General features: G+C 68.4%; 210 protein-coding genes, 3 tRNA genes and 2 pseudogenes (2 of these 215 cut by a window edge). 105 read left to right on the forward strand and 110 right to left on the reverse strand.

The features are described 5' to 3' along the window. Nucleotides 1-121, reverse strand: partial view of an NADP-dependent malic enzyme gene (locus tag ASD79_RS00270; RefSeq protein ID WP_056718968.1) — the beginning only. Its footprint begins 2,168 nt before the window's first position; 121 of the gene's 2,289 nt are visible here — the first part of the coding sequence; its start codon is at nt 119-121; the stop codon falls past the left edge of the window. Between the two features lie 286 nt (nt 122-407). On the opposite strand from ASD79_RS00270, the gene dapB reads away from it, so the two are divergent. From dapB to ASD79_RS00300, 6 genes are all read left to right on the forward strand, one after another. Further along, nucleotides 408-1,187, forward strand: coding sequence for a 4-hydroxy-tetrahydrodipicolinate reductase (gene dapB / locus ASD79_RS00275; RefSeq protein WP_255356960.1), 780 nt, complete (start codon nt 408-410; stop codon nt 1,185-1,187). A gap of 39 nt (nt 1,188-1,226) precedes the next feature. Further along, the gene (locus ASD79_RS00280) at nt 1,227-4,517 is read left to right on the forward strand and encodes a YdbH domain-containing protein (protein WP_056718971.1); all 3,291 of its coding nucleotides are present in this window, start codon (nt 1,227-1,229) and stop codon (nt 4,515-4,517) included. A gap of 31 nt (nt 4,518-4,548) precedes the next feature. Further along, a complete protein-coding gene (locus tag ASD79_RS00285; RefSeq protein ID WP_056718973.1) occupies nt 4,549-4,740 on the forward strand; it encodes a YnbE family lipoprotein in 192 nt (63 codons plus the stop codon). Between the two features lie 13 nt (nt 4,741-4,753). After that, entirely contained in the window at nt 4,754-5,119 is a 366-nt protein-coding gene (locus tag ASD79_RS00290) for a YdbL family protein (RefSeq protein WP_056718975.1), read from the forward strand. 268 nt (nt 5,120-5,387) lie between these two features. Next, nucleotides 5,388-5,813, forward strand: a complete 426-nt coding sequence (locus ASD79_RS00295) for an Hsp20 family protein (protein WP_007661614.1) — start codon at nt 5,388-5,390, stop codon at nt 5,811-5,813. Nucleotides 5,814-5,892: 79 nt separating this feature from the next. Next, nucleotides 5,893-6,159, forward strand: a complete 267-nt coding sequence (locus tag ASD79_RS00300; protein WP_056718977.1) for a DUF1150 family protein — start codon at nt 5,893-5,895, stop codon at nt 6,157-6,159. Nucleotides 6,160-6,381: 222 nt separating this feature from the next. Here the strand turns inward: ASD79_RS00300 and ASD79_RS00305 are convergent, their stop codons facing one another. From ASD79_RS00305 to ASD79_RS00345, 9 genes are all read right to left on the reverse strand, one after another. Next, entirely contained in the window at nt 6,382-6,852 is a 471-nt protein-coding gene (locus tag ASD79_RS00305; protein ID WP_056718979.1) for a PTS sugar transporter subunit IIA, read from the reverse strand. Nucleotides 6,853-6,935: 83 nt separating this feature from the next. Then, nucleotides 6,936-7,568 carry a ribosome-associated translation inhibitor RaiA gene (raiA, locus tag ASD79_RS00310; RefSeq protein ID WP_056718981.1) on the reverse strand — a complete coding sequence of 211 codons (633 nt, stop codon included), beginning with the start codon at nt 7,566-7,568 and terminating at the stop codon, nt 6,936-6,938. A gap of 51 nt (nt 7,569-7,619) precedes the next feature. Further along, on the reverse strand, nt 7,620-8,231 hold the full coding sequence (locus ASD79_RS00315) for an exopolysaccharide biosynthesis protein (protein WP_056718983.1): 612 nt from the start codon (nt 8,229-8,231) through the stop codon (nt 7,620-7,622). Between the two features lie 157 nt (nt 8,232-8,388). Continuing rightward, a complete protein-coding gene (gene rpoN / locus ASD79_RS00320; RefSeq protein WP_056718985.1) occupies nt 8,389-9,900 on the reverse strand; it encodes an RNA polymerase factor sigma-54 in 1,512 nt (503 codons plus the stop codon). Between the two features lie 231 nt (nt 9,901-10,131). Further along, a complete protein-coding gene (gene lptB, locus ASD79_RS00325) occupies nt 10,132-10,887 on the reverse strand; it encodes an LPS export ABC transporter ATP-binding protein (protein WP_056718987.1) in 756 nt (251 codons plus the stop codon). A gap of 18 nt (nt 10,888-10,905) precedes the next feature. Next, on the reverse strand, nt 10,906-11,508 hold the full coding sequence (locus ASD79_RS00330) for an LptA/OstA family protein (protein ID WP_056718989.1): 603 nt from the start codon (nt 11,506-11,508) through the stop codon (nt 10,906-10,908). A gap of 15 nt (nt 11,509-11,523) precedes the next feature. Next, entirely contained in the window at nt 11,524-12,162 is a 639-nt protein-coding gene (gene lptC, locus ASD79_RS00335) for an LPS export ABC transporter periplasmic protein LptC (protein ID WP_056718991.1), read from the reverse strand. Between the two features lie 10 nt (nt 12,163-12,172). After that, on the reverse strand, nt 12,173-12,790 hold the full coding sequence (locus ASD79_RS00340) for a ribonuclease D (protein ID WP_056718993.1): 618 nt from the start codon (nt 12,788-12,790) through the stop codon (nt 12,173-12,175). Between the two features lie 189 nt (nt 12,791-12,979). Next, a tRNA-Leu gene (locus ASD79_RS00345) sits at nt 12,980-13,066 on the reverse strand. 144 nt (nt 13,067-13,210) lie between these two features. On the opposite strand from ASD79_RS00345, the gene ASD79_RS00350 reads away from it, so the two are divergent. Next, complete coding sequence (locus tag ASD79_RS00350) at nt 13,211-14,179, forward strand: complex I NDUFA9 subunit family protein (RefSeq protein WP_056718995.1); 969 nt, start codon at nt 13,211-13,213, stop codon at nt 14,177-14,179. Between the two features lie 143 nt (nt 14,180-14,322). On the opposite strand, the gene ASD79_RS00355 is transcribed toward ASD79_RS00350, so the two are convergent. Beyond that, nucleotides 14,323-15,072: a creatininase family protein gene (locus ASD79_RS00355; protein ID WP_056718997.1), complete on the reverse strand. Its 750-nt coding sequence runs from the start codon at nt 15,070-15,072 to the stop codon at nt 14,323-14,325. Nucleotides 15,073-15,176: 104 nt separating this feature from the next. Continuing rightward, nucleotides 15,177-15,971, reverse strand: coding sequence for an esterase family protein (locus ASD79_RS00360; RefSeq protein ID WP_082584751.1), 795 nt, complete (start codon nt 15,969-15,971; stop codon nt 15,177-15,179). A 519-nt stretch (nt 15,972-16,490) separates the two neighbouring features. On the opposite strand from ASD79_RS00360, the gene acs reads away from it, so the two are divergent. From acs to ASD79_RS00395, 7 genes are all read left to right on the forward strand, one after another. Next, nucleotides 16,491-18,449: an acetate--CoA ligase gene (acs, locus tag ASD79_RS00365; RefSeq protein WP_056719001.1), complete on the forward strand. Its 1,959-nt coding sequence runs from the start codon at nt 16,491-16,493 to the stop codon at nt 18,447-18,449. A 36-nt stretch (nt 18,450-18,485) separates the two neighbouring features. Next, nucleotides 18,486-19,082 (forward strand): SRPBCC family protein, encoded by a 597-nt coding sequence (locus ASD79_RS00370; RefSeq protein ID WP_056719003.1) that lies wholly within the window; start codon nt 18,486-18,488, stop codon nt 19,080-19,082. After that, complete coding sequence (locus tag ASD79_RS00375; protein ID WP_056719005.1) at nt 19,079-19,513, forward strand: thiol-disulfide oxidoreductase DCC family protein; 435 nt, start codon at nt 19,079-19,081, stop codon at nt 19,511-19,513. The genes ASD79_RS00370 and ASD79_RS00375 overlap by 4 nt, the downstream gene beginning before the upstream one ends. Beyond that, nucleotides 19,510-21,225: a DUF4166 domain-containing protein gene (locus ASD79_RS00380; RefSeq protein WP_235524290.1), complete on the forward strand. Its 1,716-nt coding sequence runs from the start codon at nt 19,510-19,512 to the stop codon at nt 21,223-21,225. The genes ASD79_RS00375 and ASD79_RS00380 overlap by 4 nt, the downstream gene beginning before the upstream one ends. A 58-nt stretch (nt 21,226-21,283) precedes the next feature. Further along, on the forward strand, nt 21,284-21,628 hold the full coding sequence (locus tag ASD79_RS00385; RefSeq protein ID WP_056719008.1) for a hypothetical protein: 345 nt from the start codon (nt 21,284-21,286) through the stop codon (nt 21,626-21,628). A 111-nt stretch (nt 21,629-21,739) separates the two neighbouring features. Next, nucleotides 21,740-24,604 carry a pitrilysin family protein gene (locus ASD79_RS00390; RefSeq protein ID WP_056719010.1) on the forward strand — a complete coding sequence of 955 codons (2,865 nt, stop codon included), beginning with the start codon at nt 21,740-21,742 and terminating at the stop codon, nt 24,602-24,604. 25 nt (nt 24,605-24,629) lie between these two features. Next, on the forward strand, nt 24,630-25,418 hold the full coding sequence (locus ASD79_RS00395; protein WP_156400359.1) for an LOG family protein: 789 nt from the start codon (nt 24,630-24,632) through the stop codon (nt 25,416-25,418). 135 nt (nt 25,419-25,553) lie between these two features. Here ASD79_RS00395 and mscL read toward each other — a convergent pair whose 3' ends face one another. The 5 genes from mscL to aroA form a co-directional block, all read right to left on the reverse strand. After that, nucleotides 25,554-25,955 carry a large-conductance mechanosensitive channel protein MscL gene (mscL, locus tag ASD79_RS00400; RefSeq protein ID WP_056719014.1) on the reverse strand — a complete coding sequence of 134 codons (402 nt, stop codon included), beginning with the start codon at nt 25,953-25,955 and terminating at the stop codon, nt 25,554-25,556. Nucleotides 25,956-26,047: 92 nt separating this feature from the next. Then, nucleotides 26,048-26,332: an integration host factor subunit beta gene (locus ASD79_RS00405; RefSeq protein ID WP_007676040.1), complete on the reverse strand. Its 285-nt coding sequence runs from the start codon at nt 26,330-26,332 to the stop codon at nt 26,048-26,050. Between the two features lie 223 nt (nt 26,333-26,555). After that, a complete protein-coding gene (gene rpsA / locus ASD79_RS00410; protein ID WP_007676038.1) occupies nt 26,556-28,268 on the reverse strand; it encodes a 30S ribosomal protein S1 in 1,713 nt (570 codons plus the stop codon). Between the two features lie 132 nt (nt 28,269-28,400). Beyond that, the gene (gene cmk / locus ASD79_RS00415; protein WP_056719016.1) at nt 28,401-29,051 is read right to left on the reverse strand and encodes a (d)CMP kinase; all 651 of its coding nucleotides are present in this window, start codon (nt 29,049-29,051) and stop codon (nt 28,401-28,403) included. Nucleotides 29,052-29,053: 2 nt separating this feature from the next. Next, nucleotides 29,054-30,397: a 3-phosphoshikimate 1-carboxyvinyltransferase gene (gene aroA, locus ASD79_RS00420; RefSeq protein WP_056719017.1), complete on the reverse strand. Its 1,344-nt coding sequence runs from the start codon at nt 30,395-30,397 to the stop codon at nt 29,054-29,056. Nucleotides 30,398-30,513: 116 nt separating this feature from the next. Here aroA and ASD79_RS00425 point away from each other — a divergent pair, with 116 nt between their 5' ends. Continuing rightward, complete coding sequence (locus ASD79_RS00425) at nt 30,514-30,984, forward strand: TIGR02300 family protein (protein ID WP_056719837.1); 471 nt, start codon at nt 30,514-30,516, stop codon at nt 30,982-30,984. Nucleotides 30,985-31,170: 186 nt separating this feature from the next. Further along, nucleotides 31,171-31,246, forward strand: a tRNA-Ala gene (locus ASD79_RS00430). An 80-nt stretch (nt 31,247-31,326) separates the two neighbouring features. On the opposite strand, the gene ASD79_RS00435 is transcribed toward ASD79_RS00430, so the two are convergent. Beyond that, nucleotides 31,327-32,298: an alpha/beta fold hydrolase gene (locus tag ASD79_RS00435; RefSeq protein ID WP_056719019.1), complete on the reverse strand. Its 972-nt coding sequence runs from the start codon at nt 32,296-32,298 to the stop codon at nt 31,327-31,329. A 123-nt stretch (nt 32,299-32,421) separates the two neighbouring features. Here ASD79_RS00435 and ASD79_RS00440 point away from each other — a divergent pair, with 123 nt between their 5' ends. After that, the gene (locus ASD79_RS00440) at nt 32,422-33,246 is read left to right on the forward strand and encodes a helix-turn-helix domain-containing protein (protein ID WP_056719021.1); all 825 of its coding nucleotides are present in this window, start codon (nt 32,422-32,424) and stop codon (nt 33,244-33,246) included. Nucleotides 33,247-33,292: 46 nt separating this feature from the next. Here the strand turns inward: ASD79_RS00440 and ASD79_RS00445 are convergent, their stop codons facing one another. Further along, nucleotides 33,293-34,003, reverse strand: a complete 711-nt coding sequence (locus ASD79_RS00445) for an NAD-dependent deacylase (protein ID WP_056719025.1) — start codon at nt 34,001-34,003, stop codon at nt 33,293-33,295. A 151-nt stretch (nt 34,004-34,154) separates the two neighbouring features. Between ASD79_RS00445 and ASD79_RS00450 the strand changes: the two genes are divergently transcribed. From ASD79_RS00450 to mmcB, 5 genes are all read left to right on the forward strand, one after another. Beyond that, nucleotides 34,155-35,279 (forward strand): ferritin-like domain-containing protein, encoded by a 1,125-nt coding sequence (locus ASD79_RS00450; RefSeq protein ID WP_056719026.1) that lies wholly within the window; start codon nt 34,155-34,157, stop codon nt 35,277-35,279. Between the two features lie 135 nt (nt 35,280-35,414). Beyond that, complete coding sequence (locus ASD79_RS00455) at nt 35,415-35,897, forward strand: lipocalin family protein (protein ID WP_235524291.1); 483 nt, start codon at nt 35,415-35,417, stop codon at nt 35,895-35,897. Between the two features lie 86 nt (nt 35,898-35,983). Then, the gene (locus ASD79_RS00460; protein ID WP_056719028.1) at nt 35,984-36,238 is read left to right on the forward strand and encodes a type II toxin-antitoxin system Phd/YefM family antitoxin; all 255 of its coding nucleotides are present in this window, start codon (nt 35,984-35,986) and stop codon (nt 36,236-36,238) included. Then, nucleotides 36,235-36,501, forward strand: a complete 267-nt coding sequence (locus ASD79_RS00465) for a Txe/YoeB family addiction module toxin (RefSeq protein ID WP_056719029.1) — start codon at nt 36,235-36,237, stop codon at nt 36,499-36,501. The genes ASD79_RS00460 and ASD79_RS00465 overlap by 4 nt, the downstream gene beginning before the upstream one ends. Nucleotides 36,502-36,540: 39 nt before the next feature. Further along, nucleotides 36,541-36,999 (forward strand): DNA repair putative endonuclease MmcB, encoded by a 459-nt coding sequence (gene mmcB / locus ASD79_RS00470; protein ID WP_056719030.1) that lies wholly within the window; start codon nt 36,541-36,543, stop codon nt 36,997-36,999. 61 nt (nt 37,000-37,060) lie between these two features. Here the strand turns inward: mmcB and ASD79_RS00475 are convergent, their stop codons facing one another. Together ASD79_RS00475 and recQ are read right to left on the reverse strand one after the other, a co-directional pair. Further along, nucleotides 37,061-37,345, reverse strand: a complete 285-nt coding sequence (locus tag ASD79_RS00475; RefSeq protein WP_056719031.1) for a hypothetical protein — start codon at nt 37,343-37,345, stop codon at nt 37,061-37,063. Nucleotides 37,346-37,423: 78 nt separating this feature from the next. Next, nucleotides 37,424-39,298, reverse strand: coding sequence for a DNA helicase RecQ (gene recQ, locus ASD79_RS00480; RefSeq protein WP_200952259.1), 1,875 nt, complete (start codon nt 39,296-39,298; stop codon nt 37,424-37,426). 286 nt (nt 39,299-39,584) lie between these two features. Between recQ and ASD79_RS00485 the strand changes: the two genes are divergently transcribed. After that, nucleotides 39,585-41,549, forward strand: a complete 1,965-nt coding sequence (locus ASD79_RS00485; RefSeq protein WP_056719032.1) for a transglycosylase domain-containing protein — start codon at nt 39,585-39,587, stop codon at nt 41,547-41,549. A 133-nt stretch (nt 41,550-41,682) separates the two neighbouring features. After that, a complete protein-coding gene (locus tag ASD79_RS00490) occupies nt 41,683-42,192 on the forward strand; it encodes a GNAT family N-acetyltransferase (RefSeq protein WP_056719034.1) in 510 nt (169 codons plus the stop codon). Between the two features lie 15 nt (nt 42,193-42,207). Here ASD79_RS00490 and ASD79_RS00495 read toward each other — a convergent pair whose 3' ends face one another. Next, nucleotides 42,208-42,627 carry an SWIM zinc finger domain-containing protein gene (locus tag ASD79_RS00495; protein WP_056719035.1) on the reverse strand — a complete coding sequence of 140 codons (420 nt, stop codon included), beginning with the start codon at nt 42,625-42,627 and terminating at the stop codon, nt 42,208-42,210. Next, nucleotides 42,624-43,049 (reverse strand): metallopeptidase family protein, encoded by a 426-nt coding sequence (locus ASD79_RS00500; RefSeq protein ID WP_056719037.1) that lies wholly within the window; start codon nt 43,047-43,049, stop codon nt 42,624-42,626. The genes ASD79_RS00495 and ASD79_RS00500 overlap by 4 nt, the downstream gene beginning before the upstream one ends. 138 nt (nt 43,050-43,187) lie before the next feature. Here ASD79_RS00500 and ASD79_RS00505 point away from each other — a divergent pair, with 138 nt between their 5' ends. Beyond that, nucleotides 43,188-45,500, forward strand: a complete 2,313-nt coding sequence (locus ASD79_RS00505) for a PAS domain-containing sensor histidine kinase (RefSeq protein ID WP_056719039.1) — start codon at nt 43,188-43,190, stop codon at nt 45,498-45,500. Between the two features lie 148 nt (nt 45,501-45,648). On the opposite strand, the gene ASD79_RS00510 is transcribed toward ASD79_RS00505, so the two are convergent. The 9 genes from ASD79_RS00510 to zapE all read right to left on the reverse strand — a co-directional run bounded on the left by ASD79_RS00510 (nt 45,649) and on the right by zapE (nt 53,465). Further along, a complete protein-coding gene (locus tag ASD79_RS00510; RefSeq protein ID WP_007674689.1) occupies nt 45,649-45,969 on the reverse strand; it encodes a 2Fe-2S iron-sulfur cluster-binding protein in 321 nt (106 codons plus the stop codon). 31 nt (nt 45,970-46,000) lie between these two features. Further along, the gene (locus ASD79_RS00515; RefSeq protein WP_056719041.1) at nt 46,001-47,254 is read right to left on the reverse strand and encodes an NAD(P)/FAD-dependent oxidoreductase; all 1,254 of its coding nucleotides are present in this window, start codon (nt 47,252-47,254) and stop codon (nt 46,001-46,003) included. 65 nt (nt 47,255-47,319) lie between these two features. Continuing rightward, nucleotides 47,320-48,102 carry a succinate dehydrogenase iron-sulfur subunit gene (locus ASD79_RS00520; RefSeq protein ID WP_056719043.1) on the reverse strand — a complete coding sequence of 261 codons (783 nt, stop codon included), beginning with the start codon at nt 48,100-48,102 and terminating at the stop codon, nt 47,320-47,322. A 70-nt stretch (nt 48,103-48,172) separates the two neighbouring features. Beyond that, a complete protein-coding gene (locus ASD79_RS00525; RefSeq protein WP_162252318.1) occupies nt 48,173-48,775 on the reverse strand; it encodes a bifunctional 2-polyprenyl-6-hydroxyphenol methylase/3-demethylubiquinol 3-O-methyltransferase UbiG in 603 nt (200 codons plus the stop codon). Nucleotides 48,776-48,903: 128 nt separating this feature from the next. Then, a complete protein-coding gene (sdhA, locus tag ASD79_RS00530; protein ID WP_056719046.1) occupies nt 48,904-50,691 on the reverse strand; it encodes a succinate dehydrogenase flavoprotein subunit in 1,788 nt (595 codons plus the stop codon). Further along, on the reverse strand, nt 50,691-51,098 hold the full coding sequence (gene sdhD / locus ASD79_RS00535) for a succinate dehydrogenase, hydrophobic membrane anchor protein (protein ID WP_056719048.1): 408 nt from the start codon (nt 51,096-51,098) through the stop codon (nt 50,691-50,693). The genes sdhA and sdhD overlap by 1 nt, the downstream gene beginning before the upstream one ends. A gap of 2 nt (nt 51,099-51,100) precedes the next feature. Continuing rightward, complete coding sequence (gene sdhC, locus ASD79_RS00540; RefSeq protein WP_056719839.1) at nt 51,101-51,508, reverse strand: succinate dehydrogenase, cytochrome b556 subunit; 408 nt, start codon at nt 51,506-51,508, stop codon at nt 51,101-51,103. A 247-nt stretch (nt 51,509-51,755) separates the two neighbouring features. Beyond that, the gene (locus tag ASD79_RS00545) at nt 51,756-52,340 is read right to left on the reverse strand and encodes an NUDIX domain-containing protein (protein WP_056719050.1); all 585 of its coding nucleotides are present in this window, start codon (nt 52,338-52,340) and stop codon (nt 51,756-51,758) included. Between the two features lie 6 nt (nt 52,341-52,346). Continuing rightward, entirely contained in the window at nt 52,347-53,465 is a 1,119-nt protein-coding gene (gene zapE, locus ASD79_RS00550; RefSeq protein ID WP_056719052.1) for a cell division protein ZapE, read from the reverse strand. 92 nt (nt 53,466-53,557) lie between these two features. On the opposite strand from zapE, the gene ASD79_RS00555 reads away from it, so the two are divergent. Next, nucleotides 53,558-53,749, forward strand: coding sequence for a hypothetical protein (locus ASD79_RS00555; RefSeq protein ID WP_056719055.1), 192 nt, complete (start codon nt 53,558-53,560; stop codon nt 53,747-53,749). Here ASD79_RS00555 and ASD79_RS00560 read toward each other — a convergent pair. Next, complete coding sequence (locus ASD79_RS00560) at nt 53,746-54,381, reverse strand: hypothetical protein (RefSeq protein ID WP_056719057.1); 636 nt, start codon at nt 54,379-54,381, stop codon at nt 53,746-53,748. The two genes, ASD79_RS00555 and ASD79_RS00560, sit on opposite strands and share 4 nt — an antisense overlap. Nucleotides 54,382-54,499: 118 nt before the next feature. On the opposite strand from ASD79_RS00560, the gene ASD79_RS00565 reads away from it, so the two are divergent. The 7 genes from ASD79_RS00565 to trxA all read left to right on the forward strand — a co-directional run bounded on the left by ASD79_RS00565 (nt 54,500) and on the right by trxA (nt 64,725). Further along, nucleotides 54,500-55,351, forward strand: coding sequence for a 1-acyl-sn-glycerol-3-phosphate acyltransferase (locus ASD79_RS00565; RefSeq protein WP_156400299.1), 852 nt, complete (start codon nt 54,500-54,502; stop codon nt 55,349-55,351). Continuing rightward, on the forward strand, nt 55,348-55,806 hold the full coding sequence (tsaE, locus tag ASD79_RS00570; RefSeq protein ID WP_056719059.1) for a tRNA (adenosine(37)-N6)-threonylcarbamoyltransferase complex ATPase subunit type 1 TsaE: 459 nt from the start codon (nt 55,348-55,350) through the stop codon (nt 55,804-55,806). The genes ASD79_RS00565 and tsaE overlap by 4 nt, the downstream gene beginning before the upstream one ends. Further along, complete coding sequence (amgK, locus tag ASD79_RS00575) at nt 55,796-56,932, forward strand: N-acetylmuramate/N-acetylglucosamine kinase AmgK (RefSeq protein ID WP_056719061.1); 1,137 nt, start codon at nt 55,796-55,798, stop codon at nt 56,930-56,932. The genes tsaE and amgK overlap by 11 nt, the downstream gene beginning before the upstream one ends. After that, nucleotides 56,929-57,669: an N-acetylmuramate alpha-1-phosphate uridylyltransferase MurU gene (murU, locus tag ASD79_RS00580; protein ID WP_056719063.1), complete on the forward strand. Its 741-nt coding sequence runs from the start codon at nt 56,929-56,931 to the stop codon at nt 57,667-57,669. Before amgK ends, murU begins: the two co-directional genes overlap by 4 nt. Then, a complete protein-coding gene (gene addB / locus ASD79_RS00585; RefSeq protein ID WP_056719065.1) occupies nt 57,666-60,638 on the forward strand; it encodes a double-strand break repair protein AddB in 2,973 nt (990 codons plus the stop codon). Before murU ends, addB begins: the two co-directional genes overlap by 4 nt. A 139-nt stretch (nt 60,639-60,777) precedes the next feature. Beyond that, nucleotides 60,778-64,263: a double-strand break repair helicase AddA gene (gene addA / locus ASD79_RS00590; RefSeq protein WP_056719067.1), complete on the forward strand. Its 3,486-nt coding sequence runs from the start codon at nt 60,778-60,780 to the stop codon at nt 64,261-64,263. A gap of 126 nt (nt 64,264-64,389) precedes the next feature. Beyond that, nucleotides 64,390-64,725: a thioredoxin gene (gene trxA / locus ASD79_RS00595; RefSeq protein WP_007670322.1), complete on the forward strand. Its 336-nt coding sequence runs from the start codon at nt 64,390-64,392 to the stop codon at nt 64,723-64,725. An 88-nt stretch (nt 64,726-64,813) separates the two neighbouring features. Here trxA and ASD79_RS23615 read toward each other — a convergent pair whose 3' ends face one another. After that, the gene (locus ASD79_RS23615; RefSeq protein ID WP_156400300.1) at nt 64,814-64,924 is read right to left on the reverse strand and encodes a hypothetical protein; all 111 of its coding nucleotides are present in this window, start codon (nt 64,922-64,924) and stop codon (nt 64,814-64,816) included. A 235-nt stretch (nt 64,925-65,159) separates the two neighbouring features. On the opposite strand from ASD79_RS23615, the gene ASD79_RS00600 reads away from it, so the two are divergent. The 3 genes from ASD79_RS00600 (at nt 65,160) to ASD79_RS00610 (ending at nt 67,955) form a co-directional block, all read left to right on the forward strand. Then, nucleotides 65,160-65,897 (forward strand): type II secretion system protein, encoded by a 738-nt coding sequence (locus ASD79_RS00600; RefSeq protein WP_056719073.1) that lies wholly within the window; start codon nt 65,160-65,162, stop codon nt 65,895-65,897. A gap of 65 nt (nt 65,898-65,962) precedes the next feature. After that, complete coding sequence (locus tag ASD79_RS00605) at nt 65,963-66,949, forward strand: general secretion pathway protein GspK (RefSeq protein ID WP_235524292.1); 987 nt, start codon at nt 65,963-65,965, stop codon at nt 66,947-66,949. Further along, nucleotides 66,876-67,955, forward strand: a complete 1,080-nt coding sequence (locus ASD79_RS00610; RefSeq protein ID WP_156400301.1) for a hypothetical protein — start codon at nt 66,876-66,878, stop codon at nt 67,953-67,955. The genes ASD79_RS00605 and ASD79_RS00610 overlap by 74 nt, the downstream gene beginning before the upstream one ends. Here the strand turns inward: ASD79_RS00610 and ASD79_RS00615 are convergent. Together ASD79_RS00615 and gspG are read right to left on the reverse strand one after the other, a co-directional pair. Next, the gene (locus ASD79_RS00615; protein ID WP_082584752.1) at nt 67,939-68,385 is read right to left on the reverse strand and encodes a type II secretion system protein; all 447 of its coding nucleotides are present in this window, start codon (nt 68,383-68,385) and stop codon (nt 67,939-67,941) included. The genes ASD79_RS00610 and ASD79_RS00615 overlap by 17 nt on opposite strands. Then, a complete protein-coding gene (gene gspG, locus ASD79_RS00620) occupies nt 68,369-68,821 on the reverse strand; it encodes a type II secretion system major pseudopilin GspG (RefSeq protein ID WP_056719079.1) in 453 nt (150 codons plus the stop codon). The genes ASD79_RS00615 and gspG overlap by 17 nt, the downstream gene beginning before the upstream one ends. A 168-nt stretch (nt 68,822-68,989) precedes the next feature. Here gspG and ASD79_RS00625 point away from each other — a divergent pair, with 168 nt between their 5' ends. From ASD79_RS00625 to ASD79_RS00635, 3 genes are read left to right on the forward strand one after another with little or no spacing between them, the layout of a single operon-like run. Further along, nucleotides 68,990-69,541, forward strand: coding sequence for a hypothetical protein (locus tag ASD79_RS00625; RefSeq protein ID WP_056719080.1), 552 nt, complete (start codon nt 68,990-68,992; stop codon nt 69,539-69,541). Next, the gene (locus ASD79_RS00630) at nt 69,538-70,059 is read left to right on the forward strand and encodes a hypothetical protein (RefSeq protein WP_056719081.1); all 522 of its coding nucleotides are present in this window, start codon (nt 69,538-69,540) and stop codon (nt 70,057-70,059) included. The genes ASD79_RS00625 and ASD79_RS00630 overlap by 4 nt, the downstream gene beginning before the upstream one ends. Nucleotides 70,060-70,090: 31 nt before the next feature. Then, on the forward strand, nt 70,091-72,259 hold the full coding sequence (locus tag ASD79_RS00635) for a secretin N-terminal domain-containing protein (protein ID WP_056719082.1): 2,169 nt from the start codon (nt 70,091-70,093) through the stop codon (nt 72,257-72,259). Nucleotides 72,260-72,318: 59 nt separating this feature from the next. On the opposite strand, the gene ASD79_RS00640 is transcribed toward ASD79_RS00635, so the two are convergent. The 7 genes from ASD79_RS00640 to ftsY form a co-directional block, all read right to left on the reverse strand. Continuing rightward, nucleotides 72,319-72,732: a prepilin-type N-terminal cleavage/methylation domain-containing protein gene (locus tag ASD79_RS00640; RefSeq protein ID WP_056719083.1), complete on the reverse strand. Its 414-nt coding sequence runs from the start codon at nt 72,730-72,732 to the stop codon at nt 72,319-72,321. Continuing rightward, entirely contained in the window at nt 72,729-73,388 is a 660-nt protein-coding gene (locus ASD79_RS00645) for an A24 family peptidase (RefSeq protein ID WP_056719087.1), read from the reverse strand. Before ASD79_RS00645 ends, ASD79_RS00640 begins: the two co-directional genes overlap by 4 nt. Continuing rightward, complete coding sequence (locus ASD79_RS00650) at nt 73,385-74,599, reverse strand: type II secretion system F family protein (RefSeq protein ID WP_056719088.1); 1,215 nt, start codon at nt 74,597-74,599, stop codon at nt 73,385-73,387. Before ASD79_RS00650 ends, ASD79_RS00645 begins: the two co-directional genes overlap by 4 nt. A gap of 2 nt (nt 74,600-74,601) precedes the next feature. Continuing rightward, nucleotides 74,602-76,287, reverse strand: a complete 1,686-nt coding sequence (locus ASD79_RS00655; RefSeq protein ID WP_056719089.1) for a GspE/PulE family protein — start codon at nt 76,285-76,287, stop codon at nt 74,602-74,604. Between the two features lie 149 nt (nt 76,288-76,436). After that, on the reverse strand, nt 76,437-77,018 hold the full coding sequence (locus ASD79_RS00660; RefSeq protein WP_056719090.1) for a MarR family winged helix-turn-helix transcriptional regulator: 582 nt from the start codon (nt 77,016-77,018) through the stop codon (nt 76,437-76,439). A 97-nt stretch (nt 77,019-77,115) separates the two neighbouring features. Then, complete coding sequence (locus ASD79_RS00665; protein ID WP_056719092.1) at nt 77,116-77,760, reverse strand: inner membrane-spanning protein YciB; 645 nt, start codon at nt 77,758-77,760, stop codon at nt 77,116-77,118. A 3-nt stretch (nt 77,761-77,763) separates the two neighbouring features. Beyond that, the gene (gene ftsY, locus ASD79_RS00670; RefSeq protein WP_056719094.1) at nt 77,764-78,705 is read right to left on the reverse strand and encodes a signal recognition particle-docking protein FtsY; all 942 of its coding nucleotides are present in this window, start codon (nt 78,703-78,705) and stop codon (nt 77,764-77,766) included. Between the two features lie 144 nt (nt 78,706-78,849). Here ftsY and ASD79_RS00675 point away from each other — a divergent pair, with 144 nt between their 5' ends. The 3 genes from ASD79_RS00675 (at nt 78,850) to ASD79_RS00685 (ending at nt 80,540) form a co-directional block, all read left to right on the forward strand. Beyond that, complete coding sequence (locus ASD79_RS00675; RefSeq protein WP_056719096.1) at nt 78,850-79,479, forward strand: trimeric intracellular cation channel family protein; 630 nt, start codon at nt 78,850-78,852, stop codon at nt 79,477-79,479. Beyond that, nucleotides 79,476-80,036 (forward strand): hypothetical protein, encoded by a 561-nt coding sequence (locus ASD79_RS00680; protein ID WP_056719098.1) that lies wholly within the window; start codon nt 79,476-79,478, stop codon nt 80,034-80,036. Before ASD79_RS00675 ends, ASD79_RS00680 begins: the two co-directional genes overlap by 4 nt. Nucleotides 80,037-80,150: 114 nt before the next feature. Then, nucleotides 80,151-80,540, forward strand: coding sequence for a thermonuclease family protein (locus tag ASD79_RS00685; protein ID WP_056719100.1), 390 nt, complete (start codon nt 80,151-80,153; stop codon nt 80,538-80,540). A 15-nt stretch (nt 80,541-80,555) separates the two neighbouring features. Here ASD79_RS00685 and ASD79_RS00690 read toward each other — a convergent pair whose 3' ends face one another. From ASD79_RS00690 to dapF, 5 genes are read right to left on the reverse strand one after another with little or no spacing between them, the layout of a single operon-like run. Further along, nucleotides 80,556-81,008 (reverse strand): GFA family protein, encoded by a 453-nt coding sequence (locus ASD79_RS00690; protein WP_056719102.1) that lies wholly within the window; start codon nt 81,006-81,008, stop codon nt 80,556-80,558. An 8-nt stretch (nt 81,009-81,016) separates the two neighbouring features. Further along, nucleotides 81,017-82,108 (reverse strand): endonuclease/exonuclease/phosphatase family protein, encoded by a 1,092-nt coding sequence (locus ASD79_RS00695; protein ID WP_056719104.1) that lies wholly within the window; start codon nt 82,106-82,108, stop codon nt 81,017-81,019. Nucleotides 82,109-82,110: 2 nt separating this feature from the next. Beyond that, the gene (mtaB, locus tag ASD79_RS00700; protein ID WP_056719106.1) at nt 82,111-83,439 is read right to left on the reverse strand and encodes a tRNA (N(6)-L-threonylcarbamoyladenosine(37)-C(2))-methylthiotransferase MtaB; all 1,329 of its coding nucleotides are present in this window, start codon (nt 83,437-83,439) and stop codon (nt 82,111-82,113) included. After that, nucleotides 83,436-84,281, reverse strand: coding sequence for an SDR family NAD(P)-dependent oxidoreductase (locus ASD79_RS00705; protein WP_056719108.1), 846 nt, complete (start codon nt 84,279-84,281; stop codon nt 83,436-83,438). The genes mtaB and ASD79_RS00705 overlap by 4 nt, the downstream gene beginning before the upstream one ends. Beyond that, nucleotides 84,278-85,147, reverse strand: coding sequence for a diaminopimelate epimerase (gene dapF / locus ASD79_RS00710; protein ID WP_056719110.1), 870 nt, complete (start codon nt 85,145-85,147; stop codon nt 84,278-84,280). The genes ASD79_RS00705 and dapF overlap by 4 nt, the downstream gene beginning before the upstream one ends. A gap of 144 nt (nt 85,148-85,291) precedes the next feature. Here dapF and ASD79_RS00715 point away from each other — a divergent pair, with 144 nt between their 5' ends. From ASD79_RS00715 to ASD79_RS00730, 4 genes are all read left to right on the forward strand, one after another. Beyond that, nucleotides 85,292-86,167 (forward strand): hypothetical protein, encoded by an 876-nt coding sequence (locus ASD79_RS00715; RefSeq protein ID WP_056719111.1) that lies wholly within the window; start codon nt 85,292-85,294, stop codon nt 86,165-86,167. A gap of 40 nt (nt 86,168-86,207) precedes the next feature. Continuing rightward, nucleotides 86,208-86,996 carry a potassium channel family protein gene (locus tag ASD79_RS00720; protein WP_056719112.1) on the forward strand — a complete coding sequence of 263 codons (789 nt, stop codon included), beginning with the start codon at nt 86,208-86,210 and terminating at the stop codon, nt 86,994-86,996. Nucleotides 86,997-87,102: 106 nt separating this feature from the next. Further along, the gene (locus ASD79_RS00725; protein ID WP_056719113.1) at nt 87,103-89,268 is read left to right on the forward strand and encodes a prolyl oligopeptidase family protein; all 2,166 of its coding nucleotides are present in this window, start codon (nt 87,103-87,105) and stop codon (nt 89,266-89,268) included. 219 nt (nt 89,269-89,487) lie between these two features. Further along, nucleotides 89,488-91,152, forward strand: coding sequence for a hypothetical protein (locus ASD79_RS00730; RefSeq protein WP_056719114.1), 1,665 nt, complete (start codon nt 89,488-89,490; stop codon nt 91,150-91,152). 36 nt (nt 91,153-91,188) lie between these two features. Here the strand turns inward: ASD79_RS00730 and ASD79_RS00735 are convergent, their stop codons facing one another. The 3 genes from ASD79_RS00735 to ASD79_RS00745 form a co-directional block, all read right to left on the reverse strand. Then, nucleotides 91,189-91,740 carry a cysteine hydrolase family protein gene (locus tag ASD79_RS00735; RefSeq protein WP_056719119.1) on the reverse strand — a complete coding sequence of 184 codons (552 nt, stop codon included), beginning with the start codon at nt 91,738-91,740 and terminating at the stop codon, nt 91,189-91,191. A gap of 11 nt (nt 91,741-91,751) precedes the next feature. Then, a complete protein-coding gene (locus ASD79_RS00740; protein WP_056719121.1) occupies nt 91,752-92,279 on the reverse strand; it encodes an SRPBCC family protein in 528 nt (175 codons plus the stop codon). Nucleotides 92,280-92,476: 197 nt separating this feature from the next. After that, nucleotides 92,477-93,328: a glutamate racemase gene (locus ASD79_RS00745; RefSeq protein ID WP_056719122.1), complete on the reverse strand. Its 852-nt coding sequence runs from the start codon at nt 93,326-93,328 to the stop codon at nt 92,477-92,479. 228 nt (nt 93,329-93,556) lie between these two features. On the opposite strand from ASD79_RS00745, the gene ASD79_RS00750 reads away from it, so the two are divergent. From ASD79_RS00750 to ASD79_RS23620, 4 genes are all read left to right on the forward strand, one after another. Beyond that, a complete protein-coding gene (locus ASD79_RS00750; RefSeq protein WP_200952260.1) occupies nt 93,557-95,704 on the forward strand; it encodes a M3 family metallopeptidase in 2,148 nt (715 codons plus the stop codon). 151 nt (nt 95,705-95,855) lie between these two features. Beyond that, nucleotides 95,856-96,431 (forward strand): PadR family transcriptional regulator, encoded by a 576-nt coding sequence (locus tag ASD79_RS00755; protein WP_162252319.1) that lies wholly within the window; start codon nt 95,856-95,858, stop codon nt 96,429-96,431. Nucleotides 96,432-96,435: 4 nt separating this feature from the next. Beyond that, on the forward strand, nt 96,436-96,774 hold the full coding sequence (locus ASD79_RS00760) for a DUF2218 domain-containing protein (protein ID WP_056719124.1): 339 nt from the start codon (nt 96,436-96,438) through the stop codon (nt 96,772-96,774). Between the two features lie 137 nt (nt 96,775-96,911). After that, a complete protein-coding gene (locus ASD79_RS23620) occupies nt 96,912-97,052 on the forward strand; it encodes a hypothetical protein (protein WP_156400302.1) in 141 nt (46 codons plus the stop codon). Between the two features lie 24 nt (nt 97,053-97,076). On the opposite strand, the gene ASD79_RS00765 is transcribed toward ASD79_RS23620, so the two are convergent. The 3 genes from ASD79_RS00765 to ASD79_RS00775 all read right to left on the reverse strand — a co-directional run bounded on the left by ASD79_RS00765 (nt 97,077) and on the right by ASD79_RS00775 (nt 100,927). After that, entirely contained in the window at nt 97,077-98,159 is a 1,083-nt protein-coding gene (locus tag ASD79_RS00765; RefSeq protein ID WP_056719126.1) for a GNAT family N-acetyltransferase, read from the reverse strand. 237 nt (nt 98,160-98,396) lie between these two features. Beyond that, on the reverse strand, nt 98,397-99,206 hold the full coding sequence (locus ASD79_RS00770; RefSeq protein ID WP_056719843.1) for an undecaprenyl-diphosphate phosphatase: 810 nt from the start codon (nt 99,204-99,206) through the stop codon (nt 98,397-98,399). A gap of 224 nt (nt 99,207-99,430) precedes the next feature. After that, nucleotides 99,431-100,927 carry a phosphomannomutase/phosphoglucomutase gene (locus ASD79_RS00775; protein ID WP_056719844.1) on the reverse strand — a complete coding sequence of 499 codons (1,497 nt, stop codon included), beginning with the start codon at nt 100,925-100,927 and terminating at the stop codon, nt 99,431-99,433. 550 nt (nt 100,928-101,477) lie between these two features. Here ASD79_RS00775 and ASD79_RS00780 point away from each other — a divergent pair. From ASD79_RS00780 to ASD79_RS00790, 3 genes are all read left to right on the forward strand, one after another. Continuing rightward, nucleotides 101,478-102,926 carry an NAD(P)-dependent oxidoreductase gene (locus ASD79_RS00780; protein WP_056719128.1) on the forward strand — a complete coding sequence of 483 codons (1,449 nt, stop codon included), beginning with the start codon at nt 101,478-101,480 and terminating at the stop codon, nt 102,924-102,926. 1 nt (nt 102,927) lies between these two features. Continuing rightward, on the forward strand, nt 102,928-107,457 hold the full coding sequence (gene gltB, locus ASD79_RS00785) for a glutamate synthase large subunit (protein WP_156400303.1): 4,530 nt from the start codon (nt 102,928-102,930) through the stop codon (nt 107,455-107,457). Nucleotides 107,458-107,570: 113 nt separating this feature from the next. Continuing rightward, nucleotides 107,571-107,894: a hypothetical protein gene (locus tag ASD79_RS00790; RefSeq protein WP_056719132.1), complete on the forward strand. Its 324-nt coding sequence runs from the start codon at nt 107,571-107,573 to the stop codon at nt 107,892-107,894. On the opposite strand, the gene ASD79_RS00795 is transcribed toward ASD79_RS00790, so the two are convergent. After that, on the reverse strand, nt 107,891-109,045 hold the full coding sequence (locus tag ASD79_RS00795) for a citrate synthase (protein ID WP_056719137.1): 1,155 nt from the start codon (nt 109,043-109,045) through the stop codon (nt 107,891-107,893). The two genes, ASD79_RS00790 and ASD79_RS00795, sit on opposite strands and share 4 nt — an antisense overlap. A gap of 77 nt (nt 109,046-109,122) precedes the next feature. Between ASD79_RS00795 and ASD79_RS00800 the strand changes: the two genes are divergently transcribed. Both ASD79_RS00800 and ASD79_RS00805 read left to right on the forward strand, forming a co-directional pair. Then, on the forward strand, nt 109,123-110,220 hold the full coding sequence (locus tag ASD79_RS00800; protein WP_056719139.1) for a citrate synthase/methylcitrate synthase: 1,098 nt from the start codon (nt 109,123-109,125) through the stop codon (nt 110,218-110,220). 101 nt (nt 110,221-110,321) lie between these two features. Continuing rightward, nucleotides 110,322-111,083: a bifunctional 2-polyprenyl-6-hydroxyphenol methylase/3-demethylubiquinol 3-O-methyltransferase UbiG gene (locus ASD79_RS00805; protein ID WP_056719141.1), complete on the forward strand. Its 762-nt coding sequence runs from the start codon at nt 110,322-110,324 to the stop codon at nt 111,081-111,083. 150 nt (nt 111,084-111,233) lie between these two features. On the opposite strand, the pseudogene ASD79_RS25450 reads toward ASD79_RS00805, so the two are convergent. Next, nucleotides 111,234-113,603: pseudogene (locus ASD79_RS25450) on the reverse strand (calcium-binding protein); the annotation flags it as partial. A gap of 502 nt (nt 113,604-114,105) precedes the next feature. Beyond that, entirely contained in the window at nt 114,106-116,571 is a 2,466-nt protein-coding gene (locus ASD79_RS00815) for a calcium-binding protein (RefSeq protein WP_056719145.1), read from the reverse strand. Between the two features lie 446 nt (nt 116,572-117,017). On the opposite strand from ASD79_RS00815, the gene ASD79_RS00820 reads away from it, so the two are divergent. The 5 genes from ASD79_RS00820 (at nt 117,018) to queG (ending at nt 125,689) form a co-directional block, all read left to right on the forward strand. Continuing rightward, a complete protein-coding gene (locus tag ASD79_RS00820; RefSeq protein ID WP_056719147.1) occupies nt 117,018-117,968 on the forward strand; it encodes a cation diffusion facilitator family transporter in 951 nt (316 codons plus the stop codon). A gap of 116 nt (nt 117,969-118,084) precedes the next feature. After that, nucleotides 118,085-122,218 carry a hypothetical protein gene (locus ASD79_RS25380; protein WP_056719149.1) on the forward strand — a complete coding sequence of 1,378 codons (4,134 nt, stop codon included), beginning with the start codon at nt 118,085-118,087 and terminating at the stop codon, nt 122,216-122,218. A 97-nt stretch (nt 122,219-122,315) separates the two neighbouring features. Further along, nucleotides 122,316-123,773 (forward strand): D-glycero-beta-D-manno-heptose-7-phosphate kinase, encoded by a 1,458-nt coding sequence (gene rfaE1, locus ASD79_RS00830; RefSeq protein ID WP_056719151.1) that lies wholly within the window; start codon nt 122,316-122,318, stop codon nt 123,771-123,773. Between the two features lie 112 nt (nt 123,774-123,885). Next, nucleotides 123,886-124,572, forward strand: a complete 687-nt coding sequence (locus ASD79_RS00835; protein WP_056719845.1) for a glutathione S-transferase family protein — start codon at nt 123,886-123,888, stop codon at nt 124,570-124,572. Beyond that, nucleotides 124,553-125,689, forward strand: coding sequence for a tRNA epoxyqueuosine(34) reductase QueG (gene queG, locus ASD79_RS00840; RefSeq protein WP_056719152.1), 1,137 nt, complete (start codon nt 124,553-124,555; stop codon nt 125,687-125,689). The genes ASD79_RS00835 and queG overlap by 20 nt, the downstream gene beginning before the upstream one ends. A gap of 99 nt (nt 125,690-125,788) precedes the next feature. Here queG and rfbA read toward each other — a convergent pair whose 3' ends face one another. The 6 genes from rfbA to ASD79_RS00865 all read right to left on the reverse strand — a co-directional run bounded on the left by rfbA (nt 125,789) and on the right by ASD79_RS00865 (nt 129,767). Next, nucleotides 125,789-126,652, reverse strand: a complete 864-nt coding sequence (gene rfbA / locus ASD79_RS00845) for a glucose-1-phosphate thymidylyltransferase RfbA (RefSeq protein WP_200952275.1) — start codon at nt 126,650-126,652, stop codon at nt 125,789-125,791. 18 nt (nt 126,653-126,670) lie between these two features. Further along, the gene (gene rfbD, locus ASD79_RS00850) at nt 126,671-127,552 is read right to left on the reverse strand and encodes a dTDP-4-dehydrorhamnose reductase (RefSeq protein ID WP_200952261.1); all 882 of its coding nucleotides are present in this window, start codon (nt 127,550-127,552) and stop codon (nt 126,671-126,673) included. Further along, nucleotides 127,549-127,761, reverse strand: a complete 213-nt coding sequence (locus ASD79_RS24825) for a hypothetical protein (protein ID WP_156400304.1) — start codon at nt 127,759-127,761, stop codon at nt 127,549-127,551. Before ASD79_RS24825 ends, rfbD begins: the two co-directional genes overlap by 4 nt. A 172-nt stretch (nt 127,762-127,933) precedes the next feature. Beyond that, nucleotides 127,934-128,056 (reverse strand): hypothetical protein, encoded by a 123-nt coding sequence (locus ASD79_RS25275; protein ID WP_255356927.1) that lies wholly within the window; start codon nt 128,054-128,056, stop codon nt 127,934-127,936. Then, complete coding sequence (gene rfbC / locus ASD79_RS00860) at nt 128,053-128,625, reverse strand: dTDP-4-dehydrorhamnose 3,5-epimerase (protein ID WP_056719158.1); 573 nt, start codon at nt 128,623-128,625, stop codon at nt 128,053-128,055. Before rfbC ends, ASD79_RS25275 begins: the two co-directional genes overlap by 4 nt. After that, nucleotides 128,622-129,767 carry a glycosyltransferase family 4 protein gene (locus tag ASD79_RS00865; protein WP_056719159.1) on the reverse strand — a complete coding sequence of 382 codons (1,146 nt, stop codon included), beginning with the start codon at nt 129,765-129,767 and terminating at the stop codon, nt 128,622-128,624. Before ASD79_RS00865 ends, rfbC begins: the two co-directional genes overlap by 4 nt. A 191-nt stretch (nt 129,768-129,958) precedes the next feature. Here ASD79_RS00865 and ASD79_RS00870 point away from each other — a divergent pair, with 191 nt between their 5' ends. Then, entirely contained in the window at nt 129,959-130,972 is a 1,014-nt protein-coding gene (locus ASD79_RS00870) for a glycosyltransferase family 2 protein (RefSeq protein ID WP_056719161.1), read from the forward strand. A 54-nt stretch (nt 130,973-131,026) separates the two neighbouring features. Here the strand turns inward: ASD79_RS00870 and argE are convergent, their stop codons facing one another. Then, nucleotides 131,027-132,205, reverse strand: a complete 1,179-nt coding sequence (argE, locus tag ASD79_RS00875; RefSeq protein ID WP_056719162.1) for an acetylornithine deacetylase — start codon at nt 132,203-132,205, stop codon at nt 131,027-131,029. A gap of 99 nt (nt 132,206-132,304) precedes the next feature. Between argE and ASD79_RS00880 the strand changes: the two genes are divergently transcribed. Next, on the forward strand, nt 132,305-132,937 hold the full coding sequence (locus ASD79_RS00880) for a glutathione binding-like protein (protein WP_056719165.1): 633 nt from the start codon (nt 132,305-132,307) through the stop codon (nt 132,935-132,937). 8 nt (nt 132,938-132,945) lie between these two features. Here ASD79_RS00880 and ASD79_RS00885 read toward each other — a convergent pair whose 3' ends face one another. Then, complete coding sequence (locus ASD79_RS00885; RefSeq protein ID WP_056719167.1) at nt 132,946-133,467, reverse strand: FKBP-type peptidyl-prolyl cis-trans isomerase; 522 nt, start codon at nt 133,465-133,467, stop codon at nt 132,946-132,948. 171 nt (nt 133,468-133,638) lie between these two features. Between ASD79_RS00885 and ASD79_RS00890 the strand changes: the two genes are divergently transcribed. Further along, the gene (locus ASD79_RS00890) at nt 133,639-134,508 is read left to right on the forward strand and encodes a UTP--glucose-1-phosphate uridylyltransferase (protein WP_056719168.1); all 870 of its coding nucleotides are present in this window, start codon (nt 133,639-133,641) and stop codon (nt 134,506-134,508) included. 50 nt (nt 134,509-134,558) lie between these two features. Here the strand turns inward: ASD79_RS00890 and ASD79_RS00895 are convergent, their stop codons facing one another. From ASD79_RS00895 to ASD79_RS00925, 8 genes are all read right to left on the reverse strand, one after another. Continuing rightward, nucleotides 134,559-135,932 carry a sulfotransferase gene (locus ASD79_RS00895; RefSeq protein ID WP_056719169.1) on the reverse strand — a complete coding sequence of 458 codons (1,374 nt, stop codon included), beginning with the start codon at nt 135,930-135,932 and terminating at the stop codon, nt 134,559-134,561. A gap of 137 nt (nt 135,933-136,069) precedes the next feature. Continuing rightward, nucleotides 136,070-137,272, reverse strand: a complete 1,203-nt coding sequence (locus tag ASD79_RS00900; protein ID WP_056719170.1) for a threonine ammonia-lyase — start codon at nt 137,270-137,272, stop codon at nt 136,070-136,072. Nucleotides 137,273-137,405: 133 nt separating this feature from the next. After that, complete coding sequence (locus ASD79_RS24830) at nt 137,406-137,624, reverse strand: hypothetical protein (protein ID WP_156400305.1); 219 nt, start codon at nt 137,622-137,624, stop codon at nt 137,406-137,408. A 79-nt stretch (nt 137,625-137,703) separates the two neighbouring features. Then, complete coding sequence (locus ASD79_RS23080) at nt 137,704-138,675, reverse strand: right-handed parallel beta-helix repeat-containing protein (protein WP_082584758.1); 972 nt, start codon at nt 138,673-138,675, stop codon at nt 137,704-137,706. A gap of 139 nt (nt 138,676-138,814) precedes the next feature. Beyond that, a complete protein-coding gene (locus ASD79_RS00910; RefSeq protein WP_156400306.1) occupies nt 138,815-142,864 on the reverse strand; it encodes a glycosyltransferase in 4,050 nt (1,349 codons plus the stop codon). Between the two features lie 29 nt (nt 142,865-142,893). Beyond that, on the reverse strand, nt 142,894-143,748 hold the full coding sequence (locus ASD79_RS00915) for a WcbI family polysaccharide biosynthesis putative acetyltransferase (protein WP_056719175.1): 855 nt from the start codon (nt 143,746-143,748) through the stop codon (nt 142,894-142,896). Nucleotides 143,749-143,752: 4 nt separating this feature from the next. Next, nucleotides 143,753-143,989: an acyl carrier protein gene (locus tag ASD79_RS00920; protein WP_056719177.1), complete on the reverse strand. Its 237-nt coding sequence runs from the start codon at nt 143,987-143,989 to the stop codon at nt 143,753-143,755. Beyond that, a complete protein-coding gene (locus tag ASD79_RS00925; protein ID WP_162252320.1) occupies nt 143,986-145,641 on the reverse strand; it encodes an AMP-binding protein in 1,656 nt (551 codons plus the stop codon). The genes ASD79_RS00920 and ASD79_RS00925 overlap by 4 nt, the downstream gene beginning before the upstream one ends. A gap of 339 nt (nt 145,642-145,980) precedes the next feature. Here ASD79_RS00925 and ASD79_RS00930 point away from each other — a divergent pair, with 339 nt between their 5' ends. From ASD79_RS00930 to ASD79_RS00945, 4 genes are all read left to right on the forward strand, one after another. After that, entirely contained in the window at nt 145,981-147,642 is a 1,662-nt protein-coding gene (locus ASD79_RS00930) for a polysaccharide pyruvyl transferase family protein (RefSeq protein ID WP_162252321.1), read from the forward strand. A gap of 171 nt (nt 147,643-147,813) precedes the next feature. Beyond that, nucleotides 147,814-148,605 (forward strand): ABC transporter permease, encoded by a 792-nt coding sequence (locus ASD79_RS00935; RefSeq protein WP_056719182.1) that lies wholly within the window; start codon nt 147,814-147,816, stop codon nt 148,603-148,605. 4 nt (nt 148,606-148,609) lie between these two features. After that, nucleotides 148,610-149,428 carry an ABC transporter ATP-binding protein gene (locus ASD79_RS00940; protein WP_082584759.1) on the forward strand — a complete coding sequence of 273 codons (819 nt, stop codon included), beginning with the start codon at nt 148,610-148,612 and terminating at the stop codon, nt 149,426-149,428. A gap of 5 nt (nt 149,429-149,433) precedes the next feature. Beyond that, on the forward strand, nt 149,434-149,976 hold the full coding sequence (locus ASD79_RS00945) for a dTDP-4-dehydrorhamnose 3,5-epimerase family protein (RefSeq protein WP_156400308.1): 543 nt from the start codon (nt 149,434-149,436) through the stop codon (nt 149,974-149,976). 40 nt (nt 149,977-150,016) lie between these two features. Here the strand turns inward: ASD79_RS00945 and ASD79_RS00950 are convergent, their stop codons facing one another. The 6 genes from ASD79_RS00950 to tkt form a co-directional block, all read right to left on the reverse strand. Further along, nucleotides 150,017-150,745 (reverse strand): class I SAM-dependent methyltransferase, encoded by a 729-nt coding sequence (locus ASD79_RS00950; RefSeq protein ID WP_056719187.1) that lies wholly within the window; start codon nt 150,743-150,745, stop codon nt 150,017-150,019. 275 nt (nt 150,746-151,020) lie between these two features. After that, complete coding sequence (locus ASD79_RS00955) at nt 151,021-152,277, reverse strand: glycosyltransferase (protein WP_156400309.1); 1,257 nt, start codon at nt 152,275-152,277, stop codon at nt 151,021-151,023. Then, a complete protein-coding gene (locus tag ASD79_RS00960; protein WP_056719191.1) occupies nt 152,256-153,440 on the reverse strand; it encodes a glycosyltransferase in 1,185 nt (394 codons plus the stop codon). The genes ASD79_RS00955 and ASD79_RS00960 overlap by 22 nt, the downstream gene beginning before the upstream one ends. Nucleotides 153,441-153,521: 81 nt before the next feature. Then, complete coding sequence (locus ASD79_RS00965; RefSeq protein WP_056719192.1) at nt 153,522-154,421, reverse strand: class I SAM-dependent methyltransferase; 900 nt, start codon at nt 154,419-154,421, stop codon at nt 153,522-153,524. A 3-nt stretch (nt 154,422-154,424) separates the two neighbouring features. Continuing rightward, a complete protein-coding gene (locus ASD79_RS00970; protein WP_056719193.1) occupies nt 154,425-155,393 on the reverse strand; it encodes an NAD-dependent epimerase/dehydratase family protein in 969 nt (322 codons plus the stop codon). Between the two features lie 174 nt (nt 155,394-155,567). Then, the gene (tkt, locus tag ASD79_RS00975) at nt 155,568-157,529 is read right to left on the reverse strand and encodes a transketolase (protein WP_056719194.1); all 1,962 of its coding nucleotides are present in this window, start codon (nt 157,527-157,529) and stop codon (nt 155,568-155,570) included. 219 nt (nt 157,530-157,748) lie between these two features. Here tkt and ASD79_RS00980 point away from each other — a divergent pair, with 219 nt between their 5' ends. Both ASD79_RS00980 and ASD79_RS00985 read left to right on the forward strand, forming a co-directional pair. Continuing rightward, entirely contained in the window at nt 157,749-159,797 is a 2,049-nt protein-coding gene (locus tag ASD79_RS00980; RefSeq protein WP_082584760.1) for an NAD(+) synthase, read from the forward strand. 105 nt (nt 159,798-159,902) lie between these two features. Beyond that, nucleotides 159,903-161,219 (forward strand): mannose-1-phosphate guanylyltransferase/mannose-6-phosphate isomerase, encoded by a 1,317-nt coding sequence (locus tag ASD79_RS00985; RefSeq protein ID WP_056719195.1) that lies wholly within the window; start codon nt 159,903-159,905, stop codon nt 161,217-161,219. Here the strand turns inward: ASD79_RS00985 and ASD79_RS00990 are convergent. Then, nucleotides 161,203-162,357, reverse strand: a complete 1,155-nt coding sequence (locus ASD79_RS00990) for an AGE family epimerase/isomerase (protein WP_056719196.1) — start codon at nt 162,355-162,357, stop codon at nt 161,203-161,205. The genes ASD79_RS00985 and ASD79_RS00990 overlap by 17 nt on opposite strands. A gap of 98 nt (nt 162,358-162,455) precedes the next feature. Here ASD79_RS00990 and ASD79_RS00995 point away from each other — a divergent pair, with 98 nt between their 5' ends. The 6 genes from ASD79_RS00995 (at nt 162,456) to ASD79_RS01020 (ending at nt 168,103) form a co-directional block, all read left to right on the forward strand. Then, on the forward strand, nt 162,456-163,004 hold the full coding sequence (locus ASD79_RS00995) for an HAD-IIIA family hydrolase (protein WP_056719197.1): 549 nt from the start codon (nt 162,456-162,458) through the stop codon (nt 163,002-163,004). Next, nucleotides 163,001-164,050 carry a dTDP-glucose 4,6-dehydratase gene (gene rfbB / locus ASD79_RS01000; protein WP_056719198.1) on the forward strand — a complete coding sequence of 350 codons (1,050 nt, stop codon included), beginning with the start codon at nt 163,001-163,003 and terminating at the stop codon, nt 164,048-164,050. Before ASD79_RS00995 ends, rfbB begins: the two co-directional genes overlap by 4 nt. A gap of 233 nt (nt 164,051-164,283) precedes the next feature. Beyond that, on the forward strand, nt 164,284-164,937 hold the full coding sequence (fsa, locus tag ASD79_RS01005; protein WP_056719199.1) for a fructose-6-phosphate aldolase: 654 nt from the start codon (nt 164,284-164,286) through the stop codon (nt 164,935-164,937). 130 nt (nt 164,938-165,067) lie between these two features. After that, entirely contained in the window at nt 165,068-165,301 is a 234-nt protein-coding gene (locus ASD79_RS01010) for a hypothetical protein (RefSeq protein WP_056719200.1), read from the forward strand. A gap of 78 nt (nt 165,302-165,379) precedes the next feature. Beyond that, nucleotides 165,380-166,783, forward strand: a complete 1,404-nt coding sequence (locus tag ASD79_RS01015; protein ID WP_056719201.1) for a pyridoxal-phosphate dependent enzyme — start codon at nt 165,380-165,382, stop codon at nt 166,781-166,783. Nucleotides 166,784-166,924: 141 nt separating this feature from the next. Further along, nucleotides 166,925-168,103 carry a PLP-dependent aspartate aminotransferase family protein gene (locus ASD79_RS01020; protein ID WP_056719202.1) on the forward strand — a complete coding sequence of 393 codons (1,179 nt, stop codon included), beginning with the start codon at nt 166,925-166,927 and terminating at the stop codon, nt 168,101-168,103. On the opposite strand, the gene ASD79_RS01025 is transcribed toward ASD79_RS01020, so the two are convergent. Next, nucleotides 168,033-169,016: a mechanosensitive ion channel family protein gene (locus tag ASD79_RS01025; RefSeq protein ID WP_056719203.1), complete on the reverse strand. Its 984-nt coding sequence runs from the start codon at nt 169,014-169,016 to the stop codon at nt 168,033-168,035. The two genes, ASD79_RS01020 and ASD79_RS01025, sit on opposite strands and share 71 nt — an antisense overlap. A gap of 247 nt (nt 169,017-169,263) precedes the next feature. Here ASD79_RS01025 and ASD79_RS01030 point away from each other — a divergent pair, with 247 nt between their 5' ends. The 4 genes from ASD79_RS01030 to ASD79_RS01045 all read left to right on the forward strand — a co-directional run bounded on the left by ASD79_RS01030 (nt 169,264) and on the right by ASD79_RS01045 (nt 173,508). Further along, on the forward strand, nt 169,264-170,424 hold the full coding sequence (locus ASD79_RS01030; protein ID WP_056719204.1) for a DegT/DnrJ/EryC1/StrS aminotransferase family protein: 1,161 nt from the start codon (nt 169,264-169,266) through the stop codon (nt 170,422-170,424). A 63-nt stretch (nt 170,425-170,487) separates the two neighbouring features. After that, nucleotides 170,488-171,252: a hypothetical protein gene (locus ASD79_RS01035; RefSeq protein ID WP_056719205.1), complete on the forward strand. Its 765-nt coding sequence runs from the start codon at nt 170,488-170,490 to the stop codon at nt 171,250-171,252. Then, a complete protein-coding gene (locus ASD79_RS01040; protein WP_056719206.1) occupies nt 171,252-172,136 on the forward strand; it encodes a hypothetical protein in 885 nt (294 codons plus the stop codon). The genes ASD79_RS01035 and ASD79_RS01040 overlap by 1 nt, the downstream gene beginning before the upstream one ends. Before the next feature lie 148 nt (nt 172,137-172,284). Further along, the gene (locus ASD79_RS01045; protein WP_056719207.1) at nt 172,285-173,508 is read left to right on the forward strand and encodes a multidrug effflux MFS transporter; all 1,224 of its coding nucleotides are present in this window, start codon (nt 172,285-172,287) and stop codon (nt 173,506-173,508) included. Between the two features lie 134 nt (nt 173,509-173,642). On the opposite strand, the pseudogene ASD79_RS01050 reads toward ASD79_RS01045, so the two are convergent. The 3 genes and pseudogenes from ASD79_RS01050 to ASD79_RS01060 form a co-directional block, all read right to left on the reverse strand. After that, nucleotides 173,643-175,276: pseudogene (locus ASD79_RS01050) on the reverse strand (cisplatin damage response ATP-dependent DNA ligase). Between the two features lie 24 nt (nt 175,277-175,300). Beyond that, nucleotides 175,301-176,188, reverse strand: coding sequence for a DUF4349 domain-containing protein (locus tag ASD79_RS01055; RefSeq protein WP_082584761.1), 888 nt, complete (start codon nt 176,186-176,188; stop codon nt 175,301-175,303). 102 nt (nt 176,189-176,290) lie between these two features. After that, nucleotides 176,291-177,016 (reverse strand): hypothetical protein, encoded by a 726-nt coding sequence (locus ASD79_RS01060; RefSeq protein ID WP_056719209.1) that lies wholly within the window; start codon nt 177,014-177,016, stop codon nt 176,291-176,293. A gap of 97 nt (nt 177,017-177,113) precedes the next feature. On the opposite strand from ASD79_RS01060, the gene ASD79_RS01065 reads away from it, so the two are divergent. Continuing rightward, on the forward strand, nt 177,114-177,530 hold the full coding sequence (locus tag ASD79_RS01065) for a PaaI family thioesterase (RefSeq protein ID WP_056719210.1): 417 nt from the start codon (nt 177,114-177,116) through the stop codon (nt 177,528-177,530). Between the two features lie 195 nt (nt 177,531-177,725). On the opposite strand, the gene ASD79_RS01070 is transcribed toward ASD79_RS01065, so the two are convergent. Continuing rightward, nucleotides 177,726-178,808 (reverse strand): ligase-associated DNA damage response exonuclease, encoded by a 1,083-nt coding sequence (locus ASD79_RS01070; protein ID WP_200952262.1) that lies wholly within the window; start codon nt 178,806-178,808, stop codon nt 177,726-177,728. Between ASD79_RS01070 and ASD79_RS01075 the strand changes: the two genes are divergently transcribed. Further along, nucleotides 178,788-179,270, forward strand: coding sequence for a PaaI family thioesterase (locus ASD79_RS01075; RefSeq protein WP_156400360.1), 483 nt, complete (start codon nt 178,788-178,790; stop codon nt 179,268-179,270). The two genes, ASD79_RS01070 and ASD79_RS01075, sit on opposite strands and share 21 nt — an antisense overlap. Beyond that, on the forward strand, nt 179,267-179,686 hold the full coding sequence (locus ASD79_RS01080) for a PaaI family thioesterase (protein WP_056719213.1): 420 nt from the start codon (nt 179,267-179,269) through the stop codon (nt 179,684-179,686). Before ASD79_RS01075 ends, ASD79_RS01080 begins: the two co-directional genes overlap by 4 nt. A gap of 142 nt (nt 179,687-179,828) precedes the next feature. On the opposite strand, the gene ASD79_RS01085 is transcribed toward ASD79_RS01080, so the two are convergent. Then, nucleotides 179,829-180,785: a hypothetical protein gene (locus ASD79_RS01085; protein WP_056719214.1), complete on the reverse strand. Its 957-nt coding sequence runs from the start codon at nt 180,783-180,785 to the stop codon at nt 179,829-179,831. Between the two features lie 352 nt (nt 180,786-181,137). Between ASD79_RS01085 and ASD79_RS24835 the strand changes: the two genes are divergently transcribed. Beyond that, entirely contained in the window at nt 181,138-181,236 is a 99-nt protein-coding gene (locus ASD79_RS24835) for a hypothetical protein (RefSeq protein WP_007661960.1), read from the forward strand. 37 nt (nt 181,237-181,273) lie between these two features. On the opposite strand, the gene ASD79_RS01090 is transcribed toward ASD79_RS24835, so the two are convergent. After that, a complete protein-coding gene (locus ASD79_RS01090) occupies nt 181,274-182,203 on the reverse strand; it encodes a histone deacetylase (RefSeq protein WP_056719215.1) in 930 nt (309 codons plus the stop codon). Nucleotides 182,204-182,282: 79 nt separating this feature from the next. On the opposite strand from ASD79_RS01090, the gene ASD79_RS01095 reads away from it, so the two are divergent. After that, nucleotides 182,283-183,137, forward strand: coding sequence for an acyl-CoA thioesterase II (locus ASD79_RS01095; protein ID WP_056719216.1), 855 nt, complete (start codon nt 182,283-182,285; stop codon nt 183,135-183,137). A 142-nt stretch (nt 183,138-183,279) separates the two neighbouring features. Here the strand turns inward: ASD79_RS01095 and rimM are convergent, their stop codons facing one another. The 3 genes from rimM to ffh all read right to left on the reverse strand — a co-directional run bounded on the left by rimM (nt 183,280) and on the right by ffh (nt 186,045). Then, the gene (gene rimM, locus ASD79_RS01100; RefSeq protein WP_056719217.1) at nt 183,280-183,852 is read right to left on the reverse strand and encodes a ribosome maturation factor RimM; all 573 of its coding nucleotides are present in this window, start codon (nt 183,850-183,852) and stop codon (nt 183,280-183,282) included. 66 nt (nt 183,853-183,918) lie between these two features. After that, entirely contained in the window at nt 183,919-184,485 is a 567-nt protein-coding gene (gene rpsP / locus ASD79_RS01105) for a 30S ribosomal protein S16 (RefSeq protein ID WP_056719218.1), read from the reverse strand. A gap of 24 nt (nt 184,486-184,509) precedes the next feature. Beyond that, on the reverse strand, nt 184,510-186,045 hold the full coding sequence (gene ffh, locus ASD79_RS01110) for a signal recognition particle protein (RefSeq protein WP_056719219.1): 1,536 nt from the start codon (nt 186,043-186,045) through the stop codon (nt 184,510-184,512). A 313-nt stretch (nt 186,046-186,358) separates the two neighbouring features. On the opposite strand from ffh, the gene ASD79_RS01115 reads away from it, so the two are divergent. Further along, nucleotides 186,359-186,781: a CVNH domain-containing protein gene (locus tag ASD79_RS01115; protein ID WP_056719220.1), complete on the forward strand. Its 423-nt coding sequence runs from the start codon at nt 186,359-186,361 to the stop codon at nt 186,779-186,781. 196 nt (nt 186,782-186,977) lie between these two features. Here ASD79_RS01115 and ASD79_RS01120 read toward each other — a convergent pair whose 3' ends face one another. The 5 genes from ASD79_RS01120 to ASD79_RS01140 form a co-directional block, all read right to left on the reverse strand. Beyond that, nucleotides 186,978-189,110, reverse strand: a complete 2,133-nt coding sequence (locus ASD79_RS01120) for a M10 family metallopeptidase C-terminal domain-containing protein (protein ID WP_056719221.1) — start codon at nt 189,108-189,110, stop codon at nt 186,978-186,980. A 57-nt stretch (nt 189,111-189,167) separates the two neighbouring features. Further along, a complete protein-coding gene (locus ASD79_RS01125; RefSeq protein ID WP_156400311.1) occupies nt 189,168-189,686 on the reverse strand; it encodes a hypothetical protein in 519 nt (172 codons plus the stop codon). Nucleotides 189,687-189,833: 147 nt separating this feature from the next. Continuing rightward, nucleotides 189,834-190,841 (reverse strand): TraB/GumN family protein, encoded by a 1,008-nt coding sequence (locus tag ASD79_RS01130; RefSeq protein ID WP_156400312.1) that lies wholly within the window; start codon nt 190,839-190,841, stop codon nt 189,834-189,836. A gap of 190 nt (nt 190,842-191,031) precedes the next feature. Further along, nucleotides 191,032-191,424, reverse strand: a complete 393-nt coding sequence (locus ASD79_RS01135) for a VOC family protein (protein ID WP_056719224.1) — start codon at nt 191,422-191,424, stop codon at nt 191,032-191,034. Between the two features lie 12 nt (nt 191,425-191,436). Next, nucleotides 191,437-192,375, reverse strand: coding sequence for a hydrogen peroxide-inducible genes activator (locus ASD79_RS01140; protein WP_056719225.1), 939 nt, complete (start codon nt 192,373-192,375; stop codon nt 191,437-191,439). 127 nt (nt 192,376-192,502) lie between these two features. Between ASD79_RS01140 and ahpC the strand changes: the two genes are divergently transcribed. From ahpC to ASD79_RS01155, 3 genes are all read left to right on the forward strand, one after another. Further along, complete coding sequence (gene ahpC, locus ASD79_RS01145) at nt 192,503-193,066, forward strand: alkyl hydroperoxide reductase subunit C (RefSeq protein ID WP_007661937.1); 564 nt, start codon at nt 192,503-192,505, stop codon at nt 193,064-193,066. A gap of 118 nt (nt 193,067-193,184) precedes the next feature. Next, on the forward strand, nt 193,185-194,783 hold the full coding sequence (ahpF, locus tag ASD79_RS01150; protein WP_056719226.1) for an alkyl hydroperoxide reductase subunit F: 1,599 nt from the start codon (nt 193,185-193,187) through the stop codon (nt 194,781-194,783). Between the two features lie 245 nt (nt 194,784-195,028). Further along, on the forward strand, nt 195,029-196,417 hold the full coding sequence (locus ASD79_RS01155) for a hypothetical protein (protein WP_056719847.1): 1,389 nt from the start codon (nt 195,029-195,031) through the stop codon (nt 196,415-196,417). Nucleotides 196,418-196,536: 119 nt separating this feature from the next. On the opposite strand, the gene ASD79_RS01160 is transcribed toward ASD79_RS01155, so the two are convergent. From ASD79_RS01160 to tsaD, 6 genes are all read right to left on the reverse strand, one after another. After that, entirely contained in the window at nt 196,537-197,319 is a 783-nt protein-coding gene (locus tag ASD79_RS01160; RefSeq protein WP_056719227.1) for a class I SAM-dependent methyltransferase, read from the reverse strand. Between the two features lie 58 nt (nt 197,320-197,377). Further along, nucleotides 197,378-197,932, reverse strand: a complete 555-nt coding sequence (locus tag ASD79_RS01165) for a type VI secretion system tube protein Hcp (RefSeq protein ID WP_056719228.1) — start codon at nt 197,930-197,932, stop codon at nt 197,378-197,380. Between the two features lie 70 nt (nt 197,933-198,002). Beyond that, nucleotides 198,003-198,371, reverse strand: a complete 369-nt coding sequence (locus ASD79_RS01170; RefSeq protein WP_056719229.1) for a Rieske (2Fe-2S) protein — start codon at nt 198,369-198,371, stop codon at nt 198,003-198,005. Between the two features lie 82 nt (nt 198,372-198,453). After that, a complete protein-coding gene (locus tag ASD79_RS01175; protein WP_007666883.1) occupies nt 198,454-198,735 on the reverse strand; it encodes a YciI family protein in 282 nt (93 codons plus the stop codon). A gap of 55 nt (nt 198,736-198,790) precedes the next feature. Continuing rightward, nucleotides 198,791-199,786, reverse strand: coding sequence for an NAD(P)H-dependent glycerol-3-phosphate dehydrogenase (locus ASD79_RS01180; RefSeq protein WP_056719230.1), 996 nt, complete (start codon nt 199,784-199,786; stop codon nt 198,791-198,793). Continuing rightward, a complete protein-coding gene (gene tsaD / locus ASD79_RS01185) occupies nt 199,783-200,901 on the reverse strand; it encodes a tRNA (adenosine(37)-N6)-threonylcarbamoyltransferase complex transferase subunit TsaD (protein ID WP_056719231.1) in 1,119 nt (372 codons plus the stop codon). The genes ASD79_RS01180 and tsaD overlap by 4 nt, the downstream gene beginning before the upstream one ends. Nucleotides 200,902-200,972: 71 nt before the next feature. On the opposite strand from tsaD, the gene hemC reads away from it, so the two are divergent. The 5 genes from hemC (at nt 200,973) to ASD79_RS01210 (ending at nt 205,408) form a co-directional block, all read left to right on the forward strand. Then, the gene (gene hemC, locus ASD79_RS01190; protein WP_056719232.1) at nt 200,973-201,929 is read left to right on the forward strand and encodes a hydroxymethylbilane synthase; all 957 of its coding nucleotides are present in this window, start codon (nt 200,973-200,975) and stop codon (nt 201,927-201,929) included. 4 nt (nt 201,930-201,933) lie between these two features. Then, nucleotides 201,934-202,641 carry a uroporphyrinogen-III synthase gene (locus tag ASD79_RS01195; protein WP_056719233.1) on the forward strand — a complete coding sequence of 236 codons (708 nt, stop codon included), beginning with the start codon at nt 201,934-201,936 and terminating at the stop codon, nt 202,639-202,641. A gap of 133 nt (nt 202,642-202,774) precedes the next feature. Next, nucleotides 202,775-203,710, forward strand: a complete 936-nt coding sequence (locus ASD79_RS01200; RefSeq protein ID WP_056719234.1) for a COG4223 family protein — start codon at nt 202,775-202,777, stop codon at nt 203,708-203,710. Next, entirely contained in the window at nt 203,707-205,254 is a 1,548-nt protein-coding gene (locus ASD79_RS01205) for a heme biosynthesis protein HemY (protein WP_056719235.1), read from the forward strand. Before ASD79_RS01200 ends, ASD79_RS01205 begins: the two co-directional genes overlap by 4 nt. A 78-nt stretch (nt 205,255-205,332) precedes the next feature. Beyond that, a tRNA-Thr gene (locus ASD79_RS01210) sits at nt 205,333-205,408 on the forward strand. Between the two features lie 54 nt (nt 205,409-205,462). Here the strand turns inward: ASD79_RS01210 and ASD79_RS01215 are convergent. Further along, nucleotides 205,463-206,080, reverse strand: a complete 618-nt coding sequence (locus ASD79_RS01215; RefSeq protein WP_056719236.1) for a hypothetical protein — start codon at nt 206,078-206,080, stop codon at nt 205,463-205,465. A gap of 668 nt (nt 206,081-206,748) precedes the next feature. Between ASD79_RS01215 and ASD79_RS01220 the strand changes: the two genes are divergently transcribed. The 4 genes from ASD79_RS01220 to ASD79_RS01235 all read left to right on the forward strand — a co-directional run bounded on the left by ASD79_RS01220 (nt 206,749) and on the right by ASD79_RS01235 (nt 212,852). Continuing rightward, nucleotides 206,749-207,303 carry a hypothetical protein gene (locus ASD79_RS01220; protein ID WP_056719237.1) on the forward strand — a complete coding sequence of 185 codons (555 nt, stop codon included), beginning with the start codon at nt 206,749-206,751 and terminating at the stop codon, nt 207,301-207,303. A gap of 98 nt (nt 207,304-207,401) precedes the next feature. Continuing rightward, on the forward strand, nt 207,402-208,661 hold the full coding sequence (locus tag ASD79_RS01225) for an outer membrane beta-barrel protein (protein WP_056719238.1): 1,260 nt from the start codon (nt 207,402-207,404) through the stop codon (nt 208,659-208,661). A 41-nt stretch (nt 208,662-208,702) separates the two neighbouring features. Beyond that, a complete protein-coding gene (locus ASD79_RS01230) occupies nt 208,703-210,919 on the forward strand; it encodes a polysaccharide biosynthesis tyrosine autokinase (RefSeq protein ID WP_056719239.1) in 2,217 nt (738 codons plus the stop codon). Beyond that, nucleotides 210,909-212,852 (forward strand): O-antigen ligase, encoded by a 1,944-nt coding sequence (locus ASD79_RS01235; protein ID WP_056719240.1) that lies wholly within the window; start codon nt 210,909-210,911, stop codon nt 212,850-212,852. The genes ASD79_RS01230 and ASD79_RS01235 overlap by 11 nt, the downstream gene beginning before the upstream one ends. 100 nt (nt 212,853-212,952) lie before the next feature. On the opposite strand, the gene ASD79_RS01240 is transcribed toward ASD79_RS01235, so the two are convergent. Next, complete coding sequence (locus tag ASD79_RS01240; RefSeq protein ID WP_056719241.1) at nt 212,953-213,579, reverse strand: sugar transferase; 627 nt, start codon at nt 213,577-213,579, stop codon at nt 212,953-212,955. 218 nt (nt 213,580-213,797) lie between these two features. Between ASD79_RS01240 and ASD79_RS23640 the strand changes: the two genes are divergently transcribed. Further along, nucleotides 213,798-213,959, forward strand: a complete 162-nt coding sequence (locus ASD79_RS23640) for a hypothetical protein (protein WP_156400313.1) — start codon at nt 213,798-213,800, stop codon at nt 213,957-213,959. Between the two features lie 147 nt (nt 213,960-214,106). On the opposite strand, the gene ASD79_RS01245 is transcribed toward ASD79_RS23640, so the two are convergent. Then, entirely contained in the window at nt 214,107-214,973 is an 867-nt protein-coding gene (locus ASD79_RS01245) for a transglutaminase-like cysteine peptidase (RefSeq protein WP_056719242.1), read from the reverse strand. Nucleotides 214,974-215,189: 216 nt separating this feature from the next. Between ASD79_RS01245 and ASD79_RS01250 the strand changes: the two genes are divergently transcribed. The 5 genes from ASD79_RS01250 (at nt 215,190) to ASD79_RS01270 (ending at nt 219,302) form a co-directional block, all read left to right on the forward strand. Next, complete coding sequence (locus tag ASD79_RS01250; RefSeq protein WP_368664853.1) at nt 215,190-216,053, forward strand: metallophosphoesterase family protein; 864 nt, start codon at nt 215,190-215,192, stop codon at nt 216,051-216,053. 81 nt (nt 216,054-216,134) lie between these two features. Next, entirely contained in the window at nt 216,135-216,779 is a 645-nt protein-coding gene (locus ASD79_RS01255; protein ID WP_056719244.1) for a polysaccharide biosynthesis/export family protein, read from the forward strand. Between the two features lie 197 nt (nt 216,780-216,976). Further along, entirely contained in the window at nt 216,977-218,341 is a 1,365-nt protein-coding gene (locus ASD79_RS01260) for a UDP-glucose/GDP-mannose dehydrogenase family protein (protein ID WP_056719245.1), read from the forward strand. Nucleotides 218,342-218,349: 8 nt separating this feature from the next. Next, nucleotides 218,350-218,838: a hypothetical protein gene (locus ASD79_RS01265; RefSeq protein ID WP_056719246.1), complete on the forward strand. Its 489-nt coding sequence runs from the start codon at nt 218,350-218,352 to the stop codon at nt 218,836-218,838. Beyond that, nucleotides 218,835-219,302 (forward strand): glycosyltransferase, encoded by a 468-nt coding sequence (locus ASD79_RS01270; protein WP_056719247.1) that lies wholly within the window; start codon nt 218,835-218,837, stop codon nt 219,300-219,302. The genes ASD79_RS01265 and ASD79_RS01270 overlap by 4 nt, the downstream gene beginning before the upstream one ends. Before the next feature lie 117 nt (nt 219,303-219,419). On the opposite strand, the gene ASD79_RS01275 is transcribed toward ASD79_RS01270, so the two are convergent. Further along, on the reverse strand, nt 219,420-220,172 hold the full coding sequence (locus ASD79_RS01275) for a polysaccharide deacetylase family protein (RefSeq protein ID WP_082584762.1): 753 nt from the start codon (nt 220,170-220,172) through the stop codon (nt 219,420-219,422). 113 nt (nt 220,173-220,285) lie between these two features. On the opposite strand from ASD79_RS01275, the gene ASD79_RS01280 reads away from it, so the two are divergent. Continuing rightward, the gene (locus tag ASD79_RS01280) at nt 220,286-221,422 is read left to right on the forward strand and encodes an endo-1,4-beta-xylanase (protein ID WP_162252323.1); all 1,137 of its coding nucleotides are present in this window, start codon (nt 220,286-220,288) and stop codon (nt 221,420-221,422) included. 7 nt (nt 221,423-221,429) lie between these two features. On the opposite strand, the gene ASD79_RS01285 is transcribed toward ASD79_RS01280, so the two are convergent. Together ASD79_RS01285 and ASD79_RS01290 are read right to left on the reverse strand one after the other, a co-directional pair. Continuing rightward, complete coding sequence (locus tag ASD79_RS01285; protein WP_056719249.1) at nt 221,430-221,906, reverse strand: DapH/DapD/GlmU-related protein; 477 nt, start codon at nt 221,904-221,906, stop codon at nt 221,430-221,432. A gap of 42 nt (nt 221,907-221,948) precedes the next feature. After that, nucleotides 221,949-222,791 (reverse strand): hypothetical protein, encoded by an 843-nt coding sequence (locus ASD79_RS01290; protein WP_156400314.1) that lies wholly within the window; start codon nt 222,789-222,791, stop codon nt 221,949-221,951. A 108-nt stretch (nt 222,792-222,899) separates the two neighbouring features. Here ASD79_RS01290 and ASD79_RS01295 point away from each other — a divergent pair, with 108 nt between their 5' ends. Next, nucleotides 222,900-223,466 (forward strand): SGNH/GDSL hydrolase family protein, encoded by a 567-nt coding sequence (locus ASD79_RS01295; protein ID WP_082584764.1) that lies wholly within the window; start codon nt 222,900-222,902, stop codon nt 223,464-223,466. Nucleotides 223,467-223,481: 15 nt separating this feature from the next. On the opposite strand, the gene ASD79_RS01300 is transcribed toward ASD79_RS01295, so the two are convergent. The 3 genes in view from ASD79_RS01300 to ASD79_RS01310 are tightly spaced (at most 23 nt apart) and all read right to left on the reverse strand, a layout consistent with a single transcriptional unit that may run on beyond the window. Next, complete coding sequence (locus tag ASD79_RS01300) at nt 223,482-224,603, reverse strand: acyltransferase (RefSeq protein WP_082584765.1); 1,122 nt, start codon at nt 224,601-224,603, stop codon at nt 223,482-223,484. 23 nt (nt 224,604-224,626) lie between these two features. Then, entirely contained in the window at nt 224,627-225,817 is a 1,191-nt protein-coding gene (locus tag ASD79_RS01305) for an O-antigen ligase (protein WP_056719253.1), read from the reverse strand. Then, on the reverse strand, nt 225,814-226,683 hold the 3' portion of the coding sequence (locus ASD79_RS01310; protein WP_056719254.1) for a polysaccharide pyruvyl transferase family protein. The gene runs 159 nt beyond the window's last position; the window shows 870 of its 1,029 coding nt (coding positions 160-1,029); its start codon lies beyond the right edge, outside the window — the gene reads right to left on this strand; its stop codon occupies nt 225,814-225,816. Before ASD79_RS01310 ends, ASD79_RS01305 begins: the two co-directional genes overlap by 4 nt.

Here is a 226,683-nt window from a genome sequence, read left to right on the forward strand (position 1 = left end):
ACAGGTCGCGCTGGGTGGCCATGGGCTTGGTCGGCACGATGGCGATCTTGCCGGGGGTCGGATAGCGGTGGAAGTTCAGCGCTTCTTCGTCCGTGAAGGTCTTCTTCTCCGTGTCGCTCATGTACCCCTGGTCCCGCCGTGCAAGCTGATGGGACGCTCCGGACAATGCGAAGCGCCCTTATTTGCGGTCACCGTAGCGAGGCGCCCGGCGGCTCACAACCTCCGCCGGAGCGATAAATGGCTCGCAAACGCTTGTTCTGCTTGGCGTTGCGTAAGCCTGACAACCTTGTCACGGCTTGCGCCATTGACCTGACGGGGCGTGTCGGGAGACTACCTGCCACGCCATTTTCCCGGAGATCGCCGTGAGCCCTGCCCCGCCCGCCCCAACGCCCGGCCCCTCTCCCAGCATCGTGAACATCGCCGTGGCCGGCGCCCTGGGCCGGATGGGCCTGGCCGTGGCCGGCGCGATGGAGGGTCGCGCCGACGTCGCCCTGGCCGGCCGCTTCGGGCGTCCGGGGACCGGCGGCGAGGGCCTGGTCGGGCGGTTCGAGGCCCTGGCCGGGGCCGACGCGGTGATCGACTTCACCCTGCCCGAGGCCTCGGCCGAGCTGGCCGAGGTCTGCGCCGACCTGGCCGGCGCGGCGCGCGGCGGGCCGGCGGTGATCATCGGCTCGACCGGCTTCACGCCCGAACAGTCGGCGCGCATCGCGGCGGCGGCCCGCAAGGTGGCCATCGTCCGTTCGGGCAATTTCTCGCTGGGCGTCAACATGCTGCTGGGCCTGGTCCGGCAGGCCGCCGCCGCCCTGCCCGCCGCCGACTGGGACGCCGAGGTGTTCGAGGCCCATCACCGCCGCAAGGTCGACGCGCCGTCCGGCACCGCCCTGATGCTGGGCCAGGCCGTCGCCGCCGGGCGCGGCGTGGACCTCGACGCGGTCGCCGACCGGGCCCGCGACGGCGCTGCCGGTCCGCGCCGCGAGGGGGCGATCGGCTTTTCGGTGGTGCGCGGCGGCGGGATCATCGGCGAGCACAGCGTGATCTTCGCCGGCGAGTCCGAGGTGCTGACCCTGTCACACTCGGCCACCGACCGGGGCCTGTTCGCGCGCGGGGCCATCGCCGCGGCGATCTGGGCCAGGAACCAGCCGCCGGGGCTGTACGACATGCAGGACGTCCTCGGTTTTGAAAGTTAGGACCTAACAATCGCCGCCTGTTGCGGCATTGTGCCCCCGATGGCCGAGCCCCCGCCCGACCCCCAGCCTGACGCCAAGCCGTCCCCCTCCGCCCGCCGGCCTCGCCGCGCGGCGATGCTGGACGCCGGTCTGGAGATCATGTCGCTGGCCGCCCTGGCCTTCGTCGCCGTGGGGTTCTCCGCCTATGCCGGCCGCCGCGAGATCAGCCGCGAGCTGGCCGTGGCCTGGCTGGAGGACAAGGGGATCGAGGCGACGGTCGAGCTCGACGACCTCGACGCCACCGGCTTCGCCGGCGCCATCCGCCTGGGCCCCAGGAACGCGCCGGTGTTTTCGGCCGAGCGGATCGAGGTGGCCTACGACCTGTCGGCCCCATGGAGCGGCGGCGAGTTCGCGCTCAACACCCGGGCCATCCGCCTGGTGCGGCCGCGCCTCAACGCCAGCCTCGACCAGAACGGCTTCCACTTCGGCGCCCTGCAGCCGCTGATCGACGAGGCGCTGAAGGCCCCCGGCGAGCCGAACGCGCCGGGGCCGGCGATCCTGGTCGAGGACGCCCGGGTCAGCCTGCGCCTGCCGGGCGGCGCGGCGCGGCTGACCGGCGACGCCAGCCTGGACGACGGCAAGCTGCTGCGCTTCGATGGCCGCCTGGCCCCGCTGCGCTACGCCACCAAGGACCTGTCGTTCGACACCGCCGGCATGTTTTTCAAGGCCCGCAAGCGCGGCGAGCGGCTGACCCTCGATATCGACCTGGACATGCGGTCGCTGAGCACGGGCCAGCTGGACCTGACCGACGCGCAGGGCGCGCTGCAGGCCGACATCGCCTATCCCGACCTGCAGAAGCTGTCGATGGTCGGGCCGGCCGAGGTGCGGCTGGCGCTGAAGGCGCGCGGGGCGGACCTCGACACCGCCGCCCTGGGCGGCCTGGAGGCCAATTTCGCGGCGACCGGCCTGCTCAGCGGCGACCTCAAGCGCGGCGGCTTCACCGGCCACACCACCCTGCACGCGCGCGGCGAGCGGCTGACGTCGCCGACCCTGGACAGCCGTGACGTCGTCGCCGACCTCGACCTGACCGGCTTGGCGGTGACCTACGACCCGGCCGGCGCGCGCGGCTCGGCCCGCACCCGCCTGGCGGCCACGGCCGACAAGGCGGTGGCGGGCGGCGCGGCCCTGTCGCGAACGGCGATCGCGGTCAATTCCACCGGCCTGACGGCGATCTCCGACGCCCATCGCCAGTCGCTCAGCGGGCCGATGGCGGTCACCCTGGGCAGCGGCCGCGCGGCGGTCGGCGGAGTGGTGCTGTCCAGCCTGGCGGCCAGCGGCAAGGGTCGGTTCTCGGCCGGGAGCGACGGGGTCAGCCTGGCCCTGGACGGCCAGGCCGGCGCGGACGGCGCGGTGTCCGGACCCGACGCCCAGCACCTGACCGCCGCCCTGCCCAACCCCGACTACGCCAAGGCCGCGGCCGCCGCCCTGTCGCGCTTCGAGGTCTCGGCGCCGGCCCTGCGGCTGGCGGTGCGGGACGGACAGACCAGCCTGTTCCTGCCACGGCCCGTCACCCTGACCGCCGCCAGCGGCGCCAAGGCGACCCTGGGCGCGTCCGGCGGACCGCTGGTCGCGGCGGCGGGCGGCGGGGCCGGCGGCCGAGCGGCCCTGGCCCTGGGCGGCGGCGGCCTGCCCGACATCACCCTGAAGGCTCCGAACTGGCGGGCGGGTCCGGGTGGCCTGACCAGCGACGTCGTCCTGGCCGGAACCCTCGACGTGCCGCCGGTCACCGGACTGTCGGGAACCCTGAACGGCCGGGCCCAGCTGGTCGGCGACACCTTCACCCTGCGGCTCGCGCGCTGCACGCCGCTGACCGCCAAGACCTGGGAGATGGGCGAGCCGCCGATCTCCGACCTCAAGTTCGACGCCTGCCCGACGGCCAGGCCGCTGGTCCAGGCGGCCGGCGGGGCCTGGCATGCCTCGGCCCGCATCGAGCACGGCCAGGCCCTGGTCAATGTCGCCGAGGCGCGCGTCGAGGGCGTGACGGCCGGTTTCGAGGGCGGCGGTCGCGGCGGGTTCGATGAGGCGCAGGTGCGGGTCACCGCCGGCCGCCTGGTCGAGGCGGCGGCGGCGCGGCGCTTCGAGACGATGGCGGCGACCGGGGCGGTCAACCTGGCGCGCGGCCAATGGCTCGGCGGCTTCGACGCCACCACCCTCGACGGCCGTCCGGTGGGCAAGATCACCCTCCGCCACGACGTGGCCAGCGGTCGCGGCGAGGCCTTGATCGACGCCTCGCGCATGGTGTTCGTCAAGGGCGGCCTCCAGCCCCTGGGCCTGTCGCCCCTGGCCGAGGTCGCCCGCGAGGCCGACGGTCCGGTCGCCTTCACCGGCCGTTTCGACTGGGCCGGCGAAACCATGACCAGCGAGGGCCGGCTGTCGACGCCGGGCCTGAACTTCAAGAGTCCGCTGGGCTTCGTGGCCACCCTGAAGGGCGAAGTGGCCTTCACCAGCCTGGCCCCGTTGATCAGCGCGCCGGACCAGACCCTGAAGATCGAGCGGGTCGACGCCATCGTGCCGATCCAGGCGGTGGTGGCGGACTTCAGCCTGGACGCCGAGGCGCTGCACCTGCGATCGACCGTCTTCGAGGCCGCCAAGGGCAGCATCTCGATCGAGCCGATCGAGGTGCCGCTGGACGGCAAGGGCACGTTGAAGGGCGTCGTCAACATCCAGCACCTGGACCTGGGCGAACTGGTCGCCGGCTCGTCCATGGCCGACAAGATCAAGGTCGAGGCCATCGTCGATGGCCGCCTGCCGTTCGAATTCAGCCCGGCCGGCCTGCGCTTCCTGGACGGCAGGATCTACGCCACCCAGCCCGGCCGCCTGTCGATCGCCCGCGAGGCGCTGGGCGACGTCTCCGCCGGCCAGGGCGGGGTCGATCCCGACGATCCGCTGATGGCGGCCAAGCCGGCGCAGGTCAACGCCATCCAGGACTTCGCCTATCAGGCCATGGAGAACCTGCGCTTCGAGATGCTGGAGGCCAAGGTCAACAGCACCGACAAGGGCCAGCTGGGCATCCTGTTCCACATCAAGGGCGAGCACGACCCCAAGGTCGCCGAGAAGGCCAAGATCGGCCTGATGGAGCTGTTGCGCGGCACCGCTTTCCAGCGCCGCATCCCCCTGCCCGCCAAGACCCCGGTCGACCTGACCCTCGACTCGTCGTTGAATTTCGACGAGCTTCTCGCGGGGTGGAAACGCGCTTGGCAGGACGCCCAGTCGCAGGCGCCAGGGCCTGCCGCGCCGCCCGTCGAAACACCGCCGCCCGCGCCGCCGCGTTCAGATGGGGTTCAGCCTTGATGCCGCAGATTGCACCCGAATGGAGAAACGAATGAACAAGAGCGCCCTGATATCGGCCCTTATCGCGACGGGCGCCCTAGGGGCCTCCGTGTCGGCCTGCGCCCCGACGATCCACGTCAAGGTCGACCCGATCAACATCTACGCCAAGCTGGACGCCAATGTGCGCGTGCAACTGGACAAGGAAGTCCAGACGGCGATCCAGCAAAACCCGAACCTGTTCTAAGAGAGGAACCGACATGATCCGCAAGACTATGACGGTCCTGGCCCTGGCCGCTTCGCTGGGCGCCACCGTGGCCTTTGGGGCCCTTCCCGCCCTGGCCCAATCCGCCGCCGCCAAGGCCGCCGTCGACGCCGGCAAGGCGTCCGGGACCGTGGGCGAGCAAGCCGACGGCTTCCTGGGCGTCGTCTCGGGCGGCGACGGCGCGCTGCGCGCCGCCGTGGCCGAGATCAACACCGGCCGCGCGGCCGTCTACAAGGACACCGCCGCCAAGACGGGGGTCACCGCCGAGGCCGCCGGCCAGGCCACCGCCAAGCAGCTCTACGCCCGCCTGGCGCCGGGCCAGTACTGGAAGCCGCTGGATGGCGGCTGGACGAAGAAGTAGGACGGCGTGCCTTAGAGCCTCCCCCGATGGGGGAGGCGATCGCGAAGCGATCGGTGGGGGGAGTTTTGGCAAGCTGGAGCCGCGTGCGGTCGATGGCCTAATCCTCCCCCCACCGTCGCCCTTCGGGCGACACCTCCCCCACAGGGGGAGGACTTCACACCCTTGAACCCGCCCCCGCTCATCGCCACCTAAGCCTCACGTCGCGAGGCCTGGCGCCGATTCCGGGCTTGGTCCTCGCGCACGAAGTCGCTTGAGCGAGGACTTCGCGATGACCCGGACGATCCTGTTCGACAGCCCCTTCCTGCTGGGTTTCGAACACACACGAGACCTGATCGAGCGCGCGGCCAAGGCCGCCGCCGAAGGCTATCCGCCCTACAATGTCGAGCAGGCCGAGAACGGCGGGGTGCGCATCACCCTGGCGGTGGCCGGCTTCTCGCCCGACCAGCTGCAGGTGACCGTCGAGGGCGGTCAGCTGGTGGTGGCCGGGCGGCGCGAGGCGGACGGCAAGTCGGAAGCCGATCGGGCCTACCTGCACCGCGGCATCGCCGCGCGCGGCTTCCTGCGCACCTTCGTGCTGGCCGACGGCATGGAGGTCACGGCCGCCACGCTGGAACACGGCCTGCTGCACGTGGACCTGGCCCGGCCCGAGCCTGAACGGCTGGTCCGCCGCATCCCGATCCGCTCCCTGGGCTGAGCCGCCCGACATGCCCTCCTTGATCGCGGTCTGAACCGAGACGCGTCGCGGGGCGTTCCCTTTTGAAGGAGGTGGTCTTATGACACCTGACCCCGCTATTCCGATCTTCACCGCCGAGGCCTTCGCGGCGCTTGGCGCGCCCGATCTGGTCTATGTGCGGCCGATCAAGGCCGCGGAGATCCTGGCCGACGTTCCGGCCGACGTGACCGATTTCGACCTGTCGCCCGACCAGACCCTGTACGCGGTGTTCCGCGCCGACGGCGCGCGCCTGGCGGTGCTGACCGACAAGGACTCGGCCGTCGCGGCGGCCCTGGCCCATGAACTGGCGCCGGTGTCGGTGCACTGAGGTTTCTGATCGCCATTGGCCGCCTGGCCGATGGCGATCGTACTTTCGCACATCCGTTCAACCGTCATTCCCGCCCTTGTGGCGGGAACCCCTGGTTCAGCCGACGGTGAGACGCCTTGGCGCCCTGGCGCGCCACACCTCTGCCCTTGCGACGAACAAAGGGGTTCTCGCCACAAGGGCGAGAATGACGGCCGAAAAATAAGCGAGAACTCCAGAAACGCCTCAAGCCGCCGTCGGCTTGCTCTCCTGAGCATGGGTCAGCATCACATGCACGGCGTCGGCCGAGCGCGCCTTGCGCAGCTGCTCGCGCAGTTCGGGCTGGCGCATCATCCGGGAAATCCGGGCCAGGGCCCGCAGGTGAGTGGAGTCGGCGTCCTTGGGCGCGAACAGCGCCACCAGCAGGTCCACGGGCTTGTCGTCGACGGCCCCGAACGCCACCGGCGTCTCCAGGCGCACGAACACCGCCCGGACCCGATCGACGCCCGACAGGCGCGCGTGCGGGATCGCCACGCCCTGGCCGACGCCGGTCGAGCCGGCGGCTTCACGTTCCATCAGACCCTCGAGCGCCTCGTCGACGTCGACGCCGAAGGCTCGGCCGGCGACGTCGGCGATGACGCCGAGAACCTGACGTTTGTTGGCGGCGCTGACCCGCAGAGTGACCGCGCTGGAATCCAGTAGATCGCCGATGGTCATGGACTTAGAAGCTCGCTCGTTGTCGGTCGTCGCCGCGTCGTCGTCGCGGGCCTTCCGAAACGCCCAACCGCCCTAGAGTTCGGTTAGCTCGCGGCTGGCCCGTGCCCGTTCAGCACCTTCGTGCGTTCGGGGTCGATCCAGCCGATATTTCCGTCAGGCCGCCGGTAGACCACCGACAATCCGTCGTGGGCGGCGTTCCTAAACACGATTGCCTGGGACTCGGTCAAGTCCAGTTCCATGACCGCCATGGAAACGGTCATGATCTTCAGCGAGCCCTGGGCCTCTGCGATGATCATGGCCGAGGGCGCACCGGCCGGGTGGTCGTCGCCCGTGCTCCAGTCATCGTCGTCCGCCTCGTCGCCCTCGGGGGCCCGCAGCACGTACATCGCCGCGTTTTCGGCCTGCTTGGCGGTGGCGGCGATCGAGTGGCTCTTCAATCGTCGCTTGTAGCGGCGAATGCGCGTCTCGATCTTGGCCAGGGCGGCGTCGAAGGCCGCGTGGGCGTCGCCGCCCGCTCCATGGCTGATCAGCTGCTGGCCCGAAGCCAACTTGACCGAACAATCGACCCGGAAGGCGTAACCCTCCTTGCTGATGATCACGTCGGCGGCGCCGCCGCGATCAAAATACTTGCCGATGCTCAGGGTGATTTCGTCGGAGACTCGCGCTCGCAGAGCCTCGCCAACGTCGACATGCTTGCCGGAGATTTGGACTTGCATGCCCTATCAACGCGCCCGTCTCGGCCCGGTGTCAAGCACTGCCGGGGCGCCTTAAAACAGGCCCGAAAACATGTGCAGCAACCTATCAACGGCGGCCGCGACGACACTTGCGCTGAGCACCAGAATGCCCACGCTGACGGCGGCCATCAGGTAGCCGAGCAGGGCCAGAAGCCCGTCTCGTTGCAGCAGGGCCAGGGACAATACCGCCACCGTCGCGCCCGGCGCGAGGTTGCCCAGCGGGATCGGCAGCACCAGCACCAGGGCCAGAAGCGTGCAGACCACGCCGACCAATCGCTCGCCCGCCGGGGCGAACAGGATTTCCAGCCGCGGCCGGGTGACCAGTTCCATGCGCCGGACGATCGGGGTCAGCTTGCGGAACAGGCCGCGCAGGTCGTCGCGCTTCAGCGGGTGCTCGACCAGCTTGCGCGGCAGCCAGGGAACTTCGCGGCCCAGGGCGATCTGCGGGGCCAGCAACAGGATCGGCAGGCTGAGCAGCGTCGAGGAACCCGGCGGCAGGGGCAGGCAGTTGAGCAGGCCGAAGACGAACAGCATGGCCCCGAAGGCCCGGCTGTCGAACTGCTCCAGCATCTGGCCGACGGTCAGCACGGGGCGCGTGTCCTCGCCGAAGCTCTCGATGACGTCGGACAGGCTTTGGATCGTCATGTTGCGCCTCTGGTCGCACGCTTAGAGCATTTTCGAGCGAAGTGGATACCGGTTCGCGTGAAGAAAATGCGTAGAAACAAAGACTTCTAGAGTGCGATTGAGTCCATGGGAGACAATCGCACTCTAGAACGCGGAGCGCGGCCATTCGGCCATGCGATCAGCAGGTTTCCTTGATCAGCCGGCGACGTTCGACCGACGACGGAATGCGCAGGGCCTCACGGTACTTGGCCACCGTCCGGCGGGCGATGTCGACGCCGCCCTCCTTGAGGATCTCGACCAGGCGATCGTCGGAATGGACGTCGGCCTCGGTGCGCTCGGCCTCGACCAGGCCCTTGATCTTGTGGCGCACGCTGGCGGCCGAGTGGGCCTCGCCGCCCTCGGTGGCCTGGATGGCCGAGGTGAAGAAGAACTTCAGCTCGAACACCCCGCGCGGGGTGGCGATGTACTTGTTGGAGGTCACCCGGCTGACCGTGCTCTCGTGCATGCCGATGGCGTCGGCGACGGTCTTGAGGTTCAGCGGCCGCAGGTGCTCGACGCCGTAGGCCAGGAAGCCGTCCTGCTGACGGACGATCTCGCTGGAGACCTTGAGGATGGTCTTGGCCCGCTGGTCCAGGCTCTTGACCAGCCAGTTGGCGGTGGCGAAGCAGTCGGAGACGAAGGTTTTCTCCTGGTCGCTCCTCGCGCCCTTGGAAACCCGAGCGTGGTAGCGCTGGTCGACCAGCACCTTGGGCAAGGTGTCGGTGTTCAGCTCCACGTGCCACAGGCCGCCCGGGGTCTCGCGGACATGGACATCGGGCACCAGGGTCTGGGGCGGGTCGCTGTGGAAGGCCGCGCCGGGACGGGGGGTCAGGGCGCGGATCTCGGCGACCATTTCGCGCAGGTCCTCATCGTCGACACCGCACGCCTTGCGCAAGGCGGCCATGTCGCGCCGGGCCAGCAGGTCCAGGTTGTCGAGCAGGGCGGCCATGCAGGGGTCGTAGCGGTTGACGTCCTTCAGCTGCAGGGCCAGGCACTCGCGCACGTCGCGGGCCAGGACGCCGGCCGGCTCGAAGCCTTGCAGGACGGTCAGGACGCCCTCGACGAAGGCCAGGTCGCAGCCCAGGCGCTCGGCGACCTCCACGAGGTCGGCGCGCAAGTAGCCGGTGTCGTCGACCGCGTCGATCAGCACCCCGGCCACCACGGTCTGGGCGGCGGTCAGGCCGGCCACGCCCAGTTGCTCGGTCAGGTGCTCGCAGAGGGTCGGGGCGCGCGACAGGGCGCCTTCGTAGTTCTCGTCGCTCTCGAAATTGCCGCCGCCGCCGGTGCGCGACCAGTCGATCTGACCGCCGGCCTGTTCGGCTTGCGCCCCATCGCCGGTGGCGCGCTCGCCGGGCGAGATATCGTCGGGGGCGGCGTCCATCTGGCCGCTGGCGGCGCTGTCCGACACCGAATCGAGACCAAGGTTCTCAGGCGCGCGTTCGACCGCGCCCTCGCTTTCATTGGGCGGCGCGCGCTCGACCTCGGCCGGGCCGTCGTCGCGTTGGAGCAGGGGATTACGCTCGAGTTCGGCCTCGACGAAGGCGTCGAGCTCGAGGTTCGACAGTTGCAGAAGCTTGATGGCCTGCTGCAGCTGCGGCGTGATGACAAGGCCTTGGCCTTGCCGGAGCTCCAATCTGTGGCCGAGAGCCAATGCGCCCTCCTGGGCAAATCGAACGATGTGTCGATCGCCATTGAAGGGCAGTCTGGTTAACGGGGCGCGAACGTCAGCAAAAAGCGTGCCGCCGCGACCATCCGTCCCAAGAACTCGGGATTTTTCTTTTCGGAAGGGCTCGAGCCCCTTGCAGGCAAGGGTTTGCTGAATTCATGATCCGAGGGGATCGCGGTTCACGCCCAGACCAGGCCAGGCATGAACCGAAAAAGCCTAGGTCCGCTCGGCGAAACTGTCGCCCAGGTAAACGCGGCGCACTTCCGGATTGTCGACGATCTCCTGAGGCGAGCCCTCGAACAGCACTTCGCCGGCGTGGATGATCGAGGCGCGGTCGATGATGTCCAGCGTCTCGCGCACGTTGTGGTCGGTGATCAGGATGCCGATGCCGCGACCCCGCAGATAGCCGATCACCTCGCGGATGTCGGCGATGGCCAGGGGGTCGATGCCGGCGAAGGGTTCGTCCAGCAGCATGAACGATGGTTCGCTGGCCAGGGCGCGGGCGATTTCCACCCGGCGACGCTCGCCGCCCGACAGGGCGACGGCCGGCGACTTGCGGATGTGGGTGATGCGCAGCTCTTCCAGGATGCTGGTCACTTGCTCACGGGCCTTGCGCTGGCTCTTCTGGCGCATCTCGACCACGGCCATGACGTTCTGCTCGACCGTCATGCCCCGGAAGATCGAGGCTTCCTGCGGCAGATAGCCGACACCCATGCGGGCGCGCTGGAACATCGGCTGGCCGGTGATGTCCTCGCCGTCCAGGTAGATCGAGCCGTAGTCGGCGGCGACCAGGCCGGTGATCATGTAGAAGCAGGTGGTCTTGCCGGCCCCGTTGGGGCCCAGCAGGCCGGCGACCTCGCCGCGTTTGAGGCTCAGCGACACGCTCTTGACGACCGGACGATCGCCGAATGACTTGCCGATCGCATCGACGAACAGGCCGTCGCCGGTGCTGTCGACCCGCAGGGATTGCATTGAAAACGCCATGGGATCCTACGGCTTGCCGGCGGCGGGCTTCTTGTCTTTGTTCTGGTCGGGATAGAGCACCGCGCGCACCCGGGGCTTGCCGCGCCCCGTGGCGTTGGATTCCATCTTCACGTCGTTGGTCTTGGTCTTGATGGTCATGCGGTCGCCTCGGGCGACGTCCTGGCCCTGGACGGCCACCACGTCGCCGGTGACGACGACGGTGTCGGTCCCGTAGTCGTAGACCGCGTGGTCGCCGCGCACGGTCTGTTCCGGCGTGACGTAGAAGACGTTGCCGTCGGCCTCGACCCGGTCGACGTCGCCGCAATCGTTGTTGCCGCCCGGCGCGCCGGGGCTGTTGGACGAGGTCTTGCCGGGCGTCTTGCGCCGGTTATAGACCGTCATCACGTTGGCGCGCATGCGAGCCTTGTCCTGCAGGACCTCGACCGCGCCGCGGAAGATGGTCTTGCACTGGCTGGTGATGACCTCCTGCTCGTCGGCGGAAATGTCCACGGGCGCGCTGGAGTTGTTGGCGCTGCCCGGTGTGGTCTGCGCCAGGGCGCGCCCACCCAAGAGAGCCTGGCCGCCCAAGAGGCTGAGGGCGATCGCCGCCGGCGCCATCCATCGATTCATCAACCGCGTCCTCATCTATTCTTGGACCGACTCGCCGGTCTTCCGGTCAATCCGTGTCTTCACGCCACCCCGGAAGATGATGCGATCGCCCTTGTCATATACGGAGTAGGCGTTGGATTGCACCTGTCCAGTTGGGCCTTCGCCTTGAAGCGTGGTTTCACCGGTGATGTTACCGGTGCGGGTGTCGACCATCGCCTCGTTCGAGGCGAAGCGGTAGCCAGCCCCGTCGTCCATACGCACATTGCCGAACAGCTGCAGTTTCAGCGTGTCCTCGCGATAGATGCCGCGGTCGGCGGTCGATCGCGTCGGGGCGGGGCTGCCGACGCCCAGGGTCAGGGTCGGGGCGTCGAGGAACACCCGCTTGAGGTCGGCTTCGTCGCGCACGGCCGAGCGGGCGGTGATGATGAAAGGGCGGCCGTCGCTGGACTGGCCGTAGAACCGCGGCGTGATCATCCGGATCTGCGCCTTGTTCTCGGCTGGTCGCCGGTCGCCGGCGGTGACGCTGCGCCAGACGACCTGGCCGCCGACCGACGCCAGGATCGCGACCATCGCCACCGGCAGCACGACGCGCGCCAGGCGGACGCGACGCGAGCGGCGACGCCAGCGGCGCAAGTCCCGCCTATAGCCGCCACGATCCGCGTCCAGGGTGGTCATCCGCGGCCCTTCAGCTGTGGGCGAAGATGTCGACGTCTTCCCAGCCGGCCAGATCCAGGGCGGCGCGGTGGGGAAGATAGTCGAAGGCGGCCTGGGCCAGTTCCATGCGGCCTTCGCGGACCAGCATGGCGTCGAGGCGTTGGCGCAGAGCGTGGAGATGCAGCACGTCGGAGGCCGCGTAGGCCAGCTGTTCGGGCGACAGCGTCGCCGCGCCCCAGTCTGAGCTCTGCTGGACCTTGGAGAGCTCGACGCCGACCAGTTCGCGCGTCACGTCCTTCAGGCCGTGGCGGTCGGTATAGGTGCGGGCCAGCTTCGAGGCGATCTTGGTGCAGTACACCGGGGCGGTCATGACACCCAGATGCAACAGGAACATGGCAATATCGAAGCGGCCGAAGTGGAAAAGCTTCACCACGGCCGGGTCGGTCAGCAGGCGCTTGAGGTTGGGCGCGTCGTAGGTCGAGCGGTCCAGGCGCACGACGTGGGCGTCGCCGTCGCCCGACGACAGTTGCACCACGCACAGCGGGTCGCGGCCCAGGCGCAGGCCCATGGTCTCGGAATCGATGGCGATAGCGGTCGCGCCGGCGAAGACGCCGTCGGGCAGATCGCCTTCATGCAGGAAATTAGCCAAGTCTCTTCGTCTCCGCGCCTCGGTCTCGTCGCACGGACGTCCGAATTCCCGACACGCCAAAATAGGGCGCCGACACTATATGCTGGATGAACAGGATATCTATCTCAAGGATAGCCTGCCCGGAACACGCTCGATCGGCGGGAAACCGGGTGGCTCCACCCCGACCCTCTTTCGAGGGTTGGTAGGGGGTGGTGCCCAGGAGAGGACTCGAACCTCCACGACCTTTCAGTCACTGGCACCTGAAGCCAGCGCGTCTACCAATTCCGCCACCTGGGCCTGCGGGGCAATCCGTGGATCGCCGCGAGGCCGGGACGTTTATGCAATGGTTCTGGCCGCGTCAATCGCCAAGTTGCGCATTTCGTTGCGATTGGCCTCCGGCTCGTCTATCCCCCGGCTCACGGCTTTAGGATGAGGTAGATTATGCAGGGTCTGGTCACGGTGTTCGGCGGCTCCGGCTTCGTCGGCGGCCAGGTCGTTCGGGCGCTCGCCAGGGCGGGCTATCGCGTCCGCGTCGCGGTGCGCCAGCCCAACCTCGCCTACAAGATGCGCATGCTCGGCGATGTCGGCCAGATCGAGGTCGTGCAGGCCAATGTCCGCAACGCCCCCTCGGTGGCCCGCGCGCTCGACGGCGCGGAAGCGGCCATCAACCTGGTCGGCGTGCTCTGGGAGACCGGCCGACAGAAATTCCAGGCCCTGCACGCCATGGGCGCCAGGACCGTCGCCGAACAGGCCAAGGCCGCCGGCGTCAAGCGCCTGGTGCATATCTCGGCCCTCGGCGCCGACCTGGAGTCGCCGTCGAAATACGCTCGCACCAAGGCCATGGGCGAGGCCGCCGTGCGCGAGGCCTTCCCCGGCGCGGTGATCCTGCGCCCGTCGGTGGTCTTCGGGGCCGACGACAAGTTCTTCAACAAGTTCGGCGAAATGGCCGGCCTGTTCCCCGCCCTGCCGCTGATCGGCGGCGGCGAGACCAAGTTCCAGCCGGTGTTCGTCGGCGATGTCGCCCAGGTGGTGGCCAAGGCCGTCGCCAGCCCGTCCGCCGAGGGCCTGACCTACGAGCTGGGCGGCCCGACCGTCTACAGTTTCAAGGCGCTGCTGGAGATGATCCTGCGCGAGACCGGCCGCAATCGCCTGCTGGTCCCGCTGCCGTGGTTCGCCGCGTCGCTGATCGGCAAGCTGGGCGACGTCTTCGCCGCCGTCGTGCCCCTGGCCCCGCCGCTGACGTCGGACCAGGTCGAGTCGCTGAAGGCCGACAATGTCGCAGGCAACGGCCTGCCGGGCCTGGTCGAGGCCGGGGTCGTCCCAACCGCCGTCGAGGCGATCGTCCCGTCCTACCTCTACCGCTACCGCAAGGGCGGCCAGTACGCCGAGGTTCCGGCCGGGGCGTTCTAGAGCGTTTCCCGACCTGACTGCATCAGGCCGGGGCTCTAGGTCTTTGTTTTTAGCGCATTTTCTTCACGCGAACCGGCATCCACTTCGCTCGAAAATGCTGTAGGTGTGTAGTCCCGCGGTATGAGGGCGCCTGGCAGACCCGCCTAGACCCGCGGCTCCGCCGAAAAATCGGCCAGGTCCCCGATCAGCGACTTGGCCGCCAGCGCCACCAGCGCCCCGCCCTTTTCCGGCGTCGCCTGGGCCGGGTCGGAACCCATCCGGCCGTCGGCGTAGCGAGCGCGGAAGTCGAGCGCCTCGCGGATCGGCCCGGTGGGCGCGATCCTCGGTTCGTAGGCGGCGGTCTTGATGCTGGCTGGATAGCCCCACTGGGTCACCGCGATCTCCGACGGGGTGGCGTGGCTGCCGTGTCCGATCGGGAACTGCTGGTTGGCCAGGGAGAGAACCCCCCGGAGGTCCCACCAGTTCTTGAGCTTGAGGGCGAAGGGCGCGCGCTCCCCGCGGAAACTGTAGTCGGCGTAGATCTCGGAGAAGGCCGCCTCGATCGAGGCGACGTTGCCGCCGTGGCCGTTGAGGAAATAGATCTTCTCGAAGCCGTGGGCCCCCAGCGACCGCACCCAGTCGCCGATCGCGGCGATGAAGGTCGAGGGCCGCAGGAAGATGGTGCCCGGAAAGGCCAGGTGGTGCTGGGCCATGCCGACATTGAAGGTCGGGGCCACCAGCACGGTCGCCGACAGCTTGCTGGCCTCGTGCGAGATGATCTCCGGGCACAGCCAGTCGGTGCCCAGCAGGCCCGTCGGCCCGTGCTGTTCGTTGGAGCCGATCGGCACCACCACCGTCTTCGAGGTCTCAAGAAAGGCTTCGATCTCGGGCCAGGTCGAAAGGGCGAGCAGCATGGCTGGGAACTCCGCAGAATCGCGAAACAAACCGCGAGACGACATCTTTGGCATGGCTTTACGCCGATCCAGCGACGGCGCCGACCTCATTTGAGCCGGCCCGGCTAGCGGCCGAACACCGCGACCAGGGTCTTGGCCAGTTGCATCCGCCAGACGCCACTGCTGTGGCCGACATAGTAGGTGTCCAGCGTACAGGGCGTTCCTGCGGCCAAGGCGGCGTCACGGACCTTGCCGGCGGCGATCAGGAACGGCGTCTCGTAGCGACCGGCCTCCAGGAACACCCGCAGCTCCCCGGCCTTCGAGAAGTCGACGGCGCCGTCGGCGGGCGAGAAGGCCGCCACCGATCCGAACCGGTCCGGATGACTGGTCGCGATGGCCAGGGACCAGTCCGCGCCATTGGAGAAGCCGAACAGCATCCAGTCGCCAGCCTTGTCGCTCAGACGTTCGCCGCGCTGCAGCCTGGGCAGCAGCTCGTCGAGCACGAAGGCGGCGTGGGCCGCATAGGCGGCCTCGTCGGCGCCTTTGCCATACTCGCGCCAGCGCAATCCGCCGGGCGCGGTGACCGCCGGATCATAGGCCGCCCACACCCCGACCATCACCAGCGGTCGGATGCGACCCTCGGCGATCAGGGCGTCGACGACGGGCGCGTACTGCTCCAGGTCGCCGCCATCGGTCATCACCACGACGCCATAGCCTCCGGGCGGCGGCGGAGCCTTGGGGCGATAGATCGACACCTTGCGTTCGCTCTTCAGGGCGGGGCTGGCGACGGCGAGGGTTTCGATGCGGCCCTGGAGGACAGCGGGCCGGCGCTTCGGGCGCCGGGGCCCGCGATCCGCGCCAGGTGAGCAGGACGCCTTTGGCGGGATCGGGGTTGGGATCGGGCCGCAGGCGCATCTCAATCAGGGACTCGTCCAGGTGGGGCAGGCGATAGGCGGCCGCCCACAGCCGACCCTCGGGATTCTCGGCCAAGGGGGCCATGCCGTCCTGAATCGAGCCGGTCAGCTTCAAGGCCGGGACGGTGTTGCGGGCGACGACCTTGAGCGTCTGCCCCTCGATCCAATAGGCCAAAGGTTGGTCGCCCAGGCGCGCGGCGGCCTGGACGGCGTCGAAATCGACCGGTGCGCGACAGAGGTCGACGACCGATCCGATTTCGCAATCAGGAATGAATTTCGAGCGCTTCACCGGCTGGGGCTGTTCGTTCGCCGCCATGGCCGTCGCACCGGCCAAGGCCGCCGCCGTCAGCAACAATCCCCCAAACCACCGCATCGTGAATCCCCTGACCGCCAAATCGCTACCCTGCATTGCATGGAATGGCCGAAGCAAGGCGCGACGGATCTTGAAATTCCCCAATGGTCTGCTTGCGCATCCAGGCCCTCCGCGCATAACTCCCGCGCAACAAGACCAAGGGAGTAGACGGCGTGAGCGACGGTCAGGTTTTTCCGGTTCCCGACGACTGGGCGGGCAAGGCGCATATCGACGCCGCCGGCTATGAGGCCGCCCTGGCGCGGGTCGAGGCCGATCCCGAGGGCTATTGGCGCGACCTCGCCGCTCGGCTGGACTGGATCACCGCGCCCACCCAGATCAAGGACGTCTCGTTCGCCAAGGACGACTTCCGCATCCGCTGGTACGCCGACGGGGTGCTCAACGCCTCGGTCAACTGCCTGGACCGTCATCTGCCCCATCGCGCCGACGAGGTCGCCCTGATCTTCGAAGGCGACGAGCCGGGCGTCTCGCACACCGTCACCTATGGAGAACTGCACGCTCAGGTCTGCAAGATGGCCAATGTCCTCAAGGACCTGGGCGCCAGGAAGGGCGACCGGATCACCATCTACCTGCCGATGATTCCGCTGGCGGCGGTGGCCATGCTGGCCTGCGCCCGCATCGGCGCCGTGCACTCGGTGGTGTTCGGCGGTTTCTCGCCGGACTCGATCGCCGGCCGCATCCAGGACTGCGAGAGCCGCCTGGTGATCACCGCCGACCAGGGCCGTCGCGGCGGCAAGCGCGTGCCGCTGAAGGCCAATGTCGACAAGGCCCTGGAACAGTGCCCGCAGGTCGACAAGGTGCTGATGGTCCGTTGGACCGGGGCCGAGGTCGACCTGGTCGCGGGCCGCGACGTGGTCTGGGACGATGTCCAGGCCGCCGCCTCGGCCGACTGCCCGCCCGAGCCGATGAGCGCCGAGGATCCGCTGTTCATCCTCTACACCTCCGGCTCGACCGGAAAGCCCAAGGGCGTGCTGCACACCACCGGCGGCTACCTGGCCTGGGCCAGCTGGACCCACGAGGCGGTGTTCGACTATCGCCCCTCTTCCCCAGGCAAGAAGGGCGAAGTGTTCTGGTGTACGGCCGACGTCGGCTGGGTGACCGGCCACAGCTACGTGGTCTACGGCCCGCTGGCCAATGGCGGGACCAGCCTGATGTTCGAGGGCGTGCCCAACTATCCCACCCCGGCCCGGTTCTGGGAGGTGGTCGACAAGCACAAGGTCGAGATCTTCTACACCGCCCCCACCGCCCTGCGGGCCCTGATGCGCGAAGGCGACGACTGGGTGACAAAGAATGACCTGTCCTCGCTGCGGCTGCTGGGCAGCGTCGGCGAGCCGATCAATCCCGAGGCCTGGCTGTGGTACCACCGGGTGGTCGGCAAGGACCGCCTGCCGATCGTCGACACCTGGTGGCAGACCGAGACCGGCGGCATTCTCGTCTCGCCCCTGCCCGGGGCCACGGCCCTGAAGCCCGGCTCGGCCACCAAGCCGCTGCCTGGCGTCAAGCTGCAGCTGGTCGACGCCGAGGGCAAGGTGCTGGAGGGCGCCACCGAGGGCAACCTGGTGATCACCGACAGCTGGCCGGGCCAGATGCGCACGGTCTATGGCGACCACGGCCGGTTTTTCGAGACCTATTTCAGCGCCTATCCGGGCAAGTACTTCACCGGCGACGGCTGCCGCCGCGACGAAGACGGCTACTACTGGATCACCGGCCGGGTCGACGACGTGATCAACGTCTCGGGCCACCGCCTGGGCACCGCCGAGATCGAGAGCGCCCTGGTCGCCCACGCCGCCGTCGCCGAGGCGGCCGTGGTCGGCTACCCGCACGACATCAAGGGCCAGGGCGTCTACGCCTATGTGACGCTCAAGGCGGGGGTCACCTCGACCGACCAGCTGCGCAAGGACCTGATCCTCTGGGTGCGCCAGGAGATCGGGCCGTTCGCCGCGCCGGACGTGCTGCAATGGGCCCCTGGCCTGCCCAAGACCCGCTCGGGCAAGATCATGCGCCGCATCCTGCGCAAGATCGCCGAGAACGAACTGGGCTCCCTGGGCGACACCTCGACCCTCGCCGACCCCGGCGTCGTCGACGACCTGGTGAAAAATCGCGCCAACGCTTGATGCGCATGGAGACGAAAACCGGCTAGGCTTCACCCCATGCCCAAGTTCGGTCCCGTCGTTGCGTTGGTGGTGCTGGTGGCCTTCGGGCTCGCCTCCGCTGCGGCGGCCGATACGCCGAAACCCGACTGGCTGCGCCGGGTCGAGAGCGGCGAGGTCGCCCTGGAAGCCCGTCCCGATCCGGGCGGGCGCGGCGGATCGGTGCGGGCGATGATCGACATCGCCGCCCCGCCCGAGGCCGTCTGGCGCACCATCCTCGACTGCGAGCGGGCGGCGCGGATGACCCCCAGCGTCAAGCGCTGCACGGTGCTGTGGCGCGACCCCTCCGGCCGCGGCGAACTGCGCGAGCACGTGGTGAAGTGGAGCTTCCTGCTGCCGGCCTTCCATTCGGTGTCGCGCCTGGAGCTGGACCCGCCGCGGCGGATCGCCTTCCGCTGCGTGGACGGCGACATCAAGGCCTGCGAAGGCCAGTGGCTGCTGGAGCCGCTCGATGACGGCCGGGCCACCCGCGTGACCTATGAGAACCGCGCCCAGGCGCCCTACGGCATGCCATCCGGCCTGACGGTGATCGCCATGCGCCGCGACGTTCCCGCCGCGCTGCGGGCCCTGCGCCGCGAGAGCGTGGCGGCGCGATGAGCCCGGCGCCAGAGCCGCTGTGGCTGTTCGATGGGGTGTGCAACCTGTGCTCGGGTTCAGTGCGGGCGGTGCTGGCCATGGACCGCAAGGGCCTGATCCGTTTCACCCCCATCCAGTCGACCTATGGCCGCCAACTGGCCGTGGCCCACGGGATCGACCCGGACCAGCCGACCAGCTTCCTGTTCCTCGACAACGGCCGGGCCCTGGCGAAGAGCGCCGCGATCCTGGCCCTGTTGCGCCGGCTGGGCCCGCCGTGGTCATGGCTGGCGGTGGTCGGCGCCCTGCCGGAGGCCTGGCGCGACGCCGGCTATGACTGGCTGGCCGCCAACCGCTACCGGCTGCTGGGCAAACGCAAGACCTGCATGCTGCCGACCCCGGCCCAGAAAGCCCGCTTCATCCTCGAGCCGCCGGCCCCCGCGAGCGACTCATGACCCAGGCCCGCAGACGCATCGTCCTGGTCGGGGCCAGCGGGGTCTTCGGTCGGCGGCTGGCGGCGATGATCGCCCGCTGGCCCGACGTCGTGCTGGTGCTCGCGGCGCGGAACACGCCGCCGCTGGAGGCCCTGGCCGCGACCCTGGGAAAGACCAAGCCGGCGGCGAAGATCGAGGTCGCCCGCCTCGACCGCCTGGATCCCAAGGGCCTGGCGGCGCTGGCGCCCTGGGCGGTGTTCGACGCCGCCGGACCGTTCCAGGGCCAGGACCACGCCTTCCCCCGCGCCGTGCTCAAGGCCGGCGCCCACTATGTCGACCTGGCCGACGCGCGCGACTTCGTCGGCGGGTTCGAGGCGGCGCTGGACGACCAGGCCCGGGCGGCCGGGCGCTGGGCGATCACCGGCGCCAGCTCGACCCCGGCCCTCAGCCACGCCGCGCTCGACGCCATGACCGTCGGCTGGACCCAGATCGACCGGGTCGAGGCGGCGATCTCGCCCGGCGCCCGGGCTCCGCGTGGCCTGTCGGTGATCCGCGCCCTCCTGGCCTGGGCCGGCGGGCCGGTGCGGCTGTTCACCGAGGGACACTGGACCACGCTGCCCGGCTGGAGCCGGCCGCGCCGCATGCCGTTCCCGGGCCTTGGCCTTCGCTGGACCAGCCTGGCCGAGACCCCCGACCTCGACCTGTTGCCCGCCCGGTTCCACGCCCGCCGCGAGGCCACCTTCCGGGCCGGGCTGGAGTTGCCGGTCCTGCACCTGGGCCTCTGGGCGCTGAGCTTCCTGCGCCGGGCCCGGCTGGTCCGGTCGCTGGAGCCCCTGGCCGTCGTGCTGGGCGAGGCCGCGGGCCTGGTCGCGCCGCTGGGCTCGGATCGCGGCGGCATGGTGGTCCACGCCGAGGGGCTGGACGCCGACGGGGCGCGACGCCTGGCCCGCTGGAGCCTGTGCGCTGAAGCCGGCGCCGGTCCGAACACCCCGGCCGCCCCGGCGGCGGCGATCCTGCGGGCCCTGGTCGACGGTCGGCTCGCGGCCCCGCCTCGCGCCGCGCCCTGCGTCGGCCTGCTGTCCCTCGACGCCCTTCTCGATCCGCTGCGTGACCTGCCAATCCGCACCCAGCTGGAAAGCCAGCGGCCCGACACCGCCGGCCTGTTCCCGCGCCTGCTGGGCGACGCCTGGGCCGCGCTACCGCCGGCCGTCCGCCACGCCCATGCAGGAACCGAGGTCGTCACCTTGACCGGTCGGGCCCGGGGTCGCGGCGCGCCCGGCCTGGCCTCCCTGGTCCGCCGCCTGCAGGGCATGCCGCCGGCCGGGGTCCACGCCACCACGGTGACCATCGCCCCCGACGGCGCGAGCGAGCGCTGGACCCGCCGGTTCGGGACCCGGACCTTCGGTTCGGTGATCACGCCGGTCAGGGACGATCCCTGGGCGTTCGAGGAGACCGTCGCGCTCTTGACCTTCCGCTTCACCGCCGCGCCCTATCCCGGCGGTTTCTCGTGGACCTTCGAGGGCTGGCGGCTGGGACCGATCCCCCTGCCTCGCGCCTGGGCGCCGCGGACCCGGGCCCGGACCTTCAGCCGGAACGGCGTCTATCGCTTCCGCGTGCTGGTCGCCCACCGCTGGCTGGGGGTGATCTTCGGCTATGCGGGGCGGCTCTCATCACCATCGACGGCTTCAGAGCTTGAAAAATCGGCAGATCACACCCCTTTAAGCTTGAGTTGAAGACAGAGGGCCTCCGGTAGCCCTAGGCTCTTCGTCAAGCTCAGCCTCCGGATTGAAAATGCAAAAGCTCGCCAAGGCGTTCGCCGCCGCCACCCTCAGCCTGGCGATGGCCACAACCAGCACGGTCCTGGCGGAGCCGACAAGCCCGCAGGTGTTGATCAAATCGATCCGGCCTTATAAGGCCGGCGCTGCTCCGGTGGCGTTCGTCTATCTGGCGACGCCCGTCATCTGCAACACGACCATCTTCACGATCGATTTGGCCGACCCCTCCGGCCCGGCTCTGCTCAGCGTCGCTTTGACGGCCCTGACGGCCAGGAAGAACGTCGTCGTCGAGATTTCGAACGCGACCGGATGCACCGGGCACTACACGGCGCTCCAGTCGATCACCATTATCGACAACTAGTTCCGGGGCAGGCGTCGAAGATGCGAGGGGGCAAGATGACAAGACGGTAATCTTGGCGTCTTTGGCTCGGATGCTAGGGTCGCGCCCTCAAGCTTTCGGAGCGCCGCCCTCATGATCCGTCCCGCCGCCAAGGCCGCCCTCGTGGCGCTGGCCCTCTCGACCACCGCCCTGTCGCCGCTCGTGGTCGCGGGTGGGGCCCATGCCCAGACCGCCAGCCCGGCGCCGGCCGCCGGCGTGGCCGTGCCGCCGATCGTCTACAAGGAGCGGACGCTGGCCAACGGCATGAAGGTGTTCACCTCGCGCGACGCCAGCACCCCCAACGTCACGGTGCAGGTCTGGTACGGCGTCGGCAGCAAGGACGACCCCGAGGGCCGTTCGGGCTTCGCGCATTTGTTCGAACACCTGATGTTCAAATCGACGCGCAACATGCCCAACGAGTTCTTCGACCGCCTGACCGAGGACGTCGGCGGCTTCAACAACGCCTCCACCTACGACGATTTCACCAACTATTACGAGGTGGTGCCCGCCAACCACCTGCAGCGCCTGCTGTGGGCCGAGGCCGAGCGCCTGGGCTCGCTGGTCATCGACGACGCAGTGTTCAAGTCCGAGCGCGACGTGGTCAAGGAAGAGCTGCGCCAGCGGGTGCTGGCCAATCCCTACGGCCGGTTCTTCAACCTCTACATCACCCAGGCCTCGTTCGCCCAGCACCCCTACAAGCGCCCGGGCATCGGCTCGATCGAGGAGCTGGACGCCGCCACCGTCGATGACGTGCGCGCCTTCCACGCCGCCTATTACCGCCCCGACAACGCCGCCCTGATCGTGGTCGGCAACTATGACGAAGCCCAGCTGAACGCCTGGATCGACCAGTATTTCGCGGGCCTGAAGACCCCGGCCGGGGCGATCAAGCCGGTGACGGTGGTCGAGCCGCCGCGCGCCGGCCCCAGGACCGTCACCACCTACGGCCCCAACGTGCCGCTGCCGGGCGTAGCCATGACCTGGCTGGCCCCGGCCGCCGCCGATCCGGACGCCCCGGCTCTGTCGGTGCTGGACGCCATCCTGTCGGCCGGCAAGTCGTCGCGGCTGTACAACAGCCTCGTCTATGACCAGCAGATCGCCCAGTCGATCTTCTCTTCGACCAGCACCAACGCCCAGCCGGGGATTTTCTACGTCGGCGCGATCATGGCCGGCGGCAAGACGGTCGAACAAGGTGAAGCCTCGTTGAGCGCCCAAGTCGCCCGTCTGCGCGACGCCCCGCCGACGCCGGCCGAACTGGCCGAGGCCAAGGCCGGCCTGCTGGCCGACGCCGTGCGCGGCCGTGAGACCATCGACGGCCGCGCCTTCGCCATCGGCTACGCCCTGCGCACCGAGGGCGACGCCGCCCGCGCCAACACCGACCTGGCCGCCCTGCAGGCGGTGACCGCCGCCGACGTCCAGCGCGTGGCCAGGAAGTACCTGGTCGACGACCGTCGCGTGGTGGTCCGCTACCTGCCGGAATCGGCCAGGCCGGCCGGCGCCAAGGATCCGTTCGAGCCGGCCAAGCCCACCGCTTCGGTGGATCTCAAGCTGCCGGCCACCACCCTGGCGCCCGAAGATCAGCGCGTCGCGCCGCCGGCCCCGGGCCAGCCGGTGTCGCCGGTCCTGCCCGCGCCGGTCGAGAAGACCCTGGCCAACGGCCTGCGGGTGATCGTCGCCAAGTCCAGCGACCTGCCGCTGGTCACCGCCGACCTCACCGTCAAGGGCGGGGCCGGCGCCGATCCGGCCGGCCTGGCCGGGGTCTCCAGCCTGACCGCCGAACTGCTGACCGAAGGCACCAAGACCCGCACCGCCACCCAGGTGGCCGCCGCCACCGAGGCCCTGGGCGCCAATCTGGAGGCCGGTTCGGGGTGGGAGTCCTCGTCCCTGACCCTCAGCGTCATCGCCGACAAGGCCGCCGCCGGGCTGTCGATCATGGCCGACGTCGCCCAGAACCCGACCTTCAAGGCCGAGGAGCTGGAGCGGGTGAAGACCGAGGCCCTGGACGGCCTGTCGGTCAGCCTGCAGCGGCCGGGCGCCGTGGCCGGCTTCGCCGTGCCGACCGTGATCTATGCCGGCTCGGGCTATGGCCACGTCGCCAGCGGCACGCCGGGCTCGCTGCCGAAGATCACCCGCGACGCCCTGGTCAAGACCCACGACGCCTACTGGCGGCCCGACAACGCCATCCTGGTGCTGACCGGCGACCTGACTCCCGACCAGGGCTTCGCCCTGGCGGAGAAGGCGTTCGGCGGCTGGAAGAAGCCGGCCGGCGCCGCCCCCGCCCCGATCAAGGGTCCGACCGGCTACGCGCCGCGCAACCTGGTCATCGACCTGCCGGGCACCGGCCAGGCCGCCGTGGTGGTGGCCAAGCCGGCGATCCTGCGGGCCGACCCCCGCTACTATGCCGGCCTGGTGGCCAACGGCGTGCTGGGCGGCGGCTATTCGTCCCGGCTGAACCAGGAGATCCGCATCAAGCGCGGCCTGTCCTACGGCGCCAATTCCAGCCTGACCCCGCGCGCCGCGATCGGTGGCTTCTCGGCCAACGTCCAGACCAAGAACGAGTCCGCCGCCCAGGTGGTGACTCTGATCCGCGAAGAACTGGCCAGGCTGGGCGACGCTCCGGCCTCGGCCGGCGAGTTGGCGGCCCGCAAGTCGGTGCTGGTCGGCGGCTATGGCCGAGAGCTGGGCACCTCCGAGGGCCTGGCCGACATCCTCGGCGGCCTGGCGGTCTACGGCGTGCCGCTGAACGAGATCCAGGCCTATACCGGCAAGGTCGAGGCGGTGACGGCCGCCGACGTCCAGACCTTCTCCAAGACCGTGCTCGACCCGGCCCAGACCAGCGTCATCGTGGTCGGCGACGCCAAGACCTTCGGCGACACGGTGAAGGCCGTGCTGCCGGGCGCCGAGACCATCGCGATCGACCAGCTGGACCTCGACAGCCCGACCCTGAAGAAGGGCAAGTAGCATGACCGACGACCGCCAGGCCGATATGGAGGAAAGGCGCGCGGCGCAGCTGGCGTCGCCCTCCTATCGCCTGGCGGCCCTGGACCAGGACTTCCTGCTCGGCGAGTCGATGCGCGGGGTGCGGTTCCTGCTGGAGTTCGCCAAGGCCGACGAGGCGCTGCGGGCCTGGGGCGTGCGCTCGACCATCGTGGTGTTCGGCAGCGCCCGGGTGCGGGAGGACGGTCCCGGGCGTCAGGCCCACTGGTACGACGAGGCCCGGCGCTTCGGGCGCATCGCCTCCGAGCGCGGCGGGGCCCTGAACGGACACGACGGCGTGCGCGACAACGTCATCGCCACCGGCGGCGGCCCGGGGGTGATGGAGGCGGCCAACCGCGGGGCCTGGGACGCCGGCGCGCCGTCCGTCGGCTTCAACATCACCCTGCCCCGCGAGCAGCAGCCCAACCCCTACGCCACGCCGGACCTGTCGTTCCGCTTCCACTATTTCGCCATGCGCAAGATGCACCTGGCGATGCGGGCCAACGCCCTGGTGGTGTTCCCCGGAGGCTTTGGCACCTTCGACGAGCTGTTCGAGATCCTGACCCTGCGCCAGACCGACAAGGCCCCGCGCATTCCCATCGTGCTGTTCGACCAGGCCTATTGGCGCTCGGTGGTGAACTTCGAAGCCCTGGCCGAGCACGGCATGATCAACCCCGTCGACCTGGAGCTGTTCCGGTTCGCCGAGAGCGCCGAGACCGTATGGTCCAGCCTGTTGGCTTGCGGGCTGAAGCCGGGCGAGACGATCGAATTGAAGGACGAGCAGGTTCCGGAGGAATAGGCGGCGGCGATCTAAGTCCTCCCCCTGTGGGGGAGGTGTCAGCGAAGCTGACGGAGGGGGGAGTGACCCGCCCGCTCAGCAATATCCCCCCACCGGCCTTCGGCCGCCTCCCCCACAGGGGGAGGATCTGATTTGTCAGGCCTTGGCCAGCAGGTCGCGGATCTCGGTCAACAGCGTCTCTTCGGGCGTCGGCCCGGCTGGCGCGGGTTCGTCGGCCCGGCGGATCTTGTTGACCACCTTGACCAGCAGGAACACCACCACGGCCACGATCAGGAACTGGATCAGGGTATTGATGAAGGCGCCATACTGGATGGCCACCTTCTCGACCGTGGTGGTCGCCAGGTCTTCGGGCTTGAGCACCCATTCCAGCTTGGAGAAGTCGAGTCCGCCCATCAGCAGGCCGATCGGCGGCATGATCACCTGGTCGACCAGGCTCTTGACGATGCCGTTGAACGCCGCGCCGATGATGACGCCGACCGCCAGGTCGATGACGTTGCCGCGAGCGATGAACTCGCGGAATTCCTTGACGATGCTCATGCGGGCTTCTCCGACGCTAAGGTCGGGAAGCTGAAGGCGTTCGCCCACAACCGTCAAGGGTGAGCGATCAGGAGCGCTGGCCAGGGGTCGCGCTACTCGTCGGCGTTCAGCCGGCCGCGCAGTTCCTTGCCGCTCTTGAAGAACGGCACGTGCTTGGCGCGCACGTCGACGGTCTCGCCGGTGCGCGGATTGCGACCCGCGCGGGCCGGGCGCGAACGCACGGACAGGGCGCCGAAACCGCGGAGCTCCACGCGACCACCTTCCTCGAGCGCACCGATCATGCGTTCGAGAATGACGCCGACAACGCGCTCGACGTCTTTCTGGGTCAGGTGCGGATTCTCGTTCGCGAGCCTGGCGATGAGTTCGGACTTGATCATCGATATCCCCGGCGCCCCAAAGCAGCCCTTGGGAGGGAGGGCCTGGCGCGGGTGCGACCTTTGCCCAAGCACGCCTGAGTCTTCAAGGGAAAGCTTGCGTTAACGGTGCGCTTAAGTCGGGATCGCGACCGATATCGACCTGCGTTCGGCAAAGAAAACGGCGGCCGGATCGCTCCGGCCGCCGCTGACTTGGTTTCGGTCCGTCTCCCGGAGGAGCGGAAGCCTATTCCTTCGGGGTAGCCCGCTCGCGCAGGGCGGCGCCGAGGATGTCGCCCAGCGAAGCGCCGGAGTCCGACGAGCCGAACTGCTCGATGGCTTCCTTCTCTTCGGCCATTTCCAGCGACTTGATCGACATCGAGACGCGGCGAGCCGCCTTGTCGATGTTGGTGATCTGAGCGTCGACGCGGTCACCCACGGCGAAGCGCTCGGGGCGCTGTTCCTGACGGTCGCGCGACAGGTCCGACTTGCGGATGAACGCGGTCATCAGGGCGTCGTCCTCACCGAAGCGCACTTCGATGCCGCCGGTGGTGACTTCCGTCACCGTGACGGTCACGGTCTGGTTCTTGCGGTAGGTGTCGCCCGACATCGGATCGCCGCCCAGCTGCTTGATGCCCAGCGAGATGCGTTCCTTCTCGACGTCGACGTCCAGGACCTTGGCCTTGACGATATCGCCCTTCTTGTAGCGCGACATGGCTTCTTCGCCCGAGGCGCTCCAGTCGATGTCCGACAGGTGCACCATGCCGTCGATGTCGTTGTCGAGGCCGATGAACAGACCAAATTCAGTCGCGTTCTTGACTTCGCCTTCGACGGTCGAGCCGACCGGGTGGGTTTCCAGGAAGGAATCCCACGGGTTGGCCAGGGCCTGCTTCAGGCCCAGCGACACGCGGCGCTTGGACGGATCGACGTCCAGCACGACCACGTCGACTTCCTGCGAGGTCGAGACGATCTTGCCGGGGTGGACGTTCTTCTTGGTCCAGGACATTTCCGAGACGTGCACCAGACCCTCGACGCCGGCTTCCAGTTCAACGAACGCGCCGTAGTCGGTGATGTTGGTGATGCGGCCCGTGAACTTGGCGCCGACCGGGTACTTCGCTTCCACGCCGTCCCACGGATCGGACTGCAGCTGCTTCATGCCGAGGCTGATGCGCTGGGTGTCCGGGTTGATCTTGACGATCTGCACCTTCACGGTGTCGCCCACGGCGAGCACTTGGCTCGGGTGGTTGACGCGCTTCCAGCTCATGTCGGTGACGTGCAGCAGGCCGTCGATGCCGCCCAGGTCCACGAACGCACCGTAGTCGGTGATGTTCTTGACCACGCCTTCGCGGATTTCACCCTCTTGCAGCTGCGACACCAGTTCGGTGCGCTGCTCGGCGCGGGCTTCTTCCAGGATGGCGCGACGCGAGACGACGATATTGCCGCGCGGACGGTCCATCTTGAGGATGGCGAAGGGCTGTTCCTTGCCCATCAGCGGGCCGACGTCGCGCACCGGGCGGATGTCGACCTGCGAGCCGGGCAGGAACGCCGAGGCGCCGCCCAGGTCGACGGTGAAGCCACCCTTCACGCGGCCGACGATGGCGCCCATGACGGGTTCGTTCTTGGCGTAGACGCCTTCCAGACGGGTCCAGGCTTCTTCGCGCTTGGCCTTTTCGCGGCTGATGACCGCTTCGCCGAGGGCGTTTTCCAGACGTTCCAGGAAGACTTCGACCGAGTCGCCGACCTTGATGGTCGCCTTGCCGGTTTCGTCGACGCCGAATTCCTTTTGCAGGACGCGGCCTTCGGTCTTCAGACCGACGTCGATGATCGCGAAGTCCTTCTCGAGCCCGACAACGATGCCCTTGACGACGGTGCCTTCCGCGAAGTCGCGGCCGCCCATGGAATCGTTCAGCAGCGCTTCGAAATCGTCGCGCGTCGGGTTGAAGCTCATATCGTCAGCCATGCTGATCTTTAGTCTCGTGTTGAGGGAAGCCCTGCGATGAGCGCCGCCGGATGACGGTTCTCGGGATTCCGGGTGATGTGAGGTGGTCTTGCGGTCCGGCGCTTCCAAAGCGGCGGCGAGGCGGGCGGTGGATTAGCCCGGGAGGTTTCCCGACCGGGCGCGCGCCGTCTCGACAATGCGGCGGGCCGCATCGAAGGCCTGCTCTATAGTCATTTCCGACGTATCAAGCAAGACGGCGTCGGGGGCCTGGGTCATCGGCGAATCCACGCGGCCGCCGTCGCGCTCGTCGCGGCGCAGGATGTCGGCCAGGATCTCTTCGTAGGTCACCGCCTCGCCCTGGCCGCTCAACTGTTTCCAGCGACGGTCGGCGCGTACTTCGGCGGAGGCGGCGATGTAGAGCTTGGCTGGCGCGTCGGGGGCGATGACCGTGCCGATGTCGCGGCCGTCGATCACCGCGCCGGGTTCCTGGGCGGCGAACCGTTGCTGGAATTCACGCAGCGCCAGGCGGACCGGCGTGTGGACGGCGACCCGGCTGGCCAGCTCACCGGCCGCGCGGGTGCGCAGGCTGGGGCGCTCCAGCTCGGCGGGCTCTAGGGCCTGGGCGGCCGCCGTCGCCGCGACCACGTCGTCCAGGTCGCCGCCGCTCTCGGCCAGCCGGACGCCGACCCCGCGATAGAGCAGGCCCGAGTCGAGCACCGGATAGCCGTAGTACGCGCCCAGGCGGTGGGCGATCGTGCCCTTGCCCGAGGCGGCCGGACCGTCGACCGCGATCATGAAACCCATGGCTAAGCCTCGACCAGGTCGCCGCCCAGGCCGCGCATCATGTCGGCGAAGCCGGGGAAGCTGGTGGCGATCATGCCGGGCTCGTCGATCTCGACCGGCTGTTGGGCGGCCATGCCGAGGATCAGATGGCTCATGGCGATGCGGTGGTCGCCGTGGGTGTGGACCAGGCCGCCGCCGCGCACCGGATGGTTTCCGCGCGCCGTGCCGATCACCGTCATGCCCTCGGGCTCTTCCTCGACAGTGACGCCGCAGGCCTTGAGGCCGGCCGCGGTCAGGGCGATGCGGTCGCTTTCCTTGACCCGCATCTCGCCGATGCCGCGCATCACGGTCGAGCCCTCGGCGAAGGCCGCGGCCACCGCCAGGATCGGATATTCGTCGATCATCGCCGGAGCCCGCTCGGGCGGCACCACCACGCCCTTCATCCCGGGGGAATGGCGAGCGGTGATGTCGCCGATCTGTTCGCCGCTGCTCTCGCGGACGTTCGAGATCGTCAGGTCGGCGCCCATCTCCTGCAGCGTCGTGAACAGGCCGGTGCGCAGGACGTTCAGCATCACGCCCTCGACCGTCACTTCCGAGCCCGGGACGATCAGTCCGGCCACCAGCGGGAAGGCCGCCGACGACGGGTCGCCCGGCACCGCCACGTGGGTCCCGGTCAGCTTCTGGCCGGCCGGCAGGCGGATATGCCGCACCACCTTTCCCCCATGCGCCTTGTCCTCGACGATCACCTCGGCCCCGAAGGCCCGCAGCATGCGTTCGGTATGGTCGCGGGTGGCCTCGGGTTCGATCACCTCGACCCCGCCCTCGGCGTGCAGGCCGGCCAGCAGCACGGCCGACTTCACCTGGGCCGAGGCCATCGGCAACTTGTAGGACAGCCCGCGCAGGTTGCCGCCCTTCAGGGTCAGCGGCAGGCGGCCCTTGTCGCGACCCAGCCAGGTGGCGCCCATCCGGGCCAGCGGGTCCAGCACCCGACCCATCGGCCGGCCGCGCAAGGATCCGTCGCCGGTGAAGGTGACGCAGAGCGGAAAGCCCGCCGCCGCGCCCATGATCAGCCGCACGCCGGTGCCGGCGTTGCCGCAATCGACCACATCGGAGGGCTCAACGAAGCCACCCTGGCCCTCGATCCGCCAGCGGCCGGGGCCTTCCTGTTCGACCCGCGCGCCGAACGACCGCATGGCTTGCGCCGTGGCCAGGACGTCGGCGCCTTCCAGCAAACCCTCGACCGTGGTGGTCCCCGAAGCCAGGGCGCCGAGGATCATCGACCGGTGCGAAATCGACTTGTCGCCGGGGGCGCGGACCGTTCCGCGGAGGGGCCCACCGGGCGTGCTCTTCAATCCAGCCGCCGTCATGCCGTCACCGGCCTCCGTGTGATAAGCTTTCCGCGAGGGGATTGCCTTTTGACAGCGGCCCTTCGTCATGGCAAGTGACCGGCCGCTTTTCCCATCTGGATCAAAGGGTCGCCAACTTGGCCAATCCCGAATTGGGCGCAAAACAAATTTGCCCCAACTGCCAATCGAAATTCTATGACCTGGGCCGCCGCCCGGCTCTGTGTCCCAAGTGCGGCGAGTCGTTCGATCCTGAAGAGGCGCTGAAGTCGCGCCGCGTTCGTGCTCGCGCCGTCACGCCGGACTACGACGCCGAGGACGAAAAGCCCGTCGCCGCGCCGAAGGAGCCGGACGGCTACGAGGACGAGGTCGATGAGACCCCGGAAATCGACCAGGCGGTGGAAGCCGACGTGGTCGACGCCGAGGACGACGCCGATCCGGCCGCCACGCCCGCCGCCGGCGCCGACGACCTGGGCGTCGATTTCGCCGAGGATGAAGACCTGGCCGAGGACGAAGCCGACGACGTTCCGTTCCTCGAGGACGAAGACGAGGAAGACGTCCTCGACGACGAAATCGAGGGCCTGCCGGGCGCCGACGACGACGATCGCTAGGCCGCTGGCCTGGGGATATTTTTCGAGAACAACGATCTCGAAAAATATCCGAAAAAAGTTCGCCGGGAGGGTTGATCCAAAAATCCTCCCGGCATAGGTTCCGCGCCTCTTCGGGGGCCACCCACTCGGAACCGTCGGAGACACTGAGGAATTCTTGGGAAACCCTAGTGGGAAACCTTGAACCTTGGGGCTTTAGCTCAGCTGGTAGAGCGCTTGCATGGCATGCAAGAGGTCAGCGGTTCGACTCCGCTAAGCTCCACCAAGACGGCCGCTTCCCTAAAGGGAGCGGCCGTTTCCATTTCAGCCTCCCCTCTGGGGGAGGCCGCGCCCGGGTCCTCCCCCTCACACGCCCCACAGCTTTCGCGCTTCCTCCGCCACCACGTCCGGATATTCCTCCGGCCAGAACAGCTTGGCCTTGGGCAGCCGCCGCACGCCGCGCGAATTGGGCATGACGGCGTCCAGATAGTCCGGACTGTCCTTGGAGAAGATGTCGTCGGCCATGCCCCAGACGATGCGGGTCGGGACCTTGCACTGGCGCAGGGCCGCTTCGATCCCGGCCAGGGGGTTGGGGTCCAGGCCCAGGGTGTAGGCGTTGACCAGCGCCTTGCGGGCCGGGGTGGCGATCAGCGGACCGAAATACATCTCGATCGCCGCGTCGGTCGGCTGGGTCGGGTCGCTGAAGCACATGCCGCCGAAGCCCTGGGGTGAGCGGGCCAGCCTGTGGTCGTTGAACCACGGAACCAGCCACTGGTCGGGATAGGTCCCCTCGCGGGCCATGGCCACCACCGGGGCCAGCGCGGGCGGCGGGCTGTCGGGCTCGACGTCGCAATTGGTCAGCAGCAGGGTGCGGACCCGCCGCGGATGGCGCAGGACGAACAGCTGGGCCACCGCCCCGCCGCTGTCGTTGGCGACCAGGTCGACCGTGGCGATCCCCAGCTTGTCGAGGAAGGTGGCCAGCATCTCCACCTGGTCGGCCGGCGTCACGCCCTGGCCCTCGGCGACCCGCGTGAAACCCAGGCCCATGGAGTCCGGCGCGATGCAGCGGCGATAGGGCGACAGCCATTCCAGGGCTCCGCGCCACTGGAAGCTGTTGAGCGGGAAGCCGTGCAGGAACAGCGCCACCTGGCCCGCCCCGCGCTCGACATAGGCGATGTCGCCGAACGACGTCGCCACATACCGCCGGTTGGAGTGATAGGCGCGCGCCGCCGCGGCGTCCTGGCCGGTCTGGGGCATGGCGCCGCGCGCCGCCGCCTGGCCGCCCGCCGCCAGGGTCAGGAAACCGGCCGCGGCCGTGATGAACTGTCGTCTTTGCATGGTCCGATCCTCAGGGGATGGGGTGGAAAGCCCCGATGGACAGCATGGCTAAGGCTCGTCGATCACGGCGGCCATGACCTGACAGGTCATGGCGATCATGCGCGACGCGGCTAAGATCGACGCATGAACCAGATGACCTCCCCGCCGCTCCGCGCGGTTCCGGCCCATCCCTTGGGCGACCTTCTGCGCGAATGGCGCGGCGCGCGACGGATGAGCCAGATGGACCTGGCGCTGGAGGCCGGCGTCTCGACCCGTCACCTCAGCTGCGTGGAGACCGGCAAGGCCCGACCCAGCCGCGAGCTGGTCGCCCTGCTGGCTGGGGCGCTCGACATGCCGATGCGCGACCGCAACGCCCTGCTGGTGACGGCCGGCTACGCGCCGGGCTACCGCGAGACCGCCCTGTCGGCGCCGGAGATGTCGCTGGTGCGGCGGGCCATCGAGTTCATCCTCGGGCAACAGGCGCCCTATCCCGCCTTCGTGGTCAACCGCCACTGGGACGTGCTGATGGCCAATGACGGCCTGGCCCGGGTGTTCGGCTGGCTGCGCGACGGCCAGGAGGTCAACCCAAACATCATGCGGCAAGTGTTCGACCCGGCCGACATGCGGCCGTTCATCGACAACTGGGAGGAGGTGGCCGGCGACCTGATCCGCCACCTGCACCACGAGGTCGCCACCCACCCCTCCGACAAGGTCTCCCGCGCCCTGCTGGACGAGGTGCTGGCCTATCCGGACGTGCCGGCGCGCTGGGAGCACCGCGAACTGGGCGCCGCGCCGATGCCGCTGATGACCGTGGTGTTCCGCAAGGGCGACCAGCGCCTGAGTTTCTTCTCGACCCTGACCACCTTCGGGACCTCGCGCGACATCACCCTGGAGGAGATCCGCGTCGAGTGCATGTTCCCGGCCGACGAGGAGACGGCGGCGTTCTGCCGAGGACTGGCGGCGGGCTAGGTGGCGAGCGCTCTCCCGGATGGGAGAGGGAGGAGGCAACGCGCTGTCAGCCGTCCCTCAGCACCTCGTCCACCCAGGCCGGCACGACCTCCGTCGCCGGCCCGTACCGCCGCTCGTCAAAGGCCCGGGCGTTGTCCGACGGCGCCAGATTGATCTCGCACGTCCGGATCCCCAGCCGCCGGGCCCGCGACACGAAGCCCGCGGCCGGATAGACCGAACCCGAGGTTCCGATGGCCACGAACAGGTCGGCCTCTTCCAGCGCCTCCTCGATCTCGTCCATTCGCAGGGGCGTCTCGCCGAACCACACCACGTGCGGCCGAGCCGTTCCGACGGCTCCGCAGGCCGCGCATGGGGTTTCGCCGCTCAACGCCTCCCGGTCCGGCCAGGTCGCGCCGCAGCCGTGGCAGCGGGTCACCGTCAGCTCGCCGTGCATGTGGACGACGTCCGCGCCGCCGCCCTGCTCGTGCAGGTCGTCGACGTTCTGGGTGCAGAGGAACAGGCGGCCGCCCCGCGCCGCCAGATCCCGCCGCAGCCGCGCCAGGGCCACATGGGCGGGGTTGGGCCCTGCCTTGGCCAGGTTGGCGCGGCGGGCGTTGTAGAAGGCCCGCACCTTGGCCGGGTCGCGGGCGAAACCCTCGGGCGTCGCCACCTCCGACAGGTCGTACTGGGTCCAGATCCCACTGGCGTCGCGGAACGTGCCCAGGCCGCTCTCGCTCGAGATTCCCGCCCCGGTCAGCACGAAGATGTTCAGACCCATCGAGACCTCTTCCGGCGAGGGGCGACGTCACGAACTTGACGCACCCGTCATTTTTAATTTGACCACCCGGGAATTTTGAGTGGACAGTGTTCACTTGAGCCCAAGGACCGCGCAGTCGGCCAGGCTCGCCCCCATTAGGCAGGAGCCCATCGTGACGGACAAGAACATCACCAAGGACGCCATGTACGACGCGGTGGCGCCCGACGACTTCGAGGCGATGCTCGAGCTCGACCGCTACAACAACCGCTCGACCGCCTTCGACAAGATCATCTCGGCGACCCACGACCACTTCTGGGATCCGCTGGACAAGGCCTATATCGACTACGATGAGCCGTTCGACATGGAGAACCAGGCGCTGGTTCCCGAGGACCTGGTCATCGCCCTGTCGACCGACTACGTGTCCGACCACCTCAGCGATCCCAAGCAACGCATCCGCTTCATCAACCAGTCGGTGCTGCGCAGCTTCTCGTCGATTCTGCACGGCGAGCAGGGCGCGCTGAACCTGTCGGCCAGCCTGTGCCACGTGCTCAAGGACCAGGGCGCCCAGGAATACGCCGCCAACCAGACCCGGGAAGAGGCCCGCCACGTCACGGCCTTCGCCAAGTACATCAAGGCCCGCTGGGGCAAGCCCGTCGAGTGCGGCCCGGCCCTGAAGACCCTGCTGGTCGAGATCATCGGCGCGCCCGAGGTCTACAAGAAGATCATCGGCATGCAGATGCTGGTCGAGGGCCTGGCCATGGGCGCGTTCGCCACTTTCTACACCCAGATCAACGACCCGCTGGGCAAGAAGATGCTGCAGCTGGTGATGACCGACGAGGCCTTCCACCACAAGTTCGGGAAGATCTGGGCCGACCGCACGGTGCCCAAGCTGACCCCCGAGGAGCACGCGATCATCGAGGACTGGGCGGCGCACTGCTTCCAGACCCTGCTGTTCAACCTGGTCTCCCCGCACCAGCAGCTCGACCTCTACGCCGAATTCGGCCTCGACCCCGACAAGGTGGTCGAGGAGTACGGGAAGATCATGACCGACGACCTGCGTCGGGAGAACATGAAGGAGCAGACCAACATCTTCCGGGTGCTGGTCAAGACCCTGCTCAACGCCGGCATCATCACCGAGCGCACCAAGGCCTTCTACGCGATGTACGTCGACATCGAGGAGCTGCGCGGCGAGGGCGACCGCATGGTCGGCGACGACATCGCCGAGGAGGGCATCCGCCACCTGCAGGCCATCAACTTCCGCGACCGTGTCGCCCCGGTGACCATCGCCGCCGAATAGGACGTTCGTCCAAGACTTCGAGCGCCCCGCCGGGAACTTCGGCGGGGCGCTTTGCGTTTGTGGCGGCTTGTGAGGCAAGGTGGCCGTATGCGCATTTTCTCGACCGTGATCGCCCCCCTCGTGTTAGCGGGGAGCATGCTCGCCACCCAGGCCCTCGCGGCGGCCCAGCCGCCGTCGAAGCCGGTCTCGGCCGCCTTCTACACCGGCATGTGGTACGAGATCGCCCGCACGCCCAACTCCGGCCAGCGCGACTGCGAGGCGGCGACAACCCAGTTCACCGACAAGGGGGCCAACGGCTTTTCCGTCCTGCAGATCTGCCGCAAGGGCTCGGCCGGCGGCGCGGCGAAGACCTTCAACACCACCGGCCAGATCGTCGCCGGAACCCAGAACGCCAAGTTCAAGATGAGCTTCCTGGGCGGGCTGAAGAAACAGGAATACTGGGTGCTTGACCGGGCCGACGACCAGTCCTGGGCGATCATGGCCACGCCCGGCGGCAACTTCGTCTGGCTGCTGTCGCGCCAGGCGGTGATGAGCCCGGCCGCCAAGGCCGCGGCCCTGGCCCGGGTCAAGGCCCTGGGCTACGCCAAGCTGGAGTTCCCGCAGCAACCGCCGGCGTGAGGAGTGTCCGCCTTGTCGCGGGTGGATTCCCGGCCTTGATATTGTACCGAAATTGGTACATATAAAATGAGGTCAGGAGGCCCGTCATGGACGTGCTGAGCTATTCGGACACCCGCGCCAATCTGAAAGAAGTGATGGACCGCGTCGTCGATGACCGCGCGCCCGTCGTGATTACGCGCCAGAAGGCGGAGTCGGTGGTGATGGTTTCACTGTCCGATTGGCATGCGATGGAGGAGACGCTCCATCTTCTTTCGTCGCCGACCAACGCCGAGCGTCTGAGGGCGTCCATTGCGCAGCTCGATGCCGGGCAAGGTCGTGAGCGGACGCTTCACGAGCCGTGAAGCTGGTCTTTTCCGACCAGGCCTGGGCCGACTACCTGCATTGGCAATCCAGCGACGCCACCACGCTCGACCGTGTCAACGCCCTGATCAAGGAGTGCCAACGCACCCCCTTCAAGGGCACGGGCAAGCCCGAGCCGCTGAAGGGCGATCTCAAGGGCTGGTGGTCGCGGCGGATCACGCTGGAAGACCGGCTGGTCTATCGCGTGGCCGGCGCGGGCGACGATCAGCGGCTCGACCTGGCGCAGTGTCGCTACCATTACTGACCCCTTGATCCCCGAACAAAGCTGGAACAAGGTTCCGGCATGGACGTCGTCATCGACCTTCGGCCCTCGCGGCCCGAGACCACCGACCTGGTGACGCGCGGCGCCGCGCGGTTCCTGGTGTCGCTGGGCTACGCCCCCTTGGCCGAGGTGACCCTGCCCAACGGCCGGCGGGCCGACCTGATGGCGCTGGGACCGAAAGGCGACGTGCTGATCGTGGAGGTGAAGTCGGGGCTGGAGGATTTCCGCATCGACCGCAAGTGGCCGGAATACGCGCCCTACTGCGACGCCTTCTATTTCGCGGTCGCGCCGCGGTTTCCCGAAGGCGTCCTGCCCGACGAGCCCGGCCTGATCGTCGCCGACGGCTTCGGCGGGGCGGTGGTGCGTGAAGCCCCGGTCGCGCCGCTGGCCCCGGCCCGTCGCAAGGCGCTCACCCTGGCCTTCGCGCGGATGGGAGCCTTGCGGGCCGCCGGCGTCATCGCCGAGCGGCTGTCGCTTTAGAAGTCTTTGCTTTTACGCATTTTCTTCACGCGAACCGGAGGCCACTTCGCTTGAAAATGCTTTAACGGTCGAAATTGCGGGCCAGCAGGAAGCCGAACACCAGGCCCGCGACGAAGGTCCCGACCGCCAGGGCGATGGGGTGCTCTTCGGCCTGCTGATGGGCGACCTGGGCTTTCTCGGCCGTCCAGGTCTTGCCGATCTCGGCCTTTTCGCCAACGAACTCGGCGGCGACATGGGCCTTCTCGGTGACGGTCTCCACGGCCTTGTCGACGGCGGCCTTGGCGCGCTTGGCGCCGGCTTTAGCGGTCGACTTGGGGGCTGGGGTCTTGATCGTGAAGTCGGTCATGCGAAATCCCGTGGGGAAAATGGGCCAGTGAACGTAACACGCCGCGCGTCAAAACGTTTCGGTCCGGGCGCGGGCGGCCTAGTTGTCGCGCACCACCTTGAGCACCGCCTCACCGTAGCGGTCGAGCTTGCCCTGGCCCACGCCGCCGGCCTTGGCCAGGGCGGCCAGGGCGGCCGGGCGGGCGGCGGCGATCTCGGCCAGGGTGGCGTCGTGGAAGATCACATAGGGCGGCACATGCTGGCCGGCGGCTTCCTCGCGCCGCCAGGCGCGCAGGGCCTCGAACAGCGCCTGGTCCTCGAGCGGTACGGTCAGGGCCTGGCGCTTGCGGGCCGTCTTGCCAGCCCCAGAGCGGCCGGGACTGTCCGAGGTCTCGGGCTGCTGGCGCAGCGACACCAGCCGCTCGCCGCGATAGACCTGACGCACGCCCTCGCCGTCGCCCAGGCCGATCAGCGGCCGGCCGTCGTTGGGGTCTTCCCGCAGCAGGCCCTCGAACACCAGGGTGTCGAGCAGGTCGCGCCAGCCCTGCGGCCCGAACTCCTTGCCGATGCCGAAGGTCGACATCTGGGCCTCGGCCTGGGTGACATCCTTGGTCTTGCCCAGCAGGTGGTCGATCAACCGGCCGCGCCCGAACCGTCCGCCCATGCGGTGGGCGGCCGACAGCGCCTTCTGAGCGGCCTGGGTCGCGTCGACGCCCAACGGCGGCGAGACGCAGATGTCGCAGACCCCGCAGCGCTCGACCCCCTCTTCGCCGAAATAGCGGCGGACGGCGGCGGCGCGGCAGGTGACGCCTTCCAGCATGGCGTAGAACTGCCGCAGCTTGCGCAGTTGCACGGCCTTGACCTCGTCGGGCGCGTTCTGCCCGTCGATCCGCCGCACGGCCCAGGCCAGGTCGGCCGAGCTGTAGAGGGTGATGCCCTCGGCCGGCTGGCGGTCGCGGCCGGCCCGGCCGATCTCCTGCCAATAGGCCTCGATGGCGGCCGGCGGGTCGGCGTGGATCACGAAGCGGACGTCGGGCTTGTCGACGCCCATGCCGAAGGCGATGGTCGCCACCATCACCGCCTCCTCGGCCTCGAGGAACTCCTCAAGCCGCCGGGCCCGCAAATTCTTGTCGAGGCCGGCGTGGTAGGCGAGGGCGGGAATGCCCTGGGCGATCAGCTTCTCGGCCAGCTTCTCGGTGGAGTCGCGGCTGCCGGCATAGACCACCCCGGCCCGGTTCGGACGCTCGGTGACCAGTTCGATGACCCGGTCGTGGCCCTTGCCCTTCTTGCGCTCGGCGTTCAGGGCCAGCTCGTGGCGGGCGAAGCTGTCGACGAACTCGGCCGCGCCTTGCAGGCGCAGCTCGGCGCGGATGTCGTCGCGGGTGCGGGCGTCGGCGGTGGCGGTGACAGCCAGGCGCGGGGCGTGGGGGAACACTTCGGCCAGGCGGCCCAGCATCCGGTATTCGGGGCGGAAGTCGTGGCCCCACTGGCTGACGCAGTGGGCCTCGTCGACGGCGACCAGCGACAGGGGCAGGCGCGACAGCCGCTCCAGCATCGACGGCTGCATCAGGCCTTCGGGCGACAGATAGAGCAGGTCCAGCTTGCCGGCGTCGATCCGCCGCCAGATCTCGGCCCGCTCGTCGGGCAGGGTGTTGCTGTCCAGCCGCTCGGCGGCGACGCCGGCCTGCTGCAGCCCGGCTACCTGGTCGGCCATCAGGGCGATCAGCGGCGAGACCACCAGCCCCAGGCCCGGACGGACCAGGGCGGGGATCTGGTAGCACAGGCTCTTGCCGCCGCCGGTCGGCAGCACGGCCAGGGCGCTGCGTCCCTCCAGCAGTTCGGTGATCACCCCGGCCTGCAGGCCACGGAAGTCCGAATGGCCGAAGGTGCGGCGCAGCACCTCGCGCGCCGCCTCGATCGAGGGCGCCGCGACCGAGGGGGGCCGGGTGAGGGTTGAATCAGGCTGAGCGTGCACGGGCGTGTTTTGACAGCGCGCGGGCCCCAGGCCAAGCGCGGCGCCACTTAATGGCCTCGGAATTCCGCTCAAAGGCGCACATCGGCTTCAACGGCTCTGCAACGGTGGGTTCGACCCTGCGTCGGTCAACGATCCAGGATTGAAACGAACCATGAACATCTCCAGGACGCAAGGCAAGCGGGCGGGCGTTCACACCTCGTCAATCTTGTCGCGCGTTTTGTGAGCTTCGGCTAAACGGATTCTGGCGCGACCCCGGGACACCCGCGCCCTTCGGGAACAGGACGACATGGCGAACGGAACCTTCGGCGGGAACAGGCCGGCGAAGCCGCAACGCACGCCTCTGCAGGCGTTGCTCTACTGGACGATCGTGCTCGGCGTCTGGGGCCTGATCTTCATCGTCGCCTTCTTCGCGGTGTTCGCCAGCGACCTGCCCGACACCTCCAAGCTGTACGACGTCAAGCGCCAGCCCTCGATCAACTACCTGGACCGGTCGGGCGCCCTGCTGGCCGTGCGCGGCAGCCAGTACGCGCCGCCCGTCGACCTGGACGCCCTTCCGGAATATGTGCCGGCCGCCTTCGTGGCCATCGAGGACCGCCAGTTCTACCACCACATCGGCTTCAACCCCTGGGGCATCGCCCGCTCGGTGATCTGGAACGTCGGCCACACTGGCGGACCCCAGCGCGGCGGTTCGACCATCACCCAGCAGCTGGCCAAGAACCTGTTCCTCAGCCCGGCCCAGAACTATCGCCGCAAAGCCCAGGAGCTGATCCTGGCCGTCTGGCTGGAGCTGAAATTCAGCAAGAAGCAGATCCTGGCCCTCTACATGAACCGGGTCTATTTCGGGGCCGGGGCCTATGGTATCGAGGCCGCCTCGCAGCGCTATTTCAACAAGCCCGCCTCGCAGCTGACGGTCGGCGAAGCGGCCCTGCTGGCCGGCCTGATGAAGGCCCCGTCCCGCTATTCGCCGGTCTCGGCCAGCGACCGCGCCGCCCGCCGCGCCACCATCGTGCTCGACGAGATGGTGCGGATGAAGGCCATCACCGCCGAGCAGCGCGACGAGGCCTTCAAGGAGCCCGTGCGGGTCTCGGCCACCCTGGCCAACCAGCGGGCCCAGTATTTCACCGACTATGTCGACGCCCAGGTGCGCTCGCTGGTCGGCGAGCCGACCGAGGACCTGGTGGTCGAAACCACGCTCGACCTGCCGATCCAGGTGGCGGCCGAGCGTTCGGTGCAGGTCGGCGTCGAGGGTCACAAGGGCCAGGGCGTGCAGCAGGCGGCCCTGGTGGCCATCGACGGCGAAGGCCGCATCCGGGCCTATGTCGGCGGCGCCGACTATGGCGAGAGCCAGTTCGACCGCGCCACCAGCGCCCGCCGCCAGGCCGGCTCGGCCTTCAAGCCGTTCGTCTATCTGACGGCCATGGACCAGGGCCGCAATCCCAGCGTCGTCGTCAATGACGAGCCGGTGAAGATCGGCACGTGGGAGCCCAAGAACTACACCAACAAGTATCTGGGCCAGATGACCCTGCAGACCGCCCTGGCCCAGTCGATCAACACGGTCGCCGCGCGTCTGGCCAACGAGGTCGGCACCAGCAACGTCGCCGCCACCGCGCGCCGCCTGGGCATCACCAGCAAGATCCAGCTGGACCCGTCCATGGCCCTGGGCGCCGTCGAGGTCTCGCCCATGGAGATGGCCCAGGCTTACGCCCCGTTCGCCAACGGCGGCTTCCTGGCCAAGGGCTACGGCATCGAGCGCATCCGCACCACCAGCGGCAAGGTCCTTTACGACCACAGCGTCGACAACGCCCCGCGGCCGGCGGTGATCGGTACGCCCTCGCTGCAGTACATGAACCAGATGATGCGCCAGGTCGTGGCGGCCGGCACCGGGGCCCGCGCCAAGGTCGCCGGCTACGACATCGCCGGCAAGACCGGCACCACCAGCGATTACCGCGACGCCTGGTTCGTCGGTTACACCGGGGGCTTTGTCGCCGCGGTGTGGACGGGCAAGGACGACAACACCTCGATGAGGAAGGTCACCGGCGGCGGCGCCCCGGCCGAGATCTGGAAGACCTTCATGGCGGCGGCCCTGCCGCGCCTGAAGGCCACCCCGATCCCCGGCGGCGTGATCGAGCCCCCGGCTCCGGTGACCGACGATCCGATCGGCGACCTGCTGAACCCGCCGGCGACGCCGGAAGGCCCGGCGGCCGAAACGCCGGCTCCCGGAACGCCGGCCCCGGAGCAGTTGCCTTACTGAGGCCAGATCCTCCCCCCGTGGGAGGCGGCCGAAGGCCGGTGGGGGGAGGTTTGGGGACTTTGATCCGGGTCGTGGCCATCGGCCGATCCCGGCGCGGCGGCGGGCGTTCACGGCCGCGGACCTGGAGACCAGCATGAATGATCATCCCGCGTCCGACGCCCTGATCGATCTCACCGGATCAGCCCCCTTGAGCGATGCCCTGCTGGCGCTGAACAACGCCCATGCGATGGAACTGTCCTGGCTGGAGCCGGACCGGCTGCGGCATCTGGTGGCGGAGGCCTTCCTGGCCAAGCGGATCGGCGAGGCCGACGCCCTCCTCCTGGCCTTCGACCAGGACGCCGACTACGACAGCCCGAACTTCCTGTGGTTCCGCGCCCGTTATCCGCGCTTCGTCTATGTCGACCGCATCGTCGTCGCCGCCCACGCCCGCGGACGCGGCATCGCGCGGCGGCTGTATCTCGACCTGTTCGAGCAGGCCCTGCGCGCCGGGCACGACCGGGTGGTCTGCGAGGTCAACGCCATCCCGCCCAACCCCGCGTCGGACGCCTTCCACGCCGATCTCGGTTTCGTGGGCGTCGGCACGGGCGAGATTCACGGCGGCGGCAAGACGGTTACCTATCTGGCGCGCCTGCTCGTCCCATAGGACCGACGGAAGCGCTCAGCTCTCCAGGCTCGCCAGCACCTTCGGATCACGCTTGGCCAGGTCCACCAGCCGCTCGATCAGCGCCTCGCGGCTTTCCAGCGCCAGGCCGTCGCGCAGCCGGGCCAGCCGCCCCTGGACGTACTGGCGGCCCGTGGCGTCGAGCAGGTTGGCCGCGACCACGACCGCCGCCTGATGCTTGCAGGCCCCGAACTTCTCGAAGCCCGGGCAGGTGCAGGCGCCGTCGCCGGCCGGGGCCCGCAGCGAGACCACGTAGAGTTCGCCGCCCCTGACGTGGGCGGTGACGCTGTCGTCCTCGATGGCCACCAGGTCGACCGCCCCGGCCTCGGCCAGTTGGACGCCGCTGTCGAACCAGCGGCCGTCCATGCGTTCGCGCCAGGCGCCGATGTCGAAGAAGGGGGTGTCAATCAGGCTCATGCCTCGTCCTCGATGCGGTGGATGTCGTCGTCCGACAGTCCGAAATGGTGGCCGATCTCGTGGACCAGCACGTGGGCGATCAGCTCGCCGAGCGAAACGTCGCCGCGTTCGCACCATTCGTCGAGAATCGGCCGGCGATAGAGGAACACCATCGAGGGGTGCGGCGAGGGATCTAGGACCGAGCGCCGGCCCAGGTCGACGCCCTGGTAGAGGCCCGTCAGCTCGAACGGGTCCTCGATGCCCAGTTCGTCCAGCACCTCTTCGGACGCGAAGTCGTCGACGCGGAACACCACGTCGCCGGCCTGGCGGCGGAAATCGCCGGGCAGGGCGTCGAAGGCCCGCCGGGCGAGGGCGGCGAAATCATCCAGGGACGGGGCGAGCGAAGGGGCGAGCCAAGAGGCGTTTTTGTCGGTCCAGGTCATGGCCCGTACATAGGCCGATTGGGCCCGGACGCCAGCCCAGGAAGGCCCGCGACAGCACAGCTCATCGCGCTCTGGTCACGCGGGCCCTAATCTGGGACTCTGATTCGAAATTCCCCCTAGAGGCGAACGACAAGCCTGATGACCTCGCCCGATCTGATCCTGGCCGCCACGGCCGGCGCGGTCTGCCTCGCCCTGTGCGCCACCCTTTGGGCCATGGCCCAGCGGCGACGGTTCGAGAGCCAGCTTTCCCACCTGCGAGCCCGCCTGGAGGGGCTGGAGCACGGCGCCCTGACCGCCCAGGCTTCGGCCGAGGCCTTCGACGTCGTGGTCGTCGCCGTCGAACACGGCGCGGCGCGGCTGGTGTCCGGCGAGGAGGCCCTAGTCGCCTGCGCCGGCATCCTCGGCGCGCCCGCCGACGCCCAGAGCGTGGTCGACGCCCTGGGCGCGGCCGACCCCGACCACGCCCATAAGCTGACGGCCCTGTTCGAGCGCGGCGAGGCCTGCGCCTTCGAGGCGTGGGGACCCAAGGGCGGCGTCGTGGTCGAAGGCCGCGCGGGCGGGGCCCTGGCCTGGCTGCGGCTGGCCGCGGCGGCCGCCGACGAGACCGGCCTGCCCGACGCTCCGCGCTTCGCCGCCTTCATGGACGGCCTGGTCGAGCCGGCCTGGATCTCGGACGCCGACGGCGGGCCGGTGTGGGGCAACACGGCCTATCTGCGCGTCGTCGGCGCCGGCTCGGCCGACGAGGCCGCGCGCGAGGGCAAGACCGTGGACCGGGCCGCCGACGCCCTGGCCGTCGAGGCCGCCAAGGCCGGCGAACTGCGCGAGGCGGTCCGCTGGGTGCCGATCGACGGCCGCCGCCGCGCCCTGCGCTTCTCGGCCCAGCCGCTGGAAGGCGGCGGGGTCGGGGTGTTCAGCAGCGACGTCACCGAGGTCGAGGACATGCGCGACGCGCTGAGGAAGCACGTCGAGGCCCACGACGAGACGCTCAACCACATCGCCGACGCGGTGGCGATCTTCAGCCAGAGCCGCCGCCTGGCCTTCCACAACACCGCCTTCGCCGAGCTGTGGGGGCTGGAGCCGGCCTGGCTGGCCGATCGGCCGACCCATGGCGAGGTGCTGGACCGCCTGCGCCAGCGCCGCCGGCTGCCCGAGACGGTCGATTATGCGAAATGGAAGGCGGCCGAGCTGGCCCGCTACGAGGACGTCGGGCCCCAGGCCGACGAGATGTGGGACCTGCCCGACGGCCGCACCCTGCGCGTCGTGCGCCAGCCCCACCCGCTGGGCGGCATGCTGCTGCTCTATTCCGACATCACCGGCGAGCTGCGGCTGAAGGCCCAGTACAACGCCCTGATCCAGGTGCAGCAGGCCACGCTGGACAAGCTGAACGACGCCGTGGCGGTGTTCGGCTCGGACGGCCGGCTGCGGCTGCACAACGAGGCTTTCGAGACCTTCTGGAACGTCTCGCCCCAGGCCCTGGAAGCGGCGGTCGATTTCGAGGGCGTGGTCGAGCTGTGCGTGCCGCGCCTGCACGACCTGAGCTTCTGGCGCGAGCTGAAGGGCCGGGTCGCCGACCCCGACCCGCAGATGCGCGCCCCGACCTCGGGCGAGACCCGCACCTCCGACAACCGGATCATCGTCTATCAATCGCGGCCCTTGCCGGACGGGGCGACCCTGATCGCCTTCGCCGACGTCACCGACACCCGCGACCTGCAGACCGCCCTGGCCGACCGCTCCCAGGCCCTGACCGAGGCCGAGCGGCTGAAGCGCGACTTCGTCGGCAACGTCTCCTACGAGCTGCGCACCCCGCTGACCACGATCATCGGCTATTCGGAGCTGCTGGAGCGGGCCGACGGCCTGACGGAACGCAGCCGGGGCCACGTGGCCTCGGTGCGCTCGGCCGCCACCCAGCTGGCCCGCTCGATCGACGACGTGCTCGACATGGCCCAGATCGACGCCGGCGAGATGGCGCTGGAGATCGAGGACATCCGGGTGGCCGGGCTGATGAGCGACGCCCAGGAGCGCTCGCTGAAGCTGGCCCAGGTGGGCGGCGTGACCCTGGCGGTCGAATGCGACAAGGACGTCGGCCTGATCCGCGGCGACCACAAGCGCCTGTCGCAGATCCTCGACCACCTGATCGAGAACGCCCTACGCCAGACGCCGCCGGACGGCGTGGTCACCCTGTCGGCGCGGCGAGCCCTGGGCGAGGTGCGGCTGGACGTTTCCGACACCGGCCGCGGCGTGCCCTTCCACGTCCAGGCCCACATCTTCGACCGTTTCGTCGGCCGCGACCGCGGCGGCCCAGGCCTGGGCCTGGCCCTGGTCAAGGCGCTGGTCGAGCTGCACGGCGGCTGGGTGGCGCTGGAAAGCGAGCCCGGCGCGGGCTCGACGTTCACCTGCCATTTGCCGGAGACGCAGCAGCCCGGCGCGGCGCAGCCGGAATTCGGGTTTTAGGAATGCCTCCCCCTGTGGGGGAGGTGTCGGCGAAGCCGACGGTGGGGGGAGGAATACGACCTCGGCCGCGCGCAGGATCGACGACCCTAAAACTCCCCCCACCGATCGCTGCGCGATCGCCTCCCCCACAGGGGGAGGCTTTTGAAGCCTAGTGCTGGCTTTCCGGCAACCGCACCACCAGGCCGTCCAGCGCGTCGCTCACCTTGATCTGGCACGACAGCCGGCTGTTCGGCTCGACGTTCTCGGCGAAGTCCAGCATCGACTCTTCCATCGCCGACTTGTCGCCGGTCTTGGGCAGCCAGGCGTCGTCGACATAGACGTGGCAGGTGGCGCAGGCGCAGGCCCCGCCGCAGTCGGCGTCGATGCCCGGCACGTTGTTCTTCACGGCGCCTTCCATGACCGTCAGGCCCGGCTTGACGTCGATGACATGATCCGTGCCGTCGTGCTCGATGTAGGTGATCTTGGCCATGGGTCCCCTAAGGCGTTTTTGAACGGTCGTTTTACGCCGCTACTTCTTTCATGGAAATCGCCCCGTCCGCCAGCTTCTCGAGGCTGACGGGCGTGCGCTTGGCGATCAGTTGCTTGCCGGCCATGAATTCGGGCGGCGCGTTGACGGCCTCGACGGCCTGCACCAGGTCGCCCTTCAGGTGGAAGACGGCGAACCGGGCGGCGGCCACGTCGCCGCGCACCACCTGGCGGTCGGCGTCGAACGGCAGGCCGGCGATCTGCAGTTTCAGGTCGTACTGGTCGGACCAGAACCACGGGATCTCGTGCGGCGGCATCGGCCGGCCGGCGATGGCGGCGGCGGCCTGCTTGGCCTGCTCCAGGGCGTTGGGCACGCTCTCCAGACGGAACTGGCGGTCATAGAGCGGCAGCGGCCGGTGGGTGACGTCGCCGATGGCGAAGACGAACGGGTCGGCCGTGCGGGCCTCGATATCGACGACCACGCCGTTGGTGCAGTCCAGGCCGGCGTCGCGGGCCAACTCCTCGTTGGGGATCGCCCCGACCCCGACCAGGGCCGCGTCGCAGGCCACCATCTGGCCGTCGCTCAGCTTGACGCCGGTGACGTGGCCATCCGCCCCCTCGAACCCGGCGACCCCGGCGTTGAGCTCGAAGGTCACGCCGCGCGCGCCGTGATAGTCCTGGAAGAAGTTCGACAGGGTCTCGCAGGCCACCCGGGCCAGGACGCGAGGCTCGCGCTCGATGATCGTCACCTGGCCGCCCAGGGCGCGGGCCGAGGCCGCCGCCTCCAGGCCGACATAGCCGCCACCGACCACCGCCAGGCGCTTGCCGGGGCCCAGCGCGCCCTTCAGGGCCTCGGCGTCGGCCGCCGTGCGCAGTGACAACACGCCAGAGAGATCAGCGCCAGGGAGCGGCAGGGCACGGGCCCGGGCCCCGGTGGCCAGGATCAGGTAGTCGTAAGGCAACTCCTCTCCCGAGGAGAGGGTCACCGTCTTGGCCCCGCGATTGAGGCTGACGACCGTGCCGCCCAGGCGCAGGGAGACGCCGGCCTCTTCGTACCAGCTGTCGGGCTTGAGCTGCAGGCTCTCGGCGTCGGCCTCGCCCTTCAGCCAGGCCTTGCTCAGCGGCGGGCGTTGATAGGGCAGCAGGGGCTCGTCGCCGATCAGCACGATCGGACCCACATGGCCGTACTGGCGCAGAAAGGCGGCCGCCGAGCCGCCCGCGTGGCCGGCGCCGACGATGACGACGCGGCTGTTCAGATCACCGGTGCCTGCTTCACTCAAAACCCGCATCCTCCCATTCCGCCAAAAATGACGGCGGCGTCACCTTTTGGCAAGCCGCTCGTCATTGTGCAGAATTAGACGACGCGTTCGACCAGCATCTTCTTGATCTCGGCGATCGCCTTGGCCGGGTTCAGGCCCTTGGGGCAGACCTGAGCGCAGTTCATGATCGTGTGGCAGCGATAGAGCTTGAACGGGTCCTCGAGGTCGTCGAGGCGCTCGCCCGTGGCTTCGTCGCGGCTGTCGATCAGCCAGCGATAGGCGTGCAGCAGGGTGGCCGGGCCCAGATACTTGTCGCCGTTCCACCAGTAGCTGGGGCACGAGGTCGAGCAGCAGGCGCACAGGATGCACTCGTAGAGGCCGTCGAGCTTGGAGCGGTCTTCCGGCGACTGCCGCCACTCGGCCTGCGGCTCGGGCGTGACGGTGTGCAGCCACGGCTCGATCGAGGCGTACTGGGCGTAGAACAGCGTCAGGTCGGGGATCAGGTCCTTGACCACCGGCTGCGAGGGCAGCGGGCTGATCTGTACGGCCTTGCCGGGGGTGTCGGCGTGGCCGTGGGTGCAGGCCAGGGTATTGCGGCCGCCGATGTTCATGGCGCAGGAGCCGCAGACCCCTTCGCGGCACGAGCGGCGGAAGGCCAGGGTCGGGTCGATGCTGTTCTTGATATAGAGCAGCGCGTCCAGGACCATCGGGCCGCAGGCGTCGAGGTCGACCTCGTAGGTGTCCCAGCGCGGATTGCGGCCGTCTTCCGGATCGTAGCGATAGACCTTGAACGACCGGGTGTTCTTGGCCCCGGCCGGAGCCGGCCAGGTCTTGCCGCTCTGGACGGTGGAGTTCTTGGGGAGGGTGAGTTGAACCATCAGAAGACGTCCTTGGACGAAGCGTTTGGCGCGGCGGGGGCGAGCCCGAGGGCGTGGGCGTGGCGCGGGATCATGCGGCGGCGTCCAGGTTGCGGCGTCCCAGCAGGATCACGCCGTGGTGGCCGCCATGATCGGTCGACACCATGTTGATCTCCTCGACGCCGTGGGTGTTGAGGATCCGCAAAAGGCGTGACAGGTCGTAGTCGTACATCATGATCTGGCCGGGCTTGATCCGTCCCCGCGCCCGGGCGACGGCGCCGCGCAGTCGCGCCAGCCGGGACCTGGTCAGTTGCAGATGCGGTTCGCGCCAGACGGTCAGGTGCAGGCTGACATGGCCACCCGGCGCCAGGCGGTCGAGCAACTGCTCGAACAAGGCCGTGCCCCGCTCGGGCGGGATGTGCTGGAAGACGATGAACGAGTTGATCCAGTCGAACGGCCCCTCGGGCAGTACGTCGGTATACTGGGCCCCGCCTTTCAGGCGCGCCTTTTCCAGCATGCCCGGCGAGATGTCGTAGCCGACCACCTGATCGGCGTGGGCCATCATCGCCTCGCTCAGGCGGCCCGTGCCGCAGCCGAAGTCCAGGGCGCGGCCGCCCGGCGCGACGCCGGTCTGCTGACGCAGGCGCCCGACGATGTCGGCGACGTGGCCGACGCCGGAATCGTAGAAGGACACGACGTCCTCGGCCTTCAGGTTCGCGGACCTGAAGCGAGGGAGGCTGGCCACGCCCCAAAACGGTTCGGTGGCGCCCAGTTCACGCCAGTCCGCGTCCGTGTCGCGCTCCCACACCACCATCACGGGCCTCAGTAGACCCGCGCCTTGGGCGGGATGTAGTCGATGTCTTTCGACATGGTGTAGCTGTGCACCGGTCGGAAATCGATCTTCACCTTGCCCGTGCCCTGGTCGAGCCAGGCCAGGGTGTGCTTCATCCATTCCTTGTCGTCGCGGTTGGAGAAGTCCTCGCGGGCATGGGCGCCGCGGCTTTCGGTGCGGTTGACCGCCCCGGCCACCGTCACGACGGCCTGGCCGATCAGGTTGTCGAACTCCAGGGTCTCCATCAGGTCGGTGTTCCACACCAGGCCCCGGTCGCTGACCTTGATGTCCTTGGCCTTTTCCCAGACCACGCCCAGGCGCGCGACGCCGCTTTCCAGGCTCTCGCCGGTGCGGAACACCGCGGCGTCCTCCTGCATGGCCTTCTGCATCTCCAGACGCAGCGCCGCCGTCGGCTGGGCGCCATTGGCGTTGCGGTAGCGGTCGAAGCGGGCCAGGTGGCCGTCCGTCATGCTGTCCTGCAGCTCCGGCTGAGTAGCCAGGGGCTTGAGGATCTCGGCGCAGCGCAGCGCGGCGGCGCGGCCGAACACCACCAGGTCGATCAGGCTGTTGGAGCCCAGGCGGTTGGCGCCGTGCACCGAGACGCAGGCCGCCTCGCCCACGGCCATCAGGCCGGGGATCACCTGGTCGGGGTTGTCGCCCGACTTGGTGACGACCTCGCCGTGATAGTTCGTCGGGATGCCGCCCATGTTGTAGTGGACGGTCGGCAGCACCGGGATCGGGGCCTTGGTCACGTCGACGCCGGCGAACACCTTGGCGGTCTCGGAGATGCCGGGCAGGCGCTCGTGCAGGATCTTCGGGTCCAGGTGGTCCAGGTGCAGGAAGATGTGGTCCTTGTTGGGGCCCACGCCGCGGCCTTCGCGGATCTCGATGGTCATGGCCCGGCTGACCATGTCGCGCGGGGCCAGGTCCTTCACGGACGGGGCGTAGCGCTCCATGAAGCGCTCGCCTTCCGAGTTGGTCAGGTAGCCGCCCTCGCCGCGGGCGCCCTCGGTGATCAGGCAGCCGGCGCCGTAGATGCCGGTCGGGTGGAACTGGACGAATTCCATGTCCTGCAGCGGCAGGCCGGCCCGCAGGGCCATGGCGTTGCCGTCGCCGGTGCAGGTGTGGGCCGAGGTGGCCGAGAAGTAGGCGCGGCCGTAGCCGCCGGTCGCCAGAATGACCATCTGGGCCTGGAACCGGTGCAGGGTGCCGTCGTCCAGCTTCCAGGCGGTGACGCCCCGGCAGACGCCGTCTTCCATGATCAGGTCGAGCGCGAAATACTCGATGAAGAACTCGGTGTCGTGGGCCAGGGACTGGCCGTACATCGTGTGCAGCATGGCGTGACCGGTGCGGTCGGCCGCCGCGCAGGTGCGCTGGATCGGGCCTTCGCCATAGTTCTTGGTCATGCCGCCGAAGGCGCGCTGGTAGATCTTGCCTTCCTCGGTGCGCGAGAACGGCACGCCCCAGTGCTCCAGCTCATAGACGGCGGCCGGGGCGTTGCGGGTCAGATATTCGATGGCGTCCTGGTCGCCCAGCCAGTCCGAGCCCTTGACGGTGTCGTACATGTGCCAGCGCCAGTCATCCTGGCCCATATTGCCCAGCGAGGCCGAGATCCCGCCCTGGGCGGCGACCGTGTGGCTGCGGGTCGGGAACACCTTGGTGACGCAGGCGGTCTTCAGGCCGGCCTGGGCGCAGCCGAGCGCGGCCCGCAGGCCCGAACCGCCGGCGCCGACGACGACGACGTCGAACTTGTGGTCGATGAACTTGTAGGCCGACATCAAAAGGCTCCGGTGAAGGCGACCTTGAGGATCGCAACGACCCCCACGGCGCCGCCGAGGACGCAAAGGAACAGGTTGCCGATCACCAGGACCGACTTGATCACGAAGCCCTGGATGTAGTCCTCGATGACCAGCTGGATGGCGCCCTTCAGGTGGATCAGGGCGACGACCAGCAGCAGGCACAGCAGGACGGTGTTGAGCGGGATCGACACCCACTCGATCGCCCCGTCATAGCCGATCCCGGCCAGGCGCAGGCCGGCGAACACGCCCCACAGGGCCAGGGGGATCAGGGCCAGGCCCGAGACGCGCTCGGTGATGAAGTGGCCGACGCCGTGGTGCGAGGCGCCCAGGCCGCGGGCCCGGGACATGGCGGTGCGGAAACGACCGGCGGAAGACGAGTTGGCCATGATCAGAGCGCTCCGGTTTGGGCGGCGATCACCCAGACCACGATGGCGCCGACCACCGCGAAGGCGATGGCGCAGGCGCCGGACATGTCGGCGACCTTCGGCGTGAAGCCGCGGCCGACGTCCCAGAAGGACTGGCGGACGGTGTAGGCCAGGTTGAACAGCAGGGCGACGGTCAGGCCGAACAGCACCAGCTTGCCGATCAGCGACCCCAGCAGGCCGGTGTAGCAGGCGTAGGCCTCGGGCCCGGAGGCCAGCGACAGCGCCCAGCCGGCCAGCAGCAGCGCGCCGACATAGAGGGCGATCACGCTGCCCCGGTGCAGGATCGAGCAGGCCATGGTGATGTGCCAGCGCCAGACCTGCAGGTGCGGCGACAGTGGGCGCTCGGGAAGTCCCCCGCTGGTGTCGGTCATGAAAACGTCCAACCCTTTGGCTTTGTGCGTTGCGGGATGCTTTTAAGCGCGACACCCCCGGTGTCAACGCGACCGCCCTTGTTGAGAAACGTTCTCAGCGTCGCCGTGGGGAGCGGCGAACTACAATACTCAAGCTTGGGTGACGTTCGCTCTCCCCTTGCGGAGACGGAGGCCCCCGGACTTGGCCGGGGACAGGCGCATGCGCCTGTCCCCGACCGACACCTTGAACTCCCGAAGGGGAGAAGGATCAGACGCGGAACAAGTTCAGCATCGCCCACTGCAACAGCATGATGGTCTTGGCGTCGCGGATCTGGCCGGACGCGATCATCGCCATGGCCTCGTCGATCGTGCGCTCCAGCACCTCGATCTCCTCGCCCTCCTCTTCGAGGCCGCCGCCGTCGGAAACCTTCATCGAGGCGTCGTATTCGGCCACGAAGAAGTGCAGGGTCTCGGTCACCGAGCCTGGGCTCATGAAGGCCTGGAACACCTTGCGCACTTCGGTCAGGCGATAGCCGACCTCCTCCTCGACCTCGGCGCGGATGCGTTCCTCGGGCGAGGCGTCGTCCAGCAGGCCGGCGGCGGTCTCGATCAGCAGGCCGTCATAACCGACGGCGTAGGCCGGATAGCGGAACTGCCGGGTCAACAGCACCGCGCGGGTCGACAGGTTGTAGGGCAGCAGGGTCGCGCCGTCGCCCCGGTCATAGGTCTCGCGGCTCTGGGTGCGCCACTGGCCGTCATTGCCGCGCCAGTCGAAGACGGTCTTCTTCAGCAGGTACCAGTCGTGGGACAGCACCTTCACATCCTTGACGCGGATCCGGTCGGCGACGCTCATGCTCACTCAATCCCTTATCTTGGCCACGTAGTCGGCCGAACGCATTTCCTGCAGGCGCGACACCGTGCGCTCGAATTCGAAAGACCCGTCGCCAGCCGGGTACAGGGCCTCGGGCTCGCCGTCGGCCAGGGCCACCAGCTTGGCGTCGGCTTCGTAGAGCGAGTCGATCAGGGTGTTGAACCGCTTGGCCGCGTCGCGCCGATCGGGGGTCAGCAGCGGCACGTCCTCGAGGAACAGGGTGTGGAAGCGCGCGGAGATCGCCAGGTAGTCCTGCGGGCCCAGGGTCTGCTGGCACAGGCTGGCGAACGAGGCCCGCAGCAGGCCGCCGGCGGCGCGCGGGAAGCGCATCTTGCGGCCTAGAACTTCCACGGTGGCCCCGGTCTCCTCGGCCCCGTCCAGCATATCGGCCCACAGGGCGTCGAACTCGGCCAGGTTCTTCCTGTCGTCGGGCGACAGCCAGGTGCGGGCGGCCCGCAGCCGGTCCAGGCGGAAATCGACCGGGCCGCGCACGGCCACCACGTCCATCCGCTCCTTCAGCATGGCGATGAAGGGCGTGAAGAGCTGGCGGTTAAGGCCGTCCTTGTAGAGGTCGTCGGGCGGCCGGTTGGAGGTGGCCACCAGGGTGACTCCCTGGGCGAACAGCGCCTCGAACAGCCGGCCCAGGATCATCGCGTCGGCGATGTCGGTGACCTGCAGCTCGTCGAAGCACAACAGCCGGGCCTGGGACGCGATCAGGTCGGCGGTCGGGGCGATCGGGTCGTCGCCCTTGTGCTGGCCGAACCGCGCCTTGCGCTCGGCCGCGTCGCCCTTGCGCCAGGCGTCGATATGGCCGTGGACCTCGGCCATGAAGGCGTGGAAGTGAGCGCGGCGCTTCCTGTCGACCGGGGCGCTGTCGAAGAACAGGTCCATCAGCATCGACTTGCCGCGCCCCACCGGGCCCCACAGGTAGACGCCCTTCTGGCCCTTGGGCTTGCGCCCGAACAGCGAGAAGCCCGGCTCGCCGGCGTTGTCGAGGTCGGCCTCCAGCCGCGACAGGGCGTCGACGGCGGCGGCCTGGGCGGCGTCGGGCTTGATCTCGCCCTGGGCCAGGCGCTGACGATAGGCGGTGCGGACGGATGTAGGCATCGCGGACGGGGTTAGCGCGCGGCGGCGCTCAGGAAAAGCGGAACGTGGCCGGAGGCGGGTTCGTTCTTCTCGGGAATGCAAGGAGACCCGTCATGGCCCGACCCGAAGACCGCACGATCCCCTCGGACCTCGCGCCCGAAGGCGCGACCGCGGCGCTGTATGACGCCGACGACAACCTCGAGCTCGACGCCGGCGCGACGCCGCGCAACGGCGACCTCGACCACCAGCACGGGACCAAGACCCGCCAGGCCCGCAAGAACGAGATCAGCAAGAGGGCGCTCTAAACCCCCAGGTCCTTCCGCACGAACCGGTACGTCTCGCGGCGCTCGCAGGCGCAGGCCTTCATCTTGCCGTCCTTGCCCCACCAGACCAGCAGCGGATAGGCGAAGTTCACGCCATTGGCCTTGAGCAGCGGCCGCAGGTCCTCGACGGTCTTGCGGCCGGCCTCGATCACCGCCGTGCGGGCCACGTCGCCGTCGGCGGGATGGAGGCCCGCCGCCGTCCAGGCCTCGACCGGGGTGGCGTCCCAGCGTTCCGACAGCGCCCAGTCGCGGTTGACCCACAGCTCGGCCACGGTCGCCCGCTCGGCCGGGGTGGACTTGGGCACGCCGTTGCGGTCGGCGCGGGCGATCTCGATCAGCCGGGTGTCGACGCCCGCCTTGTGCAGGCGCGGATACTCCTCCTGCTTGAAGCGCACGCAGTCGGGACAGGTGCGGAAGCTGACCATGTAGAGCCTGGACCCGGTCAGGCCCGGCGACACCCAGCCTGAGCTCTCGAGGATCTTGGTGATCTCCGCCTGGTTCTTGGTGATGGTCTTGGGCCGCCAGCGCAGTTCGAAGTTCCAATAGGCCCAGACCCCCGCTCCGATGGCGACGATCACGACGGCGAGGACCAGCCAGCGGCCGAGGTTTTTCATGAAGCGCTCCTGAATGCCCGGCCGCCAACCTCGGACGGCGCGGCCTCCACGTCAAATTTCCCGCTGACCGTGCGGACCTCGCCTTGGAAGCGGAGCCGGGCTTGTCTAGGGTCGCCGCATGGTCAATCCGCGGGGCGCGCCGGCCGGCCCCCACATCATCGACACCCTGATCGCCGAGCGCGCGCCCCGGCTGTGCGGCTCGCCGGCCTGGCCCTTGGCGCGCGGACCGCTGTACGCCCTGCTCAGCTACGGCAAGGCCCGGGCCATGGCCGACGCCATCGCCTCGATGGCCGGCCGCGCGGCGCTGGAGTACGTTTCGAACCTGCTGAGCGTGAAGGTCGAGGTCCACGGCCTGGAGAACCTGCCGGCCAGGGGCCGTGTGCTGATCGTCTGCAACCACCCGACCGGCATCGCCGACGGGGTGGCGGTCTACGACGCCCTCAAGGCGCGGCGGCCCGACCTGATGTTCTACGCCAACGCCGACGCCCACCGGGTCTGTCCCGGCCTCGACGAGGTGCTGATCCCGGTCGAATGGGTCGACGCCAAGCGCACCCTGGGCCACACGCGCCAGGTCCTGCAACGCACCAAGGCGGCGCTGGAGGCCGAGAGGGCCCTGATGATCTTCCCGGCCGGCCGCCTGGCGATCCGGGTCGAGGGCCGGCTGACCGACCGCCCCTGGCAGGCTTCGGCCGCCGCCATCGCGCGCTGGTATGACGCGCCGATCGTCCCGATGCACTTGACCGGCCCCTGGTCGATCCTGTTCCACCTGTTCGACGGCCGAGCCCAGGAGTTGCGCGACATCACCCTGTTCCACGAAATGCTCAACAAGCGCGGTCGCCGCTTCTCGCTGACCGTCGGCCGCCCGATCCCGGCCCAGGCGCTCGACCCCGACGCCGCCGTGGCCGCCGAGGCGCTGAAACACTTCGTCGAGCGCGTGCTGCCCTCCAACCCCGAGGCGGTGTTCGGATGATCGAGGTTTCCCTACCCGACGAGGCCGCCACCCAGCGGCTGGGCCTGGCCTTGTCCAGAGCCCTGCGGCCGGGCGACGCCGTCTGCCTGACCGGTCCGCTGGGGGCCGGCAAGTCGACCCTGGCCCGGGCCATGGTCCGCGCCCTGACCACGCCGGACGAAGAGGTGCCCAGCCCGACCTTCACCCTGGTGCAGTTCTATGACGGCCCCGATTTTCCGGTCGCCCATTTCGACCTCTACCGCGTGACCGACCCGGACGAGGCCTACGAGATCGGCCTGGAAGAGGCTTTGGAGGACGGGGCGGCGCTGATCGAATGGCCGCAGCGGCTACAGGGCCGTCTGCCGGCGAACCGACTCGATATAGACATCACGCCCATCGCCGGTGAAGACGGCGAGGCGCGGCGGGCGGTGCTGACCGCCCACGGGACCTTCGAAGGACGCAAGCTTGAGCTCTGATCGCCAAACCGCTCCAAAGACAGCCCGCGAAGCGGCGAAGGCGGCCTTCCTGGCCCGCCACGGTTTCGGCGACGCCCGCCGCGAGTCGCTGGGCGGCGACGCCTCGACCCGCAGCTACGAGCGCCTGCATCGCGGGGTCGAGAGCTTCATCTTCATGGACCAGCCGCCCGCCGTGGAAAGCTCGGTCTGTCCGCCGGGGGCCAGCGACGCCGAGCGCATCGCCCTGGGCTACAACGCCGCCGCCCGCCTGGCCGCCGGCTCGGTCGCCGCCTTCGTCGCCACCGCCGCCTATCTGCGCGGGCGCGGCCTGTCGGCCCCACACGTCCTGGCCTACGACATCGAAACCGGCCTGGCCGTGCTGGAGGACCTCGGCGACGGCCTCTACGCCACCCTGATCGCCAACGGCCAGAACGAGCGCCTGCTCTACGAGACCGCCGTCGATGTCCAGGTCGCTCTCCACGCGCAAACCCCGCCGGACATTCTGACGGCCAATGGCGAGGATGGGGGCGAGGATGGCGGCGTCGCCTGGCCGCTGCTGACCTACGACACCTTGGCCCTGAAGATCGCCACCGACACCTTCCTGGAATGGTGGCCGAAGTTCGCCGGCATCCCCGCCTTTAGCGACGCCGCCATCGCCGACTGGGACGCCCTGTGGGCCCCGGTCTGGGTGCGCGGCGAGGCCGGGGCCAGCGTCTTCACCCACCGCGACTACCACGCCCAGAACCTGGTCTGGCTGCCCGAGCGCGACGGGGTGGCTCGGGTCGGCCTGCTGGACTTCCAGGACGCCCTGCGCGCCCACCCGGCCTGGGACCTGACCCACCTGCTGCAGGACGCCCGCCGCGACGTGTCGCCGGACCTGGAGGCGGCCATGCTCGACCGCTACCTGGCCGCCCGACCGGAGATGGATCGCGAGGCGTTCGTCCACGACTATCGCGCCCTGGCCGCCTCCAACGCCGCGCGGATCCTGGGCCGGGTGTTCGCCCGCCAGTCCCTGCTGGGCCGCCCGCAGTACGAGGCCTTCATGCCGCGCACCTGGCGCTATCTGGAGCGCAACCTCGAAGACCCGGCGATGGCGGGGCTCAAGGCCTGGTTCGACGCCCACGTCCCGGCGGAGGCCCGCCGATGAGCGCCGCCCATGCGCCCAGGATCGCCATGGTGCTGGCCGCCGGCCTCGGCACCCGCATGCGCCCCCTGACCGACGACCGGCCCAAGGCCCTGGTCGAGGTCGGCGGCAAGGCGCTGATCGACCACATGCTCGACCGCCTGGCCGCCGCCGGGGTCGAGACCGCGGTGGTCAATGTCCACTATTTCGCCGACCGGCTGGAGGCGCACCTGGCCGCCCGCCAGGCCCGGGGCCTCGCCCCACGCATCGTCATCTCCGACGAGCGCCCCCAGGCGCTGGAGACCGGCGGCGGCGTCAAGCACGCCCTGCCGCTGCTGGGCGACGATCCCGTGTGGGTGGCCAACATCGATTCGGTATGGATCGAGCACGGCGGCTCGGCCGTCGACGCGGTGGCCCGGGCCTGGGACCCGGCGACCATGGACGTCTGCCTGATGCTGGCCTCGACCGCCGGGTCGCTGGGTTTCCACGACAGCGGCGACGTGTTCCTCGACGGCGGCGTCGTGCGGTTCAAGGCGCCGGGCGAGACCGGTCCGCTGGTCTATGTCGGCGTCCACATCTGCAAGCCCCGGATCGTGGCGGACGGCCCCGACGGCCCGTTTTCGCTGACCCCGATCTGGAAGGCCCTGGCCGCCGAGCATCGGGTGCACGGTGTCGCGCCGGACGGTCTGTGGATGCACGTCGGCGACCCTGGAGCCGTGGCGGCCGCCGAGGCCAGGCTAGCCAAGACAACCCCGGCATGAGCGCAGCGGCCCCCTTCGACACGCCGGGGCCGCGCTGGTTCTCGATCCCCGCCCATCGGCCCTTCGTCGAGGACCTGGCGCGCGGCCTGCTGACCGCCCTGGCGCCGCTGGGACCCGAAGCCCTGCCCCGCGCCACCGTCCTGACCCCGACCCGGCGTGGCGCCCGCGCCCTGGCCGACGCCTTCGTGGCCGCCGGCGGCGGCAAGGCCCTGCTGCTGCCGCAGATCCGGCCGCTCGGCGACCTGGACGAGGGCGAGCCGCCGTTCGAGCCCGGCGAGATCAGCCTCGACGTGCCGCCCGCCGTCTCGTCGCGCCGCCGCCGGTTCGAACTGGCCCGGCTGGTCGCCGACCACGCCCACCTGCTGGATTTCACGCCCCAGGCCGGCCAGGCCCTGGAGATGGCCAAGGCCCTGGCCGAGTTCCTCGACAGCTGCCAGATCGAGGAAGTGATCACCGACGACGGCCGCCTGGACGGCCTGGCCGAAGGCGACCTGGCCCAGCACTGGCAGGTCTCGGCGCGGTTCCTGAAGGCGATCCTCACCGCCTGGCCCGATCGGCTGCGCGAGCTGGGCCTGATCGATGTCAGCGACCGCCGCGTGCGGCTGCTCAACGCCCTCTCGGACCAATGGACGACCCAGCCGCCGCAGGGCGTGCTGATCGCCGCCGGCTCGACCGGCACCGCCCCGGCCACGGCCCGCCTGCTGGGCGTGGTCGCCGGCCTGCCGCAGGGCGCGGTGGTGCTGCCCGGCCTTGACGAGGGCCTGGCCGAGGACGCCTGGGCCCAGGTCGGCGAGCAGCACCCGCAAGGCGCCATGAAGCGCCTGCTCGACCGGTTCGGCGCCACCCGCGCCGACGTCCGGCCCTGGTGGCCCGAAGCCGACAGCCGGGGCCGCTGGCGCCGCCGGCTGATCAACGAGGCTCTGCGCCCGGCCGAGGCCACCGCCGACTGGCTGGCCCAGATCGACCGCCTGCGCGCCGAGGCTCCCGGCCTCGATCCCATCGCCGAAGGGCTGAAGGGCCTGTCGCTGATCAGCGCCCGCACCGAGGAGGAGGCGGCCGTCGCCTGCGCGCTTCTCTTGCGCGAAGCGCTAGAGGATCCGGGGCGGACCGCCGCCCTGGTCACCCCCGACCAGGAACTGGCCCGCCGGGTCAGCGCCCGCCTGGCCCGCTGGGGCGTGGTCGCCGACAGCTCGGCCGGCGCGCCCCTGGCCGCCAGTCCGGCGGCGATTCTGGCCCAGCACGTCGCCGGCCTGGCGGTCGATCCGCTCGATCCCGTGCGCCTGCTGGCCGTGGCTAAGCATCCGCTGCTGCGCGCCGAGGCCCTGGCCGCCCGCGACCTGGAGCTGAAGGGCCTGCGCGGCCCCGCGCCGCGCGACGCCGACCAGTTGCTGGGCAAGCTGGCCGACCATCCCGAGGCGCGAACCCTCGCCGAACGGGTGCTGGCCGCCGCTCGCCAGGCCGCCACGCCCTATGTCGACGACCAGGGCTCGCCGGCCGCCGCCGCCCGCGCCCTGGTCGAGAGCCTCGAAGCCCTGGCCGATCCCACCGACCTGTGGGCCGGCTCGGCCGGCGAGAGCCTGGCCAGCCTGCTGTCGTCGCTGATCACCGACGGCGTCGCCTTGCCGCCGGCCTCGGCGATCGGCTTTTCCGACCTGCTCGACCGCCTGGTCAACGAGGAGACCCTGCGCACCGGCGGCGCCACCCACCCGCGCCTGCGGATCTTCGGGGCCATCGAGGCGCGGATGGTGCGGGCCGACCGGCTGATCCTGGCCGGGCTGGAGGAGGGCATCTGGCCGAAGAACGCGCCGATCGACCCGTTCCTGTCGCGGCCGATGCGCGAGCGCCTGGGCCTGCCGCCGCCCGAGCGCCGCATCGGCCTGACCGCCCACGACTTCGCCCAGGCCGCCGCCGCGCCCGACGTCATCCTGGTGCACAGCGAACGTCGGGGCGGGGCGCCGGCGGTCGAGAGCCGCTGGCTGTGGCGGCTGCGCACCCTGGCGCGCGGCGCGGGCCTGGCCCTGCCCGAGCGGCCCGACGTCCTGGCCTGGGCCCGCGACCTCGACGCGCCCGGCCCCTACGCCCCGATCGCGCGTCCGGCCCCGACCCCGCCGGTCGCCGACCGGCCGCGCAAGATGGCCGTCACCAGGGTCGAGGCCCTGACCCGCGACCCCTATGCCGTCTGGGCCCGCGACATCCTCAAGCTCTATCCGCTGGACCGTCCCGACGAGCCGGTCGAGGCCCGGGCGCGCGGCACGGCGATCCACGCGGCGTTCGAGACGTTCGCGCTCGCCCATCCCGGCCCGGTGCCGGCCGACGCCGCCGAGATCTTCGCCGGGCTCTACCTGTCGCAACTGGTCGCCGCCGGCATGCCGCCCGCCGCCCTGGCCCGCGAACGCGCCCTGGCCCGCGAGGCGGCGCTGTGGGTCGCCGACCTGGAGACACGACGCCGGGCGGGGGCCGAGCGCATCGTCGTCGAGGCGGCCGGGTCCCTGACCTTCGACATCGGCGGCCGGCCATTCACCGTCACCGCCAAGGCCGACCGCATCGAACCCACCGCCGACGGTCTGGCCCACATCCTCGACTACAAGACCGGCGCCGCGCCGTCGAAGAAACAGGTCGAGACCGGCTTCTCGCCGCAACTGACCCTGACCGCCGCCATCCTGCGGGAAGGCGGCTTCCCGGACATCGGCCCGCGCGAGCCCGGCGACCTGACCTATCTGCGGGTCACCGGCCGCAAGCCCGCCGGCGTCGAGGAGGTGCGGGCCGCCGCCGGAGTCGACAGCCAGGAGGCGGCGATCAAGGCGCTGAACGGCCTGCGCGAACTGGTCGAGCGCTACGACAACCCGGACCAGCCGTACCTGTCGCGCGTGGCGCCACAGTTCGTCCACGACCATGCGGGCGACTATGGGCATCTGGCGCGGGTGTTCGAGTGGTCGACCAGCGGGGATGACGGGGAGGGTTCGGAGTGAGCGCGAACCTGCCGGCTCAACAGGTCCTCCCCCTGTGGGGGAGGCGGCGCGAAGCGCCGGTGGGGGGAGACGTCGGACGGCGGATCACTCCCCCCACCGTCGGCTTCGCCGACACCTCCCCCACAGGGGGAGGACTTTCATGATCGACCCCCAGCGCATCGCCGCCGACCCGGCCATCTCGGCCTTCGTCACCGCCAACGCCGGTTCGGGCAAGACCAAGACCCTGATCGACCGGGTGGCGCGCCTGCTGCTGGCCGGCTCGACGCCCGAGGCGATCCTCTGCGTCACCTACACCAAGGCCGCCGCCGCCGAGATGCAGCGGCGGCTGTTCGAGCGGCTGGGCGAATGGTGCGTGACCCCCGACGCCGAGCTGCGCCGCCGCGTGGGCGAGCTGGAGGGCAGCGATCCGGCCACCTTCAGCCACGCCGAGCTGTCGCGGGCCCGAGGCCTGTTCGCCAAGGCGCTGGAGACGCCGGGCGGCCTGAAGATCCAGACCATCCATGCCTTCTGCGAAAAGCTGCTGCGGCGCTTTCCGCTGGAGGCCGGGGTGTCGCCCGGCTTCACGGTGATGGACGACTCGGCCTCGGCCGCCATCGCCCAAGGGGCCCTGCGGCAGGTGGCGACCTGGGTCACCGACCATGACGACGCGTTCGCGGAGGCCTATGCCCGGTTCTCGGTGGCGCTGGACTTCGCGTCGTTCGAGGCGATGTTCGCCACCTTCGAGACCCAGCGCGGGGCGATCGGGACCTATCTGGCGGCCAAGGGCGGCCTGTCGGGGGCGATCGCCGACGTCTGGAAGGTCTGCGGCTTCCACTACGGGGCCAGCAGCGTCGAGGATGTGACCGCCGAGGCCATGGCCGAGCTGGACCGCGACCTCTGGCGTTCGGTGGCCGAGGTGCTGCTGAACGGGACCAAGACCGACATCAAGTGCGCCGGACTGATGCTGGCGGTGGCGACCGACCCCCGTGCCGACCTCGACCAGGCTCTGGCGGCGCTGTTCACCGAGAAGGGCGCGGGCACGCCCGCGACCTGGCCGGCCAAGACCTCGGGCCTGAAGACCCGCGAGGACCTGCGCGCGCGGCTGCTGGCCGAACAGGAGCGGTTGGAGGAGGCCCGTGAATGGCTGCGCGCCGCCCGGGTAGCCGAAGACAGCGCCGACGCCTTGCGGCTGGCGGGGCTCTACATCTCCTCCCACCAGGTCGAGAAGGCGGCTCGCGGCGCCCTCGACTTCGCCGACCTGATCGACAAGGCCAAGACGCTGCTGACCGAAAAGGTCGACGCCGCCTGGGTGCTCTACAAGCTGGACGGCGGCATCGACCACATCCTGCTGGACGAGGCCCAGGACACCGCCCCCGACCAGTGGGCGATCCTGCGGGCTCTGACCTCCGACTTCTTCGCCGGCGAGGGTGCGGCGCGGTGGCGGGCCCAGAGCAAGAATGGGGGGGAGGACACCCGAACCCTGTTCGTGGTCGGCGACGAGAAGCAGTCGATCTATTCGTTCCAGGGGGCCGATCCGCAGCGCCTGCTGTCCGAGACCCAAGCCTATATCGCCCAGATCACCGCCGCCGACCGGGTGGGCAAGGCCGTGCCGCTGACCATGTCCTACCGCTCGACGGTGGAGGTGCTGAGCTTCGTCGACGCCCTGTTCTCGGCCCCCGAGACCCGCTCGGGCGTGCCGGCCCCGGCCGGCGAGGACGTGGTCCGCCACCAGCCGTTCCGCATCGACCACAAGGGCTGCGTCGATCTGTGGCCGCTGGAGCGCGAGCTGCCCGGCGAGGAGCGTGAGGCCTGGGACGCGCCGCTGGACGCCGAGAGCCAGCACGGCGCCAACCGCCGCCTGGCCGAGAAGATCGCCGTCGAGATCCAGGCCCTGATCGCCCGCGGCGATGCGGTGTTCGACAAGGAGACCCGGGTCTGGCGCCCGGCCCATCCCGGCGACGTCATCGTGCTGGTCCGTCGGCGCAAGGCGCTGTTCGAGGAGGTGCTGCGGGCCCTCAAGCGGCGCGGCGTGCCGGTGGCGGGCGCCGACCGATTGAGCCTGTCGGCCCACATCGTGTTCGACGACCTGTTGGCCCTGGGCCGGTTCTGCCTGTTCCCCGACGACGACCTGACCCTGGCGGCCCTGCTGAAGAGCCCGTTCTGCGGCCTGTCGGACGATGATCTCTACGTCCTGGCCAAGGGCCGGCCGGGCACGTTGTGGCGGGCGCTGGAGCAGCGCGCGGCGGAGCAGCCGGCCTGGACCGCCGCCCACGTCCTGCTGCGCTGGGCCTTGGCCGAATCCCGTCGCCGGCAGCCGTTCGAGTTCTACGCCCTGCTGCTGGGCCGAGTGGACGACACCGTGCGCTCCAATCGCGCCAAGGTGCTGACCCGCCTGGGCGAGGAGGCGGCCGAGGCGCTGGACGAGTTCCTGGCCCAGGTGCTGGCCGCCGAGGCGCGCGGCGTGCGCGACCTGGAGGCCCTGGTCGCCGACTTCGCCAGCCTCGACATCGTCGTCAAGCGCGAGATGGAGGGCGCGCGCCAGGAGGTGCGGGTGATGACCGCCCACGGCGCCAAGGGCCTGGAGGCCCCGATCGTCTTCCTGCCCGAGACCACCATGAAGGGCGGGGCGCGCGGCTCGCCGCTGCTGGCGACGGAGGAAGGCGGCTTCCTGTGGTGCGCGTCCAAGGCCAACGATTGCGAGCCTTCGGCCCGGGCCCGCGAGCGCCGCGAGAAGAAGGACGCCGAGGAGGCCCTGCGCCTCTACTACGTGGCCCTGACCCGAGCCCGCGACCGGCTGATCCTGTGCGGCCGCATCGACGCCCGCACCAAGGACGAGAACGTCGGCGGCTGGTACGCCGCCGCCCAGGCCGCCTTCGCCCATCCCGACGTCGAGCCTGGGGTGCGCGAGATCAGCGAAGAGCTCGCCAATGGGGGGCGCCGGCGCTTCGGTCCCGATCCGCTGCGGGCCGAAACCCCGGCGCCGCGCCTCGTCCCGGATGCGATCCCGACCCCGGCCTGGACCTTGGCGCCCGCCAGGCCCGAGACCCCCGCCGCCCGCTACGCCGCGCCCTCGACCCTGGAGGACGAGGCCAGGGGCAGCGCGCCCTCGCCCCTGGCGGTGATCGAGGGCCTGGGCCGCTACCGGCGCGGCGAGATCATCCACCGGCTGCTGCAGTTGCTTCCCGACCTCGAGCCCGAGGGCCGCCGGACGGCCGCCGGACGCTTGCTGGCCGCCGAGCACGACCTGACCGACGACCAGCGCCAGGAAATGGCCGCCGCCGCCTTCGGGGTGCTGGAGGACGACCGCTTCGCGCGCGTGTTCGGCCCCGGCTCGCGGGCCGAGGTCGCGGTGGCCGGCGGCGCGGCGGGCCTGCCCAAGGGCTTGGCGATCTCCGGCCGGGTCGACCGGCTGGTGGTGACGCCGGAGCGGGTGCTGGTGGTCGACTACAAGACCAACCGCCCCTCGCCGGCCCGCATCGAGGACGCCGATCCAGCCTATCTGTCGCAGATGGCGGTCTATGCCGCCGTGCTGGCCGAGGTGTTCCCCGACCGGCCGATCGAGGCAGCGATCGTCTGGACCGATGGTCCCAAACTCATGGCGGTTCCAGAAAAGGTGATGGCCGCCGCGCTGGCCCGGCTGTTCTAGATCATTGCCGAGGGGGCGCCGGCCCCCTAAATCTTGCTGCAAGCGGGGAGCGAATCCCCAAACCTTTGTTTTTCTTGCGCGCGCCGGCGAGGCTTTCGCCGCCGGGCGCCCAGATGGAGCTGCCTGATGAGCACCGTAGTGGTGACCGACGAGTCCTTCGAAAAGGACGTTCTGCAAGCCGACAAGCCCGTCCTCGTCGACTTCTGGGCCGAATGGTGCGGTCCCTGTAAGCAAATCGCCCCCGCCCTGGAGCAGATCTCCGAGGAACTGGCCGACCACGTCACCGTGGCCAAGGTCAATATCGAGGACAGCCCCACGACCCCGTCGCGCTACGGCGTGCGCGGCATCCCGACCATGATGCTGTTCCGCGGCGGCCAGATGGCCTCGATGAAGGTTGGCGCCATGCCCAAGGCCAAGATCCTCGAATGGCTGAACGAAGCCGGCGTGCAACAGCCGGCTTGAACCTCACGGTTTAGCTGAGACCGCCAGCCGCCCATCCCGCCGACGCGGGGTGGGCGGTTTGGCGTTCGAGGGCCTGCTTCTTGGCGCCCTACTTCTTGCCCGAAGTGACGATGAACGGCGAAACCGAGGCGGGAGCGGCTTTCTTGTCGGCCTTCGGTTTGCGGGTTTCCTTGTTGGATTTCTTCTGACCCTTGGCCATGCGCGTTCCTGCCAGGACGCTCGCGCGCCGGGGATTTCCAGCAGGCCGAGCCGCCCTATCGGCGTGACGCAAGTCTAGAGGTTTGCCCGACGCCCGCCTAAGCCTTTCGACGCGATGCCCTTCATTCAACGCGCCCGGGCGCGTGATGTCCGATTGCGTGGCCCGTCGCTTTGAGGTCCTCTGATGTCGTCATTCATGGAATCCCCGGGCCGTTCGAAAGCTTGAACATCTCCGCATGCCGCTTCCCGAAAGCCCCTTCAGACCCGACCGCGACCGCGCGTCGCGACGCGACGGCGTCTCGGCGTGGCGGGGGTTTTCGCTGATCGAGGCGCTGGTCGTGCTGGTGGTCGCCGGCATGGCGTTGATGTTGGTTTTCTCGATCGGGCTGCGCGCTGTGGACGCGGGTTTCCGGCTTGGCCGTCGGTCGCTGGAGACCGCCGACCTGCGGTTCGCCGACGAAACCCTGAGGCGGATCGTGCGCGGCGTCGAGATGGCGCCGCTCGCCGTGACGGCGCCCGCCCCGACGGCGGCCACCGCGCGCTTCGCGGGCGACGCGCGGGGCTTCGTCGGCGACGTGCTGCTGCGGTCCGCCACACCGTGCGCCGACGCCGGGCCGGTTCGCGCCCTGAACGTCCGGCTGCAGGCGCGGCCAGAGGGCGACGTCCTGATCTGCGCCGCTCCGGGGCGCGCGCCCACGATGTTGCTGGACCTGCGCCCGCGCCGCGCCCGATTCGCCTATTCCGACGACGGCGCGGCCTGGCGAGACGGCTGGCGGCCGTCCCGCCTCCCGCTCGGACTCCCCGCGCCGCCCCGGGAGCAGTCGGTCTATGTCCGCCTGACCACCGACGACGGCGCGATCCAGTTGATCGAACGCGCCAGCTCAGGCCGACCCGAGCTGGCGGGCCGGGATGCGCCGAGACCGGACGCGGGCGGCTTGCCGGCGCCGCCGACGATCGGGGAGCCTCAGCTTTGATCTCCGTCCCGGACTTCGCCCCGGATCTCGCGTCGCGTCGTGGCTTCGCCTTGCCGGCGGTGTTGGTGGTGGTGGCCGTCGTCGCCCTGGTCGTTCTGGCCGAGGTCTCGGCCCTGCGCGGCCTGGCGCGGGAAACCCGCGCGGCCGTCGATCAGGCGCGGCTCGACACCCAGGCGCTCGATCTCGAGGCCCAGGTCGCCTGGATCGTCGCCACCGGACGGCCGGGACCCGACGCAATGACCCGTCCGGACGATCCTGGCGACGCGAAACTGTGGATCGACGGGCGCCCGCAGGCCGTGAACTGGGCGCCGGGCCTGGAGGTCGCCGTGCAAGATGAGGCGGGCCTGGTCAATCTCGGCATCCTCGACAGGGCCGGACAGGCGGCGTTCCTTCGGGAAGCGGGCGTCAAGCCGGACAGGGTCGCGATCATGCTCGACCGCCTGGATGACTATGTCGACGGCGACGGCCTGGTCCGGACCGACGGCGCCGAGGCGGGCGATTACGCCCGGGCCGGGCTCGCGCCGCCGCTGAACGCGCCGCTGGATCGGATCGCCCGCCTGAACGGGATCCTCGGTTGGCGCGAAGCGATCGATCTGAACGCCTGGTCGCGGCTGCGCGAGGCGGTGGTCGTCGACCCGACCTCGGCGGCGGTCAACATCAACACCGCGCCGGCTCCGGCCCTGGCCCTGGAATTCGGCCTGACCGCGAACCAGGCCCGCGCTGTGATCGCCCGCCGGCGGGAACGACCCTTCCTGAGTCTCGAGGACCTCGGCCGTGCGGTCGGACGGCGGATGGTGGGCGATTCCGAGCGGGTTTATGGCTTCCCCAATGGCCGCTTCGCCGTCAAGGTGAAGTCATCGACGGGGCGCGCGGCCTATCACGCCAGGATCGTGCTGACGCCGCGCGATCCCGAGCGTCCGTTCTGGATCGAGGAGCGAACGCTTCTCGTCGACACGAACCATCGAGAGACACCCGCCCGTGCCGATACGCCTTTTGTTCCTGTCGCCTCGTTTGAGACGCCTGACCCTGGACGGCCGGCTCGAGCCCCTTGAAAGCCTCGGCGGCGCGGCCTGGCGAAAACCGATCATCGTCCTGGCGCGCGAACTCTGCCTGTTCAGCCTGTTCGATCCTCGCGCGGCCAGCGGCGCGGCCGCCATGGCCGCCGCACGGCTGCACGCCGCCGCGGCGGCGCCCTTCGAGAACGCTGGCTGGCTGGTGCGGCGGTCAGGGAGGCAGATCGTCATCTGGTGGTGGGATCAGACCCGGGTCGCGGCCTTGCTTGGGCCGGCGTTCGCCGGCGCGTCGCCGATCCTGGCGCCCGAGAGCCTGGCGCAGGCCGCCGGCGGCGACTGGCGGATCGTGCGGACCGCGACGGGTTTCGAGGCGCAGCTGTGGGACGCGGGCGGCCTCATAGGGTCCAGCTGGCAAAGGACGGCCTTCGACGCCGCCGCGTGGTCGACGTTCGTTCGCGTCCAGCCGCCGGCCGTCCGGCCCGCGCCGATCGAACCGCCGAACCCCGTTTCGCCACCGCCGGCCCGGCCGGCCGGCCTGGGTTCCGCCGGCTGGCGCGACGTCCCGGCGTCCGAATGGGCCAGGGCGGGGGTGGTCGGCGGCGCCGTCCTGCTGGTGTTGCTGGCGGCGTTCTGGCTGGGCCAGGGCCTGCGGCTCAAGCGCCAGAGCGAGACGCTCGAAGCCCAGGCCCTGGCCGAACGCAAGGTCGCGCCGGCCCAAGACACCGGAGCCCGCGATGACACCGAGCAGGCCCGGCGTCGCCTGTCCGGCTATCGCGCCCTGGCCGACCGGCCCAATCCGATCGCCGCCCTGGGCGCGGCCACGCCGATCCTTCGGCTGTATGGGGCGCCCATTCAGGGCGTCGACGCCGAGGGCGACTACCTGACCCTGACCTTGCCCTACAACACGCTGGACCGGATCGATCGGGTGGCGGCTGATCTGAGGGCCAGCGGCGCGTTCGTCGAGGTGCGCCCCACCACCGACCCAGCCCGCCGGGTGATCCTGCTGCGTCTGAAGGCGACCTCCGCCGTCAATCCAGGCGCGTGAAGCGGCAGGGCGCTTCGGCCGGGGCCAGGTGCATGATCGGCTTGCCGTCCCGCATCAATGTGACGCCGGCGTTCGCGCAGGCTCCGCCCTCGTTGATCGCGATCGGCCGCGTCAGGCGATAGGTCCAGCCCGGTCCAAGATCGACGACCCGAAGCGTGGCGCGGCCGTCGAAGCGGGCTTGGGCCCCGAGGTACGCATCGCTGTCGACCAGCAACAGCGACGCCTGACCGTCCGCCGCATCGCGCCGCAGCGCGCCCACCTGTCGCTGGAAATCGAAGAACACCGTCTGCGCGGTCATCCGGTCGAGCAGCACCGCGCCACGCGGCATGACCAGGGCCACGGCCAGGGCCATGATCGCCAGGACGATCAGCATCTCCAGCAGCGAGAACCCGGCGCGGGATCCGCGGCGACCTCTAGACACCCGCGCCATTGCGGATATCCGCCGCGCCCCCGGCTCCCCCCGGCTTGCCGTCCGAGCCGAGGCTGATCACGTGCGGAGGCTGTTGCGGATCGGTGGTCGGTTCGTAGACATAGGGACGTCCCCAGGGATCGGGGGGTAATCCGCCGCTCAGATAGGGACCATACCAGCCGCTGACGGCCTTGGGGTCGGCGTGCGACAGCAGCTCCAGTCCCTCGGAAGCGCTCGGATAGCGGCCGATGTCGATGCGCATGGTCTCCAGCGCCGTCTCCAGCGACCGGACCTGAACACGCGCCGTCGTCACCTTGGAGCGATCCAGCTGGGCGAACAGCCTGGGTCCCACCAGGGCGGCGATCAGGGCGATGATGGTCAGCACGATGAGGATTTCCAGCAGGCTGTAGCCCGCCTGTCGCCGTGCTCGCCGAGGACGTTCCGCGTGCCGCCGCATCGTTGATCTAACCCTGTTTTTGAAGGCGAATTAAAATAGCAGCGTTTGGGCAACTCTATACACTAACTTGAGAGTCGGCAGCGAGGTGGGACGATGCCTATACCCCCTGGGACAGCGTCGCTCCAGGCCGCCCAGCCTTCCGAAAGGCTGGCCAAGGCCTGGTCGCGAATGACCGCGCGTGAGCGCGCCCTGGCGATCCTGGCGATCCTGATCGCGCTGCTGACCGCCGCCACCTCGAGCCTGCAGTGGAGCGGCCAACAGCGTGAGCGCTACGCCAACGCCCAGGCCGACCTGATCCTGGCGCGACAGATCCGGGCGGCGACGGCGCACGAGGGCCTCGACGGGTTCAATCGCGCCCAGGTGAACAACCTCGACGCGCTGTCGCTGAACTACGCCGACCCCTGGATGGCCCGTCTAGACCTCGAGCGTCGCATCGTCGCGGCCGCCGCCGAGGCGGGGCTGTCCGAGCCCGAGATCCGCATCGCCGAGGGGATCGAGGACAGCGGAGGCCTGCCCGTCCTGAAGGCGGAAATCACTGGCGCCTACGCCGCTGCGCCCTTCGTCGCCTTCCTGAAGCGGATGACGGTCAGCCCGCCTGAATTCTTTATCGACCGGCTGCAGGTCGAGGGCGCCGACACCACCCGGTTCCGGCTGGAACTTCTGTTTCCAGCAGGGTCCGTCGGGCAACCGACGCATACCGGAGCGGCGCCCACGTCATGAGGCCCGCCCTCCTCCTTCTGGCGCTGGGCGCCCCGGTCGCCGTCCTGACGGGATGGACCTGGCCTGGATCGCCGCCCGCGCCCCTGCGGGTCACCCGCCACGTTCGCCCCGCGCCGGCGCTGGTCCTGACCAGCGCCAACGGCGACACCCTGTCGTCATTGACCGAAGCCGAGCTGGACATCGCCGGCGCCGCGCCCCCGTCGCCGAGCGCCGGCGATCCCGTCGACGCCGAGCTGGCGCTTGCGCCGGCCCCGCCGCCGCCGCCCCTGCCGCCGCCACCACCGGTCGAGGCGGTGTTCCGCCGGCAGGTCAGCGCGGTCGTCGACGAGGGCGCGGGACGCATGGCGGTGCTACTGGTCGAGACCGGCGAGGAAACCCGTCAGACCCGGGTGCTGCGCCCGGGCGACCTGTTCGTCGGGCGCTGGCGGCTGGCGGCCCTGTCCTCCGACGGGGCGGTGCTGGAAGATGGCAAACAAAGGCGGCGCGTGTCCTTCTACGACGCGACGACGGCCAATTAGGAAAGACGCTCCCGGCTTGACCTCAGATCGCATGTCCCCGCGCCCCTACGTGAACCTGGCCTTGATTTGGGCGGTCGGCCTGACCGCGCCATTGGCCGGGTGCGCCTCCTATGGCGCGTTTTCGACGCCCGTGCAGGGTCGAGGCGAAGCCGCCGCGCCGTTGTCCCCCGCCCTGCCGCCCGCCGCGCGCGGGCGATCGGCCGGGGCGGACATGCCGCTGACCGACGCCGCCATCGCCGGCCTGACCTCCGAGCAGCCGCTCAATGTCGCCCTGCCGCCGCAACCGCTACCGCAACTGGTCAACACCGTGCTCGGCGACCTGCTCGGCGTGCCCTATGTGATGGCCCCGGAGATTGCCGTCCGCACGGACATCGTCGTCATGCGCGGCGGTCCGACGATGTCGCATCGCGATCTCCTGCGGTTGCTGAGGTCCGCGCTCGAGACCTACGGCGTGCAGCTGACGACGCGCGACGGCGCCGTCCAGGTCTCGCCGAAGACCGGCGGCGGCGAGGTGACCGCGCCCGACTTCCTGGCGGCGCGCCCTGACGCGTCGGGAACCATGGACCTGCAGCCGGTCACCCAGCGCTTCCAGGCCAGCCGGATCGAGGTGGAGGCCCTGGCCAACCTCTCGACCGCCATCCTGCCCCAGGCCCGCAATCTTGGCGCCACCCTCGACAAGGCCAGCAACAGCCTGACCCTGTCCGGGCCCGCGCGCGACGTGGACGCGACGTTGTCGCTGCTCCGCCAACTGGACCAGCCCCGCTTCGCGGGCGCCAGCGTCTTCCGGGTCGAACCGATCTACTGGTCCGCCGACAGCCTGGCGCGCTCCCTGGAGGACGCACTGCGCGGCGAGGGCTTCACCGGCGGCGAGGGCGCGCCGGCCGTTCCGCGATCGGTGATGATCGTCCCGTTCGCGCGCGCCAACCAGATCCTGGTCTTCGCGCGCGATCCGGCGGTCATCGAGCGGGCGCGGGTGCTGGCCAGCAAGCTCGACCAACCGACGGGCGGCGGCGCCCAGACGGCGACCTTCGTCTACTATGTGCGCAATACCGACGCCCAGTCCCTGGCCAGCCTCGTCGCCAGCGCCAACGCGGGCGGCGGCGGGGCGTACAACCCCGCGCCCCCGGGCGTGCCCGGCGCCGCGCCGGCTCTGACCTCGGCGCTGAACAACGCCGGACAGGGCTATGGCCCGGGCGGGCCAGCCGGCGGCGCTGGCGGCGGCATGTTCCTGGGGGGCCGGGTGGTGGTCGATCCGGGCGGCAACCGGATCCTGTTCACTGGGCCGGCGGACGATTTCACCCAGCTTCGCAACCTGCTGCTGACGCTCGACGCCCCGCTCCGTGAGGTCCTGGTCGAGGTGACCATCGCCGAGGTCACCCTGACCGACGAGACCCGCGTCGGACTGGAATGGTTCTTCACCCATTCCGGGTCGCGCGGCGTGACCAGCGGCGGCACCCTGGGCAACCTCGGGATCGGCACGTCGGGCCTCAAGCTCAACTTCACCGGAACCGACCTGCAGGCCGCCTTCAACGCCTTCGCCTCCAACAACAACGTCAATATCCTGTCGCGCCCGCGGCTGGTGGCGCGCAGCGGCGGCGAGGCCAAGATCCAGGTCGGCACCGACGTGCCGATCATTACCTCCCGGGCCAACAGCTCGACCCAGACCGGTGGCAGCACCGATATCCTGCAGACCATCCAGTATCGTCAGACCGGCGTGATCCTGCAGATCCGGCCGCTGGTCTATGGCGATGACCGTGTCGATCTGGAGATCACCCAGGAAGTCTCGAGTCAGCAGCCCAATTCCAACGCCTCGATCGGTAGCCCGCTGATCCTCAACCGCAACATCAGCACCCAACTTTCGCTGACCGAGGGCGCCACGGCCGTGCTGGGCGGGCTGATCGACAGCAGCTTCACCAAGGGCAATTCCGGCATCCCGTTCCTCAAGGACATACCGCTGCTGGGCTCTGCGTTCCGGTCGGACACCGTGAGCGGCGGCAAGACCGAACTGGTGATGCTGGTGACGCCGCACATCGTCCGCGACACCGAGGACATGAACCGCTGGGCCCGGCGCTATGGCGACGAGATGGACGACGCTTTCAAGATCGGGCGGGGCTGGTCCTACACGCTGACGCCGTTCACCGTGCGGGCCCTTGGCGCGGACCTGGCGCGGGAAAAGCCCGTCGTCGCGCCTGGCCGCTAGAGCATTTTCGAGCGAAGCAGCTTCCGGTTCGCGTGAAGAAAATGCGTCAGAACAAAGCTCTAGGGCGCGGCGGTCCGGCGTCGCCAGCCGACGCGGTCCAGGTCGAAGGCGTTGAGCTCGGTCCCGTCCGCGGCCAGCAGGCGCACCCGCAGTCTGTAGAGTCGCAGGTCATAGTCGCCCTGCCCGCCCTCATAGACGGTGTTGGAGCGGGCCTCGGTGAGCGGCTGGGCCACCCAGGACAGCCGCCGGCCTTGTCCGAGCGGCAATTGGCCCAGCGGCCGCTCGGTCGGGTTGAGATCGCGCAACAGGGCCAGGGCGTCGCGCTGCAGGGCGACGCCGGCCAGCGCCTGTTCGTAGCGGTGTTCGGCCCTCGTCAGCTGACGTTGCAGCGTCAGCAGGGCCAGCAGACACATGGCGGCGATGGCCAGGGCGACCAGCGCCTCGATCAGGCTGAACCCGGACCGGCCCTTCATGCCGGCAACCTGGTGAGAATCACCGCCAGCAGAGCCGGCAAGGCGAGGCAGGCGCCCAGCGGCACCGCCGGGGCGTCGCGGATCGGGCCGCGATGTCGCGCCCAACCCCAGCCCACGCCGATCATCGCGCCCGTCACCAGCACCCAAAGCCCTGGCTCGGGTCCGACCAGGGCTCCGATGGCGGTGAGCAGCTTGACGTCGCCCAGGCCCAGACCCTCGATCCTGCGCAGCCGCAGGAACACCCAGCGGACGGCCCCCGACAGCCCGCCCAGCGCCAGGGCGCCGAGGACCAGGTCGCGGGGCGGCATAGCCAGGGGTCCGACGATCGCCAGGGCCAGCAAGACCAGGACATAGAGATCCGGGATCAGCTGATGGCGCGCGTCGACGATCAGGACGGCGACGAGCACCAGGCTGGCCACGGCCAGCGCCAGGGCCAGGGCGAAGCCGCCGCTCAGGATCCCTCCGACCAGGACGTAGACCACGGCGCCGCTCGCCAGGGCGACGCCGGCCAGCCGCGGGCCCTGGGTCCAGCCGTCCTGGCCTTCGCCGATCCGCGCCAGAAGCCGCCGCGGCGCGAAGCCGGCCGCGGCGGCGACCAGCAGCAGGGCCCCGCCGCCGGCGATCCATGATGCGGGGCCGCCGAGGGTCGGGTTCAATAGACGGTCTCGTAGACGCTGGCCAAGGCCATCACCAGGGCCAGGGCGATGATCCCGACCAGGACGGCGATCGCGGCGATGGCCAGGGGCTCGACCAGGGCGGTCATGCGCTTGACCCCGTCGCGGACGCGGTCTTCGTAGCTGGCCGCCATGTGCGCGAACATGGCCGGCAAGGAGCCCGAGCGCTGGCCAGCCCGGACCAGGCTGAGATCCATGGGCGTCAGGCGGGTGTGGCGCGCCAGCCCGTCGGCGACGGCGACGCCGGACCGTAGCTCGCCCTCGAAGGCGCGCAGGCCCTCATGGAAGGGTCCCGGCGGCACGCTGGTCCGGGCCAAGGCGGCGGTGGACAGCAACGGCGCGTCCTGGGCAAGGCCGAACGCCATCAGCCGAGCCCACAGGCCGATCTCCCGCTCGCGCAGCAGCGCGCCGAGCAGGGGTGTTCGCCGCGCGAGGTCGTAGAGCTGGGCTCGGCCGGCCGGCCGGCCGAACACAGCCACGCCAGCCGTGACCAGGCCGGCCAGCAACAGGCCCAGCCACAGGGCGTGGGCGTTGACGAACATCCCGAGGTCGAGGACCAAGCGCGAGATCAGCGGCATCCGCCCGGCGCTGGGGTCCAACATGGTCGCGAAGCGCGGCACGATCTCCACGAAGATGAACCCGACGGCGGCCACGCCAGCGCAGGCCAGGAAGGCCGGGTAGGTCAGGGCGTTGACGATGTCGCGCCGCAGACGGTCTTCGTCGGCCATCTGGTCGGCGGCGTCGGACAGCACCTGGGCGATGCGGCCGGACGCCTCGCCGATACGGGCCATGGCGTAGACGTAGCGCGGAAAGCCGGGCGCGTGGGTCTCCAGGGCCTGGGCGAAGGGCTCGCCATGCCGAAGCGCCTGGATGACGGCGGCGAACTGGCGGGCGCCGCGGCTGGCCTCGATGCCCAGGGCGGCCGTCTCCATCGCCTCCAGCAGCGGCACGCCGGCCTTCAGCATCAGGCCCAGCTGGCGCAGCAGCAGCACCCGTTCGGCGAGTCGCAGGTCGCGATCGGCGGTCCTCGCGCCGCCAGGGGCCACGGGCGACAAGCGCGTCACCGTCAGGCCCTCGGCGGCCAGGACGCGAAGGACGGCCGCCTCGCTGGCGCCGCCGACCACGTCGCTGACCACCCGGCCATCGCGGGCCACGGCCCGATAGCGAAAACGAAGCTCGCCTGGCGCCGACATGGTCAGGCCGTTTCCAGGGGCGTTTCGGCCGGGGCGGCGATACGGCTGATCTCGGCCAGGGTGGTCAAGCCGAGTCGGGCCTTGGCGACCCCATCCTCGAACAGGTTGATGAAGCCTCGGCGGCGCGCCGCCCGCTCCATCGCCGCCTCATCGGCGCCGTCGCGGATGCAGCGTTCCAAAGCCGCGTCGCCATCGGCGATTTCATAGAGGCCAAAGCGGCCCAGATAGCCGGTTCCCGCGCAGCGTTCGCAGCCGACCGGCTCGGCCCAGCGGCCCGGCTCGTCAGCAGTGACGACACCCCATTCGGCGGCGGCGCGCTCGTGGACCGCCGCCTGGGCCGGATCGCTGGGCCGGGTGCAATGAACGCAAAGGCGGCGCGCCAGCCGTTGGCCGACCACGCCGCGGACGACGTCGGCCAGCAGGAATCCCTCGACGCCCAGGTCCTTGAGCCGGGCGACGGCCGCCAGCGCCGAATTGGTGTGGACCGTGGAGATCACCATGTGCCCGGTCAGGGCGGCCTGAATGGCGATCCGCGCCGTCTCGGGGTCGCGAATCTCGCCGACCATGATGACGTCGGGGTCCTGGCGCAGGATCGACCGCAGGCCCGCCGCGAAGGTCAGGCCGATATCGCCGCGCGCCTGCACCTGGACCACCCCCGGCAGATCGAATTCGATGGGGTCCTCGATGGTGACGATCTTGCGCGCGCCGTTGTGAAGGTGAGTCAGCAACCGGTAGATGGTCGTGGTCTTGCCCGAGCCGGTCGGCCCCGAGACCAGCACCACGCCGTTCGGCTTTTCCACCATGGCGACCAGGCGGTGCGCGCGATCGGCGTCGAGGCCCAGTTCGGCCAGGGTCTGAAGGCGGCTCGACTTGCCCAGCAACCGCAGCACCAGGGATTCCCCCCAGGCCGAAGGCAGGGTCGAAACGCGCAGGTCGAGCTCCTGGCCCGCGACGCGGATCGACTGGCGGCCATCCTGCGGCAGGCGCCGTTCGCCGATGTCCATGCCCGACAGCAGCTTGATCCGCGAGCACACCGCGTCGAAATCGGCGCGCGGACCGGCCCGCATGTCAACCAGTTGCCCGTCGATGCGCATCCGCACAACGAACCGGCGCTCGAACGGCTCGAGATGCACGTCGGAGGCCCGACGGTTCAGCGCTTCGGCGAACAGGCCGTTGACGAAGTCGATGACCGGCGCTTCGAGCGCCAGCTCGCGCAGGCGCGCCGCGTCGCTGGTCGCGCCGTGCTCGAGACCGGCGGTCGCGCCCGGTCGAAAACCGTCGATGAAGGCGCGCGACGCCAGATGGTAGGCGACCGGTTCGTCGGTCAGTTGGGCCAGTCGCTCGCGGAGCAGGGGGGCCAGAGGATCGAGCGCCGCGCAGAACAGGCGCCCCTCCGCCCCGCGCCAGGCGACGGCTTCGCGGTCGGCCCACCAGATCCTGGGGCCGGCGTCGGCGAGGAAGGCCTCGACCGCCTGGGCGGTGGGACGCGCCTCGGCGGGCAGGACGGGAACGTCCAGCTGTCGCGACAGGACGGCCAGCAGGTCGGCCTCGGCCACGGCGCCAAGCCGCAGCAGCAGCCCGCCCAGGCGTCCCCCGATCTCGGTCTGCAACGTCAGCGCCGACGACAGGTCGCGGTCCGCGATCAGGCCTTCGGCTCTCAGCAGTTCGCCCAGCCTACGTGTTTCCATCCGTAGAGCTTAGCCCGCAATGGATTGGCCGCAAAGGCGAGGCCCTCGGAGCGTTTTCGAGCGAAGTGGATACCGGTTCGCGTGAGGAAAACGCGCCAAGACAAAAGCTAGGACGCCCGGCCTGATGCGATCAGGTCGGGAAGCGCGCCCTAGGCGGCCTTCTTGGCGGCCTTTTCCTTCTTGGGCTTCTTGTCCTTCTTGGCGGCCTTCTCGGCCTTCGGAACCTTGGCCGCCTTCAGTTTCTTGGCCTTGGCCTCGGGCTCGGCGGCGTGGACGTCGGAGGCCGCCATCTCGGCGAGCAGTTCGAGGAAGCCCGCGCGCTTGCCGGGCTTCAGCAGGGCCAGGATGCGGGCGTCGGCCATGGCCACCTTGGGGCGGCTTTCCTCCAGCACGGCCGCGCCGGCCTCGGTCAGGCTGACGGTGTTGGCGCGGGCGTCGAGGTCGGAGCGATGACGCTCCAGATGCCCCTTGGAGATCATCCGGGCGACCATGTCGGCCAGGGTCGAGCGGTCGATGCCGGTGGCGCGGACCAGGCCCGTCTGGGTGACGCCCTCGTTCTCGGCGACGGCGGCCAGCACGGCGAACTGCCGCTGGGTGACGCCGCCGGTTCCGCTTTCCTCGACATAGATGTCGAGGGCCAGTTGCAGCACGCGGTGCAGGAGATGGCTGGGCGAGCGGTCCAGAACCCCGCCCCGATCAGCCCTGTCCTTGTCGCCCTTGGTCTTGGCCATGGTCCGTCGTCCCTCGTTTCCGCCGACGGACCTTCACGTACCACGGTTCCGCGTCGGTTTAACGACAGATGGTCCGTAGGCGGCCAGTTGGAAAGGGCTAGAACCCCGCGTCCGGCGGTTCCGGGGTCTTGGCCTCGTCGCCCTTGGCCATGTGCTTCATCATGAAGGGCACCTGGCTGAGCGAAAACAGGATGGCCAGCGGCAGCAGGCCGATGCGGAACTTGACCCACATGTCGGTGGTCTGGGTCAGGCGGACGATCTCGTTGGCGACCGCGGCGAAGGCGAAATAGCCGCCATAGCGCAGGGTCAGGGTGCGCCAGGCGGCGTCCGGCAGGTGTACGGCCTCGCCCATCAGGGCCTTGAGCGGCGCGCGATGGGTCAGCACGCCGCCGATCATGAACAGCGCCAAGGCGGCGTTGACCACCGTCACCTTGATCTTCACGAACACGTCGCTGTGGAACACCAGGCCCAGGGTCCCGAAGATCAGGGCCATGACGCCGGAGAACAGCGGCAGCAGGGCCACCCGGCGCTCGACCAGATAGCCCAGGACCAGGGCCAGGGCCGAGGCGGCGACCAGCACCCAGGTGGCGGTCTGGAAGTTCTTGGTGGCGAAGAAGGCCACGGCGAAGGCGATCGGCGCGCCGTAGTCGACGGCGGTGCGCACCCAGGCGGCGTTCTTTTTCTTGATGGGCTCGTTCTTGGAGGGCTCGGGGGTGGCTTTGGTGGGCGGGATGTCGGTCATCGCTTAGTCCTCCAGTCCCACCAGCGAGCGCGAGAAGGCGCGCGCGTCGAACGGTTGCAGGTCGTCGACGCCCTCGCCGACCCCGATCAGCTTGATCGGGCTGTCGCTGGCCCGGGCCACGGGCACCAGCACCCCGCCACGCGCCGTGCCGTCCAGCTTGGTCATCACGATGCCCGAGACCCCGACCTGGTTGCCGAAGATCTTCTCCTGGGCCAGGGCGTTGCGGCCGACCGTGGCGTCCAGCACCAGCAGGGTCTCGTGCGGTGCGTCGGGATCGACCTTCTTGAGCACCCGGATGACCTTCAGCAGCTCGTCCATCAGGCCCTGCTTGTTCTGCAGCCGGCCGGCGGTGTCGATCAGCACCACGTCATGGCCTTCCAGCTTGGCCCGCTCCACGGCCTCGTAGGCCAGGGCGGCGGCGTCGGCGCCGGGCGGCCTGGACATGAAATCGGCCCCGGCCCGGTCGGCCCAGACCTTCAGCTGCTCGACGGCGGCGGCGCGGAAGGTGTCGCCGGCGGCGATCAGCACCTTGGCGTTCCGGCCGGTCAGGTCGGAGGCGATCTTGCCCAGGGTGGTGGTCTTGCCCGAGCCGTTGACGCCGATGAACAGCACCACATAGGGCTTGGGCCCCGACAGCGGGTCGAAGGTCCCCTCGCGGTCGACCAGCTCGGCGGCGACCAGTTCGGCCAGGGCTTCCTTGACCTCGGTCTCGGTCGACGACTTGCCGAACCGCGCCTTGCCGAAGGCGTCGGCGATGCGGGCGGCGATCGTGGGGCCCAGGTCGGCCTCGATCAGCATCTCTTCCAGCTGGTCCAGCTGCTCCTGGTCCAGCGGCTTCTTGGTGAAGGCGCCGGTGACCTGCTCGGTCATCTGCTGCGAAGACCGGGCCAGGCCGGACGTCAGGCGCTGGAACCAGCCTTTTTTCTGCTCGGGCTTTTCGCTCATGGCGTTCCTTTAGAGCGTGGCAGCCGAAAGTGTGAGCGGTTTCGGCGACCGCCACGCTCTCGGATAGTGGGGCTAGAGCCTGTCTTTCTCTGATCCAAGCATCAGAGAAAGACAGGCTCTAGCGGGCCGTGGCATGAAACGCCAATGGACGCGCTATCGACCACACTGTTCTGGCTGGATTATGCCGCCGTCGCCGTGTTCGGCGCGACCGGGGCGCTGGCGGCGGCGCATCGCAAGCACGACATCGTCACCTTCGGCTTCTTCGCCGCCATCACCGGGGTGGGCGGCGGCACCTTGCGCGACCTGCTGATCGGCGCGCCGGTGTTCTGGATCCAGCGACCGGGCTACGTCGTGGCTTGCCTGACGGCGGCCCTGGCCATCTGGCTGCTGGGCAGGCGCGGCTGGCGGTTCCGGGCTCTGCTGTGGCTCGACGCCCTGGGCATGGCCGCCTACGCCGTGGTCGGCACGGCCAAGGCGTTGAACCTCGGCGTCCATCCGTTCACGGCCGTGGTGATGGGTGTGCTGACCACCGCGTTCGGCGGCGTGATCCGCGACGTGCTGGCCGGGGAGCCCAGCATCCTGCTCCGCCGCGAGATCTACATCACCGCCGCCTTGCTGGGCGCGAGCGTGTTCGCGCTGCTGACCGGGTTTGGCGTCGCCTTCTGGCCGGCCGGGATCGCCGGCTTCTTCGCCGCCTTCGGCCTGCGGGCCTGCGCGCTCAAGCTCGGCTGGAGCCTGCCGGGTTTCGCGGGCGGCGAGGACGACGGCGCGTGAGCGAGGAACGCGAAATCCTCGTTCCGGCCAAAACCGCCGTGGATGTCCTGGTGCTCACGACGGCCCTGCCCCTGGCCGTCTTCACCCTGGGGTGCTGCCTCAATGTCCTGATCTTTCCCGACTCCGCGCCATCCGTAGACGGCGTGCGGATCCCGCTCCTGGCGAAGTCGAGCTCCGACGTCGCTGTCGTCTGCGCCCTCCTGGCGGCGGTCACGGTCTGGCTTGGCGCGCGAGGATTCGGCGCCCTGTGGCGCGCGCTCGAGCGCCGGCCGATGCTCGTGGCCGACGCCGACGGCCTGGCCTTTCACCCCGCCCTCTGCGTCGAGACGACGCCTTGGCGAGACGTCCGCCGCGTCCGCCAGGCGGGATGGGGAACACCCTACCATCTCGAGATCGAATTGCGGCGACGCGTCTGGGCCGTCGAAGCGCCCCTGACCACCCGACGAATCCGCATCGGCGCTCTGTATCTCGGAAACACGGGCTTCGTGCCGCATGAGCTGATTTCGCGCCTCACGGCGCTCGCGGGACGCGGCGAGGATGGACCTCCGGCGCCCTGATGCGCCCGCCGCGATAGTAAGGCGGCCCTAGTCTCGATATAGTAGTAATTCTTGAGAAAATTCAAATAGATAAGGCAATGTTACGGTCGCCCTGGCACAAGCCGGGAGATCATGATGCTGCTACGCCTTGCCTTGCTGAGCCTTGCGCTCGCCCTGCCCGCCAAAGCCCTGGCCGACCCCTGCGTGGCGCCGTTGCCAGCCGCCTCGACAAGTTTCGAGGGCGTCGTCCGTTATGTCGGCGACGGCGACAGTCTCTGTGTCAGCACGACCTCTGACCCCCGCACCTGGATCGAGGTGCGCCTCGGCGACTTCTCGGCGCCCGAGCTGCACAGCGCGGCGGGCCCGCGCGCCAAGGCCATGCTCAAGGATCTGACCTACGGCCAGTACCTGACCTGCCGGGCGGGACGGCAGTCCTATGACCGGGTGGTGGCCCGCTGCCGGCTGAACGGCGCGGGGGTCGGCGACCTGTTGCGGGCGCGGGGCGGGGTCGAAGGCGGAAACTGACCCAGCGCCGGGGCGTCAGGTGTCGTGGTCTGGATGCTGCCTCGAAGCCACCGGCCCCGACGGCCCCAATGGCGGACGCACCGGCATGTCGGCCAGGTGCTCCATCCAGGCCGGACGGCCCTCGACGGCCAGTTGCACCACCGGCTGGACCTTGGACGGATCGTCGAAGGCGAACACCGCCAGGTCGACGCCATCGGGGCTGTAGTCGAAGGTCAGGGGCGTGCCGCAGGCGGCGCAGAAGCCGCGCCGCACCTGGTCCGAACTCTGGAAATGGGCCGGCGCGCCGCGGGTCCACACCAGGTCCGCCGCCGACACGGTGACCAGCGCCCCGAACGGTCCGGCGAAGGCCTTCTGACACATGCGGCAATGGCAGATCGAGGCTCTCCCGATCTCGCCCCCATTCTCCCGATTGGAGATCCGGAAGCGGACCGCGCCGCACTGGCAACCACCGGTCAGGGGCTCGGTCATCGGAAACCTCAGGGCTTGGTCACGGGGAGCGGCGTCAGACGGAAGGTCACTTCATAGGCGTCGTGGTCGGACAGCATCGGCCCGCCGGTGACCGAGCCGTCGAACCGCGCCTCCACCCGGATCGGCCGGATCGACACCCGGTCGCCGTGCTTGAAGCCGATCAGGTCCTGGGTGTCGAGCCAGGGCGCGTCGCCGTCGCCGGAGATCTTGGCGTCGCAGCTGTCGGGGATCTGCTTGCAGACCTGGCTGACCACCTCGAACGGATAGTCGGCCATCACGTAGTCGTAGCGGTCGGGCGCGTGCATGACGTTGAAGTCGCCGCCGACGATCAGCGGCGCGCCGGGCGTGCGGTCGACCTCCATGAAGCGCTTCAGTTCGTCGGCCTGCAGGTGGTGGGCCATGCGGTTGCGGTTGCGCGGCACGCCCGAGGCGCCCTTGGAGTTCAGGTGGGTGTCGGCGATCTCAACCGGCGTGGGCAGGCCCGGCACCTGCAGGCTGACCAGCATCACCCCCTTGTTGGCCAGGCAATCAAGGCCCGCGCAGTAGCGATAGGCGTGCGACTTGACCCAGTTGACGGGGTGGTTGCTCAGCACCCACAGGCCGCTGGAGCCCCACTTGCCCCAGCCCTCGCCCTTGCGGCGGTACTTCACGCGCTTGTAGCGCGGTCGATCTTCCGCGCTGAAAGGGTTGCCGTCGCGCTGCTTCTTCCGGGGGCCCCGGGCGACGTAGGGATAGCCGCTGAGCTCGATCAGGTCGGCGGTCTCCTCGCGGAAACCCTCCTGCAGCAGGACGACGTCGGGCTCCACGCCCTTCTCGCGCAGGGCCGCCAGCTCGCGGCCGATGGCCTTCAGCTTCGAGCCGCGCCCCGAGCGCACCGGCCAGGGCAGGCCCTCGACATTGTAGGTCATGACGCTGAGTTCGACCGGGTGCATCGGGCCGACCGGCTTGAAGGCGGCCGGCGGCGTGTCCTCTGTGGCCGGGGCCTGGACGGTGGTCGGCTGGGCCGGCTCGACCTGAATGACAGGCACGCCCTGCGCCAGGGCCGGCGTCGAGGCGAGCACGGCCAGGGCCAGGGCGGCGGTCAGGCCACGCGCCGCCATCCTCAGGCGGCGAGCTCGGCGATCACCCGGGCGCCGTCATGGCCGGTGACGCGGAAGGCGGCGATCTCGCCCTGCGGCGCGGGGCCGGTGAAGGCGATCTCGGTGAAGTCCTCGGCCCTGGCCACGCCGTCGCGCTCGACCAGGCCGGACAGCACCCGGCCCACCTGGCGGTCCAGATGCCGTTCCAGCCCAGCCTGGCCGGCCTCGCGCAGGCGCCGGGCGCGGTCCTTGATCACCGGCCCCTTGACCGGCGGCATCCGCGCGGCCGGGGTGCCGGGACGGGCGCTGTAGGGGAAGACGTGCAGGAAGGCCAGGCCCGCCTCCTCGACCAGCTTCAGGGTGTTTTCGAACGCCTCGTCGCTCTCGGTCGGGAAGCCGGCGATCAGGTCGGCGCCGAAGGCGGTGTCGGGGCGCACGGCCCGGACGCTGGCCACCAGCTTCAGGGCGTCGGCCCGGCTGTGGCGGCGCTTCATGCGCTTGAGGATCAGGTCGTCGCCGGCCTGCAGGCTGAGGTGCAGGTAGGGCATCAGGCGCGGCTCGGTCTCGAGCAGCTTGAACAGGTCCGGATCGATCTCGGCGGCGTCGATCGACGACAGACGCAGGCGCGGCAGGTCCGGGACCAGACGCAGGATGCGGCCGACCAGCTGGCCCAGGGTCGGCTGGCCCGGCAGGTCGGCGCCCCACGACGTCACATCGACGCCGGTCAGCACCACCTCGCGGTAGCCCTCGGCCGATAGGCGGCGGACCTGGTCGACCACCTCGCCGGCCGGGGCCGAACGCGAGTTTCCCCGGCCATAGGGGATGATGCAGAAGGTGCAGCGGTGGTCGCAGCCGTTCTGGACCTCGACATAGGCCCGGGCGCGGTCCTTGAGGCCGGCGATCAGGTGGCCGGCCGTCTCCTTGATCGACATGATGTCGTTGACCCGCACGCGGGTGGAGGTGTCGAGCAGGGCGCCCGGCGCGGCCTTCTCGGCGTTGCCCAGCACAAGGTCGACCTCGGGCATGGCGGCGAAGGCGGCGGGGTCGATCTGGGCGGCGCAGCCGGTGACGATCAGCCGGGCGTCCGGCCGCTCGCGACGCGCCTTGCGGATCGCCTGGCGCGCCTGGCGCACGGCCTCGTTGGTCACCGCGCAGGTGTTGAACACCACCGCGTCCGACAGCCCGTCGGCAGCGGCCCGAGCCCGGATGGCCTCGGACTCGTAGGCGTTCAGTCGGCAGCCGAAGGTGACGATGGCGACGTCGTCGGGACCGTTGGACACCGTCGCGGGACCGCCCTCTTCGCCGATAGCGGGGGCGGGCTTGGGCTTGGAGGGGGCGACGACGAAGGTCACGGCTTGTCCACGAACGCCGCGAAGGCGTCCTTCCAGTCGGGGTGCCAGCGCGACAGGGCCGGGCGGCCTTCGATGATGTCGCCCACGGCCCAGGCCATGCGCTTCTCGTCCAGCGCACGGGGCACGTCGTTGTCGGGGCAGAGGATGTAGAAATCGCCGCGCGCGATGCTTTCCAGCATGAAGTCGACGGTCTGTCGTGGCGTCCAGGCGGCCGCCGGCTTGTCGCCGCCACGCCGGGTCATGCCGGTGTGGACGAAGCCGGGGATCAGCAGGCGGGCGTCGACCCGGCAGTCGACGATCTCGCGCAGGGTGTGGGCCAGGCCTTCGGTCAGGGCCTTCACCGCCGATTTGCTGACATTGTAGGCGGTGGCGCCCGGCGGCTGGGTGATCCCCTGCTTGGAGCCGGTGTTGATGATCAGGCCCGGACGGCCGCTGGCGGCCATCTCCTCGCCGATCAGCTGGACGCCGTTGATCACGCCCCACAGATTGACGTCGAGGATCCGCTTCCAGGGGTCTTCGCCCGAGAAGGCGTCGCCGCCGCCGCCGACTCCGGCGTTGTTCATCAGCACGTCGACCGCGCCGAACCTGTCGACGGCCGCGTCGCGCAGGGCCTGGACGGCCGCGCGGTCGGCGACGTCGGTCGGCACGGCCAGGGCGTTCTCGCCGATGGCGTCGGCGGCCTTGTTCAGGGCGCGGCCCATGATGTCGGCCATCACCACGTTCATGCCGAGACCAGCGAAGGTCTGGGCGGCGGCCAGGCCGATGCCGTCGGCCGCGCCGGTGATCACGGCCGTCTTGCCGGGCCCGATCGCGGGATGAAGGGGCGCGGGATGGACGCTCATGCCGCGACCTTCTCGGGCAGCTTGCCGGTGAATTCCAGGGTCACGGGACCGGTCATGATCACGTGGCCGTCAGACTCTCGCCATTCGATGGTCAGGGCGCCGCTCTCGAACTCGACCTTGGCGACACGGTCGGTCAGGCCCCGGCGCACGGCGGCGACCTGGGCCGCGCAGGCCCCGGTGCCGCAGGCGGCGGTCAGGCCGGCGCCGCGTTCCCAGACCTTCAGCTGGATGTGGTCGCGGGCGGCGATGTGGGCGAAGCCGACATTGACGCCCTCGGGGAACAGCGGGTGGTGCTCGATCAGCGAGCCCGTGCCGCGCGCCAATTCGTCGGTGGCCGGGGCGTCGACGAAGAACACCACGTGCGGATTGCCCATCGAGACGCAGCCGGGGGTATGCAGGTCCGGCGCGTCGATCGGGCCGACCTGCAGCTCGATCCCCCGGGTGTCCATCTCCTCGGCCAGCGGGATCTGGTCCCAGCGCAGGCCCGGCTGGCCCATGTCGACCGTCACCAGCTTGTCGCCGGCCATCACGCCGGACAGCCGACCGGCCACGGTGTCGAAGGCCACGGACGTCTTCTTGGCCGACTCCATCAGCAGCCAGGCCACGCAGCGCGTGCCGTTGCCGCAGGCCCCGGTCTCCTCGCCGTCGGAATTCCAGAACCGCACATAGGCGCTCGCGCCCTCCGCTCTCGGCGGATCGATGGCGATGACCTGGTCGCAGCCAATGCCGCCCTCGCCCCCATCCTGGCTTGGGCGCTTGGCGATGGCGCGAATGTCCTCCGCCGTCGGATTGAAGGCTTGGGAGGCGGTCTCGAGCACGACGAAGTCGTTGCCCAGCCCGTTCATCTTGAGAAAGGTGCGGCTCATGGTCCGGGCTATATAGTGGAAAACTCGCGCTAGCGTCAGGGGTTGGGGTGACGCAGAAGTCACGCCCGCTCACTTGTGCGACGAAACGGTTGTCGTCGTTTCCGAAAGGCTGGACATTCGGGGTCCTTCAATCTGGAACGGCGCGTGGTTCGATCTTCCATCTGGCTTCTTATCGGGCTGTTCGTCGGGGGCGCCATAACGTCAGCGGCGTTCATGGGCGTCGCGAAGCTGTCAGCTCACCAACCGCGCGTGATACCGCCGCTCACGCTCGCCGAGGCGCGCGAGCTATCGACGCGCACCCTGGCTCAGCGAGGCTTCTTGCTGGCGTCGGAACATGTCGTCGATATCCAGGGCCTCCCGCCAAAGGGCCTTCCAGACAATATCGACAAGAGCCTCAGCGGTTTGCGCTTGGCGTTCACGCCTCGCCCAGGCTGGAGCGGCGTTTGCGAGGCCACAGTGGTCGCGCTCGAAATGGATGTGGGGCAGGAGCCGGCAAACCAGGATGAAGGCGCCAATGCGACCGTGAAAGACGTGTCTGTCAGGTCGATTTACAAGATCCGAGGCAACCTGGACCTCAACGCCGATCAAGATGACGCGGCCTTCGCCATGCGATGCGCAAAAGATTTTCCGTTTCGGGATGGCTATTTCCACGCACCGGACGGACGAGTGGCTTCGGATATCGGCCTGATCTTCGCCACGACCAAGGCCGACGCGCAGTCGGGAAAACTGTCCTTTCCCGTCGACTGCGAACAAGCCGCCGACTGCGCCAATACAGTCCGACTTCTGTCGTCGCTCGATAGCGATCGTATCGTCTCCGCCAACGCCGAAGACTGCCTGGTGGAAAAGCGCTGCTACGAAATCATGATCACGACGGCTGAAGGCGAGCGCAGGGGATTGAGAATGATCAAGGCCACGGCGGGCTATCGTGGCGTTGGGGCCAAAGGGTGGGGCATCCTAAGGGTGGAAAAGCTGTTCATTGAGCACGAGGAAATCGCAGATCCGATTCCACTGCAGATGTAGATGTCACTCACCTCCAACCGCAGAGCAGGAAGTATCTGGTTTGAGAGCCGCTGAACCCTCTGGCCTGCGCCTTAAAGCCCGGCTGCGGGCGCTCTATCACGGCGCGTCGCCCGCCTCGGTGCGGTTCCGCTACGGGATCATCGTCATCGACCTGGCGATCATCGCCTTCTTCATCGCCGCGCCGCTGATGCGCCGTCACGGCCTGACCTTCTATCTGATCGACTACGGGATCGCCGCGTTCCTGGCCCTGGACCTGACGGCTCGGGCCATCGCCCACGGCGACATCAAGGCCTGGCTGAAGAAACCGGTCGTCTGGGTCGACCTGTTCGTGCTGACCACCCTGCTGTTCCCCGCCTGGCTGTTCAACCTCGGCTTCCTGCGGGTGGTGCGGCTGTGGACCCTGATCCACAGCGAGTTCTTCTGGCGGACCATCGGCCGGCGCTATGACGACACCCGGGTCGAGCAGATCACCCGCGCCGCCGTCACCCTGGTGACCTTCGTCTTCGTGGTGACCGGTTTCGTCTATTCCAGCTTCGCCGGGCGCCACCCGGGCATCGGCGGCTATGTCGACGCCCTCTATTTCACTGTCACCAGCCTGACCACCACCGGCTATGGCGACGTCACCCTGCCCGGGGTGTGGGGCAAGCTGCTGTCGATGGCGGTGATGTTGGGCGGGGTGTCGCTGTTCATCGGCCTGATCCAGTCGATCCTGCGGCCGCACAAGGTGAGCTTTGCCTGCCCGTGCTGCGGCCTGCGCCGCCACGACCCGGACGCCGTCCACTGCAAGGCCTGCGGCACGGTGCTGAACATTCCCAATGACGGGGACTGACCGCCGGCTCCCCTGGCGCCGGACGGGTTTTCCTCTACCGTCGCGATCAAGGCGCCGCTTCGCTCGCGAGGCGGCCCATCTGTCACGACAGCCGATGGATCCCTAGATGCGTAGCCTGCTTCTCGCTCTCCTCGCCTCCACGAGCCTCATGACCCCCGTTCTCAGCACCTCCGCCCAAGCCGCCCAGCCCGCCGATCCGGTCGCCGCCGCCGACACCGAGGCGCGCACCCCGCTGGCCGAACTGGGCAAGAACGACCCCTACAAGTGGATGGAGGAGATCGAGGGGGCCCGCGCCATGGACTGGGCCAAGGCCCAGAACGCCGCGACCCTGCCCAAGCTGCAGGGCGATCCGCGCTACGCCGGGCTGGAAGCCCAGGCCCTGGCCATCCTCAACGCCAAGGACCGGGTGCCGGGCGTGTCGTTCGCCGGCGACGGCTTCCTGCGCAACTTCTGGCAGGACGCCGACCACGTGCGCGGCCTGTGGCGCAAGACCGCGCTGGAGAGCTACCGCACCGCTGACCCCCAGTGGGAGACGATCCTCGACATCGACGCCCTGTCCAAGGCCGAGAACGCCAACTGGGTGTTCAAGGGCGCCCAGTGCCTGCCGCCGCACGACACCCGCTGCCTGGTCACCTTGTCGAACGGCGGCAAGGACGCGGTGACGATCCGCGAGTTCGACACGGCGGCCAAGGCCTTCGTCCCCGGCGGTTTCGACCTGCCCGAGGGCAAGCAGAACGTCACCTGGCTGGACCAGGACACCCTGCTGGTGGCCCGCGAGTGGGAGCCGGGCCAGGTGACCAAGTCGAGCTATCCCTATGTGGTCAAAAGCTGGAAGCGCGGAACGCCCCTGGCCTCGGCCACGGAGGTCTATCGCGGCACGCCCGACGACGTCTCGGCCGGCCCCTCGGTCATCCGCGACAGCGACGGCGTCGTCCAGGCGGTGTTGGCCTATCGCGCCGTCAGCTTCTTCGAGAGCGAGACCTATCTGCTGACCGACCAGGGCGCCGCGAAACTGCCCTTCCCGTTGAAGAGTTCGATCCAGGGCTATGTCAGCGGCCAGTTGGTGCTGTCGCTGGAGCAGGACTGGGCCGAGAAGGGTTTCAAGACCGGCGACCTGATCAGCTTCGACCTCAAGGCGCTGAAGGCCGAGCCGGCCAAGGCCCAGGCCACCCTGGTGCTGCGCCCGACGGCCAGGCAGTCGGTCGAGCAGGTGACCACCACCCGCGGCAGGCTGATCGTCGGCCTGCTGGACAACGTCACCGGGGTCGCCCACGCCTACAGCCACGGCGCCAAGGGCTGGACGCACCAGAAGTTCGACCTGCCGGCCAATTCCACGATCAGCCTGGGCTCGACCTCCGAGAAGGACGAGCGGCTGTTCGTCAGCGTCACCGGCTATCTGGCGCCCACCACCTACTGGCTGGCCGACGCCGGCTCGCTGAAGCTGGAACAGGTCAAGGCCTCGCCGGCCCGTTTCGACGCCTCCACCCACGTGGTCGAGCAGTTCGAGGCCACCAGCACCGACGGCACGAAGATCCCCTATTTCGTCGTGCGGCCCAAGGCCGTGAAGTACGACGGCCAGGCCCCGACCCTGCTCTACGCCTATGGCGGCTTCCAGGTGTCGATGACCCCGGCCTATTCGGGGGTGATGGGCAAGCTGTGGCTGGAGCGCGGCGGGACCTATGTCGTGGCCAACATCCGCGGCGGCGGCGAGTTCGGCCCCGCCTGGCACGACGCGGCGCTGAAGGCGAACCGGCAGAAGGCTTATGACGACTTCTACGCCGTCTCCCAGGACCTGATCGACCGCAAGATCACCTCGCCCCGCCATCTGGGAATCATGGGCGGCAGCAATGGCGGCCTGCTGATGGGCGTGGCCCTGACCCAGCGGCCCGAACTCTACAACGCCGTCGTCGTGCAGGTGCCGCTGTTCGACATGATCCGCTACAGCCAGATCGGGGCCGGCGCCTCGTGGGTGGGCGAGTACGGCGACCCGGCCATACCGAGCGAGCGGGCCGTCATCGCCAGGTATGACCCCTATTCCAACCTCAAGGCCGGCCAGCACTACCCCGAGGTGTTCATCGAGACCTCGACCAAGGACGACCGCGTCCACCCGGCCCACGCCCGCAAGGCCGCGGCCCGGCTGGAGGAACTGGGCTATCCGGTGCTCTATTACGAGAACATCGACGGCGGCCACGCGGCCAGCGCCAACCTGGCAGAGACCGCCCGTCGCCAGGCCCTGGAATATGTCTACCTGTCGAAGAAGCTGATGGATTGACGCCAAGGGCCCCTGAGTCCGACTCCTCGCACTCCCTCTCACCGTCATTCGCGGCCTTGCGCCGGGCAACTGTGGTTATGCGAGGAACGCGGACGGCGCTCTACTATAGAGATTAAATATTGACGACTCGCCCTTGCTCTGGCCACCGTACGGTCGGGCTTGGGCGAACCCGCATGGCGCCGCCGTGCGAGAACCCCGGCCGATGGGCGGAGGGGTGTGATGAAAATCTCGATCGCGGGACTGAAGATCGGCTGGCGGACGCTGGCCGGAGCCCTGGTGGGCCTGGCGGGCGGAGGCGGTCTGCTGTTCGCCGCCGGCGCGATCGGCGCAGCGCCGCCGCCCAAGCCGGCCTATCTTCAGGCCTTCCCCTATTTCGCGCCGAAGCTGACGCCCCAGATGCCGGGCGACGTCGACATCACGCTGAAGACCGCGCTCGAAAAGGCCCAGAAGTTCGCGGAGGTCCAGCGCGAGTTCGACCTCTATTCCTGGCAGATGTTCCTGGCCCTCGCCTGGCCGACCAACAACCAGGGCCAGGCCGCGCCGTCCCTGACCGACACCCGGTTCGGCGCTCCGCGCTGGACGCTGTGGCACAACTCGGCCGACATCTACCAGACCGACGGCGCGCGGCCCGTGGCCTGCGGGTTGGAGCCCAAGGCCAGGACGCTGGTCCTGAGCCGCGGCCTGGCCAAGCCGGTCAGCAAGGGCCTGGCGGCCTTCTCGGCCCAGGCCACGGCCAACGCCGACCCGCGCGGGACCCGCTTCCTGGGCGTGGTCTCGGCGGTGGGCGAGCTGAACGCCGCCAATCTCAGCGAGATCGACCAGGCCTTCACCGGCCCGCTGATCGACCAGAACGGCGAGTTCGTCTTCTACGAGATCATGATCGACCCCAACGAGGTCGGCTATCTCTGCGACAAGGGCCTTTACAACATCAACGGCCAGGTCGCGTTCTCCAAGGCCGGCGGCAAGGTCGACATGCCCACGGGCACGCCGCAACAGGACTGGAGCGGGTCGTTCGAGCTGAAGCTGGCCTGGCGGATTCTCAAGCCGGGCAAGGACGACTTCGGCCGCTTCTACACCAACCCGGCGGTGGTCATGGACCAGGGACCGAACGGCCAGCCGGTGGAGCGCAAGGTCATCGTCGGCCTGGTCGGCCTGCACATCGGCCACAAGAGCACGACCTCGCCGCAATGGATCTGGTCGACCTTCGAGCAGGTCGACAACCTCGACGTCGACCCGGTGGCCCACCCCAAGCTGGCCCCGTCGTTCTTCGATCCCAACTGCCCAATCTGCGCGGTCAACCAGCTGCCCCAGCAGGTCAATGGCGTCTATCCGCGCATCCCCACCCAGGTCTCGCGAGCCATCCCGATCCCCGGCGACAAGCTGGCTCTCAACGCCCAGGCCCAGGCGGTGTTGAAGCAGCTTGGCTCGGTCTGGCAGTATTACCAGCTGATCGACACCCAGTGGCCGACCAACCCGAAGGCCGCGCCGTCGTCCTGGAATGGCGGCCTGCCCAACGCGATCACCAACAAGCCCGGGGGCAATCCCACGCCGGTGATGTTGACCAACGTCACCATGGAAACCTACTTCCAGACTGGCAACCAGCAGGCCTGCCACGGCGAGGAACGGCCGGCGGGCGTCAACTGCCCCGCCGTGCCGCCGGTGTGGAACTCGGCCCTGAACAACAAGCCGCCGCCGCTGGTCAAGTCGGACCACCCCAACACCCTGACCTTCCAGTCGGAGAGCTGCATGGGCTGCCACTCGTCGGCCGGCATCTGGACCAGCTATGATCCGAAGACCGGCACGGGCGCGCAATCGGGCCAGCTCTCCGCCGACTTCTCCTGGCTGCCCAGCCAGAAGGCCAGCTACCAGACGGGCGGGCAGTAGGGGTCGCCAACGACGCCTCGGCCCTGTCCGAGGCGTCTACCGTCCCAGCCGGTCGATGACCTCGGCGTTGCTCATCGCGCGACCGATCTTGCCGTCCATGTAGCGCAGCGAGATCTCGGCGTGCGCCGGGTCATGCGAGGCCAGGCAGTCGGTGGCGAGGATCACGCGCAGGTCGCGTTGATAGGCGTCGATGGCCGTCGTGCGGACGCAGGCATGGGTGTTGACGCCGGCCAGCGTCACCTCGCCAATGCCGCGCGCGGCCAGAACGGAATCCAGATCGGTCCCGAAGAAGGCGCTGTAGCGCTTCTTCACCAACACCAGGTCTTCCGGCCGGCGGTCGAGGCGGTTGTCGATCTCGGCGCCGCGCGTGCCCTCGATCGAGATTGAAATCTGTTTGTCGCGCATTTCGAGGAAGGCGTCGGAGAGGTCCGCGCGAAAGGCCTGGCGGACCCAGATCACCGGCAGGCCGCGAGCGCGAAAGGCGGTCGCCAGGTCATTGGTCCTCGCGACGATCCCGGCGCCGCGATCCTGGCCCGCCCGGTCGAGGAAGTCGTTGATCATGTCGATGACGATCAGGCCGGACGACATGGTCGGGGTCTCTACGGCGCCTTCCCCGTCTCGACATAGGCCTTCAACCGGTCGAGCTGCTCGTTGAGCACCCCGTCAACCGCCGGCGCGATCTTGTCCAGTCCGCCCTTCATGTAGCCGCCGACGTCGTAGGTCTGGACCAGGGTGGTCTTGCCGTCCTTCTCCGACAGGGCCCAGCTCAGGTGGCCGGCCGCGCCGCTCATCTGCAGCGGCCCCAGGCCGCCGAACAGGCGCAGGCCCCGGCCCGGCTGGGCGTAGACCACGCTCATGTGCAGCACCGAGCCGCCATTCGGCAGCTTCTCGCACAGGCAACCGCCGGACATCGCCGACAGCGACAGGTTGGCCGACGAACCCGACCATGTGTGGTCCTTGTTCCACCAGGCCGAGGGCTGGGTCAGGGCCACGTAGACCCTGTCGGCGGGGGCGTTGAGCACGGCCGTGCGCTTGACCTCGAAGCCGCCCGGCGTGGCGTCGACGACTTCGGCGTGAGTGGCTGTGGCGGTCAGCGCCAGGGCGGCGGCGATGAGCAGGTGTTTCATGGGGTCCCTCCCGGCCGCGGAACCGTCGGCCGGGCGGCGCCAACCGTCAAGGTCCTCCCCCTGTGGGGGAGGTGTCGGCGTAGCCGACGGAGGGGGGAGCATTCGGGTGGTGGCCACTGGCAGGGTCGACGACCCAAAACCGCCCCCCACCGATCGCCGCGCGATCGCCTCCCCCACAGGGGAGGACTTTTCGTCGCCTAAGCTGCCTCGAACCGCAGCGGGCCGCCCCAGAAGCTTTCGACCAGGCCGTTCTGCGGGCCCGGCGCGCCGGTGGTCAGGAACGTCCGGCCGCCGCCGGTCCCCGGGTTCAGCTCCGGGTGGCGCTGGAAATAGAGCTCCAGGGCGTCGGCGGTGGCCTGGGGCTGCTGGATCATCGGGGTGCCGGCCGGCAGGGCGGCGCGGAACATGTCGGCGACGATCTCGTAGTGGGTGCAGCCCAGGATCGCCCGGTCGGGATAGCGGCCAATGCGGGTCTTCAGCTGCTGGACATGGCGCTCGACCTCGGTGGCCAGCTCCACGGCCCCGGCGTCGGCCTCGATCATCCGCGCCAGGTTGGGGCAGGGCTCGGAGAACACCGCCACGTCCTGGCGGCGCTTGTCGATCTCGATCTCGTAGACCCGGCTGGCGGTGGTGCCGGGGGTCGAGAACACCCCGAGGACGTCCAGCTGCTCGACCTTCTCGCCGCGCCGCTCGGCCTCGTGCTCCCAGGGCAGGCCGGTGGCCGCCTCGATGGTCGGGACGATGATGCCCAGCACGTTGACCGGCCGGCCCAGGGCCTTGCGGTAGCCCGGCAGCCAGGTCTGCTGCAGGCGGCGCAGGGCGATGGCCGAGGCGGTGTTGCAGGCCAGGATGACGACACTGGCCCCGGCGTCGAACAGCCGCTCGCAGCCGGCCCGGGTCAGGTCGACGATTTCCTCGCCCGGCCGGCCGCCATAGGGGGCGTTGGCCTGGTCGGCGAGATAGATGAAGTCCGCCTGGGGCAGACGGTTCACGAGGGCGCGGTGGACCGTGAGGCCTCCCACGCCGGAGTCGAAGACGCCGATGGACATGCCCCAGGCTTAGCGCGCGGTCGCCGGGCCGTCCACGCGGCGCGTTTGAGATTCCGGTGCAGGGGCGGCGCGAATCCGGCGCCGGGGCATGAAACGTCCCCGTGCGCCATGGCGTTACGCGAATCCTGTCGTCGAATTCATGTTCGCGGGACGGTTTCGTCGTGAAATCGCTTCCGCGCGCGCGACCGGGCGCTCTAGGGTCGAGGTTCGTCCTTTCGGAGTCCCACCTTGAAGCGTCGCTCCTTTCTCGCCGCCGCCAGCGCCACGGCCCTGATGCCCATGACCGCCAAAGCCACCTCCCCCATCCCGGCCGAAAACCCGCTGGTCGCGCCCTGGACCGGCCCCCACGGCGGCGTGCCGCCCTTCGACAAGGTCAGGCCCGAACTGTTCGCCGGCGCCTTCGAGGCCGCCATGGCCGACCAGCGCCAGAAGATCTTCGCCCTGACCGCCAAGCGCTCGGCGCCGACCTTCGAGGGCGTGATCGCCGCGCTGGAGGATTCCGGTCGGGCGCTGGCCCGGGTCTATGCTCCGTTCGGGGTCTTCACCTCGACCATGAACGACGCGGCCATGCAGAAGGTCGAGGCCGAGACCACGCCGAAACTGGCGGCGTTCAACGACGAGATCGTCCAGAACGAGCAGCTCTTCGCCCGCATCAAGACGGTCTACGACGCCCGCGAGACCAGCGGCCTGACGCCGGAGCAGAAGCGCCTGGCCTGGGTGATCTACAACAACTTCGCCCGCCAGGGCGCGGCGCTGGACGCGGCCAAGAAGGCCCGCCTGGGCCAGATCAACCAGGCGCTGGCCAGCCTCTACACCAAGTTCGGCCAGAACGAGCTGGCCGACGAGGAGAACTACGTCCTGACGCTGGAGAGCGAGGCCGACCTGACCGGCCTGCCGGACTCGATCCGGGCCGGCGCGGCCGCGGCGGCCGAGGAGAAGGGCCAGAAGGGCAAGTGGCTGTTCACCAACACCCGCTCGTCGATGGAGCCCTTCCTGGTCTATTCCGATCGTCGCGACCTGCGCGAGAAGGGCTGGAAGATGTGGGTGTCGCGCGGCGACAACGGCAACGCCAACGACAACAAGGCGGTGATCACCGACATCCTCAAGCTGCGAGCCGAGAAAGCCCAGCTGCTGGGCTTTCCGACCTACGCCCACTGGATCACGGCCGACAACATGGCCAAGACCCCGGACGCGGCCATGAACCTGATGATGCAGGTCTGGAAGCCGGCCGCGGCCCGCGTCCACGAAGAGGTCGCCGACATGCAGAAGGTCGCCGACGCGGAAGGCGCCACCTTCAAGATCGCGCCCTGGGACTACCGGCACTACGCCGAGAAGGTCCGCAAGGCGCGGTATGACCTCGACCAGAACGTGGTCAAGCCCTACCTGCAGCTGGAGAAGCTGCGCGAGGCCATCCACTGGGCGGCCGGCCAGCTGTACGGCTTCACCTTCACCCAGGTCACCGACGTGCCGGTCTGCCATCCGGACGTCCGCGTCTGGGAGGTGACCAAGGGCGCCGAGCGCGTCGGCCTGTGGTACTTCGACCCCTATGCCCGAGCCGGCAAGCAGTCGGGCGCCTGGATGAGCGAGTACCGCACCCAGGAGAAATTCAAGGGCGTGGTGACGCCGATCGTCTCCAACAACTGCAACTTCGTGAAGGGCAAGCCCGGTGAGCCGGTGCTGATCTCGTGGGACGACGCCGTCACCCTGTTCCACGAGTTCGGCCACGCCCTGCATGGCCTGAACTCCAGCGTGAACTACCCGACCCTGGCCGGCACCAACGTGGCCCGCGACTTCGTCGAGTTCCCCAGCCAGCTGAACGAGCACTGGCTGCCGACCAAGCCGGTGCTGACCAAGTTCGCCGTCCACTACCAGACCGGCCAGCCGATCCCCGACGACCTGGTGGCCAAGATCGAGAAGGCCCACACCTTCAACCAGGGCTTCTCGACCGTCGAATACCTGTCCTCGGCGATCTACGACATGAAGATCCACCTGGCCGCCCAGTGGGGTACGGGGGGCCAGGCCATCGACCCGGCGGCTTTCGAGACGGCGACGATGGCCGAGATCGGCATGCCGTCGGAGATCGTCATGCGCCACCGGCCGACCCAGTTCGGCCATATCTTCTCGGGCGACGGCTATTCGGCCGGCTACTACAACTACATCTGGGCCGACACCCTGACCGCCGACGCCGCGGAGGCCTTCGAGGAGGCGCCGGGCGGCTTCTACGACAAGGCGCTGGCCAAGCGCCTGCACGACGACATCATGAGCGTCGGCAACACCATCGAGGCCGGCGAGGCCTTCCGCCGCTTCCGCGGCCGCGACGTGAAGATCGGGGCCTTGATGCGCAACCGCGGCTTTCCGGTTCCGCCGGGGGCGTAGGGGCGGCGCCAACGACTGGATCGGGGACATGCGCATGCGCATGTCCCCGGCTCCGTTCGATCATTTTCAGATATATCTAAATCCGCTCTTGACCTGATCCTAATCCGATATATCTATAACTTCGATATAACGAAACAGGATCTAAAACCACATGTTTGGACGTCATTTCCACCACCATCCCGGCCGCCCCGGCGGCCATGGCGGCGCTCACAGCCGCCACCCGTTCGGCTTCCACGGCCATGAAGGCCATCACCGCCGCGGCGGCCGCATGGGCCGGTTCTTCGACCACGGCGATCTGCGCCTGGTCGTGCTCAAGCTGATCGCCGACAAGCCCAGCCACGGCTACGAGCTGATCAAGGCCGTCGAGACCGCCGCCGGCGGCGCCTATACCCCCAGCCCCGGTGTGATCTACCCGACCCTGACCCTGCTCGAGGAGCTGGGCTACGTCACCGCGGCCGACGCCGGCGGCGGCAAGAAGCTCTATACGATCACCGACGAGGGCCGCGCCTTCCTGGAGAGCAACAGCCAACCGGTCCACGGCCTGTTCACCCGCATGGCCGAAGCCGCCGCCCAGAGCGCCGCCTTCTCGCCGCAGATCATGCGGGCCCGCGAGAACGTCAAGACCGCCCTGCGCCTGAAGCTGACCGCCGGCCAGCTGACGCCCGAGCAGATCTCGGCCATCGCCAAGGTGTTGGACGACGCGGCCGCCGCCATCGAGGGGATCTAGCGTCATGCAGAGCCATGCCCGCCTGAACACCGACAAGGCCGCGCGCTACATGACCCAGTTGGCCAAGCATTGGAGCCACAGGTTCGAGGTGGCGCTCGACGCCACCTCGGCGCGGATCCCGCTGCCGGTTGGAACCTGTGTCATGCTGGCCGAACCGGACGGCCTGAACGTCACCGTCGAGGCCGCGGAACTGGACAGCCTGGCCAGGCTGGAGGACGTGGTCGCCGAGCACCTGCTGCGCTTCGCGTTCCGCGAACCGGTCGCCCGGCTGGCCTGGACACGGGCCTGGGAGGCGGGGCGGATCGACCCGCCGACCCTGCGGATCAACCGCGTCATGTCGTAAATGCCCACGAATAGGGCGCCAATCACGGAAATTTTTGGATTCTGACCTGAGACACACGGTCAAGGTCGCTTGCATGATCTCCGGAACAGGCGTCTCCTTCTCGTGCAAGCCCCGCTAGAGGGCTGTGGAGGAAACCCATGGGTCACGTGGTTCGCGATGCCGCGTTTCGCGCGCGCGCAAGCCGTCGACAAGTCCGCCCGAGCGGGCTTCTGGTCGTCACCGTCTTCACGCTCATGCTGTGGGCCGGCCTGGCCATGCTGATCATCCGCGCCATCTAGGGGCTTGATCGCTGGCCGGCCGCGTCAGCGTAGGCCGCGCAGTACGTCGATCCGCCGCATGGCCTTGCCCGGCAGGGCCGACACCGGACCCAGGGGCAGGGATTCGACGACCTCGCGCAGGCCGTAGGCGGCCTTGCGCGCCAGGGTCGAGACCGAGGGCGCGCCCAGGAAACCGAACATCACGCTCTGCTGACGGTTCGACAGTTCGCGCTTGAAGCGATAGTCGCCGGCCCCGAGGTCCAGTCGCTGGTAGGGGCTGTCGTCCATGCCGCGCAGGATGTCCTGGAACAGCAGCAGCCCCGGCGAATAGCGCTCGAACTTCGGATCGTGGGCGATCAGCCAGCCGTGGATCGTGCCGCCGCCGCGCAGGTGGAAATGCGCCGCCACCAGTTCGTCGCCCAGGTGCAGGGTGTAGAGCCCGCCGCCGAACAGCGGGTCACGGGTCTCGAACAGGGCCTCGATCAGCCGCATGACCCAAGGGGTCTTGAACAGGTCGGTCTGGCCGGTCGCCGCCAGCTGGGCCCGTTTCCAGGCGATCAGCTGCTCGAAATCGGCGCGCGAGTCAGACAGGACGGTGAAGCGGGCCGGGCCCACCTCGCGCTCGGCCTTGCGGCGCTTCTTGTCGATGTCCTTGAGCGCCCCGACCCCGGCCGCCTTGCGCTGGGCCTCATAAGCGTCGTAGCCCTCGGCGAGCTCGACGATCCACGAGGTGTTCTGGCCCCGGCCGTGGCCGTGGAAGGCCGGGTCGTCGGCCTGCATGTGGCAGAAGTCGTAGCGCGACACGTCCAGGGCCAGCAGCATGGCGCGGGGATCGGCCGGGAAGTCGTCGCGGGTCACGATGGCCTGGTAGTCGCACATCGGCGCGCCGACCGGCATGGCGGTGGAGCCGCGCCGGCGCACCGCCAGGAAGGCGGCCGGCAGGCCGGCGACGTCGTTCTGGATCGCCACCTGGACGCCGCTGGCCGGGCCCTGGGCGCGCGCCACGGCTTGCGCCCATTGGGGCGAAAGGAACGGACTGTCGAAACGCGGCGCGGACGCCTGCGCGGCCGACCAGCTCGCGCTGACCTCCGGCGACAGTTCCAAGGCGGGGACGACGTCGATCTTCAAGGCAACCTCGATCCGGGCCAGGCCGGAAGTTTGGCCGGATGTTCGGCCAAGATCATGCCGCCGATAGATTGAACGAGGGTTTACGGACCGAAGAACGACGTTCGTCGGGCTTGCGGCATAATCACCGGTCGGCGGCTTCGACCGTTCTCGCCCTCGCAACCCGTCATCCCGGGCCTTGTTGTTCAGCCCAGGACCCCTTGCATCCGGATCGCGGCGTTCCGGGGGGCCTCCACGATCTCAGCGCGGGATGTAGATCAGCCCCAGGCCGATCACGCCCACCACGATCCGCCACCAGGCGAAGGGGGTGAAGCCGCGCTTGCCGACGAAGTCGATCATATATTTCACCACCACCAGGCCCGACAGGAACGACACCACGAAGCCCACCGCGATGGCGCCGGCGTGGCTGGCGTCGATCTGGTCGTAGCTCTTGTAGAGATCGAGCACGAAGGCCCCGACCATGATCGGGATGGCCATGAAGAACGAGAACTCGGCGGCCGCCTTGCGTTCGACGCCCAGCAACATCGAGCCGACGATGGTCGAGCCCGAGCGCGAGACGCCCGGCAGCAGCGACAGGCACTGGAACAGGCCGATGAACAGGGCGGTCTTCAGGCTCAGCGCCATGCCGTCGAGCTCGCGGGCCGGCGGGGCCTTCTTGTCAACGATCAGCAGGATCACCCCGCCGATGATCAGCGACACGCAGATCACCTGCGGCAGGAACGGGTTCTCGAAGAAGTGCTTGATCACCCCGTGCAGGGCCAGGCCGGCGACGAAGGCGGGGATGCAGCCGATGATCACGCTGAGCGCGAAGCGGCGGGCCTCGGGCCTGGTCGGCAGGCCGACCACCACCGCCCACAGGCGCTGGAAATAGAGGGCGACCACGGCCAGCACCGCGCCCAGCTGGATCAGCACGATGAAGGTGTCCCAAGCCGGGTCGGTCAGGCCCAGGGCGATCTTGGTCAGCAACAGATGGCCCGTCGACGAGACGGGGATGAATTCCGTCAGGCCCTCGACCAGGCCCAGCACGATCGCGATCAGCCAATCCGGCATCGTCATTCCTCTAGGCGCGGGGGCCTGCAAAAAGCTTGGCGCCGGGCGTGCGCCCGACACGGTAAACGGAGGGTTTACCGGTATTGAGGGCCAGATTGAGGAGGCGCCGTGACGGTGACAACCGCTGTCGCCATCATCGGCCCATTTGTCTTCCGGGGGCCGCCGTACGTGGCTCTTTCTCGCCGAAGCAGAACGATAAGGAGTCACTCGGCTTGGCGGCCGGCCTAGATTTCCTGGTTGTACTTGCCGACCCGATCACCCAGGCGCGGCTTCACCTCTTCACGGAAGAGGGCGCGCATGTCGTCCTCGGTCTGGGTGCTCTCGACCACGACCACGATCTCGGGCTTGTTGGACGAGGCGCGAACCAGCACCCACGAGCCGTCTTCCAGGTGCACGCGCACGCCGTTGACGGTGATCACCTCGGTGATCCCGCGGCCCAGGATCGAGCCGCCGGCGGCGAACAGGTCCTGATATTCCTTCACCACGTCGTCGACGACGCCGTACTTCACCTCGTCGCCGCAGTGCGGGCTCATGGTCAGGGAGGTGAAGGCCACCGGCAGGGCCTTGCGCATGTCCGACAGCTTCAGACCCGGATTGCGGTCCAGCATGGCCAGAATGGCGGCGGCGGCGGTCAGGCCGCAGTCGTAGCCGTAGCCCAGGTCGCCGTTCATGAAGAAGTGGCCGCTCTTCTCGAAGCCCGCCAGGGCGCCCAGCTCGGCGCTCTTGCGCTTGATGTAGCTGTGGCCGGTCTTCCAGTAGATCACCTTGCAGCCATGGGCGGCCAGGATGGGGTCGGTGGCGTAGAGGCCCGTGGACTTCACGTCGACCACGAAGGTCGCGCCGGGATGCAGCGGGGCCAGGTCGCGGGCCAGCATCAGGCCGATCTTGTCGGCGAAGATCTCCTGGCCCTCGTCGTCGACCACGCCGCAGCGGTCGCCGTCGCCGTCGAAGCCGAAGGCCAGGTCCGCGCCGTGCTCGCGGACGGCGGCGGCCATCGCGTGCAGCATTTCCTGATCTTCCGGGTTCGGATTGTATTTCGGGAAGGTGTAGTCGAGCTCGGTGTCCATGCCGATCATCTCGCTCACGCCCATGCGACGCAGGCCCTCGACGGCGAAGGCGCCGGCCGTGCCGTTGCCGCAGGCGGCGATCACCTTGAGCGGCCGGGTGATCTGGGCGCGCTTGGCGACGTCGGCGATATAGCGCTCGGCCTCGCCCGCGACGCGGATCAGCTTGCCGCCGTCCCGTTCGATGAACTGGCCGCCCAGCACGATCGTCTTCAGCCGGCCCATCTCGTCGGGACCGAAGGTCAGCGGGCGTTGGGCGCCCATCTTGACGCCGGTCCAGCCGTTCTCGTTGTGGCTGGCGGTGACCATGGCCACGCAGGGGATGTCGAGGTCGAACTGGGCGAAATAGGCCGTCGGCGACAGGGCCAGGCCGATGTCGTGAACCTCGCAGCCGGCCGACAGCAGGCCCAGGGTCAGGGCCTGCTTGATCGAGGCGGAGTAGGAACGGAAATCGTGGCCGACCACGATCTTCGACAGCCCCAGTTCATGGATGTACGTCCCCAGGCCCAGGCCCAGGGCCTGCACGCCCAGCAAGTTGATCTCCGGTCCGAACAGCCAGCGCGCGTCGTACTCGCGAAACCCGGTGGCCTTGACCAAGGGCTCGTTCTCATAGGCGGCGGTGTTGGGGACGAGGTCGGCGCGGGGGGCGGAGAACATCTGGGCTCGCTTCATTTGTAATGCGTGGTGTTTATCAGAGTTAGACTAATCTTGGCTTCGTGTTCGGGGCGAAGACATCAATCCCGGCCGGCACGACAGGGTCTGAAATACAGAGATAGATGCCTCGGTTCTGGAAATTCCCGTGCCCTTTAGCTGGCGCTGGGTTGTTGGATGGAGCGTCTAAGTTGAGCCCGCGCATTGGCAGCTTGTTAAAGCGGACGACTGCTTAAGGCAATGCCCCAAGTCGATGCGGACCCGCCGCTCCTTTGGCGGGGCTACCCTTTAACAAGGGCGAGGCGCGGCCTTCGCGACGCGGGGCGGGGGTCGAGAAATCCGCCCATGGACTGGCGGTCAAATTCCAGCCGAAAGCGCAATTGTCAAAAAAATAGACCACTATGCCCGATAGTTGAGAGGCGTTCTCAGTAACAAGGATTGAAGGGTCAAGTTATTTGTCCACTAAGTTGACCTATGCATTCTTCTTGCCCCAAAGAGTCCGTATGAGGCCCTCGCACGCAAATTTTTCCCCGGAAGCGGGGACGAGGGAAGTCGCATGGCCGAGCGCATGCTGAAATTCACGACCGTGGCCCGCAAGACGCCCGAAAAGCGGGCGGCCGAGGCGCGCAACGGCGACTTCCACGAGATCTACGCCGACTTCATCGACGCCAAGGCCACCGAGCAGGCCTCGCGTTGCTCGCAATGCGGCGTGCCGTTCTGCCAGACCCACTGCCCGCTGCACAACAACATCCCCGACTGGCTGCGGATGACCGCCGAAGGCCGGCTGGAGGAAGCCTATCAGTTGTCGCAGGCCACCAATTCCATGCCCGAGGTCTGCGGTAGAATCTGCCCGCAGGACCGCCTCTGCGAAGGCAACTGCGTCATAGAGCAATCGGGTCACGGAACGGTGACGATCGGCTCGGTCGAACGCTATCTGACCGACAAGGCCTGGGAGATGGGCTGGGTGAAGCCGCTGGCCGCCGGTCCGGCCCGCGGCCAGTCGGTGGGAATCATCGGCGCCGGTCCCGCCGGCCTGTCGGCGGCCGAGATGCTGCGCGAGGACGGCTACGACGTCACCGTCTACGACCGCCACGATCGGGCCGGCGGCTTGCTGATCTACGGCATTCCCGGCTTCAAGCTGGAAAAGGACGTGGTCGAGCGTCGCACCCAGCGCCTGGCCGACGGCGGCGTGGACTTCAAGCTGGGCTTCGAGGTCGGCCGCGACGCGTCCTTGCAGGACCTGCGCGACCAGCACGACGCCGTGCTGATCGCCACCGGCGTCTACGCGGCCCGTGAAATGACCGTCCCGGGCGCCGGCAGCGAAGGCGTGACGCCGGCGCTGGACTACCTGATCGCCTCCAACCGCGTGGGCCTGGGCGACAGCGTCCCCGAATACGACAGCGGCGTGCTGAACGCGGCCGGCAAGGACGTGGTGGTGGTCGGCGGCGGCGACACCGCCATGGACTGCGTGCGCACCGCCGTCCGCCAGGGCGCGACCTCGGTCACCTGCCTCTATCGCCGCGACAAGGCCAACATGCCCGGCTCGCTGCGCGAAGTGGCCAACGCCGAGGAAGAGGGCGTGATCTTCGAATGGCTGGCCGCGCCGCGCGCGGTGATGGGCGAGGCCACCGGCGTCACCGGCGTGCGCTCCATCCGCATGCGCCTGGGCGCTCCGGACGCCTCCGGCCGCCAGACTCCGGAAGAGATCGAGGGCGGCGACTTCGACCGTCCGGCCCAGCTGGTGGTCAAGGCCCTGGGCTTCGAGCCCGAGAACCTGCCCGAGCTGTTCGGCGCGCCGGACCTGAAGACCACGCGCTGGGGCACGGTCAAGGCCGACGTTCGCCACCAGATGACCAATCTGGACGGCGTGTTCGCGGCCGGCGACATCGTGCGCGGCGCCTCCCTGGTGGTCTGGGCGATCAAGGACGGCCGCGACGCCGCCGACGCCATCGGCCGCTACCTGCAGACCAAGACCGGCGCCGCGGCGCTGATCGCGGCGGAGTAAGATCATGTCCGAACTCGACCTCTATCTGAAGAACCGCCAGGCCCTGATCGACGGCCACGCCTATGACCCGACGACCGAGCGCGACGCGTGCGGCGTCGGCCTGGTCTGCGCCATCGACGGCCAGCCGCGCCGCGAGGTTGTCGAGCTGGCGATCAAGGCCCTGAAGGCCCTTTGGCACCGGGGCGCGGTCGACGCCGACGGCAAGACCGGCGACGGGGCCGGCGTGCTGGTCTCGGTGCCGCAGGACTTCTTCGTCGACCAGGTGCGCCGCACCGGCCACGCCCTGCGCCAGGGCCCGATCGCCGTCGGCCAGGTGTTCCTGCCGCGCACCGACCTGGGCGCCCAGGAGGCCTGCCGGACGATCGTCGAGGCCGAGGCCCTGCGCTTCGGTTTCTATATCTATGGCTGGCGGCAGGTGCCGGTCGACACCTCGGTGATCGGCGAGAAGGCCAACGCCACCCGTCCCGAGATCGAGCAGATCATGCTGGCCGCCCCGGCCGGCCTGGAGGGCGAGGCGCTGGAGCGCGCTCTGTTCCTGTGCCGCAAGCGTATCGAAAAGCGCGTCCACGCCCAGAACCTGTCGGGCTTCTACCTGTGCTCGTTCTCGGCCAAGTCCTTGATCTACAAGGGCATGTTCCTGGCCGAGCATATCGACGAGTTCTATCCGGACCTCAAGGACGAGCGGTTCTCGGCGGCGGTGGCGATCTTCCACCAGCGCTATTCGACCAACACCTTCCCCGAATGGCGCCTGGCCCAGCCGTTCCGGATGCTGGCCCACAATGGTGAGATCAACACCATCAAGGGCAACATCAACTGGATGAAGTCCCACGAGATCAAGATGGCGGCCGACGCCTTCGGTGAGTTCGGGGACGACGTGAAGCCGGTGATCCAGCCGGGCGGCTCGGACAGCGCCAACCTGGACAACACCTTCGAGGTGCTGGTCCGGGCCGGCCGCGACGCGCCGATGGCCAAGGCCCTGCTCGTGCCGGAAGCCGCCAACGCGCACATGAGCGCCTCGCACAAGGCGCTCTATTCCTACTGCAACGCGGTGATGGAGCCGTGGGACGGCCCGGCCGCCCTGTGCGCCACCGACGGCCGCTGGGTGGTGGCCGGCAAGGACCGCTCGGGCCTGCGGCCGCTGCGCGTGGCCTATACCGACGACGGTCTGGTGATCATGGGCTCGGAAGCGGGCATGTGCGGCGTCGAGGAAAGCCGCATCACCCGCAAGCTGGCCATCTCGCCCGGCCGGATGATCGCCATCGACCTGGCGGAAGGCAAGCTCTACGGCGAGGACGCCATCATCGACGAACTGGCCGGCCGCCACCCCTATACCGAGTGGCTGGGCAACATGGTCGATCTCGAAAAGGAGATCGGCCCCGGCCCCGAGCCGCGCCGGTACGGCCGCGAGGAACTGACCCGCCGGCAGGCCGCCGCCGGCTTCAGCCTCGAAGACCTGGAAATGGTCCTCGCGCCGATGGTCGAGGAGGGAAAGGAAGCCGTCGGCTCGATGGGCGACGACGCGCCCCTGGCCGTGCTGTCGGAAAAGTATCGGCCGCTCAGCCACTTCTTCCGCCAGAACTTCAGCCAGGTGACCAACCCGCCGATCGACCCCCTGCGGGAAACCGGCGTCATGAGCCTGAAGACCCGGTTCAAGAACCTCGGCAACATCCTGGCCCAGGACGCGGCCCAGGCCGATGTCTACGTGCTGGAAAGCCCGGTCCTGACCACCGGCATGTACGAGCGCATCCACGGCCTGCTGGGCGAAAAGAGCGTGGTGGTCATCGACTGCACCATGCCGCTGCCGGCCCCCGAGGCGCGCCCCGGCGACGCCCTGCGCGCCAACCTCGACCGCATCCGGGCCGAGGCCGAGGACGCCGTGCTGCGCGGCTGCGGAGCCATCGTCCTGACCGACGAGGGCTCGCAAGCCGACCGCGTCGCCCTGCCGATGATCCTGGCCACCGGCGGTGTCCACGCCCACCTGGTCGGCAAGGGCCTGCGCTCCTACGTCTCGATCATCGTCCGCTCGGCCGAATGCCTCGACACCCATTATTTCGCGGTGCTGGTCGGCGTCGGTGCGACGGCGGTCAACGCCTATCTGGCCCAGGAAAGCTTCCAGGACCGCCTGGAGCGCGGCCTGGTCGGCGACAAGTCGCTGCGCGACGTGTGCATCAACTTCAAGACCGCCATCGAGGGCGGCCTCCTGAAGATCATCTCCAAGATGGGCATCAGCGTCATCTCCTCGTACCGTGGCGGCTACAATTTCGAAGCCGTCGGCCTGTCGCGCGCCCTGGCCGCCGAGTTCTTCCCCGGCATGCCGTCGCGGATCTCGGGCATCGGCCTGGCCGGGCTGGAGAGCAAGGCGGTCGAGCTGCACCGCAAGGCCTGGGGCCCGGCGGCCGTCACCCTGCCGGTCGGCGGCCTCTACAAGCTGCGCCGCTCGGGCGAGAGCCACGCCTTCGAGGCGCGGCTGATCCACACCCTGCAGAGCGCCTGCGACACCGGCGACTACGAGCTCTATCGCCGCTGGTCCAACGGCCTGCGGACGCAGAAGCCGATCCAGCTGCGCGACCTGCTGGACTGGCGCTCGGACCGCAACCCGATCTCGACCGACGACGTCGAGAGCGTCAACGAGATCCGCAAGCGCTTCGTCACCCCGGGCATGAGCCTGGGCGCCCTGGGCCCCGAGGCGCACGGCGTGCTGAACATCGCCATGAACCGGATCGGCGCCAAGTCGGTGTCGGGCGAGGGCGGCGAGGACTCCGCCCGCTACAAGCCGCTGCCGAACGGCGACAACCCCAACAGCGCCATCAAGCAGGTGGCCTCGGGCCGGTTCGGCGTCACGGCCGAATATCTCAACCAGTGCCGCGAGATCGAGATCAAGGTCGCCCAGGGCGCCAAGCCCGGCGAGGGCGGGCAACTTCCTGGCTTCAAGGTCACGGAGATGATCGCCCGTCTGCGCCACGCGACGCCCGGCGTCATGCTGATCAGCCCGCCGCCGCACCACGACATCTATTCGATCGAGGACCTGGCCCAGCTCATCTACGACCTCAAGCAGATCAACCCGATCGCCCGGGTGACGGTCAAGCTGGTCGCCGCCACCGGCATCGGCGCGATCGCGGCCGGCGTGGCCAAGGCCAAGGCCGACGTCATCCTGGTGGCCGGCAATGTCGGCGGCACCGGCGCCTCGTCCCAGACCTCGGTGAAATATGCCGGCGGCCCGTGGGAAATGGGCCTGTCGGAAGCCAACCAGGTGCTGACCCTCAACAACCTGCGCCACTCGGTGGTGCTGCGCACCGACGGCGGCATCCGCACTGGCCGCGACGTGGTCATCGCCGCCATGCTGGGGGCCGAGGAGTTCGGCATCGGCACCGCGTCGCTGGTCGCCATGGGCTGCATCATGGTCCGCCAGTGCCACTCCAACACCTGTCCGGTGGGGGTCTGCACCCAGGACGAGGCCCTGCGCGCCAAGTTCACCGGCACGCCGGAAAAGGTCATCAACCTGTTCAGCTTCGTGGCTGAAGAGGTCCGCGAGATCCTGGCCGGCCTGGGCTTCAAGAGCCTGCTGGAGATCGTCGGCCGCACCGACCTGCTGGCCCAGGTCAGCCGGGGCGGCGAGCACCTCGACGACCTCGACCTCAACCCGCTGCTGGTCCGCGCCGATCCGGGCCACAACAAGCCCTATTGCACGGTCGAGGGCGGCCGCAACGCGGTGCCCGACACCCTGGACGCCCAGATCGTCCGCGACGCCGCGCCCCTGCTGGAACGCGGCGAGAAGATGCAGCTGACCTATACGGTCCGCAGCACCGCTCGCTCGATCGGCTCGCGCACCTCCAGCCACATCGTCCGCAAGTTCGGCATGAAGGGCCTGCCCGCCGGCCACCTGACGGTCCAGCTCAAGGGCTCGGCCGGCCAGAGCCTGGGGGCCTTCGCGGTCCAGGGCCTGCGCATCGAGCTGACCGGCGAGGCCAACGACTATGTCGGCAAGGGCCTGTCGGGCGCGACGATCGTCATCAAGCCGGCCCGCGGCCTGGCGGCGCCCGAGACCAACACCCTGATCGGCAACACCGTGCTGTTCGGGGCGACGGCCGGACGGCTGTTCGCGGCCGGCCAGGCCGGCGAGCGCTTCGCGGTCCGCAACTCCGGGGCCACCACGGTGGTCGAGGGCTGCGGGACCAACGGCTGCGAGTACATGACCGGCGGCCAGGTGGTGATCCTGGGCTCGACGGGCGCCAACTTCGGGGCCGGCATGACCGGCGGCATGGCCTTCGTGTTCGACCAGCACGGCCGGTTCGAGGCCAACATCAACCCCGACAGCATCGTCGTCCAGCGCCTGGCCTCGCCCTATTGGGAAGGCGTGCTGCGGTCGCTGGTGGCCGAACATGCCCGCGAGACCGACTCGGTGTTCGCCGAGAGCCTGCTGCGCGACTGGGACCGGGTGCGGGACCTGTTCTGGCAGGTCTGTCCCAAGGAGATGGTCTCGCGCCTGCCGCAGCCGCTGACGGCGGAACAGGCGGTCCACGAGCGGGCTTAGGCGGTTCTTCGCTCCTGCTTGGCGCAAGCGTCGGGCGGGAGCACCCGACGCTTGCGCCGATAGCGTCGCTGTCGCCGCGGGCCTATGCTAGCGCTTCACCCGGGGTTGGCGTCATGAGCATCCTCAAGTCCCTTGCGATCACGCTGTTCATTATAGCGCTGCTGAACTTCGTGGCCCTCCTGATCGGCGAACACCTGCTGGGCGGCGATGCGCTGAACGGTCATGTCGCCAATGGTCACTATTTCGTCGGTAGCCACGGGGGTTACGCTGAGGTCAGCGCCCAGGCGTTCGCCTACAGCGCCTGGCACGAGCGCAGCGTGATGATCACTCATCCCCTGGCGATCCTGGCGATGTTCCTGGCGTTCGGGGCTGGTGGCGCGGGCCGAGGCGAAGCACTGGGCACGTCGCTCGTGGAGGACGCCCGGAACCGGCGCTAAGCCACGACTCCGGCTTTCGGCCCGATGTAGCGCGCCCTCGGCCGGATCAGCTGCCCGGTCTGCAGCTGCTCGATCGCGTGGGCCTGCCAACCCGCCATCCGACCCACGGCGAACAGGCTGAACGGCGCGTCGGCGGGGAGGGTGAGGGCGTGGGCCATGGCCACCAGGGCGAAGTCGATATTGGGCAGCAGGCCGGTGGCCGCCTCGGTCTCCACGCGTAGCTGCGCCAGGACCGGCGGAGCGGTGAAGGCGCCCAGCAGGGCCGCCGCGCGCGGATCGCCGTCTGGATAGAGCGGGTGGCCGAAGCCCGGCATGGCCGCTCCCTGGGCCAGGCGCTCGGCCACCGCCCGGGTCGGGCCGCGCCGCTCGGCCTCGTCGACGAACATCTCGACCCGGGCGGCCATGCCGCCGTGCAAGGGCCCCGACAGCGCCGCCAGCCCGGCCAGGGACGCCGCCGCAAGCGAGGCGCCGGTCGAGGCGGCGACCCGCACCGCGAAGGTCGAGGCGTTGAGCTCGTGGTCGGCCAGCAGCACCAGGGCCCGGCGAACCAGGTCGGCGCCCTGGGCGTCCAGCTTCCAGGCCCCGCCCAGGCGGTGGTGGATCGGGCCGTCGCCGATCGACCCGGCGACCGCGTCGGCGGCGGCTTCCAGCAGACCAGCGGCCTCCATCGCCAAGGCCAGGGGCGCGCGACCGCGGGCCGGCGGGTCGATCCCGGCCCGCACCGCCAGGGTCGAGAACAGCCGGGCGCGCGGCGTGTCGCCTTTCTTGGGCTTCTTCGGCTCGGGTCCCTTGAGCGGCGCGCCATGGCCCCCGCGCAGCAGCCGGGCCACCTGCTCCAGACTGTGCATGCGGGCCAGCTCGACCGCGTCCTGGCCGCGATAGAACAGGCGGCCTTCGACCACCGTGGTGATCGCCGAGGGCAGGACCGGTTCGCCCCAGGCGATGGCCTCGGCCGCCACGTCGGCGGCGCGCCGGCCCCGGGCCTTGCGGGCGGCCAGGGCGGCGACGTCGGAGGCGCGGTAGAGGCTGCGGCGCGGATCGTCCGGATGGGCGGCCGCAGCCACCCGACCCCGGCTGACATAGGCGTATAGCGTCTGGGCTCGCACCCCCAGGGCGGCAATCGCCTGTTCCGCGTCGATCCAATCGGCCATTTATATTGATTACATTGATCAAGATTGACGATCAAGCACCACGAGCGTGGACTTGGGGGCGAAAGGAGACCTTTCCCATGTCCGAAGGTCTAGAAGGCGTGATCGCCGCCCACACCGTGCTCTCCGACGTCGACGGCCAGGCCGGCCGCCTGACCATCCGTGGCTACGCCGTCGAGGACCTGGCCCACCGCGCCGGGTTCGAGGACGTCGCCCACCTGCTGCTCGACGGCTTCTTCGACAATATGCCGTCGGACCTCGCCTCTGCCCTGGGGGCCGCGCGGGTCCGGGCCTTCGCCGAGGTCGCCGCCCTGGACGAGGGCCTGGCCCGCCGCGACCCGGTCGAGGCCGTCCGCGCCCTGATCGCCCGGCTGCCGGATGGCGAGGACCTGAACACCGCCTTGCTGCTGATCGCGGCCCCGGCCGTGTTCACCCCGGCCGTGCTGCGGGTCGCGGCCGGCCAGCAGCCCCTCGCTCCGGACGCCGCCCTGTCGCACGCCGCCGACGCGCTGCGGATGACGCGCGGCGTTCCGGCCACGGACGGGGAGGCGAGGGCGCTGGACGCCTATCTGGTCACCGTCAGCGACCATGGCCTGAACGCCTCGACCTTCGCCGCCCGGGTGGTGGCCTCGACCCGGGCCGGCCTGACCTCGGCGGTGCTGGCCGGGATTTCGGCCCTGAAGGGTCCGCTGCACGGCGGCGCGCCCGGCCCGGTGATCGACATGCTGGACGCCATCGGGAGGCCGGACAACGCCGAGACCTGGATCCTGGCGGCCCTGGACCGCGGCGATCGGCTGATGGGCTTCGGTCACCGCATCTACCGGGTCCGCGATCCCCGCGCCGACGCCCTGAAGGCCGCGATCCGCCAGTTGGCCCAAAACGCGAGCTTGGCCTCCAGCGCCGTGCCTGGCCGCCTGGCCTTCGCCGAGGCCGTCGAGCAGGCGGCCCTGCGGATTCTGCGGGCGCGCAAGCCCGACCGGCCGCTGGACACCAATGTCGAATTCTACACCGCCCTGCTGCTGGAAGCCCTGGGGCTGCTGCCCGCCAGCTTCACCTGCGTGTTCGCCATGGGCCGCACGGCGGGCTGGATCGCCCATGCGCGGGAACAACTGGCGACCGGCAAGCTGATCCGTCCGCAGTCGGTCTATGTGGGGCCGAGAACCAAGGCGGCGGCTTAAGGCGCGCGGCGGCGATGGGAAAACAGGCGTCGCGCCGCCGCCTCGCGGGCGCCGCAACCTAAGGGGTTACAAGTCGGTCGGCTTTGGTTATGCAAACCTCCATGAAAACCGCCGATACGTTCCACGAACTGATGGTTGATGCGCTCGCCGCCAACTATCCCCTGGCAGGCAAGACGGTCCTGGAGATCGCCGCCGATCCGTGGCTGCTATCGGCCAAGCGCTTCGTGGACCATGGCGCCGGCCGGGTGATCTCGTCCGACATGCACGAGGGCTGGGCGCGGGTGGTCGACGAGCGGATCGAAACCGCCGTCATCGACGCGCGATGCATCACCAAGGTTTTGGAGCCCGAGAGCATTGACGCCATCTACGGGATCAATCTGCTCGAACACCTGGAAGATATTCCCGAGGCGATGGAATCGATCCGCCAGGCGCTGCGACCGGGCGGCTTCTGCCTGATCCATGGCCACCCCATCTGGACGTCGGCGCGCGGGCATCATGCGATGCTGGGCCATATCGGGTCCGAGGTAGCGTTCTCCGACGACACCAATCCGATTCCCCTCTGGGGCCACCTCCATATGACCCCCGACGAGATGGAGCGCCAGCTGCAGGACGAGGGCCGCAACGCCGACGTCGTCGCCTGCGCCCTGGAATGGAGCTTTGAAACCGACCTGATCACCCGCAAGCCGCGCAACGCGGTCATCTCGGGGCTGCACAGCGGTCCGATGAACATTCGGGCGATCTGGGAAGACCGGCTGGAGGTCCCGCCGGAGCCGGTCATCGACCTGATCCGCAAGGGGCCGTGGTGGGACGAGACCGAGGACTACGCGACGCGCGGCCTCACCGCCCTGATCGACCGCCCCTAGACGGCGTCAGGACGGGGCGGCCTGCTCACGAGTACAGGAAGTCGCCGCTCTGGGTCAGCTGGCTGTGGTCGTAGCCGTTGAGCACGATGCAGTCGCCGTTGGAGAACTGCACCACGGTGTCGCCGAACAGCTGGCCCGTGGTCCAGGTCNGGTCCAGGTCACGCCGGTTCCGGCATAGGCCGACAGGTCGATCGTGTCGTGGCCGTTCCCGAAGTCGGTGATCTGGTCGCGGCCCGAGCCCAGGCCGAAGACGAAGGTGTCGTCGCCCGCCCCGCCGGTCAGGACGTCATCGCCACCCCGTCCGGTCAGGGTGTCGTTCCCCGAGCCCGAGGTGATCGAATTGCCGGCAGCGTCGCCGAGGATCAGGTTGTCGAAGGCGGTGACCGCGTAGACGTGCTCGACGCCGCTCAGGCTGTCATAGCCGCTGCCGCCGGTCTGCTGGAAGCCGGTGAGCGCCAGGTCCAGGGTCAGGCCGGACGTCGCGTCGATATAGATCGCCACGTCGCCGCCGGTCCCGCCGTCCAGGATGTCGTTGCCGGCCCCGCCGATCAGCACGTCGTCGCCGTCGCCGCCCTGCAGTGCGTCGTCGCCGTCGCGGCCCGCCAGGGTGTCGTTTCCCGAACCCGAAGTGATGGAATTGCCCGCCGCGTCGCCATAGACGTGGTTGTCGAAAGCGGTGACGGCATAGACGCTTTCGACGCCCGCCAGCTGGTCGATCCCGCTGCCGCCGGTCTGCTGGATCGCGGTGATCGACAGGTCCAGGGTCAGGGCCGAGACCGCATCGATATAAATCGCCACGTCCGTTCCGGCCCCGCCGTCGAGATGGTCGTCGCCCGCGCCGCCGATCAGCACGTCGTCGCCGTCACCGGCCACCAGGATGTCGTCGCCATCGCGGCTGGCTAGGATGTCGTCGCCGGCGCCCGAGGTGAGCGTGTTGGCAGCAGCGTCGCCGTAGAGGTGGTTGTCGTAGGCCGTCACCACCTGGAGACCCTCGACGCCGGCGAAGGCGTCGACGCCCGCGCCGCCGGTGTCCTGATAGTGTGGGGTCGACAGGTCGATCGTCACGGCGCCGGTGACGTCGGCATAGATCGCCAGGTCGACGCCGTCGCCGCCATCGAGGAAGTCGTCGCCGGCCCCGCCCATCAGCACGTCGTCGCCGCCAAAGCCATAGAGCTGGTCGTCGCCGCCGCGACCGTCCAGGATGTCGTTCCCCCAGCCGGTGATGATCTGGTTGGCGCCGGCGTCGCCATAGGCGTGATTGTCGCGACCCGTGGAGGCGTAGATGTTCTCGATGTTCGTCAGCTGGTCTGACCCGAACGTGCCGGTGTCCTGGACATCGCTCCGCGCCAGGTCGACCGTCACGACCGCGTTGGCGTTGGCATAGTAGAAGACGGTGTCGACGTCGTCGCCGCCATCGATGACGTCATCGCCCTGGCCGCCGATCAGCAGGTCGTCGCCCTGACCGCCATGGAGGGTGTCGGCGCCCTCTTCGCCGTCGAGCCTGTCCGCGCCCGCGCCCGCCGAAAGAGTGTCGTCGCCGAGCCAGCCGCTCAGAAAATCGTCCCCGGAGCCGGTGATGACGCTTTCGTTGTCGAAGCCTCCGCGAACATAGTTGTTGAAGGCGTTGTCGATGATCACCATTTCGACGCCGGCCGTCGCGAGGGTGGCCCCGTGGTCTTCGGGATAGTTGATCCTCAGGCTTGTCGTTCCGGTGGCGCCAGAGAAGTCAGCGATGTCGTAGCCGGCCCCGCCGTCGAGCGTACCGACACCTCCGGAACCGGCGATCAACAGGTCGTCGCCCGTGCCGCCATTGAGAAGGTCGGTTCCACCGCGGCCGTCCAGAATGTCGTCGCCGTCACCGCCCGTCAGGGTGTTGTTCTGGTCGTCGCCGAAGAGGCGGGCGGCGTGGGAGCCGATCAGGCGGATCCGCTCGACATCGTGCAGGCTCTTGTAGCCGTCGACGCCGACATATTGGAAACCCGACACCGCCAGGTCGAGCGTGAAGTCGCCGGTGATTTCGAACATCGCGGTGTCCTGGTCGGGCCCGCCATCGAGGATGTCGTTGCCTTCGCCGCCGTCGAGGGTGTCCGCGCCGCCGCCGCCGAACAGGGCGTCGTCGCCGCCCCGGCCAAAGAGGCCGTCGCTCAAGGCGCCGCCGGTGATCGAATTGCCGGCCAAGTCGCCGCGCACGGCGTTGTTGAAGGCCGAGGCGGCATAGACGTGCTCGATGCCGATCAGGGTGTCGATCCCAGCGCCGTGGGTGTCCTGAGGACCCACCAGGGCCAGGTCGATGAACAGCGGTCCTTCGGCGTCGGAATAGATCGCCACGTCGGTCCCGGCCCCGCCGTTCAACACGTCGGCCCCGCGCTGACCGCCCAGGGCGTCATTGCCGTCGCCGCCGTTCAGGACGTCGTCACCATAGCCGCCAAACAGGACGTCGGCGCCGTCCAGGGCGTCGATGACGTCGTCACCCGGCGTGCCCAGCAGGGTTTCGGCGGCGTTCGTGCCCACGATGTTCATGACGTCGCCTTTCCGATGTGACTCTCGGCGACCTATCGCTTCGGATGACGCCGCCCGCGCGGGGCGTCAGGAGAAGAGGAAGTCGCCGCTCTGGGTCAGCTGGCTGTGGTCGTAGCCGTTGAGCACGATGCAGTCGCCGTTGGAGAACTGCACCACGGTGTCGCCGAACAGCTGGCCCGTGGTCCAGGTCNAGGAAGTCGCCGCTCTGGGTCAGCTGGCTGTGGTCGTAGCCGTTGAGCACGATGCAGTCGCCGTTGGAGAACTGCACCACGGTGTCGCCGAACAGCTGGCCCGTGGTCCAGGTCACGCCGGTTCCGGCATAGGCCGACAGGTCGATCGTGTCGTGGCCGTTCCCGAAGTCGGTGATCTGGTCGCGGCCCGAGCCCAGGCCGAACCGTTCAGCGGCGCGGAGTCGCCGGGACCTCACCGATCCGCTCGGCGAGGAAGTCGATCAGCAGCCGGACCCGGGCGACGCCCCCGCGCTCGGGGACGATCAGCATGTTCAGCGGCACGGGCCGAACAGCTGGCCCGTGGTCCAGGTCACGCCGGTTCCGGCATAGGCCGACAGGTCGATCGTGTCGTGGCCGTTCCCGAAGTCGGTGATCTGGTCGCGGCCCGAGCCCAGGCCGAACACGAAGGTGTCGTCGCCCGCCCCGCCGGTCAGGACGTCATCGCCGCCGCGCCCGGTCAGGGTGTCGTTCCCCGAGCCGGAGGTGATGGCGTTGCCCGCCGCGTCGCCGGCCAGCCAGTTGTCGTAAGTGGTGGCCGCGTAGAGGTGCTCGACGCTGGAGAACGAGTCCAGGCCCGCGCCGCCGGTGTTCTGGTAGCCGGTCACCGCCAGGTCGATGGTCAGGGACCCGGTGGCGCCGACATAGATCGCCACGTCACCGCCCTCGCCGCCGTCGAGGAAATCGCTTCCGGCTCCGCCGATCAGCACGTCGGCGCCCTTGAAACCGTACAGCGCGTCGTCGCCGCCGCCGCCGGACAGGGTGTCGTTGCCCCGGTCGGCGATCAGCGTGTTGTTCGCCCCGTCGCCATAGAGACGGGCGTCGAAGATGGCCGTCAGCGTCACGTTCTCGATGTCGTGCACGCTTTGGGCGCCGCCGATGCCGAACTGGAAGCCCGACACCGCCAGATTGAGGGTGAAGGAATTGTCGGGGGTGAAAAAGGCGGTGTCGACGCCCGCGCCGCCGTCGAGAATGTTGTTGCCGGTTCCCGCAAGGAGTTGGTCGTCGCCGCCGCCGCCGAACAGGGCGTCGTCGCCGCCGCGGCCGTCGATCACGTCGTTCGCCGAGCCGCCGGTGATCGAGTTGCCGGCCGCGTCGCCGCGGATGGTGTTGGCGAAGGCCGTGGCGGCGTAGATGTGCTCGATGCTGATCAGGTTGTCGTTCCCGCCGCCGCCGGTGTCCTGGAAGCCGGCCACCGCTAGGTCGATCGTCAGCGAGGCGAGCGCGTCCGAATAGATCGCCACGTCGCCGCCCGAACCGCCGTCCAGCACGTCGTTGCCGGCCCCGCCGCCCAGGACGTCGTTGCCCGCGCCGCCGCTCAGGATGTCGTCGCCGTCGCCGGCCAAGAGGACGTCGTCGCCATCGCGGCCGACCAGGGTGTCGCTGCCCGCGCCGGAGATGATCGCATTGGACTTGGCGTCGCCGAAGAGAAGGTTGTCGAAGGGGGTCAGGACTTCGAGATGCTCGATCCCGCTCAGCCAGTCGATCCCGCCGCCGCCGGTGTCCTGGAAGCCGGTGATCGTCAGGTCCACGGTCACGGCGAAGGTCGCGTCGGTATAGACCGCCGTGTCCGCGCCGTCGCCGCCGTCCAGGATGTCGTTGCCCGCGCCGCCGTGAAGCCGGTCTTCGCCGTCGCCGGCGTACAGGGTGTCGTCACCGCCACGACCCGCCAGGATATCGTCGCCCTGGCCGTCCGACCGGATGGAGTTGGCCGCGTCGTCGCCGAGAATCCAGTTGTTGAAGGCGGTTTTCGCGTAGACGTACTCGATGCTGCTCAGCCGGTGGACGCCGTCGCCGGTATCCTGGAATCCTGTGAGCGCCAGGTCCAGATTCACGGGGGCGGCGGTGTCCACATAGATGGCCACGTCATTGCCTTCGCCGCCGTCGAGAATATCGGTTCCCGTATTGCCGAACAGGACGTCGTCGCCGCTGCCCGCGGTAAGGACGTCGTCGCCCGCGCCGCCGATCAGAATGTCATTGCCGCTGCCAGCGGTCAGGATGTCGTCGCCGCCGCGACCTTCCAGGGCGTCGTCACCCGAGCCGGTGAGGATGGTGTTGGCGTCGTCCGTGCCTTGCACCGTGTTGTCGAAAGCGTTCTGAATCCAGACGTTCTCGATCGATTCGATCCAGGTTGCGTCCGTGCCGATCCAGGACGAATTGCGGGCCCCCAGTATGATCGTGGCGTCGCCGTTGGCGAATTCGAAGACGGCGGTATCGATGCCATCGCCCCCATACAGCCAGTCGATCCCGCCACCGCCGTATAGCCTGTCGTCGCCGCCCTCGCCATAGAGCGTGGTCTTGCTCAGTCCGCCAGTCAGCGTATTGGCGAGGTCGTTGCCGCGCAGAAATACTGCCCCTGGTCCGGTCGTCACGGCCCGGAGGTTCTCGATGTTGATCAGAATGTCTCGGCCGGCCCGCAAGGTGAGCTGGCGGCCTTGATCGTCCAGGCCCACGAACCCCAAGCTTACCGCGAGGGGGACGTATAAACCCGGTTGATGCTCGTACTCGAGCACGGGGGCGTTGGAATAGTCCGCCGTGTCGATGCCGTCTCCGCCATCGTAGATATCGTTGCCGTCGACTTGGCCGCTGTCGACTAGGACGTCGTCGCCCGCGCCGCCGGAGACGGTATTGTTGCCGCCGCCGGCCTCCAGCCGATCGTCGCCGCCCAGTCCGCTGATCGTGTCGTCGGTGGGCGTGCCGGTCAGGGTCTCGCCGACTTCGGTTCCCACAATATCGGCCATGGTCGTATCCTTAGAAACAAACGCGGGTTAGCGACGCGATCTGAACGGGTCAGCTGAACAGGATGTTCTCGCTGTCGTGCAATCGGGAGTAATCATCGCCGGCCGGAACCATGCCGTCGCCGTTCGAGAACGGCAATAAGGTATCGGCCGCGATCTGTAACACGCTCCGAGTCACGCCGGCGCCGGCATGGCCCGTGAAGTCGATGACGTCATCGCGGGTCCCAAAGTCGGAGATCCGGTCGCGGCGGGCTGGGCGAAGACGAAGGTGTCGTCCCGTCCGGTCAGGTGTCGGCGGCCGAGCCGGTCGCGATGGAATTGGGTGCGACGTCGCCGCCGTCGCACCGGCCAGGGCGTGCCACGGGGGTGTTGCGAACGAAGATAAGTCGCCCGCGCCCACCGCGGTCGTTCTTGCTGGGGCGACGGGCGCGGCCTTGCTAGACAGGCGCATGTCCGCGACATCGAAACCCCCCACCGCCCTCACCGCCGCCGAGTCCCTGGCTCTGACCCGCCGGGTCACCACCCTGTCGGTGGGCGTGGCCGCGATCCTGATCGCCATCAAGGGCGCGGCCTGGCTGGCCGGCGGCTCGGTGGCCATGCTGGCCTCGCTGGCTGATTCCGGACTGGACCTGATCGCCTCGCTGGTGACCTTCTTCGCCGTGCGCTACGCCGCCGCCCCGCCGGACGCCGAGCACCGGTTCGGTCACGGCAAGGCCGAGGCCTTTTCCAGCCTGACCCAGGCGGGCCTGGTCTTCGCCTCCGGCGCCCTGATCGGCCAGGAGGCGATCAAGGGCCTGATCCATCCCAAGCCCATCGCCGCCGAGACCCTGGGCGTCGTGGTGATGGTCGTCTCGATCCTGCTGACCCTGGCCCTGATCCGCGCCCAGGCCGAGGTGATGCGCAGGACCCGCTCGGTGGCGGTGTCGGGAGACAAGGCCCACTACGCCGCCGACCTGGCCGCCAACGCCGTCAGCCTGGTCGGCATCGCCGCCGCCGGCTTCCTGGGCCTGACCTGGGTCGACGCCGCCGCCGGGCTGCTGATCGCCGCCTGGCTGATCTGGGGCGCGACCGGGGTGTTCCGCGAGGCCTCCAACCAGCTGATGGACCGGGAACTGCCCGACGACGACCGCGCCCGCATCCTGGCCCTGCTGACCGGCGACCCGCGCGTCCGGGGCGTGCACCAGCTGCGCACCCGGGCCTCGGGACCGAACATCCACGTCCAGGCCCACATGGATTTCGACGCCGACACTCCGCTGGCCCTGGCCCATACCCTGATGGTCGAGGCCGAGACCCGGGTATTGGCGGCGTTTCCGACCGCCGACATCCTGATCCACCCCGATCCGCGCGGTGTCGCCGAGCCGCACGCCGGGGCGGGCTGGACCGTCAGCGACGCCTCCTGAGGCTAGGCTCGGCCAAACGCCTCCCGCATCGCCCGAAAGCTTGACAATGGCGCCCGCCATCGTTCTGGTTGAGCGCTAGAGGCCAGCAGCAGTTGCTTGTTCCCGGGGGCGCGTTCATGTCGATTTTCAACGGCGGCTCCGGCCTCGACATCTACTATGGCCAGGGCGACGCCGACACGATCAACGGCCAGGGCGGCGACGACTACCTGTTCGGCGGCGCGGGCGGCGACACCATTTCCGGCGGCGACGGCAACGATCTCATCTATGGCGAGGCGGGCGCGGACATTATCGACGGCGGGGCCGGCGACGACCGGATCATCGCCGACCTGCAACCCGCCAGCTTCGACTACGACCGGGCCAGCGACATCCTGAAGGGCGGCACGGGCGCCGACACCTTCGCCTTCGAGTTCGGCTATCAGGACAAGCCCGGCAATCTGGCGGTCTACGACCACATCGTCGATTTCTCGCGGGCCGAGGGTGACCTCGTCAGCCTGTCCTTCAGAGGCATGGCCTACCGGTATCTGGCCTGGGCGGGCGCGGTCACCGCGCCGGGCTTCTCGCTGACCAGCGGCAAGGCCTTCGCGACCCAGGCGCTCTATAACGGCCCCCTGGGGGTCTACACGGCGATGGGCGTGTACACTTGGCTGAACGCCGGCGTGACCTATCTGATGGTCGACGTGAACGCCAACAACCTGCTGGACGGCCCCGATTTCGTGCTGGCCCTGGACGGCGCGCCCACGATCGACCGCTACGCCCTGCCGCCCAACGCGACGGGTCCCATCCAGGTCGTCCTGCTAGGCACGGCCGGAAACGACACCTGGACGGGCGACGCCCAGCCCAACGTCTATTACGGACTGGCCGGCAATGACGTGATCTCGGGCCTGGCGGGCAGCGACAGCCTCGAGGGCGGCGACGGCGACGACCAGATCGAGGGCGGCGACGACGGCGACCTCATCGTCGGCGGGGCCGGCAACGACACCCTGCACGGCGGCGGCGGCACTGACACGATCTACGCCGGCGCCCAGTCTGGCGAGGCCTACGACCAGGGCTCGGTCAATGCCGTCTATGGCGAGGGCGGCGACGACACCCTGAGGGGCGGCGAAGGCCAGGACCTCCTCGACGGCGGGATCGGCAACGACACGATCAACGCGTCGTGGGGTTATCTCGGCCCCAGCGGCGGCGACACCGCCTATGGCGGCGAGGGCGACGACGAGATCCTGACCAGCGGCTCCACCGCCTATGGCGGAGCGGGCGACGACCGATTCATCCTGGGCGGCGGCTCGACCCTGACCGGCGGCACGGGCGCCGACCGCTACACGGTCACCTTGGGCTCCGACGGCAATATCGGCCGCTACGATACGATCACCGACTTCAACGCCGCCGAGGGCGATCGCCTGTTCGTCAGCATGAACACCGGCTACGGCCAAACCGCCGTGTTGCGCGGCGCGCTGAACAATCCGAACTTCTCGCTCGACTACGGCAAGGCCTTCTCGTCCGACGACTACGGTCCCGGTTTCCTGCAGGTCTGGACCTGGACCAGCGGCGGCTTCACCTACCTGATCTTCGACCACGACGGCAGCAGCACGCTGAGCAGCGGCGATTCCCTGCTGCGGTTCACCGGAACCGTCGCGCTGGACGCCACCGCCTTTTCGCCCACGCCCTTCGTCGTGACGCTCGGCGGCGGCGAGGGCGCGGACGTCTTCAACGGAACCTTCTATGGCGAGGTCTTCTACGGGCTCAACGGTGACGACCAGCTGCACGGGGCCGATGGCTCCGACACGCTGTACGGCAACAACGGCAAGGACCAGATCTGGGGCGACGGAGGCGAGGACACGTTGTACGGCGGCCAGGGCGACGACAAGCTGTACGGCGGCGCCAACAACGACATCCTCAAGGGCGGCGCGGGCGCCGACATCCTCGACGGCGGCGACGGTAACGACCGCCTTGACACCGCGGGCTACGAGCTCGGCGCCACGGACGATCCCGCCACGGTCAACACCGTCTACGGCGGGGCCGGCGACGATACGATCACCGGCGGGCTGACCCGCGACTTCCTGTATGGCGGAGAGGGCTCGGATTCGATCTTCGGGTCGGGGGAACTCTATGGCGAGGCCGGCGCCGACGGCCTGTCGATCGCCTACCTCTACACGGCGGTTGGCTATCTCGGCAGCCTCGCCGACGGCGGCGCGGGCGACGACTACCTGACCGGCAACCTGGGCGGGGACATCCTCGTCGGTGGCGCGGGCAAGGACACCCTCCTGGCCGGGGCCGGCAACGACGAATTGCGCGCCGACCTGGCCGACAGCGTCGTCAACGGCGAGTCCGGCGACGACCTGATCCTGATCGATGGCCTGGCGCCGGGCGACGCGCCCCTGGCGGGCGGCCTCTTCGTCTATGGCGGCTCCGACTATTCCGACGGCAACGACGTCATCAAGATACTGACAGATCTCTCGGCCAGCCCGCTCGTCTCCATTTCGGGCGGCGCCGGCAAGGACCGGCTCGACCTGAGCGCCGCCACGGGCGCGGTGCAGGTCGACCTGCGTCTGACGGGCGCTCAGCAGACCGGCATGGGCGCCCTGAAGCTCAACAGCATCGAGAACGTGACCGCCGGCGATTTCGGCGCGACCTTGATTGGCGACGACGGCGACAATGTGCTGGTGGGCGGCGCCGGTAACGACGTCCTGCGCGGACTTGGCGGATCCAACAGCCTGGTGGGCGGCGCTGGCGACGACAGGCTCTATGGAGGGAGCAACGGGGAAGCGCTGACCGGTGGGGCCGGGAACGACATCGTCGATGGCGGCGGCGGCGGCGATATCTACTTTTTCGGCCTGGGATCGGGGCCCATCACCCTGGACCTGACGATCACCGGGCCGCAGGACACCGGCGAAGGCCTGGACACCTTCACCAACATCTTCCAGTTCGACGGCAGCGACTCGAGCGATGTCTTCCGCGGCGACGACAACGTCAACGTCTTCTACACCTTCAACGGCGACGACCAGCTCTATGGCCTTGGCGGCAACGACGCGCTGATCGCCGGTTGGGGTGACGACCACCTCCACGGGGGTCTCGGCGACGACAATCTCTACGGCCAACAGGGCAACGACACGATCGACGGCGGCCGGGGCTTGGACACCGCCATGATCGACGGCCTGCGGGCCGACTATGTGATCACCACGGTCGACGGCGTGACGACAGTAATCGGCGGCGGCTTCACCGACACCCTGACCAACGTCGAATACGTCGGTTTCAACGATCAGACCGTCTACATCCCGCCACTCAGCCTCACCGTGACCGCCAGCGCCGCCGGGGGGCTTCTGGAAGGCGCTGACGGCGCCGACGTACTGATCGGCGGCGTTGGCGACGACATTTTCGACGGCGGCGTGGGGAGCGACACGATCGCCTTCGACAACGCCGCCAACGGCGTCGTCGTCGACCTCGGCCTGATCGGCGCGCAGGACACCGGCGCGGGCCACGACACCTTTATCGGCATCGAAAACCTCAAGGGCGGCGCCTTTTCCGATCTCCTGATCGGCGACGGCGGGGCCAATGGCCTGCTGGGCGGCGAGGGACAGGACTGGCTGAAAGGCGGCGGCGGGGTCGACGCCCTGGTCGGCGGCGAGGGCGCCGACAGCGTCTGGGGCGAGGCGGGTGACGACGTGCTTGACGGGGGAGCGGGCAACGACACCATCGATGGCGGCGCGGGGTCCGACACGGTCACCTATCTGCTGGCCGGGTCCCGCGTCGAGGTCGATCTGTCGATCGTCGAGGACCAGCTGACACGCGGCGGCGGCATCGACACCCTGATCTCGATCGAGAACGTCACCGGGTCGAACTATGACGACCTGCTGACCGGCTCGAACCTGTCCAACATCCTCCAGGGCGGCGCGGGCGACGATGTCCTTCGCGGCGGCGGCGGGACGGATATCCTGACCGGCGGGGCGGGCGACGACACCTTCGTGTTCGGCCCGATCTCCGGCTCCCGGCTATCGGCGGCGGGCCGCATCACGGACTTCTCGGCCGGCGACCTGATCGACCTGTCGGGAATCGACGCCGACCTGACGCAAGCCGGCGACCAAGCCTTCATGCTGAACAATCTCTACGGTCATGCAGGAGACCTGTCCGTGACCTACGATGCGTTCTTCGATCAAACCTATGTAACGCTGTCCGTCGACAATAGCGGCTACGGCGCGGCCCAGCTCATCCTCACCGGTAACCATGCCGCGCTGACGGCGTCCGACTTCTTGCTGTGATCCCCGCCATGTGACGTCGCCGCGCTCTGCGGGCTTGCTCCGGCGGCCGCGCGGGGCCAAATGGCCCTCTTCTTCTCCGAGACGAGCGCCGATCCCGATGGACGACACCCTGGCCAAGCTGCCGAGAGCCTTCGCGGGCGCCACCGTGCTGGTGCTGGGCGACGTCATGCTGGACCGCTTCGTCTATGGCGCGGTGGAGCGCATCTCGCCCGAGGCCCCGGTGCCGGTGATCGCCGTGGAGCGCGAGACGGTGATGCTGGGCGGGGCCGGCAACGTGGCCCGCAACGTCGCGGCCCTGGGCGGCCGGGCGGTGCTGGTGGGGGTGGTCGGCGACGACGACGCCGGCCGGGTCCTGGCCGGACTGATCGACCGCGAGCCGAGCCTGGACTCGGCCCTGATCGTCGATCCCAAGCGCCGGACCACCGAGAAGACCCGCTACATTTCCGGATCGCACCAGATGCTGCGCGCCGACCGCGAGGACTGCGGCGACGTCGACGACGCGGCCTTGCTGGCGGCGTTCAACGCTCATCTGCGGCAGGTCGACGTGGTGGTGCTGTCCGACTACGCCAAGGGCGTGCTCGGCGCGCCGGTGCTGCGCGCCGCCATCGCCGCCGCCAAGGCGGCCGGCAAGCCGGTGATCGTCGACCCCAAGAGCCGCGACCTGTCACGCTATGACGGCGCCACCCTGATCAAGCCCAACCGCCGCGAGGCCGCCGAGGCCACCGGCGTGACCGGGGCGGGGGACGAGGCCGCCGCCGAGGCCGCCAACGCCATCCTGGCCGCCGCGCCCAACCTGTCGTCCGCCCTGGTCACCCGGGGCGGGGCGGGCATGACCCTGGCCATCCGTGGTCAGGCGCCGGTCCACCTGCCGGCCACCGCCGTCGAGGTGTTCGACGTCTCGGGGGCCGGCGACACCGTGGCCGCCACCTTGGCGCTCGCGCTGGCCTGCGGCGCGCGTCCGCTGGACGCGGCCCGCCTGGCCAACCTGGCCGCCGGTCTGGTGGTGGCCAAGCTGGGCACCGACGTGGTCACCGCCGACGAGTTGACGGCCCTGAGCCTCGGGGCCCACGCCGATCCGGCCCAGGACAAGATCGCCGACCTGGACGGGGCCCTGGCCATCGTCGCCGGCTGGCGGGCTCGGGGGCTGAAGGTCGGCTTCACCAACGGTTGTTTCGACCTGCTGCATCCCGGCCACGTTTCGCTGCTGGCCCAGGCCAGGGCCGCCTGCGACCGGCTGATCGTCGGCCTCAACACCGACGCCTCGGTGCAGGTGCTGAAGGGCCCGACCCGGCCGGTGCAGAAGGAGGGCGCGCGGGCCACCGTGCTGGCCTCGCTGTCGTCGGTCGACCTGGTGGTGCTGTTCGACGACGACACCCCTCGCGCTCTGATCGAGGCCTTCCGGCCCGACGTGCTGGTCAAGGGCGCCGACTACACGGTCGAGACCGTGGTCGGCTCCGACATCGTGCTAGGCTACGGCGGCCGCGTGTTGCTGGCCGATCTCAAGGCCGGCCAGAGCACCACCAACCTGATCGGCCGGATGAACGCCAAGGCTTGAGGCTGAATGCCCGCATTTTGACCACGAACGCGGTGAATAAGCGGCGTTCAGCAAGCTGTTGTTAAGCAAAGCGGCGCATCGATCGAACGATGCAGCCTGAATGCGCGTGGGCATGAGCGTCGAACGAACCCTTCATCACTTCCCCCTGGACCCGGCCTCCCGCCAGGTGCGGCTCGCCCTGGGCGAGAAGCGCCTGCCGTTCGTCGAGGCGCAGGTGCGCTACTGGGAGTCGCCGCCGGAGTTCGCCAAGCTGAACCCGTCGGGCGTGACCCCGGTGCTGGTCGAGACCCGGCACCAGCGCACGGCGGTGATCTGCGAGAGCCGGGCCATCCTCGAGCATATCGAGGAACAGGAGCCCGAACCGGCCCTGCTGGGCCGCGAACCGGGCGAGCGGGCCGAGGCGCGCCGGCTGCTGCAGTGGTTCGACCGCAAGTTCGACAACGAGGTCAACGGCTTCCTGCTGCACGAGAAGATGGAAAAGCGCCTGCTGCGGCTGGGCGCGCCGGACCTGTCGTCGCTGCGCCGGGGCCGCGACGCCCTGCGCCAGCACCTGGACTATATCGAGGGCCTGCTGCAGGCCCGCGACTGGCTGGCTGGACGCCGCATGAGCCTGGCCGACTTCGCCGCCGCCGCCCACCTGTCGGTGATCGACTATTTCGGCGACGTGCCGTGGAAGGACTTCCCGGCGGTCAAGACTTGGTACATGAAGCTGAAGTCGAGGCCGGCCTTCCGGCCCATCCTGGCCGATCGCTGGCCCGGCCTCGCGCCGGCCGCGCATTATGACGATCTCGACTTCTAGCCATCCGAACCAAGCGCTGAGAGACGAAATCCGCGCCGAGGCCCTGCGGCTGGGTTTCGACGCCTGCGGTTTCGCCAGCGCCAGCGAGGCCTGGCCCAACGGCGGCTGGCTGCGCGAGTTCGTGGCCGAGGGCTTCCACGGGGCGATGGACTGGATGGAGGAGACGCTCGACCGGCGCGCCCATCCGACCGCCATGTGGCAGGACGCCCGGACGGCGGTGGTGCTGGGTGTCAACTACGGCCCCGAGCACGACCCGCTGATCGCCCTGGAGGACCCGTCGCGCGCCGCGATCTCGGTCTACGCCCAGGGCGACGACTATCACGAGGTGATCAAGAAGCGGCTCAAGGCCCTGGCCCGCTGGATGCACGGCCGGTTCGGCGGCGAGGTGAAGGTGTTCGTCGACACCGCGCCGCTGATGGAAAAGCCGCTGGCCCAGCGCGCCGGCCTGGGCTGGCAGGGCAAGCACACCAACCTGGTGTCGCGCCAGTTCGGCTCGTGGCTGTTCCTCGGTTCGGTGCTGACGACGCTGGACCTGCCGGCCGACCCACCGGAGGTCGACCACTGCGGCTCGTGCCGCGCCTGCCTGGACATCTGCCCGACCAAGGCCTTCCCCGGTCCCTACCAGCTGGATGCGCGGCGCTGCATCTCCTACCTGACCATCGAGCTGTCGGGCCCGATCCCGGTCGAGTTTCGCGAGGCGCTGGGCAACCGCATCTATGGCTGTGACGACTGCCTGGCCGTCTGTCCGTGGAACAAGTTCGCGCGGCTGTCGAGCGAGATGGCCTTCCACGCCCGCGAGACCCTGAAGGGGCCCTCTCTGGCCGAACTGGCGGGGCTGGACGATCCGTCGTTCCGGGCGCTGTTCTCCAAGAGCCCGGTCAAGCGCATCGGCCGCGATCGCTTCGTGCGCAACGTGCTCTACGCGATCGGCAACAGCGGTGAGGCGGACCTCATGGCGGCGGTCGAACCGCTGCTGACCGACCCGTCGCCGATGGTGCGCGGCGCGGCGGTGTGGGCGGCGGGGCGGCTGGGGCGGGTCGGAGGCCACGTCGCGGGGCCGCCCGCGACCGAACAGGACCCCGACGTCATCGAAGAGTGGCGGGCCCTTCGAGCCTAGAGCGTTTCCCGACCTGATTGCATCAGGCCGGACACTCTAGCTTTTTGTTTTGGCGCGTTTTCTTCACGCGAACCGGTGTCCACTTCGCTTGAAAACGCTCTAACCCGCCAACCGCATCAGGTACTGGCCATATTCCGTCTTGCCCATGGCCGCGCCGAGCGCCGCGAGTTGCTCGGCCGAGATCCAGCCCTGGCTGAAGGCGACCTCTTCTGGACAGCCGACTTTCTGGCCCTGACGCTTCTCGATGGCGCGGATGAAGTCGGTGGCCTCGGCCAGGCTGTCGTGGGTGCCGGTGTCGAGCCAGGCGTAGCCACGCCCCAGCTTGGACACCGACAACTGGCCCTTGGCCATGTAGAGCCGGTTGATGTCGGTGATCTCCAGCTCGCCGCGGGGCGAGGGCGCCAGGTTGCGCGCCATCTCGACCACCCGGTTGTCGTAGAAATAGAGTCCGGTGACAGCCCAGTGGGAGCGGGGATTTTCCGGCTTCTCCTCGATCGCGACCGGCCGGTCCTCGGCGTCGAAATCCACGACCCCGTAACGCTCGGGATCGGTGACATGGTACGCGAAAACGACCGCGCCCTCTTCGACGGCCGTCGCCCTGGCCAGTTCCTCGCTCAGGCCGTGGCCGAAATAGAGGTTGTCGCCTAGCACCAGGGCGCATCGGTTCTCGCCGATGAAGTCCGCGCCGACGATGAAGGCGTCTGCGAGGCCGCGCGGGGTCTCCTGCACCGCGTACTCGAAGCGCACCCCCCAGTCGGAGCCGTCGCCCAGCAGGTCCTTGAACAGCGGGACATCCTTGGGCGTCGAGATGATCAGGATCTCGCGGATGCCGGCCAGCATCAGGGTGCTGATTGGATAATAGACCATTGGCTTGTCGTAGATTGGCAGCAACTGCTTGCAGACGGCTCGGGTCAGGGGGTGCAGGCGGGTGCCGGACCCGCCTGCCAGGACGATCCCCTTCAGGGTTCCGTTCATGGGTGGCTAGAGCTCCATCTCGGTCATGCAGGACGCCAGGCTCTGGCGCCATGGACGACGGCGCCAGGTCAGCGCGGCTTCGATTTTCCCGCAGTCCAGCCGCGAGTTGGCCGGACGTTTGGCGGGGGTGGGATATTCCTCGGTGCTGATCGGGCGCACGCGAGCGGTCGGACCGCCGCGTCGCCCCGACTCGTCGAACACCGCGGCGGCGAGATCGGCCCAGGTCGCGTCGCCGTCCCCGCAGATGTGATAGACGCCGGCCAGGTCGGGCGCGTCGGCCAGGGCGTCCACCGCCAGCAAGGCGGCGTCGGCGCAATCGCGGGCCCAGGTCGGGCGACCGAGCTGGTCGGCGACGACGCTGATCTCGTCACGGGCGACGGCGAGGGCCAGCATGGTCTTCACGAAGTTCACGCCGTGGGCGCTGTAGACCCACGCGGTGCGCAGGGTGATCGCCGCCCCGCCGGCTCCGGCCACTGCCTGTTCACCGGCCAGCTTGCTGACGCCATAGACGCTGGTCGGGCCGGTGGGGTCGGTCTCGACATAGGGGCGCGGCAGGGCGCCGTCGAAGACGTAGTCGGTGGAGAAATGGATAAGCGGCAGGCCTCGGGCGGCGCAGGCCGCCGCGATGGCGGCGGGAGCGTCACGGTTCAAGGCCATGGCGGCGGCCGGCTCGCGCTCGGCGCGATCCACGGCGGTGTAGGCGGCGGCGTTGATCACCGCGCGGGGAGCGACCGCCGCGATCAGGGGGGCGATCCGGGCGGGATTGGACAGGTCGAGGGTCTCGCGACCGGCGAAAACCAGGGCGCGCCCGGTGGCGGCGCCGCGACCGGCCAGTTCACGGGCCACCTGGCCATTGCGGCCGAAGACGAGGATGGGGTTCGGCGTCAAGGTCGAAACAGGCCCAGGCGCCATTCGACCGTCCCGCGGATGTCGGTCTTCCGGGCCCGCCAACCGAGTTCGGTCTCCAGTCTGGCGGTGTCGATAGCGCAACGGCGGTCGTGGCCGGGCCGGTCGGTGACATGGGTGACCTGGTCGCCTGTCTCGCGACAGACCGCCGACCCGATGCGCCCCGCGCCGCCCGTGACGAGTATCTTCACGCTCTCCCTCTCGATCACGTATCGGCGCTCCGAGACAGCGCCGCCCCGAAGCATTCCATGGATACAAATACTCCGCGGGCGGGATATCATTTGCCGACTGGCTTCGATAGCCGTGCATCAAGGCGCGACAGTCTGGGCTGGCGCGCCGTCCCAGCAGCTATTCCATCGCCACTCAGGCTTCCCCCTCGGGCGACACCGGCACGTGGCCGACATCCGAGACCTCGACATAGGCTATGTCGGACGCGGCAAGACGCTTGCGCTCGACCATCGGGGCGATCACGTCGGTGAAGTTCACCAGACCGTCTCTTGAACGAACGGTGTGACCAGATCGGCCAGCAGGGGGGCGGCGGCGTCGCGAGCGTTGGTGGTGATCTCTTCGGCCGGAATCCTCCAGTCGATGGCCAGAGCCGGGTCGTTCCAGCGCAACGCGCCCTCGGCCTGGAGGGCGTAGTAGCCGGTAACCTTGTAGAGCACTTCGCACTCTTGGGTCAGGGTGCAATAGGCGTGGGCGAAGCCCTTGGGCACCAACAGCTGCTGGGCGTTGTCCGCCGACAGTTCGGCCCCGACCCATTGGCCGAAGGTGGGAGAGCCGTCGCGGATGTCCACCGCGACGTCGAAGATCGCGCCGCGCACACAGCGCACCAGCTTGTCCTGCGCATGCGGCGGTTTCTGGAAATGCAGACCGCGCAGCACGCCGCGTTGGGTCGAGCGTACGTGATTGTCCTGCACGAAGGCTCCGCCGGTGAAGCCGGCCTCGTCCAGGGCCGATTGGCGGAAGGTCTCCGAAAACCAGCCGCGCTCGTCACCATACCGCCGGGGTGTGATCAGCAGGACGTCCGGAATGGAGAGCCGGTCGATGTTCACGGGCAGGTTCCTTCCGGCCGTCCGCGGGGTGTCGATGAGGGCGCCTCGCCCTCAAGTGCGTCGCGCATCAGGCTGGCGACGACCAGCGGCGCCAGGTGGCGGCGCACCATGGCTCTGGCCTTGTCGCCGATCGCCTCGCGTCGATCACGGTCGTCAATCAGTTCGGCCAGGGCCCGACCCGCGGCCTCGACGTCGGCCTCGGCCCACATGCCGCGGTGGTAGATGCCCTGGATGTCCTGGGCGGGGGTCAGGACGTAGGAGACCAGGATCGCCGAGTTTTCATCCATGAAATCCATGTTGCCGGACCAGCCCGTGGCGACGACCGCCTTGCCGGCCGCCATCGCTTCGGCCAGCAGCAGGCCAAAGCCCTCGGCGCGATGGAGCGACAGCAGGATGTCGCAGCTGGCGAGCAAGCGGTCGCGATCGTCGGCGCTCATCGTCTCCGTCAGCAGAATGACGTCGGGCGCGTCGCCGATCGCCGCGACAAGGGCGTCCAAGGCCTCCGGAATCTCCACGCCGCCGACGGTCTTGAAGACCAGGGTGGCGGGGTGGCGCGCGCGGATCGCGGCCTGGCGAAACGCTTCCAGGGCCGCCAGGGGATTCTTGCGAGCGAAGGTGGAGCGAAAGTCGAAGGCGCATAGAATGATTACGCGGTCCGGCGGGAATCCGAACCGCGCGCGGTCCGACGCAACGTGGCTTTCGGGAACCGGGTGGGGAACGACCTTGACCGCAAGTCGGCGCGGCGCCGAGCGGCGTATGGCCTCCGCGGTGAAGGTCGAGGGCGCCCAAATCTCATCGACATAGCGGAACGCCGGCTTCCACAGCGCGGGGATGTCCGGCAGTTCCCAGGCCCAGTAGCCGATGACGTGCTTGCCCTCGAAAGGCGCCCGACCGGCGGTGTTGATCAGTTGGATCAACTCGGGAGGATTCATGTGGGCGATCAGCACGCCTGGACCGGCGGCGGGCGGAGCCTCGTCGCCGTAGTCCAGCCGTCGAGGATGGCCCAACCGCTCCGAAACGTCCCAGGCACGGGGCGGCGCGCCGGCCTTGGTCAGGGCCGAAACGGCGCCGCGGGCGGCTTCGCCCAGGCCCAGCACCGCGCCATGAAAGCCGGCGATGGTGACGGGTCCGCCGGGGCCCACGCGCCGACGCCGCCATCCATAGTGGCGATAAGCTTGAACCGAGGGCAACCGGACGGAAATCGCTTGGCAGAGATCCGGCGCATGACGCCAGGCCAGAGCTCTGAGGTATTTCATCACGATCAGTGTACCTCGGGACGCTCGGGCTGTGTTAGCCAGTCTTCCCATTCTCATTGAATCGAACTGTCGCGTCCATGCGCTCGTCGCCACCGCTGCTCAGCATCATCATCGTCAGCTATCAGAGCGGACCGACGCTGGAGCGCTGCCTGGCCGGGTTGCGGGCCCAGACCCTCGACGATTTCGAAGTGCTGATGGTCGACAACGCCTCCAGCGACGGCGCCCCTCAGGCGGCTGTGGCCGCCAATCCGAGCATCAGGCTTCTGGAGCCTGGAGCCAATCTGGGCTTCGCGGCCGGCAACAACCTGGCGGCGCGCGAGGCGCGGGGCCGCTGGCTGGTGCTGCTCAACCCCGACGCCTATGCCCAACCGGACTGGCTGGAGGCGCTGATCGCCGGGACGCTGCGCCATCCGGAGGTGCGCTGCTTCACCTCGCTGCAGATGGTGGCCGACGAGCCGGACCTGATGGACGGAGCGGGTGACGTGATGACCTCGGCCGGCATCCCGTTCCGCGGCGGCTATCGCCGGCGCTTGCCGCCGAACCTGCGCGAGGGCGAGGTTTTCTCGGCCTGCGGCGCGGCGACCCTGATTGACCGCGATCTGTTCCTGAGCCTGGGCGGTTTCGACGAGCGGTTCTTCTGCTACTGCGAGGACGTCGACCTGGGCTATCGGCTGCGCCTGGCGGGCGAGGCGACGTTGTTGCTGCCGGCGGCGCGGGTCGAGCACGTGGGATCGGCCAGCACCGGGGTGCGTTCGGACTTCGCCGTCTTCCACGGTTCGCGCAACCGGATCTGGACCTTCCTGAAGAACACCCCGCCGCTGCTGCTGTGGCTGACCACGCCGTTGCACGTCGCGGTGACCGCCGGCCTGCTGCTGCTGCACGCCCGGCGGGGCGACGCCGCGCCGGTGGTGCGCGGCATCCGGGCGGCGCTCAAGCGCGAGGCCCTCGATCCGATCCTGGCCTCGCGGCGCGAGCTTCAGGCCAGCCGCAAGGCCGGTTCCTGGGATATCCTGCGGGCCATGGCCATCGATCCAGTGGCCTTCTTCGGTCGCCGGATCGTCATTCGGCGCTACCGATCCTTGGATCGGTAGGCACTTCCTAGAAGACGCGGGACGGTCGCCGAAACCGGCTTCCACTTTCGGCTGTCACGCTTGGGAAAGGTCCTCGATCAGGCGTCGCATGAAGGCCGCGCCGCGCTGCATCTGGCTGACCTCGACATATTCGTCGGGCTGGTGGGCCTGGTCGATCGAGCCGGGGCCGCAGATCACCGTCGAGAAGCCCGCGCCCTGGAACTGGCCGGCCTCGGCGGCATAGGGCACGACGCGGGGCGGGCCGTTGTCGCCGGCGATGCGGCGGGCGAACACCTCGGCCGCGCCGTCGACCTCCGGCGCGAAGGCCGGGGTCATCGAGCGGGTCTCGACGCGCACGCCGCCCTCGGGGGCCTTGGCCTTGATCTCGGCGTCCAGCTTCGCGGCCAGGGCGAAGAAGTCGGCCAGGATCGCCTGGGCGTCCATCCCCGCCGGCATGCGCAGGTCGAAAACGAACACGCATTCGCGGGCCAGGATGTTGAGCGCCGTACCGCCATTGACCTGGCCGATGGTCAGGGTCGCGCCCTTGGGGACGAACGGCGAGCCTGGGTCGGCCTCGCGCTCCAGCCGCTCCGACAGCTCGACCAGATGGCTCATCAGCTTGATGGCGACCATGTTGGCCGAGACGCCCAGGTGGGTCAGGCTGGAATGGGCTTCGCGGCCCGTGACCGTGACGCGGAAGCTGGAGATGCCCTTGTGGCCGCGCACCGCGACCATGTCGGTGGGTTCGCCGACCACCACCAGGGCGGGGCGGGGCAACTCGTTGGCGATCACCGCGATCATGTCCGGCGCGCCCAGGCAGCCGATCTCCTCGTCATAGGAGAAGGCCAGGTGGACGGGGCGGTCGAGCGTGGCGGCGGCCAGGTCCGGCGCGGCGGCCAGGGCCAGGGCCAGAAAGCCCTTCATGTCGCAGGTTCCCCGTCCGTACAGCCGCCCGTCGCGCGGGGTCAGCACGAACGGGTCGCTGGTCCACGGCTGGCCGTCGACCGGCACCACGTCGGTGTGGCCCGACAGCACGACGCCGCCCGCAATGGCCGGGCCGATGCTGGCCAGCAGGTTGCTCTTGGTCCCGTCGTGGTTGGGCACCCGCCGCGAGGCGATCCCCAGGTTGGACAGATAGGCCTCGACCCATTCGATCAAAGCCAGGTTCGAAAGCCGCGAGGTGGTGTCGAAGGCCACCAGCGTGCCGAGAATGTCGACCGCGCGGGCGGAAAGCGTTTCGGATGAGGAGACCATGGCCAGACCCTAGCGCGGCCCCGCGCGCACGCCTACCGTCGGCGACGCGAACGGACCGCCGCGCGTTGTCCGTGCGCGTGGAACGAGCGGAGACACCCGATGATCGACCTCTACACCTGGGCCACGCCCAACGGCCGCAAGATCTCGATCATGCTGGAGGAGCTGGGCCTGGACTATCGCGTCCACCCGGTCGACATCGGCCAGAACCAACAGTTCGCGCCCGATTTCCTGACGATCTCGCCCAACAACAAGATTCCCGCCATCGTCGACCAGGACGCGCCCGACGGCCCGCGGTCGGTGTTCGAGAGCGGCGCGATCCTGGTCTATCTGGCCGAGAAGACCGGCAAGCTGCTGGCGTCCTCCGGCCCCGCGCGGGTGGCGGCCATGGAATGGACCTTCTGGCAGGTGGGCGGGCTGGGGCCGATGGCCGGCCAGCTGAACTATTTCGCCCTGCGCGCCTCGGAGCCCTCGGAACTGGCCATCGACCGGTTCGGCGACGAGGTCCGGCGGCTGCTGGGGGTGATGGAGGGGCGGCTGGAGAAGCACCCCTACCTGGCCGGCGACGCCTATTCGATCGCCGACATCGCCAGCTACGCCTGGACGCGGGCGGCGCTGGAGACCTTGGAGAAGATCCAGCCCGACAAGCCGGCCCTGCCGGCGGTGCGTCGCTGGCTGAAGACGGTCGGCGAGCGACCGGCGGTGGTCAGGGGCATGGCCGTCCCGAAGATTTAGGGCGCGCCTTAGGCTGGGGCCCGCTCCTTGGGCGCCTGGATCTTGGTGGCCAGCACGTCGATCAGCTCGATGCGGAAGATCATCACGCTATTGCCGGGGATCTGGCCATTGTCGTGGGCGCCGTAGCCCAGGGCCGGCGGCACGTAGAGGGTCCATTCGTCGCCGGGCCGCATCATCACCAGGGCTTCCTTCCAGGCCGGCACCAGGCCCTGCAGCGGGAACGAGGCGGGCTGGCCGCGCTCGTAGGAGCTGTCGAAGATCTCGCCGTTCGTCAGCTTGCCCTCATAGTGGACCTTGACCTCGTCGATCGGTCCTGGCTTGGCGCCGGTGGCGGGGCCCGAGCGGACGATCTTGTACTGCAGGCCGTCGGGCAGGGTGACCACGCCGGGCTGCTTGGCGTTCTGGGCCAGGAAGGCCTCGGCGGCGGCCAGGCTTTCCTGCTGCTTCTTGTTGGGCCCGCAGGCCGACAGGCCCAGGGCGACGCCCAGCGTGACCACGACGGCGAGGACGAAACGGGGGGCGCGGACCATAAGGCGAAGCTCCGGAACAAATACGTGTCCGTGCTAGCCCATTTCTCGCCGCACGGCGCGGCGATTTTCGGCAGGCTGCGGTTTGAGACGAACCGTCATCGAACAGTGGTGGCGCGCCCTGGCGGTGCGCCCTAAAAACCGTCCCCATCAGTGACCGCTCACGAGGCTTCCATGAAACCCGTTCGCAAGGCCGTTCTCCCCGTCGCCGGTTTCGGCACCCGGGTCCTGCCCGGCACCAAGACGACGCCGAAGGAGCTGCTCAACGTCGTTGACAGGCCGATCCTGTCCTACATCGTCGAGGAAGGCCGCGCGGCGGGCATCGAGCACTTCGTCTTCGTGACCGGCCGCAACAAGGGCGCGATCGAGGACTATTTCGACCACCAGGTCGAGCTGGAAGCCGCCTTGGCGGCCAAGGGCAAGACCGCCCTGCTCGAGGAACTGCTGGGCGAGCTGCCCAGGCCCGGCGAGATGAGCTTCGTGCGCCAGATGGCCCCGCTGGGCCTGGGCCACGCGGTATGGTGCGCCCGCGACATCGTCGGCGACGAGCCGTTCGCGGTGATGCTGCCCGACATGGTGATGTCGGCCCAGGTCCCGGCCATGGCCCAGGCCATCGAGGCCTATGACCAGAAAGGTGGCAACATCGTCGTGGTCGAGCCGGCGCCCGAGGGCATGGCCCACCAGTACGGCATCGTGGCGCTGGACGGCCAGGACGGCCGCCTGAACCGCATGACCGACATGGTCGAGAAGCCGGCTAAGGGGACCGAGCCCTCGAACCTGTTCATCTCGGGCCGCTACATCCTGCAGCCGGAAATCTTCGACCTGCTGGAGAAGCAGGGCAAGGGCGCGGGCGGTGAGATCCAGCTGACCGACTCGATGCTCAGCCTGCTGAAGAGCCAGGACTTCCACGCCCTCGAATATGACGGCGAGACCTACGACTGCGGCGACAAGATCGGCCTGCTGCGGGCCAATGTGGCCCTGGCCCTGAAGCGTCCGGACCTGGGCGCGGCGGCGCGGGAGATGATCCTGGGGCTGCTGGGTTAATAACGTCCGTCATCCCTCGCACAATAAAGCGAGGGATGACGGACGTTAGCCTAGCCGAGGGGCGTGAAACGAATCAGACGCACGCCGAGGCGTCGTTCGTCGGCGACCGGCTCTTCGTCGGCCGTCTTCGAATTGCCGATCTCAAGCCTGAGGTGCGCCGCCTCGCCAACGGGGATGCCCTGGTCAAATCGCAGCTCGATGTCATAGATCTTCGACCAGTCTTGGCTCTGGGGAAGCAGGCGAGTCGTCTTGATCCCGCAGAAATCGATCGTCAGTTCGGTAGGCTTCTCGCTTCCTATCCTGCGGGGTGAGATTTCGAGCCTGACTCCAAAACAGGGAGCGCCATAAACTCTCCATCCCACTGTCGCCGTGGGTTCGATGGTCCAGCGTCCTGTCTCTTCGCGGTCGCCGAAGCCGGGCAGGTCGATCGCACCGCTGTCGAGCAACGCCATCTCCACGACCCGGTCGGTTTTCAATGGCAGCTGTCGCACCGCCATGGTCGCGAGCAGCTCTTGGCGCGGGAGATCATGGGCGGCGGCGATTTTGGGAAAGGCGTATTCGACCAACGCCTGTTCCTCTGGATCGCTGAACGGCCTCTGTGGGCGGGCTGAGAAGTTGTTGACGAAGGAGTTCTGAACGCCGAGGAAGCTGGCGATTCCGGCCGAGACCTTGGCGAAGGCCGTGTCGTCGAGCAAGTCGTCATAATAGACGAAGTGGATCGCGTCGGGGTGCTCCTTGGCAATTTCCAGGGCCATCAGGGCGTCGTTGCGCCAATCGCCGTAGGCATGCTCGATGCTTGTCACATGCCATTGGTCCTCTCCTGCCAGCGTATCGTCGCGGCGTTTCAGAGAAGACGCGAGCACTTCCATCGGATCGCGGAAAATGTAGAGCACCTTCAGTCGTGGCAAGCGCGTCCGCAGATTCGCGAAGTGATCCTCCCACTTGAGCAGATCCGGGGTCTTGTCGCCGATAACGCTCAAAACCTTGTCGGGAAACACGGCCGAGAAGAAACCGGTGACGACCCGGTCGAAGTGCAGGGCGGGACAAGGCATGGTGAGCTCGGGCAGGCGCACCGCCACCTCGTCCATGATCTCCTCGGTGATCTCCGCCAGGGGAAGCGCCAGATGAGCATCTACGAGTTCATCATCGTCCATGGTGTCGAGCGGATCGATGTATTCACGCAGCGTCAGTTGCTTGAGCGGGCGCTTCAGACGCCCGATCGCTTCTTCGTGAGCCTTGAAGAAGACGTCCGTCGTTTCCAGGATTCGCGCCCAACCGAATTCCGCCAGTATGCCGATCCGTGGATGGGAATTGAGTAGGCTGGTGAGAGCGGTCGTCCCGCTTCTCCCGCATCCCGTAACAAGCAGGTGCGCGGGCCCGCGGGCTGCGTTTTTTTGGAATTTTTGGAAGAAATCATTCGTCATCGGTTAAGCCACTCGCCTGTCGGTGAACGACTGACGTTGCAACTGGAGCGCAAGTGAGATCGTTCAGAAGCTAGAGTTGAGCATTCCTCGCGCGATGTGTCACCAAAGGGTGAGGTTTTCCGGCCTGAATGTCCATTTCAGACCGCTCTCGGCGGGTAGCCGTTCTCCCGCAGGGCATTCATGACGTCCTGGGTATGGCTGGCGTCTCTCGTCTCGATCGTGATGTCGAACTCCGCGCCCTTGGCCGGAACATCGAGCGCCAGCCGGTTGTGATTCACCTCGATGATGTTGGCGCCCATCGAACCGATGATGTGAGCGACCGTGGAAAGCAGGCCCGGACGGTCGTCGCCAATGATCCGCAAGGAGACCAGTCGCTGAGCGCGAACCAGTTCCCGGGTCAACACCGAGGCCAGCAGGCGCGTGTCGATGTTGCCGCCGCAGAGGATGAGGCCGCACTTCTTGCCGCGGAAACGCTCGGGATAGGCCAGAAGGGCGGCCAGCGAGGCCGCGCCCGCACCTTCGGCGATGGTCTTCTCGACATTGCAATAGAGGGCCACCGCTTGCTCGATGTACGACTCTTCCAGCAACAGGACGTCTTCGATCAGCGGGCGCGCAACGCCGTAGGTCAGGTTGCCGACCACCTTGACCGCTACGCCCTCGGCGATGGTCTGGCCGCCGGCATGGGCGGTAACGCCACGCATCCGGGCGGTGAATGACGGATACATCGCCGGTTCGCAACCGATGATGCGGATGTCGGGCTTGATCGACTTGGCTGCTGTGGCGACGCCGCTGATCAGCCCGCCCCCGCCGATTGGCACGGGCAAGATCTCCAGATCCGGCACGTCCTCGAGCATTTCGAGAGCGATCGTCCCTTGGCCGGCCATGATGTCGTAGTCGTCGAATGGGTGGACGAAGGTCAGGTTCTGTTCGGCCTGCAGTTTGGACGCGTGCGCCGAAGCCTCGTCATAGCCTTCGCCCTCGATGACCACGGTCGCGCCGAAGTCGCGAGTGTGCTGCACCTTTATGAAAGGCGTGCTCTTGGGCATCACGATGGTGACCGGCACCCCCAGGCGGGCGCCGTGATAGGCGAGACCCTGGGCGTGGTTTCCGGCGCTGGCGGCGATCACGCCGCGGGCCTTTTCTTCCTCGGAGAGCAGGATCAGCTTGTTGAGCGCCCCGCGCTCCTTGTAGGCGGCGGTGAACTGCAGGTTCTCGAACTTCACCCAGACCTCGGCCCCGGTGATCTTCGAGAGCGTTCGAGAATAACGGCAGGGCGTGCGCTCAATGTGGCCCGCCAATCGCGCGGCTGCGGCTCGGATTGTGTCGATCGTCAGAGTCATGAATAGCAGGGCCTTGGGAAACGGACGCGGAACTTAGCCCCCGCGCCGCGCCGCGACAATGAAGCCCGACGACGCGCGCGAAAATCTCGATCACAATTGAGGGGGACAGCTCACAGCTGCCCGACCGCGCAGGCTATTGCCGCGGCGTCAGGTCGGGCTGGGGTTGAGTGGTCGCGTCGATTGGATCCGGGCGTACGCCGCCGCGCGTGTGAAGCACGCCTCCGACGATCAGCGCCAGCAGCAGGATCATCAAGCAACCCAGGAGGTCCCAGCGCCAGGGCGCGCGTTCTTCACGCGCGAGTTCATTGTCCAGACCTTGTCGTTCTTTCTGCGTCAGATGCCTGTCGGACATGATGAAACAACGGCCGATATTCGCGGATGTTCCGGGAAAATGGGGCCGGACGGTTCGCGATCCGCCCAGCCCCCGACGACTAGTGCAACGCGATGGTCGAGGTCGGGGCCCCGTTGGACGTGTTGCCTTCCAGAATGTTGGTGCCGTACGAGATAATCTGGCCGCTCGAGACGGACTGCAACCCGGTTACATTGCTGGTGAAGGTGTTGTTGTTGATCCGCACGACGCCACCCGAACCCTCTACATACAGGCCCGTCAGGTTGTTCGTCGAAGAGCTGTTGGTGATCGTCGTGTTCACCGCCGTGGCTCCGGTGATGATCGCGACACCAGATCGGGTGTTGTTGGCGATCGTGGAGTTGTCCACGACCATCAGAACTGCACCGGTTGTGCCGGCGGCTTCGACGACCAGGCCGCGCGTGTTGTCCAGCAGCGAGACGTGATCCAGGGAGACCGTCGCGGCGCCGGAACCGGTTGGCTTGATCAGGATCGCGCCGCCGGTTGTACCCACACCGGTCTCGCTAATGGTGGTGTTGGCGATGTTCAACCGGGTCGTGCCGGCGGTGTTGAGCAACCAGACGCCGTTGCCGTTCGGCGCGCCGGCCCGGTCGCCGTAGATGTAGCAGTTTTCGATATTGACGGTGTTCGCGTTGAGAATGCGGATACCGTTCAAGCCAGTGCTCCCCCCGATCGTCGGCGAACTGATCACCAGACCGCGGAGGTTAATCACGTCTGTCGCCGCGGCGTTGATGACCACGCCATTCGAGGCGGCGCCAAGTATCCCGCCAAGGGCGGGATCGGTGCCAATGGTGATCGACTTGGTGATGGTGACCGCGCCGAAACCGCCCGGATCCAGAACGTTGATTTCACCACCTGCGGCGGTCTTCGAGATCGCGCCAGCGAAGGTTTTGCACGGCGCCGTTCGGCTACATGGATTGGCGTCATCCCCTACGCCCGAGACCCAGGTTCTGGTGGCTTGTGCGCTCGCCAACGTAGGCGCCGCCGCACTGCATGCGACGGCGATCACGCCCGCGACAATTGCGAGTATCTTCATGGTCAGCCCCTTTTGGATACGTTGAAGAACATTGATCTCCGACGTGGATGGGAATTCTTAATCCTCTTGACGGCTGGGGCCAATGGCTAAGTTAAATAGGCGCAAAAGCACTGAAATTTCTGGCGTGTAACCTGGGATTCTAGATCAAGGGTCCTGGCGTGGTCTTGGCCGGGACGCCGATCGAAGTCAGAATCCCGTCCCAGGCTTCGAGGTAGCGACGCCGGCTGGCGATGTTGCGATAAAAGTCGAGACCCTTTCGGGCCCGAATAGCCGCCTTGGCTGGATTCTTGAGTAGGGCGATGATGTCCTCGGCCATCTCGATGCCATTGCGAGATACGGGGAAGTCCTTCGGCAGATCCATCGCCGGCGCTGGAAAGTCCATCATCGAGAACGGCAAGCCTTGCGAGAAGGCGTCCAGCACCTTGATCGGGACGCCAGCGCCCGTGACGATCGGCAGGGTCACGACGCGGGTGGCGAGATAGTACTCCCGCAGATCGCCGACCCAGCCGACATAGTCGATCTGGTCAGCGAGAAAGCCTGTGTCGAGCGCCGAGCAAACCTTGCCCACGATCCTCAATGTGACGCCCTGATCATAGAGCATCGGCTTGTAGACGGTGTTGATGAACCACGCGGCCGAGGCGACGTTGGCGTCATGCAAGCTGCCGACCAGCAGCAGATCCGTGACCTCCAGGGGCGGAGCTGGCTCGGCGTCGGCGTCATCGACGCCAATCTCCGGGACAACGATCGATACCCTCGGCTCGGCGATGAAAGGCATCCGCCAACTGACCTTCTTCGGGTCGAGCGTGGCGGAGATCTCGTCCGCCTCGCGCTTGCTGATGCTCACCACATGGGCGAAGTCCTTCAGCGCCTCGAACTCATGAGCGACTTCAATCGGATCAGCCGGTCGTTGCTGCTGGATCGCGTATTGATAGGCCTGGATATCGTGCGCCTCGCAGATCATCGGGAGATCGGAAAGATTGAGCGTCTCCAGGACCGCCGAATGGTGAGCGTAGTTGACCACGGCGAACTCGAGGTCGGCGTGAAGCAGGATCCGCTTCAGTTCCTCGGGAAACTCCAGTTCGCGCCAGGCCCGTTGGAAGTTGAGGTAGCTGTTTCCATCTTGGGCGAAGGCGTCGAGCGTGGCTTGAAACCTCGGCGTGTCCGCGAAGGACGGCGTCCACTGCAGTGTGTCCAAGAACTCGCCGTGATCGAAGTCCGCGCCGGTGACGCGGTGGATGTTCGGATAAGGGATGACCAACTTGATCGAGGTGAAGCCCGCCTCGTCCAGGTAGGACAACTGGCTATCATAGACGACGCCCGAACCCTCGCCGCGGGTGTCATTGGAGATCCAGAGAACCAGGCGGCCGCGGGGCGGGACGGTCGAATCGAGCTTCGCGACGATTTGCGCGACAAACGACGCTTCATCGCCAAACAGTCGGGCGTTACGCGCCCTGTAGTCCAGGGACTGAGCTTCCAGTTCCTTGAAGCGGCGCGCGGCCTCGGCGCAGGCCTGGGCCAGGCCGAGCTCATTCTGCACGCGAGGTTCGACGATACCCGCGCCAGCATAGGTGCCGGCGATGTCCAGACCACGTGAAACCACCAAGGGTTTGCCGGCCGAAACCGCTTCCGTGGCGACGCCGGATCCGCGGCGCGTGTAGTCGCCGGGGCCGTAGGGCAGCATCAGGATGTCGATATCGGCGATCGCCGAGGCATACTCGTCTTCGGAGAGGAAGCCTTTGAGGACCAGGCGATCGTCATTCAGCGCTCGACGCTCGAGCTGTTGACGCGCGCTGATCACCAGGGGCTGCTCGTTGACGGGGTTGGCGCCGGTTTGGATGAAGAACCGCACTTTGTCCCGGAGGTCATCCTGCGCCAGCAGGTACTCGACAATGAACGGCAGGACCTGGAAGCCCTTCTCCACCCGGGCCTCGCCCAGATAGCCCAGGCACAGACGCCCGTCCTGCTTGCTCCCCGCCTGGCCGGCGCTGGGAAGCGGGTTGAAGAGCAGCGGGAACACCTCGCCGCAGATGTCCTCGAAATAATCCTGAAGGCCCTTCGACTCGACGAAGAAGCTGAAAGAGGAGCGAAGGCCCAAACCGTTTAGGCGAGCAAACGCCTGCGCATAGCTCAGTCGCGCCTTGGGGGTCCGCTCCTCCGAACGGTCGAAGCGGATCACGATGCGCGGTCGCTGATCGGGCTTTCGTTCCAAGAGGAACGGCAGGGCGCCGGCCAGCATCGCCGGGGTCGCGCAAAACAGGGTGATTACGTCGTCGGGACCGGCGGCGGCGAACTCGGCCATCAAGCGGAATTCGTGAGTGAACAGGCCGATGTCGGCCACGTTGCCGTACAGGAAGTCCGAGAACGCGCCGTAGGTGTCGACTTCCGGCGCCAGAAGTCCCCTCGGACAAGCGTGGTTGCCGAACACCAGCGGGGTGAGGCCGTTCGCATGCGCGCCCCGCGCCATCCAGTCGGCGACCGCCGCGTGGTGGCCGACCTTGTTGCTCAGGGCGGGGTCGCAGATGATCAGCTTGGGTCCGGCGCAGACCGCCGGCTCGACCAGACGTTGCCGCATGGTCTCGGCCAGCAGCGTGGGCGTGGCGCCGAAACCGTCCACGAAGGCCGCCACCGAGACCATGCGACCCATTAGCATCATGGCCACGTCGCCGGCGATCCTGGGCGGAAGGGCTGGGGCGACGCGGATCGCGTTGATCGACTTGCCTTCAGCCAAGAGCCTGACGGAACCGGCCAAGACCTTGACTTTGAGGTCCGCCAGAGCATCGGGAGCCAGAACCAGAACCTGAGCGCGACGGCTCATCACCAGTTCGTAGACCAGCGCCGTATCGAGACTCTTGGTCGATCCATTGTGGCAAGCGCGGGCCAGGCCCGAGAAATCGGCCTCCGTCTGGCCGAAGGGCATGAGCACCACCGCTTCGACCTGCCCGTCGTCAGCGCCGACAAGCTCGCGCAGGGTCGCGAGTTGTTCTTGAGTCGGCGCTGTCTCGCAGACCAGCACGATCTTCAGACCGGGCTTGCGCTGGACCACCTTGGGCCAGGCAGGCTTGACACCGATCGGGGTCCTGATGCGACGGCTGCTCACCGCTCTGTGACCGATTTCGCGAATCTTTTCGCGGAACGGGGCGACGAACGTCTCGCGCGGCCGAGGTTGCAAGCGAGGCGGCGGATTCAGCACGAACTCGCGGAGGTCGTTGGCGATCTGCTGAGCGTCGAGAACGTTCTTGAACTGACGGATATTGGCCGGTGGCGGATTGAGCGCCTCGGCGGAGGGGGAGTTCGACGTCAGCAACGGCAGACCGTTGAGGGCCGACTCCGTGACCGGGACGCCCCAGCCCTCATACAGCGACGGATAGACCATGCCGAGCGAGTTGTTCAGCAGGCCCGCGAAGTCCGGCGTCGAAAGATAGGGAATCGGGCGGATGCGCTGGCCCAGGCGCGCGTCGGTGAGCAACTGGTGATGTAGTCGCGTGTTCGCCTCGATGGGGAAGACTCGCGAAAACAGCAAATCGACATCGTCTGGGAGCTGTTCAGTTTCGATCAGGTGAATGAAGGCCTGAAACAGTCGATAGTGGTTCTTGTGGTTCCACTGCACGGCCGGGAAGATCAGGTTTCGCCGCTCGGCGACGGTCGGCGAGGCTTCCTGGTCGAGCAGCGAGAAGTAGGGAGGTTGCGGAATCCAATCGACGGCCTTCTTGCCGAAGTGGCGCTTGATCTTGTCCACTTCGTTGCTGCTGACGGTCAGCACCAGATCGGCCCGGTCGATGGCCGAGCCGTAGTGCTCCCGCCGGAAGTCGAGCTCGCATTGATCAAAGAACTGCGGTTCTTCGAGGAACAGCATGTCGTGGATGACGGGAACCGCGAACGTCGAAATCTCATACGGCTCCAGGCCGTTCAGGGGATCGACATAGAGGTCGAGCGCGCTCGAGGCGTTGGTCAGCGCCAGCTCCGGGCGCTCCAGCTTGACCACCTGGCCACGCGAGTCCTTCCCCAGGAACTTGCGCACGATCGCTTCGTTCTCGGGCCTGACGAAGATATCGACGTCGAAAAGTTCACTCGCGACGCGCGCGAACTCAAGCGCGAACAGACCAGCTCCGCCTGCACCCTTGCCGCCCGACTGCAGTCGCGTGAGATTAATACCTGCCCGCACCCGCGAAACATCACGATGATCGATCAATCGCCGTCCCCCAATATTCACTTCCACAATCAAACCGAAGAATTTTCTAAACGTTCCCGACGAATCTTGTAGTATTCTTCAATGTACTCTTGTTCTGAAAGGTAAAGGTCAAGATACTTATATTTTAGCGACGGCCCCCACCAGATTAGTCCGAGCTTTTCGGCGACGACTTGCGGGATTGGTACGTGTTGATGGTCGAAAGGTTCCCACCCCCGGAAGGCGTCGGCGACGACTCGCCCCATTTCGACGTTCGGATCGCCAGCCTCGGGCCAGGTCGCCACGGCCAGCCTGATGAACAGTTTGCCCAGTAGGATAGAGGTGGGGTGATTGTAGGCCCAATAGAGACGTTCGACACGGAAGCTCGAGAAGATAAAGGCCGCGATCTTAACGTCCGCGTTGGCCTCTCGGCGCTGCAGCCGGTGCAATTCCAGGTCCAGCGACCGATCGATATTGCCCAGACGCTCGTTGGCGAGCGCGTGGTAGGCGGTGGTGGTGTCTTCCGGAGGCGGCGTGCGCTGGCTTAGCTCGACCACGACCCGATCGCCGTAGGGATAGCGGCCAAAGGGAAATTCGGGTTCGGGCCCAAACAGCGGATCGTGGGTCTGGAAGGGCCAGTAGAGACCAAGGTCCACGGCTGGGAACGTGATCCTCCGCGCCTGGGCCAGCTGTTCATCGGGATTGAAGCGTGCATGCTCGTCGACCTGCCGCCAGTAGATCTCGCAGCGCGCCGCCTGGTCAGGGGTAATGTCGGGTCGATCGTCTTCGTCGCCGAAGCTCTGGATATAGACGACCTCATAGCGCTCATTGATCGCCGGCACTCGACGCAACGCATGGCAGAACACCCCGGCCTGGCAGTTGCCGTAGACCGCTAGAACAGGCTTCATTTCACTAACGTCCTTCGATGACGGCAATCAACTGGCCAACATCATCCACATCAAACAGTCGGTCGATCGGCAGGGTCTTGCGAAGTCGCGTCTCCAGTTCGAGGATCAATTGTCCATGAGCGAACGAGTCCCATCCTGGAACCTCCTCCGCTTTCGTCTGATCAACGATGGCGCTTTCGGGCAGATGGAAGAAATTCGCGATGATTTTTCGGACGGAGGTTCCGACGTCTTCCGTGCTCATTGCGCGCCCTCTTTGAATGCCTCAAGCGATCGCTCGAACTCGGCTCTGTTTAGCGACCGGCTGATTTTTCCGCTCGTGGTTTTTTTCAGCGATCCTAACGGAGCGACCTCGACATAGCGCGGCAGGAGACCGGCGGAGGCGTCAATCGCGCGGCGCACGGCCGCCACCGCGGCCGTCGGCTCCGTGCCGTCGAGCAGTTCGAACAGGACGGCCATCTCGCGTCCGCTGGCGCCCGGCGTGTCGAGCCCGAACGCGACCACGCGGCCGGGCTTGATCCCGTCGACCGCGCTGACAGTCGCCTCGATCTCATGGGCCATGAAATTCCGGCCATAGGCGATGATCAGATCATCGACGCGCCCCAGCACGAACAGTTCGTCATCGACGACGAAGCCGAGGTCGCGCGTATGGTAACCGTCATCGTGCAGCACTTCGGCGGTGCGCTCCGGCAGGGCTAGATAGCCCTCGAAGAGCGATGGCCCCGCGATCACGATTTCGCCGGCCTGTCCTTCGCCGACGTCCCGGCCCTGGTCATCGACGAGTCTGATCCACATGTCGGAAAGCAGGCGACCGCACGACATGACGTCGAGGCCGGGTTCGTCTTCCGCCACGAAGCGCACGGTGTTTCGCTCAATCGCCTTACGGTCGATCCGGACGGCTCGGGCTGGAGACCCGGTCGGGGTCTGGCTGACGGCGAACACGTTCTCCGCCATCGCGTAGCAAACCTGAACGGCTTCCGGCCGCAGGGCCGAGGGCGCGAAGTGAGCGGTGAAGGCCTCGTGGACGGATAGTTTGCAGGGCTCCGAGCAGTTCCCGATCATCCGCAGGCTCGACAGGTCGTGCGCGCCGGTGTCGACAACCACGTTCACGAGATGGGCGAAGGCGAAATTCGGCATCCAGCTGAAGCCCGCCCGATGGTCGCGGACCGCCTCGAGCAGCATGGCGGGCCGGACGAGCCACTCGAACGGATCAATCGACACGACGGTCGCGCCAGCGACCAGCGGCATGAGGAAACTCGTGATCAAGCCCATGTCGTGATAGAGCGGCAGCCACGACGCGACCAGATCCTGCGGCTCGAAGCCGATGGTCGCACCATAGCGGTCCAACTGCGCGAACACCCGCTCGTGGGTCAGCATCACACCCTTCTTTAGCGCGGTCGTTCCCGACGAGTGCTGAAGGAAGGCGACATCCGCGGCCTTGAGGATGGGCAAGGCCGTGGTCGGGATCGGCGCGCCCGCCGCCGCGACGTGCAGATCCACCAGCCGATCCGCCCATGCTCCGCAGCGGTTCGAGAACACCGGAATGAGGCTGGAGTTGACGAGCAGGGCGGCCGGCCCGATCCGCTCGAACAGGCGGACGTGCGACGACCAGTAGAGCTCTTCCTTCTGCTTTGGCGTGGGCGGCGGCATGATCGCGGGCACGGCCCCCAACGCCATGGCGCCCCAGAATGCCGCGAACAACTGCGGCGAGGTTTTTTCAAAGATCAGTACTGGCTGACCCGGCTGGACACCGAAGGCCGCTAAGGCGGCCGCCACCGCGAGCGAATCGCGACGCAGGTCAGCGTAGGTGTAGGGCGTCTCGCCGCGGATCGACTTGAAGATCGCGCAAGGTTTCTCGCCCTGCGAAAGGCCATGCGTCAGGACGGTGTCGCTCAAGACGCGTTCACTGGAGTTCATCGACAGGTCTTTCAGGAGGCGTGCTCCAACGAATCATAAGCAAGCCCAGCAGCGTTCGCGCTTCCCATGGCGGGCGCTGGGATTTCTAGCCTTGAGAGTTGGCAACCGCAACGGGTGCAACCGTTTATGCCGATCGTCACCGCCAGGGAATGACGTTGCCGGTCTTGCCTGATAGGCGTGTGCCCGCGCCGGGCGTCGAACGCCGCGCCGGCGGTCGATGAAGACCTGTGTCCTGGAGCTGGCGTGATGTCTTGTCCCTTAACCGCGGTGCTTAAGTACGATCGGCCGTTCGCCGACGAGACGAATGTCGGGGACGCGATGCAGTCGCTGGGCGCGGTGCGCCTGTTGGGCGGCGTTGATATGTATCTGGACCGCGAGGGGCTGCACGACATCGTCGCCTCGCGCGAAGTGTTGCTCGTCGCGGCCGGGAACCTCTCGGAGGAGATGCCCATCGGCTGGGGGCCGCAACCGCCCATCCGGCCGTTGTACATCGGCACGCGCCTGAGTCCGCACCTGATGACTCCAGAGTTCGTGGCTCACCTGAAGGCCCAGGGGCCAATCGGGGCCCGCGATCCCGCGACGCTCGAACTGTTGCGGGCCCACGGAGTTGAAAGCTACTTTTCCGGCTGCCTGACGCTGACCCTTCAGACGTCGCCGCCGGTCAAAAGACAGGGCGTGATCCTGGTCGATCTTTCCGACGCGGCGATGGCCGGTCTGCCGGAGCACCTCTCGCGCGACGCACTGCTGGTCGACCACGTCAGGGCGCCCGGCGGCGGGATGTTCGTCCGTCCGCTGAACGCCGCGCGCCACGCCGACGAGCCTTCCCGCTGGGAGGCGATGGTTGGGCCCCGCAGCGGTTGGAAGGGCCTCTCCACGATCGAAGATCTGGCGCATGCGCCGGAAAGCGCTCCGGCAATGCTGTTTCCGCGGCTCGACCGTTGGGAAGATAACCTCAGAGCGGTTCACGAACTCTCTCACGCCCAGGCGCTGCTCGAGCTCTATGCCGGCGCCGAACTGGTGGTGACCAGCCGTCTGCATTGCGCTCTGCCCTGCCTGGCCCTCGGCACGCCCGTTGTTCTGATCACCGCGGACGACGTCTACGCGCCGTCGCGATACGGCACGTTCACCCATTTCCAGCGCCGCTGGTCGGATTCAGAGATGGCGTCGATTGATTGGTCGCCCGCGCCGCCCGATCTTGCTCCCCATGCCCAATGGCTGCGCGGCATGCTGCACGATCGGTTGCGCGAGCGAGGCGTCGCCGTATCCGCCGAAAACTCAACGGCACGATCAAGCCCGCCAGCGATTTCATCAGTTCCGCCCGTCAGGACGACGGCCGACGACGCCTCGCCGGCCTTCCGCAATACGCTTCGCAACCCGCAGTTCGACGAGTGGACCCGAGCGGATTCGCCGATAGTCTACGCTGGACAGACCCCGGCGGCCGACCACTGGCGCTACTTCCTCCACAGCAGCGGCGTGGTCGCCGATCAATCGCGGCGTCCCTTCAAGCTGGGCCAGGTGGATGTCGAGGGCGCGCCGCGTCACTACGCCCGTGTCCACGTCCGCGAGGCGGCGAACGCCGCCGTCAACATAGACCTTCTCCAGCGGCTTGAGCATCTGGAACTGCTGGCGGGCGAGCCGGCCACGTTCTCCATCTATCTGCGCGCCAGCCGTCCCTGCGATGCGCGCTTCTTCTTGCTCCGATTTTTCGGCGAAGGCGGAGATCCGCCTTACTACGACACGCCAGAGGAGCCGTTCGTTCAGATCGACACCGTCTGGCGTCGTTATGCCTGGCGATTGAAGGGGCGCGGCCTGGAAGGGCGCGTCGCGGGGCCGGGCGCCCACGTGGACTTGACGCTGAGATTGCGCGAACTCGGGGCCGATACGGTCGTCGATCTAGCCTGCGCCCAACTGGAGGCCGGGGGGCGCATGACCCGGTTCGACACCGGCGCTCGGGACCTTCGCCGCATGCTGGGAGGCTGACCGTGGCTTCTATTTGGGCATCTCATGCGCGTCCCGCCCTCATGAGGCCACAGTCGCGCGAGAGGAAACTGACCCTTGCGGGTTGCCAACCTCGCCGTGTAGATACGCCCACGGGCCGGCGCTCCGAAATGCTGTGCGGTACGTCTGGCCGCGCAAGAACGTAAGGTAGATATGGCCCTGAGCATCCCATTTGGCGTCATGGACTTCTTCCGTGGCGTGAAGCAAATCAACATCGCCTGGTATCTTGCGTTCACGGACATCGGCAGCCGCTATCACAGAACCGCGCTGGGCCCCTTGTGGGTGGTCGTGGCGCAAGGTGTATGGGTGCTTGGCCTCGGCTATGTGCAGAGCCAGGTCTTTCACGTCGATTTCAGCAAGATGACGATCTATCTGGCCGCGGGCCTACCGGTATGGGTGTTTCTGACCGCGAATGTGACTGACGGGGCCGCCGCGCTTCTGCGCGCCAAGGGCATGGTGACGAGCTTCCCGTTGCCGCTGTCTCTGTATCCTATCGGCAAGATGCTGGAACAGATGATCCTTCTGTTCCACCAGATGATCATTTTCGTCGTCGCCTGCCTGCTTTACCGGTTCGTCCCCAACTGGCGGATCATCGAGTTCATTCCGGCCCTGCTTATCGTCAGTGTTGGCATGCTCGGCCTCAATCTCGGCCTGGGCGTGCTCGGCGCGCGCTTTCGTGACGTCCGCCCAGCCCTCGCCAGCCTGATGACCCTTGGTTTCGTCGTGACCCCGGTGTTCTGGTTCACCGAGTCCGTTGGACGTCACAGCCTGATCGTCAAGTACAACCCGTTCTACTATATGCTGGAACTCATGCGGGCGCCGTTGATGGGCGTGACCCCGCCTCTGGAAATCTGGGTCACCTCAAGCTTGCTCAGCGCCGTATTCCTGGTCAGCGGCCTATGGGCCTTCGCATCCACCCGAAAAACCGTCGTGAGTTGGCTCTAGGTCCATGACCGCACCCTTTCCCCCCCCCAAGCATGCGTCCGTCGCGAGCCCGGTGTCGCTGAACGGCCACGCCTCGATCGAGCTCCTGCATGCCTCGGTCTGGTTGCCCGTCTTCGCGCAGGCTCAGCAGATTTCGCTTTTCGCGGGCCTGGCCAAGACGCTCTCGATGGGCAGGATCGCGCGCAACGGCGGTGGGGCGCTCTATGTGAACCCGCTGAACGGCGTCAGCCTATCCATCAACGAAGGTGAGCGCGTCGGGCTGGTCGGTCGCAATGGCGCGGGCAAGACGACGCTGCTCAAGTTGTTGGCGGGGGTGCACCACGCCTCCAGCGGTCGCGTACAGATCAATGGTTCGGTGGCCTCGCTGCTGGAGATCGGCGGCGGCATGGACCTTGAGCGCACCGGCCTGCAGAACATCGAGTACGTCACCCGCCTCCTGGGATTCGACAAGCGCGAACGCGCGCGCATCCGGGATGAGATCGTCGAGTTCGCGGAGTTGGGCCAATTCATCGCCCTTCCCGTGCGCACCTATTCCGCCGGTATGATGACCCGGCTGTCCTTCGGCCTGGCCACCGCGCGCCCGAAGGATATCCTGGTTCTTGACGAGGTCATCGGCGCGGGCGACGCCTTCTTCATCGAAAAGGCGGGTGACCGCATCCGATCTCTTGTCCAGCAAGCGCGGATCATGGTGCTGGCCACCCATTCGGCCGATATTCTGGTGAACTTCTGCAACCGGGCGGTCTGGGTCGATCAGGGCGTCATCCGGGCGGACGGCGACCCGGCCGAGGTCTGGCACCTGTACATGAACTCCGAACCGGCTTGACGTCCTTGAGCTACGCCTTCGAACCGGTGCGCGATATGGGGTGCATCATTCGGGCGGAGCGCAATGGCGACCCGCGAGGGTGGCTGGCCGAAATCTACAACGCCGAGATCTTCGCCGCCGCGGGCGTTCCTGGATTCGTCCAGGACAACATCTCGCGCTCGAGCGAGGCGGGGACTGTCCGCGGTCTGCATTTCCAGTTCCCGCCGCATCAACAGGGCAAGCTCTTTCGGGTCGCCCGTGGCGCGGTGTTCAACGTCGCCGTCGATCTCCGCGGCCCCGGCTTTGGCCAGGTCGACCAGAGGGTGCTCGACGATCCAACCGTATGGATCTACCTGGAGCCAGGCGTGGCCCATGGTGTCCAGACGCTGGAAGCAGAGGTGGAGCTTCACTACAAGCTGACCGCTCGTTTCGAGCCTCGCGCGCTGGGCGCGCTAAGATATGACGATTCCGCCCTGGGCATCGCCTGGCCTATCACGCCCGACCGGAGTCGGTTGTCGCCGCGGGATCTGGCGGCGCGATCACTGGCCGACCTCGAAGGCGCGTTCTAGCGCCTTCGAGGGGGCTGAGGCGCTTTAGAGCCTCCTGCGATCAGACCAGCGAGATGATGTCGTGGCCGAAGAACTTCGTCCGCCACATTGTCATGTCGGGATAGGCCGCCGCCAACCGGGCATGCAGGTCTTCCAGATAGCGGCGGTGATAGCTCAGGCCGACCATGATCAGTTTGTTGTGCCCCAGCAGCAGCGGCGCGAAACGAGGCGCGCCCTGCAGGAACAGACGGGCGACGCCCTCGATCACGCCGGGGAAGCCGCCGTTGAGGATGTCGTCGATGATGATCGCCCCACCGGGCGCCGTGACGTTTTCAGCGAAATGGTAGTCGTTGACCAAGTGCTGGTGCATGTGTCCGCCGTCCACGCTGAACAGCTGGAAGGGGCCAAACCGGCCCAGGATGTGCGCCGTGTCCAACGGGTTCAGCGCCAGGGAATCCTTGACGATTTCGGAGACGTTCTCCGGGTACGGCGCGTACTTCTGAACATTGGCCTTGAAGCCGGCCAGCATGTCGTTGATGCCGCCGCCGGAGTGGTCGATGTTGAGGCTCTGGTGGTCGAAGATGTCGATGGCCAGAGACTGCCGCCCGTTCACCGCGTTGACCAGGCCCAGGAAGAACTTGCCCTGGTGGACGCCGATCTCGCAGGCCCCGCCGATGACACCGGCTGCGGTCGACATCTCCGTGAAGTGGCCCATGATCTCGACGATCCGGCGACTGCACCAACCCTCCACGTCGTCGAAGCCGCTGTCGAGATAACTGTCGATGCTCATATGAACCGATGCCCCTAGCCCTACGTGTTGTTGGCTCCGCGCCTAATGGCGCGAGGCGGCCTGATCGGCGGGACAGCGTCATGCGGTCCGTTCGATCAGACGCTAGCGCGGCGCCGGCGCAGGGCTTACCGCGTAACGGTATGCGGTCAAAATCGCAAACCGATATTGGGGAGATCGTCGTTCTTTGGGCTGGCGGGCCCCGGTTAGGCGCTCCAAGTTTTTGTTTTCGAGCTTTTTCTTCACGCGAACCAGTATCCACTTCACTCGAAGATGCTCTAGCGGCGGACCGCCATGAACAGTCGCGCCAGCACGATCTTCACGCGGGAGGGCAGCAGGGCGCGCAAGCGACGCCAGCCGGGTATTCTTCCGAGGCCCTCGCGCAGAGACTCAAGGTGCTGCCGAGCCACGCCCATCGCCTGTCGCTCGGCCGCACGGGCCAGATCCTCGGGTCCGCGGGATGCTTTCAGGGCGCGCGCCATGGCGGGGTTGCCGGCGACCAGGCCGCTCGCCAGTTGCCGGTACAGTTCCATATCCTCGAAATAGCTACGAACAAGCCGCAGCGCCGTGGCGGGCGTCAGGGAGGGCGGGCGCTTCAGCGTCGCGCAGGCGGCGACGAACGCCGGCAGGGCCTTGAGGTCCTCCTCCCAGCGCAGACGCCCGGCCTCGACACCCTTGCGGGCCATGGTCCCCAGGCGTTCTGCGTCGGAAAGGTCAAGCGCGCCGTAGGAGCCCGGATCGAACAACATGCCATTGATATTGTTGGCGATGTACTCGTTGTGCACCGGCCAGGAGGAACCGATGACGCACATCCCCCGCGCCATCGCTTCCAACATGAACATGCCGATGCCTTCGGAGAACCTCGGGCACACCGCGACGTTGCAGCTGTCGATCACGTCCGACAAACCCTTGGGGTCGTCGAACCAGCGCGAGCTGGTCACGCCGTAGCGCGACGCCCACGACGGCAGGGTGACCTCCTCGTCGGGGTCATCGGGGGCGATATGGACGTGGATCGACTCGAAATTGCCGGGCAGCAATCGAAACACCGTTTCCAGATCGAGCTGGTCGCCCCGTCGGTGCCAGAAGAACACCCGCGGTCGCTCGAAGTCCTTGGCGAGCGCGAACGGTTTCGGATCGGGAAAATATTGCACGACCTTGGCGCTGGCCATCAGCTCTCGGGTGGCCACGTGCAGGTTGTATGAGAAGTTCAGGATGCTGGCGTCCGACAGCGCCGCCCAGTGCTCGGCGGGCTGAGCGCCGCTGCCGTCGTACATCGGTATGACCAGGACGCTGGCTCCAACCGAGATGGGCAGGAAGGCCAGGGCTTCCAGCTGCCAGACGACGACCAGATCGAAGTCCGTGAAGTTCAGCGCGACCAGACGCTCGATTTCGCTGTCGGCTATCAGTGGGTCGAAGAACTCCAGCGTGACGTCGCTGAAACCTTTTAGGAAATCCAGAAAGAACCGCGAAGAACCGGTCTTGCGGTGGAAGGCATGATCGAGAAAGAGAATCCTCACGCGCTCACCTCGGTCCAAACTGAAGCCATCTGAGTCCGGGCGAGTTCGGCGTAGCGGGCGGCCGTTCTATCCGTCAGGGGTGCGACGTCGGACACGGTCATTTGGCTGAAGCGACGGATGGTGTGGACGAAATCCTCGTCGCCCGGACAATTGAACGCGGCTTCCAGTTGGGTGACCAAGGGGTGAAATCCGGTTCCGGACGCGATGGCGAACGGGCGATGCTTGGCAACGCCTTCCATGAATACCGCTGACCCGCGGAACCGGTAGGTTTCGTAGTCGTAGGGCATGATCAGGAAGCTGCAACGTGCGTATTGGGCCTCGAGTTCGTCGTCGGACAGGCGCGCGGGCAGCAGGTCGATGTTCGGCGCGGCATAGAGCTGGGAAACATAGTGCGTCTGGTGTCGTTCCTCGGCGACCGGAACGTTCTGAACCACGAACTGGACATTGTCTTTCGGATAGGTCTTGGCGTACAGGCGCGCGATGTTCAACAACCGGAAGAAGCCCTTGTCCCCGCGCCCCGCGCCGGCGGAAAATACCCGGTAGGACCCGGTGGCCGGCAACGGCGCGGGGGCTGACTCCAGGGGATAGAGCGTCCAGCCTACCTCTCGCTTGAACGTGTCCCGCAGGTTGTCGGAGTAGACGGGGCTTTCGGCGGACAGCGTGACACGATCGGTCTGACCCAGGCTTTCGAGGAGCTTGCCGATGTGGGCCAGGGGTTTGTTCGTCGAACGTGTGGCGTTCTCCATTACCCCGATGAACCGCAGATGTATCCGTGGGATGTTCTGCGCGCCTCTCGCGATCAGCGCCCGCAGCAGACCGCAGACGCCGTAGAAATCGACACTCGGATAGAACAGATGGTCGTCGGCGCCGATCGCATCGTCGTCCAACCATTGGCTAAACTCGGCGAAGGACAGCGCTTCGAGCGGATCGAGGCAATCGCCGGAGCCCTTGGGCGGCGGAGCCGGCGCCGTCTTGATCGGTACGAACTGCTGGTAATAGTAGTCGAACCGGCGCTCGAACTTGGCATACTCGCCCGTCAGCAGCGGAAAGTACCGGCAGACGACCGGGATCGGCTCGTAACCCGCTGAAGCGAAATAGTCCGAAAAATACAGGAGCGATTTCGGGTTGTGACCAAAGTCGAGCACGCACATGGGATCGATGAGAAAGACTCGCTTGATCACTCCCAAATCCTCCAAAACAGACGGGAGCTAGACGCGTCGATGGTCGCCGCCCCATCAAGGTGACGCATCGTCGAGCGATGCCTAGACGCGACGCAACCAAAGAGACGAACCGACCTGACGCGTCTTGAGATAGCGCGGAACCGCGGCTCCGAAGCGTTCATCACCCTCGCGGATGAGATGATACATCGGCAGTAGGATTTCCAGGTCACGGTTGCCCTGCAGCAGCAGCATCAAGGCGAGGCTCTCATTCCACACCGCGGCGTATCGCGACATCTCATGCTCCCTGAAGAGCGTCGCATAAGGCCAGTAGATGTCGTGGAAATGGATCAGCGAACCCTTGGGCAGCGCCGGGATGATCCGAAGCAGCAGATTCGGCAGCTCGGAGTCGGCCCGCAGGACGTGGGTGGTGTCGATTGAAACCACGACGCGACCGTCGAGCGGCCCCGCGTCCTCCAGCTTGAAATCCTGGGCCGACCAGTTCTTCAGATCTATGCCTTCCGCGGTGCAGAAGGTCACGAGGTTGGCGCTGGGATAGGGTTCCACCGCCACCATGCGGCCAGAGCCGTTACGCTTGAGCGCCTCGTTGAAATAGAAGGTCGAGACGCCCGCGCCGAACTCCAGCACCACGGACGGCTTTACGTGACGCACCACGCTATAGGCGACGTGCCCCTCGACTTCGCCGAAACCCAGACCCAGCGTGTTGATGCGCGGATCGAAGTAGTCGGGCAGCTCGCCCTGCTCGGCCGCCGTCTCACCGATGGCCTGCAATGTAACGCCAACCAGGGCATCATCGAGAAAGGAGTCCGGATCGACCGCGGGAAGACGGTCGATGTCCCGGTTCACGATGTTCTGGAAGTTCGCCACGGGCATGTAGAAATGCCCGGGCGGATAGGGCAGCTGATAGTGGCGCATCGTCCAGCGCTCGAGGCGAGCGCGAAGGCGCTCTTCGAGGGCTGCGGGCAGGCGGAGCTTGAAGGGCATCGACTAGGCCGCGTTTCTACGGACTTGTTGTTCGACCCAGGCGTAGGTGCGTTCCATTCCCGCCCGAAGGGTCTGCGATGGCGCCCAACCCAGGCGTTCCTGGATCAACTGGTTATCGGAATTGCGGCCCCGCACGCCGGTCGGGCCCGGAATGTGGTTCATCTCGATGGACTTGCCGGCGATGTCGGCGACCATGTGAACCAGTTGGTTGATGGTGACCATTTCGTTCGACCCAATGTTGACCGGGCCTTCGAAGTCCGAGCGCAGCAGGCGGGTGGTGCCTTCGACGCACTCGTCGACGAACAGGAATGAGCGGGTCTGCAAGCCGTCGCCCCAGATGTCGATGGTGTCGTTCGAGGCGGCCAAGGCGATCTTGCGGCAAACGGCGGCCGGAGCCTTTTCCTTGCCGCCTTGCCAGGTGCCTTCCGGACCGAAGATGTTGTGGTATCGGGCCACGCGGTTACGCATGCCGTAGTTGCGATTGTAGGCCAGGAACAGGCGCTCGGAGAACAGCTTCTCCCAGCCATACTCGCTGTCCGGCGCGGCCGGATAGGCGCTGTGTTCGGCGCAATTGGGGTTGTCTGGGTCTTCCTGATTGTAGGCCGGGTACATGCAGGCCGACGACGAATAGAAGACTTGCTTGATCGTGCGCTTGTGGCAGGCATCAGCGACATTCAGGTTGATGGTCGCCGAGTTGTGCATGATGTCCGCATCATGCTCGCCGGTGAAGATGTAGCCAGCGCCACCCATGTCGGCGGCCAGTTGGTAGACCTCGTCGAACCGACGATCGACCACATTACGCACGACGTGAGAGTCGCGCAGGTCCGCCACGACAAAATCGTCGGCTTCGGTCTCGGCGTACTCATGAAGCTTCAGGTCGACACCGCGCACCCAGAAGCCTTCTGACTTCAAACGCTTCACAAGGTGGCCACCGATGAACCCACCCGCTCCGAGAACCAACGCTGTTTTCATATGACTCCATCCCTGCACGTTGCACCCCTCTAGCCGATGGGCGTAGACGTGCCAAGGACCAGAGAGGCTTGGACGCCCTTAAGTTGTTGACGCCACGGGGTAACGACCCGCCGCGGCCAGAGCGAAGGCGTCTGCTTCATCGTGTCGCCGAGCAATTGCGGAGTGGGCCGGGGCTTACGCCGCCGCCGCCGCCACGGCCTCGGCGGTGATGCCGAATTCCTTGTACAGGCGCTCGAACGGCGCTGACGCTCCGAAGCTCGTCATGCCGATGAACTTGCCGTCCTCGCCGATGAAGCGCTCCCAGCCCATGCGGACGGCGGCTTCGACGGCGACGCGGGTCGGGGCGGTTCCGATCACCGCCTCGCGGTACGCGGCCGGCTGCTGCGCGAACAGCTCCCAGCAGGGGGTCGAGACGACGCGGGTCGGCTTGCCCTGGGCCTGCAGGATGTCGCGGGCCGCCACGGCGATCGAGACTTCCGTGCCCGACGAGAAGATCGTCACGACGGCGTCGCCGCCCTCGGCGGCCAGCAGCTCGTAGGCGCCCTTGGCGGACAGGTTCTGGCTGGCGTCGCCGCGCACGCCCGGGACCTTCTGGCGCGACAGGCACATTACCGACGGGCTGGATTGGTGCTCCAGAGCGATCTTCCAGCACTCGGCGGTCTCGACCGCGTCGGCCGGGCGGAAGACCAGCAGGTTGGGCATGGCGCGCAAGGACGCGATCTGCTCGACCGGCTGGTGGGTCGGACCGTCCTCGCCCAGGCCGATGGAGTCGTGGGTCATCACGTGGATCACACGGGCCTGCATCAGCGCGCCCAGGCGGATGGCCGGGCGGCTGTAGTCGGCGAAGGCCAGGAAGGTGCCCGAATAGGGGATGACGCCGCCGTGCAGGGCCATGCCGTTCATCGCCGCGGCCATGCCGAATTCGCGCACGCCGTAGTGGACGTAGCGGCCGGCGTAGTCGGGGGCGTCGAAGGGCTGCATGCCCTTGACGAAGGTGTTGTTCGAGCCGGTCAGGTCGGCCGAGCCGCCGACCATCTCCGGGATGGCCGGGATCAGCTGGTCGAGGGCGGCGCCGGAGTGGACGCGGGTGGCGTTGGCGGGCTTGGCCTCGGCGGAGGCGGCGATGTGGGCCGTCAGCCTGTCGAAGGCGTCGGTCGGCAGCTGGCCGCTCATGGCGCGCTCGAAGTCGGCGGCGTGGGCGCTGGCCTTCAGGCCGGCTTCCCAGGCCTTGCGGACGCGGGCGCCGCGACGGCCGACGCTCTTCCAGGCCTTGGCGATGTCGTCCGGCACGGTGAACGGCGCGGCGTCCCAGCCCATGGCGACCCGCGCGGCGGCGATCTCGTCGTCGAACAGGGAGTAGCCGTGGCTGTGGTGGTCGCCTTCCTTGGGGCCAGCGCCCTTGGAGATCAGGGTCTTGCAGGCGATCAGGGTCGGGCGGTCCTGCCTGGTCGCCCAGCGCAGGGCGGCGGCGATCTTGCCGTGGTCGTGGCCGTCGACGGCCTTGACCGCCCAGCCGGCGGCCTTGAAGCGCAGCAGTTGGTCGCCGGTCTCGGCGATGGTCGCCACGCCGTCGATGGTGGTGTTGTTGTCGTCGAACAGCACGGTCAGCTTCGACAGCTTCAGGCGGCCGGCCAGGCTGATCGCCTCATGGCTGACGCCCTCCATCAGGCAGCCGTCGCCGGCGACCACCCAGGTGCGATGGTCGACGGTATCCTTGCCGAAGCGCGAGGCCAGATGGGCCTCGGCCATGGCCATGCCGACCGACATCGCCAGGCCCTGGCCCAGCGGGCCGGTGGTGCATTCGACGCCCGGCGTGTGGTGCGCTTCGGGGTGGCCGGGGGTCATCGAACCCCATTGGCGGAAGTTCTCGATCTCCTTCATCGTCACGGCCTTGAAGCCGGTCAGGTGAAGAAGGGAATAGAGTAGCATCGAGCCGTGGCCGGCCGACAGCACGAAGCGGTCGCGGTCGGCCCAGTTCGGCTGGCTGGCGTCGAACTTCAGAAACTTGCTCCACAGCACCGTCGCGACATCGGCCATGCCCATCGGCATGCCCTGATGGCCGGACTTGGCCTTGTGAACCGCGTCCATGGAAAGGACGCGGATCGCGTCGGCCATTTTGATGGGCGAAACGGGCATGAGCTTGGCTCTTATCTTTTGATGTGTAGGCGTATCTGCGCCGGGCGCAGGTGGCATGGACCTCCTGTCGGGTCAAGCATGACGGGCGGTCTTCGGGCTCCAACGGCTCTGGGCGCTTTGCATCGCGGGCGTGAGCGGCTATATGAAGTCGGCGACTTATGCTCATTTTCAGCATAACAGCGGCCCCCGTCTGGCGCCGCGCATCGGAAGGCTTCGACCTTGGCGGACATCTCGTTCTTCTCGCCCTATCGCCACGGTTTCGTCCGCGTCGCCACGGCGGTCCCGAAGGTCAGGCTCGCCGACCCCGCGACCAACGCCGCCAGCGTGCTGGCCCTGGTGCGCGAGGCCCACGACGCGGGCGTCGCGGTGCTGGTCCTGCCGGAACTGGGCCTGACGGGCTACACCGTCGATGACCTGTTGCAGCAGGACGCCTTGCTGGACGCCGTCGAAACGGCGATCGCCACCCTGGCCCAGTCCAGCAAGGACCTGGCCCCGCTGTTCGTGGTCGGCGCGCCGCTGCGCGACGGGGGGCGGCTCTACAACACCGCCGTGGCCATCCAGGGCGGACGGGTGCGGGGGGTGATCCCCAAGACCTTCCTGCCCAACTATCGCGAGTTCTACGAGCGCCGCTGGTTCACCCCCGGGGCCGGCGTGGTCGGCCGCACCCTGACCCTGGCCGGCCAGGCCGTCCCGTTCGGGACCGACGTGCTGCTGCGCGCCTCGGGCGGTCCAGGGGGCGACATGGCCTTCACGGTTGGCGTCGAGATCTGCGAGGACGTCTGGACCCCGACCCCGCCCAGCACCGCCCAGGCCATGGCCGGGGCCGAGATCCTGCTGAATCTGTCGGCCAGCAACATCACCATCGGCAAGTCCGAGACCCGCCGCCTGCTGTGCGCCAGCCAGTCGGCGCGGGCCATCGCGGCCTATGTCTATTCGGCGGCCGGGGCGGGCGAGAGCTCCACCGACTTGGCGTGGGACGGCCATGTCGACATCCACGAGCTGGGAAACCTGCTGGCCGAGACGCCGCGGTTCTCGACCGGACCGGTGATGGCCATGGCCGACGTCGATGTCGGCCGCATCCGCCAGGAGCGCATGCGGGTGGTCAGCTTCGGCGACGCCGCGACCTTGAGCCCGCCGGCGACGCCGTTCCGGATCGCCGCCTTCGACTTCGTCCCGCCGGCTGGCGACCTGGCCCTGATGCGGGCGGTCGAGCGCTTCCCGTTCACGCCGTCCGACCCCGCCAAGCTGGCCGAGAACTGCTACGAGGCCTACAACATCCAGGTCCAGGGCCTGGCGCGGCGGGTCGAGGCCGCCGGGTCCAAATGCCTGGTGATCGGCGTCTCCGGCGGGCTGGACTCGACCCACGCCCTGATCGTCGCGGCCAAGGTCATGGACCAGTTGGGCAGGCCCCGGTCCGACATCCGCGCCTATACCCTGCCGGGCTTCGCCACCTCCGACCGCACCAAGTCCAACGCCTGGGCCCTGATGCGGGCGATGGGCGTGACGGCCGAGGAGATCGACATCCGCCCGACCGCCCAGCAGATGCTGGGCGACCTCGGACACCCGTTCGCCAAGGGCGAGCCGGTCTATGACGTGACGTTCGAGAACGTCCAGGCCGGGCTGCGCACGGACTACCTGTTCCGCCTGGCCAACCATCACCACGGCATGGTGGTGGGCACCGGCGACCTGTCGGAATTGGCCCTGGGCTGGTGCACTTACGGAGTCGGTGACCAGATGAGCCACTACAACCCCAATTCCGGGGTGCCCAAGACCCTGATCCAGCACCTGATCCGCTTCGTGGCGGCGTCGGGCGATGTGGACGCGGCGACCGGTGACCTGCTCGAGGACATCCTGGCCACCGAGATCTCGCCCGAGCTGGTGCCGGGCAAGGAGGTCCAGGCCACCGAGAGCTTCGTCGGCCCCTACGCCCTGCAGGACTTCAACCTCTACTACATGACGCGCTACGGCATGGCGCCGTCGAAGATCGCCTTCCTGGCCTGGAGCGCCTGGCATGACGCCGCCGCCGGCGCCTGGCCGGTCGGCACGCCCGACGCCGCGCGCAAGGCCTACGACCTGGTGGAGATCAAGCGCTGGCTCGAACTGTTCCTGAAGCGGTTCTTCGCCAACCAGTTCAAGCGCTCGGCCATGCCCAACGGCCCGAAGATCTCGTCCGGCGGGGCCCTGTCGCCGCGCGGCGACTGGCGGATGCCGTCCGACGCCGCCGCCGACACCTGGCTGGCCGAGCTGCGAGCCGGGACGCCGGCCTAGACGCGGGACGAGGTTCAGGACGCCATCGCCTCTGTTTTGATCAACTTGATGTGCTAACTGAAATCGCTTAGCGCGAGTTGTACGTTACCTCCTGAGGGGAATTTTTTGACCGCCATCTATCCTGTGATCCTCTGCGGTGGCTCGGGCACTCGTCTCTGGCCCGCCTCGCGTCCGGACCGTCCCAAGCAATTCCTCAAGCTGATCGGTGACCGCTCAAGCTTCCAGGACACGATCCTGCGGGTCATGGACCTGCCTGGCGCCGACGAGATCGTGGTGGTCACCGGCAAGGCCATGGCTGAGTTGGTCGAGCGCCAGGCGCTCGAACTCGGCGTCAAGTTGACGGTGATCATCGAGCCTGAAGCCCGCGATTCCGCGCCGGCCATCGCCGCCGCGGCGGCCTATGTTCACGCGCAGACGCCCGACGGCGTCATGCTGATGTTGGCCGCGGATCACCACATCGCCGAACCGGAGATGTTCAGGGAGGCGGCGCTGGTCGCGATCAAGGCGTCGCGCACGGGCCTGATCGTCACCTTTGGCGTCAAGCCAACCAATCCGGCGACCGGTTTCGGCTACATCAAGCCCGGCGAACCCTTGCCCGGCGGCGTGACCTCGGTCGCCGCCTTTGTCGAGAAGCCGGACCTGGAAACGGCGCGTCGCTATCTGCAGGAAGGCTACTACTGGAACAGCGGCAATTTCGCCTTCATGGCCACAGCCCTGCTTGAGGAACTGGCGACCTTCGAACCCGAGATTGGCGAGTGGGCCATCGAGTCCGTCGCCCGGGCCAATCGCGACGGGGTGCGCCTCTATCTCGACGCCGAGGCGTTCTCCAAGACGACCAAGAAGTCGCTCGACTACGCGATCATGGAGCGCACCCTTCGCGCCGCCGTCGCGCCGGCGGTCTTCACCTGGTCAGACCTGGGAGCGTGGGACGCGATCTGGGAAGCGTCCGTCCAGGACGCCGAGGGAAACGCGGCCAGCGGCGACGTTCATCTGATCAACGCCAAGCGCGTGCTCGCGCGCTCCACCGGGCCCTTCGTGGGGGCGATCGGCGTCGAGGACCTGCTCATCGTGGCCGAGCAGGACGCCGTGCTTGTCTGCCGTCGAGACGACGCCCAGGCCGTCAAGACACTGGTCGATCTGCTCAAGGCCGGCGGGCGCGACATCGCCCACCGCCATGTCGTGGCCTTCAGCGGCGGGGTCGAGCGCCAACCCTTGACCAAGACTCTCAAGGCGGAAGTTCAGGTCTGGCGCATGGAAGCCGGCGCGTTTGTCACCCTTCCGGCCAGCTCGATCCAGGTTCTGGATGGCGAACTGGTCGCCGAGGCCGCCACGTTCCGGGGCGGCGCGCGCGAGGACCTGCATTCGCCGATCGTGGTCAAGGCTCCGATCGCGACCTCCGTGCTGGTCACGACGTGGCTTTGACCGCCCGGTCCAGCTCCAGGATCGCGCAGACGATGTGATAGAATGAGCTGGCGGGGGCGGCTTCCTCGATGAAGGTCCCGTCGGCTTGGAGCTTGTCCCGCCAAAGGCCCTGCACGGGTGTGTTGAAGTATTGGAACAGGCTTTCGGCGCCTCTCGCCGCCGTGGCCCACCAGGCCGGATCGCCGGTCACCAGGGCCGCCAACGCCCCGGCCTTGATCCGCTCGGTCTGGGCCCAGAGACGAGCCACGTCGTCATGCACGCTCATGTCGTCGAGCAAGGCGAAGATCGCCACGCCTCGGGCCGGGTCCACGCCCGGCCCATCGCCGATCCGGATCATGCGCAGCGCCGCCTCGATCGCGTCGTCGCGACCGGCCATCACGCCCCAGCGCAGCAGCAGCCATGCCCACTCGAACTGGTGGCCGGGCTCGACGATCCGGCCCGCCACGCCCGGCGCCGGATTCCAGTCGCCGTCATAATATTCCCGCAACCCGCCGCTGACCGGGTCGATGAACTTGGAAAGCGCCAGGTCGGCGATCTCGTCGGCCATTTCCCGCCAGCGGGTGTCGCCGCCGGCCTCGATCCAGGCCAGACTCGCCTCGAACAGGTGCATGTGGGGATTGGACAGCAGGGGCAGAGTACGCGGCGCGCTTTCCTCGAAGCCGGCGACCGGATGCTTTAGCTGGAGGTAGAGCTGGTCGCGCAACGCGGCGGCGCGTTCGGATAGATCGGTGCGTTCGGGCAGGACCTGAGCGGCCATGGCCAGCCCGAAGAGGCCGAAGGCCTGGTCGTAGAGGTCGACCTTGTCGTCGAGCGGCGCGCCGTCGGCCGCCACCAAGGTGCGGATGAAGCCATCGGGACGGACGTATTTGGCCAGATAGAAATCCAGGCCGTGATTCAAGGCCTCCCTCCAGGGTCCGTTCCAGCCCAACAGGCCGGCCACGGCGTAGGCGTAAATCTGACGAGGCTGAACCCGCGCCCGACGTGGCGCGTCCACCGGGACGCCGTCGAGGGCGATTTTCTCGAAGAAGCCTCCGTTCGCGTGATCGGCGCCGACGAACCACCAGAGTGGGAAGGCGTGATCCAGGGCCCAAGACTTGAGGGCGTCGTTCAGGCGGACGACGTGTGCGAACTCGGTCATGGGCGCTCCTTCGTGCGCGGTGTTTTAGGCGGGGAGCCCGGGCTTCGCCAACCCCTCTACTTGTAGCTCGCTCCGGGCTCGCGTAATCCCATGGGCCCATGTCACCCCAGCCGCCCATCGAAGCCGTTTTTCTAGACCGAGACGGGGTCCTCAACATCGACCACGGCTATGTTCACGACCCCGCCGACCTCGAATGGATTCCGGGCGCGCGCGAGGCGGTGAGTCTGTTGATCCGAGCCGGCGTCAAGGTGCTGGTGGTGACCAACCAGTCGGGCGTGGCGCGGGGCTATTTCGACGAGACCGCGGTGCATCGGCTGCATCGGGTGATGCGGGACGAACTGCGCGCGGTGGGGGGCGACATCACCGCCTTCTACCACAGCCCCTATCACAAGGACGCCACGGTCGAAGCCTTCCGACATCCGGACCATCCGACGCGCAAACCCAATCCAGGCATGATCCTGAGCGGCCTGACCGACCATGGACTGGACGCCAGTCGCTGCGTTCTGATCGGCGACAACGCCTCCGACATGGAGGCCGCGCGACGGGCGGGCGTGGAGGGTTTCCTGTTTCCAGGGGGCGATTTGCTGGCCTTCATGCGGCGAGCGCTCGGCTCACGTATCCCCACATTGATCGAGAATGCGACGTGAAAATCCTCATCACCGGCGGCGCTGGCTTCATCGGCTCCAGCCTGATCCGTTCGGCGCTGGAGGCTGGCCACGCCGTGGTCAATCTGGACGCCCTGACCTATGCGGGTGATCTCGCCAACCTGGCGGCGGTGGAAGACGCGCCCGGCCTTGCGTTCGAGCACGCCGACATCGCCGACGCGGCGAAGGTGGCCGCGATCTTCGCGCGTCACCGTCCCGACGCGGTTTTGCATCTGGCCGCTGAATCCCACGTCGATCGGTCGATCGACGGCCCGCTGGCCTTCGTCCGCACCAATGTGCTGGGGACCGCCGTCCTGCTGGAAGCGGCGCGCGCCTACTGGCGGGCGCTGGAGCCGGAGCGTGCGGCCGCCTTCCGTTTCGTCCATGTCTCGACCGACGAGGTCTATGGCGCGCTCTCGCCGAACGACCCTCCGTTCAGCGAGCATTCGCCGATCGATCCGACCTCCCCCTATTCAGCCAGCAAGGCCTCGTCGGACCTGCTGGCCCGCGTTTGGCAGCGCACCTATGGCCTGCCCGTGATCGTCACCTCCTGTTCGAACAACTATGGGCCACGTCAGTTTCCCGAGAAGCTGATTCCCACGGTCATCCTCAACGCCCTCGCCGGTCTGCCCATCCCCGTCTATGGCGACGGCGGCCAGATTCGAGACTGGCTATTCGTCGGGGATCACGCCGACGCGCTTCTGCGCATCTTGGAGTCTGGTGTCCCTGGCGAAACCTATTTGATCGGCGGCGAGGCCGAGCGGACCAACCTGGATTTGGTGCGGACAATCTGTGACGTCCTCGATCGCCTGTCACCGGCCGACGCGCCGCGCGCCAACCTGATCACCCATGTGGTCGATCGGCCAGCCCACGACCGTCGTTACGCGATCGACGCTGGCAAGCTGCGCGACGCTCTGGGCTGGCGGCCGCGGACGTCTTTCGCCACCGGCCTGGAACGGACGGTGCGCTGGTACCTCGACAACGAAACCTGGTGGAAGACGATCCGCGCCCGCGGCTTTTCCGGCCAACGGCTCGGCACGGAGTTGTAGGCCTTGCCTGTTCTCCAGTTCGGCCGGACGGGACAGGTCGCCCGCCGGATCGTCTGAAGCCCTCGGCAGGGGGTGAACTGGAGATCACCGCCTACCTCGAGGCTGGAGGCGGCCCCAAGACCGACGGCTACCGCTATCTGTGGCAATTGGCCGATAGCGAACTCTGAGCGCTGGCCCTGGGCGCGCTTACGGGATAGACGCGTAAAATCTCATTAGAATACGCGCGCGGGCCCATGCAGATCTTCCTCGACAGCACCGACACCAAGATCATCGCCGACCTGGCCTCCACCGGCCTGGTGGACGGGGTGACCACCAACCCGACCCTGATCGCCAAGTCGGGCCGTCCGATGCTCGAGGTGATCGCCGAGATCTGCGACCTGGTGCCCGGTCCGATCAGCGCCGAAGTCGCCGCCACCACGCACGAGGCGATGGTCGCCGAGGGCCGCAAGCTGGCCGCGATCGCGCCGAACGTGGTGGTGAAGATCCCGCTCACCCGCGACGGCCTGATCGCCTGCGCGGCTTTCGCCGGCGAGGGCATCTCGACCAACGTCACCCTGTGTTTCTCGCCGACCCAGGCCCTGCTGGCCGCCAAGGCCGGCGCGACCTACGTCTCGCCGTTCATCGGCCGCCTGGACGACTACGGCTTCGACGGCATGGACCTGATCCGCGACATCCGCGCCATCTACGACAACTACGGCTACGAGACCGAGATCCTGGCCGCCTCGGTGCGCAACGTCGCCCACGTCAAGGACGCGGCCATCGTCGGCGCCGACGTGGTGACCATCCCGCCGGCGGTGTTCGCCGACCTGTTCAAGCATCCGCTGACCGACAAGGGCCTGGAGCAGTTCCTGAAGGATTGGGCCGGCACCGGCCAATCGATCCTCTAGAAGGCCAAGCCTGTTGAAACACCGCGCGACCCCGGAGTGATCCGGGGTCGTTGCATTTTGCGACCGCGAAGTTTGTTCGCAATTGCGAGTTCGTGCGTTAGGGTCTTGGTAACCCACGCGGAGCGCGCCCATGAACGCCGCTGATATCGCCGTCGAGATCTGTATCGCCTCCGCCGAGGAGGCCCTGCGCTTTTCCGGTTTCGTGCAGGCCTTCCTGTCGCGCAATGGCTTTCCGTTCGTGATCATCCACAACGCCCCGGAACTGGGCGGCGAGCGCCGCAAGGTGGTGTTCGAGGACGCTTCGGTGAGCCGCAAGTTCGCCCGCGAGTGGCGGCTGGACCGCCTGGCGGCCTGCGGAGCCTAGGCTCGCCCAACGACGTTGGCGCTTTCGCGAAACCAGCCTAAACAGAGAGATCATTTCTCTCTGTCGCCGAGTTGCGCCATGAACAACCCCAAATATGCCCTGCCTCCGGTCGCCGATTCCGCGCTCGACCTGATCGGCCGCACGCCGATGATCGAGGTCCGCAACCTCGACACCGGACCGTGCCGGCTGTTCCTCAAGCTGGAAAACCAGAACCCCGGCGGCTCGATCAAGGACCGGGTGGCCCGCTCGATGATCGAGGCGGCCGAGGCCGACGGCAGCCTCAAGCCCGGCGGGACGATCATCGAGGCCACGGCCGGCAACACCGGCCTGGGCCTGGCTCAGGTGGCCACCCTCAAGGGCTACAAGCTGATCCTGATCGTTCCCGACAAGATGGCGCGCGAGAAGATCCTGCACCTGCGGGCCATGGGCGTCGACGTGCGCCTGACGCGTAGCGATGTCGGCAAGGGTCACCCGGAATACTATCAGGACATGGCCCAGACCCTGGCCCAGTCGATCCCCGGCTCGATCTACGTCAACCAGTTCGAGAACCCGGCCAATCCCCGGGCCCACGAGACCACCACGGCGCCGGAGATCTTCGAGCAGATGGGCGGCGACATCGACGCGGTGGTGGTCGGCGTCGGCTCCGGCGGCACCCTGACCGGCATCGGCCGCTACATGGCCAGGCACTCGCCCAAGACCCGGATGGTGCTGGCCGACCCGGTCGGCTCGATCCTCTGCGAGTACGTGGCCACCGGCAGCTATGGCGAGGCCGGCTCATGGATCGTCGAGGGCATCGGCGAGGATTTCATCCCGGCCGTGGCCGACATGAGCCTGGTGCGCGAGGCCTATTCGATCAGCGACCGCGAGAGCGTCGACACCGCCCGCCTGCTGCTGCGCAAGGAAGGCATCCTGGCCGGCTCGTCCTCGGGCACCCTGCTGGCCGCCGCCCTGCGTTACTGCCAGGCGCAGACCGAGCCCAAGCGGGTGGTGACCCTGGTCTGCGATACCGGCTCCAAGTACCTGACCAAGATGTTCAATGACATGTGGCTGGCCGCCCATGGCTTCGACCAGCGCGAGCTGCATGGCGACCTGCGCGACCTGATCGCCAAGCGCTACGCCGACGGCGGCGTGGTGGCGATCGGTCCGGACGACACCCTGCTGACCGCCTACAACCGCATGCGCAACGGCGACATCAGCCAGCTGCCGGTGGTCGATCACGGCAAGCTGGTCGGCATCCTCGACGAGAGCGACATCCTGGCCGCCGTCGAGGGCGTCGACGACGACGCCCGCGGTCCGAAGTTCAAGACCCTGGTCGCGGCGGCCATGACCAGGGCGGTCAACACCCTGCAGTCCACCCAAGGCGTGGACGCCCTGCCGGAGGTGTTCGACCGCGACGAGGTGGCCCTGGTCTGCGACGGCGACGAGTTCGTCGGGGTGATCACCCGCGTCGACCTGATCAACCACTTGCGGATGAGCGCCTAAGAGTCTCTGCGTCCTTCGAGGCCCTCCTGCGAAGGGCGCCTCAGGATGAGGATTTCACATGACGAGCAAGCACTGAACCCCTCATCCTGAGGCGCTCGCGCAGCGAGCCTCGAAGGACGCAGGGCGCGCCAAGGACAACCGATGACCCAAGACATCCCCGGCAAGAACCGCCTGGCCTTCGCCACCCGCGCCATCCATGGCGGCCAGTTCCCCGACCCGACGACCGGGGCGGTGATGGTGCCGATCTACGCGACCTCGACCTATGTCCAGTCGAGCCCGGGCGAACACAAGGGCTTCGAATATAGCCGCAGCCACAACCCGACGCGGTTCGCCTTCGAGCGCTGCATCGCCGACCTGGAGAGCGGCACGGCGGGCTTCGCCTTCGCCTCGGGCCTGGCGGCGGCCTCGACGATCCTGGAGATCCTCGACAGCGGCGCGCACGTGATCGCCAGTGACGATCTCTATGGCGGCTCGTTCCGGCTGTTCGACAAGGTGCGCAAGCGCTCGGCCGGGCTGAAATTCAGCTTTGTCGACATGGGCGACCTGGCGGCGATCGAAGCGGCCATCACCCCCGAGACCAGGATGATCTGGGTCGAGACCCCGACCAATCCGATGCTGCGCCTGGCCGATCTCTCGGCCATCGCCGCCCTGGCCAAGACGCGGGGCCTGATCACCGTGGCCGACAACACCTTCGCCAGCCCGTTCGTGCAGCGGCCGCTGGAGCTGGGCTTCGACGTGGTCATGCACTCGGCCACCAAGTACCTGAACGGCCACTCCGACGTGGTGGCGGGGGTGGCGGTGGTCGGCGACAACGCCGAGATCGCCGAGAAGCTGAAGTTCCTGCAGAACGCGGTCGGCGCGGTGCTGGGCCCGTTCGACAGCTTCCTGGCCCTGCGCGGCGTCAAGACCCTGGCCCTGCGCATGCAGCGGGCCTGCGACAGCGCCCTGGCCATCGCCAAATGGCTGTCGACGCGGTCGGACATCGAGCGGGTGATCTATCCCGGCCTGCCCAGCCACCCGCAGCACGACCTGGCCCGTCGCCAGATGCTGGGCGGTTTCGGCGGCGTCATCTCGGTGGAGCTGAAGGGTGACGTCAACACCGCCCGGCGGATGCTGGAGCGCACCCGGCTGTTCACGCTGGCCGAAAGCCTGGGTGGGGTCGAAAGCCTGATCGAGCATCCGGCGATCATGACCCACGCCTCGATCCCGGCCGATCAGCGCGCGGCGCTGGGCATCTCCGACACCCTGATCAGGCTTTCGGTGGGGATTGAGGACTGCGAAGACCTGATTGCCGACCTTTCCGAGGCGCTCTCAGCCTGAACAGGTGGTGGTCCTTGTCGCCGGGCATCACCGGCGACGGGTCGGGGGCCTTGGACGGACGCGGCGGCGGCAGGATCCGGGTCGGGTCCTCGGCCAACAGGTGGGCGGCCAGCATCAGGTCGGTCCTGACCGGGCCGAAGTCCTCCTTGGCCGTCCAGACGCGGATCGCGGCCTGGGCGAACACCTCCGACAGGTCGACCACCTCGATCATCGGGGCCGGGTCCTTGCGCACCCGCGGATCGTTCTCGGCCCGTTCGCGCATCTTCTGCAGCACGGCCACCAGGTCGGTCTTCAGGGGCACCTTGAACAGCACGTCGGCCCGTCGGTTGCGGTGGGTCGAGTAGTTGAGGATGACGTCGCCGAACACCTTGCTGTTGGGGATCATCACCTTGACGTTGTCGGGGGTGGCGATCTCGGTGAACAACAGGTCCAGCGACTTGACCGTGCCCTGGCGGGTGACCGTCTCGATGACGTCGCCGACCTTGTAGGGGCGGAACAGCAGGATCATCACCCCGGCCGCCACGTTCGACAGCGCGCCCTGCAAGGCCAGGCCGATGGCCAGGGAGGCCGCGCCCAGCACGGCGATGATCGAGGTGGCCTGCACGCCCAGTTGCTGCAGCACGGCGACCAGGCCCACGGCGACGATGGCGTAACGCACCAGGGACGAGACGAAGCTTTCCAGGGTCGGATCGGGATTGGTGCGATGCACCCGGCCCAGGGTTCGGCGCGCCACGCCCGCCAGCCAGCCGGCCACCCAGAAGGTGGCGACCAGGATCAGGGCGGCGACGACCAGGTTGACGGCCACCTTGCCCAGCCAGTCGATGAAATGGCCCAGCATGGTCTCGTCGGCCTTCATGTTGGCGAGCGCGGGCAGCTTGGCGTCCGGCGGGATCAGGGTCGGTTTGGTCTGCATGGGTCTCTCGATGGCGCCCCCGCGTCCGCCGGTCAACGATCGCGGCCCCGGAGCGTTCCGCCAGAGCATCGTGCGGAAAAGTGGAGGCCGGTTTTCCGCAAGAACGATGCGAAAACAAAAATCTAGAGCAAGCCGTGCGATTCCTAATATCGCGAGGCTTGCTCTAGCCGCCGCTTCGTCATCCGGAAACAGTCGGTTACATCAATTGGCTCGAACTCGCCGCCATCCGTCTCTATGAGCGCCGCCCATGAGCATGCCCTTCATCGACCTCGCCGCGCAGCAGCGCCGGATCCGCAGGCAGATCGACGCCGCCATCGCCGGCGTCCTCGACAGCGGCGCCTATGTCATGGGCCCGCAGGTGCGCGAGTTCGAGGCCAAGCTGGCGGCGTTCGGCCAGGCCAGGCTGGCCTTGTCGTGCGCCAACGGCACCGACGCCATCGCCCTGCCGCTGATGGCCTGGGGGATCGGACCCGGCGACGCGGTGTTCTGCCCGTCCTTCACCTTCGCCGCCACGCCGGAAGTCGTGCCGTGGGTCGGGGCGACGCCGGTGTTCGTCGACGTGCTGGCCGACACCTTCAATCTCGACCCGGCCAAGCTGGAAGCCGCCATTGCCGACGTGAAAGCCAGGGGAGAGCTGGCGCCCAAGGTGGTGATCGCCGTCGACCTGTTCGGCCAGCCGGCCGACTATCCGGCCATCAAGGCGATCTGCGACCGCGAAGGCCTGAAGCTGATCTCCGACAGCGCCCAGGGCTTTGGCTGCACGCTCAACGGCCATCACCCGCTGCATTGGGCCGACGTGGCCACCACCAGCTTCTTCCCGGCCAAGCCGCTGGGCTGCTACGGCGACGGCGGGGCGGTGCTGACCAACGACCAGGAACTCTGGGACCTGATGGACAGCTTCCGGGTGCACGGCAAGGCCGTGGCTCCCGACCTGGTCGGTCGCACCTTCGACCACGACACCAAGTACCTGAACACCCGCATCGGCATGAACTCGCGGCTGGACACCATCCAGGCGGCGATCCTGATCGAGAAGCTGGCGATCTTCCAGGAGGAGATCGACCTGCGCCAGGTCGTGGCGAACCGCTACGCCGAGGGCCTGGAGGGCGCGGTGCTGGCGACGCCCCGGGTGATCGACGGCGGCGTCTCGGTCTGGGCCCAGTACGTGATCGAGCACGCCAACCGCGACGGCCTGGCCGCGCACCTCAAGACCCAGGGCATCCCGACGGCGGTCTATTATCCCGTGCCGATGCACATCCAGGCGCCCTATGCCGGTTTCCCGCGCGGGGCCGGCGGCCTGCCGGTCACCGAGGCCAAGGCCGAGACGGTGCTGGCCCTGCCGATGCACCCGTATCTGGACAAGGTTGATCAACAAAGGGTCATCGAGGCGATCCTGGCCTTTAACGGTTAAGCTGCGCCGCAATCACGCCTCACGTCTGGGTAATGTGGCGGCGAAGTTGATTCGAAGGTTCAGATGCACGATCCGGTGACGTCGTTCGTAGTCGCGGTGTTCAGCACGCCCGGCGCCGCCCTGATGATGGCGGGCGCCATCCTCGTCTTCGCTGTCGGGCTGATCCTTCAGTCGGGCCATTTCGAATACAGCCCTCTGCGCGACGATTTTCGCCGGCGCACCGATCTGTTGGAGGACCTGCGCGGTGATCGCCAGAAGGCCTTCTCCGAGGCCTTCGACGCGATCGACAAGCGTTTCAGCAGCGTCGCGAACCCTGTGTTGGAGCTGGGCTGGGCGCACTACCGAAGCCAACTGACGCCGACCGACGACGGCCGGCTGGCGGCGGCGATCCACGCCGCCGACGCCTTCGACCATGCCGACGCGCCGGCCCGCACCTTGGAATGGTGGGCCAATATCATGGTCGCCATCGGCCTGGTCATCACCTTCATGGGTATCGTCGCGGCGCTGACCGAAGCCACCTCGGCCATGGGCCCTGGCGGCGGCGGGGCGATGCAGGGCGCCCTGGTCAACCTGCTGACCATCGCCGCCACCAAGTTCTGGACCTCGATCGCCGGGGTCCTGGCCTCGATCATCCTGCGCCTGGCCGCGCGCCGGCGCCGCCATGTGATCGAGGCGCTGGAAGCCCATTTCTTCGCCCTGCTTGACGCCTGTGTCCGCTTCGCGCCGCCCGAGAAGGTGATGTTGGAGCAACTGGCCACCCTGGCCCGGATCGAGGCGGCCCTGAACCGCTCTTCGGCGACGGCTCTGCCGCGGACGGGCGTGGCCTGATGCGCCGCAAGCGCGGCCGCACGGTCGATGTCGAGGAGGGCGAGAGCTACTACGTGTCGATGACCGACATGATGGTCGGGGTGATCTTCATCTTCATCATCATGCTCAGCTACTTCGCCTTCGAGTTCCGCTCGGCCACCACCAAGCTGACCAGCGCCAAGCAGCCGGAAACGGCGGCTCTGTTACAGACCGCCGCCAACCTGACGCCGCGCCAGGCCGACCTGGAGGTCGACTACCAGGCGCGGGTGCTGTGCGTGCCTGAAACGGTGCTTAGCGAGACTGGCGGCGGGGCCTCGGGCGAGCGCCGCTGCTTCTCCTTCGCGCCGCCGTCCAAGGTTCCGACCCAGAGCGTGTCGACGGCGGACGCCCAGCGGCTGCTGATGGACCAGCTGGAGGCCGACCTGCGCGACGCCGGCGCGCCGATCAACGGCGATCCCTCGAGCGGAACCCTGGCCTTCAAGGCCGACCAGCTGTTCCTGGCCGGTTCGGCCACCCTGTCCCCGGACGGCCAACGGATCGCCGGACAGGTCGCCCAAACCCTGGCGCGCCGCCTGCCCTGCCTGGGCTATGGCGCGCCGGCCGGCGCCGGTTGCGAGGCCGGCGGATCCAAGCTGGCGATGGTCAATGTGGTCAGCCAGACCAACCTCGACGCCTTCACGCCCGAAGGGCAACGGGCCGCCAGCCTGGCCCTGCAGCGCGCCGCCGCCTTCCACCAAGGCCTGACCGCCGCCCAGCCCCTGCTGGCGGCCCTGCGCAACGCTCCGGTCGGCCAGGCGGGCTCCCAGCCCCTGCTGCGGGTGGCCAGTGTCGGCCAGTCGCAGGAGGCGGCCTCGAAGGTCGGCGACGACCAGACCGTCAGCATCCAGTTCCAGATGAACCCCTAGATCGAACGCGACGTTTGGCGCGCGCGCGACGGCTGCCTATATGGCGGCCATCGCGTCTCGCGCCCGCCGGCGCTTCGGCGTTTCCGGCCAGCGAAAGAGCGTCATGCCCTCCACTTCAGCCGTCGCCCGTCCTGGACCCCATCCCGGCATGGGTTTCGGCCAGTTCGTCGCCCTGATCGCGGCGATGATGGCCACCAACGCCCTGGCCATCGACTCGATGCTGCCGGCCATGCCGCAGATCGGCGACGCCCTGGGCGTGGCGACCGACAACGAGCGGCAGTGGATCCTGACCGCCTATCTGCTGGGCTTCGGCGCGGCCCAGATCGTCTATGGTTCGCTGGCCGACCGTTTCGGACGCAAGCCGGTGCTGCTGGTCGGCCTGGCGATCTATGTGGTGTTCGCCGCCGCCTGCGCCTTCGCCACCTCGTTCGAGATGCTGCTGACCGCCCGCGTCCTGTGCGGGGTCGGGGCGGCGGCGACGCGGGTGCTGTCGGTGTCGATCGTCCGCGACTGCTACAGCGGCCGGCAGATGGCCCGGGTGATGTCGCTGTCGTTCATCGTCTTCCTGGGCGTGCCGATCATCGCGCCGTCGGTGGGCCAGGCCATCCTGCTGGTCGCGCCCTGGCCATGGGTGTTCGGCGTCCTGTCGATCTTCGGTCTGGCGGTAATCGTCTGGTCGGCGATCAAGTTGCCCGAAACCCTGCACCCCGAGGACCGCGTGCCCCTGACCCCCGGTCCGGTGCTGGCGGCCTTCAAGGAGTGCCTGACCAACCGCGTGGCCGTGGGCTACACCATCGCCGCCACCCTGGTGCTGGGCGGGCTGTTCGGCTTCCTCAACTCCGCCCAGCAGGTGTTTGTTGATGTTCTGGGGGCGGGCAAGACGTTCACCCTGATCTTCGCGGCGATCGCCGGGGGCATCGCCGTCTCGTCGCTGATCAACGCCCGCATCGTCGACAAGCTGGGCATGCGACTGGTCTCGCACACCGCCCTGGTCGGCTACATCGCCTTCGCGGTGGTCCACGCCCTGGTGGCCCTGAGCGGCCATGAGACCCTTTGGACCTTCTCGCTGCTGCAGGCGGGGATGATGTTCTGCTTTGGCCTGGTGATGTCGAACTTCGGCTCGATCGCCATGGAGCCGTTGGGCCACCTGGCCGGCACGGCGGCCTCGGTGCAGGGCTTCATCACCACCATTGGCGGGGCGCTGTTCGGCTTCTGGATCGGCCAGCTGTTCGACGGCACGACCGTGCCCCTGACCCTGGGCTTCGCCGGCTTCGGCATCGCCGGCCTGCTGGCCGTGCTGGCCACCGAGAAGGGCCGGATGTTCCACGCGGGGGCGGGCAGTGCGGCGGTCGAAGGGACTGGGGTTCACTAACAGTTGTCATCCCGGCCGCAGCGAAGCGAAGAGCCGGGACCCAGGTGAACCGCACCGCATCAGCCCAGTCCCCTGGGTCCCGGACAGCCTCTGCGAGGCTTCCGGGATGACAACGATTTGAGTGAACTCCCGATCTAGTCCAGCATCCGCTCCAGGGTCGCCAGCTCGTCGGCTTCGCGCGACGGCTTGTCCCAGCGGATGCGGTTGATGCGCGGAAAGCGCATGGCCAAGCCCGACTTGTGCCGGGTCGAGCGCTGCAGCCCCTCGAACGCCACCTCGAACACCAGGCCGAAGTCCCCGTCGGCGCGCACCGAGCGCACCGGGCCGAAGCGCTCGACGGTGTGGTCACGGACGAACCTGTCGATCCGCTTCAGCTCCTCGTCGGTGAAGCCGAAATAGGCCTTGCCCACCGGGGTCAGGTGGCGACCGCCGGTCTCGTCCTCGCGCCAGACGCCGAAGGTGTAGTCGGAATAGAAGCTGGACCGCTTGCCGTGGCCGCGCTGGGCGTACATCAGCACCGCGTCGATCAGGCGCGGGTCGCGCTTCCACTTGAACCACGGCCCCTTGGGGCGACCGGGTTCGTAGACGCTGTCCCAGCGCTTGAGCATCAGGCCCTCGGCGACGGCGGGGTCGCCTTCCGGCGGCTGGGCGCGCAGGGCGGCCAGCGCCGCCCAGGTGACGAAGGGCTGAATCGGCGACAGGTCGATGCGCGGACTGGCGGCCTTCCCGGCCGGAATTTGGGCGACGAAGGCCTCCAGGCGCTTGCGACGCGCGGCGAAGGGCAGGTCGCGCAGGTCGGTCTCGCCTTCCAGCAACAGGTCATAGGCGCGAATCCCGGCCGGGAAGGCCGCCAACTGCCTGGCGTCGACGGTCTTGCGATTCAGCCGCTGCTGCAGGTCGCCGAAACTGGCCACGGCGCCATCCCGCATGACCAGCAACTCGCCATCGATCGCCCCCTCGAAGGTCAGGGCCTCCAGCACGTCGGGAAAGGTCGCCGAGATGTCGTCGCCGGTGCGGGTGTAGAGCCGCCGCTGACCGCGCTCGCTGACCGCCTGGACGCGAATACCGTCCCATTTCCACTCGGCGGCGTAATCGGCCGGGTCGAGCCTGGCGAAGTCCGCGGCCTCGTCGATCGCCTGGGCCAGCATCACCGGCCGGAAGCGTCCCGGCGCGTCGGGCGAGGGCTGCTCCGAGCGCCCCTCCAGCCAGGCGAACAGGTCGCCATAGGGCGGGGTCATGGCGTGCCAGACCTCCTCGACCTGGCCGATCTCCACTCCGCCGAAATCGGCGCAGGCCTGTTTGGCCAGGCGCGACGACACGCCGACCCGCAGGCCGCCGGTCATCAGTTTCAGCAGCGCCCAGCGGCCGTCGGCGTCCAGGGCGTCCAGCCAGCTCTCGATCAGCCGCTGGACCTCGGTCCGCGAGGCGGCGCGCAGGACCTCGACCACCTCCGACAGGTCCGGCTCGCGGTTGGCGCCGGGCCGGGCCTGGCCGGCCAGACCAGGGCCACGGTCTCGGCCAGGTCGCCGACATAGTCGTAGGACCAGGCGAACAGCTGGGCGTCCATCCGCGCCTCGACCGCCTTGCGGATGAAGGCCGGCTTGGCGACGCTGAACGACAGGGTCCCGGTCAGGGCGGCCAGCACCCAGCCGCGCTCGGGGTCGGGGGTCTCGCGCAGGAAATCCTTGATCAGGGTGAGCTTGGCGTTGCGCGCGCTCGTCAGGGATAGCCGGTCGAGAAGATGGGCGAAGGCGCGCATGGTCGCCATTCAACGCGCGAGACGCGTTTGGCGCTACTCCGGCGTCTTCGGAGGTTTGCGACCCAGGCGGGGCAGACGCTTGCGCAGCGCCCAGATCAACAGGCCGAACACCAACACCCAGGGGGCCGCCCAGGCGATGACCAGCACCAGGCCGGCCAGGGATCGCGCCAGGATCGCGCCGACATCCGCAAAGGCCTGGGCCAGGGGCGCCCAGGCGCCGGTGGGCCGCGTCACCGCGCCGGATTCGTAACGCAGGGTCAGGGCCGAGGTCGCCACCCGGGTCTTCATCACGGCCAGGGTCGATTGGGCGGAGTCAATCTCGCCCTGCACCCGCGCCAGTTCCCGCTCGACCTCCAGCAGTTCGGCCAGCTTGCCGGGGCGCTCGGCCAGCAGTTTCTGCAGCCGATCGCGCAGGGCGGTCTGGGCGCGCAACCGGGCCTCGCCGTCGACGATGGAGCGGGTCAGGTCCTCGCTGGTGACCTGGGAGTCGGTGACCCGCCCGCCCGCCGCCTTGGCGTCGGTGTCCAGGCCGCCGCGCAGCTTGGCGATCCAGGCCGGAGAAGCGCGCAGCGACAACACCGCCGTCGTTACGCCGCCGTCGGCGCCGCTGCGGCTGGAGGCGATCACCTGGCAGGCGGCGGGTCCGGCCGTGGCGCAGGCTTTCTGGTGGGCGTCCATCAGCGCCTTGATCCGCCCGGACGGAGCCCAGATCGTGTCGACATAGTCGTAGGCGATCATCAGACCGGCGGGCGTGGATGGCGCGTTCTGGGTCGCCGACGTCTCGGAGCTTCTGGCCGCCTTGGCCACGGAAGGCGGCGCTTCCATCATGACGGTCGCGTCGGAATAGTTCTCGGCCGGTGCGTTCATGCGGCTGCAGCCGGCCAGGACGACGCTCATGATCACCAAAGTGACAGCACGCATGACGGTTCCACCCCTTGCGGTTCTTGAGGTCACGCTAGCAGGTCGCGGGTCTCGCGCCAGTAAAAAATTGACAGATGTAATCTGAGCGTTCGCGCGGCCGACTCAGGACGCCCGGGTCTCATCCAGCTGGCCCAGGATCATGATCTTCTGCCAGATCTTGCGGCCGAGATCGGAGGTCAGGGTCTCGATGTCGTTGACGGCGGCGATCACCACCGAGTCGTTGCTCTCGCCGGCATAGAGCGCCGCCAGCTTGGCGGTCAGGGCCAGCATCTCGGCGCAGTAGTCGAGATAGCGGGCCAGTTCGAAGCGGTTCATCTCGCGCGCCGGCGACGAGGCCGTTCGCGGGCCCAGCACCAGGGTCGGGTCCTTGGTCAGCTGGTGCATGTCGATGACGTGGGCGAACGACCGCAGCTCGTGCAGGGCCTTCTGGACGCGCGAGCGCTTCCAGCGTGACTCCAGCGACATGAAGAACCAGATGGCCGCGCCCGACAGCAGCACCAGATTGACCGCCGGTTCCAATCCCTGGGCCAGGCTGAGGGTGCTGGCGCCGCGCAGGCTGGCCAGCCAGTCGAGCCGGGCGATCAGCGCCGTCTCCAGCCCGACCGCGACGACGACGATCGCCGCCACCAGGGCGCGCAGGAGGAGATAGGGTCGCGACAGCCGCCGGGCGCGCTGGGCCGTGACCCGGGCGGTGGCGGTCAGCTGGCCGCAGACCTCGGCCAGGCCCGAGGCCGGGAACCGTTCGGCGACCCGGGCGCGCAGGTGATCCAGGGTCTCGACCACCTTGTCGTCGTCGAGCTTCAACGCGCTGTTCGATCGCCTGGCCATGCCGCTCCCCCGTTCGTGGCGAACGCTAGCATGGGCTTTCCGCTTGCGGTCAATTCAAACATCTGTTTGAATTGACCTTGCCCGGAGAGGACAGATCATGACCTTCCAGCCGCCCGTCCCCTTCACGCCCCATACGCGCAGGAGCCCGCTGACCACGCCGTGGGAGCCGATCTACGCCGACATTCGCGACGATCGCTGGGTGCTGGCCGTGGAGGTGCGCGAACCGCACACCAATTCCCGGGGAAATCCGCACGGTGGCCTGATCGCCGCCCTGGCCGACAACGCCATGGGCCTGTCCTGCGGCGTGCTCCTGAAGCGCGAGGGCATCGCGTATGGCGGCTTCATTACCGTCTCGCTCGGCGTCGATTATCTGAACACGGCGAAACTGGGCCAATGGCTGGAGTTCGACACCGACTTCATCAAGCCCGGCAAGAGCCTGTGCTTCGCCGAGGCCACGGTGCGGGCCGACGGCAAGCCGGTGGCCCGGGCCCGGGCGACGTTCAAGGTGGCGTGAGGGGCGGTCTTCCTCGCACCCTCTCCCAGCGGGAGAGGGAGGGGCCCAAGCGAAGCTTGGGAGGGTGAGGGATTACGCCCTCACCGTTTTCCCTGAGCGCCCTACCGGCACGCCGTCCGACGTTTTACCCCCTCACCCTCCCACCGCTGCGCGGCGGGCCCCTCCCTCTCCCCATGGGAGAGGGTTTCGCTAATCCTACTCCCCCTCCTCCTCGTCAAACCCCACCAGCCGCAAGGCCCGCGCCGGTATCCCCTCCAGTTCGCACCAGCGCGCCAGCGCCTCCTCGCGGCCGTGGGTGATCCACACCTCGCCGGGCCGCAGTTCGTCCAGGGTGGCGGTCAGTTCGTCCCAGTCGGCGTGGTCGGAGATGATCAGCGGCAGTTCCACCCCGCGCTGTCGGGCTCTCGCCCGGACCCGCATCCAGCCGCTGGCGAAACAGTCGACGGGGTCGGGGAAGCGCCGCGACCAGCGGTCGGCCAGGGCCGAGGGCGGGGCGACGACGATCGCGCCCTCGAAGTCCTTCTTGGCGCCGGCGGTGGCCGGAGCCAGAGGCCCCAGGTCGACGCCGTGGCGTTCGTAAAGCCGGTTCAGCCGCTCCATCGCCCCGTGCACGTGGATGGTCTTCTCCCAGCCGGCCTCGCGCAGCAGCCTGATCACCCGCTGGGCCTTGCCCAGGGCGTAGGCCCCGACGATATGGGAGCGCTCGGGGAACTGTTCGACCGACTTCAGCAGGGCGGCGATCTCGCCGGCGTCGTCGGGATGGCGGAAAACCGGCAGGCCGAAGGTGGCCTCGGTCACGAAAACGTCGCAGGGCACGGGCTCGAAGGCCGCGCAGGTCGGGTCGCGGCGGCGCTTGTAGTCGCCCGACACGACGATGGTCATGCCCTTCCAGCGCACCACCACCTGGGCCGAGCCCAGCACGTGGCCGGCCGGGACCAGGGAGACCTCGACGCCGTTGTGGCTGAAGCCTTCGCCATAGGCGAGCGGCGTGCGCCGGCCGGCGAAATCCTCGCCGTAGCGCTCGGCCATGATCGCCAGGGTCTCCGGTGTCGCCGCCACGCTCCCGTGCCCGGCCCGCGCGTGGTCGGCATGGCCATGTGTGACCACCGCCCTGGCCACGGGGCGGTTGGGGTCGATGTAGAAGTCCCCGGGCGGGCAATAGAGGCCGCCGGGCTTCGGACAGAGCAGGTCTTGCGGCTTCATCACGGTGGATATGGCAACGCGGCTGGCTATAAACCTATCCCCATGAGCCACGATATCAGCAGCGACGAACAGCATCGTCTCATCGCCAACGCCATGAACGAGGGCAGTCCGCAGGCGCGGGCCCTGGGGTTCCAGACCCTGGAGATCGGCAATGCGGTCGCCATCCTCAAGGTCCCCTACCGGCCGGAGATCGTCGGCGACCCCGAGACGGGGGTGATCGCCGGCGGGGTGGTCACCACCCTGCTCGACCACGCCAGCGGCCAGGCGGTGCACGCGGCGCTGAGCGAATGGACCTCGATCGCCACCCTCGATCTGCGCATCGACTACATGCGGCCGGCGCAGCCGGGGCGCGACGTGCTGGCCCGGGCCCATTGCTACAAGGTGACCCGCTCGGTGGCCTTCGTCCGGGCCGTGGCCTACGAGGACGACCCCGACGACCCGGTCGCCGCCGCCCAGGCCGCCTTCATGCTCGATTCCAGCGCCGGCAAGAAGTCGGGCGCCAACTTCAAGCCGCCGCGCAAGGGGGACAAGGCATGAGCGACGCCGACAACCGCCTGACGGCCATGCTGTCGTCGATCCCCTATGCCCGCTTCATCGGCATGCGGGCCGAACTGGCCGGCGACGAGATGACCGCCATCCTGCCGTTCTCCGACCACATCGTCGGCAATCCCATGCTGCCGGCCATCCATGGTGGGGTGCTGGGCGCCTTCATGGAGATGACCGCCCTGGCCCAGCTGTCGGTGGGCGAGCCGCTGAAGCGCCAGCCGCGCACCATCGACGTGTCGATCGAGTACCTGCGCTCGGGCCGTCCCCTGACCACCTTCGCCCGGGCCCAGATCAAGAAGGTCGGCCGCCGGATCGCCAACGTCCATGTCGAGGCCTGGCAGGAACAGCGCGCCATGCCGATCGCCGCCCTGCGCGGGCATTTCCTGCTGACGTCGGCGGAAGACTAGTTTCGGCAACCGCCGTGCGTCCTTCGAGGCCCTCCCATGGAGGGCGCCTCAGGATGAGGGCTTCAGCAACAGCGTTCCTCATCCTGAGGCGCGAGCCGAAGGCGAAGCCTCGAAGGACGCACCGCCTTTCAATGTCCAGACTCTAGAGAGGCAGCTTGGCGTCGCCGAGGGTGACGCCGGCGAAGACGCCTTCGGTCTGCAGGTCGGCGATCCTGTCCTTCACCGTCTTGCGACGGCCGTCATAGTCCGTGTTGCCGCTGCCGATCAGCGACAGGGCGGCCAGCTGTTCGGCCAGGGTCGACTTGGCGAGCGCCGCGCGGATCGCGTCCGGGCCGCCCCGGCCCTGGTGGCGGATGTCCGACACCCAGATGGCCAGCCGGGGATCCTTGCCCCTCAGCTTGAAGGTGGTCGCCGCGGCGGCGATCTTGCCCTTCATGATCCCGACGGCGACCCGGACCGAGGCCTCCACCGCCTTGGGATCGTTCAGCAGCCAGTGCATCAGCTTGCCGGCGTTCAGGGCCTCGGTCGGACCCGCCTCCAGGGTGTTGGGGTTCAGGAAGGTCATGAAGGTGAACAGCTGGTTCTCGACCTTGCCGTTGGGGCGGTGCACCGCCGTGACGGCCTCCAGCGAGAAGGTGCGGTCGCCATCGGTCCGCTGGACCTTGCCGTTCTTCAGCGACAGGTCGGGGAAGTAGCTGGCCGCCGTCGGCAGGGTCAGCAGTTCGCGGAACAGCAGGATCAGGTTGTCGCCCGGGGTGTGGGCGGCCAGTTGGTAGAAGCCGAAGGTGAAGCGGGCCCGGTCATAGGTGTTGAACAGCAGGTGATGCCCGCCGGACTCGGCGACCACGGTCGGCCAGATGAAATGCGCCCAGGGGCCCAGGAAGACCTCCGAGGCATGGCGATCGTAGCGAAGGGCCGGGATCTCGTTCAGGACCCGGGTCTGGTAGAGGCCCTTGTGCGGCCCGTCGCCGTCGGAGAACGACACGGTCTGGGCGACGACGAACGGCGCGTCCGCCGATCCCTTCCGCTGGGCCTTCCACCGCGTGCCGGTCTTTTGCGCGGGTCCGTCCGTGGTGATGTCGAAAGTGATGCCGGGCATGGTCGCCTCCCCCAAAGTCCCCGCGCGACGCTAATCGCGATGGCTTGAGGGTGGCAAGCTATAAGGGCGGGGTCAAATCCACTAACGCAATGGTCGTGGCTGGCGGGTGACGTTTTTCGCCCGAGCCCCCGCTGGCGGCGATCGGTTCGTGAGACGCGGGGGTGAGGGGATATAAATGCCCTAAAATAGGCTGCTATTGACTACATTACACCAGCGTAATGCTGTGTTTCCGAGATAACGTTTCTTAAAAACGCTTCATGACGCAAAGGTAACGGGTGTTCACCATCCGGCGGGCCTATACCCCTGATCACCGGACGCGGACGACGCGCCGGACCAACAGGGAACCAAGACAATGACCTTCACCACCAACAGCTTCGCCGGTTTCGCCAGCCTGGTTCTGGCCCTTCTGCCCCTCGTCGTGATCGCCGGCTCCATCTCCACGAGCTTCTGAGTGATCGCCGCGTAGCTCCATCGGGATCGCGTCCCCCTCAGGCTCCCAGAGCCTCGCGGGCCGCCCGGTGGAGCAAGGCGTGACGACGCGCCAATCGATCGATGTCGGCGTCGTATCCGCCGCCGATCACCCCCGCCACGGGGATCTCTCTTTCCAGACATGAGCCCAGGACGAACGCCTCGCGCCGCGCGAGCCCCTCGTCGCTCAAACTCAGACGCCCCAGCCTGTCGTCCGCGTGCGGATCGACCCCGGCGTTGAAGAACACCAGATCGGGCGCCACGCGCGCCAGCAGCTCCGGCAAGATGCCGGACAGCGCCTCCAGATAGGCTTCGTCGCCCGTGCCGTCCGGCAGGTCGATGTCCAGATCGCTGACCGCCTTGCGGGCCGGGAAGTTCTTCTCGGCGTGCATCGAGAAGGTGAAGACCGAAGGGTCGCCGTCGAAGATCCGCGCCGTGCCGTCGCCCTGGTGGACGTCGAGATCGACGACCAGCACCTGGCGCACCGCGCCCTCGGCTTGCAGCCGCCGCGCCGCCACCGCCACGTCGTTGAACACGCAGAAGCCGGCGCCGGCTCCCGCCTCGGCGTGATGGCTGCCGCCGGCGGTGTTGCAGGCGATCCCGTGCTCCAGCGCCAGGCGCGCGGCCTGAAGCGTGCCGCCGGTCGCGGCTCTCGCCCGGGCGGCCACCGACTCGGTGTTGGGCATGCCGATGCGGCGCACGAGGTCGGCGGGCAGGCTCAGCTCGACCACCCCGCGGACATAGGCCGCGTCATGGACAAGCCGCAGGCTGTCCAGGTCGATCGGCTCGGGGCGGACGAAACCGGCCGGCCCCGCTACGCCCTCGGCCTCCAGCACGGCGGCCAGGCGCGAGAACTTGTCCATCGGAAAGCGGTGGCCGGGCGGCATCTCGGCGCGGAAGGCGGGATGGTGGACGATCGGTGGAATGGGCGGCGGATAGGGTGTGGCCATTGGGCGACGATGGGGAGGGCATCGCCCTGGCGCAAGGTCGCGACTTGCCCCGCCGCCCGCTGGCGCTTAACGAACCGCCATGCGCACGCCCGAGAACCTCGCCGACATCCTCGCCCTCGAAGCCATCGAGGTGAACCTGTTCCGTGGGATCAGCCCCAATGACGGCTTCCCCCGCATTTTTGGCGGCCTGGTCATCGCCCAGGCGCTGATGGCGGCCTACAGGACCGTGCCCGAGCGGGTCTGCCATTCGCTGCACGCCTATTTCATCCGGCCCGGCGACGTGAACGCCCCGGTGCTCTACGAAGTCGAGCGGGCCCGCGACGGCGGCACCTTCACCACCCGCCGGGTGGCGGCGATCCAGCACGGCGAGCAGATCTTCAACCTGGCCTGCTCGTTCCAGACCCCGGAGGAGGGCCTGGAGCACCAGGCGCCGATGCCGTCCGCCGTCGATCCGGAATCCCTGCCGACCGAGGCCGAGTACCTGCGCTCGCTAGGCGAGGACGTGCATCCCCGGTTCGTGAAGATGGCCGAATATCCGCGGCCGATCGACCTGCGCTGGGTCGATCCGCAGCACCCGACCAAGCCGACGCCGAAGCCCTCGACCAAGGAGGTCTGGATGCGGGCCAAGGCCCCGCTCGGCGACGACGTGCGCCTGCAGCAGGCGGCCCTGGCCTACGCCTCGGACATGGCCTTCATGGAAAGCGCCCTGCGTCCGCACGGCCTGATCTGGACCACGCCCGGCCTGCAGGCCGCCAGCCTGGACCACGCCATGTGGTTCCACCATCCGTTCAACTTCAACGACTGGACCCTGTTCGCCCAGGACAGCCCCTCGGCCTCGCAGGGCCGTGGCCTGGTGCGCGGCCAGATGTTCAGCCGTGACGGCCAACTGGTGGCGTCGGTGGCCCAGGAATGCCTGATGCGGGTGCGGAAGTAGGTTCAGTTTCTTCCCTCCCCCTTGTGGGGAGGGTGGCCCCGAAGGGGTCGGGTGGGGTTTGATGACTCAAAAGGGGCGGCGAAGCCCCACCCACCAGCTTCGCTGGTCCCCCTCCCCACAAGGGGGAGGGACAAGATTTTCCTCAGTCGTAGTGGCGCTCGGCGTCGTCATCGCCCTCGGCCGGACCTTCCGGGTCGCCGACCATCGCCGGCGGATCGGCCAGCACCACGCCTTGCGCGATCTTCACTTCGGGAACGGCGGCGCGGGTGAAGGGCAGGTACCAGGTCTGGCCGCCCAGGGCCGGGTCGATCTCGAGCAGGTCGTCGGCGCCGAAGTTCTGGACGCTCTTGATCTTGCCCAGCAGCTCGTCGGTGGCGATATGGCGGACCGGCAGGCCGATCAGGTCGGCCAGGTAGAACTCGTCCTCGTCCGGCTCGGGCAGGGCGGCGCGGGGGACGTAGAGGCGCAGGCCGCGCAGGGCGTCGGCGGCCTCCTTGGTGTCGACCCCGGCGCAGCGGGCGACGACGCCGTCCTTGACCACGCGGGCCGTCGTCACCGTCAGGGCCGGCGAGCCGTCCTGGCGGGTCAGGGCCTTGAACCGGGTCAGGGTCAGGGGGTCTTCGGTATAGGTCGAGATCCGCAACTCGCCGCGCACGCCAAAGGCGCCGGCGACACGGCCGACGAGGATCAGGCTCTGGGGGGAGGACTGGGTCATGCGGAGCGCGCGAAAGAAAACGCCGTCGCCAGGCGGTGAGGCCCAGCGACGGCGCTTCCGAAAGCCTTAGCCTTCGGTGGTTTCTTCCGAAGCCGGGGCTTCTTCAGCGGCGGCTTCAGCGGCCGGAGCCTCTTCGGCAGCAGGCGCTTCTTCAGCGGCCGGGGCTTCTTCGGCGACGACTTCCGGCTCGGGAGCCGGAGCAGCGGCGGCTTCAGCAGCGGCCGCGGCGGCGGCTTCGGCGGCGGCGACAGCGGCGGCCTTGGCGTCTTCCTTGGCCTGGGCTTCGGCGGCCACGCGGTCGGCGTCGCGCTGGGTGCGCTCGGCGTCACGTTCCTGGGCCTTCTTGCCCGGCTTGGCCTTCTCGGGGTTGTTGCCATGGGTCCACTGGACCAGGCCGGCGGCGGCCAGGAAGCGCGCGACGCGGTCGGTCGGCTGGGCGCCCTTCTTGAGCCAGCCTTCGATGGACTCGACCTTCAGGGTCACGCGCGAGGCGTCGTCCTTCTTGAGCAGCGGGTTGTAGGTGCCGACCTTCTCGATGAAGCGGCCGTCGCGGGGCGAGTGGCTGTCGGCGACGACGATCGAGTAGTAGGGGCGCTTCTTGGCGCCGCCACGGGCGAGACGGATCTTCAGCATATCGGTAGTCCTTGGATTGAAGTTCTATTTCTTGAACGGGTTGAAGCCGGGGGGCAGGCCGCCCAGACCGGATAGCAGGTTGGGCTTGGCGTCGCCGCCGCCCCCGGATCCCGGAAGACCGGGGAGCCCCGGAAGGCCGCCGAGGCCCCCCGCGGAATTCTGATCGGGCTGGGCGACCTTGCCGCCGCCCATCGCCTTGAGCTTGGCCATGTCGCCGCCGCCGAGCATGCCGGCCATCCGGGCCATGCTCTTGCCGCCGTCCTTGCTCATGGCCTTGAACATGTCGGCCATCTGGCGGTGCTGCTTGAGCAGGCGGTTGACCTCGGCCACGTCGACCCCGGCCCCGGCGGCGATGCGGCGCTTGCGCGAGGCGGCCAGGACGTCGGGCTTCTTGCGCTCCAGCTTGGTCATCGAGCCGATGATCGCCTGCTGGCGGCGGAACACGCTGTCGTCGACGCCGCTCTCGGCGATCTGCTTCTTGACCTTCTGGACGCCCGGCAGCAGGCCCATGATGCCCTGCATGCCGCCCATCTTCTGCATCTGGTTCAGCTGGGCGGCCAGGTCGTTGAGGTCGAACTGGCCCTTGGCCAGTTTCTTGGCCATGCGCTCGGCTTCGGCATGGTCGAGGTCCTGGGCGGCCCTCTCGACCAGGGCGACCACGTCGCCTTGACCGAGGATGCGGCCAGCCACGCGGCGGGCGTCGAACACGTCGAGCGCGTCGATCTTCTCGCCGGCCCCGAGGAACTTGATCGGCAGGCCGGTGACGTGGCGCATCGACAGCGCCGCGCCGCCCCGGCCGTCGCCGTCGGCGCGGGTGAGGATCAGGCCGGTCAGCGGCAGGCGCTCGTGGAAGGCTTTCGCCGTGCGCACCGCGTCCTGGCCGGTCAGGCTGTCGGCGACCAGGATGGTCTCGGACGGCTGGGCGATGCGGGCGATTTCCGCCGCCTCGCTCATCATCGCCTCGTCCAGGGTGGTGCGGCCCGCGGTATCGAGGATCAGGACGTCGTAGCCGCCCAGCTTGGCGGCGGTCAGGGCGCGGCGGGCGATGTCGGCGGCGCTCTGGCCGGCGACGATCGGCAGGCTCTCGACCTCGACCTGCTTGGCCAGCATGGCCAGCTGTTCCATGGCGGCCGGACGGCGGGTGTCGAGCGAGGCGACCAGCACCTTCTTGCGCTCGATCTTGTTGAGCCGCAGGGCCAGCTTGCCGGTGGTGGTGGTCTTGCCCGAGCCCTGCAGGCCGGCCATCAGGATCACCGACGGCGGGTTCAGAGCCAGGTTCAGACCGGTGGGGACCTCGCCGCCCAGCATGTCGACCAGGCCGTCATAGACGATCTTGACCACCTGGTCGGCCGGCTTCACGGACCGGATCACCGCTTCGCCCGAAGCGGCTTCCTTGGCCTTGGTGATGAAATCCTTGACCACCGGCAGGGCGACGTCGGCCTCGAGCAGGGCGACGCGGACCTCGCGCAGCGCCTCGTCGATGTCCTTCTCGGACAGCACACCGCGACCGCCGAGGCGGTCGAAGACGCTGGAGAGCCGCTCTGTAAGGCCGTCGAACATGTCGAACCCTGGTTTAAACAACAGACCAAACGCGATCAGCCCCCATGGACGATCACGTCGATGGGGGTCCTCACCGGCCTCGTCCAGATGGGTCCCGCGCTAGCGGGCTGGGGTCGTGACGGTAGAGGCGCTGCTGATGAAGCGCCGGAAGGGCGCGCTTATGCACGCAAAGGGGGGAAGAGTCAAAATACCCAGGCGGGAAGAGGCGGGGCGGCGGTTGTCGGCGCGTGTTGTGACTCTTATAGGTTGTGCTAACTTCCAATAGCGCGTCATGCGCGTAGCCGCGGAAGCGGTCAACAAAAGGGAGGCATTGATGTCCAAGTTGTTCAATCTGGCCGGAGCGGCCGCCATGGTCCTGGCCGGTCTCGGTTCCGCCGTGGTGCTCGGCGCCGCGGCGCCGGCGGCGGCGGCCAGCGGTTTCCAGAACACCTGTTCCAACTTCACCTTCGCCTATAACGCCGCCAGCCAGGCGGTGTTGAACGCGATGTGCCTGCGGGCCGACGGTTCGGCCAACGGCACGTCCCTGACCCTGACCGGCATCGGCAACAACAACGGCAACCTGGTGCAGAGCGGCGGGGCCAGCACCTTCCAGAAGAGCTGCGGCAATATCCAGGTCACCGGCAACGCCCAGGGCGCCACCCTGTCGGCCCTGTGCCGCACGTCCGGCGGCGCCAGCAACCCGAGCAGCCTGCCGCTGAACAACATCGGCAACAACAACGGCAATCTTACCTACTGAATTCTCGGCGTCGGAGCGTCCTTCATCCCCGGGACGCTCCGGTTTCGGTCGTAGCCCCTTTCCCTTCCCCTTGTGGGGAGGGGGACCAGCGAAGCTGGTGGGTGGGGTTTCACCGCCGCTCAAACGCTCTGCACTGATCCCCCACCCGACCCCTTCGGGGCCACCCTCCCCGAAAGGGGAGGGACGATCCTCGAACTCAGAGCAGCCAGCCGCTCGTCGATAGCGAACCGCCGTTGACCAACACCGCGAAGTCGGAGTTCGTGTCGCCGTCCAGGTCGCCCCAGACCACCGAGGCGCCGCCCCACAGGCCCCAGCCATAGGCCCCCAGGTCGACGCCGCCCAGGGCGCCGATCGCCCCGAAGACGCTGGAATAACTGCTGACCATGATCTGGCCGGCCACGCCGGTCCAATGCGACACCAGCGAGAAGGCCTGGTCGCCGTCGAGCGTGCTGTCGGCGTCCAGGGCGCTGAAGTCGAACAGGTCGCCGCGGCCGAAGTCGCCGACGAAGTCGATCGACAGGCTGTCGTTGCTGGGGAACGAACTGGCGTCGAAGGCGAAGACGTCGTTTCCGGCCCCGCCGAAGATGATGTCGAAGCCCGCCCCGCCGTTCAGCCGGTCATTGCCCGCGCCGCCCAGCAGGATGTCGGCGCCGCCCGCTCCGGACAGGCTGTCGTTGCCGGCCTCGCCGCTCAGCAGGTTGAAGGCATCGTTGCCCTCGATGACGTTGTTGAGGCTGTTGCCCGAGCCGAGGTTGGCGTCACCGGTCAGGCGCAGGTTCTCGAGGTTGGATCCGAGGTTGTAGCTGATCGAACTCCACACCGTGTCGGTTCCGCCGCCGCCCAGTTCGGTCACCGTGTCGCGCCAGTTGTCGACCACATAGCGGTCGTCGCCCGCCCCGCCGGTCATCTTGTCGACGCCCTCGCCGCCGTCCAGGACGTCGGCGCCGAGGCCGCCGAGCAGGATGTCGTTACCCGCCCGACCTTCCAATGTGTCGTTCCCGGCGTTGCCGGTCAGGGTGTTGGCGACCGTGTTGCCGATCAGCCGGTCGGCGCCCGAGCCGCCCACCGCGTTCTCGATCGTCGCGCCATAGGCGATGCTGACATTGTCGGTCAGGCGCCCGACCACGGGATTGGCGGCCAGGGCGGCCATGTTGGAATTGTAGGTCGCCAGGGCCACCGGCGCGTAGCCGGCCGCCGCGCGGTTGGCGTTGACCTGCTCGAACGACGGGGCGGTGTCGTAGGTCACCCCGCCGATGCTGCTGAGCGAGCCGGGCGTCAGGTCGATGATCTGGTTGGTCGCGTAGCCGGAGGCGTCGAGGGTGTCGATCCCGCCGGCGTCCCAGATGGCCATGATCGGCGCGGGCGTCTTGGTGAAGTCGTAGGAGTCGCGGCCGGCGTTGCTGTTGAAGCCGTAGGTCGTGTCGCCGGTGCGGGTGGTCATGTCGGCGCCGTAGATCGCCTGGATGGCGGCGATGTCGTGCACCAGGGGCGTGGCCGCATAGACCGTGGTCGAGATGTTGAAGTCAAAATGCCGCGCGCCCACCTCGGCGGCGCTGAAATAGGACATCACGCTGTAGGCGCGGCTGTCCTGATAGTACTCGGCGTTGGCGGCGTAGGTGATGCTGACCCCGGGGGCGGCGTTGTAGTCGCCGGGATGCTGCAGGCCCAGGGCGTGACCGCTCTCGTGGACCAGGGTGTGGATGCCGTAGAGACCCTCGTCCAGCTGGAAGTTGCTGGCCTGGTTGGCGCTGACCCAGATGTCGCCGGCGATCAGGTCGGCGTTGTCGGGCGTGTAGTCGTAGGGCAGGTAGGCATAGGCCTGGGTGCCCGGCCGGTTGGTGTAGTTGGCGAAGGTGATGTCGGCTGCCTCGGGCGCGCTCTCCACCAGGGTGGGGGCGATCAGGTCGTCCCAGGCCGCCATGCTTTCCCGGGCCGCCGCTTTCTGGGCGTCGGAGAATTCGGCGAACCCGAAATATTCCGGCCGCCCGTAGAGGACGCCGTCCTCCTCGTAGACATAGGGCTCGGCGAACATGCTTTCGGCGGTGTGGAAGCCGAAGTTCAGGACCGAGACGTCGCCGTCGCGCGGCACGGCGTGGTCGATCACGTCGGGCGTCCAGCCGGCCCCGCCGCGATTGAGCTGCTCGACCACCTGCTCGATGGTGAACACCGGCTTGTCGCGGATCGTGCCGCCCTGGCCGTCGACCGAGGCGTCCACCGGCGCGACGGAGACCTCCAGCGCCGGCGCGACCGCGTCGGCCGGTCCCTGGAAGACCGGGAAGTCGATCTCGCGATGGAGGTTCTGGTCGAGGCTCTCGTCGTACTGGCGCATCGGTCGGTCCTGCTTCTGGGGTTTGGCTTTCAGGAGAGAGGGTGGTTCAGGGGTCGTTCAGGGCGGGGCGCGCGAACGCCACGGCAGGGTCTCATCGAGCGCGGCGTCGAGCGCCGTGTCGAGTCGTGGGCTGGCGCCGCCAGCGGGCAGGGGGACGGCGCGGGGCGCGGCGCCGAACAGTTCGGATGGCGCGGCCGTGGGGCGGAAGGATCGGGTGGTGAACACCAGCAGCGGCTCGCCGCCGCCGCTGGTCTGCACGGCGGCGTGGAACAGCAGCACCACGGTGTCCGATGCGATCAGCCGGGGATCGCCGGGCGGCAGCACCGCGACCGGCAGGGGGGCCTTCTCGGCGGCCAGGGTCCGGACCCGTTCGCAGAGGGAGGCTTGAAGCTTGCGCCGGTTGGCGAGCCGATCAGGGTCGACCAGGCAGTGGACGCCGACGAGCCGGGCGCCGTCCCAGGCCAGGACCGGCGTGGAGGCCGCCACCGGCGAAGCCGCTCCCATGATGGCGAAGAACGGCGCGGCAAACAGCGGCGCGGCGTGCGCACATGCCATGATCCCGCGATTTCGCGACATGGATTTCCCCGCTTGTAGCCGAGTCCTGGGACTTGCTGCCCGGCACCTTTGCGACAAACGGATGTCGATGCAAGCTTAACGCGAATAGTAAAGCTTACAAAAATGACGCGAGTGGTTAAGCGGCGGCGGCGTCGCCCGCGGGGTCGATCAGCTGGCCGGCGAGGTCACCTGGGCGCCCGCGGCCTTCAGGCGGTCGAGCACGCCGTTGGCCGGCAGCAGGAAGGCCAGGTCCACGACCGCGACCGTCACGCCGGGGCGGTCGAGGGCCTCGTTCAAAGCGGCGGCCGACTGGCCGATCTGCTCGGCCAGCAGGCCCGCGCCGCCGGGGGCGCGCAGCAGACAGCGCTGGGCGGCGGAGGCCGAATAGCGGGCCCGCACGCTGGCCAGGTCGCCATTGGCCCAGTCGGTCCCGATGTCGGTGGGGTGGCCGCCGTCATATTCCAGCTCGGTCAGGGTGTCGCGCAGGCAGGCCAGGTTGGCCTCGTCCGACAGCTTGCCGGCGCTGGCCAGCACCGGACCCAGACGATACTGGCTCATCGCCTTGACCTTGACGCCCTTGGCCTTGGCCATGCGCTCGACGGTGCTGACCGGCTTGGCTTCGGACAGGCCGGCGGCCTGGCGGAAGTCCGACAGCAGGATGAAGCCCGCCACGGCCGGCTTCCAGTCCTTGTACGGAACGGCCGTGCGCTGGGCGCGCTCGCGGGCGCTGACGAACCGGGCCAGCAGGTCCGGCGGCAGGCGGTTTTCCAGCTTCTTGCCGAGGCCCTGGCGCACGCCGCCGCCGCCGGTCAGCACGAACTTGGTGATCTGCAGCGGCCCGACCGAGGCCTCGGGCGGCACGAGCACCAGGCTGGCCTCGCCCAGGGCGCGGTCGAGCCGGGGGCTGTCCCATTTCAGCTGGTGGGGCAGGGGCGGGGCCGAGCCGAGGACGTAGAGCTTGGCGCCGCCCTTCTCGACCAGCCACAGGGCCGGGCCCGGCGGCCGGGCGACCACCAGCAGCTCCTCGACCACGGCGCTGCCGGGATCGGCGGGGAACAGCTCGACGGTCTGGGAGGTGGCGGGGGGCGGGGCGGGGGGCGTGGCCTGGGCCTGGGCCTGGGCGGCGGAGGCCAGGGCCAGGGCGGCGACGGTGCTCAGCATCAACAGAGATCGCATCGTCGGGAGGTCCTTGTCCGCTTGGCCTTGCAACAATAGGTGGCCATGGGTCGTGGCGAAAGCGCGGCGGCGATCGCCGAAACCGCTCTAGAGCGTTTCCCGACCTGATGGCGTCAGGCCGGGCGCTCTAGCCTTTTGTCTTGGCGCGTTTTCTTCACGCGAACCGGTATCTGCTTCGCTCGAAAACGCTTTAGGCGCGCAGCTCCAGGCCGTTGCCTTCGGGGTCGGACAGGTAGAGCGAGGTCGCTTCGCCGGTCGAGCCGTAGCGCAGGCCCACGTCGCCGACCGTGACGCCCTGGGCCTCGAGATGGGCGCGAGCCGCCTCGACCTCGAAATCGACGACCCGCAGGCAGAGGTGGTCCATGTTGTGGCCCTCCTTGCCCGGCCCCGGGCCGCCCGCCCGGCCCAGCCGGCCGGCCACGTCGACGAGGTCGATCAGTTGGGCGCCCGCCCGCAGCTGCACCAGGCCGATCTCGTCCTGCCGCCGCTCGACCGCGCAGCCCAGGACCTCGACATAGAACCGCTCCATCGCCGCCGGGTCGAGGACGCGCAGGACGACGTGGTCGATACCTAGAAGACGCATGGTCGGAAACCTCTAGTGGCGGGAGGAGGGGGCGGCGGGCGGCAGGTCGCGCAGGGTTTGCGCCAGAAGCCGGCCCTCGGCGCTCCGGCTGGAGCCGTTGCGCCAGGCGACCACGATCTCACGGCTGGAATGGGCGGAGTCGAGCGGGCGGATGGTCACCGGCGCGTTCTGGGTCAGGCCCGCCGCCACCGCCATCGACGGCAGGAACGACACGCCCAGGCCCGAGCCGATCATCTGCACCAGGGTGGGCAGCGAGGTGGCCGCGAAACTCTCCTCCTCGCCGACGCCCATGCCACCATGACGGGGCGGCGGCTCCAGCCCGCAGGCGGCCAGGGCGTGGTCGCGCAGGCAGTGGCCGTCTTCCAGCAGGATCATGTCGTCGCCGCGCAGGCTGTCGGGATCGACCCGCTCGAAGGCGGCCATGCGGTGATTGGCGGGCGCGGCGGCCAGCAGTTCGTCGTCCTCGACATGGGCCCAGTCCAGGCCGGTCATGTCGTAGGGCAGGGCGATCAGGGCCGCGTCCAGGGCGCCGGACTTCAGCGAGGCGATCAGCCGGTGGGTCAGGTCCTCGCGCAGATAGAGCCGCAGCTTGGGGAAGCGGTCGCGCAGCACCGGCAGGGCGCGCGGCAGCAGATAGGGGGCGACGGTGGGGATCACCCCCAGGCGGAAGCGGCCGGCCAGGGGCTGGCCCGCGCCGCGCGCCGCCTGCACCAGGTCCTCGGCCTGGGCCAGGATCGCCTCGGCCCGGCGCACGGCCTCCTGGCCGGCGGCGGTCAGGATCACGCCGGAGCGGGCCCGGTCGACCACCGGCGCGCCGAGGATCTTCTCCAGTTCCTGGATGCCGGCCGACAGGGTGGGCTGGGTGACGTGGCAGGCCTCGGCCGCCCGGCTGAACGAGCCGTGCTCGGACAGGAGCTTGAGGTACTGCAGCTGGCGGAGGGTGGGGAGCATGGGTCCCATATAAGAATCGCCGACGGCGTGTCCATAGATCGATCCTATCGCCGACCATAAATTAATCGATTGGCCCTATTTCGATCCGCTCCGTATGGATGCTCCCGCAATTCAGCAGGAGCACTCCATGTCCTTGATCAACACCGCCATCAAACCCTTCACGGCCGAAGCCCTCAAGAACGGCAAGTTCATCACCGTCAGCGACGCCGACCTGAAGGGCAAGTGGTCGGTCGTGTTCTTCTATCCGGCCGACTTCACGTTCGTCTGCCCGACCGAACTGGAAGACCTGGCCGACAACTACGCCGAATTCCAGAAGCTCGGCGTCGAGATCTATTCGGTGTCGACCGACACCCACTTCGCCCACAAGGCCTGGCACGACACCTCGGAAGCCGTCGGCAAGATCCAGTACACCATGGTCGGCGACCCGACCGGCACGATCAGCCGCAACTTCGACGTGATGATCGAGGAAGTCGGCCTGGCCGATCGCGGGACCTTCGTGATCGATCCGGACGGCAAGATCCAGATCGTCGAGATCACCGCCGGCGGCATCGGCCGCGACGCCCTCGAGCTGCTGCGCAAGGTCAAGGCCGCCCAGTACGTCGCCGCCCACCCCGGCGAAGTCTGCCCCGCCAAGTGGGAAGAAGGCGAAAAGACCCTGAAGCCGTCGCTGGAACTGGTCGGCAAGATCTAGTCCGGCCCGCGTTCTCCCGGTTTCGCCAGCCCGCGAAACCGGGGGAACGCACCCCCCCTTTGAAATTCGCGCCGCCCTCCTCCCCCGTTCGAGGCGACGCCACGCATTGGAGCACGTCATGTTGGACGCCGACCTGAAGGATCAGTTGAAGGCCTATCTGGGCCATCTGCGCCAGCCGATCACGCTGGTCGCCGCGCTCGACGACGGTCCCAAGTCCCGCGAAATGCTCGACCTGCTGGAAGACGTCGTCGCCGCTTCGGACAAGGTCAGCCTGTCGCGCCGCGACGACGCCCGCACGCCGTCCTTCGCCATCGAGCGCGAGACCCCCAATCAGGCAGGGGGAGACGCCAGCGTCCGTTTCGCCGGCCTGCCCCTGGGCCATGAGTTCACCTCGCTGGTGCTGGCCCTGCTGCATGTCGGCGGCCACCCGCCGAAGTTCGACGCCGAGGTCCTCGACCAGGTCCGCGCCCTGGAGGGCGAGTTCCGCTTCGAGACCTATTTCTCGCAGACCTGCCAGAACTGCCCCGACGTGGTGCAGGCGCTCAACACCATGGCCGCCCTGAACCCCAACATCACCCACGTGGCCATCGACGGCGCCCTGTTCCAACAGGAGGTCGAGCAGCGCCAGGTCATGGCCGTGCCGACCGTGCTGCTGAACGGCCAGCCGTTCGGCCAGGGCCGGATGAGCCTGGAGCAGATCTTGGCCAAGATCGACACCGGCGCCGCGGCCCGCGAGGCCGAGAAGATCAAGACCAAGGACGCCTTCGACGTTCTTGTTGTCGGTGGCGGCCCCGCTGGCGCCGCGGCGGCGATCTACGCGGCCCGCAAGGGCATCCGCGTCGGCGTCGCGGCCGAACGGTTCGGCGGCCAGGTGCTCGACACCATGGGCATCGAGAACTTCATCTCGGTGTCGCACACCGAGGGTCCCAAGCTGGCCATGGCCCTGGAGCAGCACGTCAAGGACTACGACGTCGACATCATGAACCTGCAGAAGGCGGTCGGCCTGGTCCCCGCCAAGACACCGGGCGGCCTGATCGAGGTCAAGCTGGAGAACGGCGCCAGCCTGAAGTCGCGGACGGTGGTCCTGGCCACCGGCGCCCGCTGGCGGCACATCAACGTCCCCGGCGAGGACGAGTACCGCAACAAGGGCGTGGCCTATTGCCCGCACTGCGACGGCCCGCTGTTCAAGGGCAAGCGCGTGGCGGTGATCGGCGGCGGCAACAGCGGCGTCGAGGCGGCCATCGACCTGGCCGGCATCGTCGCCCACGTGACCCTGATCGAGTTCGACAGCGAGCTGCGGGCCGACGCGGTGCTGCAGCGCAAGCTGGCCAGCCTGCCCAACGTCCGCATCGTCACCTCGGCCCTCACCACCGAGGTCCATGGCGACGGGACCAAGGTCAATGGCCTGACCTACAAGGACCGCAACCACGACCAGGTCCACCGCGTCGACCTGGAAGGCGTGTTCGTGCAGATCGGCCTCGTGCCCAACACCGAGTGGCTGAAGGACAGCGTCGCCCTGACCCAGCGCGGCGAGATCGAGGTCGACCATCGTGGCGAGACCTCGCTGCCCGGCGTGTTCGCCGCCGGCGACGCGACCACGACGCCCTACAAGCAGATCGTCATCGCCATGGGCGAAGGCTCCAAGGCGGCGCTGTCGGCCTTCGACTACCTGATCCGTCTCGAGCCCGCCGTTCCGGAGCAATCGGTCGCCGCTTAGGGTTGAATAAGCCCTCATCGACGCTGTTTCGAAGCCGTCGCGTCCGCCTTTCGGGGTCGGCGCGGCGGCTTTCGTTCGTTTGGCGATGCGTCAATGCGCCTCTCGCCATACGCGCGATCTTGACCTCGACATCAAACTTGGGCGCAGGCTACTCTGTTAACGAATGGGCAAATGATTCTGCGTGGTCGAGGGGCCGAATCGGCGCGATGGGCGTCGGTTCCGCAGGTCGTTAAGGGGTGGGCAAGATGAGGCTGCTGTCGAAGGGCGATCGCAACACCAAGAGCGGCGTCAAGCCGGTGATGCTGGCCGCCGAGAATGACCGTCCGGAAGCCTTCGAAGGCGTCGACCGCCTGGTCGAGGCCACCCAGGCGATCGGCGTCCGCTACGAAACCATCCATGGCGGCCTGGACAGCATCAGCCGCGTGGTCGAGCACCTGCGGGCCATCGAGCCGCTGCTGTCGGAAATCCGCGGCCCGGTCGCCGAGGAGTTCGAAGCCCGCCGCAGCGAGCACGCCGAGCTGATCTCGCTGCGCGCCGCCTTCGACCAGGCCGCGCGCCAGCTGGCCGCCGTCCAGGCCGAGGAGCGCGAGCTTTCCGCCAAGCTCGCCGCGTCCGACGCCGCCCTGACCGAATCCGACGCCCGCCGCCAGGCCCTGGACGTCGCCCTGGAAGACGGGGCCCTGGAAATCGACCGCCTGCGCAACGGCCTGCAGCAGTCCGACCTCAAGGTCGGCGGCCTGGAAGCCGCCCTGCGCGACGCCACCGCGCGCGGCGAGCACCTGGCCCAGGACGTCGAGACCCTGCGCGTCCAGACCCAGGACATCGACACCCGCCGCGGCGAGGCCGAGGCCTCGCTGGCCCGCGCCAACCAGCAGGCCTCCTTGCAGATCGAGGAACTGGCCACTCTGAAGAAGCGGCTCGACCAGGCCGGTTCGGACGTGGCCCGCCTGTCGCGCATCGAGACCGAGCTGGAAGCCCAGGTGGCCGGCGAACGCGCCCGCCTGCTGGCCTCCGACAACGCCCTGGCCACCTTCCAGGCCGACAGCGCCCGCGTCGTCCGCGGCCTCGAGGCCCAGGTCGAGGCTGGCCGCACCGAGGTGTCGGCCTTGCAGACCCGCCTGGAGACCGCGACCGGTCGCGCCGACAAGCTGGAAGAGATGAACGGCCAGATCTCGGCCAAGCTCAACGAGTCCAGCGCCCAGCAGCAGGCCGTCGAGCGCCGGGCCGGCGACCTCAACGTCGCTCTGGAGCGCGCCCTGGAACGGGTCCGCAACCTGGAGGACGAGGTCGAGGACCTGCGCGCCCGCCACGCCGGCGTCGACACCGCCCGCGCCGCCGCCATCGAACGCGCCGACCAGCTGGCCAAGATGGTCGGGGCCCACGAAAAGGCGCTCAAGCGCGCCGAGGAACGGGCCGGCCAGCTGCGCACCCGCTTCGAGGCCCTGCAGGCGTCCGAGGACGAGACCCGCCGCGGCCACGACGACAAGGTCGCCGAGATGCAGGCCGACATCGAACGGATCCGCTCGGAGGCCGCCCTGGCCGAAGGCGCCCTGGAATCGGCCCGCCGCGACCGCTCGCGCCTGCAGATGGCCCTGCTCGGCGCCACCAGCGACGACCTGGCGGTGGCGGGCTAGACGTGGAGCTTCAATAGGCGTCCATCCGCCCTGGACTCTGAAGTTTCGCAACCCCGGCCTCCTCGGCCGGCGTGCGTTACGGGGCGAGTGTGAGTCCCCGTCCGTTCCACGGCGTTCCGCTACCGCGGGATTTCGGTGGTCTTCGTCAGCACCACCTGGCGGTACACCGCGGTGATCTCGAAATAGCGGCCGAACGCGCCGTGGAACTGATCCACCGCCTGTTTCACGCCCGGGCCACCGATCTCGCTGATGTCGTGCCAGTAGTCGTCTAGCACCATCATGCCGCCGACGCTCAACAGGCTGGCGCAGAAGCACAGGTCGATCAGCACGGCCAGGGCCGTGTGGCTGCCGTCGACATAGATCAGGTCGAACTGCTCGCCGGCCGCCAGCATCCTGGGCAGCTCGTAGGTCGAGAAACCCTTGCGGGCGGTCATCGACCGGAACGAGGTCTTGGCCATGTTGCGGTGAAAGCGCGGCTCGACGGCGTGGTATTTCTCTTCCGGGTTCAGGGCCTCGTCGAACCAGGGATCGATCACCGTGACGTCGAGGCGGCCCGGCATCAGCCAGTCCATGAACGCCAGGTTGCGGCCCTCATAGGCCCCGATTTCCATGTAGCGGATATTGCCGTCATCCCGCTTCGCGATGAAATCGCGCAACAAGGGCGTGACGAACGGGATGTTGTTGGACGCCCAGCCCGAGGTGAACTCGTAACCGACCGTCTCGCTGTGGGTGTTGAAGGCGTCCACGACCGTGTGGTCGCGCGGGGCCAACATGGTGCGGGCCAGGTCCGGCGCGAAACGCGGATTGACCTTGGCGAAGGAGCGCAGCTTGTCGCCCAGGCCGCGCGCGTCGTGGGCGTCGGTCAGTTCGGCGTCGAAATTCGGATTGGACCCGTCGGCCATGGCGTCGGTTTCCCGGTTTCAGTCGGGAAAACTCTAGCGCCAAGGCGTTAATGAACGGTCAGGTGGTGAAGCTGGCGATTGGCCTGTTGCGGGCCACGCTCCAGCCGGTGCGCAGTTCACCGGTCGGCCGCCCACCTTTCTCGATCCGATAGTGCCAGAGGATCTCGGTGAAGTTCAGCGTCAGCTGCTCGGTGGGCGCGCCCTCGTCGGGACGCGACTGGAACTGGACCTCGCTGAGGATCGCGTCGCGCAAGGCGAAGGTCAGCACCAGCCTGGCGGTCCCGTCCGAACCGTTCAGCATGTGCAGATAGGTGGGGCGGTCGGGGCCGGCGCCCAGCGACCTGGCCTGCAGGCAATACTGATAGAGCCGCACCGACAGCGCATCGACGAATCTGGTGAGCGTGAAGTCGCCGACGATCGGGCGCCCGGCGGTGCGCGCCGCGTTGCTGACGTCGATCGTCACCAACTGCTTCATGCCCTGGGTGACGGAGATCAGCGGCACGCAAAGGCGAGGATCGAAGGTCGCGTCCTTCTCGGGCATGCCTTCGAGCCCGTCGACCGGGTCGCCGTCGAACAGGTCCGGATCGCCCGGTTGCAGCAAAAAGAAATTCATCGCGCGTCCTCGGCCTGATCCGGTGGGCGCAGACTAACCTTGACCATGGGGCTTGGCGACTGACGTTATGTCAGTCCGTCACGACCGCGCCGTCCTCGATGCGCACCGGCCACGGCGTCAGGGCGAGGTTCTCGCAGGGGCCGGCCACCATCGCCCCGTCGTCGATGCGGAACAGGGCCGCGTGGCCGCCGCACAGGATCAAGTCGTTGTCGCGGGTCAGGAACCGGCCGCTGGGCCCGGCCAGCGGCCAGCCGGCATGCGGGCAGCTGTCGACATAGCCGACCACGGCCTCGCCCCGCCGCACCACGAAACCGGCGAACACCGCCTGATCCACGCGGAAGCGGAAACCGCGCGCGCCGGGCGAGGCGATCTCGTCCAGCGGGCAGAGCACGGTCCCCGGCATGGGGCGGGCAGGGTTGTCGGGATCGGTGCGGGACATGGTTGCTCAGTGATCCCCAAAGGTTGTCATCCCGGGTCTGCGCTTCGCTCCGCCCTGGATGACAACGATGAGGAGAAGATCGTTACAGCGAGCCGATCGCCAGCCGCCAGAAATGCACCTCGACGCTCTCGAACACGCCGGCGGCGGTGAAGGGGTCGTTGTCGGCCTGGGCCTGGGCGGCGGCCTTGTCGTCGGCTTCGACCACGATGATCGAGCCGATCGGCGCGCCCGCGTCGTCCAGCAGGGCGCCAGCCAGCTTCAGGTTCGGACTGTTGTTCAGATAGTCCAGGTGGGTCGGGCGGGTGGCCAGGCGGGTCTCGAGCGCGCCGGGCTTGTCCTTGCAGATGATGGCGTAGAGGGGCATTGCGATTTCCTTCCGAGAACGGGTCGGGGACAGGCGCATGCGCCTGTCCCCAGTTTCAGGCTTCGGTCTTCAGCGGTCGCGACAGCAGGCCCAGTATGGCGCTGTCGACATCGACCTCGCCGGCCAGGACGGCGGCGACGGCTTCGCAGATCGGGGTTTCGACGTTCAGCGAGCGGGCCAGGGCGCGCACGGCCGGAGCCGAGGCCACGCCCTCGGCGACCGAGACCTTGCCGGCCAGGGCCTGTTCCAGGGTCTGGCCGCCGCCCAGGGCCAGGCCGACGCTCATGTTGCGCGACTGCGGGCTGGAGCAGGTGAGCACCAGGTCGCCCAGGCCGCACAGGCCGGCGACGGTCTCGGCCTTGCCGCCTAGCGCCACGGCCAGGCGGGTCAATTCGGCGAAACCTCGGGTGATCAGGGCGGCGTGGGCGCTGCGGCCCAGGCCCTTGCCCTCGACGATGCCGCAGGCGATGGCCAGGACGTTCTTGACCGCCCCGCCGGCCTCGGCCCCGATCACGTCGGGAGCCAGGTAGGGGCGGAAGGCCGGGATGGCGATGGCCTCGCCAATCGCCTTGCCAAGGGCCTCGTCCTCGCAGGCCAGGGTGACGGCGGTGGGCAGGCCGCGGGCCACCTCGCCGGCGAAGCTGGGCCCCGACAGCACGGCGATCGGCGTGTCGGGCAACATCTCGGCGGCGACTTCGCTCATCAGCTTCAGCGAACCTTGCTCGACGCCCTTGGAGCACAGCACCACGGGCACGCCAGCCTTCAGGTGCGGCTTCAGCGCCGCGAGGGCCGAACGCAGGTGCTGGGCCGGCGGCACGGCCAGGATCAGGTCGCAGGCGGCCAGGGAGGCCATGTCGGCCGAGGCGGAGATCGCCGCCTCCAGCTTCACCCCGGCCAGGAACATCGTGTTCTCGCGCGACGCGGCGATCGAGGCCACGACCTCGGGCTCGCGGGCCTGCAGGGTCACCCGCAGCCCGGCCCGGGCGCAGACCTGGGCCAGCGCCGTGCCCCAGGCCCCCGCGCCGATGACGCCCGCGTGCTTGAACGTCATGCCTTGGCTCCCTTGCGGCCGAAACTGTTGCTCGGATTGGATAAGGCGGCGGCCTCGTCGAGGGGCCAGCGCGGACGCGCCACGGCGTCCAGGTCGTCGGAGACGCCCGCCGCCAGTCGCTCGGCCCCGGCCAGGGCGATCATCGCGGCGTTGTCGGTGCAATAGGCCAGGGGCGGGGCGTCGAAGGAAAAGCCGTTGTCGTCGCAGTTCCGGCGCAGCGCCGCCTTGACCGCGCCATTGGCCGCGACGCCGCCGGCCACCACGAAACGCAGAGCTTGGCCCGGATGGCCGGCGGCGTAGAGCTTCATCGCCCGGTCGGTGCGCTCGGACAGCTGGCGGGCGATGGCGAACTGCACGGCGGCGGCCAGGTCTGCGCGCTCGGTTTGGCTGGTGACCTTCTCGGCCAGCCGCGCGGCGGCCGTCTTCAGGCCCGAGAACGAGAAGTCGCAATCCTTGCGGCCCAGCAGGGCGCGGGGCAGGTCGAATTTCGTCGGATCTCCGGACGCCGCCAGCGTCTCCAGGGCCGGGCCGCCGGGATACGGCAGGCCCAGGCTCTTGGCGATCTTGTCGAAGGCCTCGCCGGCCGCGTCGTCGATGGTGGTGCCCAGACGGGTGCAGGCCCCGACCCCGGCCACCTCCAGCAACTGGCAGTGCCCGCCGGAGACCAGCAGCAGCAGGAAAGGATAGGGAATGTCCGCTCCCAGCCGGGCCGAAACCGCGTGACCCTCCAGGTGGTTGACCGCCACCAACGGCAGGTCGCGGGCCAGGGCCACGGCCTTGCCGAACGCCAACCCGACCATCACCCCGCCCACCAGGCCGGGCCCGGCGGTGGCGGCGACGCCGTCCAAGGCCTCGAAATCGATCCCCGCCGCCCGCATCGCCTCGGCGACCACGTCGTCGATCGCCTCGACATGGGCGCGGGCGGCGATCTCCGGCACCACCCCGCCGAACGGGGCGTGCTGCTCGAACTGGGTGCCGACGATCGACGACAGCACCTCGACCCGACCGTCCTCGTCCCGGCGCACGACGGACGCGGCGGTCTCGTCGCAGCTGGTTTCCAGCCCGAGGATGGTGAGGCTCGGTTTCGTCGAGCCCGAGTTCGTAAGGGTTGTCATTGTGTTGCGGGGTTCCCGCCGCTCCTGTAGCAGCGAAGGCTTCGTATCGCTCTGCAGGTAACGCCCCCACCGTGTCCCGGCAACCCATCCGCATCGGCGCGCGCGGCTCCAAGCTGTCGCTGGCCCAGTCCGGCCTGATGCAGGCCCGTATCGCCGCCGCGCTCGGCGCGAGTCCTGGCGACGACATCGACGCCTTCGCCCAGCTGATCCCGATCGTCACCAGCGGCGATCGCATCCAGGATCGCCGGCTGATGGAGATTGGCGGCAAGGGCCTGTTCACCAAGGAGATCGAGGAGGCCCTGCTCGACGGCCGTATCGATTGCGCGATCCACTCGCTGAAGGACATGCCGGCGCAGCTGCCGCCGGGCCTGGTCCTGGCCGCCGTGCCCGAGCGCGAGGACCCGCGCGACGCCTTCATCAGCCACGTCTGCGAGCGGCTGGAAGACCTGCCCAAGGGCGCGCGCCTGGGCACCGCTTCGCTGCGCCGCCAGGCCCAGGCCCTGCACGTCCGCCCCGACCTGGAGGTCGTCATGCTGCGAGGCAATGTCGACACTCGCCTGGCCAAGCTGGAGCGGGGCGAGGCCGACGCTATCCTGCTGGCCCAGTCCGGCCTCAATCGCCTGGGCGTGGGCCACCTGACGCGCAGCTGGCTGGACCCCATCGCCGCCCCGCCGGCCCCGGGCCAGGGCGCGCTGGTCATCGAGACCCGCAGCGAGGACGTCGACCTGCCCTGGCTGCAAGCCGTGCGCTGCCAGGCCACGACCCTCGCCGTGGCCGCCGAGCGCGGCGCGCTCTACGCCTTGGAAGGTTCGTGCCGCACGGCGGTCGGGGCCTATGCCCGGTTGGACGGCCTTGAGCTGACGATGATCGTCGAGGCCCTGACCCCGGACGGGGCCCAGCGCTTCCGCCGCGAGGGCGCGGTGACGCTCTCCGGCCTCGACGCCACCGACCAGGCCCGGGCCCTGGGCCTCGACCTCGGCGGCCAGGTCCGGATCGAGGGCGGTCCGGCCCTGATCCTCACCGAGTAGGCCGATGACCGAGGGCGCGCGGCGGATCTGGGTCACCCGGGCCTTGCCGGGCGCGGAGGCCACCGCCGCTCGCCTCCAAGCCCTGGGCCTGACGCCGCTGATCGATCCGCTGCTGGCGGTGCGCGACCTCGGGGCCGGGATCGACCTAACGGGCGTGGCGGCCCTGGCCTTCACCAGCGTCAACGGCGTCGCCGCCTTCGTCCGGGCCTGCCCGGACCGCGCCCGGCGGGTGTTCGCGGTCGGCGACCGCACCGCCGCCGCCGCCAGCGCCGCCGGCTTCGTCCAGGTCGCTTCGGCCGACGGCGACGTCGAGGCCCTCGCCGCGCTGATCGTCGGCCAGGCCGCGAGCCTGGAGGGCGCGATCCTCCACCCCAGCGCCCTGGAGCCGGCCGGCGACCTGCTGTCGCCCCTGATCGCGGCGGGGCTGAGCGTCCGCCGCACGGCGCTGTACGAGTCCGTGGCCCGCGATCCGGCGCCCTCGACCCTGGCCGCCCTGGGCGACCTGGAGGCGGTGCTGCTGCACTCGCCGCGCGCCGCGCGGAAATTGTCCGAGGTGCTCGCAAGTCATCCCGCGCCGGGCCTGAGGGTCCTGTGCCTGTCGGCCGCCGTGGCCGCGCCGCTCGAGGCGCTTGGGCGAGCCGGGATCCTCGGTCCTGTGGCGTTCGCGCCGCGTCTGGACGAAACCGCGCTGCTCGGCCTGCTCCTCCCCTAAAGCCCGTTTGGAGAAGCAGGCTTTAGATTCTCCGGCTTGCAGCATGTTCTCGCCGCCAAACCGCATACATTTTGGCGGAACACGCTGTAGCTGAGCGATTGCGCGGCGCGGCGGCGTGGGGCACGAATGGGCCATGACCGCTGCTCCCGATCCCGCTGAAATCGCCACCCCACGCGATCCGGCGCTCTATGCGCCCCGCCGTGTCCTGGGCCTCGGCTTCTGGGCGGTGATCGCCTTCGGAGTGATCTGCGTGGCGGCCGGCGCGGCCCTGGCGCGATTCGGCCCCAGCTGGTTCGCGCCCAAGGCCCCGGTCGCGGTCCAGCAGCCGGTCAGCGGCGGGGCTCCGGTCCTGCCGCCGAGCGATCGCCCGTTGTTCGGCGGACCGGCCGCGCCGCCGGCCCCGACCGTCGCGCCCGAGAACGTCGCCCGACTGGAAAACCGCGTCGCCCTGCTCGAGGCCGGCCAGCAGCGGGCGCTCGACGCGGCCGGCGCGGCTCTGGCCGCCGCCACCCTCTCCGACGCCGCCCGCACCGCTCGCCCGTTCGCCGAGGAGTTGGCGGGTCTCGAGCGGGTCTTGCCGCTGTCGCCGGACCTGCGGGCCCTGACCCGCCTGGCCCAGGATGGCGCGCCGACCCGCGCCGGCCTGGCCGCCGAGTTCGAGACCCTGGCCGCCCGCGCCGCCGTCGCCGCCCGCGACCCCGGCCGCAACGCTGACTTCCTGGCCCGGCTGCGTCACGCCCTGTCCAGCATCGTCTCGATCCGCCAGGTCGGCTCGACCCAGGGCTCGGCCCCCGACGCCCTGCTGGTTCGCGCCCAGACGCTGCTGAACGAGGGCGACCTCGAAGGCGCCCTGGCCGCGGTCCAGTCGCTGCCCGCCACCACCCAGACCGTGCTGGCCCCCTGGCGCGCCGCCGCCGAACGTCGGGTGGAGATCGACCGCCACATCGCCACGATCCGCGCCGACGCCCTGGCCGGCCTGGTGCAGGTGGCGCGGGCCCAGTCGGCGGGGGTCCCGGTCGTGGCCGCCCCGCCCGCCAACCTCCCGACCGCCGCTCCGGTGGCTCCATGATCCGCGCGGCGATCGTCTTCTTCCTGGTGGCCGCCATCGCCGTGGCGGTGGTCGCCCTGACCGGCGAACCGGGCGCGGCCAGCCTCGACTGGATGGGCTGGCGGGTCGAGATGACCGCCGCCGCCGCCGCGCTGCTGACCCTGTTCGTGGCCCTGCTGGCCACCATCCTGTGGCGCGGCCTGCTATGGGTGGTCGAGGCCCCGCGCCGCGCCGCCCGCGCCCGAGCCGAGGCCAGGCGCAAGCAGGGCGTCGAGGCCCTGTCGCGCGGCTTCCTCGCCGTGGCGGCCGGTGACGGCTCCGAGGCGCGCCGCCTGGCCCAGAAGGCCTCCGAACTGGCCCAGGACGCCCCGGCCCTGGTCCGCGTGCTGGCCGCTCAGGCCGCCGAGGCGGCCGGCGACCACGTCGCCGCCCGGTCGGCCTACAACGCCATGCTCGGCTTTCCCGAGATGCGCCTGGCCGGCTTGCGCGGCCTGATGCAGACCGCCCTGGCCGAGGGCGACAAGGCCCTGGCCCTGAAGCACGCCGAGACCGCCTACGGCCTGGCCAAGACCGCGCGCTGGGCCTGGCGCGCCCTGCTCGAGGCCCGGCTCGAGGCCGGCGACTGGAAGGCCGCGCTCGACCTCGTCCAGGGCGCCCTGGACCGCAAGATCGTGCCGCCGCTGGTCGCCGAACGGGCCCGGGCCGCCCTGCTGGCCGCCTCGGCCGCCAGCCTGGAGGAGTCCGACGATCCCAAGGCCCTGGCCCAGGCGCTCGATTTCGCCGCCCAGGCCGCCAGGCTGAAGCCCGACTTCGCCCCCGGCGTGGTGATGGCCGCCCGCCTGCTGGCCGCCGACGGCAAGGCCGCCAAGGCCGGGAGCCTGATCGAGGCCGCCTGGAAGCTTTCACCCCACCCGGCCCTGTGGTTGGCCTATCGCGACCTGAAGACCAACGAGACGCCCAAGCTGCGGGCCACGCGCCTGGCGGCCCTGGCCAACCTCAAGCCCGAGGCCCGCGAGAGCCGGCTGCTCAAGGTCGAGAGCGCCTTGATCGGCGGCGATCCGGTCGCGGCCCGCGCCGCCGCCCGGCTACTTCCGGAAGAGGAGCTGACGGCCCGCGCCGCCGGCCTGATGTCGCGCGTCGCCTACGCCAACGGCGAACCGGACGAGGCCCGCGCCTGGATCGCCCGGGGCGCGGCCGCGCCGCAGGAGGCCGACTGGTCCGACCTCGACCCCGAGGGCCGCGCCTTCGCCTACGCCCAGGGCGACTGGGCCCGGCTGACGGTCAGCTACGCCGAGACCGGCGAGCTGATCCACCCGCGCTTCGAGCGCCGCGAGCGGGCGATGAGTGAGCTGCCCGAGCTGCCCTCGGCCTATGTGGAATCCACGCCCTTCGTCCGCGCGGCCGAGACCGGCGGGGCGCTGATGCCCATTCCCGACGACCCTGGCGTGTTCGATCCGACCGCGGTCATGGACGGCGGACCGGACGGCGAACCGGGCGGTCCGGGGCCTCGTCGCAACACGGCTGCACGCCGACGCTTGGCAAGCGGCCCTCGCGCCGCTAAATAGGCCCCTCTTCGCGCCGGGCGGTGATTTGCCAGGCGGGAGGCACCAGGTTTCCAGGCCTCGTCCTGGCGACGAAAGCGCGCCGCTTTAGCTCAGCTGGTAGAGCACCTCATTCGTAATGAGGGGGTCACAGGTTCGAGTCCTGTAAGCGGCACCACTTTTCCCTTGTCGTCCGGCCTTGGCATTCAGGGCGATCAAGCGCCTCGCGCCGTCAATCATCCCAACCCGGCCGTTTCTTTTTCTTGCCGAGGGCGAACAGGCCCGGATAGGGCCCCTTGCCGGTGCGGTAGAGGCACCAGTCGTCGTCCTTCTTGCAGTCGCCGTCGAACGCCGCCTTCTTGTCCGGATCGATCGCCGCGTAGAGCGCCGGCCCGTTCTTGTTCTTCGCGCCCAGGGCTTCGGCGCAGGCCTCGCGCTCGACCTTGCTGAGCTTGAGGATGTCGGCGTGGTTGCAGCCGCCGCCCTGGCGGGCGGCCTGGCGCAGGGCATCGCCGCCGCCAGTCGGCGTTCCGCGCGCGACGAAGCCCGGCGGCGCGACGATCTGGGAGGAACCGGCGGCGATGGGCGGGATATTTGCCGGCGGCGCGAGCGCGGGCCGGTGGAGTTGCGGGAGCGAGATCGCCGGCGCCGCATGGCTCGGTGACCGGGGCGGCGGTTTGGCGGCGGGCGGCGGGGTGGGCCGCAGAAGTTCGACGACCAGGCTGGGCGGTTCGACCAGGGTCGGGGCCGGCGGAACCCCTCGCAGCAACGCCCATCCCAGCACGGCGTGCAGGGCCAGGGATGTCAGGCCGACGACCAGCCACCGCCGCGCGCCGCGTTTCAAGGCCATGGGCGCTCGGGCAGGCGCATCGACTTCTCCTTCACGCCACCACGGTGTTTCTGGCTAGCGTCACCTTGAGGCGAGACCATGGCCGCGGTGTTTCGAACCTGGAGCAATCGCCCGGCGAACCGCCCGCGCGGATGCGGGAACGCCCGGGTTATGGGCGCCCTCGCCGAATTCTCGCCACGAACCGGATTTTCGCGCCTTGCCGAGGAACGATCGTCACAAGGCCGTGTTAGTCGGCGTGGGTCTTCGGAGGGGTTCAGTGAAGCTCGCCGCGTTGATCATCTTGGTCCTGATCGCAATGCTGATCTGGCCGAGCATCGAGCCGCATTTGCTGCGAGTGCTAAGACGGCTTCGACGGGCGTTACGATAGAGGTCCGCTCTTCGGTGAATTTGGACAGATGTTCAAATTGTCTCATCGAATTGATCGGGTGTGTGAAGTCGCCTCAGGCGGGAATGCCCTTCACGCTCGCATTCCGAAGAAGATCACCGTATCTCGGTCGGCAACTATGCTGCACAATTGCCGCTTTTAAGCCATCATCGCTCAAAAAATGGCGTGTTCGCGGGCAATTCACGAGTCGCGAGGCTGTTTGCCTAACAGCGCGTAAATAATGCTGGAGTGTTCGCGAGTGCGGCATTATACCGCTGGTGAAATCGAAAACGGGGAACTCGCCATGTCATCGCGTTATCTGAGCGCCTTCGTCATTGGACTGGCGATGGTCACTGCACCCATCGGTCAGTCCGTCGTCTGGGCTCGCGCCACACCGGTCGCGACCGCCGCCTCGCTGCAGGCCACCATCTCCTCGGCCGCCCGCGCGGCCGCCTCGACGGCGGGCTTCTCGGGCCTCTCCAACGCCGACAAGCTCGCGGCCATCCAGGCCGCCGTCACCCAGGCGCTCGCCACCAGCGGCGCCTCGCCCGAGATCATCGCCGCCGCGCTGATCCAGGCGGTCAAGTCGGGCATCATCAGCGCCGGCGTGGCGATCGCGGTCGCGGCGACCGTGGCTCCGGAGTTCGCCGAGATGGTCTCCAAAGACCCGGCGGTCGTCGCCCAACTGGCCGCCACCGGCCAATCGGCCACGGTGACGGGCGCGACGGACGGCGGGCCTTCGGTCAGCGTCCTGGTCAGCCTGCAAGGCGCGACGGGCGGTGGCGGCGCGGGCGCTCCCACCACCCCGGCCGTCTTCGATCCCTGCGCCGGCGTGATCGCCGCCTACTGCGGCGGCTAGAGCTACGTCCCGGTCGGCTTCGACCGGGCGTCCGACCTCTTTGTGTTTGTGGAAGTCCTAGCGGAGACGTGTGTCTCCAAAAGGTGGGGATAGGCCAAATGAAATATCTGGTTTCCGCGGCGATCGCGGCCTTGCTGGTCGTATCGACTCCGCACGTGGCTTCGGCCCAGGATACGGCGTCGAACTTCAAGCGCGACAGGAACGTCAGCGTCCGTGAGCGCCCTCGCCCGGACTATGAAGCGATCGGCGTCAAGGCCGGCGGCTTCACGCTGTATCCGCGGGTGACCGCGAGCGTCGAGGGCAACGACAACATCTACGCGACGAAAGCCGACGAAAAGGCCGACGCCATCTGGCGCGTGAAGCCTGAACTGGCGGTGCGGTCCAACTGGTCGCGGCATGCCCTTGGGGCTTTCGCGTCGGCCTCGGTCAATCGCTATGCCGACTTCGCCAGCGAAGACACCGAGGAATACACCTTGGCGGTCAACGGCCGTCTCGACATCGTGCACGGCTCGAACATTTCCGGCTCGGTGCAATACCAGGCCCTGACCGAACCGCGCACCTCGCCGCAGTCGCCGGCCAGCGCGGTCAAGCCGATCGAATACAGCCTGCTGACCAGCAAGCTGACGGGCGTGAAGGAATTCAACCGCCTGCGCCTGACGGGTCGGTTGTCCGACCTCGACTATAATTATGACGACGGTGTCGACCGGTTGGGCGGGACGGTCGAGCAGGACACCCGCGACCGCAACGAATTCTACTATGGCGGCAAGGTGGAATACGCCATGAGCCCCGACACCGCCCTGTTCCTGTCGGTGCTCGGCAACACCAAGAGCTACGACCTGGCCACCGCCGGCCGCGATTCCGACGGCTATGTCGCCACGGTCGGCGCCAATTTCGAACTCTCCGAAGTGGTCCGAGGCGACGTCGCCGTCGGCTACATGAAGCAGTCCTACGACAACGCGCTCTACGGCGAGATCGACGGCTTCAGCGGCGAGGCCAAGGTGGAATGGTTCCCGACCGCCCTGACCACGGTGACGACGACCGCGGGCCGGACGATCGAGGAAGCGGTCACCACCGGATCGCCGGGCTACATTTCGAACAATATCGGGCTCAACATTGACCACGAATTGCTGCGCAATGTGCTGCTTTCGGCCAATGCCAGCTACGGCAAGGACAATTACGAGAAGATCGATCGCTCCGACAAGCGTACCGGCGCGGGCGCTTCTGTCGCCTATCTGTTGAACCGCCGGGTCGGTGTCTTCCTGACCTACACCTATCTGAAACAGAACTCCTCGGGCGTGAACCACGGAACGTCCTTCGCCGACAACAAGCTCGCGGCCTCCGTCGCGCTACAGTTCTAGGAAAGCGTCTGGGGTCTCCTCAGCGCCCAACGAGAGTTTTCATGGACGGCTCAGCTTACGAGACCCCGATCTCTCTGGCGCCTAGCGCCGGAGAGAAGACGTTTGACCTCAATGTCGTGATCGCCACCTTCCGCCGCCGGCTGCGTCTGTTCGCGGCGGTGGCGTTGGTCGTCTTCGTGGCGGTGCTGCTGTACACCCTGCAGCAGACGCCGCGCTATACGGCGACCGCCCAGGTCATGCTGGACACCCGCACCGAGCAGGTGACCGACATGAGCGCCGTGCTCTCCGGCCTGCCCGCGGATTCGCCGGTGGTCGACACCGAGGTCGAGGTTCTGCGGTCGCGTTCGCTGGCCAACCGCGTGGTCGCTCAGCTGAAGCTCGACCAGGACCCCTATTTCAACCCCTATCTCGAAGAGGCCAAGGGCCCGGCCGCGTGGCTGCCCTGGGTCAAGAAGACCGTGGCGCCGACGTCCGCGGTCGATTCGGTCGAAGCCCAGCGCCGCCGCGAGAAGGTGGTCGACCGGGTGCTCTCCGGCCTGAACGTCCGCCGCGCCGGCCTGACCTACCTGATCTCGGTCGACTACACCCATCCGCAACCGGAGCAGGCCGCCAGGCTCGCCAACGCCTTCGCCGACCTCTATCTGACCGAGCAGCTCGAGGCCAAGTTCGACGCCACCGCCAAGGCCAACGAATGGCTGGACACCCGCGTCGTGGAGCTGCGCGACCAGCTGCAGCAGGCCGAGGCGGCGGTCCAGCAGTACAAGATCGCCAACAACCTGCTCAGCGCCGAGGGCGCCACCCTGACCGAGCAGGAAATCTCCGGCCTCAACCAGCAACTGGCCTCCGCCAAGGCCGCCCAGGCCGAGACCGACGCCCGCCTCAACATCGCCCGCAGCCAACTGGCGCGCGGTAGCAACGGCGAGGACGTCGGCGAGTCGCTCAATTCGCCGGTGGTCCAGCAACTGCGCAAGCAGCGCGCCGAGAAAAGCGCCCAGGTCGCCGACCTCAGCGGCCGTTACGGCGACCGCCACCCCGACCTGTTGAAGGCCAAGCGTGAGTTGGCCGACATGGACGGCCAGATCCAGGCCGAGATCCGCCGCATCATCTCCAACCTCGAGGCCCAGGCCCAGGTGGCGCGTCAACGGACCGGCTCGATGGCGGGCAGCGTCTCGGTCTCCAAGGGCACGCTGGCCGGCAACAACCGCGCCGGCATCCGGCTGGGCGAACTGGAGCGCAAGGCCGAATCCGTCCGGACGCTCTATGAGTCCCTGCTGGCCCGCTTCAAGCAGACCACGACCAGCCAGGGCATCGAACAGCCCGACGCCCGCGTCGTCTCTCAGGCCAAGATCCCGACCTCGCCGAGCTATCCCAAGCCGTCGCTCAACCTCGCCCTGGGCCTGGCCGCCGCGCTCGGCGCCGGCCTCGCCGCGGTGGTTCTGGCGGAAATCCTGATGGCCGGCCTGTTCACCGAGGACGAGGTCGAGCACCGGCTGGGCCTGCCCTATCTGGGCTCGGTCCCGCTGCTCAGCTCCGCCGTCGACGGCAAGCTGGCGCGCGGCGTCAGCCCGGCCGACTACCTGCTGACCAAGCCGTTGTCGGGCTTCGCCGAGAGCTTCCGCAAGCTGCGGGCCGCCATCCTGTTCTCCAAGGTTGGCGAGCCGGTGAAGGTGATCGCGATCACCTCGTCGCTGCCCGGCGAAGGCAAGACGACCACCACCTTCTCACTGGCCCGCACGCTGGCGACGTCGGGGGCCAGCGTGGTCGTCGTCGATTGCGACCTGCGGCAGAGCGCGATCAACCGCTTCCTGGCCGAGCCCCCGACGGCGGGGCTGGTGGAAGTGCTGAACGGCGTCTGCACGCTAGACCAGGCGCTGATCACCGACGCCAGCGGGGCCAAGGTCCTGGCGCTGACCAGGTCGGCCAACACGCCGCGCGACGTCCTGGGCTCTCTGGCCATGCGCCGCCTGCTGGCCGAGCTGCGTCAAAGGTTCGACGTGGTGCTGCTCGACACCGCGCCGCTGCTGGCCATCGCCGACACCCGCATCCTGGCCCCCTCGGCCGACGCGGTGGTGATGCTGGCGCGCTGGAAGACGACCCCCGTCAAGGCGATCACCTCGGCGCTGTCGCTGCTGCAGGGCCAGGGCGTGTTCGTGGCCGGCGTGGCCCTGACCCAGGTCGATCTGAAGGCTCAGGGGCGCTACGGCTACGGCGACGCCAACTACTATTACAAGAGCTATCGCAAGTACTATGCCGACTGACACGGCGGTGGGGCGCCCGGTCGCCAAGGGCGATCGGGCGCCCCGTCGTCGGGCCCGCAGGCTGGCGGCGTCCGAGAAGATCGCCGCGCTTTGCCTGGTGGCGTCGGTGTTCGCGGCCGTCCTGGCTTTCGGGGCCAGCGAAGTGGTCACGGCGACCCTGTTCTCCGGGCTCTACGCTGCCTATCTGCTCGGTCTCCTGGCCACCTGCGACTGGGCGCGACGCGACCTCGGCAGGATGTCGGGCCTGGTCCCCCAGGCGGCGCTCTTCGCGCTGCTGGCGGCGGCCGTGCTGTGGCCGCTGACCCCTTGGGGGCCGGGCGGGCCGCATCCCGTCTGGGCCTATCTTCCGGGACACCTGGCCAGCCTGACGGTCGATCGGTCGGCCCTGCTGCTCAACGTCCTGCAGCTTTTCGGCCTGGCCTGTCTGTTCGTCTCGGCCCGGATCGTCGGCGCGTCGGAGGCTCGTGGCGGTTGGTTCCTGCGGGCGGCGGTGGCCGCCTTGAGCCTCTACGCGGCCATGGCCTTCATCGACCATGTCGTCGACCGCCGGACCGCGCGCCTGACGGCCACGCTCCTCAGTCCCAACAGCGCGGCGACGACCTTCGGGACGGGCATGCTGCTGGCGGTCGCCGCCGCCGTGAACCGCCTTCGCCGCTATCCCGACCTGACGGTGTTGCGACGCGGCGATCCGGAGGTGACGGCCTGGCTGGGCGTCGTCGGGCTGTTGGCCACCGTGCTGCTGTTGACGGCGTCACGGGCCGGGGTCGCCGCCTCCCTGATCGGCCTGGGGCTGCTGCTGGTCTGGAATGTCTTCGCGCAACGCCAGGGCTGGCGGGGCGCGACGGGACTGATCGCGGTGGCGGCCCTCCTGCTGGTCGCGGCGATCGCCCTGCCCAGCATCGACTATCTGGCCGGTCGGTTCAGCGTGACTGGGCGCGATCTGGACGTTCGATCGAACATCTTCGCGCTCCACTGGGCGGCCTTCCTCTCGACGCCGTGGAGCGGGTTTGGCCTGGGCGCCTTTCCAACCGTCAACCAACTGGTGACCACTGGCCCTTCGCTATCGGTGCTGTACGACGTGCGCGCGGCGCACAATCTGTACCTGCAATGGCTGGAGGAAGGCGGGGTGGTCGGCGCCGTCGCCATGCTGGCGGTGTTCGCCAGTCTGATCTGGCCGATCCTGCGCGGCGGCTTCGCCGACAGCTCCACCGGCGTCTGGGCGCGGGCCACCATCTGCGCGGCCGTCGTCTTCCTGGCACACGGCGTAACGGACTTCGCGCTGCAGGCTCCGGCCATCCAGGCGCTGTGCGCGATGGTGCTGGGTGTGGTCGGCGGCATGGTCTTGGCGCGCGGTTCGCGGCGCGGCGGGACTGTCTTGCCGCCCTGGCCGGTCGTCGCCGTCGCCGGGATGACCGTCCTGGCCACCGTCCTGGCCGGCGCACCGCTGGTCGCGGCGAAGCTGGGCGGCGACCTGTCCGGCTGGCCCACCGCGCCGGCCGAGGCCCTGGCCCGCGGCGTGGAGGACGGTCTCGCCGAGCCCAAGCCCGGCCTTCCCGCGCTCGCGCGCCTGGAGCGGATCAATGCGCGCGAACTGGCGTTGCGGCCCGCGTCCGGCGCGGCGTGGCTGCGGCGCGCCGCGATCGAGGCGGAGCTTGGCCATGACGAGGCGCTCAGCCAGGCGCTGGAGCGGTCCTTCCTGATGGCGCCGTTGCAGAGCAGCCTGTTCGACCGGCGGACGGTCTTCGCCTATGAACATTGGGACCGCCTGAGCCCCGCCGCGCGCGAACAGACCGTCTACCACGTCAAGGCCGAGTGGCGGCGGGGCCGACCGGCGCGGTTCGTGATCATGGCCAACGGAATCCGCAATCCCGCCGGCCGGGTGGGGCTGGCGCTGCAGGTCGCGGTGCTGCGGATGTCGTCCCGGGGCCGCTAGAGCGTTTCCCCGACCTGATTGCATCAGGACGGGCGCTCTAGTCTTTTGTTTTGATGTGTTTTCTTCACGCGACCCGGTACCCACTTCGCTTGAAAACGGGCTAGTAGGCGTTCTCGGCCAGCAGCAGGTGCGGCACGGTCAGCAGCATGATCCGCATGTCCGACAGCAGCGTCCAGTTGTCGATGTAGTCGAGGTCGGCCTCCACCCGCTGAGACATCTCGTCGACGTCGCCGGTGGCGCCGCGCAGGCCGCGGATCTGGGCCAGGCCGGTCAGGCCGGGACGGGCCTGGAAGCGCTGGCTATAGCTGGGGATCAAGGCCCCGTAGTAATCGTCATGGGCCTGGGCGTGCGGACGCGGCCCGACCAGCGACATGTCGCCCTTCAGGACGTTGAGCAGCTGCGGCAGCTCATCGACGCTGGCCATGCGAATCAGCTTGCCGATTCGGGTGATGCGGTCGTCGCCACGCTGCGCTTGCACCACATTGGGGCCGTTCTCTTCGCAGCGCATCGAGCGCAGCTTGTAGATGGTGAACGGCCGGCCGTTCAGTCCCCCCCGCGTCTGACGGAACAGAGCGGGGCCTGGAGACTCCAGCTTGATCAATAGCGCCGTCAGCAACAGCACCGGTGCGAAGAACACCAGTAACAGAAACGCCGCAAAAATGTCGCAAAGGCGTTTAAGCGGATCGACCGCTACTCGGGGAAGGAAATCAGTCGTAGTGCGCTGCATGACTTCTGTATTCAAGCTCCCGCTCACTGCACTATCCCCTATAAATCCGCTCTGAGGGTGGTTCAGAGGCAACCGAGTGACTGTCTACCGCAATGCACGCGCGCCGTCCCTTATAAACCTCAGCTTAACCATGGATAATGATGAAGCTGCATAAATCACGTTCGTTAGGTCACAATTAGGGCGCGTGATCTAAGCTTCACGTTAGAGGAGGGCCCCCTATGTCCACGATTCAGGCCAACGTTTCACTGGTTACTGCGACGGTTTCCACCGCGCCCGCGACCCGCCGCCGCCTGCCGCGCCTAGTGGGCTGGATGCTGACGGCCGCGATCGCCGGCGCCCTATGGTACGGCGTCATCGAGATGATTCGCCTGGCGTTCTGAGCGCTCGCCGCCGCCGCATCGCGCGGCGCCGATCGCTAGACACCCAGACATAAAGACCCCCGCGGCGGCCGCCGCGGGGGTCTTTATGTCTGGCGCGTATCCGCGAGCCGAAACGGGAGGGCGGCCGAGCCGCTCTCCGTCTGGTGCTCAGCCGACCGTCGTCCAGCGGGAGGAACCCGCGACCTGCCGCTGAACCCAGCGGTAGTTGAGCTCTTCCCACGGCGTGGCCCAGGGGGTGAGGTTGTCGAGCACCCAGTCGCCGGACTCGAAGCTGATGACCAGCACCGCGTGACTTTCGCCGCGCGCCGTGACCGCGACGGCCATCGACAGGGTCTCCTCCGGCACGCCGGCGGCGATCAGGCGGCGACGTTTCTCGAGGGCGTAATCCTCGCAGTCGCCATACATCTTGCCGTCGATGACGCGCGGCAACGACCAGTATTCCAGCAGGCCGTAGAGATCGAAGTCGGTGGCCTTGTGAACGTCGCGGTTGACCTCGCGGTTGATGGTGTTGACCATCTTCATCTGCGCCGACCGCAGCAGGGCGGGGGTCATGACCGCCAGCGCCGGCGCCGGCGCGGCTTCGGCGACCTGAGCGGGTGGCGGGGCGGCCTGTTCGGCCGGAGTCCAGGACCAGCCGCCGGCCGGGGCGAAGTCGGCGTCGATCGCCGGGCGATAGGCGTCGAGCACCGTGAACTGCGTCAAGGTGGTCGCCGCCTCGGGCGCCTGGGCTTCAGCCGCCGCGGCGGCCGCGGCCGCGACCCGCTCCGGCCAGGAATAGCCGATCGAGGAGGTGGCCAGCACGGCGGCGGTCGGCGTCGAGGCCGCCTGGGTCAGCGACGGTTCGAGCGGTCCGCAGGCGACCTCGCCCCTCTGGCAGAGGTCGGTGAAGCCCGGCGGCGGCACGACGACGTCACCGCGCGGCATGAAGGGACGCGCCCCCGCATGCGCCGCGGTGCTCATCAGCAGGGCGGCGGTCGCGCCAACGATAGTGTTTAGTTGTCTTCGGATCTGCATGGAAGCCTCACCGTCTGTCGTGAGACTAGAGTGAAGCTATCGCCTGAATATCCGATCAAAATACATGGTAACAGCTATGTCAATTCTATTGGTAACTACGCTGTTATTGGTAAATGAAATCCTTATGACTATATTACTAGACCATTGAGGTTTATGGTATATTGTTTGCTAAGCGGGCCAGCCCAGCGGTTGATCGGCGCGGGCCCGTGGGGCAAGTTGCCTGCCGTCGAACCCAGGCGCCCCGGCGCGCCGATTGGCCAAGTGATGCGTTTTAACTTTCTTCGTCCAAAGGCCCGCCCCGTGACCAACCCCGTCGTCGTGTCGACGGATGGCCGCGTGGTCTATGCGGTGGGCGATATTCACGGCCATCTCGACCTGCTCGACGATCTGTTGGACATCATCGCCCGCGATTTCGCCCAACTGAGGGAGCGCGAACCGGGTCGGAAAGATCGCCCGGTGCTGATCTTCGTCGGCGACTACATCGACCGGGGCCCGGCCTCGCGCGGCGTCATCGATCGCGTGCTCGCCCTGAAGGCGCTCTCCGACGGCGGGAGCGGTTTCGAGGTGCGCGCCCTGATGGGCAATCACGAGCAGACTCTGCTGTCCTTTCTCGACACGCCCGAGGCCGGCGCGGCCTGGGTCGAGTTCGGCGGCGGCGAGACCCTGACCTCCTACGACGTGGTCCGGCCGCCGGGCCGCGGCGACGCCGACAGCTGGCGGGTCGTCCAGGCCCAGTTCCAGCACAACCTGCCCGCCGACCACCTGGCGTTCCTGCGGGCGCTGGAGCTTTCCGCCCGTTATGGCGACTATCTGTTCGTCCATGCGGGCGTCAGGCCGGGGGTTCCCTGGGATCGGCAGGAGCCCGAGGATCTGCTGTGGATCCGCAACGATTTCCTCAGTCTTCCCCATCGACTCGGGTGTATCGTCGTCCACGGACACACGCCGGACGCGGAACCTTTCATCGGTTCTGACCGCATCAATATCGACACCGGCGCCTATGCGACAGGCGTCTTGACCGCAATTCGTTTGACCGAGAGCCCGCCTGTTGTGCTTCAGGCTCGAAAATCTCGTCGCGTGTAGCGCTTCGCCTTTTCCGTGTCACATACGCGTGCCATCACACCGCTCACAGGGACTGTGCGTAATCTTGAGAACACTTATCCAATGACTTTCGTTCGGCGCTTCTTGAATCGTCTAGCTTTGCCATTGGGCGTCGCCCTGATCAGTCTTCAGGCCGCTCCGGCCTTGGCCCAGGATGCGGTTCCCTTCCCGCCGCCCCAGGCTCCTCCGGCGGCTTCGAGCCCCGCGCCGATGGCCGCGACTCCGAGTGTTCCATCGACGATCACCGAGCCCGACTATCAGCTCGGCTCCGGCGACAAGGTGCGCGTCACCGTCTATGGCGAGCCCACCCTGTCGGGCGAATTTTTCGTGACGGGCAGCGGCCTGGTCTCCTTGCCGCTGGTCGGCGAGGTCAAGGCGGCAGGCCTCAGCGTCGGCCAGTTCCAGGACGCCGTGCAGAAGGCCCTCAGCGACGGTTATCTCAAGGAACCGCGCGTCAGCGCCGAGGTCCTGGGCTTCCGTCCGTTCTATATCCTGGGTGAGGTCACCAAGCCCGGCACCTATCCCTATACCTCCGGCCTGACGGTGCTGAACGCGGTGGCGACCGCCGGCGGCTACACGTACAGGGCCGACAAGAACAAGGTCTTCATCAAGCGCAACGGGGAGACCTCGGAGGTGAAAACCGAGCTTTCGCCTTCGACCACCGTGGCGCCGGGCGACACCATCCGCATCGGTGAACGTTTCTTCTAGCCATCCAGGCGCGCCCTCCCCGGCGCGCCTGCACGTCAACGGGGCCGAACCGCCCAAACCCACGGCGCTTGAACCCGGACTCTCATGTCCATGCCCGCGCGCGGGCGGTTCGGGATTGTCCGGGTCGTGGAAGTCGGGCGACTAGGCTTGAGACTATTTGTCCCGCCAGATTGGGCGGGGGTTAAAGGTGAGAATCTATGCGCGTAGCGATGATTGGTACGGGCTATGTCGGTCTGGTCTCCGGCGCCTGTTTCGCCGATTTCGGTCACGTGGTGACCTGTATCGACAAGGACCCCAGCAAGATCGAGCGCCTCGAGAAGGGCGAGATCCCGATCTTCGAGCCGGGTCTCGACGACCTGGTCGCCCGCAACGTCCGCGAGGGCCGGCTGTTCTTCACGCTGGAAGGCGCCCAGGCCATCAAGGAAGCCGACGCGGTGTTCATCGCGGTCGGCACTCCGACCCGGCGCGGCGACGGCCATGCCGACCTTTCGTATGTCTATGCCGCCGCCGAGGAGATCGCCGGCCTGATCGACGGCTTCACCGTGATCGTCACCAAGTCGACCGTGCCGGTGGGCACCGGCGACGAGGTCGAGGCGATCATCAAGAAGGCGCGTCCGGACGCCCTGTTCGCCGTGGTCTCCAATCCCGAGTTCCTGCGCGAAGGAGCGGCGATCGAGGACTTCAAGCGCCCCGACCGCGTGGTGGTCGGCACCGAGGACGAGCGCGCCCAGGCGGTGATGCGCGAGCTATACCGCCCGCTGTCGCTGAACGAGACGCCGATCGTCTTCACCGGCCGGCGGACCAGCGAGCTGATCAAGTACGCCGCCAACGCCTTCCTGGCGATGAAGATCACCTTCATCAACGAGATGGCCGACCTGTGCGAAAAGGTCGGCGCCGACGTCCAGCAGGTGGCCAGGGGCATCGGCCTGGACAAGCGGATCGGCGGCAAGTTCCTCAACGCCGGCCCCGGCTACGGCGGTTCGTGCTTCCCCAAGGACACCATCGCCCTGGTCCGCACCGCCAACGACTATGGCGCGCCGACCCGGCTGATCGAGACCACGGTGGCGGTCAACGACGCGCGCAAGAAGGCCATGGCCCAGAAGGTGGCCGCCGTGCTCGGCTCGGAAGACCTGGCGGGCAAGACCATCGGCGTGCTGGGCGTGACCTTCAAGCCCAACACCGACGACATGCGCGACGCGCCCAGCCTCGACATCCTGCCGGCCCTGCAGGCCATGGGCGCCAGCGTCCAGGCCTTCGACCCGGAAGGCCGGCACGAGGCCGAGCGGCTGCTGCCCGACGTGGACTTCAAGACCGGTCCCTACGAGGCGGCCGCCGGCGCCGACGTGCTGCTGATCCTCACCGAGTGGGACCAGTTCCGCGCCCTCGACCTCGACCGCGTGAAGCTGCTGATGAAGGCCCCGGTCGTCGTCGACCTGCGCAACGTCTACAAGCCCGCCGAAATGGTCCGCGCCGGCTTCACCTACGCCTCCATCGGACGCGGCGGCACGGTCAGCCCGGCCGTCGCCGCGCCTTCCATCACTCTTGTCAGCGTCAAGGGATGAGGTCCGCCATGACCCGTGAAAGCGAAGGAATTCAACAGGTCGCGGACGCCGGTCCGCGCGTGCTGGCCGTGTCGTCGTCGGGCGGACACTGGGAGCAGCTGATGTTGCTGCGCGACAGCTTCGACGGCTGTGACGTGCAATACGCCGCGACCCTGGCCGGACTGGGCGAGCGGTCCGGCGTGGGCGCCACCCATATCGTTCCGGACTTCAATGCCACACGGCCGTTCCGGACCATGATGGGGCTGCTGGGCGTCGCGCGCGTGGTCTGGGCCGCTCGTCCCAACGTCGTGATCTCCACCGGCGCGGCGCCGGGCCTGATCGCGCTGGTGGTCGGCAAGGTGCTGGGCGCCCGGACGATCTGGATCGACAGCGTCGCCAATGTCGAGCGGCTGTCGCTGTCGGGCCGCATCGCCGGCCGTATCGCCGACCTGTGGCTGACCCAATGGCGTCACCTGGCTCGCCCCGCGGGCCCGGTCTACCACGGAGCGGTGTTGTGATCCTGGCGACCGTCGGCACTCAGCTGCCCTTTCCCCGTCTGATTCGGGCCCTGGACGACCTGGCGCCAAGCCTGGGCCGGGTCGTGGCCCAGATCGGCGACAACCCCGAGACGCCGCGCCATCTGGAACATCACCGGGCGATGGAGCCGCGGGCTTTCGATGAGCTCTTCAGGCAGGCGGACCGGGTCGTCGCCCACGCCGGCATCGGCACGCTGCTGGCGGCCAAGAAGCACCACAAGCCAATCATCATCTTCCCTCGCCGCGCGGCGATGGGCGAGCACCGCAACGACCACCAGCTGGCGACGGCCAAGCAGTTGGAAAGCCACGCTGGTGTCTATGTCGCCTATGACGAGCAGGAACTCGAACGCCTGCTGCGCCTGCCCGACCTGACGCCGCCGGACGATACGCCGGGAATGTCGCTGCGGGACCTGCAGGGCGCGATCCGCGAGTTCATCGTCAGCTGACGACCGCGTCCGCCGTCTGGAGCGTCCGACCTGATAGCATCAGGTCGGACGCTCTAACCTTTTGTTCTGGCGCATTTTCTTCACGCGAACCGGTATCCGCTTCGCTTGAAGAATGTTCTAGAGCGCGGGCGCCAACTGCACGACCTTGTAGCCCCGCGCCTTGAGGGCCTCGAGGAAGCGGGGAATGACCTCCACTGTATGGGCCTGGTTGTCGTGGAACAGGATGATGCCGCTTCCCCGGGCGTCCAGCCGTTCAAGAACCCGGGCCAGGGTCACCTCCGCCGCCTGGCCTCGCCAGTCTTCCGAGGATATGTCGGCGGCGATCACCGCGATGTTCTTGCGCTCCGCGTAGGCGAGCAGCTCGGGCGTATGCTTGAATTCGGGAAAGCGATAGAGGCGCGTCGGCTTGCCGGTGGCCTGCTGGTTGCTGGCCAGCCCCCTGTCGAAATCGGCGATCTGGTCGGCGGGGCTCAGCGTGCTCATCGGCACATGCGCCCAGCTGTGGGAGCCGATGACATGCCCGTCGGCCTGGACCTGTCGCGCCAGCGCGGGGTCGGCGTCGACCCGCTTGCCGATCATGAAGAAGGTCGCCCGCACGCACTGGCTTTTCAGCGCGGCCAGGATCTTCGGCGTCGTCGCGGCGACGGGGCCGTCGTCGAAGGTCAGGACGACTTCCTTGGCCTTGAGCGGCAGCGGGCCGTAGCGGAACGTCCCGTACTCGGCGCCCCCCTGGGTCGGGATTCTGAGGACCCGGCTCGTTCCGAGGGCTCCGGGGGTCGCGCAGGTGATGGCGGCCGAGGCCGCGCCGGCGACGCTCCACAGGGCAAGGCCGGCCAGGATCGCGGCCAGGTGCTGAATTCTTCGGCTCATCTCAAACTCACTCACGAAGTTGGGGAACGTCTCGCCGACTAAGGCGATTCAATTGGTGCAGTGCAACAATAGAGCGCCCAGCTCACGACATGGTTTCCCAGAAAGGTGGCGGAATGAGATCAACGTCCTTCGAAGCGGGCGCGACACGTCGCGAGATGATGCTGGGCGCGACGGCGGCGAGCCTGGCCGCGGCCGGCCCCTCGGCGGCGCGGGCCGAGTCCCCGACCCTCAAGGCGCTGGCGGCGCAGTCGGGGCGGGTCTTCGGAGCGGCGGTGAGCTGGAAGCAGCTGGACGACCCGGGCTTCGCCCGCCTGGTGGCCGACCAATGCGCCATCCTGACGCCCGAATGGGAGATGAAGTGGGGCGCGGTCGAGGTCCAGCGCTATCATCCGGACTACGGACCGGCCCAGCGGATCGTGGATTTCGCCAAGGCCCACGACCAGCAGGTCCGAGGGCACACGGCGCTCTGGGCCAACAACCTGCCGCCGTGGGGCCGTGACGCCTTGATGGGACGCGACGGGCGGTCGACGGCGACGGCGCGTTTAAAGCAGATCCTGGAACGCTTTCCGGGCCTGGCCGACTGGGACGTGGCCAACGAGGCGATCGAGCCGCGCAACGGCCGCCCGGACAACCTTCGCACCTCGCCCCTGGTGGTGGCCATGGGGCCGGACTGGATTTCGGATGCCTTCTTCGAGGCGCGGAAATACGCCCCGAACTCGAAGCTCTACTACAACGACTACGGCCTGGACTATGCCGACACGGCCTCGGACACCAAGCGGCGGGCGGTGCTGGGCCTGCTGGAACGGCTGCGGAAGAGGGGCGCGCCGATCGACGGGCTTGGAATCCAGGCCCACCTCAAGCCCGACGCCCAGCCCTTCGACGAGCAGGTCTTCAGACGCTTCCTGCGCGACGTGGCGGCGCTCGGCTACGACATCCGAGTGACCGAGCTGGACGTCAACGACCAGCGCCTGGTCATCGACCGGCAGACCCGCGACGCCCGGGTGGCCGACGAGGCGCGGCGGTACCTGACCGTCGCGCTGGACGAGGCCGCGGTGACCGGGGTGATCTGCTGGGGGCTGTCGGACCGCTATGGCTGGTTGCGTCGCAGCAAGCGCTTCGGCCGCCATGACGGCGTCGTTCCGCGTCCGCTGCCGTTCGACGACGCCCTCAAGCCCAAGCCGCTGTTCTTCGCCATGGCCGATGCGTTCAGGCACGCGACGCCGGCGATCATCCGCAAGGTGCGGGCCTAGCAAAACGCTAGTCGAACGCGCCTTCGGCGATCAGCCGCTGCTTGGTGGCCTCGGCGTTGGCGAAGCGGCCGTAGCGGCCGACCTCGATGTTCTCGCGGATGATCTGGGCCGGGTTGCCCGCCACGATGCAGCGGGGCGGGACGTTCTTGGTGACCACGGCGCCAGTGGCCACGATGCTCTCGTCGCCGATCTCGACGCCGGCCAGGATGGTCGAGCGGGCCCCGATGAAGCAGTTCTTGCCGATCCGGGTGTGCAGGTAGACGCCGCGGGTCATGTCGTGGGTCAGGATGGCGGCGCCGAACGCCACGTAGCTGTATTCGCCGACATGCACGCCGCGGGGATAGGTGGTGTCGAAGCGGGCGCTCAGCGAGAAGACGCTGGTGGGGTGCAGGTCCATCCCCCAGACCTTGTTGAAATAGGCCCGCTTGGTGTTGAGGATGACGTCGCGGATCTTGAGAAACTGGTTGAGGCTGCGGAACGCCATCTGGAAATCCTTGGAAGCTGGGTCGTCGGCTGGTGAGGCGGGTCAGGCGGCGAACAGGCCGGCGCGGACCGCTGACAGGTAGTCGCCCACCGAGAGCTCGCGCCGGAGGCACAGATAGGCGCCGACCGCGGTCTTGCGGGCCAGTTCCCGGGCCAGGCCGGCCTGTCGCCGTCCGTAGCGGCCCAGGGCGATCATGCCGCCCCGATAATATTTGGCGCGAATGCCCGGCGTCTTGTCGCGATGGCCCACCAGGATCGCGTCGGCGTAGGCCGTGCCCCGCCCGGTCAGATAGGCCCGCAGCGCGTAGTCCAGGTCCTCGGCGCCGTGGTTGGGCGTGCCCAGCCCCAGCTGCTCGTCGAACAGGCCGACCGCCGTCGCTACCGAACCGCGCACGAAGATGGTGTTCGAGGAGGCGTTGCGCACGACGTCCGCCGAACTGGCCGGCCGGGTGGTCAGCGCCTGCTCCGGCGACCATTGACGCGGTTGGCTGCCGTAGCGGCAGAAGAAGAAGCCCAGTCGCGGGTCGGCCTCGAGATGTTCGATGATCCGCTCGACCAGTCCGGCGGGATACCAGCCGTCGTCGTCGGGAAACGCCACCAGGGCCTCGGGCGCGATTTCCTGGGCCGCCAGCACCGGCGCCAGCAGGATGTTGCGCGCCTTGGACAGCGACACCTGTCCTTCGACGGCCTGAGCGCGGACGAAGGCGGGCAGGGCGGCCTTCAGTTCGGCCAGCCGGTCCGGGGAGCAGTGCTGGAACAGGATGTTCAGCGTCACGGCCGGCTGGAGCGCCGATGCGGCCAGCGCGGAGACGGAATCCAGCATACGCTGAAGTTCCATTTCCCGGTCGGCCTTGACGTTCGTGGTCGAGAACAAATGAACTTGCATGGGGTGTGGCGCCAGTAACGGTTGTGGGCTGACTTAGGCCGGAGCCTCTGTCTTTGGGCAACAATAATCAGTGTCGTTTATGACCGAATTTGTGGCATCATTGGGAATATGCACAAAAAAGATATAGTATTGGTCGGTCTTGGTACGAGCTTGACCGCAAGAGGTGGCTGGCTCGACGCCCTCGCTATTGGGCTTTCGAAGCGATGGCGGGCCCGCGTGAAGGCGATAAACCTCGGGGGCGGGGGCAAGGCGTCGCCCTGGGGGGTGTCGATGCTGCCCAGGGTGGTCGCGGCCAGGCCCGACATCGTGCTCGTGGAGTTCTCGGTCAACGACGCGGATATCCGGTTGGGGGTCAGTCTCGAGCAGAGCCGCGCGAACGCCCGGCGGATCGTCGACGAGCTGAAGCGGCGCTGCCCGGGCGTCCGGATCTGCCTGATGACCATGAGTCCGGTGCTCGGCGTTAAGGCGCTGCTTCGACCGATGCTCGGCGCCTATTACGACGTCTGGCGGGCGGTCGCGGCCGAGAGCCGGGTGGAACTGATCGACATCTATCCGCTCTGGCGCCGTCAATCGGCGGCTCGGCTGCGGGCGATGATTCCCGACGGCACGCATCCCACCGACGCCGCCGCCCTGGCGATCACCCTGCCCGCGGTCGAGCACGCGCTGTCGCGCTAGGATTCTCGGCGCCCCCTAGGTTTCATAGGCCGGCTTGACCTCGCGCGAGGGGCTGGGCTTGGCGAGCAGGCGGGTCTTGAGCCAGGCGAGGCAGGGCTTCTCGATATAGAGGTGCAGAAGCACGCTCATCGCGATGACCGCCGTCATCAGCACCATGAAGGCCGCCTCCGGGTTCAAGGGAAGCTTGGTGGCGCGCAGCATGCGGACCAGGAACGAGGAGGCGGGGGCGTGGATCAGGTAGAGCGCGTAGGACGCGCCGCCGGCCAGGGCGGTCCACCGCGCCGGCTTGAGCATGCCCTTGAAGTCCAGGCCCGCCCCGCCCCAGATCACCAACCCGGCGGCGACCGTGTAGAGGATCGGGCTCAGCTTGGCGCCGAGGGGGATGTCGTCGTGCGGCATGGCGCGGCCGATGGCCCATTCGTAGGCCATCAGGCCCACGAAGACGGCGACACCCGCGATCAGCAGGGCAAGGGGCCGCCGGGGCGGGGCGTGCAGGACCTGTCGGGCCACGAGGATGCCGATCCCAAAGCCGAGGTTGTAGGTGCTGAAGAAGATCGGGCCGCGGGGTCCGGTGTCCACCGTCCAGAAGGCCAGGTTCCAGGCCAGGATGGCCAGCATCCAGGCGATGATCGCGTACTGGCGCGCCGGCTTGAAGACGATGGAGATCGCGAACAGCGCGTAAAACAGCAGTTCGTGCTTGAGCGTCCAGGCCACGCCCAGGACCATCCGCTTGCCATGCGGCAGCAGCAATGCGTCGGCCGCGATGGACAGCGGCGTGAATTCGCCCTTCTCGGTGAGGGAGGGCACGGCGAGATAGGCCAGGACCAGCGGGACGAACACCAGGAGATAGAGGGGGTAGATCCTGATGATTCTCTTCAGTGCGAAGGGCTTCAGTCGCGACGGATTCCCCAAGTCTTTGGCGTGGGAATAGTAGATGATGAAGCCGCTCAGCACGAAGAAATATTCGACGCCACAATGTCCGGCGCGAAAGGCGTTCATCAGCGGGTATTGGCCGTAATACTCGTAGGTGATATAGGCCAAATGGTAGGCGCAAACGAGTAGTGCGGCTATTCCTCGGCCGATTTCCAAACTAACGAGCACGCGAGGCTGTCGAGGGTGGGTTGACGACAGCTCCATCACGCTACTCCTGAACTACTCGTTTAAGACAGCACCTTGCGCCGAGATCGTCGGGCGCTTTCGCTTGCTTTTGTCTGTACGGCAACGGACACCCCACTCTTCACTGGGAAGGCGAAAGCGGCTACGATTATAATGAACGACGTTACTGACGAACTAATCGCGTTGTCGCTATTACAGTATATGAAGAACGTTGCTGCTGCCAACAGAAAAACGGGATGCATGCCAACCCGTTTCGAGAGCCATATATTTATGCAAATGGCTATGAGGCAGGCGAAAATTATCGCAGCTCCAGCATAGCCGCATTCGACTGCGATCCTCAAGTACTCATCGTGGGCGGCGATGGTCGTGGTTAACTTGGTAACCTGTTCCGGAACCACGAGAATTTGGTGTCCCAGGCCGATGCCGAAGGTCGGGTAGGCGCGCAGGACGTCCCGCAGCGCTTGCCAGATCATCTCGCGGCCGCTGAGGCTGTTGCTGCTGAAGCGCGCCAGCAGCGACGCGCCGACCATCAGGAAGGCCGCGATCCCCACGGCGGGGCCCGCCAGCAAGGTCGCCACGAAGCTGCTCAGGGTGTGGCGATAGAGGGTCAGATAGACCGCCGCGATCGCCAGCATCGCCAGGAAGAACGGCGCGCGCGCGGCGGTCAGCAGCAGGATGACCAGGTTCACGCCCAGCAGCGCCAGGTAGCGCCAAGACCGTGTCTGGGCCCAGCCGATCGAGGCGGCGAACGCGCCGACATAGCAGATCGATCCCAGGCCCGCCGGAATGCTGGAGCCCTGCAGCCGGCTGACGCCCAGGAAATCGGTGTGGCGCAGCTCGTGCAGGTGCAGGACGGCGTACAGTCCCCCGACGGCCAGGTCGGCCAGCGGCATCCAGGCGAACAGCTTGATCAGCAGGTCGCGGTCTTCTTCGGTCGGATCGCCGGCCAGCAGCAGCCACGGCGTCAGCAGGCTGATGAGGCCGCGCAGGTAGCGGTCGGTGCTGAAACCGTAGAAGTCGGTGCCCATGGCGGTGACCATGGTCGTCAGGGCCATCACCCCGATCAGCGCCAGGACCGCCAGATTGACCTTCCGTCCCAGCAGGAAGATGACGCCGCACAGCAGCAGCAGGCCCTTCTCGATCGGCGTCGAATTGCCGATCGGGCTGATGATGTCGAGGTTCAGGACGATGATCGCGAGATAGATCGTGATCAGCACATGGAACGCGCGTTTCACGACCGCCAGCCCTCCTTGCCGACCTTGAGCAGCAGGTCGCGGAGCTGGGCCGTCTTGGACCCCAGGATCTTGTCTTCGCTGAGTTGCCCGGCGCCCAGCGCGGCGCGGCGCAGGGCCTCGGCGGCCCGGTCCAGGCTGCGTGCGTCGGCGTCCGCCCGCCAGCCGTCCAGCGGCTTGGCGGCGAGGCCCTTCTTCAGGACGCGGCGATAGAGGGCGTGTCCGGTCGCGCGGCGGCGGTAGGACCAGGGGTGGCGCTTGGACGCCAGGTCGCGCGTCAGGTGGCGGACGGCCGCGTCGGGCGTGGGCTCGGTCGTGAAGCGCTTGCCGTAGAGGTGCAGGGTGGCGCTGCGCAACCCTTCCTGCGCCGTGCTGGCCGGCAGGCGCTGCGGCGCGTAGCCCATGCCCAGCGACTGGCTCCAGTCCAACCACTTGAAGGTGCTGGTCTCCGACGAGGTGCTGACCGCGACCCAGGGTGTGCGAAGGCAGTCGGCGACGATGGCCGCGTGCATGGCGTCCGCCACCACCAGCTTGGCCCGGCGCAGGCGCTCGATCGTCTGCTTGCTGTCGTCGCGCGGGTCGACGAAGCCGAGGCCGGCCCGCTCGGCGGCGGCGCGCCAGGCCCCGGTCGAGAGCGCCTCGTGGTGGGGCATGAACAGCACCCCCTCGCGCTCGCTGTCGGGCAGCGGGGCGTATTCGGGCAGGGTTCCGATCAGGACGGCCGGATCGACCACGGCCGCGCTTTCGGGCAGGCCGAGCATCCGGGTGGTCAGGGGGCCGCGCACGCAGGGGATGCGCCAGTCGGCGCCGCCGAAGCTGGGGGGCGGCGGGCCGTAGCCGATGCCGCTGCCGAACACGATCCAGCGGCC

Source organism: Caulobacter sp. Root655 (assembly GCF_001427665.1).
Classification (GTDB): domain Bacteria; phylum Pseudomonadota; class Alphaproteobacteria; order Caulobacterales; family Caulobacteraceae; genus Caulobacter.

Coding starts and splice junctions, on each gene's coding strand:
- ASD79_RS01090 (WP_056719215.1), bottom strand. CDS start 182,203: ATGGCCACACCCTATCCGCCGCCCATTCCACCGATCGTCCACCATCCC.
- ASD79_RS00435 (WP_056719019.1), bottom strand. CDS start 32,298: ATGCAAAGACGACAGTTCATCACGGCCGCGGCCGGTTTCCTGACCCTG.
- ASD79_RS00935 (WP_056719182.1), top strand. CDS start 147,814: ATGGCCCTGAGCATCCCATTTGGCGTCATGGACTTCTTCCGTGGCGTG.
- ASD79_RS00395 (WP_156400359.1), top strand. CDS start 24,630: ATGGAGGAAAGGCGCGCGGCGCAGCTGGCGTCGCCCTCCTATCGCCTG.
- ASD79_RS00285 (WP_056718973.1), top strand. CDS start 4,549: ATGAACAAGAGCGCCCTGATATCGGCCCTTATCGCGACGGGCGCCCTA.
- ffh (WP_056719219.1), bottom strand. CDS start 186,045: ATGTTCGACGGCCTTACAGAGCGGCTCTCCAGCGTCTTCGACCGCCTC.
- argE (WP_056719162.1), bottom strand. CDS start 132,205: ATGGTCTCCTCATCCGAAACGCTTTCCGCCCGCGCGGTCGACATTCTC.
- ASD79_RS24835 (WP_007661960.1), top strand. CDS start 181,138: ATGACCTTCACCACCAACAGCTTCGCCGGTTTCGCCAGCCTGGTTCTG.
- ASD79_RS01020 (WP_056719202.1), top strand. CDS start 166,925: ATGACCCAAGACATCCCCGGCAAGAACCGCCTGGCCTTCGCCACCCGC.
- queG (WP_056719152.1), top strand. CDS start 124,553: ATGACGATCTCGACTTCTAGCCATCCGAACCAAGCGCTGAGAGACGAA.
- ASD79_RS01040 (WP_056719206.1), top strand. CDS start 171,252: ATGCGCCGCAAGCGCGGCCGCACGGTCGATGTCGAGGAGGGCGAGAGC.
- ASD79_RS01060 (WP_056719209.1), bottom strand. CDS start 177,016: ATGGCCAGGCGATCGAACAGCGCGTTGAAGCTCGACGACGACAAGGTG.
- ASD79_RS00615 (WP_082584752.1), bottom strand. CDS start 68,385: ATGGCGCGGGTGTCTAGAGGTCGCCGCGGATCCCGCGCCGGGTTCTCG.
- ASD79_RS00630 (WP_056719081.1), top strand. CDS start 69,538: ATGAGGCCCGCCCTCCTCCTTCTGGCGCTGGGCGCCCCGGTCGCCGTC.
- ASD79_RS00390 (WP_056719010.1), top strand. CDS start 21,740: ATGATCCGTCCCGCCGCCAAGGCCGCCCTCGTGGCGCTGGCCCTCTCG.
- trxA (WP_007670322.1), top strand. CDS start 64,390: ATGAGCACCGTAGTGGTGACCGACGAGTCCTTCGAAAAGGACGTTCTG.
- ASD79_RS00685 (WP_056719100.1), top strand. CDS start 80,151: ATGCTGCTACGCCTTGCCTTGCTGAGCCTTGCGCTCGCCCTGCCCGCC.
- ASD79_RS01255 (WP_056719244.1), top strand. CDS start 216,135: ATGACTTTCGTTCGGCGCTTCTTGAATCGTCTAGCTTTGCCATTGGGC.
- ASD79_RS00460 (WP_056719028.1), top strand. CDS start 35,984: ATGGACGTGCTGAGCTATTCGGACACCCGCGCCAATCTGAAAGAAGTG.
- ASD79_RS00745 (WP_056719122.1), bottom strand. CDS start 93,328: ATGTCCATCGGCGTCTTCGACTCCGGCGTGGGAGGCCTCACGGTCCAC.
- ASD79_RS00970 (WP_056719193.1), bottom strand. CDS start 155,393: ATGAAAACAGCGTTGGTTCTCGGAGCGGGTGGGTTCATCGGTGGCCAC.
- ASD79_RS00650 (WP_056719088.1), bottom strand. CDS start 74,599: ATGTCGGCGCCAGGCGAGCTTCGTTTTCGCTATCGGGCCGTGGCCCGC.
- ASD79_RS00775 (WP_056719844.1), bottom strand. CDS start 100,927: ATGTTCTCCGCCCCCCGCGCCGACCTCGTCCCCAACACCGCCGCCTAT.
- ASD79_RS01125 (WP_156400311.1), bottom strand. CDS start 189,686: ATGTCGCGAAATCGCGGGATCATGGCATGTGCGCACGCCGCGCCGCTG.
- ASD79_RS01260 (WP_056719245.1), top strand. CDS start 216,977: ATGCGCGTAGCGATGATTGGTACGGGCTATGTCGGTCTGGTCTCCGGC.
- gspG (WP_056719079.1), bottom strand. CDS start 68,821: ATGCGGCGGCACGCGGAACGTCCTCGGCGAGCACGGCGACAGGCGGGC.
- ASD79_RS01160 (WP_056719227.1), bottom strand. CDS start 197,319: ATGGCCGACGGGTCCAATCCGAATTTCGACGCCGAACTGACCGACGCC.
- ASD79_RS00505 (WP_056719039.1), top strand. CDS start 43,188: ATGACCTCGCCCGATCTGATCCTGGCCGCCACGGCCGGCGCGGTCTGC.
- ASD79_RS00455 (WP_235524291.1), top strand. CDS start 35,415: ATGCTCGCCACCCAGGCCCTCGCGGCGGCCCAGCCGCCGTCGAAGCCG.
- ASD79_RS00500 (WP_056719037.1), bottom strand. CDS start 43,049: ATGACCTGGACCGACAAAAACGCCTCTTGGCTCGCCCCTTCGCTCGCC.
- ASD79_RS01265 (WP_056719246.1), top strand. CDS start 218,350: ATGACCCGTGAAAGCGAAGGAATTCAACAGGTCGCGGACGCCGGTCCG.
- ASD79_RS23615 (WP_156400300.1), bottom strand. CDS start 64,924: ATGGCCAAGGGTCAGAAGAAATCCAACAAGGAAACCCGCAAACCGAAG.
- ASD79_RS01290 (WP_156400314.1), bottom strand. CDS start 222,791: ATGCAAGTTCATTTGTTCTCGACCACGAACGTCAAGGCCGACCGGGAA.
- ASD79_RS01170 (WP_056719229.1), bottom strand. CDS start 198,371: ATGTCCCGCACCGATCCCGACAACCCTGCCCGCCCCATGCCGGGGACC.
- raiA (WP_056718981.1), bottom strand. CDS start 7,568: ATGCAAGTCCAAATCTCCGGCAAGCATGTCGACGTTGGCGAGGCTCTG.
- ASD79_RS00805 (WP_056719141.1), top strand. CDS start 110,322: ATGAAAACCGCCGATACGTTCCACGAACTGATGGTTGATGCGCTCGCC.
- ASD79_RS00565 (WP_156400299.1), top strand. CDS start 54,500: ATGGTCAATCCGCGGGGCGCGCCGGCCGGCCCCCACATCATCGACACC.
- ASD79_RS23080 (WP_082584758.1), bottom strand. CDS start 138,675: ATGAAGATACTCGCAATTGTCGCGGGCGTGATCGCCGTCGCATGCAGT.
- sdhC (WP_056719839.1), bottom strand. CDS start 51,508: ATGACCGACACCAGCGGGGGACTTCCCGAGCGCCCACTGTCGCCGCAC.
- ASD79_RS24830 (WP_156400305.1), bottom strand. CDS start 137,624: ATGTCCGACAGGCATCTGACGCAGAAAGAACGACAAGGTCTGGACAAT.
- ASD79_RS00880 (WP_056719165.1), top strand. CDS start 132,305: ATGATCGACCTCTACACCTGGGCCACGCCCAACGGCCGCAAGATCTCG.
- ASD79_RS00815 (WP_056719145.1), bottom strand. CDS start 116,571: ATGGCCGATATTGTGGGAACCGAAGTCGGCGAGACCCTGACCGGCACG.
- ASD79_RS01030 (WP_056719204.1), top strand. CDS start 169,264: ATGAGCATGCCCTTCATCGACCTCGCCGCGCAGCAGCGCCGGATCCGC.
- ASD79_RS00780 (WP_056719128.1), top strand. CDS start 101,478: ATGGCCGAGCGCATGCTGAAATTCACGACCGTGGCCCGCAAGACGCCC.
- ASD79_RS01065 (WP_056719210.1), top strand. CDS start 177,114: ATGACCTTCCAGCCGCCCGTCCCCTTCACGCCCCATACGCGCAGGAGC.
- ASD79_RS01215 (WP_056719236.1), bottom strand. CDS start 206,080: ATGGCCTTGAAACGCGGCGCGCGGCGGTGGCTGGTCGTCGGCCTGACA.
- ASD79_RS00555 (WP_056719055.1), top strand. CDS start 53,558: ATGGCCCGACCCGAAGACCGCACGATCCCCTCGGACCTCGCGCCCGAA.
- ASD79_RS00690 (WP_056719102.1), bottom strand. CDS start 81,008: ATGACCGAGCCCCTGACCGGTGGTTGCCAGTGCGGCGCGGTCCGCTTC.
- ASD79_RS01155 (WP_056719847.1), top strand. CDS start 195,029: ATGAGGCTGCTGTCGAAGGGCGATCGCAACACCAAGAGCGGCGTCAAG.
- ASD79_RS00490 (WP_056719034.1), top strand. CDS start 41,683: ATGAATGATCATCCCGCGTCCGACGCCCTGATCGATCTCACCGGATCA.
- ASD79_RS01015 (WP_056719201.1), top strand. CDS start 165,380: ATGAACAACCCCAAATATGCCCTGCCTCCGGTCGCCGATTCCGCGCTC.
- ASD79_RS00915 (WP_056719175.1), bottom strand. CDS start 143,748: ATGAAGCCTGTTCTAGCGGTCTACGGCAACTGCCAGGCCGGGGTGTTC.
- ASD79_RS00300 (WP_056718977.1), top strand. CDS start 5,893: ATGACACCTGACCCCGCTATTCCGATCTTCACCGCCGAGGCCTTCGCG.
- ASD79_RS01205 (WP_056719235.1), top strand. CDS start 203,707: ATGATCCGCGCGGCGATCGTCTTCTTCCTGGTGGCCGCCATCGCCGTG.
- ASD79_RS00920 (WP_056719177.1), bottom strand. CDS start 143,989: ATGAGCACGGAAGACGTCGGAACCTCCGTCCGAAAAATCATCGCGAAT.
- rpsA (WP_007676038.1), bottom strand. CDS start 28,268: ATGGCTGACGATATGAGCTTCAACCCGACGCGCGACGATTTCGAAGCG.
- ASD79_RS00290 (WP_056718975.1), top strand. CDS start 4,754: ATGATCCGCAAGACTATGACGGTCCTGGCCCTGGCCGCTTCGCTGGGC.
- rpsP (WP_056719218.1), bottom strand. CDS start 184,485: ATGCTGAAGATCCGTCTCGCCCGTGGCGGCGCCAAGAAGCGCCCCTAC.
- mscL (WP_056719014.1), bottom strand. CDS start 25,955: ATGAGCATCGTCAAGGAATTCCGCGAGTTCATCGCTCGCGGCAACGTC.
- ASD79_RS00760 (WP_056719124.1), top strand. CDS start 96,436: ATGCAGAGCCATGCCCGCCTGAACACCGACAAGGCCGCGCGCTACATG.
- ASD79_RS00545 (WP_056719050.1), bottom strand. CDS start 52,340: ATGAGCGTCGCCGACCGGATCCGCGTCAAGGATGTGAAGGTGCTGTCC.
- ASD79_RS01085 (WP_056719214.1), bottom strand. CDS start 180,785: ATGCCCGGCATCACTTTCGACATCACCACGGACGGACCCGCGCAAAAG.
- ASD79_RS00330 (WP_056718989.1), bottom strand. CDS start 11,508: ATGAATCGATGGATGGCGCCGGCGGCGATCGCCCTCAGCCTCTTGGGC.
- ASD79_RS00965 (WP_056719192.1), bottom strand. CDS start 154,421: ATGCCCTTCAAGCTCCGCCTGCCCGCAGCCCTCGAAGAGCGCCTTCGC.
- fsa (WP_056719199.1), top strand. CDS start 164,284: ATGCAGATCTTCCTCGACAGCACCGACACCAAGATCATCGCCGACCTG.
- ASD79_RS00305 (WP_056718979.1), bottom strand. CDS start 6,852: ATGACCATCGGCGATCTACTGGATTCCAGCGCGGTCACTCTGCGGGTC.
- ASD79_RS00730 (WP_056719114.1), top strand. CDS start 89,488: ATGAAAATCTCGATCGCGGGACTGAAGATCGGCTGGCGGACGCTGGCC.
- ASD79_RS00355 (WP_056718997.1), bottom strand. CDS start 15,072: ATGCTGCTCGCCCTTTCGACCTGGCCCGAGATCGAAGCCTTTCTTGAG.
- ASD79_RS00725 (WP_056719113.1), top strand. CDS start 87,103: ATGCGTAGCCTGCTTCTCGCTCTCCTCGCCTCCACGAGCCTCATGACC.
- ASD79_RS00405 (WP_007676040.1), bottom strand. CDS start 26,332: ATGATCAAGTCCGAACTCATCGCCAGGCTCGCGAACGAGAATCCGCAC.
- ASD79_RS00800 (WP_056719139.1), top strand. CDS start 109,123: ATGTCCGAAGGTCTAGAAGGCGTGATCGCCGCCCACACCGTGCTCTCC.
- cmk (WP_056719016.1), bottom strand. CDS start 29,051: ATGGGTTTCATGATCGCGGTCGACGGTCCGGCCGCCTCGGGCAAGGGC.
- ASD79_RS00940 (WP_082584759.1), top strand. CDS start 148,610: ATGACCGCACCCTTTCCCCCCCCCAAGCATGCGTCCGTCGCGAGCCCG.
- rfaE1 (WP_056719151.1), top strand. CDS start 122,316: ATGGACGACACCCTGGCCAAGCTGCCGAGAGCCTTCGCGGGCGCCACC.
- ASD79_RS00370 (WP_056719003.1), top strand. CDS start 18,486: ATGCCCAAGTTCGGTCCCGTCGTTGCGTTGGTGGTGCTGGTGGCCTTC.
- ftsY (WP_056719094.1), bottom strand. CDS start 78,705: ATGAGCGAAAAGCCCGAGCAGAAAAAAGGCTGGTTCCAGCGCCTGACG.
- ASD79_RS00790 (WP_056719132.1), top strand. CDS start 107,571: ATGAGCATCCTCAAGTCCCTTGCGATCACGCTGTTCATTATAGCGCTG.
- ASD79_RS01115 (WP_056719220.1), top strand. CDS start 186,359: ATGTCCAAGTTGTTCAATCTGGCCGGAGCGGCCGCCATGGTCCTGGCC.
- mmcB (WP_056719030.1), top strand. CDS start 36,541: ATGGACGTCGTCATCGACCTTCGGCCCTCGCGGCCCGAGACCACCGAC.
- ASD79_RS00770 (WP_056719843.1), bottom strand. CDS start 99,206: ATGCCGGATTGGCTGATCGCGATCGTGCTGGGCCTGGTCGAGGGCCTG.
- ASD79_RS00675 (WP_056719096.1), top strand. CDS start 78,850: ATGGACGCGCTATCGACCACACTGTTCTGGCTGGATTATGCCGCCGTC.
- ASD79_RS01295 (WP_082584764.1), top strand. CDS start 222,900: ATGCACAAAAAAGATATAGTATTGGTCGGTCTTGGTACGAGCTTGACC.
- ASD79_RS00870 (WP_056719161.1), top strand. CDS start 129,959: ATGCGCTCGTCGCCACCGCTGCTCAGCATCATCATCGTCAGCTATCAG.
- ASD79_RS01070 (WP_200952262.1), bottom strand. CDS start 178,808: ATGCTGTTCGTCGCTGCTGATATCGTGGCTCATGGGGATAGGTTTATA.
- ASD79_RS00375 (WP_056719005.1), top strand. CDS start 19,079: ATGAGCCCGGCGCCAGAGCCGCTGTGGCTGTTCGATGGGGTGTGCAAC.
- ASD79_RS01225 (WP_056719238.1), top strand. CDS start 207,402: ATGAAATATCTGGTTTCCGCGGCGATCGCGGCCTTGCTGGTCGTATCG.
- ahpC (WP_007661937.1), top strand. CDS start 192,503: ATGTCCTTGATCAACACCGCCATCAAACCCTTCACGGCCGAAGCCCTC.
- lptB (WP_056718987.1), bottom strand. CDS start 10,887: ATGCAATCCCTGCGGGTCGACAGCACCGGCGACGGCCTGTTCGTCGAT.
- ASD79_RS00440 (WP_056719021.1), top strand. CDS start 32,422: ATGAACCAGATGACCTCCCCGCCGCTCCGCGCGGTTCCGGCCCATCCC.
- ASD79_RS00475 (WP_056719031.1), bottom strand. CDS start 37,345: ATGACCGACTTCACGATCAAGACCCCAGCCCCCAAGTCGACCGCTAAA.
- ASD79_RS01130 (WP_156400312.1), bottom strand. CDS start 190,841: ATGCGATCTCTGTTGATGCTGAGCACCGTCGCCGCCCTGGCCCTGGCC.
- ASD79_RS00665 (WP_056719092.1), bottom strand. CDS start 77,760: ATGACCGACATCCCGCCCACCAAAGCCACCCCCGAGCCCTCCAAGAAC.
- ASD79_RS00820 (WP_056719147.1), top strand. CDS start 117,018: ATGTCCGCGACATCGAAACCCCCCACCGCCCTCACCGCCGCCGAGTCC.
- addA (WP_056719067.1), top strand. CDS start 60,778: ATGATCGACCCCCAGCGCATCGCCGCCGACCCGGCCATCTCGGCCTTC.
- tkt (WP_056719194.1), bottom strand. CDS start 157,529: ATGCCCGTTTCGCCCATCAAAATGGCCGACGCGATCCGCGTCCTTTCC.
- ASD79_RS01165 (WP_056719228.1), bottom strand. CDS start 197,932: ATGAATTTCTTTTTGCTGCAACCGGGCGATCCGGACCTGTTCGACGGC.
- ASD79_RS00990 (WP_056719196.1), bottom strand. CDS start 162,357: ATGACCGAGTTCGCACACGTCGTCCGCCTGAACGACGCCCTCAAGTCT.
- sdhD (WP_056719048.1), bottom strand. CDS start 51,098: ATGGCCAACTCGTCTTCCGCCGGTCGTTTCCGCACCGCCATGTCCCGG.
- ASD79_RS00950 (WP_056719187.1), bottom strand. CDS start 150,745: ATGAGCATCGACAGTTATCTCGACAGCGGCTTCGACGACGTGGAGGGT.
- ASD79_RS01200 (WP_056719234.1), top strand. CDS start 202,775: ATGACCGCTGCTCCCGATCCCGCTGAAATCGCCACCCCACGCGATCCG.
- tsaD (WP_056719231.1), bottom strand. CDS start 200,901: ATGACAACCCTTACGAACTCGGGCTCGACGAAACCGAGCCTCACCATC.
- ASD79_RS01245 (WP_056719242.1), bottom strand. CDS start 214,973: ATGCAGATCCGAAGACAACTAAACACTATCGTTGGCGCGACCGCCGCC.
- ASD79_RS00495 (WP_056719035.1), bottom strand. CDS start 42,627: ATGAGCCTGATTGACACCCCCTTCTTCGACATCGGCGCCTGGCGCGAA.
- ASD79_RS01135 (WP_056719224.1), bottom strand. CDS start 191,424: ATGCGTCTTCTAGGTATCGACCACGTCGTCCTGCGCGTCCTCGACCCG.
- ASD79_RS01275 (WP_082584762.1), bottom strand. CDS start 220,172: ATGAGCCGAAGAATTCAGCACCTGGCCGCGATCCTGGCCGGCCTTGCC.
- tsaE (WP_056719059.1), top strand. CDS start 55,348: ATGATCGAGGTTTCCCTACCCGACGAGGCCGCCACCCAGCGGCTGGGC.
- ASD79_RS00485 (WP_056719032.1), top strand. CDS start 39,585: ATGGCGAACGGAACCTTCGGCGGGAACAGGCCGGCGAAGCCGCAACGC.
- ASD79_RS01240 (WP_056719241.1), bottom strand. CDS start 213,579: ATGCAGCGCACTACGACTGATTTCCTTCCCCGAGTAGCGGTCGATCCG.
- ASD79_RS01120 (WP_056719221.1), bottom strand. CDS start 189,110: ATGCGCCAGTACGACGAGAGCCTCGACCAGAACCTCCATCGCGAGATC.
- ASD79_RS01230 (WP_056719239.1), top strand. CDS start 208,703: ATGGACGGCTCAGCTTACGAGACCCCGATCTCTCTGGCGCCTAGCGCC.
- ASD79_RS00520 (WP_056719043.1), bottom strand. CDS start 48,102: ATGGTTCAACTCACCCTCCCCAAGAACTCCACCGTCCAGAGCGGCAAG.
- ASD79_RS00280 (WP_056718971.1), top strand. CDS start 1,227: ATGGCCGAGCCCCCGCCCGACCCCCAGCCTGACGCCAAGCCGTCCCCC.
- ASD79_RS01180 (WP_056719230.1), bottom strand. CDS start 199,786: ATGACGTTCAAGCACGCGGGCGTCATCGGCGCGGGGGCCTGGGGCACG.
- ASD79_RS00755 (WP_162252319.1), top strand. CDS start 95,856: ATGTTTGGACGTCATTTCCACCACCATCCCGGCCGCCCCGGCGGCCAT.
- ASD79_RS00895 (WP_056719169.1), bottom strand. CDS start 135,932: ATGACGAATGATTTCTTCCAAAAATTCCAAAAAAACGCAGCCCGCGGG.
- ASD79_RS00380 (WP_235524290.1), top strand. CDS start 19,510: ATGACCCAGGCCCGCAGACGCATCGTCCTGGTCGGGGCCAGCGGGGTC.
- zapE (WP_056719052.1), bottom strand. CDS start 53,465: ATGCCTACATCCGTCCGCACCGCCTATCGTCAGCGCCTGGCCCAGGGC.
- ASD79_RS00735 (WP_056719119.1), bottom strand. CDS start 91,740: ATGTCGTCCGGCCTGATCGTCATCGACATGATCAACGACTTCCTCGAC.
- murU (WP_056719063.1), top strand. CDS start 56,929: ATGAGCGCCGCCCATGCGCCCAGGATCGCCATGGTGCTGGCCGCCGGC.
- ASD79_RS01285 (WP_056719249.1), bottom strand. CDS start 221,906: ATGGCGTTCCGCAGCCTCAACCAGTTTCTCAAGATCCGCGACGTCATC.
- ASD79_RS23640 (WP_156400313.1), top strand. CDS start 213,798: ATGTCCACGATTCAGGCCAACGTTTCACTGGTTACTGCGACGGTTTCC.
- ASD79_RS00740 (WP_056719121.1), bottom strand. CDS start 92,279: ATGAAACACCTGCTCATCGCCGCCGCCCTGGCGCTGACCGCCACAGCC.
- ASD79_RS00640 (WP_056719083.1), bottom strand. CDS start 72,732: ATGAAGGGCCGGTCCGGGTTCAGCCTGATCGAGGCGCTGGTCGCCCTG.
- ASD79_RS00705 (WP_056719108.1), bottom strand. CDS start 84,281: ATGAGCGTCCATCCCGCGCCCCTTCATCCCGCGATCGGGCCCGGCAAG.
- ASD79_RS00510 (WP_007674689.1), bottom strand. CDS start 45,969: ATGGCCAAGATCACCTACATCGAGCACGACGGCACGGATCATGTCATC.
- dapF (WP_056719110.1), bottom strand. CDS start 85,147: ATGAGCCGCACCTTTCTCAAGATGAACGGGCTGGGCAACGACTTCGTC.
- ASD79_RS00995 (WP_056719197.1), top strand. CDS start 162,456: ATGTCACCCCAGCCGCCCATCGAAGCCGTTTTTCTAGACCGAGACGGG.
- ASD79_RS00795 (WP_056719137.1), bottom strand. CDS start 109,045: ATGGCCGATTGGATCGACGCGGAACAGGCGATTGCCGCCCTGGGGGTG.
- ASD79_RS00560 (WP_056719057.1), bottom strand. CDS start 54,381: ATGAAAAACCTCGGCCGCTGGCTGGTCCTCGCCGTCGTGATCGTCGCC.
- ASD79_RS00660 (WP_056719090.1), bottom strand. CDS start 77,018: ATGGCCAAGACCAAGGGCGACAAGGACAGGGCTGATCGGGGCGGGGTT.
- ASD79_RS01235 (WP_056719240.1), top strand. CDS start 210,909: ATGCCGACTGACACGGCGGTGGGGCGCCCGGTCGCCAAGGGCGATCGG.
- ASD79_RS00900 (WP_056719170.1), bottom strand. CDS start 137,272: ATGACTCTGACGATCGACACAATCCGAGCCGCAGCCGCGCGATTGGCG.
- ASD79_RS01025 (WP_056719203.1), bottom strand. CDS start 169,016: ATGCAGACCAAACCGACCCTGATCCCGCCGGACGCCAAGCTGCCCGCG.
- ASD79_RS00515 (WP_056719041.1), bottom strand. CDS start 47,254: ATGCGGGTTTTGAGTGAAGCAGGCACCGGTGATCTGAACAGCCGCGTC.
- ASD79_RS23620 (WP_156400302.1), top strand. CDS start 96,912: ATGGGTCACGTGGTTCGCGATGCCGCGTTTCGCGCGCGCGCAAGCCGT.
- ASD79_RS25380 (WP_056719149.1), top strand. CDS start 118,085: ATGTCGATTTTCAACGGCGGCTCCGGCCTCGACATCTACTATGGCCAG.
- rimM (WP_056719217.1), bottom strand. CDS start 183,852: ATGACCCAGTCCTCCCCCCAGAGCCTGATCCTCGTCGGCCGTGTCGCC.
- ASD79_RS01080 (WP_056719213.1), top strand. CDS start 179,267: ATGAGCGACGCCGACAACCGCCTGACGGCCATGCTGTCGTCGATCCCC.
- ASD79_RS00385 (WP_056719008.1), top strand. CDS start 21,284: ATGCAAAAGCTCGCCAAGGCGTTCGCCGCCGCCACCCTCAGCCTGGCG.
- ASD79_RS01140 (WP_056719225.1), bottom strand. CDS start 192,375: ATGCTCCCCACCCTCCGCCAGCTGCAGTACCTCAAGCTCCTGTCCGAG.
- ASD79_RS01035 (WP_056719205.1), top strand. CDS start 170,488: ATGCACGATCCGGTGACGTCGTTCGTAGTCGCGGTGTTCAGCACGCCC.
- sdhA (WP_056719046.1), bottom strand. CDS start 50,691: ATGTCGGCCTACAAGTTCATCGACCACAAGTTCGACGTCGTCGTCGTC.
- ahpF (WP_056719226.1), top strand. CDS start 193,185: ATGTTGGACGCCGACCTGAAGGATCAGTTGAAGGCCTATCTGGGCCAT.
- ASD79_RS01175 (WP_007666883.1), bottom strand. CDS start 198,735: ATGCCCCTCTACGCCATCATCTGCAAGGACAAGCCCGGCGCGCTCGAG.
- ASD79_RS00890 (WP_056719168.1), top strand. CDS start 133,639: ATGAAACCCGTTCGCAAGGCCGTTCTCCCCGTCGCCGGTTTCGGCACC.
- lptC (WP_056718991.1), bottom strand. CDS start 12,162: ATGACCACCCTGGACGCGGATCGTGGCGGCTATAGGCGGGACTTGCGC.
- ASD79_RS00695 (WP_056719104.1), bottom strand. CDS start 82,108: ATGGCGGCGCGTGGCCTGACCGCCGCCCTGGCCCTGGCCGTGCTCGCC.
- ASD79_RS00315 (WP_056718983.1), bottom strand. CDS start 8,231: ATGACGATCCAAAGCCTGTCCGACGTCATCGAGAGCTTCGGCGAGGAC.
- ASD79_RS01280 (WP_162252323.1), top strand. CDS start 220,286: ATGAGATCAACGTCCTTCGAAGCGGGCGCGACACGTCGCGAGATGATG.
- ASD79_RS00350 (WP_056718995.1), top strand. CDS start 13,211: ATGCAGGGTCTGGTCACGGTGTTCGGCGGCTCCGGCTTCGTCGGCGGC.
- ASD79_RS00930 (WP_162252321.1), top strand. CDS start 145,981: ATGCAGTCGCTGGGCGCGGTGCGCCTGTTGGGCGGCGTTGATATGTAT.
- ASD79_RS01045 (WP_056719207.1), top strand. CDS start 172,285: ATGGGTTTCGGCCAGTTCGTCGCCCTGATCGCGGCGATGATGGCCACC.
- ASD79_RS01220 (WP_056719237.1), top strand. CDS start 206,749: ATGTCATCGCGTTATCTGAGCGCCTTCGTCATTGGACTGGCGATGGTC.
- aroA (WP_056719017.1), bottom strand. CDS start 30,397: ATGACGGCGGCTGGATTGAAGAGCACGCCCGGTGGGCCCCTCCGCGGA.
- ASD79_RS00885 (WP_056719167.1), bottom strand. CDS start 133,467: ATGGTCCGCGCCCCCCGTTTCGTCCTCGCCGTCGTGGTCACGCTGGGC.
- ASD79_RS00655 (WP_056719089.1), bottom strand. CDS start 76,287: ATGGAAACACGTAGGCTGGGCGAACTGCTGAGAGCCGAAGGCCTGATC.
- ASD79_RS00445 (WP_056719025.1), bottom strand. CDS start 34,003: ATGGGTCTGAACATCTTCGTGCTGACCGGGGCGGGAATCTCGAGCGAG.
- ASD79_RS01095 (WP_056719216.1), top strand. CDS start 182,283: ATGCGCACGCCCGAGAACCTCGCCGACATCCTCGCCCTCGAAGCCATC.
- ASD79_RS01010 (WP_056719200.1), top strand. CDS start 165,068: ATGAACGCCGCTGATATCGCCGTCGAGATCTGTATCGCCTCCGCCGAG.
- ASD79_RS00635 (WP_056719082.1), top strand. CDS start 70,091: ATGTCCCCGCGCCCCTACGTGAACCTGGCCTTGATTTGGGCGGTCGGC.
- ASD79_RS01195 (WP_056719233.1), top strand. CDS start 201,934: ATGACCGAGGGCGCGCGGCGGATCTGGGTCACCCGGGCCTTGCCGGGC.
- ASD79_RS00625 (WP_056719080.1), top strand. CDS start 68,990: ATGACCGCGCGTGAGCGCGCCCTGGCGATCCTGGCGATCCTGATCGCG.
- ASD79_RS00295 (WP_007661614.1), top strand. CDS start 5,388: ATGACCCGGACGATCCTGTTCGACAGCCCCTTCCTGCTGGGTTTCGAA.
- addB (WP_056719065.1), top strand. CDS start 57,666: ATGAGCGCAGCGGCCCCCTTCGACACGCCGGGGCCGCGCTGGTTCTCG.
- ASD79_RS01300 (WP_082584765.1), bottom strand. CDS start 224,603: ATGGAGCTGTCGTCAACCCACCCTCGACAGCCTCGCGTGCTCGTTAGT.
- ASD79_RS00600 (WP_056719073.1), top strand. CDS start 65,160: ATGCCGCTTCCCGAAAGCCCCTTCAGACCCGACCGCGACCGCGCGTCG.
- ASD79_RS00835 (WP_056719845.1), top strand. CDS start 123,886: ATGAGCGTCGAACGAACCCTTCATCACTTCCCCCTGGACCCGGCCTCC.
- ASD79_RS01055 (WP_082584761.1), bottom strand. CDS start 176,188: ATGCGTGCTGTCACTTTGGTGATCATGAGCGTCGTCCTGGCCGGCTGC.